Source organism: Pontibacter deserti (assembly GCF_023630255.1).
Classification (GTDB): Bacteria; Bacteroidota; Bacteroidia; order Cytophagales; family Hymenobacteraceae; genus Pontibacter; species Pontibacter deserti.
In genome coordinates, this window is sequence record NZ_JALPRS010000001.1 from 749,728 (window position 1) to 980,413 (window position 230,686).

207 protein-coding genes, 1 tRNA gene and 1 pseudogene (1 of these 209 cut by a window edge) are annotated in these 230,686 nt (G+C 43.7%); 88 read left to right on the forward strand and 121 right to left on the reverse strand.

The features are described from left to right. Positions 1-72: 72 nt before the first annotated feature. A complete protein-coding gene (locus MJ612_RS03160; protein ID WP_187029368.1) occupies positions 73-750 on the forward strand; it encodes a hypothetical protein in 678 nt (225 codons plus the stop codon). A 58-nt stretch (positions 751-808) separates the two neighbouring features. On the opposite strand, the gene MJ612_RS03165 is transcribed toward MJ612_RS03160, so the two are convergent. After that, complete coding sequence (locus MJ612_RS03165; protein ID WP_222619597.1) at positions 809-1,609, reverse strand: bestrophin-like domain; 801 nt, start codon at positions 1,607-1,609, stop codon at positions 809-811. Positions 1,610-1,781: 172 nt separating this feature from the next. Between MJ612_RS03165 and MJ612_RS03170 the strand changes: the two genes are divergently transcribed. Next, positions 1,782-2,255 carry a DinB family protein gene (locus tag MJ612_RS03170; protein ID WP_187029369.1) on the forward strand — a complete coding sequence of 158 codons (474 nt, stop codon included), beginning with the start codon at positions 1,782-1,784 and terminating at the stop codon, positions 2,253-2,255. Between the two features lie 186 nt (positions 2,256-2,441). Beyond that, a pseudogene (locus MJ612_RS03175) lies at positions 2,442-2,795 on the forward strand (endonuclease domain-containing protein). A 111-nt stretch (positions 2,796-2,906) separates the two neighbouring features. Here MJ612_RS03175 and MJ612_RS03180 read toward each other — a convergent pair. Beyond that, positions 2,907-3,977 carry a pentapeptide repeat-containing protein gene (locus MJ612_RS03180; RefSeq protein ID WP_250419148.1) on the reverse strand — a complete coding sequence of 357 codons (1,071 nt, stop codon included), beginning with the start codon at positions 3,975-3,977 and terminating at the stop codon, positions 2,907-2,909. Between the two features lie 181 nt (positions 3,978-4,158). Here MJ612_RS03180 and MJ612_RS03185 point away from each other — a divergent pair, with 181 nt between their 5' ends. Continuing rightward, a complete protein-coding gene (locus MJ612_RS03185; protein ID WP_187029371.1) occupies positions 4,159-4,788 on the forward strand; it encodes a DUF4403 family protein in 630 nt (209 codons plus the stop codon). 262 nt (positions 4,789-5,050) lie between these two features. Continuing rightward, positions 5,051-5,875: an MBL fold metallo-hydrolase gene (locus MJ612_RS03190; protein WP_187029372.1), complete on the forward strand. Its 825-nt coding sequence runs from the start codon at positions 5,051-5,053 to the stop codon at positions 5,873-5,875. Positions 5,876-6,091: 216 nt separating this feature from the next. On the opposite strand, the gene MJ612_RS03195 is transcribed toward MJ612_RS03190, so the two are convergent. From MJ612_RS03195 to MJ612_RS03210, 4 genes are all read right to left on the reverse strand, one after another. Continuing rightward, a complete protein-coding gene (locus tag MJ612_RS03195) occupies positions 6,092-6,484 on the reverse strand; it encodes an endonuclease domain-containing protein (protein WP_187029373.1) in 393 nt (130 codons plus the stop codon). 467 nt (positions 6,485-6,951) lie between these two features. After that, positions 6,952-8,085 (reverse strand): sensor histidine kinase, encoded by a 1,134-nt coding sequence (locus tag MJ612_RS03200; protein WP_187029374.1) that lies wholly within the window; start codon positions 8,083-8,085, stop codon positions 6,952-6,954. A 388-nt stretch (positions 8,086-8,473) separates the two neighbouring features. Beyond that, on the reverse strand, positions 8,474-8,881 hold the full coding sequence (locus tag MJ612_RS03205; RefSeq protein WP_187029375.1) for an endonuclease domain-containing protein: 408 nt from the start codon (positions 8,879-8,881) through the stop codon (positions 8,474-8,476). Positions 8,882-9,288: 407 nt separating this feature from the next. After that, positions 9,289-10,158, reverse strand: coding sequence for a DUF5694 domain-containing protein (locus MJ612_RS03210; protein WP_187029376.1), 870 nt, complete (start codon positions 10,156-10,158; stop codon positions 9,289-9,291). Between the two features lie 300 nt (positions 10,159-10,458). Here MJ612_RS03210 and MJ612_RS03215 point away from each other — a divergent pair, with 300 nt between their 5' ends. Then, on the forward strand, positions 10,459-13,179 hold the full coding sequence (locus tag MJ612_RS03215; protein ID WP_187029377.1) for a PAS domain-containing protein: 2,721 nt from the start codon (positions 10,459-10,461) through the stop codon (positions 13,177-13,179). A gap of 93 nt (positions 13,180-13,272) precedes the next feature. On the opposite strand, the gene MJ612_RS03220 is transcribed toward MJ612_RS03215, so the two are convergent. The 6 genes from MJ612_RS03220 to MJ612_RS03240 all read right to left on the reverse strand — a co-directional run bounded on the left by MJ612_RS03220 (position 13,273) and on the right by MJ612_RS03240 (position 15,840). Then, complete coding sequence (locus MJ612_RS03220; RefSeq protein ID WP_250419043.1) at positions 13,273-13,512, reverse strand: hypothetical protein; 240 nt, start codon at positions 13,510-13,512, stop codon at positions 13,273-13,275. Between the two features lie 42 nt (positions 13,513-13,554). Next, positions 13,555-13,668, reverse strand: coding sequence for a transposase (locus MJ612_RS03225; protein ID WP_250419044.1), 114 nt, complete (start codon positions 13,666-13,668; stop codon positions 13,555-13,557). 17 nt (positions 13,669-13,685) lie between these two features. Then, positions 13,686-13,811 (reverse strand): hypothetical protein, encoded by a 126-nt coding sequence (locus MJ612_RS18305; protein WP_255487935.1) that lies wholly within the window; start codon positions 13,809-13,811, stop codon positions 13,686-13,688. Positions 13,812-14,118: 307 nt separating this feature from the next. Further along, a complete protein-coding gene (locus MJ612_RS03230) occupies positions 14,119-14,406 on the reverse strand; it encodes an STAS-like domain-containing protein (RefSeq protein ID WP_187029378.1) in 288 nt (95 codons plus the stop codon). Then, positions 14,403-15,404: a HAMP domain-containing histidine kinase gene (locus tag MJ612_RS03235; protein ID WP_187029379.1), complete on the reverse strand. Its 1,002-nt coding sequence runs from the start codon at positions 15,402-15,404 to the stop codon at positions 14,403-14,405. The genes MJ612_RS03230 and MJ612_RS03235 overlap by 4 nt, the downstream gene beginning before the upstream one ends. Further along, entirely contained in the window at positions 15,376-15,840 is a 465-nt protein-coding gene (locus MJ612_RS03240) for a hypothetical protein (RefSeq protein ID WP_187029381.1), read from the reverse strand. The genes MJ612_RS03235 and MJ612_RS03240 overlap by 29 nt, the downstream gene beginning before the upstream one ends. Before the next feature lie 360 nt (positions 15,841-16,200). Here MJ612_RS03240 and hrpB point away from each other — a divergent pair, with 360 nt between their 5' ends. Next, a complete protein-coding gene (gene hrpB, locus MJ612_RS03245) occupies positions 16,201-18,648 on the forward strand; it encodes an ATP-dependent helicase HrpB (protein WP_187029383.1) in 2,448 nt (815 codons plus the stop codon). A gap of 257 nt (positions 18,649-18,905) precedes the next feature. Here the strand turns inward: hrpB and MJ612_RS03250 are convergent, their stop codons facing one another. From MJ612_RS03250 to MJ612_RS03270, 5 genes are all read right to left on the reverse strand, one after another. Next, positions 18,906-19,259 (reverse strand): endonuclease domain-containing protein, encoded by a 354-nt coding sequence (locus MJ612_RS03250; protein ID WP_187029386.1) that lies wholly within the window; start codon positions 19,257-19,259, stop codon positions 18,906-18,908. Positions 19,260-19,522: 263 nt separating this feature from the next. Beyond that, positions 19,523-20,494 carry an ABC transporter ATP-binding protein gene (locus tag MJ612_RS03255; protein ID WP_187029388.1) on the reverse strand — a complete coding sequence of 324 codons (972 nt, stop codon included), beginning with the start codon at positions 20,492-20,494 and terminating at the stop codon, positions 19,523-19,525. A 368-nt stretch (positions 20,495-20,862) separates the two neighbouring features. Continuing rightward, positions 20,863-21,321, reverse strand: coding sequence for a cold-shock protein (locus tag MJ612_RS03260; RefSeq protein WP_187029390.1), 459 nt, complete (start codon positions 21,319-21,321; stop codon positions 20,863-20,865). 59 nt (positions 21,322-21,380) lie between these two features. After that, positions 21,381-21,605, reverse strand: coding sequence for a hypothetical protein (locus tag MJ612_RS03265; RefSeq protein ID WP_187029392.1), 225 nt, complete (start codon positions 21,603-21,605; stop codon positions 21,381-21,383). A gap of 129 nt (positions 21,606-21,734) precedes the next feature. After that, positions 21,735-21,926, reverse strand: coding sequence for a cold-shock protein (locus MJ612_RS03270; protein ID WP_187029394.1), 192 nt, complete (start codon positions 21,924-21,926; stop codon positions 21,735-21,737). A 231-nt stretch (positions 21,927-22,157) separates the two neighbouring features. Between MJ612_RS03270 and MJ612_RS03275 the strand changes: the two genes are divergently transcribed. Beyond that, positions 22,158-22,835, forward strand: coding sequence for a YceI family protein (locus MJ612_RS03275; RefSeq protein WP_187029396.1), 678 nt, complete (start codon positions 22,158-22,160; stop codon positions 22,833-22,835). Between the two features lie 759 nt (positions 22,836-23,594). Here the strand turns inward: MJ612_RS03275 and MJ612_RS03280 are convergent. Beyond that, positions 23,595-24,878 (reverse strand): PQQ-dependent sugar dehydrogenase, encoded by a 1,284-nt coding sequence (locus tag MJ612_RS03280; RefSeq protein ID WP_187029398.1) that lies wholly within the window; start codon positions 24,876-24,878, stop codon positions 23,595-23,597. 280 nt (positions 24,879-25,158) lie between these two features. Between MJ612_RS03280 and MJ612_RS03285 the strand changes: the two genes are divergently transcribed. Then, entirely contained in the window at positions 25,159-25,578 is a 420-nt protein-coding gene (locus MJ612_RS03285; protein ID WP_187029400.1) for a hypothetical protein, read from the forward strand. Positions 25,579-25,662: 84 nt separating this feature from the next. Here MJ612_RS03285 and MJ612_RS03290 read toward each other — a convergent pair whose 3' ends face one another. The 4 genes from MJ612_RS03290 to MJ612_RS03305 all read right to left on the reverse strand — a co-directional run bounded on the left by MJ612_RS03290 (position 25,663) and on the right by MJ612_RS03305 (position 30,103). Then, the gene (locus MJ612_RS03290) at positions 25,663-26,226 is read right to left on the reverse strand and encodes a serine O-acetyltransferase (protein WP_187029402.1); all 564 of its coding nucleotides are present in this window, start codon (positions 26,224-26,226) and stop codon (positions 25,663-25,665) included. A gap of 196 nt (positions 26,227-26,422) precedes the next feature. After that, positions 26,423-28,660: a cation:proton antiporter gene (locus MJ612_RS03295; protein WP_187029404.1), complete on the reverse strand. Its 2,238-nt coding sequence runs from the start codon at positions 28,658-28,660 to the stop codon at positions 26,423-26,425. 172 nt (positions 28,661-28,832) lie between these two features. Beyond that, positions 28,833-29,234 (reverse strand): hypothetical protein, encoded by a 402-nt coding sequence (locus tag MJ612_RS03300; RefSeq protein WP_187029406.1) that lies wholly within the window; start codon positions 29,232-29,234, stop codon positions 28,833-28,835. Positions 29,235-29,446: 212 nt separating this feature from the next. Then, the gene (locus tag MJ612_RS03305) at positions 29,447-30,103 is read right to left on the reverse strand and encodes a DedA family protein (protein ID WP_187029408.1); all 657 of its coding nucleotides are present in this window, start codon (positions 30,101-30,103) and stop codon (positions 29,447-29,449) included. Positions 30,104-30,774: 671 nt separating this feature from the next. On the opposite strand from MJ612_RS03305, the gene MJ612_RS03310 reads away from it, so the two are divergent. Further along, on the forward strand, positions 30,775-31,638 hold the full coding sequence (locus MJ612_RS03310; protein WP_187029410.1) for a M28 family peptidase: 864 nt from the start codon (positions 30,775-30,777) through the stop codon (positions 31,636-31,638). A gap of 44 nt (positions 31,639-31,682) precedes the next feature. Here the strand turns inward: MJ612_RS03310 and MJ612_RS03315 are convergent, their stop codons facing one another. Continuing rightward, positions 31,683-32,384, reverse strand: coding sequence for an MgtC/SapB family protein (locus tag MJ612_RS03315; protein ID WP_187029412.1), 702 nt, complete (start codon positions 32,382-32,384; stop codon positions 31,683-31,685). 129 nt (positions 32,385-32,513) lie between these two features. Continuing rightward, positions 32,514-33,956 carry an RtcB family protein gene (locus MJ612_RS03320; RefSeq protein WP_187029414.1) on the reverse strand — a complete coding sequence of 481 codons (1,443 nt, stop codon included), beginning with the start codon at positions 33,954-33,956 and terminating at the stop codon, positions 32,514-32,516. A gap of 466 nt (positions 33,957-34,422) precedes the next feature. On the opposite strand from MJ612_RS03320, the gene MJ612_RS03325 reads away from it, so the two are divergent. Further along, positions 34,423-34,905 (forward strand): YqhA family protein, encoded by a 483-nt coding sequence (locus MJ612_RS03325; RefSeq protein ID WP_187029416.1) that lies wholly within the window; start codon positions 34,423-34,425, stop codon positions 34,903-34,905. A gap of 91 nt (positions 34,906-34,996) precedes the next feature. On the opposite strand, the gene MJ612_RS03330 is transcribed toward MJ612_RS03325, so the two are convergent. From MJ612_RS03330 to MJ612_RS03385, 12 genes are all read right to left on the reverse strand, one after another. Next, the gene (locus MJ612_RS03330; RefSeq protein ID WP_187029418.1) at positions 34,997-35,617 is read right to left on the reverse strand and encodes a TlpA family protein disulfide reductase; all 621 of its coding nucleotides are present in this window, start codon (positions 35,615-35,617) and stop codon (positions 34,997-34,999) included. Positions 35,618-35,839: 222 nt separating this feature from the next. After that, a complete protein-coding gene (locus tag MJ612_RS03335) occupies positions 35,840-37,105 on the reverse strand; it encodes an MFS transporter (RefSeq protein WP_187029419.1) in 1,266 nt (421 codons plus the stop codon). Positions 37,106-37,204: 99 nt separating this feature from the next. Further along, complete coding sequence (locus MJ612_RS03340; protein ID WP_187029421.1) at positions 37,205-37,618, reverse strand: YeeE/YedE family protein; 414 nt, start codon at positions 37,616-37,618, stop codon at positions 37,205-37,207. A 113-nt stretch (positions 37,619-37,731) separates the two neighbouring features. Next, on the reverse strand, positions 37,732-38,289 hold the full coding sequence (locus tag MJ612_RS03345) for a YeeE/YedE family protein (protein ID WP_187029423.1): 558 nt from the start codon (positions 38,287-38,289) through the stop codon (positions 37,732-37,734). An 89-nt stretch (positions 38,290-38,378) separates the two neighbouring features. Continuing rightward, positions 38,379-38,705 carry a rhodanese-like domain-containing protein gene (locus MJ612_RS03350; RefSeq protein ID WP_187029425.1) on the reverse strand — a complete coding sequence of 109 codons (327 nt, stop codon included), beginning with the start codon at positions 38,703-38,705 and terminating at the stop codon, positions 38,379-38,381. A gap of 88 nt (positions 38,706-38,793) precedes the next feature. After that, positions 38,794-39,657 carry a sulfite exporter TauE/SafE family protein gene (locus MJ612_RS03355; RefSeq protein WP_187029428.1) on the reverse strand — a complete coding sequence of 288 codons (864 nt, stop codon included), beginning with the start codon at positions 39,655-39,657 and terminating at the stop codon, positions 38,794-38,796. 244 nt (positions 39,658-39,901) lie between these two features. Continuing rightward, positions 39,902-40,549 (reverse strand): Crp/Fnr family transcriptional regulator, encoded by a 648-nt coding sequence (locus tag MJ612_RS03360; RefSeq protein ID WP_187029430.1) that lies wholly within the window; start codon positions 40,547-40,549, stop codon positions 39,902-39,904. 62 nt (positions 40,550-40,611) lie between these two features. Then, positions 40,612-41,067 carry a DUF2892 domain-containing protein gene (locus MJ612_RS03365; RefSeq protein ID WP_187029432.1) on the reverse strand — a complete coding sequence of 152 codons (456 nt, stop codon included), beginning with the start codon at positions 41,065-41,067 and terminating at the stop codon, positions 40,612-40,614. Between the two features lie 113 nt (positions 41,068-41,180). Further along, on the reverse strand, positions 41,181-42,530 hold the full coding sequence (locus MJ612_RS03370; RefSeq protein ID WP_187029434.1) for an MBL fold metallo-hydrolase: 1,350 nt from the start codon (positions 42,528-42,530) through the stop codon (positions 41,181-41,183). Between the two features lie 435 nt (positions 42,531-42,965). Then, positions 42,966-44,213, reverse strand: coding sequence for a glycosyltransferase family 61 protein (locus tag MJ612_RS03375; RefSeq protein ID WP_187029436.1), 1,248 nt, complete (start codon positions 44,211-44,213; stop codon positions 42,966-42,968). Positions 44,214-45,496: 1,283 nt separating this feature from the next. Continuing rightward, complete coding sequence (locus MJ612_RS03380; protein ID WP_187029438.1) at positions 45,497-46,147, reverse strand: CatA-like O-acetyltransferase; 651 nt, start codon at positions 46,145-46,147, stop codon at positions 45,497-45,499. A gap of 186 nt (positions 46,148-46,333) precedes the next feature. Then, positions 46,334-47,872 carry a hypothetical protein gene (locus MJ612_RS03385; protein WP_187029440.1) on the reverse strand — a complete coding sequence of 513 codons (1,539 nt, stop codon included), beginning with the start codon at positions 47,870-47,872 and terminating at the stop codon, positions 46,334-46,336. A gap of 245 nt (positions 47,873-48,117) precedes the next feature. Between MJ612_RS03385 and ggt the strand changes: the two genes are divergently transcribed. The 6 genes from ggt to MJ612_RS03415 all read left to right on the forward strand — a co-directional run bounded on the left by ggt (position 48,118) and on the right by MJ612_RS03415 (position 62,815). After that, entirely contained in the window at positions 48,118-49,848 is a 1,731-nt protein-coding gene (gene ggt / locus MJ612_RS03390; protein ID WP_187029442.1) for a gamma-glutamyltransferase, read from the forward strand. Positions 49,849-49,994: 146 nt separating this feature from the next. After that, the gene (locus tag MJ612_RS03395; RefSeq protein ID WP_187029444.1) at positions 49,995-52,205 is read left to right on the forward strand and encodes an acylase; all 2,211 of its coding nucleotides are present in this window, start codon (positions 49,995-49,997) and stop codon (positions 52,203-52,205) included. A gap of 621 nt (positions 52,206-52,826) precedes the next feature. Further along, positions 52,827-54,962: an elongation factor G gene (locus MJ612_RS03400; protein WP_187029446.1), complete on the forward strand. Its 2,136-nt coding sequence runs from the start codon at positions 52,827-52,829 to the stop codon at positions 54,960-54,962. Positions 54,963-55,293: 331 nt separating this feature from the next. Next, on the forward strand, positions 55,294-56,205 hold the full coding sequence (locus MJ612_RS03405) for a cyanophycinase (protein WP_187029448.1): 912 nt from the start codon (positions 55,294-55,296) through the stop codon (positions 56,203-56,205). Positions 56,206-56,483: 278 nt separating this feature from the next. Next, positions 56,484-56,831, forward strand: coding sequence for a hypothetical protein (locus MJ612_RS03410; protein WP_187029450.1), 348 nt, complete (start codon positions 56,484-56,486; stop codon positions 56,829-56,831). A 566-nt stretch (positions 56,832-57,397) separates the two neighbouring features. Then, positions 57,398-62,815, forward strand: coding sequence for a PAS domain-containing protein (locus MJ612_RS03415; RefSeq protein ID WP_187029452.1), 5,418 nt, complete (start codon positions 57,398-57,400; stop codon positions 62,813-62,815). A 603-nt stretch (positions 62,816-63,418) separates the two neighbouring features. Here MJ612_RS03415 and MJ612_RS03420 read toward each other — a convergent pair. After that, entirely contained in the window at positions 63,419-64,120 is a 702-nt protein-coding gene (locus MJ612_RS03420; protein WP_187029454.1) for an N-formylglutamate amidohydrolase, read from the reverse strand. 30 nt (positions 64,121-64,150) lie between these two features. Next, complete coding sequence (locus tag MJ612_RS03425; protein ID WP_187029456.1) at positions 64,151-65,056, reverse strand: S66 peptidase family protein; 906 nt, start codon at positions 65,054-65,056, stop codon at positions 64,151-64,153. 571 nt (positions 65,057-65,627) lie between these two features. Between MJ612_RS03425 and ypfJ the strand changes: the two genes are divergently transcribed. Next, entirely contained in the window at positions 65,628-66,530 is a 903-nt protein-coding gene (gene ypfJ / locus MJ612_RS03430) for a KPN_02809 family neutral zinc metallopeptidase (RefSeq protein ID WP_187029458.1), read from the forward strand. Positions 66,531-66,598: 68 nt separating this feature from the next. Here ypfJ and MJ612_RS03435 read toward each other — a convergent pair whose 3' ends face one another. Together MJ612_RS03435 and MJ612_RS03440 are read right to left on the reverse strand one after the other, a co-directional pair. Further along, on the reverse strand, positions 66,599-67,327 hold the full coding sequence (locus MJ612_RS03435; protein WP_187029460.1) for a LytR/AlgR family response regulator transcription factor: 729 nt from the start codon (positions 67,325-67,327) through the stop codon (positions 66,599-66,601). Then, positions 67,296-68,333, reverse strand: coding sequence for a sensor histidine kinase (locus MJ612_RS03440; RefSeq protein WP_187029462.1), 1,038 nt, complete (start codon positions 68,331-68,333; stop codon positions 67,296-67,298). Before MJ612_RS03440 ends, MJ612_RS03435 begins: the two co-directional genes overlap by 32 nt. A 256-nt stretch (positions 68,334-68,589) precedes the next feature. On the opposite strand from MJ612_RS03440, the gene MJ612_RS03445 reads away from it, so the two are divergent. The 7 genes from MJ612_RS03445 to MJ612_RS03475 all read left to right on the forward strand — a co-directional run bounded on the left by MJ612_RS03445 (position 68,590) and on the right by MJ612_RS03475 (position 79,065). Further along, positions 68,590-69,513 carry an ABC transporter ATP-binding protein gene (locus MJ612_RS03445; RefSeq protein WP_187029464.1) on the forward strand — a complete coding sequence of 308 codons (924 nt, stop codon included), beginning with the start codon at positions 68,590-68,592 and terminating at the stop codon, positions 69,511-69,513. Continuing rightward, positions 69,510-73,097, forward strand: coding sequence for an ABC transporter permease/M1 family aminopeptidase (locus MJ612_RS03450; protein WP_187029466.1), 3,588 nt, complete (start codon positions 69,510-69,512; stop codon positions 73,095-73,097). Before MJ612_RS03445 ends, MJ612_RS03450 begins: the two co-directional genes overlap by 4 nt. 337 nt (positions 73,098-73,434) lie before the next feature. Beyond that, entirely contained in the window at positions 73,435-73,596 is a 162-nt protein-coding gene (locus MJ612_RS03455; RefSeq protein ID WP_187029468.1) for a hypothetical protein, read from the forward strand. Positions 73,597-73,991: 395 nt separating this feature from the next. Continuing rightward, on the forward strand, positions 73,992-74,147 hold the full coding sequence (locus MJ612_RS03460) for a cupin domain-containing protein (RefSeq protein WP_187029470.1): 156 nt from the start codon (positions 73,992-73,994) through the stop codon (positions 74,145-74,147). A gap of 224 nt (positions 74,148-74,371) precedes the next feature. Further along, positions 74,372-75,466, forward strand: coding sequence for an NAD(P)-dependent alcohol dehydrogenase (locus MJ612_RS03465; protein ID WP_187029472.1), 1,095 nt, complete (start codon positions 74,372-74,374; stop codon positions 75,464-75,466). Positions 75,467-75,795: 329 nt separating this feature from the next. Further along, on the forward strand, positions 75,796-76,671 hold the full coding sequence (locus tag MJ612_RS03470; protein ID WP_187029473.1) for an ROK family protein: 876 nt from the start codon (positions 75,796-75,798) through the stop codon (positions 76,669-76,671). Between the two features lie 75 nt (positions 76,672-76,746). Continuing rightward, positions 76,747-79,065, forward strand: coding sequence for a GH92 family glycosyl hydrolase (locus MJ612_RS03475; RefSeq protein ID WP_187029475.1), 2,319 nt, complete (start codon positions 76,747-76,749; stop codon positions 79,063-79,065). Positions 79,066-79,141: 76 nt separating this feature from the next. Here MJ612_RS03475 and MJ612_RS03480 read toward each other — a convergent pair whose 3' ends face one another. The 4 genes from MJ612_RS03480 to MJ612_RS03495 all read right to left on the reverse strand — a co-directional run bounded on the left by MJ612_RS03480 (position 79,142) and on the right by MJ612_RS03495 (position 85,151). Next, positions 79,142-81,463: a GH92 family glycosyl hydrolase gene (locus MJ612_RS03480; RefSeq protein ID WP_187029477.1), complete on the reverse strand. Its 2,322-nt coding sequence runs from the start codon at positions 81,461-81,463 to the stop codon at positions 79,142-79,144. 260 nt (positions 81,464-81,723) lie between these two features. Further along, the gene (locus MJ612_RS03485) at positions 81,724-82,812 is read right to left on the reverse strand and encodes a PAS domain-containing sensor histidine kinase (RefSeq protein WP_187029479.1); all 1,089 of its coding nucleotides are present in this window, start codon (positions 82,810-82,812) and stop codon (positions 81,724-81,726) included. A gap of 523 nt (positions 82,813-83,335) precedes the next feature. Further along, a complete protein-coding gene (locus MJ612_RS03490) occupies positions 83,336-84,094 on the reverse strand; it encodes a LytR/AlgR family response regulator transcription factor (protein WP_187029481.1) in 759 nt (252 codons plus the stop codon). Position 84,095: 1 nt separating this feature from the next. Beyond that, a complete protein-coding gene (locus tag MJ612_RS03495; RefSeq protein ID WP_187029483.1) occupies positions 84,096-85,151 on the reverse strand; it encodes a sensor histidine kinase in 1,056 nt (351 codons plus the stop codon). Positions 85,152-85,426: 275 nt separating this feature from the next. On the opposite strand from MJ612_RS03495, the gene MJ612_RS03500 reads away from it, so the two are divergent. The 3 genes from MJ612_RS03500 (at position 85,427) to MJ612_RS03510 (ending at position 89,118) form a co-directional block, all read left to right on the forward strand. Then, the gene (locus MJ612_RS03500; protein ID WP_187029485.1) at positions 85,427-87,862 is read left to right on the forward strand and encodes an outer membrane beta-barrel protein; all 2,436 of its coding nucleotides are present in this window, start codon (positions 85,427-85,429) and stop codon (positions 87,860-87,862) included. A gap of 193 nt (positions 87,863-88,055) precedes the next feature. Next, positions 88,056-88,304, forward strand: coding sequence for a cyclomaltodextrinase C-terminal domain-containing protein (locus tag MJ612_RS03505; protein ID WP_187029487.1), 249 nt, complete (start codon positions 88,056-88,058; stop codon positions 88,302-88,304). 37 nt (positions 88,305-88,341) lie between these two features. Next, positions 88,342-89,118, forward strand: coding sequence for an acyltransferase family protein (locus MJ612_RS03510; RefSeq protein WP_187029489.1), 777 nt, complete (start codon positions 88,342-88,344; stop codon positions 89,116-89,118). 467 nt (positions 89,119-89,585) lie between these two features. Here the strand turns inward: MJ612_RS03510 and MJ612_RS03515 are convergent, their stop codons facing one another. Further along, positions 89,586-90,656 carry an acyloxyacyl hydrolase gene (locus tag MJ612_RS03515; protein ID WP_187029491.1) on the reverse strand — a complete coding sequence of 357 codons (1,071 nt, stop codon included), beginning with the start codon at positions 90,654-90,656 and terminating at the stop codon, positions 89,586-89,588. A 266-nt stretch (positions 90,657-90,922) separates the two neighbouring features. Here MJ612_RS03515 and MJ612_RS03520 point away from each other — a divergent pair, with 266 nt between their 5' ends. Continuing rightward, positions 90,923-91,294 carry a cupin domain-containing protein gene (locus MJ612_RS03520; RefSeq protein WP_187029493.1) on the forward strand — a complete coding sequence of 124 codons (372 nt, stop codon included), beginning with the start codon at positions 90,923-90,925 and terminating at the stop codon, positions 91,292-91,294. A 204-nt stretch (positions 91,295-91,498) separates the two neighbouring features. On the opposite strand, the gene MJ612_RS03525 is transcribed toward MJ612_RS03520, so the two are convergent. Continuing rightward, positions 91,499-92,449: an NmrA/HSCARG family protein gene (locus MJ612_RS03525; protein ID WP_187029494.1), complete on the reverse strand. Its 951-nt coding sequence runs from the start codon at positions 92,447-92,449 to the stop codon at positions 91,499-91,501. A 687-nt stretch (positions 92,450-93,136) separates the two neighbouring features. Here MJ612_RS03525 and MJ612_RS03530 point away from each other — a divergent pair. From MJ612_RS03530 to MJ612_RS03540, 3 genes are all read left to right on the forward strand, one after another. Next, on the forward strand, positions 93,137-94,573 hold the full coding sequence (locus MJ612_RS03530; RefSeq protein ID WP_187029496.1) for a glycoside hydrolase family 125 protein: 1,437 nt from the start codon (positions 93,137-93,139) through the stop codon (positions 94,571-94,573). Between the two features lie 61 nt (positions 94,574-94,634). Then, complete coding sequence (locus MJ612_RS03535) at positions 94,635-95,612, forward strand: isoaspartyl peptidase/L-asparaginase family protein (RefSeq protein WP_187029498.1); 978 nt, start codon at positions 94,635-94,637, stop codon at positions 95,610-95,612. Next, positions 95,593-96,357, forward strand: a complete 765-nt coding sequence (locus MJ612_RS03540) for a copper homeostasis protein CutC (RefSeq protein WP_187029500.1) — start codon at positions 95,593-95,595, stop codon at positions 96,355-96,357. The genes MJ612_RS03535 and MJ612_RS03540 overlap by 20 nt, the downstream gene beginning before the upstream one ends. 16 nt (positions 96,358-96,373) lie before the next feature. Here the strand turns inward: MJ612_RS03540 and MJ612_RS03545 are convergent, their stop codons facing one another. Beyond that, entirely contained in the window at positions 96,374-98,674 is a 2,301-nt protein-coding gene (locus MJ612_RS03545) for a GH92 family glycosyl hydrolase (RefSeq protein ID WP_187029502.1), read from the reverse strand. Positions 98,675-99,024: 350 nt separating this feature from the next. On the opposite strand from MJ612_RS03545, the gene MJ612_RS03550 reads away from it, so the two are divergent. From MJ612_RS03550 to MJ612_RS03610, 13 genes are all read left to right on the forward strand, one after another. Further along, a complete protein-coding gene (locus MJ612_RS03550; RefSeq protein WP_187029504.1) occupies positions 99,025-99,552 on the forward strand; it encodes a DUF2975 domain-containing protein in 528 nt (175 codons plus the stop codon). Between the two features lie 2 nt (positions 99,553-99,554). Beyond that, positions 99,555-99,758, forward strand: a complete 204-nt coding sequence (locus tag MJ612_RS03555; protein ID WP_187029506.1) for a helix-turn-helix domain-containing protein — start codon at positions 99,555-99,557, stop codon at positions 99,756-99,758. A gap of 151 nt (positions 99,759-99,909) precedes the next feature. Then, on the forward strand, positions 99,910-100,815 hold the full coding sequence (locus MJ612_RS03560; protein WP_317233028.1) for an ABC transporter ATP-binding protein: 906 nt from the start codon (positions 99,910-99,912) through the stop codon (positions 100,813-100,815). Beyond that, positions 100,809-104,357, forward strand: a complete 3,549-nt coding sequence (locus MJ612_RS03565) for a M1 family aminopeptidase (protein ID WP_187029508.1) — start codon at positions 100,809-100,811, stop codon at positions 104,355-104,357. Before MJ612_RS03560 ends, MJ612_RS03565 begins: the two co-directional genes overlap by 7 nt. Positions 104,358-104,402: 45 nt before the next feature. Then, complete coding sequence (locus MJ612_RS03570; protein ID WP_187029510.1) at positions 104,403-105,470, forward strand: WD40 repeat domain-containing protein; 1,068 nt, start codon at positions 104,403-104,405, stop codon at positions 105,468-105,470. A gap of 517 nt (positions 105,471-105,987) precedes the next feature. Continuing rightward, on the forward strand, positions 105,988-106,998 hold the full coding sequence (locus MJ612_RS03575; RefSeq protein WP_187029512.1) for an aldo/keto reductase: 1,011 nt from the start codon (positions 105,988-105,990) through the stop codon (positions 106,996-106,998). 490 nt (positions 106,999-107,488) lie between these two features. Continuing rightward, positions 107,489-108,676 carry a site-specific integrase gene (locus tag MJ612_RS03580; RefSeq protein WP_187029514.1) on the forward strand — a complete coding sequence of 396 codons (1,188 nt, stop codon included), beginning with the start codon at positions 107,489-107,491 and terminating at the stop codon, positions 108,674-108,676. A 627-nt stretch (positions 108,677-109,303) separates the two neighbouring features. Further along, on the forward strand, positions 109,304-109,555 hold the full coding sequence (locus tag MJ612_RS03585) for a helix-turn-helix domain-containing protein (protein ID WP_187029516.1): 252 nt from the start codon (positions 109,304-109,306) through the stop codon (positions 109,553-109,555). Positions 109,556-109,560: 5 nt separating this feature from the next. Further along, complete coding sequence (locus MJ612_RS03590; RefSeq protein WP_187029518.1) at positions 109,561-109,884, forward strand: hypothetical protein; 324 nt, start codon at positions 109,561-109,563, stop codon at positions 109,882-109,884. Next, entirely contained in the window at positions 109,881-110,228 is a 348-nt protein-coding gene (locus tag MJ612_RS03595) for a hypothetical protein (RefSeq protein ID WP_187029520.1), read from the forward strand. Before MJ612_RS03590 ends, MJ612_RS03595 begins: the two co-directional genes overlap by 4 nt. A gap of 12 nt (positions 110,229-110,240) precedes the next feature. Next, positions 110,241-111,392, forward strand: coding sequence for a P-loop NTPase family protein (locus MJ612_RS03600; protein ID WP_187029524.1), 1,152 nt, complete (start codon positions 110,241-110,243; stop codon positions 111,390-111,392). A 308-nt stretch (positions 111,393-111,700) separates the two neighbouring features. Next, complete coding sequence (locus MJ612_RS03605) at positions 111,701-112,051, forward strand: hypothetical protein (RefSeq protein ID WP_187029526.1); 351 nt, start codon at positions 111,701-111,703, stop codon at positions 112,049-112,051. A gap of 2 nt (positions 112,052-112,053) precedes the next feature. Then, positions 112,054-112,251 (forward strand): hypothetical protein, encoded by a 198-nt coding sequence (locus tag MJ612_RS03610; RefSeq protein WP_187029528.1) that lies wholly within the window; start codon positions 112,054-112,056, stop codon positions 112,249-112,251. Between the two features lie 67 nt (positions 112,252-112,318). On the opposite strand, the gene MJ612_RS03615 is transcribed toward MJ612_RS03610, so the two are convergent. Beyond that, positions 112,319-114,889: a KAP family P-loop NTPase fold protein gene (locus MJ612_RS03615; protein ID WP_187029530.1), complete on the reverse strand. Its 2,571-nt coding sequence runs from the start codon at positions 114,887-114,889 to the stop codon at positions 112,319-112,321. 570 nt (positions 114,890-115,459) lie between these two features. On the opposite strand from MJ612_RS03615, the gene MJ612_RS03620 reads away from it, so the two are divergent. The 4 genes from MJ612_RS03620 (at position 115,460) to MJ612_RS03635 (ending at position 119,765) form a co-directional block, all read left to right on the forward strand. Continuing rightward, the gene (locus tag MJ612_RS03620) at positions 115,460-117,184 is read left to right on the forward strand and encodes an SIR2 family protein (protein ID WP_187029532.1); all 1,725 of its coding nucleotides are present in this window, start codon (positions 115,460-115,462) and stop codon (positions 117,182-117,184) included. A 446-nt stretch (positions 117,185-117,630) separates the two neighbouring features. Further along, positions 117,631-118,197: a recombinase family protein gene (locus tag MJ612_RS03625; RefSeq protein WP_187029534.1), complete on the forward strand. Its 567-nt coding sequence runs from the start codon at positions 117,631-117,633 to the stop codon at positions 118,195-118,197. Positions 118,198-118,422: 225 nt separating this feature from the next. Continuing rightward, positions 118,423-119,421: a hypothetical protein gene (locus MJ612_RS03630; RefSeq protein ID WP_187029536.1), complete on the forward strand. Its 999-nt coding sequence runs from the start codon at positions 118,423-118,425 to the stop codon at positions 119,419-119,421. Positions 119,422-119,447: 26 nt separating this feature from the next. Further along, positions 119,448-119,765 (forward strand): hypothetical protein, encoded by a 318-nt coding sequence (locus MJ612_RS03635; RefSeq protein ID WP_187029538.1) that lies wholly within the window; start codon positions 119,448-119,450, stop codon positions 119,763-119,765. 219 nt (positions 119,766-119,984) lie between these two features. On the opposite strand, the gene MJ612_RS03640 is transcribed toward MJ612_RS03635, so the two are convergent. The 9 genes from MJ612_RS03640 to MJ612_RS03680 all read right to left on the reverse strand — a co-directional run bounded on the left by MJ612_RS03640 (position 119,985) and on the right by MJ612_RS03680 (position 128,213). Then, positions 119,985-120,560: an SUKH-4 family immunity protein gene (locus tag MJ612_RS03640; protein WP_187029540.1), complete on the reverse strand. Its 576-nt coding sequence runs from the start codon at positions 120,558-120,560 to the stop codon at positions 119,985-119,987. Between the two features lie 151 nt (positions 120,561-120,711). Continuing rightward, the gene (locus MJ612_RS03645) at positions 120,712-121,086 is read right to left on the reverse strand and encodes a mCpol domain-containing protein (RefSeq protein ID WP_187029542.1); all 375 of its coding nucleotides are present in this window, start codon (positions 121,084-121,086) and stop codon (positions 120,712-120,714) included. Then, complete coding sequence (locus MJ612_RS03650) at positions 121,083-121,700, reverse strand: Cap15 family cyclic dinucleotide receptor domain-containing protein (RefSeq protein ID WP_187029544.1); 618 nt, start codon at positions 121,698-121,700, stop codon at positions 121,083-121,085. The genes MJ612_RS03645 and MJ612_RS03650 overlap by 4 nt, the downstream gene beginning before the upstream one ends. A gap of 105 nt (positions 121,701-121,805) precedes the next feature. Continuing rightward, on the reverse strand, positions 121,806-122,426 hold the full coding sequence (locus tag MJ612_RS03655; RefSeq protein WP_187029546.1) for a hypothetical protein: 621 nt from the start codon (positions 122,424-122,426) through the stop codon (positions 121,806-121,808). Between the two features lie 132 nt (positions 122,427-122,558). Further along, positions 122,559-123,020 (reverse strand): hypothetical protein, encoded by a 462-nt coding sequence (locus MJ612_RS03660; protein WP_187029548.1) that lies wholly within the window; start codon positions 123,018-123,020, stop codon positions 122,559-122,561. A 443-nt stretch (positions 123,021-123,463) separates the two neighbouring features. Further along, a complete protein-coding gene (locus MJ612_RS03665) occupies positions 123,464-124,003 on the reverse strand; it encodes a hypothetical protein (protein WP_187029550.1) in 540 nt (179 codons plus the stop codon). A 95-nt stretch (positions 124,004-124,098) separates the two neighbouring features. Further along, complete coding sequence (locus MJ612_RS03670) at positions 124,099-124,473, reverse strand: hypothetical protein (protein ID WP_187029552.1); 375 nt, start codon at positions 124,471-124,473, stop codon at positions 124,099-124,101. A 1,098-nt stretch (positions 124,474-125,571) separates the two neighbouring features. Then, positions 125,572-125,643: transfer RNA gene (locus MJ612_RS03675), tRNA-Glu, on the reverse strand. Between the two features lie 164 nt (positions 125,644-125,807). Beyond that, positions 125,808-128,213: an ABC transporter permease gene (locus tag MJ612_RS03680; RefSeq protein WP_187029555.1), complete on the reverse strand. Its 2,406-nt coding sequence runs from the start codon at positions 128,211-128,213 to the stop codon at positions 125,808-125,810. A gap of 262 nt (positions 128,214-128,475) precedes the next feature. On the opposite strand from MJ612_RS03680, the gene MJ612_RS03685 reads away from it, so the two are divergent. The 8 genes from MJ612_RS03685 to MJ612_RS03720 all read left to right on the forward strand — a co-directional run bounded on the left by MJ612_RS03685 (position 128,476) and on the right by MJ612_RS03720 (position 135,016). Continuing rightward, positions 128,476-129,861 (forward strand): sigma-54-dependent transcriptional regulator, encoded by a 1,386-nt coding sequence (locus MJ612_RS03685; protein ID WP_187029557.1) that lies wholly within the window; start codon positions 128,476-128,478, stop codon positions 129,859-129,861. Then, positions 129,851-131,206: a sensor histidine kinase gene (locus MJ612_RS03690; RefSeq protein ID WP_187029559.1), complete on the forward strand. Its 1,356-nt coding sequence runs from the start codon at positions 129,851-129,853 to the stop codon at positions 131,204-131,206. The genes MJ612_RS03685 and MJ612_RS03690 overlap by 11 nt, the downstream gene beginning before the upstream one ends. 67 nt (positions 131,207-131,273) lie before the next feature. After that, the gene (locus tag MJ612_RS03695; protein WP_187029561.1) at positions 131,274-131,711 is read left to right on the forward strand and encodes an OsmC family protein; all 438 of its coding nucleotides are present in this window, start codon (positions 131,274-131,276) and stop codon (positions 131,709-131,711) included. A gap of 89 nt (positions 131,712-131,800) precedes the next feature. Then, positions 131,801-133,108: a type IX secretion system plug protein gene (locus MJ612_RS03700; RefSeq protein ID WP_187029563.1), complete on the forward strand. Its 1,308-nt coding sequence runs from the start codon at positions 131,801-131,803 to the stop codon at positions 133,106-133,108. A gap of 121 nt (positions 133,109-133,229) precedes the next feature. Then, positions 133,230-133,484 (forward strand): hypothetical protein, encoded by a 255-nt coding sequence (locus MJ612_RS03705; protein WP_187029565.1) that lies wholly within the window; start codon positions 133,230-133,232, stop codon positions 133,482-133,484. Between the two features lie 75 nt (positions 133,485-133,559). Beyond that, complete coding sequence (locus MJ612_RS03710; RefSeq protein ID WP_187029567.1) at positions 133,560-133,859, forward strand: DUF2695 domain-containing protein; 300 nt, start codon at positions 133,560-133,562, stop codon at positions 133,857-133,859. 162 nt (positions 133,860-134,021) lie between these two features. After that, entirely contained in the window at positions 134,022-134,360 is a 339-nt protein-coding gene (locus MJ612_RS03715) for a GNAT family N-acetyltransferase (protein WP_317233052.1), read from the forward strand. A 26-nt stretch (positions 134,361-134,386) separates the two neighbouring features. Next, positions 134,387-135,016, forward strand: a complete 630-nt coding sequence (locus tag MJ612_RS03720) for a class I SAM-dependent methyltransferase (protein WP_187029569.1) — start codon at positions 134,387-134,389, stop codon at positions 135,014-135,016. A gap of 51 nt (positions 135,017-135,067) precedes the next feature. Here the strand turns inward: MJ612_RS03720 and ychF are convergent, their stop codons facing one another. Then, a complete protein-coding gene (gene ychF, locus MJ612_RS03725) occupies positions 135,068-136,165 on the reverse strand; it encodes a redox-regulated ATPase YchF (RefSeq protein WP_187029571.1) in 1,098 nt (365 codons plus the stop codon). A gap of 719 nt (positions 136,166-136,884) precedes the next feature. After that, the gene (locus tag MJ612_RS03730; RefSeq protein WP_187029573.1) at positions 136,885-137,235 is read right to left on the reverse strand and encodes a DUF3276 family protein; all 351 of its coding nucleotides are present in this window, start codon (positions 137,233-137,235) and stop codon (positions 136,885-136,887) included. Between the two features lie 131 nt (positions 137,236-137,366). Here MJ612_RS03730 and MJ612_RS03735 point away from each other — a divergent pair, with 131 nt between their 5' ends. Both MJ612_RS03735 and MJ612_RS03740 read left to right on the forward strand, forming a co-directional pair. Further along, positions 137,367-137,780 carry a septal ring lytic transglycosylase RlpA family protein gene (locus tag MJ612_RS03735; RefSeq protein WP_187029575.1) on the forward strand — a complete coding sequence of 138 codons (414 nt, stop codon included), beginning with the start codon at positions 137,367-137,369 and terminating at the stop codon, positions 137,778-137,780. A 10-nt stretch (positions 137,781-137,790) separates the two neighbouring features. After that, complete coding sequence (locus MJ612_RS03740; RefSeq protein ID WP_187029577.1) at positions 137,791-138,702, forward strand: DUF58 domain-containing protein; 912 nt, start codon at positions 137,791-137,793, stop codon at positions 138,700-138,702. 1 nt (position 138,703) lies between these two features. Here MJ612_RS03740 and MJ612_RS03745 read toward each other — a convergent pair whose 3' ends face one another. The 5 genes from MJ612_RS03745 to MJ612_RS03765 form a co-directional block, all read right to left on the reverse strand. After that, positions 138,704-139,087 (reverse strand): nuclear transport factor 2 family protein, encoded by a 384-nt coding sequence (locus tag MJ612_RS03745; protein ID WP_187029579.1) that lies wholly within the window; start codon positions 139,085-139,087, stop codon positions 138,704-138,706. Positions 139,088-139,157: 70 nt separating this feature from the next. Continuing rightward, positions 139,158-139,694, reverse strand: a complete 537-nt coding sequence (locus MJ612_RS03750) for a hypothetical protein (protein ID WP_187029581.1) — start codon at positions 139,692-139,694, stop codon at positions 139,158-139,160. Between the two features lie 76 nt (positions 139,695-139,770). Then, entirely contained in the window at positions 139,771-140,457 is a 687-nt protein-coding gene (locus MJ612_RS03755; RefSeq protein ID WP_187029583.1) for a carboxypeptidase-like regulatory domain-containing protein, read from the reverse strand. A 54-nt stretch (positions 140,458-140,511) separates the two neighbouring features. Continuing rightward, positions 140,512-141,144: a DNA-3-methyladenine glycosylase family protein gene (locus tag MJ612_RS03760; protein WP_250419045.1), complete on the reverse strand. Its 633-nt coding sequence runs from the start codon at positions 141,142-141,144 to the stop codon at positions 140,512-140,514. Positions 141,145-141,379: 235 nt separating this feature from the next. Further along, complete coding sequence (locus tag MJ612_RS03765) at positions 141,380-142,399, reverse strand: threonine aldolase family protein (protein WP_187029585.1); 1,020 nt, start codon at positions 142,397-142,399, stop codon at positions 141,380-141,382. A gap of 6 nt (positions 142,400-142,405) precedes the next feature. Between MJ612_RS03765 and MJ612_RS03770 the strand changes: the two genes are divergently transcribed. Continuing rightward, complete coding sequence (locus tag MJ612_RS03770; RefSeq protein ID WP_317164518.1) at positions 142,406-142,660, forward strand: hypothetical protein; 255 nt, start codon at positions 142,406-142,408, stop codon at positions 142,658-142,660. Between the two features lie 108 nt (positions 142,661-142,768). Here the strand turns inward: MJ612_RS03770 and MJ612_RS03775 are convergent, their stop codons facing one another. Then, entirely contained in the window at positions 142,769-143,266 is a 498-nt protein-coding gene (locus tag MJ612_RS03775; protein WP_187029587.1) for a metallophosphoesterase family protein, read from the reverse strand. A gap of 788 nt (positions 143,267-144,054) precedes the next feature. Continuing rightward, complete coding sequence (gene pyrE / locus MJ612_RS03780) at positions 144,055-144,693, reverse strand: orotate phosphoribosyltransferase (protein ID WP_187029589.1); 639 nt, start codon at positions 144,691-144,693, stop codon at positions 144,055-144,057. Between the two features lie 107 nt (positions 144,694-144,800). Between pyrE and MJ612_RS03785 the strand changes: the two genes are divergently transcribed. Continuing rightward, positions 144,801-145,481: an NUDIX hydrolase gene (locus MJ612_RS03785; protein ID WP_187029591.1), complete on the forward strand. Its 681-nt coding sequence runs from the start codon at positions 144,801-144,803 to the stop codon at positions 145,479-145,481. On the opposite strand, the gene coaD is transcribed toward MJ612_RS03785, so the two are convergent. The 3 genes from coaD to MJ612_RS03800 all read right to left on the reverse strand — a co-directional run bounded on the left by coaD (position 145,435) and on the right by MJ612_RS03800 (position 147,466). Beyond that, positions 145,435-145,917 carry a pantetheine-phosphate adenylyltransferase gene (coaD, locus tag MJ612_RS03790; protein WP_187029593.1) on the reverse strand — a complete coding sequence of 161 codons (483 nt, stop codon included), beginning with the start codon at positions 145,915-145,917 and terminating at the stop codon, positions 145,435-145,437. The genes MJ612_RS03785 and coaD overlap by 47 nt on opposite strands. 110 nt (positions 145,918-146,027) lie before the next feature. Continuing rightward, a complete protein-coding gene (locus tag MJ612_RS03795) occupies positions 146,028-146,915 on the reverse strand; it encodes a DUF3822 family protein (RefSeq protein ID WP_187029595.1) in 888 nt (295 codons plus the stop codon). Between the two features lie 65 nt (positions 146,916-146,980). Continuing rightward, on the reverse strand, positions 146,981-147,466 hold the full coding sequence (locus tag MJ612_RS03800) for an NUDIX domain-containing protein (protein ID WP_187029597.1): 486 nt from the start codon (positions 147,464-147,466) through the stop codon (positions 146,981-146,983). Between the two features lie 39 nt (positions 147,467-147,505). Here MJ612_RS03800 and MJ612_RS03805 point away from each other — a divergent pair, with 39 nt between their 5' ends. From MJ612_RS03805 to MJ612_RS03815, 3 genes are all read left to right on the forward strand, one after another. Then, positions 147,506-147,970 carry a PaaI family thioesterase gene (locus MJ612_RS03805; RefSeq protein WP_187029599.1) on the forward strand — a complete coding sequence of 155 codons (465 nt, stop codon included), beginning with the start codon at positions 147,506-147,508 and terminating at the stop codon, positions 147,968-147,970. A gap of 206 nt (positions 147,971-148,176) precedes the next feature. Next, a complete protein-coding gene (locus tag MJ612_RS03810; RefSeq protein ID WP_187029601.1) occupies positions 148,177-149,583 on the forward strand; it encodes an ATP-dependent DNA helicase in 1,407 nt (468 codons plus the stop codon). An 80-nt stretch (positions 149,584-149,663) separates the two neighbouring features. After that, positions 149,664-150,107 carry a DUF1573 domain-containing protein gene (locus MJ612_RS03815; protein WP_187029603.1) on the forward strand — a complete coding sequence of 148 codons (444 nt, stop codon included), beginning with the start codon at positions 149,664-149,666 and terminating at the stop codon, positions 150,105-150,107. Positions 150,108-150,189: 82 nt separating this feature from the next. Here MJ612_RS03815 and MJ612_RS03820 read toward each other — a convergent pair whose 3' ends face one another. The 6 genes from MJ612_RS03820 to MJ612_RS03845 form a co-directional block, all read right to left on the reverse strand. Further along, positions 150,190-150,567 (reverse strand): DUF423 domain-containing protein, encoded by a 378-nt coding sequence (locus MJ612_RS03820; protein ID WP_187029605.1) that lies wholly within the window; start codon positions 150,565-150,567, stop codon positions 150,190-150,192. 21 nt (positions 150,568-150,588) lie between these two features. Next, a complete protein-coding gene (locus MJ612_RS03825; RefSeq protein ID WP_187029607.1) occupies positions 150,589-151,032 on the reverse strand; it encodes a DUF2750 domain-containing protein in 444 nt (147 codons plus the stop codon). 20 nt (positions 151,033-151,052) lie between these two features. Beyond that, a complete protein-coding gene (locus MJ612_RS03830; protein WP_187029609.1) occupies positions 151,053-151,739 on the reverse strand; it encodes a YggS family pyridoxal phosphate-dependent enzyme in 687 nt (228 codons plus the stop codon). A 172-nt stretch (positions 151,740-151,911) separates the two neighbouring features. Then, positions 151,912-152,964, reverse strand: coding sequence for a vWA domain-containing protein (locus MJ612_RS03835; RefSeq protein WP_187029611.1), 1,053 nt, complete (start codon positions 152,962-152,964; stop codon positions 151,912-151,914). Then, positions 152,906-153,859, reverse strand: a complete 954-nt coding sequence (locus MJ612_RS03840) for a hypothetical protein (RefSeq protein WP_187029613.1) — start codon at positions 153,857-153,859, stop codon at positions 152,906-152,908. Before MJ612_RS03840 ends, MJ612_RS03835 begins: the two co-directional genes overlap by 59 nt. Next, a complete protein-coding gene (locus tag MJ612_RS03845; protein ID WP_187029615.1) occupies positions 153,852-154,733 on the reverse strand; it encodes a DUF58 domain-containing protein in 882 nt (293 codons plus the stop codon). Before MJ612_RS03845 ends, MJ612_RS03840 begins: the two co-directional genes overlap by 8 nt. Positions 154,734-154,792: 59 nt before the next feature. Here MJ612_RS03845 and MJ612_RS03850 point away from each other — a divergent pair, with 59 nt between their 5' ends. Next, on the forward strand, positions 154,793-155,320 hold the full coding sequence (locus tag MJ612_RS03850) for a DUF4296 domain-containing protein (protein ID WP_250419046.1): 528 nt from the start codon (positions 154,793-154,795) through the stop codon (positions 155,318-155,320). 201 nt (positions 155,321-155,521) lie between these two features. Here the strand turns inward: MJ612_RS03850 and MJ612_RS03855 are convergent, their stop codons facing one another. The 3 genes from MJ612_RS03855 to MJ612_RS03865 form a co-directional block, all read right to left on the reverse strand. Then, positions 155,522-156,091, reverse strand: coding sequence for a DUF4256 domain-containing protein (locus MJ612_RS03855; RefSeq protein WP_187030739.1), 570 nt, complete (start codon positions 156,089-156,091; stop codon positions 155,522-155,524). A gap of 213 nt (positions 156,092-156,304) precedes the next feature. Next, positions 156,305-156,742 (reverse strand): hypothetical protein, encoded by a 438-nt coding sequence (locus MJ612_RS03860; protein WP_187029617.1) that lies wholly within the window; start codon positions 156,740-156,742, stop codon positions 156,305-156,307. A 169-nt stretch (positions 156,743-156,911) separates the two neighbouring features. Beyond that, positions 156,912-157,268 carry a tRNA-binding protein gene (locus tag MJ612_RS03865; RefSeq protein WP_187029619.1) on the reverse strand — a complete coding sequence of 119 codons (357 nt, stop codon included), beginning with the start codon at positions 157,266-157,268 and terminating at the stop codon, positions 156,912-156,914. Between the two features lie 230 nt (positions 157,269-157,498). Between MJ612_RS03865 and MJ612_RS03870 the strand changes: the two genes are divergently transcribed. Beyond that, positions 157,499-159,043 carry an FAD-dependent oxidoreductase gene (locus MJ612_RS03870; RefSeq protein ID WP_187029621.1) on the forward strand — a complete coding sequence of 515 codons (1,545 nt, stop codon included), beginning with the start codon at positions 157,499-157,501 and terminating at the stop codon, positions 159,041-159,043. Between the two features lie 132 nt (positions 159,044-159,175). Here MJ612_RS03870 and MJ612_RS03875 read toward each other — a convergent pair whose 3' ends face one another. From MJ612_RS03875 to egtB, 5 genes are all read right to left on the reverse strand, one after another. Next, on the reverse strand, positions 159,176-159,739 hold the full coding sequence (locus tag MJ612_RS03875; protein WP_187029623.1) for a DUF922 domain-containing protein: 564 nt from the start codon (positions 159,737-159,739) through the stop codon (positions 159,176-159,178). A 68-nt stretch (positions 159,740-159,807) separates the two neighbouring features. Beyond that, complete coding sequence (locus MJ612_RS03880; RefSeq protein ID WP_187029625.1) at positions 159,808-161,151, reverse strand: MATE family efflux transporter; 1,344 nt, start codon at positions 161,149-161,151, stop codon at positions 159,808-159,810. A 63-nt stretch (positions 161,152-161,214) separates the two neighbouring features. Continuing rightward, positions 161,215-162,333 carry an aminotransferase class I/II-fold pyridoxal phosphate-dependent enzyme gene (locus MJ612_RS03885; protein ID WP_187029627.1) on the reverse strand — a complete coding sequence of 373 codons (1,119 nt, stop codon included), beginning with the start codon at positions 162,331-162,333 and terminating at the stop codon, positions 161,215-161,217. Position 162,334: 1 nt separating this feature from the next. Continuing rightward, complete coding sequence (gene egtD, locus MJ612_RS03890; protein ID WP_187029629.1) at positions 162,335-163,345, reverse strand: L-histidine N(alpha)-methyltransferase; 1,011 nt, start codon at positions 163,343-163,345, stop codon at positions 162,335-162,337. A gap of 6 nt (positions 163,346-163,351) precedes the next feature. Then, a complete protein-coding gene (gene egtB, locus MJ612_RS03895) occupies positions 163,352-164,617 on the reverse strand; it encodes an ergothioneine biosynthesis protein EgtB (RefSeq protein ID WP_187029631.1) in 1,266 nt (421 codons plus the stop codon). A gap of 151 nt (positions 164,618-164,768) precedes the next feature. Here egtB and MJ612_RS03900 point away from each other — a divergent pair, with 151 nt between their 5' ends. After that, the gene (locus tag MJ612_RS03900) at positions 164,769-165,839 is read left to right on the forward strand and encodes an o-succinylbenzoate synthase (protein WP_187029633.1); all 1,071 of its coding nucleotides are present in this window, start codon (positions 164,769-164,771) and stop codon (positions 165,837-165,839) included. Here MJ612_RS03900 and MJ612_RS03905 read toward each other — a convergent pair whose 3' ends face one another. Continuing rightward, positions 165,840-166,535, reverse strand: coding sequence for an SIR2 family NAD-dependent protein deacylase (locus MJ612_RS03905; protein ID WP_187029635.1), 696 nt, complete (start codon positions 166,533-166,535; stop codon positions 165,840-165,842). It abuts the gene before it with no gap. Positions 166,536-166,920: 385 nt separating this feature from the next. Between MJ612_RS03905 and MJ612_RS03910 the strand changes: the two genes are divergently transcribed. Then, positions 166,921-167,166: a hypothetical protein gene (locus tag MJ612_RS03910; protein ID WP_187029637.1), complete on the forward strand. Its 246-nt coding sequence runs from the start codon at positions 166,921-166,923 to the stop codon at positions 167,164-167,166. A gap of 142 nt (positions 167,167-167,308) precedes the next feature. Here the strand turns inward: MJ612_RS03910 and MJ612_RS03915 are convergent, their stop codons facing one another. From MJ612_RS03915 to MJ612_RS03930, 4 genes are all read right to left on the reverse strand, one after another. After that, the gene (locus tag MJ612_RS03915) at positions 167,309-168,640 is read right to left on the reverse strand and encodes a 4Fe-4S binding protein (RefSeq protein WP_222619598.1); all 1,332 of its coding nucleotides are present in this window, start codon (positions 168,638-168,640) and stop codon (positions 167,309-167,311) included. A gap of 3 nt (positions 168,641-168,643) precedes the next feature. Next, positions 168,644-170,020, reverse strand: a complete 1,377-nt coding sequence (locus MJ612_RS03920) for an NAD(P)/FAD-dependent oxidoreductase (protein WP_187029639.1) — start codon at positions 170,018-170,020, stop codon at positions 168,644-168,646. A gap of 186 nt (positions 170,021-170,206) precedes the next feature. Then, the gene (locus MJ612_RS03925) at positions 170,207-170,443 is read right to left on the reverse strand and encodes a hypothetical protein (RefSeq protein ID WP_187029641.1); all 237 of its coding nucleotides are present in this window, start codon (positions 170,441-170,443) and stop codon (positions 170,207-170,209) included. Positions 170,444-170,481: 38 nt separating this feature from the next. Continuing rightward, positions 170,482-171,105, reverse strand: a complete 624-nt coding sequence (locus MJ612_RS03930) for a hypothetical protein (RefSeq protein WP_187029643.1) — start codon at positions 171,103-171,105, stop codon at positions 170,482-170,484. A gap of 143 nt (positions 171,106-171,248) precedes the next feature. Here MJ612_RS03930 and MJ612_RS03935 point away from each other — a divergent pair, with 143 nt between their 5' ends. The 3 genes from MJ612_RS03935 (at position 171,249) to MJ612_RS03945 (ending at position 173,338) form a co-directional block, all read left to right on the forward strand. After that, the gene (locus MJ612_RS03935; protein ID WP_187029645.1) at positions 171,249-171,959 is read left to right on the forward strand and encodes a hypothetical protein; all 711 of its coding nucleotides are present in this window, start codon (positions 171,249-171,251) and stop codon (positions 171,957-171,959) included. 74 nt (positions 171,960-172,033) lie between these two features. Further along, positions 172,034-172,591 (forward strand): hypothetical protein, encoded by a 558-nt coding sequence (locus tag MJ612_RS03940; protein WP_187029647.1) that lies wholly within the window; start codon positions 172,034-172,036, stop codon positions 172,589-172,591. 171 nt (positions 172,592-172,762) lie between these two features. After that, positions 172,763-173,338 (forward strand): SRPBCC family protein, encoded by a 576-nt coding sequence (locus MJ612_RS03945; protein ID WP_187029649.1) that lies wholly within the window; start codon positions 172,763-172,765, stop codon positions 173,336-173,338. 98 nt (positions 173,339-173,436) lie between these two features. On the opposite strand, the gene dapA is transcribed toward MJ612_RS03945, so the two are convergent. From dapA to MJ612_RS03985, 8 genes are all read right to left on the reverse strand, one after another. Further along, a complete protein-coding gene (dapA, locus tag MJ612_RS03950) occupies positions 173,437-174,306 on the reverse strand; it encodes a 4-hydroxy-tetrahydrodipicolinate synthase (RefSeq protein WP_187029651.1) in 870 nt (289 codons plus the stop codon). A gap of 368 nt (positions 174,307-174,674) precedes the next feature. Beyond that, the gene (locus MJ612_RS03955; protein WP_187029653.1) at positions 174,675-175,193 is read right to left on the reverse strand and encodes a hypothetical protein; all 519 of its coding nucleotides are present in this window, start codon (positions 175,191-175,193) and stop codon (positions 174,675-174,677) included. Position 175,194: 1 nt separating this feature from the next. After that, positions 175,195-175,689 (reverse strand): hypothetical protein, encoded by a 495-nt coding sequence (locus MJ612_RS03960; protein ID WP_187029655.1) that lies wholly within the window; start codon positions 175,687-175,689, stop codon positions 175,195-175,197. Between the two features lie 251 nt (positions 175,690-175,940). After that, a complete protein-coding gene (locus tag MJ612_RS03965; RefSeq protein WP_187029657.1) occupies positions 175,941-176,672 on the reverse strand; it encodes a LytR/AlgR family response regulator transcription factor in 732 nt (243 codons plus the stop codon). Continuing rightward, positions 176,669-177,730 carry a sensor histidine kinase gene (locus MJ612_RS03970; RefSeq protein WP_222619599.1) on the reverse strand — a complete coding sequence of 354 codons (1,062 nt, stop codon included), beginning with the start codon at positions 177,728-177,730 and terminating at the stop codon, positions 176,669-176,671. Before MJ612_RS03970 ends, MJ612_RS03965 begins: the two co-directional genes overlap by 4 nt. A gap of 442 nt (positions 177,731-178,172) precedes the next feature. Continuing rightward, complete coding sequence (ligA, locus tag MJ612_RS03975) at positions 178,173-180,182, reverse strand: NAD-dependent DNA ligase LigA (RefSeq protein WP_187029659.1); 2,010 nt, start codon at positions 180,180-180,182, stop codon at positions 178,173-178,175. A 207-nt stretch (positions 180,183-180,389) separates the two neighbouring features. After that, on the reverse strand, positions 180,390-180,887 hold the full coding sequence (locus MJ612_RS03980; RefSeq protein WP_187029661.1) for a DUF4920 domain-containing protein: 498 nt from the start codon (positions 180,885-180,887) through the stop codon (positions 180,390-180,392). Between the two features lie 94 nt (positions 180,888-180,981). Then, complete coding sequence (locus tag MJ612_RS03985; RefSeq protein ID WP_187029663.1) at positions 180,982-181,554, reverse strand: hypothetical protein; 573 nt, start codon at positions 181,552-181,554, stop codon at positions 180,982-180,984. 244 nt (positions 181,555-181,798) lie between these two features. On the opposite strand from MJ612_RS03985, the gene MJ612_RS03990 reads away from it, so the two are divergent. Beyond that, entirely contained in the window at positions 181,799-182,425 is a 627-nt protein-coding gene (locus tag MJ612_RS03990; RefSeq protein ID WP_250419047.1) for a cytochrome c oxidase subunit 3, read from the forward strand. 3 nt (positions 182,426-182,428) lie between these two features. On the opposite strand, the gene MJ612_RS03995 is transcribed toward MJ612_RS03990, so the two are convergent. Both MJ612_RS03995 and MJ612_RS04000 read right to left on the reverse strand, forming a co-directional pair. Continuing rightward, positions 182,429-184,636 (reverse strand): gliding motility-associated C-terminal domain-containing protein, encoded by a 2,208-nt coding sequence (locus tag MJ612_RS03995; protein ID WP_187029665.1) that lies wholly within the window; start codon positions 184,634-184,636, stop codon positions 182,429-182,431. Positions 184,637-184,762: 126 nt separating this feature from the next. Continuing rightward, a complete protein-coding gene (locus MJ612_RS04000) occupies positions 184,763-185,350 on the reverse strand; it encodes a hypothetical protein (protein WP_187029667.1) in 588 nt (195 codons plus the stop codon). A 176-nt stretch (positions 185,351-185,526) separates the two neighbouring features. Between MJ612_RS04000 and MJ612_RS04005 the strand changes: the two genes are divergently transcribed. After that, on the forward strand, positions 185,527-185,988 hold the full coding sequence (locus tag MJ612_RS04005; protein WP_187029669.1) for a hypothetical protein: 462 nt from the start codon (positions 185,527-185,529) through the stop codon (positions 185,986-185,988). Positions 185,989-186,092: 104 nt separating this feature from the next. On the opposite strand, the gene MJ612_RS04010 is transcribed toward MJ612_RS04005, so the two are convergent. From MJ612_RS04010 to MJ612_RS04020, 3 genes are all read right to left on the reverse strand, one after another. Then, positions 186,093-186,524: a DUF2147 domain-containing protein gene (locus tag MJ612_RS04010; protein ID WP_187029671.1), complete on the reverse strand. Its 432-nt coding sequence runs from the start codon at positions 186,522-186,524 to the stop codon at positions 186,093-186,095. A 678-nt stretch (positions 186,525-187,202) separates the two neighbouring features. Continuing rightward, positions 187,203-187,577 (reverse strand): hypothetical protein, encoded by a 375-nt coding sequence (locus tag MJ612_RS04015; protein ID WP_187029673.1) that lies wholly within the window; start codon positions 187,575-187,577, stop codon positions 187,203-187,205. Positions 187,578-187,652: 75 nt separating this feature from the next. Next, positions 187,653-188,252 (reverse strand): C40 family peptidase, encoded by a 600-nt coding sequence (locus tag MJ612_RS04020; protein ID WP_187029675.1) that lies wholly within the window; start codon positions 188,250-188,252, stop codon positions 187,653-187,655. A gap of 243 nt (positions 188,253-188,495) precedes the next feature. On the opposite strand from MJ612_RS04020, the gene MJ612_RS04025 reads away from it, so the two are divergent. From MJ612_RS04025 to MJ612_RS04035, 3 genes are all read left to right on the forward strand, one after another. Next, complete coding sequence (locus tag MJ612_RS04025) at positions 188,496-188,918, forward strand: hypothetical protein (RefSeq protein ID WP_187029677.1); 423 nt, start codon at positions 188,496-188,498, stop codon at positions 188,916-188,918. Positions 188,919-188,992: 74 nt separating this feature from the next. Beyond that, on the forward strand, positions 188,993-190,804 hold the full coding sequence (locus tag MJ612_RS04030) for a M61 family metallopeptidase (RefSeq protein WP_250419048.1): 1,812 nt from the start codon (positions 188,993-188,995) through the stop codon (positions 190,802-190,804). A gap of 378 nt (positions 190,805-191,182) precedes the next feature. Then, positions 191,183-191,635, forward strand: coding sequence for a hypothetical protein (locus MJ612_RS04035; protein ID WP_187029679.1), 453 nt, complete (start codon positions 191,183-191,185; stop codon positions 191,633-191,635). 17 nt (positions 191,636-191,652) lie between these two features. Here MJ612_RS04035 and MJ612_RS04040 read toward each other — a convergent pair whose 3' ends face one another. Further along, complete coding sequence (locus tag MJ612_RS04040) at positions 191,653-193,077, reverse strand: Glu/Leu/Phe/Val family dehydrogenase (protein ID WP_187029681.1); 1,425 nt, start codon at positions 193,075-193,077, stop codon at positions 191,653-191,655. Positions 193,078-193,366: 289 nt separating this feature from the next. On the opposite strand from MJ612_RS04040, the gene MJ612_RS04045 reads away from it, so the two are divergent. Further along, positions 193,367-193,855, forward strand: a complete 489-nt coding sequence (locus MJ612_RS04045; RefSeq protein WP_187029683.1) for a hypothetical protein — start codon at positions 193,367-193,369, stop codon at positions 193,853-193,855. A 73-nt stretch (positions 193,856-193,928) separates the two neighbouring features. Here MJ612_RS04045 and MJ612_RS04050 read toward each other — a convergent pair whose 3' ends face one another. The 4 genes from MJ612_RS04050 to MJ612_RS04065 all read right to left on the reverse strand — a co-directional run bounded on the left by MJ612_RS04050 (position 193,929) and on the right by MJ612_RS04065 (position 199,911). Beyond that, positions 193,929-194,528 carry an FKBP-type peptidyl-prolyl cis-trans isomerase gene (locus MJ612_RS04050; RefSeq protein ID WP_187029685.1) on the reverse strand — a complete coding sequence of 200 codons (600 nt, stop codon included), beginning with the start codon at positions 194,526-194,528 and terminating at the stop codon, positions 193,929-193,931. 431 nt (positions 194,529-194,959) lie between these two features. Beyond that, complete coding sequence (locus tag MJ612_RS04055; RefSeq protein WP_187029687.1) at positions 194,960-198,346, reverse strand: methylmalonyl-CoA mutase family protein; 3,387 nt, start codon at positions 198,344-198,346, stop codon at positions 194,960-194,962. Between the two features lie 212 nt (positions 198,347-198,558). Continuing rightward, complete coding sequence (locus MJ612_RS04060) at positions 198,559-199,269, reverse strand: LuxR C-terminal-related transcriptional regulator (protein ID WP_187029689.1); 711 nt, start codon at positions 199,267-199,269, stop codon at positions 198,559-198,561. A 72-nt stretch (positions 199,270-199,341) separates the two neighbouring features. Then, on the reverse strand, positions 199,342-199,911 hold the full coding sequence (locus tag MJ612_RS04065; protein ID WP_187029691.1) for a DUF1003 domain-containing protein: 570 nt from the start codon (positions 199,909-199,911) through the stop codon (positions 199,342-199,344). A 224-nt stretch (positions 199,912-200,135) separates the two neighbouring features. On the opposite strand from MJ612_RS04065, the gene lepA reads away from it, so the two are divergent. The 6 genes from lepA to MJ612_RS04095 all read left to right on the forward strand — a co-directional run bounded on the left by lepA (position 200,136) and on the right by MJ612_RS04095 (position 206,993). Then, entirely contained in the window at positions 200,136-201,920 is a 1,785-nt protein-coding gene (gene lepA / locus MJ612_RS04070) for a translation elongation factor 4 (RefSeq protein WP_187029693.1), read from the forward strand. A 145-nt stretch (positions 201,921-202,065) separates the two neighbouring features. Beyond that, on the forward strand, positions 202,066-202,581 hold the full coding sequence (locus tag MJ612_RS04075) for a class IV adenylate cyclase (protein ID WP_187029695.1): 516 nt from the start codon (positions 202,066-202,068) through the stop codon (positions 202,579-202,581). 14 nt (positions 202,582-202,595) lie between these two features. Then, positions 202,596-203,483 (forward strand): bifunctional 5,10-methylenetetrahydrofolate dehydrogenase/5,10-methenyltetrahydrofolate cyclohydrolase, encoded by an 888-nt coding sequence (locus MJ612_RS04080; RefSeq protein ID WP_187029697.1) that lies wholly within the window; start codon positions 202,596-202,598, stop codon positions 203,481-203,483. Between the two features lie 662 nt (positions 203,484-204,145). Then, positions 204,146-204,343 (forward strand): hypothetical protein, encoded by a 198-nt coding sequence (locus MJ612_RS04085; protein WP_187029699.1) that lies wholly within the window; start codon positions 204,146-204,148, stop codon positions 204,341-204,343. Between the two features lie 64 nt (positions 204,344-204,407). After that, on the forward strand, positions 204,408-205,061 hold the full coding sequence (locus MJ612_RS04090) for a 7-carboxy-7-deazaguanine synthase QueE (RefSeq protein ID WP_187029701.1): 654 nt from the start codon (positions 204,408-204,410) through the stop codon (positions 205,059-205,061). Positions 205,062-205,067: 6 nt separating this feature from the next. Continuing rightward, the gene (locus MJ612_RS04095) at positions 205,068-206,993 is read left to right on the forward strand and encodes an OmpA family protein (RefSeq protein ID WP_187029703.1); all 1,926 of its coding nucleotides are present in this window, start codon (positions 205,068-205,070) and stop codon (positions 206,991-206,993) included. Positions 206,994-207,739: 746 nt separating this feature from the next. Here the strand turns inward: MJ612_RS04095 and MJ612_RS04100 are convergent. From MJ612_RS04100 to MJ612_RS04110, 3 genes are all read right to left on the reverse strand, one after another. After that, positions 207,740-209,026, reverse strand: a complete 1,287-nt coding sequence (locus MJ612_RS04100; protein WP_187029705.1) for a citrate synthase — start codon at positions 209,024-209,026, stop codon at positions 207,740-207,742. A 607-nt stretch (positions 209,027-209,633) separates the two neighbouring features. Beyond that, positions 209,634-209,966 carry a hypothetical protein gene (locus MJ612_RS04105; RefSeq protein ID WP_187029707.1) on the reverse strand — a complete coding sequence of 111 codons (333 nt, stop codon included), beginning with the start codon at positions 209,964-209,966 and terminating at the stop codon, positions 209,634-209,636. Between the two features lie 89 nt (positions 209,967-210,055). Next, entirely contained in the window at positions 210,056-210,523 is a 468-nt protein-coding gene (locus MJ612_RS04110; protein ID WP_187029709.1) for a MaoC family dehydratase, read from the reverse strand. A gap of 690 nt (positions 210,524-211,213) precedes the next feature. Here MJ612_RS04110 and MJ612_RS04115 point away from each other — a divergent pair. Continuing rightward, positions 211,214-214,846, forward strand: coding sequence for a T9SS-dependent M36 family metallopeptidase (locus MJ612_RS04115; RefSeq protein ID WP_187029711.1), 3,633 nt, complete (start codon positions 211,214-211,216; stop codon positions 214,844-214,846). A gap of 206 nt (positions 214,847-215,052) precedes the next feature. Next, positions 215,053-215,496, forward strand: a complete 444-nt coding sequence (locus MJ612_RS04120; protein ID WP_187029713.1) for a DinB family protein — start codon at positions 215,053-215,055, stop codon at positions 215,494-215,496. Positions 215,497-215,502: 6 nt separating this feature from the next. On the opposite strand, the gene MJ612_RS04125 is transcribed toward MJ612_RS04120, so the two are convergent. From MJ612_RS04125 to MJ612_RS04135, 3 genes are all read right to left on the reverse strand, one after another. Continuing rightward, entirely contained in the window at positions 215,503-215,823 is a 321-nt protein-coding gene (locus tag MJ612_RS04125; protein ID WP_187029714.1) for a hypothetical protein, read from the reverse strand. A gap of 446 nt (positions 215,824-216,269) precedes the next feature. Further along, positions 216,270-216,824, reverse strand: coding sequence for a 3'-5' exonuclease (locus MJ612_RS04130; protein ID WP_187029716.1), 555 nt, complete (start codon positions 216,822-216,824; stop codon positions 216,270-216,272). A 52-nt stretch (positions 216,825-216,876) separates the two neighbouring features. After that, on the reverse strand, positions 216,877-218,004 hold the full coding sequence (locus tag MJ612_RS04135) for an MBL fold metallo-hydrolase (protein ID WP_187029718.1): 1,128 nt from the start codon (positions 218,002-218,004) through the stop codon (positions 216,877-216,879). Between the two features lie 311 nt (positions 218,005-218,315). Between MJ612_RS04135 and MJ612_RS04140 the strand changes: the two genes are divergently transcribed. Then, positions 218,316-219,755 (forward strand): FAD-binding oxidoreductase, encoded by a 1,440-nt coding sequence (locus MJ612_RS04140; RefSeq protein ID WP_222619600.1) that lies wholly within the window; start codon positions 218,316-218,318, stop codon positions 219,753-219,755. 60 nt (positions 219,756-219,815) lie between these two features. Next, a complete protein-coding gene (locus MJ612_RS04145; protein ID WP_187029721.1) occupies positions 219,816-220,025 on the forward strand; it encodes a hypothetical protein in 210 nt (69 codons plus the stop codon). 69 nt (positions 220,026-220,094) lie between these two features. Here MJ612_RS04145 and mnmE read toward each other — a convergent pair whose 3' ends face one another. From mnmE to MJ612_RS04190, 9 genes are all read right to left on the reverse strand, one after another. Further along, entirely contained in the window at positions 220,095-221,474 is a 1,380-nt protein-coding gene (gene mnmE, locus MJ612_RS04150) for a tRNA uridine-5-carboxymethylaminomethyl(34) synthesis GTPase MnmE (protein ID WP_187029722.1), read from the reverse strand. Between the two features lie 883 nt (positions 221,475-222,357). Further along, the gene (locus MJ612_RS04155) at positions 222,358-222,900 is read right to left on the reverse strand and encodes a thioredoxin family protein (RefSeq protein WP_187029724.1); all 543 of its coding nucleotides are present in this window, start codon (positions 222,898-222,900) and stop codon (positions 222,358-222,360) included. A 65-nt stretch (positions 222,901-222,965) separates the two neighbouring features. After that, positions 222,966-223,838, reverse strand: coding sequence for a metal ABC transporter permease (locus MJ612_RS04160; protein WP_187029726.1), 873 nt, complete (start codon positions 223,836-223,838; stop codon positions 222,966-222,968). 78 nt (positions 223,839-223,916) lie between these two features. Next, positions 223,917-225,200, reverse strand: coding sequence for a metal ABC transporter permease (locus MJ612_RS04165; RefSeq protein ID WP_187029728.1), 1,284 nt, complete (start codon positions 225,198-225,200; stop codon positions 223,917-223,919). Next, positions 225,197-226,000, reverse strand: a complete 804-nt coding sequence (locus tag MJ612_RS04170; RefSeq protein WP_187029730.1) for a metal ABC transporter ATP-binding protein — start codon at positions 225,998-226,000, stop codon at positions 225,197-225,199. The genes MJ612_RS04165 and MJ612_RS04170 overlap by 4 nt, the downstream gene beginning before the upstream one ends. 12 nt (positions 226,001-226,012) lie before the next feature. Beyond that, on the reverse strand, positions 226,013-226,942 hold the full coding sequence (locus MJ612_RS04175; protein ID WP_187029731.1) for a metal ABC transporter solute-binding protein, Zn/Mn family: 930 nt from the start codon (positions 226,940-226,942) through the stop codon (positions 226,013-226,015). 18 nt (positions 226,943-226,960) lie between these two features. Beyond that, on the reverse strand, positions 226,961-227,620 hold the full coding sequence (locus MJ612_RS04180; RefSeq protein WP_187029733.1) for a metal-dependent transcriptional regulator: 660 nt from the start codon (positions 227,618-227,620) through the stop codon (positions 226,961-226,963). Between the two features lie 105 nt (positions 227,621-227,725). After that, positions 227,726-228,724 (reverse strand): 3-oxoacyl-ACP synthase III family protein, encoded by a 999-nt coding sequence (locus MJ612_RS04185; RefSeq protein WP_187029735.1) that lies wholly within the window; start codon positions 228,722-228,724, stop codon positions 227,726-227,728. An 81-nt stretch (positions 228,725-228,805) separates the two neighbouring features. Further along, a complete protein-coding gene (locus MJ612_RS04190) occupies positions 228,806-229,942 on the reverse strand; it encodes a glycosyltransferase (RefSeq protein ID WP_187029737.1) in 1,137 nt (378 codons plus the stop codon). 49 nt (positions 229,943-229,991) lie between these two features. Here MJ612_RS04190 and MJ612_RS04195 point away from each other — a divergent pair, with 49 nt between their 5' ends. Further along, positions 229,992-230,686, forward strand: partial view of a 2,3,4,5-tetrahydropyridine-2,6-dicarboxylate N-succinyltransferase gene (locus MJ612_RS04195; RefSeq protein ID WP_187029739.1) — the 5' portion only. The gene runs 118 nt beyond the window's last position; the window shows 695 of its 813 coding nt (coding positions 1-695); it begins with the start codon at positions 229,992-229,994; its stop codon lies off the right edge, out of view.

Consider the following 230,686-nt stretch of genomic DNA (forward strand, 5'->3'; position numbering starts at 1 on the left):
CACATACTGCGTTGTTAAACCGTTGTGGCTGAAGGTCGTTTATATAGGGATGTAAATTAAACCTAAAAAGCTATGAACAGACAAGACAGAGATCGCTATGATTATGGCCGTTACGAAGGCTACAGCAACGACGAACAGTATCACAGTGCCCGAAACCTAACAAATGAATTCGAACAGCGATACCGTGGCGAAAGAGACCAGGATAGTTACCGCGACCGTCCGGTGCGCAGCTATCACGAAGGAAGCGACATAGAAGATGATTATAACAGACAAAGAAGAACCTCCAATAACTATAGAAACCGCTCGGAATTTAAGCGCCAAGACCGGGACGAAAAAGTAAATTACTTTGGGCACTATAACGATAACCAGGATAACTACCGCGGAGACGAAGATTTTTACAGAGAGGAACATGACAGTTACCAGGGGCATGGCGACAGAAGCATACGATCGGGTTTCCCTGGTGAATACGGTTCCTATAACCGCGGTAACTATTCCGGATCCCGCGGACAGCAGGATTATCGTTCGTGGAATGAATACGTTAGCTCTCACTCCAACCCTGACAGAGACCACAATTATGGCACCCGTGACGATTACAGAAGCTCCGGCTACAGCAGAGGCAGGGATTACAGCGACGGCTCCAGCTACTCAGGCCAGTATGGGGCGGATGAAGACTCAAATTATAACCGAGACCGTAACCAGATGAGACACAACCGCTGGTACGACTCAAACGAAAGAACCAGATATTACTAAAATGTATAGTTTCTGGATCAAAAATTAAAACAGCCGCTGACTATGGTCAGCGGCTGTTTTAATTTTTTTCGTAATCATCTCCCCGCAGGTGCAGCATACTATCCTGGTTTACTTTAATAATACCCCGTTTAGGCCTGTCCAAGTCAATTATTATAAAGACTACAAGGCAGATCAGGAAAGTCATCATAATAGAAGGGAGAGTCGTGCGCTTCTTTCCTAATCCGGCGGCATAACCCATCAGTGCCCCGGACATGATAAAAACAATAAACAGCAAAAACAGGATAACTTCAGGCACATGCAGTGCGAGTAGGGCATTACGCTTACCATAAGCATCTATCATGTCATTAAGCGCACTAATGAAATAACCTGTAGTTACAGATCTTGGGTCTATGCGGGCGGCTTTTACAGCATTCATCCAGATCTCTGTCTGCAAAACTTTAGTAGCTTTATTCAGGTTCTCCAGTTCAGTTACCATAGCGTACTTGGTGTTGCCAACCTGCAGCCGAAGCAAAATGTATTGCTGCAACTGGTCGTAGGTAAGCGAATCATAAGGCTCTGGAAGAAGGTTGGTGCGTAGCATGGCAGTGCCAATGGTGTTTGCCTCTATAACAACGGCCTCGCTGCGATTGTTAAAACGCTGCACAGCCATGTTAAATGTAAAACCAAGTATAAGTGCCAGTAAACCCAGTGTACCAGTTTGTATAGTATTGGTCTGCGTTTTTACGTCCGTATCGGTTCTGGACTGGTAGTAGTGGCCCAACCGATAGCCTACCTCACTAGCCAGCAGAATCAGAACAAACAAAACAGCAACTATCAGAATACTGTTCTGGTCATAAATGATTTCCTGTGAAAAGTCCATTTACACTTTGCTATAAACTATGTAACATGCTACTACCCACTGTTTAGATAATGCTGTATACGCAGGCGCGTTTTTATTTAAGTAACTATGGGGCAATTTGTTACCAGAAGCTATGTATTGTTTGTTAACTCTTGCCTTCTGTTTAAAGTATAAAAATAGATAAACCGAAGCTATGAATCAGGACAAACAACTGCGGGAACAACTGGTAAAAATGATGCGTGGAGGGCAGGCTTTCCGGACGCGGGAAGAACTGCTGGAAGGAATTACGCTACAGGATGCAGGCAGGAAAGTAGACGGTGTACCCTATACCATATGGCAGTTACTGGACCACCTGCTTTTTGCACAGCACGACATTCTTGACTTCTGCCGCAATTCTAACTACCATGAGCCTGCCTGGCCTGACGACTATTGGCCCAAAGAAACCGCACCAGAAGATGAAGCCCAGTTAGAGCAAACGCTTAAAGCCCTTGACGCTGACCTGGAAGAAATGATTGAGTTGGTGCAGGATCAAAAGAATGATCTTTTTAAACCTATACCACATGGTACCGGCCAAAACTTACTGCGCGAAGCCATGTTAGTTGCCGAGCACAACGCCTACCATCTCGGCCAGGTAGTGCTGCTCCGGAGATTAATAGGCGGACTATAGTTCTAGAGTTGAAAGTATAGGCTTACTGATTCCAGGAAGTCGTGTTTTATAGAAACTGTAGCCCAACCACCCCCGGCCCCTCCTTGTCTAAGGCGGGGAGCTTTTCTTTTTCTTACTTCTTGAACTTTCTGGTTTATAGTAGGCTTTCTTCATTGCGGATGTATAGATTAAAATACGGTTAACGTGATGTTGCACAACAGGAAGTACCTCAAAGAAAATAGAAAAATGCTGAGGAGTAATCTAACTCCTGCAGAAGCGGAATTGTGGAAGCACCTGAAATCTTCTCAACTATACGGTCGCAAATTCAGACGGCAACACAGCATCGGCAACTTTATACTAGATTTTTACTGCCCTTCTGAAAAACTTGCCATAGAGCTTGACGGGCAAATACATGTCCATTCCGCAGCATAACAAAGTGATATAGAACGTGATCAGGCTCTTAAAGAATTAGGCATCGAAGTACTCCATTTCGAAAATAAAGATGTATTTGATAACCTGGAGGCAGTACTACAAGAGATCAGCAACCACTTCAGTAAGTAAGAAAAGCTCCCCGCCTTAGACAAGGAGGGGCTGGGGGTGGTTGGACCATCGCAACTATAAAACAACTAAGTAAAAAAAGTAAACTACAAGCCCACAACAGCAACTATAATCTTACTTCAAAATGATGCCTGTTGTATCTGCGTCCTTAAAGCTGGAATCACTCAAGTAACGGACATTTCTAAGGTCAGCGCCCCGTAGCCTGGCTTTACTGAACCTTACACCTCTTAAGTTGGCGCCTCTCAGATCGGCACTATCTAAATTGGCTTCTTCTAAATAAGCTTCCATTAAAAAAGCGTTCTGTAAGTCTGCACCTTTCAGTATAGCTCTGGTAAGGTCTGCGCCTTCTAAAATGGCATGCGTTAATTTTGCACCCCTTAAGTCGGCATCGTATAGTTTAACACCGCGCATATCCGTCAGCGACAGATCGGCGCCTCTTAGCTTAGCCGCATTCATATCAGCGCTATCCAGCTTCGCGAATTGCAGGAAAGCAGCACTCAGGTCAGCTAACTGGAAATAAGCCTGGCTTAACCTGGCCTCACTCAGGTTAGCTTTAACAAGGCTGGCCCCCGTAAAAAATACACCTTTGGCATTTATAAATGATAGATCGGCGTTGTCGAGTTTAGCACCCTGCAGCCTGGCATGTCTTATAAACGAACCACTTAATTTGGCTCCACTCAGATTTGCACTATCTAAAACCGCATTGTTCAGCTCAGAGTTTAAAAGGTTGGTATTGCTCAGGTTTGCCTTCACCAGTTTAGCATTCGACAGATCGGCTCCGTACAGGTTAGCACCTTTCAGATCAATTCCTTCGAAAAAGCCATATTCCCCGTTCAATCCCCGAAGATCAACACCTTCCTGGTGCAGAAATTTAAGAGCCTCCATGCGTCCGCCCCCTTTTTCAAGCAGTATGGTCCAGTTCTCGCGTATAATAGCCCGCCTACGGCTTGGCGCCTCAGTAAACCAGATAATGATAGCGAGAAGTACGGCCAGTCTTCCGACATACTTCAGCATCACAAAAAAAGCGAGGTGGCTTATCCAGTAAGCGATCCATCCAAATGCCCACTCCAGCCATTGAATCGGAGCTACCCAAAAAGAACCGTTCCGGGGTTTAACAGGCTTTGTAACTTCTCTCTTACTCATTTCAGGATCAGGTGCTTGTACTTTAGCTATACTTGGTTGCATGGCCACAGTTGCATTCAGAATTTAAGAAAAACACCCGGTTTTGATTTGCCCTGCCACCCATCTCTGCTTACCTTTAGGCAACGTACAATGCTAATGCCAGAGACTTTTGGACTGGCAACAGCCTTGTTTTGAAACTAAAAAGGCTCCGGATGCGTGCTATCTTCCTTCTAAACACTACCCTATGGATAAACCTGTACAGTTAAATATTCCTATTACAGTTTCTTATTCTGCCCTGGAAAGTGTGCTGCAACAGCAGCTGGTGGGGATGTATATCCCCAGGCCTGAAGATGGCATAACAGAAAACCCATATGCGCAGGTACTGGAGGTAGGTATAACAGGAAGCAGGGCAGGGGCCTATAACGTGCAGCTACGGGTGCAGCTCAGAATTTTGCGTACCGTGCTGAAGCGCGATAAGGTCGATATTTATACTTCGGTGGCACTGGCCTATGATAATACCACACAGCAGGTATATGTGCAGCAGTTTTCGATGGAGTCTGCTACAACAAGTGGTTTTTACAACACAGCCCTTGAGGTGTTGGTAAATAAGGTAGCCTATAACCAGATCATTGAAAAGGCCCGGATTGACCTGAAATCCATTATTACACCGGAACTGGAAAAAGTGAACAACCAGCTAGCGGAGGGCCTGGAACTGAAAGGACTGAAACTGAAAGGTGCTGTTGAGGCGGTAACGGTGCAGGACATTGTTCCGAAGCCCGACGGGCTTTCTCTTCGGGTGCTGGCACAAGGTAACCTGGAGGTAGTGGTACAGGATCTTACCAGTTTCTTGCCACTGTTAGCAGGGAAAGTATAAAGCAACAGTAACGCATTTAATAGCGACGGCGGGAGAGGAAGGTAGGTGGTATTATAGTGGGGCCACAGTAGCTATAAAATTATAGTTAATTTTGCTCAGAAGCTGCCCCCATTAACCTTAAATACATCCGGAAAAACTACAGGCATACGTATATATTTCTGTAAGCTACTGTTTTACAAAAGACAGAGAAGCTGCTTAACTTTAGTTACCTGGGCTGCTATAGCACAGAGCCGATACCTGGATTCTATTCAAGATGAAACCTATGGATGTTTTTGTTCTGGTGATAAAATATAGCCACCAGGGGCAGGACGAGGTGCTGTACCCTGTTTTGCTCCGTAGCGACAGCGAGCTTGTGTTGGTCGACTGCGGCTATGCCGGTTCTTTGCCCTTGCTGCAGGAAGCCGCCAACAAATACGGACTCTCATCTGATAACCTTACAGGTATTATCATCACCCATCACGACATCGACCACATGGGCGGCCTGAAGGAGCTGAAAGCGGCATATCCTAAAGTAAAAGTATACGCATCCGAAACAGAAGCACCTTATATCAGTGGCAGAAAGAAATCGCTCCGGCTGCAGCAGGCAGAGGCGCTGTATAACACCTTGCCCGGGGAGCAGAAGGCGTGGGCCTGGCAATTTCAGGAGTCGCTCAAAGCGGTGCAGCCTGTTAACGTAGATGTGGTGCTGACGGAAAAGGAAGTGCCTGCTTCCTGGGGTAATATCCAAATTATACCTACGCCGGGCCATATGCCGGGGCACTTTTCCATATACATCCCGCAAAGTAAAACGCTTGTTGCTGCCGATGCCGTAGTGGCAGAACAAGACGAGCTGGAACTGGCAAATCCTACCTATACCCTGAACCTGGAACAGGCAGTAGCCTCTGTTAGAAAGCTACAGCAACTGGATGTGGATCGCATCATCTGTTACCATGGCGGAGTTGTAGAAAATGATATCGGGGAGAAGCTGCAAAAACTGGTGGCAAGGTATACACCGTCACAGCCAGCACCTTTTGTTGCGGAAGAACCACAGGAAGTTAGCAGCCCCGTCTGCTACGCGCACCTGAAAGAGTTTCGGGAAGGTTTCTGAGTAATAGGATGGATGTGGAGTAGGAAAGAAGTTAAGGTCGTAAATAGCTTATACTTGTAACACATCTCAGCTCCATAATTGATGTAGTCCAACTGCTTACCTTAAATATTCCTGTGATAGTAGTAAGAAAAAAGGGTCCCCTTCAGGGGGCCAATAGGGGTGTTACACTCGCGTTCCCGGTAATCTACCGTGGGTAGCTTCTCATACTTACTGAAGTTACTGCTGATCAGCTGTTACAATAGTTTTCAAGTTCAGTATAAAAGCCTGTAATGTTCGTAAAACATTTGGCATGTCCTTTTTCACTTCCAGGTCATCAAAGCGCAGGAACCTTATGCCATACTTCTCCAGCTCAGCTTGCCTTAGAGTGTCATAATCGTAGCTATAGTTGTGACTGTCCCCATCTATTTCAACGGCTAACTTCAGTTCGTGACAATAAAAGTCAACTATAAAATCGAGTAATGGCACCTGGCGGTGGAATTGGTAGTTCAGCAGCTTCCGCTCCTTTATTACCTGCCAGAGCAGGATTTCAGAAAGGGTGCTGTTTTTTCGTAGCTCTCTGGCTTTAGCTTTCAGGTCTTCTCTGTAGGGGATGATGTCGTTCTTACTCAAAGTGCAGTTGCTTTAGAGTTAAAGTCATTTGCGCTTCTCAACAAAAGTAACACCCCTATAGTCCCCTCAAGGGGACAGTTTTTTTCTTACTATTATCATAGAAATCTCTTGTAGCAACATCTACTAATTATTAGCTACGAAGTAACTCATTCCACTATGACCAAAAGCCGGACTGTCCCCTTGAGGGGACTAGAGGGGTGTTGAAGCGGCAACTATAGAACTATACTTCCAACTAAAGCAATAGCCGGATTGTCCCCTTGAGGACAAGTGAGAACGGGAGTTCGAAACTTGCGACCGCAGGTCATTGCGTATAATCGTGCACGAGAAAAAGCTCCCTTTCCTGTTTTAGGGTTAAATACCCACGATAAGAGGTAGAGGCAGGGAAGTTAAACCAGGCAACTATAGAACGGTAACCGGTAACGAAACGAAGGCTGAAGAACTCCTTGCCTTGCTGATAAAAAGAAACCTTATACTTCCGCCGGAAAGTATAGCCTGAACTCTGTACCTTTATCTTCTTCGCTTTCAACTTCTATTTTACCTCCGGCATTCTCCAGTATGCGTTTTACCATGTACAGCCCAATGCCAGTGCCTTCCGCGTGGTTATGAAATCGCTTGAACATGGTGTATAGCTCCTTTTGCTGGCGACCATTTATACCCATGCCGTTGTCTCTTATACTTAGCACCACATAAGGCTCCTCCAGGCGCGAGGATAAAGTAATAATACATTCTCGGTCCGGAGACTGAAATTTGATGGCATTGCTGAGCAGGTTATACAAAATACTGCGGAAGTTTTTGCGGGAGAATTTCAGTATGTTCACCTGGAAATCAGTGTGTATAAAGCAGTCTTTCAGGTTGGCAGGTTTGTGCAGGTCCGCCATAATCTCTTCGTACACTTCCTTGATCGTGATCACTTCATCCGAAACACTTTCGCTGAGGCCTTTATGCATGCTGTTGATCTCGGTCAGGTCTACTATGGTACGTTTAAAACGGTTCACAGAGTCCACCACCCGATGCAGGATCTCTTCCGTTGCACTGTTCAGGGCGTTAGCCGCTTCCAGTTCATTTTTCAGAATATGCATCAACCCTTCTATGTTCAGGATAGGGGAATGGAGGTCGTGGGAGGCTGTGTAAATAAATGTATCCAGGTCGAGGTTGATCCGTTCAAGTTCGGTGTTCTTGAGCTCGAGCACACTTTGTTGCCGCTCGGCCAGTTTATCCTGCAGCTCTTTCTGCTCGGTTATGTCGCCGGTTATTTTTGTAAAACCAATGTGCTTTTCATTTTCATAAATAGGGGTGAGCTTGATGGTGGCCCAGAACAGGGAGCCGTCCTTCCGCTTGCGCCAGTCTTTGGTTTCATAAAGGCCATCTTCTAAAGCAGATTTCAATTCTACTTTTGGCATATCTGCCTGCTGGTACTCGTCCGGGAAAAGCATCCCAAAGAACTTCCCTACAAATTCATTCTCCTTGTACCCTTTCAGCTGCTCTACTCCTTTGTTCCAGGTTGTAATAATACCCTCGGTATCCATCGCGAAAATGGCATAATCTTTTATCTGTTCAATAAAGTAAGAATTGATCTTATCTGGGTTATGCAGTGAGTCCATTTGTAACAGGTGTTGGTTATCTGTTTTACTCTGTAACCATAACACAGGTTATGGTACTATAATCTGAAGTTTGTACTGAGGAGAGGGCTCACCGGTTACGGCCCATCACAAGAGCGTTAGGGAGAGCTTGTAGCTTGCACTGCTACTCTTGCTGAAAGTATAGCTGCGCGGAATTGGGAAGGTATGAGCTAAAATCCCGCTGGAGCGGGGGAGAGTGTAGAAAAAATATACCGGTTACAAACTTGCAGCATGTGCGAGGGGAGGCAAGTCGCTTCGTAGCTACTGTAGTCCAACCACCCCCGGCCCCTCAGAGCTACGCTCGCTACCTTTGAATTCGCGTTCTCGGTAGTCTAAGGCGGGGAGCTTTTTACCTCACCCCGGCCCTCTCCTAAAAACAGGAGAGGGAGCTTTGATTTATTGTTATCGTAGCTTTGAAGTTCAGTATAAATTCCTGTAGTGTTCGTATTACATTCGGCATTTGCTTTTTCACTTCCAGATCATCAAAGCGCAGGATCCTTACGCCATACTTCTCCAGCTCAGCTTGTCTGTTGCAGTCGTAATCATAGCTATAGTTGTGACTATCTCCATCTATTTCAAATGCCAATTTCAGCTCATGACAATAAAAGTCAACTATAAAATCGAGTAATGGCACCTGGCGGTGGAATTGGTAGTTCAGCAGCTTCCGCTCCTTTATTACCTGCCAGAGCAGGATTTCAGAAAGGGTGCTGTTTTTTCGTAGCTCTCTGGCTTTAGCTTTCAGGTCTTCTCTGTAGGGGATAATGTGGTTCTTGCTCAAAGTATAGTTGCTTTAGAGTTGAAGTCATTTGCGCTTCTCAACAAAAGTAACACCCCTATGGTCCCCTCAAGGGGACAGTTTTTTTTTACTAATATGAAAGTAATTCCAAAGAATAACCAGCTACTATACCACTACTAGCCAAGAGTAGCAACAGCAGAAAGTGTCCCCTTGAGGGGACTATAGGGGTGTAATCGTGCACGAAAAAAGCTCCCCGCCTTAGACTACCGAGAACGCGAATTCAAAGGTAGCGAGCGTAGCTCTGAGGGGCTGGGGGTGGTTGGACCACAGCAGCTATAAAACTATACTTCCAACAATACCTATATCAGAAATTCCCCTCTTGAGAGGGGTAGGGGTGTGTGACTTGAGAGTAGGAGCCTTCAATAAAAGAGGGCTGGGGTGAGGTAAACCTACCGCAACACCTTATTAGCCGGCACCAACTCATGATAAGGCGAGCTCTCCACGGCTTGCTGCAACGGCCCTATGTGGGCGGCACCGTAGATTACCAAGATGCGGTCGTCGGGGCTTTCGGTGATGCGCTGAATGTTGCGGAAGATGCGCAGGTTGCGGTTAAACCAGGAGGCGCTGTACCAGTCCACGCCGGTATAATCGTAAGGCTGTGCCTCATACTGAAAAGCCTCCCGGAAATAGTTTTCGTGTCTTTTGCGGATGGCTTCCGGCTGGTTCATTTCCTTTATTTTCTGGTAGAGGGTTTGGGGGTGTTTGCCGGCCAGCTTTTGTTCGGCTTCGTGGCGGGTCTTTACGGTTGCCTGCATGTACTCCCAGAACTTCTCCATCTCAGCTGCTTTGTCTTCACGAACCTCAAACTCTTTGCTGCCGGGCTTTTGGTAGGCGTCCAGGTTGCCCCAGGTATCGATGGCGTACACGCGCAGGTGCCCCAGCTGTTTGGCTAGCCTGAAACCCAACTGGTACTCTTCGCCAACGCCCAGCTCGTAGCGGCCCTCCAGGTAGGCCTGGTACAGCGAGTCCAGGCGGGCCTGCTTCTCCGGCCTTACCTCTACGGCAATTTTGGTGGGTTTGAAGGTAGCCATCTGGCTGGTGATGCGCGCTATGTCGCGCTGGCTCTGGGGGGAGGTAACATCCAGTTGGTCGGCTTTGTCTGTGGTGATAATGTCGGCATTGGGATAGGCAAAATGGAAGGTACCCAGCAATAGGACCTGCGCCCGGCCCTCCCGGCCACCTAGCTTTTTAAACTGTGCCAGTGCAGGCATAAGGCAGCTGCTTGCCAGCAGCGCTACAGCGAGTAATAGCTTTTTCATAGTTTGGTAGGGGTTGTTTCTGCAATAGATGGAAGCGAGGGGAGCGAGGTTGCCTGGGAGGTAAGAATTTATGGAGGCTGGGTTATTACTCCTTGGGCTGGTGCGAGCTTGTAGCTCGTACTGTTACTTTAGCTGAAGGTATAGCTGCGTGGAAAAGAAAGGCACGAGCTGCAAGCTCACGCCAGCGGGGGGACGAACGTAGGGGTATAAAGTTTCGGACTATAAACCGACAATGTCGAGGGGCGGAATTAATCTTGCTGTGGAATTGTGTATCTTGGAACATTAATTATCATCTACAGCATGCAGCAAGCTAATTCTGTCGGGGGGCAAATCCCGGCATCGGACTTTCAGGTAGTATTTAACAATTTGTTAGGCAATTACTTGTTGCTGCAACCCAACCCGCCCCTGTTTACCATACTGGCCGTGAGTGACGAACAGCTGCGCATTACGGGCCATGAAAGGCACGAGGTAGTGGGCAAAAGTGTTTTTGAGGCATATCCTGTGAACCCGGAAACTGACTCACCATCGGATCCTTCCAGCCTACGGGTTTCTCTTGAGAACGCGTTAAGCGACAAAGTGACCGATCAGTTGCCGGTGTTTCGTTATGATCTGGTAAATGAAACCGGCGAATTCGAAAAACGGTATTGGAAGGCAAGCAACAAGCCTGTTCTGGACGCGGAGGGCAATGTGCTGTATATTTTACATTCTCCAACTGAGATCACGGAGCAAGTAGTGGCAGAAAGAAAGGCCACTGCCATGCGGGAGATTGAAAAAAAGTACAGTCTGTTTATGCAGGCTCCGGTGGCGGTTTGCATTGTAACCGGCCCTGAGCATATTGTAGAACTCGCAAATGAGGAAATACTCAGCATATTAGGCAGAACATCAGAGATCATCGGCAAACCTTTGTTTGAGTCCCTTCCTGAAACCGCATCGCAAGGCCTCCCGGAATTGATGGATCAGGTGCGTAACACAGGCCAGTCCTTTTATGCAACTGAGTATCCTGTTACACTCATAAAAGATGGGGAAGAAGTTCTTTGCTACTACAACTTGGTATTACAGCCTTATTATGCAAACGCAGGCGACACGGTAGCTGCCGGTGTGTTCAGCGTGACGCATGACGTAACGGAGCAGGTGCTGGCACGCCGAAAGGTTGAGGAAAGCGAGCAGCAGTTGCGGTCTTTTATAGAAAGCTCGCACCACCCCATTGGCGTATACTTTGGCAGCGAAATGCGGATACAGTTTGCCAACCAGGCGCTCAAAGATGGCCTGGGCAAAGGCAACGACATTGTGGGCAAGCTGTACAAAGACGTGCTGCCTGAGTTGGAGAACCAGCAGGTGTTCGAGCAGCTCGCAACAGTTTATAAAACAGGTGTACCTTTCCAGGCCAAAAATCATAAACTTGATTTGGTAGTCGGTGGAGAGCTGCGGGCACATTATTTCGATTTTAGCTTTACGCCCCTTTTTAATACAGCAGGAGAGGTGTACGGTGTCATTAACACAGGAGCCGATGTTACAGAGCTGAACCTGGCGCAAAAGCGCTTAGAGGAAAGTGAGGCGCACTTCCGGAACATGATAAAACAGGCACCTGTCGCGATAGCCTTTACGTGGGGCAGCGAGATGGTAGTTGAGAACGTGAATGCGCCCATGCTGCACATCATGGGCAGAGAATCCGCAGACGAAGTGAACGGCAAAAAGCTGGTAGATGCGTTGCCAGAGGTGAAAGACCAACCCGTGCTGGAGGTGGTACGCCAGGTGCTGCATACCGGAAAAGCGATCTCGGCAAACGAACAGCTGGTGCATCTGCTGAAAAACGGCAAAGTGGAACCGCATTATTTAAACCTGTCTTATACCCCGCTCATGGAGGAAGGTGAAGTAAGCGGTGTGATTCATGTGGCGCAGGATGTAACAGAGCAGGTGCAGGCTAGAAAGAAAATCGAACAGAGTGCCCGCGACCTGATGAACCTGGCCGACGCCATGCCACAGATTGTATGGATGGCCAAACCGGATGGAACTGTTACTTACTACAACAAACGTGTATCTGAGTTTTCGGGGGCCAGACAGCAGCCTGACGGCAGTTGGCATTGGGAAAGCATGTTAATTGAAGAAGACGAGCAACGGACAATAGACGCCTGGAATGAGGCGGTGCAGACGGTTACACCCTATGAAATTGAGCATAGGCTGCGGATGTCTGATGGCAGCTACCGCTGGCACCTGAGTCGTGCACTACCGCAGTTCGACAGCAACGGCTGGGTGACCGGCTGGTTCGGAACGGCTACCGATGTGCATGAACGGAAAGAGCAGCAGGAGGCATTGGAAGAGAAGAACAGGCACCTGGTGAGCATCAACAACGATCTGGACAATTTCATCTATACTGCCTCCCACGACCTGAAAGCGCCTATCCTCAACATTGAGGGCCTCCTGGCCTTCTTATTTGACGAACACACTGCTGTAGATCTCAGGAGCACTGAAACACAGGATATCCTGCAAAGGATGAAGAGCTCCGTAGAGCGCTTCAAGAAAACCATCGACAGTCTGACTGAAGTGGCCAAGCTGCAGCAGGAAAACGTGTTCAATGCCGAGCAGGTACATGTAGCGGAGGTAATCGAAGAGGTGATGCTGGACCTGGCGCACTTGTTAAAATCTTCTGAGGCTGTGGTGGACGTTCATGTGGCGCCTGAAACGGCTCTCCGCTTCTCGAGCAAGAATATGCGGAGTATAGTTTACAACCTGCTCTCTAACGCCATCAAATACCGCGCTTCCAACCGGACTCCGCACGTTCAGATCAGTTGCCAGCTGGTGGGTAAATACCATGTCCTGACCTTCGCCGATAACGGACTTGGCATGACACCAAGCCAGCGGGAAGGCCTTTTTACCATGTTTAAGCGTTTTCATGACCATGTGGAAGGCACTGGCATCGGGCTTTATATGGTGAAGAAGGTAGTGGAGAACGCAGACGGGAAGATAGAAGTGGAAAGTAAGGTAAATGTGGGCACGACCTTCCGGATTTACTTACCAGTATAGGCTGATGTGGTCCTGAACGGCATCGTTGCTTACTACCGCTATTTCGACGCCTTATCCCCGCTGGCGCGAGCTTGCAGCTCGTGCCTCCACTAGTCAGGCAATATCGATCTCCAGCAAACCCTTTCCGCCACTAAAATCTACCGCGCTGCTATACTTCCAATGCTCCGGCTCCGACACAAAGCCTGCTTCCACGGGGTTATTGTGGATGTATTCGATTTTCTGGTCTATCACAGCAGCGCTCCACAGCTCGATAGGTTTGTTGTGCTGCTGCCAGAACTGACGGTGTTTCACGTTGCTGTTTTTCAGGCCGGCCCGATCCATTAGCCAGAGCATCCATTCTTTCCGGCTTTCCTGGTTGTGCTCGGCAATGGCTTTTTATAGTTGTTTGGAAGTATACGTTTTCAGCTCCTTCAGCAGCATGCTGGGGTGGTTGTCTCGGAAGAAGAGATGCACGTGGCTGGGCATGATGCACCAGGCATAGATCTCCATACCTTTGTTTTTGCGGCTTAGTCCAGGCTTTCGGTAAGCAGGGCAAAGTACTCCTCCCGCGTAAACACGTCTATCCAGTACACCACCGCAAAGCTTACAAAGTATAGCCCCTCCTTGTGATGAAATTTATACTTCCGGCTCATGTTCCTGCTTATACTTATAACAGATACGTCCGGGTTATGGGTTAGGAAAGTATGACGCTAGTGAGAACTAATGCTAGTGCGAGCTTGTAGCTCGTACTGCTAATTGTGTTGAAGGTATAGCTTTGTGGAAAAGAAAAGGCACGAGCTGCAAGCTCGCGCCAGCGGGGGTATAGATAGCTTATTATCTATTCTTGTAGAAGATGTATCTGTGTGAAAATGAAAAGGCGCGAGAAACTATCTCGCGCCAATAATAATATGTATGCTTGGACTAAAATCTGCAATAAAAGCTATACTTAAAGTTTAAGGACTATGCTTCTTCTAGAGCATTTTGAATACCAATTTTTATAATAGTTTTAACATCATTAGTAGCATTTTTCAGCATAACTCTATGGAAAAAGTCGGATGATCCAAGATCAATATATAATTTACCAAATATCTGTTTTGCGCAGAATGTAGCCATTGATTTTATCCCATCTAAATCTACTGAAACTTCTTTGTTTTTAATAAGTTCATGTTTGATTATAGAGTAGATCTCATCCCCTGTCTCTCTATCACTTATAATAGGTCTGTACCTATCAAGTTTTACAGTTTTCATACCCAATTGATCTTTAAATTATAATTATCTTCCTTTGCTAAAATATCTGTAAGTCCAACAGGATTGTGAAGTGGCAAAGAAATATATACGATACTTCCTTGCCAATATCCGCATTTACCTGCATTAATTTTTCCTGCATCATTGAAATAATAACCCCCTTGCGAATAAATATGCATACGCCCACCACTTTCAGTAACTATTTGATCTAAAATCCATAGCCCAAATCCCATGTGATTTGTTCTTTTTTTAGATGTTACTCCTTTTTTAACAGCTTCTTTTAATATTGCCTCAGGTTTAGAAATGGTATCATTTAAGACTGTTTTTAATGTGTCAATTATCCCATTCCCAGAATCAGCACAAGCAATTTCTATATGTTGTTTATTACCATTTGCAACAATTATTGAATGGGAATCTTCAACAGCGTGTTCCCAAAAGTTCAAAAGTACTTCTGAAAATACTAATAGAACCATATCTATAATCTTTTCATCATACTCATAATACTTTTGTAACTCAGGTAGATACTCTTTATTTAATTTGTCTTTACTGTACTTATCATTCCTTAACAAGGCTTGCGGTGCAATAATAAAATTTTCACCAATGTATATTTTAAGTTTTTTGTATTCTTTTACCTTTTCACTTATTCCTTCTTCATTACTTTTTATCTCCTTTTCATCTTCATCTCTTCCTTTAATAAATGCTTTGATAAGATTAGCAAATCCAAACTTTTCAAATTCTTTATCCATAGTTTCATTTATGGAAATTCTTGGATTCATAAAGCAAGATGATTTAGAAGTATACTCTATGAATTTATAGATAATCAGTACTCCTAACATCGATGCAGACTTAATGTTAGCCAAATTAAGTCTAAACCCCTTAGCGTTTTTGCCTGAAAGTGTAAAAACTTTATCTATATCATCTATAAATGTTTTAACAGAACTTACAGTAAAATATTTTGGTGGTGTTATTTTTTTATTGAATGAATATGTGGATGTAGTCATCTAATAATTTAGCTTCCGTTTCATATTTTTTATTTTTAGGTGAAGATACAATTGATTTGTAGTAATCTAGAAGTTCATGTGTGATTCTTAATATTGGTTTTTCAATGAATATTTTATGAGATCTACTATAAGTGTCTACTTCTTGTATTTTTTCAAGTAAAAGGTCTTTATCATGGATATCTATAAGTGATAATCCATCTAAACTTTTAAATAAGGCCTCTTGAGTTTCAATTCGTCTAGAATTTATTGTGTTAACTTTATTTATTCTAATATCTTTTGTTTCTTTTAAGTCAGCTTTTAAATTTTCTAATTGCTTTTGATACTCATTTTTAACAGTTTCTATCTGGTTATCGAACCAAATTTTCAAAACTACTCCAAGTAAAGCTAAAGAACTTGTTATAGCTCCTGTCATAAGAGCAAAAAGGAATTTATCCATTATATTTTACGGTTTCAATTATAAGGGAACTAAATATTAAAACGAATATATGTAAATACTTAAAATAAATTGAAAAGTGTTTTGAACATAATGGCATTCTAATGAATGCTAGATAAAATATATGGCCTCTAATCTTAATTAAGTTATTACAACTCATACCAAAGACATTAATTTAAAAACCATTAAATACTCTAGATTAAATAATTAGTAACAACTCTATTTAGAGAAATACATTAATTTAAAATCTCCTAAATAAATAGTTGTAGAATTTATCATTAATTGGTTTTAGTTCTATTCCTATAGCTATAAGCAAGTACAGAAATATAACTTACTTGCATTGTTTTTTAAAGATAACTTCCCTTGCCCTTCAACCCATTTACCATAGACTTACCCGTTCGGGAAATTATACCTGCTGTTAGGGAGCACCTGGCGGCGCAGAACACGCTGATCGTAAACGCACCTCCCGGAGCCGGTAAAAGCACCTTGCTGCCGCTGGCTTTGCTGGACGAGGCCTGGCTTGAGGGCCGGAAGATCGTAATGCTGGAGCCCCGGCGCCTGGCGGCCAAAACCATTGCCGAGCGCCTGGCGCAGCTGCTGGGCGAGGAGGTAGGCCAGACCGTCGGTTACCGCATCCGTTTCGAGAACCGCACCTCAGCTGCTACCCGCATCGAGGTCGTAACCGAAGGCATCCTCACCCGCATGATCCACAGCGACCGCTCGCTGACGGGTATCGGCATCGTGATCTTCGATGAGTTTCATGAGCGCAGCATTCATGCCGATGTAGCCATGGCCCTGAGCCGGGAAGCGCAGCACACGCTTCGGCCGGACCTGCGCATCATGGTGATGTCGGCCACCCTGGACATGCCCCAGCTCACGAGCCTGCTCAAGGCCCCGGTGGCGCAAAGCATGGGGCGGCAATACCCCATCAACACCATTTATACCGGCGACGCCGACGACCGCATGCTGCCCGAAATGACGGCCAAAGTCGTGCAGCAGGCCGCTAAGGAGCAGGAAGGCGATATCCTTGTGTTCCTGCCCGGTGAAAACGACATCCGGAAAGTAGAGATTATACTTCGCAAACAGCTGCGCGATGTGCAGATACACCCGCTGTTTGGTATGCTGCCCTTCGGCAAGCAGTACGCCGCCATCATGCCCGACCGCCAGGGCAGGCGCAAAGTCGTGCTGGCCACCAGTATAGCCGAGACCAGCTTAACCATAGAAGGCATTTCGGTGGTGGTGGATACGGGCTTCGGCAAAACCTCCCGCTTCGATCCGAAGTCTGGTTTGTCGCGCCTCGAAACGGTTCGCATCTCCAAAGACGCCGCCGACCAGCGTGCCGGTCGCGCCGGTCGCCTGGGCCCCGGCACTGCCTACCGCATGTGGAGCAAAACCACGCAAGAGCGCATGGCCCCGCACCGCACCCCTGAGATCATGGAAGCCGACCTGTCGAACCTGGTGCTGGACATGGCGCAATGGGGCGTTACCGATATCCGGGGTCTTACCTGGCTGAACCCGCCGCCACGCGCTGCCCTGGCTTCGGCCACCGACATGCTGCACCAGCTGCAGGCGCTGGAGCATGGCCGCATTACCGAGCACGGCAAGCGCATGCACACGCTGCCCTGCCACCCGCGCATTGCGCACATGCTGCTCAAAGCCGAAGAAACAGACCAGGTACCGCTGGCCTCCGATATTGCCGCCGTACTGGAAGAGCGCGACCCGCTGGACCGCAACGCCGGCATCGACATTAATTTAAGAGTGGAAGCTCTTCGCAGGTATAGAAAAGAGCAGGGGCAAGGCAAGCGTTTTGGCAAGATCGAGAAGATAGCCCGCTCGTACCGCCAGCTGTTTGAGGTGGAGCCAGATAACGGCACCTTCGACGAGTACGAAACCGGTGTGCTACTGGCGCATTGCTACCCCGAGCGCATTGCCTACGCCCGCCCCGGCAACAACGCACAGTTCCAGCTGGCCAGTGGGCAGTATGCCTCTGCCGGTCACCGCGACGACCTGGCGCACGAGCCCTGGCTATCTGTAGCGCACATGCACGCCGGCACCGGCGACAACCCGGGCCGTATTTTCCTGGCATCGCCGCTTAACCCGAAAGATCTTGCTCCGCTCGTAAAGCAGCAGGAAGTATACCACTGGGACGTGAACGACGGCGAATTCACCGCTTCACTGGATACCCGCATTGGAAGTATAGTTCTGCAAAGCAAGCCGCTGCCACCTCCCGACGAGAAGCACCGTGTACCGGCTATGTTGGAGGCTATCAAAGCAGAAGGTGAGCACCTGCTGGACTTCAACCACGAACTCACCCAATGGCAAAACCGCGTGATGAGCCTCCGCAAATGGCGCCCCTCCGAGTTCTGGCCCGACGTGAGCACCAGCACCCTGCTCATGACCAACTGGGACTGGCTAAAGCCCTACCTCTACGACATTGAGCACCCCGACGAGCTGATGGAACTGGAGCTGTTGCCGATACTGGAGAAGTTTTTAGATGATGAACAGAGGGCAAGGCTGGACGTGCTGGCCCCACCAACTATAGCTTTGCCGGATGGCTCAACTATAGAACTGGAGTATAAACCGGATGGCGCACAGCCGAAGCTGGAGATCAGATTGGAGGACGTGCTGGGCTGGGAGGAGAGCCCGAAAGTAGACGAAGGCGAGATGACGGTAGAGCTGGCATTGCTGACACCTGATCTGAAAGCTATTACTACTGTTTCTGATCTGGGTAGTTTCTGGAAGGGGAATTATAGAGTAATCAAACGGCAGCTGGAGGTGGTATTTCCGGAGGTGAGGTGGGAGAGAGATTAGTTTAGGAGTTTGTGAGTTAGAGAGTTTAGGAAGTTATTTCAGACCCTTAATGTCTGGCTGATTGTTTTATAGTTGCTGTGGTCCAACCACCCCTGCCCCTCCTTATCCAAGGAGGGGAGCACTTTCCTTGCTAGTTCAAAAGTAGTGACAATGTAGCTGCTGTATTATTATTTATTTGTTACTACAGGCTTCTATTGTTGAAGGTATATTCTGCACAACCAGATTTATTTATTCAGCTTTGTAGCTTTGACATATACTTACCTGTTGAAGCAATTGCTTATTTCCCGAAGTATGGCGTTTAGGTTTTCGAATACTTCTTTGTTTTCGAAGCGTAGCACCCGGATATTAAGATTTCTCAGGTATTGGTCACGTTCTTGGTCGGCTTGTTCAGCTGCGGCATGGTTATGTACTTGTCCGTCAAGTTCGATAGCTAATTGCTCAGAAGGGCAGTAGAAGTCAAGTATATAGTTTCCAACACTGTGCTGACGCCTGAACTTTTTTTCCATGAGATTACCACCCTTCAAATGTTTCCACAATTCTGCTTCAGCAGGAGTTAAGCTGCCACGTAATGCTTGTTGGTTAGCTTTTAAGTATCTGCGGTTATGTAGCATTACATAATTACCTAGAATGGGTATAAGTGTAAAAAGTCTATTAAACGAGAGAAATTAAAGGAAGTAATGGCAGTAGCTCCCCTCCTTGGACTACCGAGAAGAGATTTCGAAGGTAGCGAGCGTAGCTCTGAGGGGCAGGGGTGGTTGGACCACAGTACCTATGAAATTATAGGCTAGTCAAAAGCTGGAGCTGTGCGGTCCGCGAAGTATATTTTTACACCTTCTAACTTTCTAACTTATACTTTTCTAACTTTCTAAACTGCCTACACCCACCAAATCCTCTCAGCATCAATCACCACACCCACTTCATCACCAACAACAGCATCACAAACCGCTGAGGTTACTTTTATACTTACCCCGCTAAGTTGTACTTCAATCTCATAATGGCTGCCGAAGTATTTTATACTTGTAATCTTGCCAACCACACCTCTGCCTGTAGTTAGTTTTATACTTTCCGGGCGGAGGAGCAGGTGACCTTTTGCCTTATTATATAAACCAAAAAGACTTTTGGCTATAGTTGCAGGTACAAGGTTATATTTGCCGAAAAGAGCGGCAGTGTATTCGTTTACAGGCTGGGTATAAATGTGCTGTGGCGTGCCTTGCTGTATTAGCTGGCCCTGTTGCATTACCAGTATTTCATCGGCCCAGGAGAGGGTGTCGTGCGGGTCGTGGGAGATGAGGATGAGGGAAATGCCCAGTTCTTCGCTGAGGTCGTGAATCACCGACTTCAGCACACTTTTATGGCCCATGTCCAGGTTCGAGAAAGGCTCGTCGAGGAGCAGAAGGCTGGGCCATGAGCTTAATAAGCGGGCAAGAGCAATACGCTGTCTTTCGCCACCCGAAAGCTGGTTGGTTTTCCGCTTCGTTAAGTGGCTTATCCGGCATACTTCGTATAGTGTTTGGGCTTCTTCTTCAGATAATGTGTTGCTATACTTCAGGACTTGTTCTACCCTTAAAAACTGCGGCAACTCAAACTGCTGCGACAGGTAAGCAATCTCCGGGTGGCCGGGTACCAGTTTATCATGTGGTCCTTCTACTTTTATGTTGTCGTACAATACTTCCCCGGTACTTGGCTGCACCAGGCCGGCTATAGTTTGCAGCAGCGTACTTTTACCGGAACCGGTTTCGCCGGCAATTACCAGTTTCTGTCCTTGCTGCTGGGTAAAGCTGATGTCGTATAAAATAGGTACTCCTTCTTCCGCTACGCTAATTCCGGATACAGTTAATAAAGTCATAAGAGGTGAGAAGGAGGGGTTAGAGAATGCTTGTAAATACTTTTAAAGTCTTGTGGCCTTACTCAGCCAGGAAGTATAAGCTACAAAAGTACTCTAAAATAGGAAGTATAGCTAGCAGTGTAAGTAGGTGCCAAACCAGTTGCTTGAAGTAGGGGGCATAATAAAAGCTGCCCTGTCAGGAGCAGCCACCCACTATAGTTATTCTATGCAGAGGAAGGAGAAAAATGCACCAGCCTAAATCAGAAGAAGCAGAATCAAGCATTAAAAAAAGGTATTGATAAACGAGTTGCCTGATCGTTTACCAGTACCTTTATTGGTCGTATTATTATACCTGCAAGGATTATTACCCTTATACCTGTAGTAACTACCTAGCTTGCCAGTTTTACCTTTACAGCAACAAGCCCCTTCTGACCTTTTTCTACTTCAAAAGTAACTTTATCGTTCTCTTTTATAGTGCTTGCAAGGCCGTTCTGGTGCACAAAAATGCTTTCCTGGGTAACGTGGTCTTTTATGAAACCATAGCCTTTAGACGTATTAAAGAAAGTAACAGTACCTTTCCTGATCAGATCTTCCGGATCAGCTTCTGCCTGGCGCGATACACCGATCTGGATATCTTCCTGCTTTATTACTTTCTTCTTTTTAGTAGGATCTGGTGGCGTATCGGTAATGTTGCCAAACTCATCTACATAAGCCATCATTTCGTCAATGCCTTTTCCTTTGCTGGAGTGGGCTTTACGATCTTCTTTTTTGGCTTCTTTGTCCTGCCTTTTTCTTAATTTCTTTTTTTCTTTTTCTTTTTTGCTGAAGGTTTCCTGTGATCTACCCATTGATGATTTTTATGTTGTTCTTTTGTTTTATGCTACGGTTCAGGCAGTGCGAAAGCGGTTTACTTTGCCAGGTAATTTGTACCATTGCGTATCCACTTCTCAAAGAAGTTATTGTCGCTGAATTCGCCCGTAAGTAGTTCAAATTCATCAACATTTTTGTTTGTACGGGAATCCATAAAACTTGGTAATGAATCCTGGTTATTAGGTATCCATTCCTGCCCTTTTTTAAGAGCTACACAGATGTATTCCCGGGTGGTGGTATCAACTAAATATTTTCTGTTCATGGTATTGTTTGTAATGCATGTATAACGTGAAAGTGCTCCAAGAGCCGTACGCGTATTGGTTTTAAAGGCAGAATAAATAAAAAAGCCTTACTGAACGTAAGGCTTTTTTAAATGAGCTATTAAGCCAGACTAAGCTAACTTTACATTGACTGCGTTCAGTCCTCTCTTACCTTCTTTAAGCTCAAAAGTAACTCTGTCGTTTTCTCTGATCTCGTTTACTAAACCAGTTACGTGTACAAAGTACTCCTGATTTGAATCATCTTCTTTGATAAAGCCAAAACCTTTAGTGTCATTGAAGAATTTTACTGTTCCGTTATTCATGTTGATTTGATTAATTATACACCTACTACACATTCGCAGGCATATACGTTCATTATTTCTTACAAAGTACGATAAAAAATTTACAATATCCTTCTCTTTTATCTAAAAAGGTGAAAATTCATACTAAAAATATGAATACTATATTTTGATACTGTTTATACTTTTGATTCTGCTGATATTTGAGTAAACTTATCTGCTCTAAACCAAAGTAAAACTATAAAGCTCCGCACCATGAAGAAGCCACTATTACTTTTAAGCGCATTTGCGTTCTCTACATTATTATCCATTGCAGCTACTGCCCCCGGGCATACGCCTGGTAACAGTACATCTGTTGCTGCAGTTGCTGCTACTACTTTGCAGGTTAATACTACCCAAAGCACCATGAAGTGGAACGCCAAAAAAGTAGGAGGTGAGCACTATGGTACTATAAAGCTGGCCGCAGGCTCGCTAGAGGTGAAAGGCAATAAACTAACAGGCGGTACATTTACCATTGATATGGCTACCATTGTTGTGGAAGACATTACCCGCCCGGAGTCAAACAAAAAGCTGACAGATCATCTTAAATCGGATGATTTCTTTTCAGTTGATAAACATCCGTCTTCAATATTTAAGATTACTAAAGCCACCCCAATTGCCAAAGCAAAACCAGGCGAAGCAAACTATACTATAACCGGTAACCTGACTATAAAAGGCATAACCAACGCCATTACTTTCCCGGCTACTGTTGCCATTTCGGGCAAAGAAGCGCAGGCAGAAGCAGTAATAGAAGTGGACCGCACCAAGTATGATATTAAGTACCGCTCAGGCCTGGTAGGTACTGCAGCCGACAAAATCATATATGATACCTTTACTATAAACCTGAAACTGGTAGCCGGAGCAGAAGGACAGGCTGTTGGAAGCACTAAATAGAATTATTTAAGTTCAGGGAAAGCCTCTCTTATAAAAGGGAGGCTTTTTTGTTTAAATGGGTTAGATTTCCAAGATAAGGGTGTTGCTATAGTTGTAAGTTATAGTTTTATAGTTGCTGTTGTCCAACCACCCCTTTTATCCCCCTCTCTCGAAACAAGTTCGGGATCTTCGACTTGTCTAAGGCGGGGAGTTTTAAGTCTTTGCTATAGTTAGAATTATAGCTTCATAGCTACTGTTTTAACACCCCTGTAGTCCCCTCAAGGGGACAGTTTTGCTATTGCTATAGTTAACATTACAATTCTATAGTTACAGAGAAGGATAGGTCTCGACCTGTCCCTACGGAAATACATTGCTGAAAAAGCCAAGAATCTACACTTCTCCATCCAACTATAAATTAACTATCGAAATGATCACAGTCTTTGGGTTGAGCGCCTTGTAAATATCTGGTGCCGTAAGGTATTGCGAGGTACGAGCAAAAGAGATTTGCACAGCGCGATACCCGAAGACGAAGCCTCGCGGCCGTGAGCGCACCAAAGCCAACTATAAAACTATAGGTTAGTAGAGTTCCCAGGAATGAAAGTAGATTGAAAGTATAGCTTGGTTCAGGTAAGTAAAGACTGCAACTCATAATCTGAAATAGATTTCTCGTTATACTCGAAATGACAAGTAGAAAGCAAAACTATACTAAGCAGTAAAAAACGAAAAGCAATCCATAGTTCGAAAACTATAGATTGCTTACTCATTTAAAACAATAATCCTTTACTGCTTTGGAGCTATTTTCCAGAGCTCACCGTTTTCCTGGTCTGTTACAATATAAAGAGCTCCGTCCGGTCCCTGACGTACATCACGTACGCGCTGGTCTTTGTCTTGCAGCAGATGTTCTTCGCCGGTAACTTTCCCATCTTCGATCTGCAGGCGCACCAGCACGTGGTCTTTCATGCCACCTACAAACAAGTTATTGCGCCACCCCGGAAAAGCATCACCGGTATAAAATTGTGCACCAGACGGGGCAATTACAGGGTCCCAGTAGTACACGGGGTCTTCAAATCCTTCTTTGGTTGTTACGGCATTTGGTACAGGGCTGCCGGAATACTCTTCGCCGAAGGTTACCAGTGGCCAGCCATAGTTCTTGCCTTTTTCTATCAGGTTAAGTTCATCGCCACCCTGCGGTCCCATCTCCACAATCCATAGTTTGCCATCTGCATCAAAAGCTGCAGACTGTACATTGCGGTGTCCAACCGTCCAGATTTCAGGTAAGGCGTTGTTCTGGCCGGTAAAAGGATTACCGGGTGCAGGTTTGCCATCTGGTGTAATGCGCAGTATTTTGCCCATGTGGCTATCCATGTGTTGTGCCTGCGGACGTATCTGTTTATCTGATCTTTCTCCCAGTGTTACATATAACATGCCATCCGGTCCGAAAGCCAGGCGCGAACCATAGTGCATAGTACCCTCAAACGGAGGCATTGCCTGAAAAATAACACGTACCTGTTCCAGTCTTTTCCGGTCGCTGGATAATTTTCCGCGGGCTACACTTGTTGCGTTGCCTTTCAGGCGTGGCTCTGAAAAGCTCCAGTAGATCGTGTTATCTGTTGCGAAATTTGGGCTCAATGCCACATCCAATAAACCTCCCTGGCCACGGGCATCCACTTTAGGTAAACCAGTAATTGGCTGGCCAACCTGGCCTGTAGCAGACACAATACGTAGTCGGCCTGGCTTTTCTGTTACCAGCAGATCACCATTGGGTAGCGGCTCAACGGCCCATGGTTTCTCCAGGTTCTTAGCCAATACCGTCACATCAAATGCAACATCAGAGGTAATAGCACACGCTCTTGTCTGTTCTTTAAAAGTTGGTTTCTGGTCTGGTGAATTTGCTTCCCTGGTTTCCAGTGGTGTGCATGCTGTTTGAGCTGGGGCTGTTTGTGCTGGTTGTTCCTGCCCCTGGTCCTGACCGCTTTCCTGCTGCGTAGTTGCCTGCTGATTACAGCCGGTAAGTATGGAGGCGGCAAGTATAGTTGTAAATAAAAGTAGTCGAGCTTTTTTCATAGGTCAATTTGTTGTGGAAGGTATTCTTTTTATCAATGCTTTAGTGAAGATATTTTTACTGCATTAAGCCAATAAAGTTGAAAAAATAGAATATATTATTCTGACTATCAGTGCTGTGTGCTAAGGAGGGGATGTAGGAATAGTCTTTTATGATTTAGCATAGAACTATATTTGCCACACTTCAGACCAAAGCTGAGAATGCGCTTACAAATAATAAATAGAGATTTAACTATAAAAGAAGTGTATCTTTAATCGTATTCTAAATCTTTGTAGTGGTTTTATGATCCTGTTCCAGAATAGCCTGTTTAAATTAGATTATAATCCTGCCACTGATATCGTAGAAATAGATTACCCTGACCTGCATACTTTTCTGCTGCCAGAGATCAAGCATACAATTGAACTTATAGTTGATGTTATCAAAAGTTATGACGTAAGAAAGCTTTTGCTGGACTCTTCTAAAACAGTTTTATCTGTTGAAGCGCATGCCAGCAGAGAAATATCTACTTACCTGGCATCTGGTATCACGAGCACGCGGGTACAGAAGGTAGCACGCCTGCAAGCAAACCTGCAAAGCGTTGAAAGTACCGCCCGAAATAATATCTCCCATATACAGGAATCGCAGAAGCTGCCTTTCGAACTACGGTCTTTTACAGATAAACAGGAGGCCATAAGCTGGTTAGAAGGTAAACCGGTTAAATAGCCGGAAAAACAAAAAGGAAAAGCAACCTCAGTTACTTTTCCTTTTATAAGATGCGTTTAAACCTGAAACTTACGCTGGTAATTACTAATTAAGTGCAACTGAGTTTACCAGATCGTTGCTTGGCAGTTCCTTCTCCATTGTTTGCTGCTCCGGATGGAAGGTTTTAATTACCTTAGCCGGGTTACCGACAGCTACTGAGTTATCAGGTATATCTTTCACAACAACAGAGCCGGCACCAATCTTTACATTATTCCCAATCTTAACAGGGCCAATAATACATACATTGCACCCAACTTCTACATTGTTTCCTAATACTGGCGAATCAGAATAAGAACCATCCGGGTAGCGTACGTTACCCAAGGTTGTGGAATGCCTTAAAAAACAATTCTCGCCGATAACAGAACAACCGTTTACCACCAGTGCGTGGCCGTGGCCCAGATAAAAGTTTTTGCCAACTTTGGTCCAGTGCGGGAGTTCTATGCCCATAAACCACTCTACCAGCAGCTTGTAAAAGATAAGGTAAGGGAGCCAGATTACTCGGAAAAGTTTGTTTTTGGAAGCAGGGTGAGCCAGGCGGAACAACACCATAACCAGTCTGCCTTTCAGGTTACCCTTATTAACAGCCCAGTCCTGAAATACATATGACATATCGGATTTAAGCTTAATATGTGTGGCAATACGAGATACAGGTAACCGCCGTTGCGCCAGTTCAGGTATAAATTGTTAACCTTTTTAAAAGTATGCCAGGCAGTAAAGTATAACCTCTGTTTACTGGTAACACAGGAAGTAAATTTCAGGTGTATACATGCTGCCTGTGAACCTGAAGCTGATGTACAGATTAGTGTTAAATCGGTTCATTTACGGCTTCAAGCTCCCTGATCCGCCACGGGCTGCCTACAATCCAGATGAGATCGTTTAGCTGGAACACGTAATTGGACTCTGGATTGAGAATGCGTTGCCCTTTGCTTTCGATACCAACTATAAGGCCTTTAGTGCGTTCCCTGATGCCGGATTCACGGATAGAAGTATGCAGCAACGGCGATGTTTCTGACACTACAAGCTGCTGTAGCTTTACATCTTCTGCCTTGTCCATATTCTTTTTGTTGTCTGATTCTGCCTGAATGAAATTCCTGAACTTTTCTATTTGCTCATCTGATCCGAAGACATAGACCTTATCTCTCGGGAAAACCATTTCCTGGTGGGTAGGAGCCATAATGGTACGGTTTCCTCGTTCAATAACTGCTATGTTCACGCCATACTTTTCACGTATCTGCAGGTCCATCAGGCTTTTGCCTACCACCGCCGATTCAGGAGAAATGTCAAAGCTGGTAAGGTGTACATCCCAGGGCGTAATAGAGTAGTGCATTTTGCTGGCTTCTCTTATTTCCCGCGCATTCAGGTTCGACATAAACCGATGCTCGATCCGGATGTAGAATTGCTGTATCTTTTTTGAGAATGCGATCAGAATAGCGATAATCACTAACCCAACCACCAAAGACACCTGTACCGGGAAGAACTGGTTTAACAGGAACCCAATAAAAAGCAAAGAGAACCCAATCCGGACAAAATCTATTACGATAAGCAGGCTGCGGTAATTCCGGTTGGCCCATAATCTGCCCAGTGCTTCTTTCTGCGGATGATATACAGCGAAAGCCCATAAGAAAGGCGCCATAAATAACAGGGTAATAGCAGTTGTAATAATATCTCCTACTGGGCCTTTTATTACATTTTCTGTAATAACCGGATTGAGGAAACGGGCAGACAGTAAAACAATAGCAATAATAATAACCGAATAAAGCAGCAAGTTAACTACATATGATCTTAGTACCAGTTTCCAATCGCTGGTAGTATGGATAACCTGCGCACCGGAGCTATACTTGTTCAGGGATTTTTTCCACCTTTCGGGAAGTACAGAATCCAAAAACCTATAGACCGGCGTGGACACCTTGATCATATACGGTGTGGTGAAGGTGGTAATGGCAGAAACCGCCACAGCAACCGGGTACAGAAAATCGCTGGTAACATTCAGGGTCAGGCCAAGTGTGGCAATGATAAACGAGAACTCGCCGATCTGCGAAACGCTCATACCAGACTGCACCGATGTTTTCAGGCCCTGACCAGCTATAAGTCCGCCCCCTGTTATACTTAAGGCTTTACCTACCAGCGTAACCACTGTAATAATGGCAATAGGCCCGGCATAGGTAAGTATAGTTTCAGGATTTATCAGGATGCCAACCGATACAAAAAATATAGCTCCGAAGAGGTCTTTAACAGAGGCAATAAGGTGTTCAATTTTTTCTGCTTTGGTAGTTTCGGCAAGTATAGAACCCATGATAAATGCACCCAGTGCCGGGGAGAAACCAACCTGTGCTGCCAGGATAACCATAAGCAGGCACAGTGCCAACGACACGATCAGCAATGTTTCATCATTCATCAGCTTACTTGCTTTCCGCAGGAAAGTAGGGATAAGGAAGATGCCTGCCAGAAACCACACTACCAGGAAAAAGCCTAGTTTTAGTACGGCAGCTATCATTTCTGAACCGGCAAACTGCTGACTGACAGCCAGGGTAGAGAGTAATACCAGCAACAAAATGGCTACCAAGTCTTCTACTATCAGTATGCCAAATACAAGGCCGGCAAAGCGCTTCGACTTAACTCCCAATTCATCAAACGCCCGGATAATGATTGTGGTGGAAGAAATTGAAAGTATACCACCCAGAAAGACACTGTCCATGGTGGACCAGCCAAGGAGTTTACCGGTAAGATAACCAAGCAGCAGCATTACCACTACCTCTACCAGCGCCATAATAGAAGAGGCACCGCCAACTTTTACCAGTTTCTTAAAACTGAATTCGAGGCCAAGGCTGAACAGCAGAAATATTACGCCTATCTCGGCCCAGATCTTTATGTTTTCAGTATCGATTATAGTTGGAAATATGGCGACATGCGGCCCGACCAACAAGCCGGCAATGATGTAGCCTAATACCAATGGCTGCTTTAATTTTTTAAAAAGAAGGGTGGTAATACCTGCAGCGCAAAGTATAAGCCCTAAGTCTGTTATTAGATGTGGAATGTGTGTCATAGTGTTGTTACAGCCCGATAGCTATAAATACTTTGGAATAAGTAAAAAAGATAAAATGCATGATGGAAATGTGCAGACACAGATCTATAGCTAAGTCAGCACAGATCTGAAGCAATAGCTAACAGGGGATGTTAACTACAGTTAAATGCTTTTAAAGTAATCCAATGTAAAGCTAAGGGGCATTAGGACATACAGCTACCAGTAACAGTTTCTGTACACAGGTATACCAGTAAGTATAACCGGAATAGGGGAGGTAGGCTATAGGTTGAGCTGAAAAAGAGGGCAGCTCTCTTGCTGCAAACGATAATGGCTGCGGGTGAAACTTTGCAGCATAGGATGCAGGTGCAGCATCCAGGAATACATGGCTTGTTTTACCCTGCTCCTCAGAACGGCTGATCTCTTCCCGCGCATGAGCCAGCGCTGCTGCGTGTTTACCTGTAACTACATTCAGCAGAAAATCATAAACAATCACCTCATGGCCCGGCAATGTAAGTGCCCATAGCAGCATTACCCACATCAGCGGGTATTTAAGGTAAATGCTTATACTTTTCTTATAACTTATCATCCTTGTCATTCCAAAAATAATAAGAATCAGGCGTTTTTGTTTTAGCTATTTTGAAAAACAAGCATGAAAGCAGCGGAAATTTTAACCGGAGAAGCTTATATGTACTGCGTGTGAGTTGTATAAAAATTAAAGACCACTACTTCACCTGCTGATTGAAATAGTGGTCTTGAATCAGAATTAAACCTGCTTAGTTCTTCATTACATTAGCAGGAAAAATACTTTTAAGCAGCTTTTTTTCTGTTGCCGATCCAGTTCTTTATAACTCCAATAATTGGCGGTGTAAGTGATAGTGCGATAATACCAAGTATAAGCAGCGTAAAGTTTCTTTTCACAGCTGGGATGTTGCCGAAAATATAGCCTACCACCATAAAGAACGAGATCCAGATGATGGCTCCAATTACGTTATAAGAAAGGAATTTGCGATAATTCATTTTACCTATACCTGCTACAAAAGGGGCAAAAGTTCTTACTATAGGCATAAAACGGGCATAAATAATGGTGCGGCCGCCATACTTCTCATAAAACTTATGTGTTTCGTCGATATGCTTTCTGCGCAGGAACCAGAAGTCGCGGAGGTAAACCCTATCACCAATTTTAGTACCGGTATAGTAGTTGAATGAGTCGCCAAGTATAGCTGCCACGCACAGCAGTACCATCAGCAAAGTAAAGTTTAACCCATACTCCGGTACAGCTGCCAAAGCACCTAAGGCAAACAGGAGAGAGTCGCCCGGCAGAAAAGGCGTAACTACTAACCCGGTCTCACAAAAGATGATCAGAAACAGAATTAGGTAGATCCAGTTTTTGTATTCTTTAACCAACTCAACAAGGTGTTGGTCTATATTTAATATAAAATCAATCAGGTAGTGAATAAACTCCATTCGGGATTGTAAGGGTTAACAGTAAGGTAATAAGTTTAAAGCAAGCGCATCATGTATGTCAGCCGGGCTAGACATGCCAATTTAGCGCAAGTTAAAGCATAAAACTTAAAAGCTTAAATTAAAGATGGAGTTTTGGAGTGGGTCAACTTAAGTAAAGCAGACTTAATTAAGGAAAATGGCCTTAAGGCAAATTTAAAAAGATAAAATTTATTTAAAGTTGAAATACCTGTCTTAATCCTGGTGTTGGAGTTTATACCCTGGGTTATGGTGCACCTGGTTCTACGTAATCTTGAGTAGCTATTTGATTCGGGTCTGTAGCATCATTATTTTCTTAAGTAGCATCAACCGCTACAAATGATACCAATACTACCAATAGTTTCCAGCTCTTCATTGCAATTGTTTTCATAGTTGTTTTAGGTTAGATCGCATTTACTGAATAATGAAAGTAAAGCACTGTAATTATAAGTTTCTGCCTTTTACTTTCTAATTCACTTCTTTAATTACGACGGCTTTACGTCAATATTGTCTTAGCCTCTATACGCCTGGTAATGTCAGAAGGTCAATATTAATGGTTAAATACGTATTTATCGCGGCATACTTCGGCAGTTAATACTATTAGACTTACTAACAACACTGTTATTTCGTAAGCGTGTAAAACCCATAACTAAAACATGAAAGCGAACACCAGACGATTATATGCAGATGTAGAATTCCTGACATCCCAGACACCACCAAGAAACTACCGCAACTTGGGTACATTAGAAGAGGCGGCGCGGTACATAGGGGAGGAGTTTAGTAAAGCAGGAGCTGCACCTGAGGTACAAAAATGGGTGGCAGATGGGAATGAGTATAAAAACATTATAGCTTCTTATAACCCTCAAAAAAACAGAAGGCTTATAGTTGGAGCCCATTATGATGTGTGCGGAGATCAACCCGGCGCAGATGATAATGCAAGCGCTGTAGCCGGCTTACTAGAACTGGCCAGACTTACCTTCGCACAGCAACCCGAACTGGACTATCGCATCGACTTTTTAGCGTATTGCCTGGAAGAACCACCATACTATGCAACAGGGTTAATGGGGAGCTACATCCATGCCAGGTCCTTGCACGACGATAAAGTAGATGTTATCGGGATGATTTGCCTGGAGATGATCGGGTATTTTTCTGATGAGCCCGAATCGCAACCCTTTCCTTCGCCGGAACTGGCAAAGCTTTACCCGCATGTGGCCAACTTTATTATAGTTGTAGGAATCGAAAAGTATGCTGCATTTAACAACAAAGTACATCAGCTGATGTCAGAAGATTCGGGTATAGATGTACAGGTAATTCATTTTCCTGTGGGCGAAGGTCTGGCAGGTATGTCTGATCAGCGCAACTACTGGAAGTTCGGGTATAAGGCGCTTATGATCAACGATTCATCTTTTATCAGGAATCCGAATTACCACATGCCTACAGACACGATAGAAACACTTGATTTTGCTAAAATGACGGAAGTGGTAAACAGCACCTACAAAGCAATTACCAATATACTTTAGAGCTTTAGGTATTTTATACTTTGCACAACCTGGTTAGCTACATCTTAAAAATCCTGGCCCAGCGATATCTGCCCTACATGTTTAAGCTCGTTCAGGTCTTTGTAAAACTGTTTTACGTGCAGGTTTTCCGGAACAAATACGTATAGTTTTATCGTAGAGTGCTGTTTGCCTTTTGCCTGAACAACATTAATATTCTTTGTAATGATATCATGCTTTTCCAGTACAGATAAGATCTTGCTGGTTTCAATTTTAGCAGATTGGAAGTTTACCTTCAGTGTTTTAAGAGAGCCTCCGTTAAAGAACTTCTTCCCGACTTTATCAAGTATAGCCAGCACAAAAAGCAGGAGCAATGTCACAACTATAGCGGCTTCGTACATACCCACGCCAACAGATAAGCCCACAGCTGCTACCGCCCAGATAGTGGCTGCCGTAGTTAAACCATGCGTACTTCCTCCTAGCCTGAAGATAGCGCCTGCACCCAGAAAACCTATACCTGATACCACCTGGGCAGCAATCCGGCCGGGATCAACATTGCGGTAATCTGTAAATGTTTGGGGGATATAAACAGAGATGAGCATCAACAGACAAGATCCGGCAGAAATGATCATATGCGTTCTTAAGCCGGCGTTCTGCCGCCTGCTTTCGCGTTCCCATCCTAATAAGCCACCAAGTAACGTGCTTAAAAGTAATCTAATAACTATAGTATAAGAGTTGATCTCTGTCGATTCTAGTAAGGCCCAATCCATATAAAGCTCCAGGTATAAATAGCTATATAGAGTTTACTGCAGACTTTACTGAAAGTTTTGCTTTTATGCTGTTAATTACCCGTAATGCTTCTTTTATCGATTATGATATTGAGTGCGAGTGAATTAGCATTAATCTACTTCTACATACTTTTTATCTTCGTTCATGCGCACAATTTTAGGCTGAAAGGTGCCAATTACTTCAACCAGATCCCGCTGGTAATCCATTACCTTATAAATATCTTTATAGGCCATTGGAGCTTCGTCCAAACCGGCACCGACCAGATCTACGCCGGCTTTCTGAAGGTGCTTTCGCATCTCCTGAGGGGAAAATGTTTTAATAGCCTGTGTTCTGGACATAACACGGCCAGCACCGTGTGAGGCAGAGTTGATAGCCGCAGTTTCGCCTTTACCACGCACAATAAACCCGGGTGTAGCCATAGTTCCCGGAATAATACCCAGCACATCTTTACCTGCCGGCGTAGCTCCCTTACGATGCACAATTACTTCCTTGCCGAACTCATTTTTCTCTTTCCATGCAAAATTATGATGATTCTCTATTCTGAGGATGGGTGCTTCTCCAAGCTGTGCCGCCAGGCGCTCATGTATCTGGTGATGGCAGGCCGATGCATAGTCACCAGCCAGGTTCATAGCAAGCCAGTATTCTTGTCCGGCTTCGGTATCAAGATCCAGCCACGCCAGGTGTTTAGCTTCCTGTGGAAGAGGGCAGGCATCCATGGCTACTTTCGTGTAGTAACCTGCAATGTTAGCTCCCAGTCTTCGGGAACCGGAGTGTGAAAGTATAGCCAGGTATTTGCCAGCAGGCAGCTCAAATTCGTTTGCACTGTCATGGATCTCTACGGTACCAAATTCCACAAAATGGTTTCCGCCACCAGATGTGCCCAGTTGCAGGTAAGCACGCTCTTTTAGTTCACGTACAACTGGTATCTCATTAAATTCAGGGCGACTCATTATTTCATGATCCATCGGTCTTTTAAAAGAAGTATTTCCAAAGCGGGTGCTGTCAGTAAGCATTTTAATGAGCTTTTCCCGGTTCTTATCTATAAACCCTGTGTGTATATCAAAAATACTCATGCTCATGCGGCAGCCAATGTCGACACCAACACCATAAGGTATAACTGCATTGTGCGTTGCCAGCACACCACCTACAGGTAAGCCATATCCCTGGTGTGCATCGGGCATCAAAGCACCCCCTTGTGTTACAGGCAGGCGCATGGCAATGTTCATCTGATCGAGAGCTCCCTGTTCTATACCTTCTGCCCCATATATGGCATACTTCTGCTTTTCTGTTTTAAGGGCAATAGGTTCTGACTCTTTGCGTGAAAGTATAGCCTGGGCAAGAGGAGCCAGCGTTGTATGCATCTGGTATTGCTCAGGGGCAGCCAATACATCCTGCAGCAATTCTATCTGGTGAAGTTTAGGTAACTCGGTAAAGTAGGTATGGATAATGTTTAACGCAGTGCCTGTTGGCTTGCCGGTTGGAAACCCCAGGGCCATTAAATCTTTAGATGCCAGTTTATCTGATTTCTGCTTGCTCTTCTTTGTCTTCTTCATAATTATCCTTTGACACGATAACTATGATGTACGAGTGGTTAATATAATGGATGACCACTTCCTTAACAGAAGGACCCCTTGGAGGTTTACTTTATATTGACATAAAATATAAAAGAAGGGGTGCTAAAACAGGAGAGCTGTGGGGTATATAGCTGGGGTGAAGCAAAAGGTTGTTTATGAAATTGCTGTAAATAAGAAAAGGCTCCCCGTCTGGGAGCCTTTTTTATATGATAAGTTTATAAAAACTTTTCAACTTTTAGCCATTCTCTTTTACGGGGCTGTTTTAGGTAAGGTTACAAAGAGTTAAAAAATATTTTAATTTTTTTTCCGACAGCCTAATAGACAAAGGCTTTAGGGTTATGATAGATCGTGCTGCCAATAATTTCGTAAAGTGTTGATAGATTGGTTCTTTTCAGGTATGTATACTTATCCCTTCCGAAATAGCTTCAACTCAAATAGTTCTGGAATGAAAAATTTACTCAAAATTCGTTACCTCTTTTTGATTGCGGTTATTTTCACGCTCCTGAATTCAACTTTCTTCCTTATTTCCGGCGTCATTGAATCCATTCATGGCTTTGAGATCTTCTTTAGGAAACTGGTATCCGGCGAAAAAATTCTCATCGGTATTTATTTCATGGAGGCGCTGGACAGGTTTCTGATTGCCTTTGTATTTATGATCTTCGGCTTAGGGATATGGAAACTCTTTTTTGTTAAAAATGTAGATGCTAAAAACCTGCCGGATTGGCTTCAGATAGAATCTTTTAAAGACCTGAAGGTGCTGCTTTGGGAAACCATTATGGTAACGTTGGTGGTATTTACAATTTCGCTAATAGTAAATACTACCGCAATGAAAGGCTCTGTAACAGATAGTTTAAACTGGAACGCATTAGTACTTCCGTGCGTCATCCTTATCTTATCAGTAAGTCTGTACTTTATGCGGAAGCATTGATGTTATCTGGTTTTCAGCTTTGGCAGAATTAAGTTAACATCTGGAATTAAACATAAGCTGGCTGACACAGTACGTCAGCCAGCTTATGTTTTTATTTATTCACTATACTTTGCAGGAAGTCCTGTACTTCCTTTGTGTCATAATCGGCCATACCTTCCTGTTTGGCTACGATCTTGCCTTCCGGTGAGATGATGAACGTAGTAGGAATGGAATTGGAGTAAAACTCCTTCGGAAACTGGCTGGCCGGCATGTATACCGGGAACGTATAGCCTTTCTTGTTAATAAACTTCTTCACTTTTTCCATGACAGCTTCATCTACCGAGAGCATCACGAAGGCAATTTTGTCTGATCCCACTTTTTCGTAGAGGCTCTGGATGTTCGGCATCTCGGCCACGCATGGAGGGCACCAGGTAGCCCAGATGTTCATAAACACTACTTTGCCTCTAAGGCTTTCGAAGCTAACGGTTTTGCCATCCAGACCCACCATCTGAAAACCGGCGCCAACCATTTCACCGGATGCCATATCTGAGGATTCATCAGGGGCAGTCAATTGCTCCGGAACATCGGCATTTTTAATACCGGCTGCCAGCAATAAACGCTGCACCTGCCCAATGCCTTCGGTGTGCAGACCAGTTAAGTATAAAACGCCAAAAACTGCCAGCATCACTACCCAGCCCGGTATATTTTTTATTGAAAATTTATCCTTGTTCATCTTTTATAAAATTAACACATTTCAAGCATTTATTCTGGAAGTGAAGCAGGGTAAAACGAGGTGTACTTTGTTATGAGGTCAGTCCCTTTGTGCACCAACAGCAAGTATAGTTTTAAGTTAAAACTGTCGGGGAGGAGTTTGCTCTTTTCCAATGTGGGGGAAGTATGTTGATTTATACCTGTAAGTATACTTGTATCCATAATTAGTTTTGAAAGTAGGCAATCAGGTAGCCTGAAGCAAACGAGTACTGCATTCCTTGCTGTGCCACAACAGCTTTTTGGTGCAACACATGCGCATTTCAGAGAGAACTCCAGCCCCAATCGTAAGTATAGCCGTTCCGATAATAACCGCTGGAAGCCCGAATAGGTCGCTGAACACGCCGGCAGCCACTGCTCCGGCCACATAGCCAAAGTCACGCCAGAATCTGAAAATGCCCAGGCTCTGCGGACGCTGCACCGGGTGCGTATTTTCGGCCACCACTGCCAGAAAGTTTGGGTAAACCATAGCGGTACCGGCCCCAAGTATAACCAGTGCTGCTACAAGTATAGGGTAATAATCTGCAAACAACAGCATACCAATGGCCAAGCCCTGTATCATCATGCCCAAGCTAAGCAGCTGCTTTTTACAAAGTATATCGCCCAGCCTGCCGGTTACCAGTTGCCCCAATCCCCATACAGCCGGGTAAATACCAGCCAGTAAGCCGGTTTCGGTTAATGTGTATCCTTTGGTTGTCAACAGTACTGGCAGCAGTCCCCAAAGTATACCGTCATTCATGTTGTTTACAAAACCATTAAGGGTAACAGAGCCCAGGTTGGGGTGGCGGAAGGTGGTGTCTTTCCAGATGTTTTTTAGCAGGGGAATAGAAGTTTGGGCAGCTTCTGTTTGCACGTGGGCATGGGTATCGCGGACAAAAAACAATGTTAGCAGCAAACCAACTATAGAGAAGCCAATGCCCGGAACAAATGCATATGTTACATTACCTGAAGTAGAAGCAATATACCCTGCTAGGAACGCAATCAGCCCAACCGCCAGGTAACCAGCGAACTCGTTAATGCCCATGGCCAGGCCGCGATTCTTTTCGCCTACCAGGTCAATTTTCATTACCACAGTAGCCGACCATGACAGCCCCTGGTTAATCCCCAGCAACAGGTTTGCAACTATTACCCACCACCAGTTAGCAGCATACAGCAAGAGCCATGGCACCGGCAGAGCAAACAGCCAACCGATCAGGAGCAACTGCTTGCGGGTAAACTGCAGCGTAAGCCGTCCCATCAGCATATTAGCCATTGACTTAGCGAGGCCAAAGGCAACTATAAACGAAAGAAGCGCCGTGTGCCCGTTTATGCCAAAAACTATTTCAGCAAACTCCGGAATTACAGAGCGCTCCAATCCTACCATAGCACCAACAAAACCGTTTACCAGCACAAGCAGCCAGAACTGGCCTGCGTTTTCTCTTAATCCGAGTCTGGTAGCTGCAGCGTTTTCCATAGTTTAGGTTGTCAGTTGATCGTTGTTGTGATATGCCTGAAAGCCACCGCCTGTAGCAAATGGCATTCAGACCATACTTCACTTTTGCCAACGTATAGTTTAGTGCGGTAGCTTGTCTTTGATAACACCGTAAGTATATGTACCAGCAATTGCACCACCTATAGCCAGTAAAATTGCCCAGTAACCATGGCCAATATTTACAAATAAGGGTCCGGGGCAGGCGCCTGTCAGTGCCCAGCCTAACCCGAAGATGATACCACCTATCAGGTAACGCGGAACAGATTTCTCTTTAGGAGTGAAAACAATCGGGTTTCCCTGGTAGTCGCGTAGTTTGTATCTCTTAATCAGGTACGTGATGATCACACCAAGTATAACTGCTGTACCAATAATGCCATACATATGAAACGACTGGAAGCGGAACATCTCCTGGATACGGAACCACGAAATAGCTTCCGATTTGCTCATCACGATGCCGAACAGAATGCCGGCAAGTATAAATTTTAATCCTTTCACGGGACAGATAATTAAGAATTAGGAATTAAGAATTATGAATGCAGTTGGCTGCTTTAGCTTATGCATTAGTAGTTCTAATTAACTGATAACTGTTTATGGTTAACTGCACCCTATTAAAAAATCAGCGGCAAAAAAAGCCAGGTAGTTATCAAACCACCGATAAAGAAACCGATCACGGCAATCAGGGAGGGTAGCTGCAGGTTTGATAAGCCGCTGATCGCGTGCCCTGAAGTACAGCCGCCAGCATAGCGGGACCCAAAACCTATAGCAAAACCACCCAGCAGTAATACTAGGAAACCCTTAACCGTCAACAGCGCCTCTAAGCTAAAAAGCTCTTCGGGTTGCATACCATTAGGTGCTGAAATACCTATTTGGCGCAGGTCCTGAATAGTTGCCTGTGAAATCTGAACTGCTTCTCCATTGGATAGGAACTGTGAAGAAATCACTCCACCAAGTATAGCCCCTACTAAGAATAACAAATTCCAGGTCTGCGAGCGCCAGTCAAAATCAAAGAACTTATGTTTTTTACCTGCACCGCAGGCAGCACAGATTACACGAAGATTGGACGAAAATCCAAATGATTTCCCGAAGAACAATAGCAGTAACATCACGAAGGCGATCACAGCTCCCGATGTGTACCATGGCCATGGTTGCCTTAATAGCTCTAACATATTTATAGTTTAAGTTAATAGTATAGTTTACAAAAGCAGGGAAGGAGCTCGTTCACAGACTCCTTCCTTTAGCTGCTTTAGAATTTACGTTAATGAGGCCAGGCACTTATCCCACCTGACAGGTTATAAGCTTTAAAGCCATGCGCTGTCATCAGGTCGCAGGCGGAGCCGCTTCGGTTACCGCTACGACAGAACACAAAATACTCTTTTCCTTTATCAAGTTGCTGCAGTGCCTGCTGAAATTGTGGTGAAGTTACATCCAGGTTACTTGCTCCCGGAATGGTGCCCGACGCAAATTCCCCGGCTGTACGCACATCCAGCAACTCAGCGTTTAATGCATTTTTATTCTTTGTTTTAAAGGTGCTTCCGTCCAGGTCTTCGTAGTTTTTTGGAGCGGATTTAAATATATTAAACATGCTGATTTAGTTTAAGTTTTAAAGTTGATTTCACTACAAATGTCGGAAGATGGGCAGCGTAGTTCAGTGACTTTGGTCACGTATGGGTTTAAGAGAAAAATACCTCCTTAGCAATGATGTACATACCCATCACGAGCACGAACCAGCCAAAAGAAGTTTTTAGTTTATCTGCATGTATCTTAGTAGAAAGGAATGAGCCGATAAAAATACCAGCAATAGAAATGGTAGAAAAAGTAGCCAAGAACACCCAGTTAATTTCGTAGTTGTAGATATCACCTATAAAGCCGAACAACGATTTAGCAGCAATAATAAGCAGCGAAGTACCCACGGCCATCTTCATATCTAATTTACTGAACAGCACAAGCGCCGGGATGATGAGAAAGCCGCCACCTGCACCTACCAAACCGGTAAGTGTACCTACCACCAAGCCTTCGGCCAGGATGCCTCCATAGTTGAACTTTGGCTTTGGGTGCGTTTCTGTTTTATCGGTATGCTCCACATCTAGTGCAGTATCAATGTTTTCGTCTACTGCATCAACAGGTTCTGCCGGCACTTCTTTTTTCTTTCTGATCATCGAGATAGAAGCAAATACCATCAGGGCCGCGAAGAGCAACATCAGCAATACGCCTTTGGTAACTATAAAATCCCCTACCGAAAAGATGTTTTCAGGGATGGCTGGTACAATGTAACGTCGAGTGGCATACACTGCAACTATAGAAGGCAGACCAAACACAAGCGCTGTTTTTAAACTCACCAGCCCTTTTTTGTAGAACTTATAAGAGCCAACCAGGCTGGTAAGTCCAACTATAAACAGCGAATAAGCGGTTGAGATAACAGGGTTAAGGCCGATTAAATAAACCAGTACCGGCACCGTAAGTATAGAACCGCCGCCACCTATCAGCCCAAGAGACAGACCAATAAGCATTGCTGCGATGTATCCAAGTATTTCCATTTTGTTCAGTTTGTAAGTTAACAGTGCAAAAGTACACTTAGCAGCAACTATGCGCAGTGACTCTTGTCACAGAGGGAGGCTTTTAGTTAAAGAGGGAAGAGTTAGAGAAGTATGAATTTTTGAGTGAAGCAGTAGATTAAAGTTTTCTTAATTACGCTTTCTCAAAAGTATAAATCCTAATAAAAAAGAGCTAGAAAATTGCTGCATCTCAACTCTCTAACTCTTCCTTCTCAAACTCTTACTTCTAAACTATGTCCAGGTCTTGTACTTCGATGTAGTTGCGGTGCAGTGTAATGGCACCTTTCTGTTCCAGCTTTTTAAGGAGGCGGGAAATCACTTCGCGGGAGCTGTTGAGTTCGTCGGCAATTTGCTGGTGTGATAGTTTTACTTGGTTGCCGCTTACTTTTATGTGGCGTTTCAGGTAAAAAATAAGGCGTTCGTCTAAACCTTTAAAAGCGATACTATCTAAGGTTTGCAACAGCTCTTCAAAGCGCTGGCGATAAGACGCGATCACAAAGTTGTGCCAGCTTTTATACTTGCCCAGCCACAGTTCTGATAGGTGTGACGGTACCAACAGTACTTCCGCGTCAGTTACTGCCTTCACCCTGATCTGGCTTTTCTCGGTACGGGCGGTACACATCATAGAGAGGGCGCAGGCATTGCCCGGCTCCAGGTAATACATCAGGAACTCATTGCCTTCAACGTCTTCGCGGTATACTTTTAAAAGACCACGGAGTAACAGCAGGGTAGAAGTAATGTATTGCCCGCTGCGCATCACTTCTTCACCTTCTTCCGCTTCTTTCAGAGTGCTTTGTGCCAGCAGTTCGTCCAGCAGTTGGTCTTCCAGTTCTGGGAATTTCTTTTGAATGAGTTCTTTGGGCAGTGTCTGCATGTGCAACACGTTATGTGGGGCAAATTTGATTTGTGAAGCTGTAAAAGTATAAAAGCTGCGGATCAGGACCTCACCACATTTAAAACGCCTTCTGCGGTAGTTGCCCCTAAAATTTTGTTGTAGTCGCCACGAAGAGCTTTCAGTGCCTGGCGTTCCTCGTCTATTTCTTTCCGCGTTCTGAAACCCAGCTTACGAAGTACAGGCAGTGGCGGACACCAGCCCTGCAAACCATGTTGCAGTAGAAATGAAGCAACTATACCTGGCAAAATAAACCAGCGTTTATTTTGGGTAGCTCCTAATACCAAACCTGTTAAGGCGAGGGTAGAGGCATTTACTTCCAGGGCGCGTTCCAGGTCCCATTCTTTGTTTAATTTCTTCAGGCGCTTTTCAATTTTTTTAGGAGAATCGTAGCCATAGCGGTTTATGTTGTCTAAGGTCTTTTCATCTATCTCCCGGTTGGCTGCATCTGTAGAGCTGCGTCTTACACGGTCTTCCTGATGCTTTCTGTTTGTTTCCATAGTTCTCGTTTTTTATTGCTATACGGTCAGCAACTTGCAGCAGGTTAAATGGCATGGAAACAAATAAATAGCCGGTGCATGAAAAGTATACACCGGCTATTTATTTAAAGCTATTATTTCGGACCGTCCTTAAACTGGTTTACAGCTTCGCTCAGGTCCAGCACGTTGGCTTGTGGTAAGGCTGCTTCTACGATGCTGCTACCGGCTGCCGAGCGGTAACCACCGGCACAATGCACCACCACTGGCTTATCTGCCGGTATTTCTTTAGCACGTTCGCGCAGCTCCGGTAACGGAATGTTAATGGCCTTCCCGAAGAGCTTGCCTGCTTTTACTTCCGAAGTGTTGCGGATGTCTACAATGGTATAATCGTCCTGGTGCTCGCGGAAAGCCGGTACATCCATTTCAGGAGTTTGAACTTCTTGAGCAGTATCCAGTACAAACGCACCTTTGATCAGCAGTTCATAGCCTATTTTGGCTGCTTTGGCTATCAACTCTTTTAATTGTGCTTCGCTCTCGGCTGCCAGGTAATACTGTTCTTCCGGCCCAACTATACTTCCCAGCCAGGTCTCGAACTTACCCCCGTTCTGGATGTTGATGGCACCTTTGTAATGTCCTTTCTTGAAAACCTTTTCGTTTCGGGCATCCACTATCAGAGAACCATCTTCCGGTTTATAGTTCTTCTCCAGCAGTTTCACGCCTTCTATACTTGGTTGATAGGCTGGTGCACCTTGCTTGTTCAGGCTCACGTCATAGCCAAAGTACTTGGGTATAAAAGGCTGGTCTTCGGGCAGGATCTTTACAAATTCATCCTCGCTCATTTGCTGCAGGGCATAATTGCCTGTTTTCTCGGCACCGATGGTGCTTGAGTTGGCATCGCTTAGGGCTTTGCCACAAAGTGAACCGGAACCGTGGGCAGGGTAAACCGTGACGCTGTCGTCTAGCTTCATTAGTTTTTCGCGGGTGCTGTGGTACATCTGGCGGGCCAGTTCTTCGCGTTTGGCTGTAATGTTACCGGCACTCTCCCGCAGGTCCGGGCGACCCACATCGCCTATAAACAGGGTGTCGCCGGTGAACACAGCTTTGTCTTTGCCTTCGTGCTCGAGCACAATACTGATGCTATCGGGCGAATGGCCTGGTGTGTGCAGCGACCGGAGTTTTATTTCTCCCAGTTGCAGCTCAGCGCCTTCATCAAAAGCGGTATGCTTATAATCGGCACCTACCAGGCTGTGGGTATAAATAGTGGCACCAGTTTTCTGGGAGATCTCCAGGTGCGAGCTTACAAAATCGGCGTGCGGGTGCGTCTCGATCACACCAACTATAGTAGCATTGTTTTCGGTGGCGTAATTATAGTAGGGCTGCGGATCGCGGGCCGGGTCAACAAGTACTACCTGGTTTGCCTCCTCGCTTAGAATGGCATATGCGTAATGCGCTAATCCTTTGTCTTCGAACTGTTTAATTTTCATTAGTTTTCAGTTGTTATAGTTTGTTAATGCCGGGAGTTTATACTTGCTCCCCATTATGTACTACAAAGGTAGAGGGTGTAATGCCGCAACACAGTGACGTTTGTCACACAGCACGGCCCGCTAATAGTTTATACTCATCAGCATTTGGTGCATCCGCTTATACTTATACTTTACAGGTCCTGTAAACCAGTGATTAACAGAATTGACTAGTACTTATCTATACTTGAACCCAGTTAGTGCAATACTGACTGAGTAAGAAATTGAAAGTCATCGTAGAACCTGATTATTTTTACAGGAGGTATTTTGAAATAGTTGAGTTTCGAAACCGAAAATGGATCCACGCTTGGTGTGCATCAGCATTCGGCAATAAAAAAACCGGACCTGTTTTATAGTTCAGGCCCGGTTCAGATCAGGTATCTAGCTTATATTATAAAATTATACCAGTGCTTGAGATAAGGTTTTCTCAGGTTCTACTATCTGTTCAAGCAACTGTTCAACTTTCTCAGTTTCAACTACAAGATGATCATGTTGGCCTTGCTTGGCGTTAGTGGCTTTACGCCCCTGTGATTTGCAGATGATATACTTGTAATCCAGTTCAAGTTTGGTCGCAATATCAAAGAAGGGTTCTATCACAAAGCCCTCGTTAAAAATCTCAACCAGCTTGGTGCCCGGCTGACAGAAGAGCATGCTGATAAGACCTGCGCCCGTAGGAGAAAGTATAACTTTCGCTTTCGAAAACAGCTTTATTTTATCTGTAATAGAGAGCTTACTAGAGAGAATGGTGTTAAATCCATAATGTCCCAGTACTTGCTGCAACTCATCTTCGTTTAAGATATTTCGCACACTGGAGTCGCGTCTGCTGATGAACAGGAAAGGACCCTCTGATTGAACAGGTTGCTGTTCTTCTGTCGGGACTGCCGGTAAGAACGCTTCGCGCATATAGGTTATCAACCACTTAGGAACCAAAGTATGGTTACCTCTAGGTGCAGTAGAAGCTATTATTTTATCAGCAACTATATGAGTATGGGTTTCACCTGATATTATTTTCTCCTTCGAGATACCTAAAAGTTCCAGAGTTTCCGTCTGATAGCTGTAACGTGTACTTGGCACCAGGAACCAATCTATTTGGTCGAACAAGCCGCTTTGCTGCAGCAGGTGCAGACGAGGAAGTACATCTAAAAACCAGTGGCCGATGTTATTGATACCTGCCCCACCTGAAAGCATAGTAAATACATTTCCCTGTAGTCTTACAGGTTCAGAGAACATCTGCTGGCTGAAAATATTATTGTTTTCCGGTTTTGTTACTTTGCCATCCTTTAAGCTTAGGGATACATTATCCACCAGTTTGTTATCTTTCGTAATGATGGCGATACTGCTTTCATTGTCAGTATGCAAACGTCCGTTTAAAACCTCCACAACTACATAATCTGTTATAACACTGCGTTGTGGCTTCCAGTATTCTGAGCAGGCCTGGTATAGGTCTTCTGTTATATCAAGGGTTGTTAGATGTTGCGGATAAATACTATGTACGACTATATTATTGTAAGATATCGGGGTAGATAGTTCAGAAAGTTCTATAGTCTGTACACTAACAGGCCTGTATCGTTTATTTTTAGGAATAACACGTTTTGCAATTTTTTTTAGTGCTTTGGTAGCTTTGGTGAGAAGTATTTCGAATTGCATATAGGTAGAGGGTTCAATTCATGATAATAGCATTTAAACTATGAACTTGAACGCTGTTTGCACTTAAAAGTTGATCCTTTTATATAGTAATTTTTTTATTGAGGCAGATATTTTTTACGTTGCTGATTCAGAGAGTCTTATACCTTTATAAAGTATAATTTCACATTATTTATGTATTGTTAATAGGAAGAGGTTTTGGTAGCTAAAATTGGATCGATTAAAGTTATTTTACTTGATACTTTTTGTGTTAAAATCGTAAAGTCGTTATAAGTCAGGAGATTAAGTCAGATAGCAGTTCTGGTAGCAACGGTACAATGCACTATTAAAAGGGCACACCAAGGGATTCTTAAGTTAAACTGAAGAGACAGCTTATTTTAGTATGTAAATCTAGGCATACCGCCTAATATTTAAAGGGTCGTTTCTATAGTATACTAGGAGCAGGTTTTGTGCACCTGTAGCTGACATTTATAGTCGTATACCCGATGTTTGTTTATACTAATTATACAAAGGCAACAAACATGCATAGAAAATCTGCTACTGGGACTACTAAGGATATATCTGGAAGTATAAATGACCAGACAAGGCTATACTTCCGGATGGCAAACCAAAGAAACTGTGCTCATATTAACGTTTAAGCTGTTTTTCTTTTACGCGTATAGTATTTGCTGAATTTCTTGGTATTCTTATGTTTATGATGCAGGCCATTGGCGCTATGTGGTATATGACATACAGGACACATGGTTATATCCATCTCATTTTGTAGTTCTGCTAACCCGTCTTCTAATTGTCTTAAGTATGCTATGATGGTAAGTGTTCCGAAAGCCCCTATTAATGCGAAAATGTATGTGATAACCATAGTACTCTAATATTAAATAAAAATTCATCCCTGCAACTTGCTCCGACAAGCTTAACTGTATGGTACAGTTATTTGATAAAACCTATATGTTGGTTTTATTATTGTCTTAAAGGAAACTTTTTTTACTTATAGTCGTAGGGGCGACGCAGAAGAGTAACTTTATTCAGAAAATCTTCAGTCAAATTAAATATTATTGTTTAAACATCAGTACTTCAGGTCTTTATTGCTGCTTTTTATAACGGTAATAAAGTCGGGGCTATAGGTATGGATAAGTGCCTACTACAGTGTTAAGGTACAAAGAGGCATATGATTAGCCAAGTTTATAGAAAATATAATATAATTATTCCTGCAAGCAGCCATTTTGGGGAAGGGCTGCTTTTATGTAGATAAAAGAATAATTAAAAAATAATGGTGGGGTGAAAAGGATTTAACCACTATACTTCTCGATTACTTTTTCCAGCTCCCTCAGAAACAAATGAATGTGATATCCATCAGCCAGCGCATGGTGTAACCCAATACTTATAGGTAAGATTATTTTACCAGAATGTTTTTCAAGCTTTCCAAAAGCAATTTTCGGCACGCCCGGGTCCTGAGGATTTACCGAAAAAGCATGCTCCATGCCTTTAAACTTAAACCAGGGTAGCGTGGTCATGTGCAGCAAATCTACTCCCTGATAACCATTAAACAAATTTCTGCTCTTCTTTACTTCAGCAATAATAGCCGCACCCTCCCGGCAAAAATCAACCAAGCTTTCATGAAAAGGGAAATGAGTGAAAGCGATGTTATGATCAACCTTTAAGACAGTACTCGATAGGTCTAGACCACTATATTTGTATACCTGCCCGTCTTCTATCCGAAAAAGGAAGTTATCTGTAGCCCGGGCAGCTTCCACTGTTGCATGCATGTAAGCCAGCGAAACCGGCAATTGCTGTGATTTGCAGTAAGCGTATAGCGGTGTTAAATCAACTTCAGTATGTACATTAAAGAAAGGTTGTGAAAAGGAGCTGAAAAAGCGATAGGTTTCTTCTCTTTCCCAACCTTCTACAGGTATAAGTTGTCTACTGTAACGGGTGTTCATAAATTAACTCGGGCTGCTATAGTTCCTCTTAAACCTGAAGAACCATATTGTGGGGCAAAAATAGCTGAGTTAATCTTAATTCAATAGCAGATCCGAAAATAGAAGCGCTGAGAGGGGTGTTACTGATAATGGTTAAGTATAAAATGGAATTCAGCTTTGGTTATGCTTCAGCCAGAACTTTTAAATTTACTTCTTAATCTCGATATCCCGTATTTCTGTTTTGCTGCTCCTTTTATTTGTTCCGGATACATTCTTTAAACTATCCTGACCATCGTCGCCTTCAAATGAAATCTTTATACCCTTAAGCACCTGCTCCTGTAAGTTGAATACATCGTTTCCTGCACGTCCTTTTAGACTTACTTCATCTGTAACAAAAGAATTAAAAATACGACGGTAGGTAACTTTACCGTCTGATCTTCTGCGTACGATAACTTTTATCTCTTTATTATTCAGGCGCTCAACTTCAAATATATCATCTTTATCAGTACCCCTGATGGTTACTTCTTCTGCCAAGGCTTCATAAAATTCTCTGGCTGCTTTATCAAGGGTGTTTCTTCTGCTCTTTAACATTTCAGCCAGTTCTTTGCCTTCTAACTGGTATACACTGGCAGGTAACTGATGTACAGCTTTTTCTATTACTTCGTCGGTAATTTCATGTTGTAATACTTTAGCCAGCGAGTCGTATTGCAGGGCGGTTACCTGGTTCAGAGCACGGGCATCAATGTAAGCTGACTTAATCATGAGTGCTTTTACATCCCGGAAGTCACCGTAGAAGGTAACGAACTTGCGCTGCGCCCATTTGCGGCTAAGGATCCAGGAAAACAGCCCGTCATCAAAACGGAAAAACGCATTATCTCTGTCTTTGGGGATAGGACGGTAAATGTAGTTCTGGTTTTCTTTATACACTGCCCATTCCCATTGTTCCTCATGCCTGTCCCGGTCTCCGATCAGCAGATCCAGGAGCCTTGCCTTAGCGAAAGCGACCTGATCAATAAGGTGTTTATCTGAGTCAGCACAGTTTTCCAGCATTCTCTTTGTACTGACAATGTTTTCTGCGCTTTTTAAACTGCCAACCAATGCACGCCTATCATTAAATTTTTCCTCCAGCATATAAAGGTTGTCGCTAAGCAAGGTTTTGTGCTCACCTAGGGCCTCTTCATTTGGCCTGACATAAACCAGTTGTGGGTTAGGATGGGGGATACCTGCAGCCTCAGAAAGCGGTGCTACCACCAAAGCCGCATAAGGGTTTAACGCCGAAGTCTGGTCCCGTACCAGGTCTGAAACAAATAAATTCTGAAACGGGAAAGGCATTTTTACCTCAGGCCGCTTATCAACAGAACGCAACGAGTAAGTTCTGCCATTGCCACCTACAAGCGATGCACTTATAGTTTGCATCCCGCCCCCAATCTTCTCTACTTTCAGTCCGCCTTTTTCTTTATTTACCTCAAGCACCTTTACTTCTACAGGTGCAGCCCAGATATCCCGGTATCGCTTTCCCCAAAGTGCATTGTAAATAAAACCCCGCTCATAATGTCTTCCCGCCTGCACGGTTACACTGTCTACTTTACCTGGAGATTGTTGTAGTAACTGGTATGTAGTTGAATCAACTACCGGAGTATCAGCATAAAAGTTTTTACGGGCACAACCATAAGAATGCAGCAGGATAAGGAGCAGCAACAGTTTCTGTGGAATGGAGATATTGAATATAGTAAAGCGGTTGTACATGATGCACATAAACGCTTTTCTTTTAAAATGTTTTCAATTCGCAGGTACAACTGTTTGTAAACGCAAAAGAATCATATCATTTAAAGTATAGAATGATAGAAATAACCTGTATGCAGGTATAGTTATGCTTGGTCTCAGAGAAGGCATTTCTTTAGAATTAAAGCACCCTTTACCTGTAATGCTGTTGTTTAGCTAAATGATTTTGCGTAACCTGTACCATTAATCCGGGATAAACCAGAAAGCCTATGCATCAAAATCTTACGAAAGCAGCTTTATGTAAACTATGGCTGCTGTTTACTATCTGTCTCTTCCTTTTTAGCAATTGTGCTACCCATTCAGTTACAGATACCACTGCTCATGCACGAGGTTATATTGCAGACAAAGCCATGGTGGTATCAGCTCATCCGGAGGCCTCCCGCATAGGTATGGAAGTTATGAAAAGAGGAGGCAATGCTTATGATGCCACCGTTGCGACTCAGTTTGCGCTGGCTGTTGCTTTTCCGGTAGCAGGCAACATAGGTGGCGGCGGATTTACGATTTACCGAAGTGCAACAGGTGAGACAGGGGCATTGGATTACCGCGAAACTGCACCGTTGGCAGCATCAGAAACCATGTACCAGGATAGTGCAGGCAATGTAGTAACAGGTTTGAGTACAGATGGACACCTGGCGGCTGGTGTACCCGGAACTGTAGACGGCATGGTGAAGCTGCATCAGAAGCTAGGCTCACTGCCTTGGAACGAGCTCGTTCAGCCAGCCATTGACCTGGCGCGTAACGGAGTGGTGTTAACACCAAAAGAGGCCGACGGATTAAACAGAACACAGGAAGCTATACTTAAAAATAACAGGCATAAACCTTACCTGGTACGGCCACAAGCATGGAAAGCCGGCGATACACTACGCCATGAGGACCTTGCCCGTACATTAGAGCGTATCCGTGATAAAGGCCGAGATGGATTTTATGCGGGCGAAACTGCAGCATTGCTGGTAAAGGAAATGAAACGTGGAGGGGGCATCATTTCAAAACAGGACCTGGAAAACTATACTTCGGTTTGGCGGGAAGCGGTAGAAGGAAACTATAAAGATTACAAAGTGATCTCTATGCCGCCCCCATCCAGCGGGGGTATAGCTTTGTTGCAATTACTGACCATGGGAGAGCCTTATGATCTGCGAAAGAGTGGGTGGCAAAGCGCTGAAGAAGTACAGGTGATAACAGAAGCAGAACGCCGTGTTTATGCAGACCGTGCCACATACCTGGGTGATCCTGATTTTGTAGCTGTTCCGAAGAGGGAGTTACTGGATAAGAGTTACCTGACGATGCGCATGAGTACCATGCAACTGGATAAAGCTACGCCTTCATCTGAAGTAAAAGCTGGCCAGTTACCTGTTTACGAGTCTGAGCAGACTACCCACTTTAGTATCGTAGATCCTGCAGGTAATGCCGTTTCTACTACCACCACGCTTAACGGGGCTTATGGCTCAAAAGTAGTTGTGGAGGGTGCAGGCTTTATATTAAATAATGAGATGGATGACTTTAGTGTGAAGCCGGGCGTACCGAATATGTTTGGATTAGTAGGAGGCAAAGCCAACGCCATTGCACCAACTAAACGCATGTTAAGCTCTATGACACCAACTATACTTGAGAAGGATGGTAAACTGTTTATGGTAGTGGGTACGCCGGGTGGCTCTACTATTATTACCTCTGTTTTTCAGGCTATAGTTAATGTGCTGGAACATAACATGACCATGCAGCAGGCTGTATCTGCGCCGCGATTCCATCACCAGTGGTTACCCGATGTGATACAACATGAACCTGACGCTATTTCTACTGAGGTACGGGCTATACTTACAAACAAAGGATACAAGCTTGAACAACGTAGTCCTTATGGCAGAGTGGATGCCATATTGGTGCTGCCTAACGGGAAACTGGAAGCAGGTGCAGATCCACGGGGAGACGATGCCGCTTCAGGATTCTAAGATAACTCAAAACATGTATTTTTAATCCTGCTTTTACTTGAAGCTAAGTACTAACACGGATTGCTTTAATCAGTAACTATGATTTATGCATATTTTGGTTATTCTAATTAAATTGGAAGTTCATTTAATTCTTCTTTAATCAACCTATGAAATATTTTATAAAGAGTACGTTACCGGTGCTCCTTTTTATCACCTTCCTGTTCTCCTGCTCGGTAAACGAACAAACTGTTTCGAACACCGAGGTAAAGAAATGGGAAGAGCAGGCGGCGCGTGTTACCATTATCCGCGATGATTTTGGCGTGCCGCACGTGTACGGAAAATCTGATGCCGACGCTGTTTTCGGATTATTGTACGCCCAGTGCGAAGATGATTTTAACCGCGTAGAGCGCAATTACCTGTGGGCAATTGGTCGGCTGGCAGAGGTAGAAGGGGAGGAAATGCTGTACAGCGACCTGCGTGCAAAACTGTACATGAGCAAAGAGGAAGCTATCCAGAACTATGAAAAGAGCCCGGAATGGTTGAAGAAACTTTGCCAGGCTTATGCCGATGGTATTAACTATTACCTGCACACGCACCCCGAAGTAAAACCGAAGCTGCTGACGCGCTTCGAGCCCTGGATGCCGATGTACTTTACCGAAGGCTCTATTGGTGGCGATATCGAAAGTATATCCACTGAGAGGATAAAAGCATTTTATGAAAGTCAGAAGTCATTAGGCTACAACAGCTACGGAACCGGCCTGGTGCACCCGGCTATACTTGACGAGCCAAAGGGCTCTAACGGATTCTCTATCTCCGGAAAACACACGGCTTCGGGCAATGCCATGCTGCTCATAAATCCCCATACTTCCTTTTTCTTCCGTGGAGAAGTACATGCAGTAAGCGAAGAAGGATTAAATGCTTATGGCGCCGTTACCTGGGGGCAGTTCTTCGTGTACCAGGGCTTTAACGAAAAGCTTGGCTGGATGCATACTTCCGCTTACTCTGATGTGATCGATGAGTTCGAAGAAACTATAGTGAAGAAAGATGGGAAGCTGTTTTACAAGTATGACGATGAGCTTCGCCCGGTTACCACTTCTGAAGTAACCCTTTCTTACAAGACCGGAAACGAAGTAAAGCAGAAAACTTTTACAACCTACCGCACGCATCACGGACCGATCACGCACCAGAACGGCAACAAATGGGTAGCCACTGCCCTGATGTGGAAGCCAGTAGAAGCCCTGACGCAGTCTTACATCCGCACCAAACAGACCAACCTGCAGGAGTTTAACGAGATGATGAAAATGCGCACCAACTCCTCTAACGCCACTGTTTACGCTGATGCTGATGGTAACATTGCCTACTACCACGGCAACTTCTTCCCGCGTCGCGACACTTCTTTTGACTACTCAAAACCCGTAGATGGCAGTAACCCTAAAACCGACTGGAACGGTCTGCATACGTTGGAAGAAACTATACGCGTGATCAACCCGCCAAACGGCTGGATACAAAACTGTAATTCCACTCCGTTTACCAGTGCCGGAGAGTATAGCCCTAAGAAAGAAGATTACCCGGTTTACATGGCGCCGGCACCAGAGAATTTCCGTGGTGTGCACGCTATTCGCCTGCTCAAAAAAGCAGACAACCTGACGCTAGACAAACTGATTGAACTGGCCTACGACCCATACCTGCCGGGCTTTGAAGTGCTGATACCGGGACTTGTGAAAGCGTATGATAAGCAGAAGCCAAACGACCCGAAGCTGAAGGAAGCAATTGAGGTAATGCGAAAGTGGGATTATGCAGTGTCAAAAGAATCGGTGGCGATGTCGCTGGCTCATTTTTATGCGACCAATTTAACCAAAAATGGCAGTGCGCCTAAAAACATGGGCCTGATGGAGCGTTTCGATTACTACACAAACAAAGCACCAGAGCAGGAAAGTCTGGAAATTTTCAGCCAAACGATAGCGCAACTGGAAAAGGACTTTGGCAAGTGGAACACACCGTGGGGCGAGATAAACCGTTACCAGCGCCTTAACGGTGACATCAAGCAGGTGTTTGATGATAGCAAGCCAAGCCTGCCGATAGGTATGGCATCCGGAAACTGGGGTGCGTTGGCCTCTTATGGTTCTAACTCTTACAACACCAAGCGCCTTTACGGTACATCGGGCAACAGCTTTGTGGCCGTTGTAGAATTCGGCGATAAAGTAAAGGCAAAAAGCATGCTGGCTGGCGGTCAGAGCGGCGACCCGAACTCACCGCACTTCGACGACCAGGCTCAACGTTATGCCGACGTGAAGTTTAAAGATGTGGCTTTTTACCGCGAAGATGTTGAAAAGCGTGCAAAAGCAACGTACCACCCAGGCGAGGAAGTGAAAAAGTAAAGCATAGCCTGCTCTAAAAACAAAAGCCGCTCTGATACCCCTCAGGGCGGCTTTTGTTTTTAGATAGATGAGAATGTTAACTGACTTTTACCAGATAACTGACTAACACACATATTTATACTTGGAATAACCTTAGATAATTAGCTGCCGTTGAAAATTAATACTTTAGATTCTTTTATTGCCCATCAAATAACCTGTTCCTAATATCATGAAAAAGCATGTTATACTTTTATGCTTGCTTTTTTTTCTGGTGCTTTTCAGAAGCACAGGAACTGAAAACTGAAAATGTTATTTTGATCACTTTTGAAGTATCAATCAGGAGATTGATAGCTATTGAAACCTTACAAGTATAAAACAGCTACAAACAGCTTTCCAGGTCAAAAATAACCTACTGATCATCTGCACTATTTACTCTGATCTTTAGGCATATAAAAAGAACCTTCTAGTAATAGACTGAGAGTTTTGATATGACATACTTTTACTAGGATTTTATATAGATAAAAATAAACTTTTCTTGTTTATTTACTTATAAGGAAGAAGTAATCAACTTGTTGATTTGCTGGGTTTTGCCCGTCTAATATTTCTGATTTGATAAAAAGGTAATCATTTAATTCTTCCTGCATGAAAACCTACGACGAAAAACACATCAAAAACGTGGTGCTGATTGGCTCTGCGAAAAGCGGCAAGACTACCCTTGCCGAAACAATGCTCTATGAGGCAGGCATCATCCATCGGCGTGGCGCAGTAGAGGAGAACAGCACCATATCAGATTACCATGAGGTAGAGCACGAGCGCGGAAGCTCCGTTTATGCCACCTCGTTGCACACTGAGTGGCGCGATTACAAAATCAATATTATAGACACCCCGGGTCTGGACGATTTTATAGGCGAAGTTATTACTTCTATCAGGGTTTGTGATACTGCTGTACTTCTGCTAAATGCACAACAAGGCGTGGAGGTGGGTACCGAACTTCTCTGGAATTATGTAGACAAGTATAACAAGCCAACTATACTTGCCATTAATCAACTTGACTCAGATAAAGCACACTTTAACCAGACACTGGAAGCAGCTAAATCGTTTTTCGGGCATGCTGTTACCGTTATGCAATATCCGTTGCGTACGGGTTCAGGCCTTGACAGTATCATTGACCTGCTTAAAATGGTAATGTATAAGTTTCCTGCGGATGGTGGCAAACCAGAGAAACTGCCTATACCCGACAGCGAGACAGAACGAGCCAATTTGCTGCACAACGAATTAGTTGAAAAAGCGGCAGAGAATGACGAAAACCTGATGGAGCAGTATTTTGAAAAAGGCACGCTGGATGAAGATGAGATGCGTCAGGGGCTGAAAATAGGCATGATGAAACATCAGGTGTTTCCGGTCTTCTGCTTATCAGCAAAAAAAGATATGGGCTCTGGTCGCCTGATGGGCTTTATAGATAATGTAGCGCCTTCAGCTATCGAAGCGCCTCCGGAAGTAACTGAGGACGGGCAGGAGGTGCCTTGCGATCCTGCGGCTCCTACACGGCTCTTCTTTTTTAAGACACTGGTAGAGCCACGGCTGGGACGGTTGTCATTCTTTAAAGTAATGGCTGGTGAAGTGGCAGTAGGCATGGAGTTATTCAATGAAAAAACGAATACTATGGAGCGGATAGGCCAGTTATTTATTGCCGACGGAAAGAACCGTAATCCTGTTGAAAAATTGAAGGCTGGGGATATAGGGTGTACCTTAAAACTTAAAAATACGCTCACCAACCATACATTAAACAGCAAGGGTGCTACGGGTAGTATCCGGCCTGTTGTGTTCCCTGAGCCTAAAATGCGGGTGGCTGTTGCTGTAACCAACAAGCAGGACGAGGAAAAGCTCGGCGAGATATTAAATGAGGTTCATGTAGAAGATCCTACTATAGAAGTTACTTATGACAAAGAACTAAGACAACTTATACTTGCTACACAAGGTGAACTGCATTTAGCTATTACCAGATGGCGGCTTGAGAACCTGTATAAAATGTCAGTCGAGTTCCAGAAAGTAAAAATACCATATCGCGAAACTATACAGCGGGCTGCCACTTCTACTTATCGTCATAAAAAGCAGTCCGGTGGAGCAGGTCAGTTCGGGGAGGTATCGATGAAGGTGGAAGCTTATTACGAAGGAATGCCGCCACTGAAAGAATACCCTGTACGAGAAACTGAAACTATTGAATTACCCTGGGGCGGTAAACTAGTATTCAATAACTGCATTGTAGGAGGGGTTATAGATGCCCGTTTTCTGCCGTCTATACTTAAAGGCGTGATGGAAAAGATGGAACAGGGCCCCCTGACCGGATCTTATGTGCGAGATGTGCGGGTTAGTGTGTATGATGGTAAAATGCATCCTGTGGACAGTAACGATATCTCTTTTAAAATTGCGGGAATGATGGCTTTCAGGGATGCATTTATGCATGCGGAGCCACAACTGCTGGAGCCGGTATTTGAAGTGGAGGTGCTGGTGCCTGCTATTCTGATGGGAGATGTGATGACTGAGTTACAGATCAAAAGAGGGATGATCTTAAATATGGAGACAGAAAACGATAATCAGGTGATAAAGGCGCGTGTGCCACAGGCTGAACTGGATAAACTACAGGCTTCGCTGCGTAACCTGAGCCAGGGCAGAGCCATTATACGCAGCCATTTTGCAGACTATGCTCCGGTTTCTTCTGATTTGCAGAAACGTGTTAGCGAAGAATACAGCAAATCAGAGTTAGCTGCGGTGCATTAGGTAAGGTGTGTTCTTATTAATCTATCCTGTAAGGGTAATTAAGTAAACAAAGCCTGCTGTAATAGCAGGCTTTGTTTTATGTTTCCAGTAATCAGAAGTATGGAGTTACAGAACTTTTAACAAGGAATTTAAAGTAATTCATTACCCAACCTGTAAAGTATAAAATTCAAATTCCCACATCGTTTAGGTTATCTGCCCACTAACAAAACCTGTTACAAATCGTGTGCAGCTGTCTATAATTACCAGGTGTTGCTACAACTCAAACCTCTGTAGCGACAGGTAGTATAAGGTATATTGCTGACAAGCAGCACCCTAAACCACAGCAGGAAGTATGGCAACACAACATAAATCTCCGAAAAAGAAGACAAATAGTCTGGGCTTACCCATACCCCAGGGCATATTGCTGGCTATAGGCGGAAAAGAAAGCAAGAGTGAAGAAAAGCGTCCTGAGTCACAGGAGGAAAACTCCAGCTTTATCAGCGAGCAGATACTAAAGCGCTTTGTAGAAGAACTCAAAGGAAGTAATCCGCTGGTGGTGGTGGTGCCGGCCGCCTCCAGCGATCCTGTACCGGCAGCACAGGACTATGTAAAGTTATTCCAAAGCCTGGGAGTCAGTAACGTGAAAGTAGTGGATATAGAAACCCGCCAGGATGCCAAAGACCCGGAGAACATAAAACTGGTCGATAAAGCTGCCGGCATTATGTTTACCGGCGGAGACCAGCTACGGCTTACTTCTATACTGGGCGGAAGCCCTTTCCTGGAGCGCATCAAACAACGCTACACCAAAGAACGGATAGTGGTAGCCGGTACCAGTGCGGGAGCTTCGGCCATGTCTACCAACATGATCTACAAAGGAGAAGCACAAGGAGGCATGTTGAAAGACGAGGTAAGCTCCACCGCCGGGCTGGAACTGCTCAAGAACGTAGCCATTGATACCCACTTCATCGACCGGGGCCGCATCATCCGTATGGCGCAGGTGGTGGCGCAGAACCCGGCCTGCATCGGCATTGGCCTGGAAGAAGACACGGCTATACTGGTAAAAAACGGAAGAGAAATAGAAGTGGTAGGCAGCGGACTGGTCACTATTCTCGATGGCATGGACATCAGCAAGACCGATATCTACGACATAAAACCAGGCGATCCGTTTTCCATTTTTGACCTGAAGATGCACCTGCTGGGCAATGGTAAAACTTACACTATTCCTGCCTTTAACGAGGATAAAAGCGACGGAAAAGACCTGTAATAATGTCGCAGATAATAGCATGTGGTAGCAGAAAAGCTCCAAAGTGTCTGATGCTTTTCTGCCTGCTGCTTATACTTTTAAGAGCAACCCTGTAGTTATTGCTGGCTTTAAGTATTTGTTGGTAAATAGCTGAATTTGTTACTAAAAATAGTGCTGCGTTGTCACAGATTGCACAGCATCAAAGTATAAAAGTTTGTACATACACCGGTTGTTAGCGGCAAGAACCTGGGTTTGGAGGTTCCGGTACTACAGTCTTATTACTATATCTACTACATAAATTGAATAACATTAATCTTAAAACTGGATACCTGGTAGCTGCTTTCCCAAATTTTGAGTCAGCGTATGCAGCAACGGGAAAGTATTCAGAGGATGGATACCGGATTGTGTATCTTAATGAAGTTGCCTGTATTCGAGATCGGGAAGTGGAGAGTTTTGTTTTAAAGCATCCTACACAGCAAGTATGCCTTTATCATAATTATCGTTTAGCGAAGCCCAGAAAACAAAAGCAAAGTGCTACAGAGAGTCTCCGATCTGCTTTAAAAGTTTTGGAGAAGAAAAATAAACAGCGGGCTAAATTTGTTATGATTGTTTCCCAAAAATCGACCACGGCAAAAGCAGCGCTGTAATCACTAAGTAATTCAGAATTACCCAAGACTGTAAAAAATGGTCTTTAATTTTAACTAAGTATGTTTTCTCTTAATGTGTACAAAGCTTCCTAATAGGAGGGGGCTGTTCCTGGCAGCTTTTTGTTTCTTATACTTCAAGAGTTAAAACTGCTTATACTTTGTTCAGCTGTCATCAGGATTTATCAGGTCACTATCTATTAATAGACTTTTACTGGTTGGTTAATAAACTGGATCACACAACTGCTAATGCATAAGTAATTGTAGGGAATAAAAGTATAACTGAAATTTAGCACTACCTCAAATAGGATACTTTTATACTTTGTTAGAGAAGTATGCAACTAACAAACTATACTACTTCGTAATGGCTTGCAGAAGAGCCAGTTTCTGCAGGTTCTGGTTTGATGCGTTAATCTTCTTTATAGCTTACCAGGGTATAGAACTATAAATCATAGTGCGCTCTTACAGCGTGCTTCAATAATAGTTTTGTATCGTAGATTTTATCACACAGCCTTTTGCGTCCTATTAATTATTAGCCCGCAATTGAGATAGTTGTCATAATTGTTAAAATGAATCATACTCCAGATATATTCCGCCTTGTAATTGAAAAGTCTCAGGACGCAATATCACAGTGGAATAGAGAGTTTAAGCTCATTTTCGCAAATCAATCCTTTACCGAAAGTATAGGGATCACGGAAGATTTGCTGTTAGGTAAAACAATACTGGAGCTCAGCCAGCCTGAAATACCCACCCCCTGTACGAAAAAGCTAAAAGCAGTTTTTGAAACGGCCCAACCCCTTACGTATGAATTCGACTTTGCTACAAAAGCAGGAGATCTTATTTTTCAGTCTCAGCTGCTTCCTGAGCTGGCCGCAGATGGTACAGTGCAAAGCGTTCTGGTAATTAACCGGGATATTACGCTCCAGAGAAAAAGTGAACAAGCTCTAAAAAAATGTGAGGAAAACAGTCAGAGGTTATCTGAACTGGTAGAAAACATTCCCGACCCTTATCTCATTCTATATCCTGATGATACTATCTGCCAGGTAAGTGATGCCTACCTACAAGCTACGCTTACAAAGCGAAAGAGCATTATTGGCAAGAACCTATTTGATGTATTTCCCGACAACCCCGCTGCACCTGGTGCCAATGCTGTTAGAAATCTTCGTGCTTCTTTAGACCGGGTAAGGCAGACTAATAAGCCCCACCGCATGGCTATTCAGCAATACGATGTACCCCAGTCTGCTGAACTGGGTGGTGGTTTTGTAGTAAAATACTGGCTGCCGCTGAACACGCCCGTGCTCGATGAACAGGGCCAGCTACAGTACATCATCCATAAGGTAGAAGATGTAACAGAAAAGATTTTAACAGAAAATAAACTGGCTCGGGAGTTTCGCCACCTGAAGGATGCACAGACAATGGGGCAAATAGGCAGCTTTGAGCATTTATTGACTGAAAATATCATTACCTGCTCTAAGGAATGGTATCGCATTCATGGTCTGGAGTCACAGTCTGAGGTTGTCACCCTGGACAGGATGTACTCTTTCTTCCATCCGGAGGACTGGCAGGAATCTCGGGAGGCCATACACCATACCCTTACCACAGGAGATCACCTGCACCTGATCCACCGGATTGTACGGGCAGATGGCACCGTGCGGTTCGTACAGCGAAAGGCAGAGATATTGAATAATGAGCAGGGAACGCCTTACAAGGTCTATGGCACCATACAGGATATTACAGAACATGTAGAGGCCCAGAAAAAGGTAGAAGAACGGGAAGCCCTGTTACGGGCAACCGAAGAGGTGGCACAACTGGGTAGCTACGAACTGAACGTCGCCACCATGTCCTTCCGTTTTTCCGATGGCATGTACCGGCTGTTTGGCGAAGAGCCGCACACCTTTGTGCCGACATTAGCATTTCTTGACGAGCATACCCACCCCGATGATGTGCTGTTGGTAAAAGCTATACTTGATAAGGCCATACAGGATAAATCCACATACTACTACAACCGCCGCATTTGCCGCGCAGATGGTGAATGGAGAACACTGGAAGCCCGGGGAAGAGTAGAGTGTAACAATGCTGGTGAGGCGATAAAACTGATCGGGCTGGTGCAGGATGTAACAGACCGTAATAAAGCAGAGCAGGAATTAAAGCAGAGCCGTAAGTTGCTGCAAACCACCATCGACAGCTCCCTCGACATGATCCAGGTGTTTGAAGCAGTTCGGAATGAGAATGGTGAGATCATCGACTTTAAATGGATCTTAAATAACCATACTTCCGAAAAGATCTATGGCGATGTGCTCGGAAAAAACCTGCTGGAGTATAACCCGGGCGTGGTGGAGACAGGCATATTTGATACTTTTAAACAGGTAGTGGAAACCGGCATCCCTGACCAGAGCGAGCGGCATTATGTGCACGAACAATTTGATGGCTGGTTCTTTCAGTCAACAGTAAAGATGTATGACGGTGTTGCCACAACCACAAGAGATATAACCGAGCACAAAAGAGCCGAGCAAGAGCTTGAGGAAAGTAGAGCATTGTTTCAGTCTGTACTGAACAATACAGCAAGCAGTATCATGCTCCTGAAACCGGTACGGAATTCAGAAAATGCCATAATAGATTTTCAATACACATACACAAACGAGCAAACCTTAAAATCTGTAAACCGCAGTTCACTTACCGGCAAATTTTTCACAGAGGAATTTCCTGAAGCGCAAAACTCTGACCTTTTTCAATACTATGCCCGGGTGATTGAAACTGGCGAAGAGTTCCATGATCAGGTAGATTTATCCTCCTTCGGCTTTCCGGTGTGGGCCCAGGTATTTGCTCAAAAACTGAACGATGTGTTGCTGGTGACTTATTTTGACATAACCGAACGCAAAAATGCAGAGCAGGAGCTTATTAGCACAAAAGAATTCCTGCAGGTTACCCTTGACACAACCTTGCAGGTGGTACAGGCATTTGAGGCGGTTAGGGACGAAGAAGGTAAGATCATTGACTTTGTCTGGATATATACTAATCAAAGGTGGAAGGAGCAGCATGGAGTCGAAATGGTTGGCAAGCGGATGTTGCAGGAGAACCCAGGTGTCATCGAAAGCGGCTTGTTCGAAAAGTTTATCCAGGTGACGGAAACAGGTGTGCCTTTGGACCATGAACAGCATTATGCTTTCGAACAATTCGACGGCTGGTTCTTTCAAACTCTTGCCAAACTGGGCGATGGCTTTGTAATGACTACAGTTGATATAACCGAGCGCAAAAGAACCGAGCAGGAAATTCTTTTCCTTAAAGACGAGATAGCACAAAGATTCACTGATAAGTACTACTCAATTTTCAATGCCATTGATGAAGGCTTTTGTATTTATGAACTGGTGTACGACGATAAGGGGGAGCCGGTAGACCTCCGCTGGGTGGAAGTAAACCCTGCCTACGAAAAGCAAACGGGATTAAAAGACGTAGTAGGCATGTTGCACAGTGAGCTTTCATTGGCCACAGAAAAATATTGGCTTGAAATCTACGACAAGGTAGCTAAAACAGGAGAATCTACATATTTTGAAAACTGGCACGAACCCACCCAACGTTGGTATTATGTTTTTGCTTCCCAGATTGGCGGAGAGGGTAGCCGGCAGGTAGCGGTTGTCTTCGAGGACATCACCGAACGCAAACAACGGGAGCAACAGCAGGAATATTTGTTCAGAATAAATGATACCCTTCGCTCCAGGGGCACCTCCATCGAAATAGAAGAAACCATTACCGCCTTGGCGATGGAGCACTTCGGTGTTGACCGGTGTTATTACTGCACCATTGAAGGCGACAGTTCCATCATTAGGCGCGATGCCCGCAGGGTAGGGCTGCAGTCCGCTGCCGGAAACTACCCTCTGAGCTCCTTTGCCCTGTTTAAAAAAGTGATTGACGGCGGTGCTCCTGTTATAGTGAACGACGCCCATTCCACCCATCTGCTCGACGAGTCCTTGCGCGACCTGTGCCTTCAGTTGCAGGTGGTCTCCTTTGTGGATGTGCCGGTGATCAAAAACGGGAAAGTGGCCGGTATCCTTTGTCTGGTGCAATCGACCCCACGGGTTTGGACAGAGGTGGACGTGCAATTGGCAGTGGAAACCGCCGAACGCACCTGGGCAGCGGTAGAAAGGGCAAGAACAGAAGAAGCTTTGCGTGAGAGCGAAGAAAAGTACCGCACTCTGTTCGACTCCATGGACGAAGGCTACTGCATCATTCAGATGTTGTATGATGAAGTCGGCAAAGCTATAGACTTCCGTTACTTGCAGGTAAATCAGGCCTTTGAACGCAACAACGGCTTACAGAATGCAGAAGGTAAAACCATCCGTGAACTGGCCCCAGACATAGAGCCGAAGTGGATAAACATTTACAACCAGGTTGCTCAATCAGGTATTCCACGCCGATTCGAGGAAGATTCTGAAGCTCTCCAACGTGTTTTCTCACTTTATGCTTTCCGTATCGGAGATCCTGCCGAACACAAAGTTGCTGTTATTTTCTCTGATATCACCGAGCACAAAAAAGGGCAACAAGCATTACGCCAGTCAGAAGAGCAATTCAGGTTATTTGTTACTGCAAGTTCCGATATCATCTATAAAATGAATGCGGACTTGAGCCGTATGCACGAACTGACTGATAAAAACTTTCTGCCTGATACCGAAGAATCCGGTGATTCCTGGGTTGATATGTACATCCCTTCAGAGGACAGGCCATTAGTTGCTGCAGCAATACAGGAAGCCATCCGGACAAAGAGCATCTTTGAACTGGAGCATAGAATAATCAAATCAGATGACACTATTGCCTGGATATCATCCCGCGCTATACCGGTCACAGATTGCCTAGGAAATATTATAGAGTGGTTCGGAACAGCTAGTGACATTTCCTTGCGCAAACAGGCCGAACAACAACTTCATAACCTGAATGTAACGTTGGAGCAACAGGTAACCGAGCGCACACATGAGCTTCATGAAAGCAAACAGCTGCTTCAAACTGTTTTTGATACAACGCTGATAGAAATGTCTATCCTGAAGGCAGTACGGGATGAACAGAGCAATATCCTTGACTTCAGGATTGAGCTGGTTAATAAAGAGCTTGAAAAGGAAACAGGACGTAAGGATCTGGTTGGTAAGCTTTACGCCGAAGAATACCCAAGTATAAAAACTACTGGCCTGTTTGATATAATGCTGCAGGTTATGGAGACAGGTCAACCAAAAGGAACGGAATATTATTTCCCCTATGATGGCTTTAACAAGTGGTTCTCCTGCATGTTTGTACGGTTAAAGGATGGGCTGATAGCAACCAACCTGGACATTACAGAGCGAAAAAATGCAGAACTAAAACACCTGAATTCAAAGTTACAGCAGCAAAAAGAGCTGCTTATAGCCATACTGGAAGCTCAGGAAGAAGAACGCAGTCGTATTTCAGAGTCTTTACATAATGGTGTCGCACAAATACTGTATGCTACAAAATTGCATGTAGAAGATTTGGTTAAGGAAGTGCCGGGAGAGTATGTGCAAAAACTGAATAAGCTGCTGCTAAATGCTATAAGTGAGATCAGGAGGGTTTCGCATGAATTGGTGCCTTTAATTCTGAAAGACTTTGGCCTGAAGAGAGCAATAATGGATATGTGTGGGAGCCTTAAAAACAAGAGCCTGCAATTAGAGTGTGAAATAGAAAACTTTGAAACAGCATTAGATACATATTATGAACTGGTGCTGTACCGCATTAGCCAGGAATTAATCAACAACATCCTGAAGCATTCTAAGGCTACTGAAGCTAAAATTCTGCTTTACCAGGAGGAAGATCTGGTTTATTTAAAAGTGAGGGATAACGGTATTGGTATGAAAGCAGCGGTAACAGAACATAAAGGAATAGGGCTGCGCAGCATTAGAGACAGGGTTAAATTGTTAAATGGTACCTTTGAAATTTCAGTACCTTCATCAGGTAAGGGTACACAGGTCATCATCTCTATACCTATATAAAGCAGGCACTACACAAATAAAAGGATCAGTTATACTTTATTATTTTTAAAGTATAACTGATCCTTTTAAACAATTCCAGGGTCTTAATAAAAAGGGACTTCTTTATACTTAAGCCATTAACTGCACCTCACAAGACGCGCTGACCTAAACGTGATGTAATAACCATGCGTTAAGAATACCTGCCTATACTTTACAAGATAACATCAGCCAGCGTTGCAGATATACGAAGCCAGTATACCGCATATAAATACTTTAAAGCCAAGTTGCCGCTAAGGCCTGACGACGATCAGGCGCCAGCTAATAATACCCTGACTTGTATGGCAATTGAGCTGAAATTGGAAAACTGCAGAACGCAAAACTAACTATAACCTATATTTCAGGATTAAGCTGGCTTTTACTTTTATTAAAAACTAAATTGATAAGTAAAGGCATACGGCCATTATTCTGAGGTTTACAAACTATGCACTTATTAACCAGCATGAAATGTATTAAACGCCCCTCTACCTATGCTTGTATTTTTAGAACTAGCCTGGTAAGTAACAAAAGAGCTTTAAAACTACTTCATGATCGGCAAGAGATTAAAAATTATATACTTTTATCAACTCAGTTGATTGCTTTTTTGAAAGCAGTGGAAACTACATTTTTTAGCTTTTCCCAAACCTCAGTATTACCACTTAGATAGAATCTTTGGTTGACTTCCAATTCGAAACCAGAATAAAATTCATCCGGAAATATTTTCCGGAGGTGGGCTGGCAAACCATCTGTCGTTCCTGGGTAAGGTGAATTGTATAAAACTTTCAGGTTATGGTTTTGATATAAAAGTTCTGTCTTCAGTTTTTTAGCAAGCTTCTTTTCAGTTGTACGTTCCGGATCAAATAAGATTCCAATATCGGCCTTGCGCACTTCTCCATCCATAGCAGGAGTAAAGGAATGGACAGCCACATGTACTACGCGGTTTCCAACAGCTATTTCCTTTCCAACTGCTTCCTCTATTTGCTGCCTGTGCGGAAAATAATAACTATCCAGTATATGTTTTTTCTCTTCTGATGGTAAGCTTTTGGTATACTTTGAAAATAGCTCTTCATTTTCCAGAGACCGGTTTGCCTCTACAAGGAGCCTGGTAGTGCTGGGGTAATATAAAGCAAGCTCCAATTCAGCTGCTAAATGTTCTGCTAATTGCAATGCTCCAAAGTCTATTGCTTTGTGAGTGTAAAGCACTTCTTCTTTACCTTTAAACAGGTGTTCATAGCTGCTAGGAACTTCGTTTCCTGCATGTTCACAGGAAAGTATAAAGGTTACAGGCATAGTATTCAGCCAATGTTTAAGGAATTATACTTAGATATCAAAACGAACAGTAGTACCCTTAGCAGTAACAGCCATATGTACAGGTGCCCCAAAAATCATGGCTTTGTTTACGCCACTGTGACCAGCCGGAAAACCAAAACAAACCGGAAAGTCATACTCTTTTACTGCATCCAGGATTATCTCTTCAGGTGTCTTTCCAAAAGGCGGATCATCTTCTTGTATATCAGTTAACTGACCTACCAGTAAACCCCTGACGTAATCAAACTTGCCGGCACTCTTTAGAGAGGTAAGATAGCTATCCAGTCTGTAGTATTTTTCGCCGACTTCCTCCATAAAAAGAATTTTGCCGTTTGTGTTAGCTTCAGATTTAGTCCCTTTGGCATTACATAAAATACTGATTGTTCCACCTACCAACATGGCATCACCTTTACCTTCCCGGTTGAGCGGGTGCGGCTTTACCTGGTAGCTAAGTGGCTCCCCGAATAATGCCTTTCGCAGAGACTCCCAAGAACCTGATTTATACCCGCCTTTGAGATCTACGGCCATGGTAGCGTGTATGGTGGCAGTGCTTAACATGCCTTGCACATGACAATGCAAAAAAGTTGTATCACTGTAACCAACGAGCCACTTTGGTTTAGATTTAAACTTGTTAAAATCAACCTGATCTATCACTCTGGCTATTCCATAGCCACCCATCGTTTCAAGTACAGCTTTGATTTCATCATCATCTAACATCTGCTGCAAATCGCTTGCACGAAGTTTGTCAGATCCTGCAAAGCTTCCTTTACGTGGGCCAATGGATTTGCCTAATACAGGTACCAGTTTCCACCCTTCCAGAATATTGACTAGCTGGTCTATATATTCTTTCTCTGTGAAATTACTGGTGCTGATTATTCCGACCTTATCTCCAGCTTTTAAGAATGGTGGTAAAATCATACAATTTTTTTTTACCCGTTACGGCTGGTATATGAAGTAGTTTATTTAGGGAATTAAATCAGGTAGTTTTTTCAGGGAAGTACGTATTAATACAGTAAGTAGTAGCTACTATCTTCACTTGTTATTTCAGTAAGAGTGTCAGTTAATTACTGGTAGCACTATTTAAAAGATGATCACATCTATACTGTCGTTTACCCTATAGCTTACAATAATAGATCAGTGGGCTTAGATTATACTTCTTAAGCAACTATGTCTCACTGGTTTGGTAAGGTTCTATATTTCTGATCAAAGAGGATAATTATCTAACTAAAGAAGCAGTGCTATTTAATGTAGAGTGGCTTCTATACTTTAGTAGAGCAAAGACTGGAATTATCAATCTATTTCATAAAGATTTGACTGCTCTATGGTTTTAAAGTAAGTAGATGAGTAGTACGAGCATCAATCTGATGAATTAAGAGCATCCAAGTAAAGCTTCCTGCCGTTATACTGTTCGGATATAGTTATAGACTTGCAGTGACAGGGTGGAACACAAGTAGATCTACCAGCATTCACTGCATTAAAAAAGATTATTATGAAATGGCAAGGCAGAAGAAAAAGCAGCAATATAGAAGACCGTAGAGGCCAATCAGCAGGTGGTTTCGGGGGAGGTGGCAGAGGCATCAGTCCTATGTTGCTTATACCTTTATTCCGGCTCCTCTTCTCGAAAGTGGGGTTGATTATTGTGGCGGTGCTGGTGCTGCTGATGTTTTTAACAGGAACAAACCCTATAGCACTTCTGCAGCAGTTTGTGGGTGGAGAACCACAGTATGCCCAGTCAACGACTTACCAGCCAAGCCCGGAAGAGCAGGCGCTGGCCGATCAGACAGCCGTTGTGCTGGCAGATACCGAAGATGTCTGGAACAAGCTATTACAAGGGTACAGAGAACCTACCCTGGTGCTGTTTTCAGAACAGGTAAACTCTGCCTGTGGGCTTGCTTCTTCAGCCACAGGACCATTTTACTGCCCCGGAGATGAAAAATTGTATATCGATCTTAGCTTTTTTGGAGAAATGGAAAGCAAGTTGGGTGCTGAAGGAGACTTTGCGCAAGCCTATGTGGTTGGTCACGAAGTAGGTCACCATATTCAGAATCTTACAGGTACAATGGAAAAGGTAAATGCCATGCGGGGCCAGCTATCAGAAGTTGAATTTAACAAACTTATGGTAAGAGTAGAACTACAGGCTGATTTCTATGCAGGTGTGTGGGCGCATCATACCCAACGTTCAACAGGATTCTTGGAGCCCGGCGACCTCGAAGAAGCGCTGAATGCAGCAAGTGCCATCGGCGATGACCGTCTACAAAAGCAAGCCACAGGAAGAGTGGTGCCAGATTCTTTCACTCACGGCACTTCGGCCCAACGGGTACGCTGGTTCAGAAAAGGCTTCGAGACAGGTGATGTGAATCAGGGAGATACCTTTAATGCCACGCAGCTATAGTTTAGCATCAGTAACGAGAAAATAAGTTTGGCTATTTAGGAGAAGAAAGGATATGAGTAGTTTGTTTATTATGTCAATCCTCTCAATTTCTTGTAAAAACTCTCACTGTAGCTGTCACTAATCGGTATAACTTGTTCTGCAATCCAGATCCTGTTCTTTTCAATGTGATCTATTTTATCAATTGCAACCATAAAAGACCTGTGCACGCGGGCAAAGTCCTGGGCAGGTAACAGTTCTTCCAATTTAGCAAAACTCAGCAGGGTCATGATCTTTTCTTTAGAAGTATGAATACGCAGGTAGTCTTTCATGCCCTCTACAAAAAGTATATCGCGCGTCGCAATTTTCTGGATACGATGGCCAACCTTCAGAAAGATATACTCCTGTTCATGCTTTGACTCTGCTTTTATTTCCTTCACCTCAGGTTGCTGTTTGAAGCTTGCTTCCTGATACAAGCGCAATACACCTTTATAGAAACGTTCGAACGAAAAAGGCTTTACCAAATAATCTTTCACTTCCAGCTCAAAAGCTTTCAGAGCATACTGATCATAAGCAGTCGTCAGGATGATCATGGGCTTAGGGTTCAGCATTGGGATGAAACTGAGTCCATCCAGGTCAGGCATGTTAATGTCCAGGAAAAGCAGGTCGGGCTTATCTTCGTCCAGTTGGGCAGCTGCTTCCAAGGGACTCATAAAGGTGCCTTTCAGCTCCAGGAATGGAACTTTCGCTATATACTCTTCCAGAATTTCCTGGGCCAGATGCTCGTCATCAATTATAAAGCAGGTGAGCTTCTCTTTCATGAACCTGTGAATGAAGACCGTGAATCTTTAAAGTAACTATAAACATTTCTCCCGAGTTACAGATCTCCAGGTTATGCTGACCCGGATATAACAAAGCCAGCCTTTTACGAACATTTGGCAGACCAATACCACCCGGTTCTTCCAAAGCGGTGCCCGCCTTGTTTCCGATTGGGTTCTGAATACGGAAGGTAAGGGTATTTTCCTTTATCTCTACACTCACTTTTATAGCACCTGGTTCCAGTCGTGCAGGGCTGTGTTTGTAGGCATTCTCCATGAGGTGTATGAACAGCAAAGGGGCAACGTGACAGGACTCTGTATCTCCTTCTATTTCCAAGCCTACCACCGGACTGTTTTTATAACGGAGCTGCTGCAAACTCACATAATCCTGTAGGTAGTTCATTTCCCTTGAGAGCGGAACCGTTAGAGAATTAGATTCATAGATCATGTAGCGCATTAACGAAGACAAACGAAGGACTGCTTCCGGAGCAGTAGCAGCTTGTTTGTAAACTAAAGTATGGATGTTATTGAGGGTATTGAATAAGAAGTGCGGATTGATCTGTGACTTTAAATAATATAGTTCAGCCTCTACAGCTTGTTTCTCCAGTTGTTCTTTCCTGATCGTATTGAGCACCAGATTCTCTGTGATTCTGGCCAGCCAGCTAAGAAAGATAAAGGGAACTACAATTGAGATCAGAGAAATAGGATAGTACTCCAATAAAAGGTCGAAAGTATCCAGCCTTCTGGGATGTAAAAGGATGTATAGAACAGGACCAGTCAGCATAATTCCTGCCAGCCTGAGGAAATAAGCACCCTTTTTTCTTTTGCCTAAATAGCGGGTCAGGAGAAAGAAATGGCTGTAAAAAACATACAAAGTTGTCAGGATAACTGCGAAAGTTAAGGTAAGCCAATAGGTAGTATCCTGACTTAGTTGTAAAGCTATCAGCAGGCTAAACAGGATCCAGAGACCAATGTGGATCAGCGTGAATACCTTTTTAATTCGATTCATAAGACAAATATATTTTTTCCTGCCACTCCATTACTACCTACTCGGCAGGAGCCTGATACCAATCTGCGAAATCGCCAATTGATTCTGCAAGCGTTTTGGCGGATGCAAAACAGCAATTAGTCGATTACTTTACAGCAGCAGCATATCGCTTTTTGTTTTCTGTTCTGGTACAGTTTCCTTTATTCTGAAAATGAGTTAGCAGGATCTGTAAAGATGCCCACTCTCTGCTGGAAAAAAGTATAAAATGATCAGAACTATGGAAAATCACCCAGTCAACCTGTCCATCTGCAATGTCTCTAAAACCTACGCGAATGGTGTGCAGGCGTTGAGCAATATTACCCTAGACATTCCGCAGGGCATGTTCGGCTTGCTGGGCCCTAACGGAGCCGGAAAGTCTACTCTCATGCGTACGCTGGCCACACTGCAGGAACCCGACGTAGGAAGTATAAGTCTTGGTACCTTAGATGTGTTAAACCAGAAAGAGCAGGTTCGCCAAACACTCGGTTACTTGCCCCAGGAGTTTGGTGTGTACCCTAAAGTGAGCGCGGAAGAAATGCTGGACTACTTTGCCGTGCTCAAAGGCATTACTAACCGAGTCTCCCGAAAGGAAGTGACGGAAGGATTGCTCAGACAAACCAACCTCTGGGATAAGCGCAAACAGAAGTTGGGAGGCTTTTCAGGCGGGATGAAGCAACGCTTTGGGGTAGCGGTGGCGCTGCTGGGCGACCCCAAGCTATTGATTGTGGACGAGCCAACGGCTGGCCTGGACCCAGCTGAGCGTGTACGTTTCCTGAACCTGTTGAGCGAAGTAGGCGAGAATAGCGTGGTGCTTCTGTCTACCCACATCGTGGAAGATGTATCAGAACTATGCACCAACATGGCCATCATCAACCAAGGTAAAATACTGTTACAGGCAAATACCCAACAAGCAGTAGCGTCTCTGAATGGCAGAATCTGGCGCAAACTAATGGATAAGAATGCCCTTCCTGAACTGGAGCAGGAACACCAGGTCATTTCTGCTAAACTCCTGAGCGGGCGTACCATGGTCCATATCTATAGTGAGGAAAATCCAGGTAATGGTTTTGAACTGACGGAACCGGACTTGGAGGATGTTTATTTCTCTACCATGACAGGCAATTATGGGCAACCCCAGCAAGTAAAAGAGGAGGTACAACTATGAAGTTCCGGAAAATTCTTCACCTGGAGTTCAACTACCAGTTACGCAACGTTACAACCTGGCTATACTTCCTGGTTCAGTTGGTCCTTGCTTTTCTATGGATGATAGGCAATTACATCCATGATGCGCGGGACGGTTATTTCCTGGTTAATGCGCCCATCGTGATTGGGGCGGTTACCGTGTTATGCACTGTTGCGTGGCTATTGATAGGCGCATCGGTAGCGGGGGATGCAGCGGCACGCGATGTGGAGACGCGCATGTTCTCTCTTACCTACACTGCACCCACCAGCAAAGCCGACTATCTGGGAGGTAGGTTCCTGTCGGCTTTAGGTCTCAATTTCATCATCCTGTTTGGCATTCCTTTGGGCATCCTGATTGCTCTGTATTGCACGGGTGTAGAACATGAGATTTTAGGTCCGTTTAGGTTATCAGCCTATCTGACTACCTTTTTGTTTATTATTCTACCCAACACGCTTATTGTTACAGCCATCCAGTTCTCGCTGGCGGCGCTCACCCGGCGGGCTATGGCCAGCTACTTGGGTGGGGCCATCCTTTTTGTGGCGGCGTTCATTTTAGGGCAAGTTCTGCAGGACAAGGGGGAATGGGGAAATTTAATAGATCCCGTCGGTTTCACCCCAATCCAAAGTCAGCTGTCTAATGAATGGAGTCCGCTGGAAAAGAATACGCGCCTGCTCGCGCTGGAGGGTACCCTGCTTCTAAACCGCCTCCTGTGGCTGGCTATAGCCGGCGGGATGCTGACACTTACCTATTCCCGTTTTCGGTTTAGTTTACCGGAAACTGGTCAAAGACGGAAGCCAGCCAACAAACCACAAATAACGGTGGCAGGTTTAAAGTGGGGAAACTATGGTTCAGGGAAAGCCTTGCCGCAGATCAGGGGAACTTTCGGCTTTGCCACGCAGCTGCGCCAATTACGTCTCATTACCTGGAAAGCCTTTCTGCCACTCGCCAGGAGTTTAGCGGGACTTCCTCTGTTGGCAACCCTGGCCCTGATGTCGGGCATAGCCTTGTACGGAAACCTGAAGGCCAAGGGTGTTCCCCTGCTGCCCAGAACCGACTATATTCTAAATCTCCTGACGGCGCCCCTGGCGGAACTGGATTTCTTATGGATCATCATCGCCCTGCTTACTATTTTCTATGCTGGGGAGCTGGTGTGGAGGGAACGGGAGACAGGCCTGAGCGAGATTGCCAACGCCACACCGGTGCCGGAATGGGTTCTTTTCCTGAGCAGGTTTCTGGCTCTTAGTCTTATACTTGTGGTATGGCTGGTATTTCTGTTCACGGCAGGTATACTATCACAAAAGAGCATGGGTGGTAGTGCAGAGATAGAACTTTACCTGCAAGGTATTTTTGGGCTACAGTTGGTGGATTGCCTAATTTTCGCCCTGCTGGCTCTTTTTGTGCACGTGTTGGTCAACCAAAAATTCGTGGCTCATTTGGTGGCACTCTTGGTTTACGGGTTTATACTCTTTGCCCCTAATCTGGGCGTTGAGCACAAGCTCCTTATTTATGGAGCCGGCCCAAAATGGTCATACACAGATATGGCGGGGTATGGCACTTCCCTGGCGCCGTGGCTGTGGTTCAAACTATATTGGGTGGCTTGGGCGTTACTGGTGGCTGTGGCAGCGAAGTTGCTCTGGGTGCGGGGTCGGGATGGAAGTTTAGCTCCCAGATTCCATCTTGCCCGTCATCGTTTTAGCCGTTCCACGGTGTTAGTTACCGTTGTCTCAGTGGGGCTTGTTCTCACGTTGGGCAGCTTCATTTTCTATAATACCAATGTACTCAACGACTATACTTCCGCATCTGATGCTATGAAGCAGCGGGCAGCCTATGAGCAACGGCACAACAAGTATAAATATCGGCCTCAGCCACGCTTAACAGGTACTAAGCTACACGTTGAGATTTATCCGGAGAGGCGGGAAGTAGAGATACGAGGCACCTATTTTCTGGTAAACAACACAAAATCCGCTATTGATTCCATCCATCTGGCCACTACTGCGGGAGTTCAAACCACCAAAGTTGCCTTTGACCGGGCAGCATCGCAGGTACTTACCGATAAAGGGCTGGGTCACCAGATTTATAAGCTTGCCGAATCGCTCCAGCCCGGTGACTCGCTGCGACTCAGTTTTGAGATATACTCTATGACTCGCGGCTTTGCGAACAACGGAGCAGACGCTTCTGTGATCGCCAATGGGACCAACTTCCGGAATTATGAATGGTTGCCTGCCATTGGGTATCAGTCATATCGGGAACTCGATGATGCAGGCGCCCGAAAAAAATATGGACTCGCTCACCGCCCCGTAACTCCCTCTCTGCATGATGAGGAAGCACGCAAAGACGCACCATTTAGCGAGCGGATCTCTGTTGAAGCGGTGGTGGGTACTAGTGGTGATCAGACTGTGGTAGCGCCGGGATCGTTGCGCCGGACCTGGACCAAAGGCGGCCGAAAGTATTTCCATTATGTAACTGATGCTCCCATCAAAAATGAATACAACTTCTTTTCTGCCAACTACGCGGTGCATGAAAGGCGGTGGAAGGATGTAGTCATACAGATTTACTATGACCCTGGCCAGACAGAGAACCTGGAGCGCATGATACAGAGCGTTCAGTCTTCATTAGAATATTATACGCAACAGTTTGGTAAGTACCCGCACCGGCAGATCAGGTTTGTGTCGTACCCAGGATATGATTTTGGAAACCACGCAGCTCCCATTAATATTACGGCTCAGGAGGGATTTTTCCTTTTGAACCCTAAAAAGGACGAACGAGGCTTTGATCTGGTAACAGCGGTGGTGGCTCATGAAGTAGCGCACCAGTGGTGGGGCAACCAGGTTGACCCGGCAAATGTAGAAGGGGCGGGGCTGCTTTCAGAAAGCCTTGCCTGGTATTCTGCCATGGGGGTTATGGAAGAGAAATATGAACCTGAGCATCTTCGGCGGCTACAAAGGTTCTTACAGGAGGAATATAAAACCCCACGTACTAAGGCGGCAGTACCGCTGCTTCGGGCCACCGACTGGTACCACAACTACCGTAAAGGCCCATTCGCGCTGTATGCACTGAGCAGGTATATCGGCAGGGAGAAAGTAAACCTTGCGCTGCACCGTTTGCTGGAGAAGCATAAATCAGGAACGCCACCGCTACCGACCTCTCTTGACCTATACCAAGAACTACGGGCAGTAACACCTGACTCGGCTCAGTCATTGTTGCACGATCTCTTTGAGAAGAATACTTTCTGGGAACTCAAGACAGAGCAGGCCACCGCGAAGCAGACTAAAACAGGTGCCTGGCAGGTAACATTCAATGTGCAGGCACGGAAGTTTATGGTAGACAGTATAGGAGTAGAAACTAAATTACCAATGAAAGATTGGATAGAAATTGGTGTCTTCGCCGCTGCAAAAGAGGGTGAAAAGCTGGGCAAGCCGCTATACTTGAAGAAGCATTATATAAATTCCACTAAAAAGACGATCACGGTAACGGTGCCACGCAAACCCGGCCGCGCCGGCATTGATCCAAACTACCTGCTTATCGATTGGGAGATGAAAGATAATATTGATAATGTGAAGATGTAGGGTATCATGTGCGCTGTCGTGATGGTTCGTCTATAATGGTTAAGCGGAATTGACAACGGCTACTTATAACTTTCTTTTATTCTGGAAACAGAACCCTTTAATTGATGAAGCAAGAGGCTTTTAGAGTGTCTTGATCTAGACTAAATGTGTGAAATATCGAACTTCCCAAGGCAAGATTGACATTTTATAGTTAGTTTTTGAAATTGGAGAATTAACCATTTTCTTCCCCATGCAGAAAATAATAATTTAATTTCATTTAAGCGTATAAGGAGGATTATGAAGGGAATTATGGCTTTACAAAGTCCCTAAATTAGTTGTAGCTAAATCAAATTAATCAATGAGTACCAGATCAAGAGACCAACAAAAGAAGCAGCGTCAAAAAGAATTCAAGGAAAGAAAAGAACATCAGGAGCTCCTTAAGGCTGAGGCAAAAAAAGCTAAACGCGGTTCAGCTAGAAATAATAACGCAATTGATGAAATACCCCAAAATGAAGACTAAAGTTTGTCTTTTTCTTCTTCAGAAGATTAAGTGATTCCTTGCTCTGTGCTCCTACTTGCATAGTGCGGATAAACGTGTATTTACTAGCACTTTATATAATGCTAAACATTAGAGGTCACTATCTTAAATGGTTAAATTTTAGCTTAACTGATATCTATACTCACTTGGTGTAACGCCCAGAAGTTGAGTTAGGCCCGGCAGAAAACTTCACAGGAAGAGCCTAATATTATGGTTTTGTTCCTGGGGGATTCTACTTATACACCACTGGCAGGCAATGTTCACCTTGAGCCAGGTGTCAGAATCAACTGGCATATCCATCCGGCGGGCCAAATTTTGATCATTACTGATAGTATAGGCTATTACCAAATAGAGGGCCAACGCCGGCAACTATTATAATGGGCGATGTAGTAAAATGCCCGCCGAATGTGAAGCATCGGCATGGGGCAAGCCCGGATACGGGATTACAAAAACTATACATTGTATCTAACACAGAAAAGGGAATTGTGAAATGGATGGAGCCCGTAACGGATAAAGTATACATTAACCAGTAAATGTCGTTTAAGAGGGATGACCAGAGCAGGATACGAGGCATTGAGTTTTTTCTCCTCTCCTAAATGTTCTGACAAGAATTAATTTATATAAACTGAATATTATTAAAGCTATCAGCTTAACTATCTAAAATTTCGGGCTGAATAATGATTAAAAAAGTAAAGTTCCTGGTGCAAAAAATATAGCAACTAACATCAGGTTAACTCAATACTTTAAACTAAGAACTATGGATACAATCAGAACAATGGCGGAAGGGGGCACTTCTGCAAGAACAAAAGAAGTAAGGGCATTCGGAACAGAAGCAGCAACGGCTCCTTTAGATCAGTTAAATATAAAGAGAAGAATACCGAAGCCACACGATGTAGAGATTGATATTCTGTATTGCGGGGTTTGCCACTCTGATCTGCACACGGCACGAAATGAATGGCACGGCACCATTTACCCTTGTGTACCCGGACATGAAATTGTTGGCAGAGTGGTAAGTGTTGGGGATCATGTTACCAAGTTTAAGGTCGGCGATCTTGCTGCCGTAGGGTGTATGGTAGATAGCTGCCGGGAGTGCGATTACTGTAATGAAGGATTAGAGCAGTATTGTGCAGAAGGCAACATCCAGACCTACAATTCGCCGGATAAATACTTGGGTACACAAACCTATGGCGGCTATTCCGAAAGTATTGTTGTTACCGAAAGCTTTGTGTTACGGGTACCTGAAAACCTTGACCTGGCAGCTGTCGCACCGTTGTTGTGCGCAGGTATCACAACATATTCACCGCTGAAGCATTGGCACGTTGGTCCTGGCCAGAAGGTAGGTGTGGTTGGTCTAGGTGGTTTGGGACACATGGCCGTTAAAATTGCGAAAGCCATGGGGGCAGATGTAATCGTATTTACCACCTCACCATCCAAAGTAGAAGATGCCAAGCGTTTGGGGGCCGATGAGGTAGTGCTATCCAGAGACGAAACACAAATGGCCAAGTATGCAGGCAAGCTCCATTTTGTGTTGGATGCTGTTTCAGCAGAGCACGACATCAACGCTTACCTGAACCTGTTGAGAGTAGATGGTTCTTTGGTACTGGTAGGAGCACCTGAGCTGCCTCTTCCGGTAGCTGCGTTCAGCCTGATACCTTCCCGCAGAAGCTTCTCCGGATCTATGATCGGTGGTATTGCGGAGACACAGGAAATGCTAGACTTCTGTGGCAAACATAATATCGTCTCAGACATAGAGCTGATCAACATCCAGCAGATCAATGAGGCGTATGAGCGCTTGCTCAAAGGAGATGTTAAATATCGATTTGTGATTGATATGGCTTCTTTGAAGAATTAAGTAACTGAGCTATAAGTATAGTTACTCAAAAGTGCAACAAGTTAAAAAGAAGCCGCTCCATTTAATGTGGGGCGGCTTTTCTGTATTTTCTATAGTAGTAGATCAAGTATAGAATTATCTACTATTATATACTGGATTTGACATCTGGTAAGGACTTATGATATCTAGTTAACTTTCCTTCAGTTCTGCATTAATATGATAGATAGTACTAACAACCAATTACTACTTAGCTTACAAAACCAACTATAACTTTAACCACAAATTTTTCTGTTTAATTAAATCGATGTATAACTTGAGAGTTATTCTTTTGATGATAAAATACATACTATATGAATAAATTTACGCTCGGAGTTGACATTGGAGGCACACACATCACAGCTGCGGTTGTTGACCTTTCAAATCGTTCAATAATTCAGGAAAGTATAACCCGTCAGGTTGTAGATGCAGGCGGAAGTATAGCAGATATAATTTCTGACTGGAGTAATGCCATGCGTGCTGCTATGGGAAAGTATAAAGCTGAAATAACCCAAGTTGGCATTGCTATGCCGGGCCCGTTTAACTATGAATGCGGTATTTCCCTGATGCAGAACCAGGACAAATATGATGCGCTTTATGGTATAAATGTAAAGGAACTGCTGGCGAAAGCTCTACACTTTGATATTCAAAATATAAGGTTTCAAAACGATGCCCCCTGCTTTTTACAAGGCGAGGCTTTTGCCGGCGCAGCACAAGGGTATGACAGGGCAATTGGCTTAACACTTGGTACCGGGCTGGGCTCAGCTGTTATTGTGGATGGCAAGGCGTGGGACGCAAACTTATGGGATACACCATTTAATAGCAGTATAGCAGAGGAGTATTTAAGCTCGCGCTGGTTTGTGAAGCGGTATTATGAACTGAGCGGGAAAAGGACAAATAATGTAAAAAGTATAGTGGAGGAGATGCCTGCCGAACCAAAAGTGCAGGTGCTGTTTTCTGAGTATGCCGATAATCTATCTACCTTTTTAAGAGACTTTGTGAAACAGGAGCAACCGGAGGTAATTGTACTTGGTGGTAACATTACAAAAGCTTTCGATTTATTCGGAGATAAACTGCGTGAAAAGTTAAAAGAACAGAACATCACTATACCTATTAAAACAGCACAGCTAGGAGAAGAGGCAGCTTTGCTAGGTGCTGCCAGTTTGTGGGAGGAGAGGGCCAAAGTATAAAATTATACTATACAGAAATAAGTCTTAATTTTAGATATCACTCTAAATTATTCCCCTGCCTTAACAGCTTAACAAATGAAAAAACTTGTACTCTCTGTTCTACTGTTTTCTCCGCTACTAACTTTTGCACAAGCCAAACAGACGACTAACCTGGTAAAGTATGTCAATCCCATGATCGGTACGGCAAAAATGGGCCATACATACCCAGGGGCTACCGTACCTTTCGGCATGGTGCAACTAAGCCCCGACACCGACACGATACCTTACGAAGTGAATGGCAAGTATAACAAGGACGTTTACAAGTACTGCGCCGGCTACCAGCACGACGATAAAACGATTGTAGGTTTCAGTCACACGCATTTCAGCGGCACCGGACACTCTGACCTAGGCGATTTTCTGATTGCCCCAACAACAGGCAAATTGCAGCTGAACCCTGGTACAGAAGATAACCCTAAAAGCGGCTACCGTTCTGCTTTCTCACACGCCAACGAAGTTGCAGAACCAGCCTACTATAAAGTAAAGCTCGACGACCACAACATCTTGGCAGAACTCACAGCTACCAACCGTGTGGGCATGCACCAGTATACTTTCCCGAAGTCTGATGAGGCGCATATTATACTTGACCTGATGTCAGGTATTTACAACTACGACGGCAAAACCACCTGGACTTTTGTACGCGTGGAGAACGATACACTGATCACAGGTTACCGACAGACCAACGGCTGGGCACGCACCCGTACGGTATATTTTGCCATGGCCTTCAGCAAGCCGTTCAAACAGTATGGTAATAAGGATTATTCGGAGGCACAGGCATACAAAGGCTTCTGGCGCAAGTTTGATCAGACCAAAAACTTCCCGGAGTTCGCCGGCAAAAAGCTGCGGGCATACTTTGATTTCAAGACAACTGAAGGGGAGAAGGTCAAGATCAAATTTGCGCTGTCGCCGGTGAGTACGGAAGGAGCTTTGGCAAACATGCGCGCCGAGATTCCGCACTGGGATTTCGACAGAGTAAAGCGCGAAGGACAAGCTGCCTGGAACAAGGAACTGAACAAAGTAGTGGTAGATGCCGGCAAGGATGACCTGGTGAATTTCTATACGGCCATGTACCATTCTTTCCTGGGCCCGACTACTTATATGGATGTGGATGGCAAGTATAAAGGCCTTGACATGAACGTGCACCAGGCCAAAGACTTTACAAACTATACCAGCTTCTCGCTCTGGGATACCTACCGCGCCCTGCACCCGCTATTTAACATACTGCAGCCTGCCCGCAACAACGACATGGTAAAATCTATGCTGGCGCACTACGACCAGAGCGTGCACAAAATGCTGCCGGTATGGTCGCACCACGCCAACGAGAACTGGTGTATGATCGGGTACCATTCGGTGCCTGTAATTGCTGATGCCGTGATGAAAGGCAATGCTAATTTTGATGCAAATCGTGCGCTGGATGCCTGCGTACAAACTGCCCGAACACGCTACTACGACGGCCTGGAATACTACATGCAGCTAGGTTATGTGCCGGAAGACAAAAACGGTTCATCAGTATCCAAAACACTTGAATATGCTTATGATGACTGGTGCATAGCGCAAATGGCCAAAAAACTGAACCGACGGGATATTTACGAAGAGTTCAGCAAGCGTGCGCTCAACTATAAGAATGTGTACGATGCGAAATCAGGTTATATGCGCCCTAAGTTGAGCGATGGTTCCTGGAAAAAAGAATTCGACCCGCTGGACACGCACGGGCAGGGCTTTATTGAAGGCAACTCCTGGAACTATAGTTTGTATGTACCACACGACCCGGCCCAGATGATCTCAATGATGGGAGGAAAGGCCCGCTTTGCGCAGCACCTGGATTCACTTTTCACAATGGAACTTCCTGATAAGTACTTTGAGAATACAGAAGATATCTCCCGCGATGGCATCATTGGCAACTATGTGCACGGCAACGAACCATCTCACCATGTTGCTTATTTGTACAACTGGACCGATCAGCCCTGGAAAACACAAGAGCGTACGCGTATGGTTTTGAAAGCTATGTATAGACCAACTGTAGACGGCCTTGGCGGTAATGACGATTTTGGGCAGATGAGTGCGTGGTACATTTTTTCAGCTTTAGGGTTCTACCCTGTGGCTCCTGGCTCAGACCAGTATGCCATTACCAGTCCGGCCGTGAAGTCAGCAAGTATAAACCTGGAGAACGGCAAGACTTTTACTATTGAAGCGAAAAACCAGAAAGATAAAAACGTTTATATTCAGAAAATGGAGCTGAACGGCAAACCTATTAACCGGACCTACCTGACACACGCTGAGATCATGAATGGTGGGAAGATCATCTTTTACATGGGTAATAAGGCTAATAAGAAGCTAATGGCTGTTGCTCCTCAATAAGCAATGTAATAATAAAACAAAAAGGCCTGCAGCAATGTAGGCCTTTTTGTTTTATACTTTACTTTATAGTTCTTTATTACTGGTTCTGAGGATGCTCATGCTTCGAGAAAGAGTAAGGTACTGCTGCATCCTGTGTTCCCCGGTTCTTGTTTGGTGTCTTGACCATTTTAATTTTCATCTTCCCACCTTTCACTAGATCTTCATGAGCTATCCAGTTCTTCTCAAACTTTTTACCGTTGAGCGTAGCTGACTGGATGTATCTGTTTTCTGAACTGTTATCCGGGGCTTCTATCACGAATTTTTTCCCGTTCTCTAAGTGTATAGTTGCTTTCTTAAACAATGGTGCACCCATTACATATTGGTTTACAGCAGGTGTAACCGGGTAAAAACCTAAGGCTGAGAAAATGTACCAGGCTGATGTCTGACCATTGTCTTCGTCGCCGCAATAACCGTCCGGTGTTGGCTGGTACATGCGATTCATGGTTTCGCGTGCCCAGTACTGCGCTTTCCAGGGCTCGCCGCCATAGTTATAGAGGTAGATCATGTGCTGGATAGGCTGGTTGCCATGTGCGTATTGCCCCATATTGGCGATCTGCATCTCGCGTATCTCGTGTATCACACCGCCATAGTAGCTTTCGTCGTAGATAGGAGGAAGTGAAAAAACAGAATCCAGTTTGGCTGTAAAGTTTTGCTTACCACCCATCAGATCCATCAAGCCCTGCACATCATGGAAGACGGACCAACTGTAATGCCAGCTGTTACCTTCGGTAAATGCATCGCCCCATTTAAAAGGGTTAAACGGCGACTGAAATGTGCCATCCTGGTTTTTACCGCGCATCAGGCCTGTGGCAGGATCAAACAAATTGCGGTAGTTCTGGCTGCGTTTCGCATAAAGGTCTATTTCTGCCTGTGGTCTATTTAAGGCTTTGGCTAACTGGTAAATCGCAAAATCGTCGTAAGCATACTCCAGGGTGCGGGCTGCGTTTTCGTTTATCTTTACATCATAAGGCACATAGCCCAGCTTGTTATAGTATGCTACACCTGCGCGGCCAATGGCAGTAATCGGGCCTTCGTTATTAGCGCCATGCAGCAACGCTTCATATAAGGTATTGATGTCGTATCCATTGAGTCCTTTAATATGTGCATCTGCCACCACAGAAGCAGAATTGTTCCCGATCATGATGTTGGCATAACCCGGACTAGACCACTCGGGCAACCAGCCACCTTCTTTGTAATCGTTTACCAGACCAGCCTGCATTTCTTTATTTATACTTGGGTAAGCCAGGTTCAGGAAAGGGTAGAGAGCCCGGAAGGTATCCCAGAAGCCAGTGCCGGCAAAACGATAGCCAGCATAAGTTTTGCCATCGTACGGGCTGTAATGTATAGGTTTGCCAGCTGCATCCAACTCATACATTTTGTGAGGGAAAAACAGCGTGCGGTACAGGCAACTATAAAATGTACGCCTCTGTTCATCGGTGCCTCCTTCTACGGTAATGCGGCTCATAGCCTTGTTCCATAAGGTTTTGGCTTTTTGTTTTGTAACTTCAAAATCGTCAGTGGCCAGTTCACGTTGCAGGTTAAGTTCAGCCTGCTCCATACTTATAAATGAAGAAGCTACACGCAGGTTTACCTTTTCGCCTTTCGCGGTCTTAAACCCAACTATAGCGCCGGCATGGTTGGCAGTCTGCTCCAGTTTGTTTTTTACCAGTGTGGTATCGTGCCAGGTATAAGCTACTGTAAAAGGCTTGTCAGTATAAATTACAAAGTAGTTCTTAAAGTCTTTCGGGTTGCTGCGGGCAGCGCGGGTCGTGTAGCCAATGATCTTGTTTTCAGATGGGATGACCTTGATGTAAGAACCTTTGTCCAGCGCATCGATAACGATAAACGAGCTGTCGGATTTAGGATAGGTGAACCGGAATTGTGCAGCGCGTTCTGTTGGGGTGAACTCGGTGGTAACGTCGTGGTCGGCCAGGTATACGCTGTAATAGTACGGTTTAGCAACCTCTGATTTATGAGAGAACCAACTGGCGCGGTCATCTTCACTGAACCTGAGTTTACCCGTAACTGGCATGATCACAAACTGACCATAGTCGTTCATCCAGGGCGAAGGCTGGTGTGTCTGCTTAAAGCCCCTGATCTTGTCATCATCGTAAGTATAAGCCCATCCATTTCCCATTTTGCCGGTTTGGGCTGTCCACAGGTTCATTCCCCAGGGCACAGCCACTGCAGGGTATGTATTGCCATTGGAGAGGCTGACTTTGGAGTCGGTGCCCATTAGTGGATTGGCCAGTTCTTCAGGCTCAAATATGTACTTTTTCTTTTGCGCCAGCAGAGGTGCTGGAGTAGTAAGTATGGTTGTCAGGACGATTAAAGAAAAGGAAAGTATTTGTTTCTTCATGAGGTGCTGTTTAAAAGTGTCAGTCCAAAAAGCGATCTAATATAGTGAAATCATAGATATATTCTCCTTACATAGTCTAGCTGGATTGTTGCTGCTTTACATGAGGAAAAAGACTTGTCCTGCACTTGTTATTGCTACTATACTTCTGTGTTGTGTATTCGGGTAGTAAGCGCTACCAACAGCTTGCAAAGGAGGATGACACTTAGATATTTTACTTAGGTAAAGAAATTAAATAGCATCTTTTGCACTAGCAAAAGATGCTATTCTTTTGGCAGTTCAATGAAAAAAGTGGTGCCAACATTTTCTTCACTTTCAAACCAGATTTTCCCGTTGTGCCATTCTATAATTGTTTTAATGATGGACATGCCAAGTCCTGTAGATGGCTCGCCCCGTAGCCCTTCGCGTCTGGCTTTGGTGAATTTTTCAAATAATTCATCATGGTATTTTAGGGGAATACCAATGCCATTGTCTTTTAGTGTAATGAATACGGTGTCCTGCTGGTCGCTTAAGTGAATGGAGATGTGTCCATCATCACGTGTAAACTTAATAGCATTTGAAATTAAGTTATTAATCACTTGCATAAATTTTGCATCATCAATGCAGGCGAAGAATTTATTATTGGTAGCAGTGAAGGTGAAGGTCTTGTTTATGTGTGCCTCACTTTCTTTGTATTGATCAATAACCTCTTTTATTTTACCACAGAGGTTTACTCTTCTCTTGACCATGCCAGCGTTGGCAGATTCTAAAAATTCCTGCTGTACCAAGTCTCTTATCAGGCATATGTTTCTCGCACTACTCTCCCGGATAAGATGAATAATATGAGTTGTTTCTGGGCTTACGTTATCTTTTGTTCCTTCTGCCAGCAGATCAGCCATGTTCTGAATATTGGCTAGGGGGCCTGCTAAGTCATGAGCAAGTATTTCCAAGACAGAGTTCTTTTTTGCTGCGAACCGCTCCAGCACGTTGTAATTATCCTTTTGCGTTGTAATGTCTTCTGCAATCCCTGCAATAAAGCGCCTGTTCTGGTTATCTATGACTAGTTGTGGGTTTACTAGCAGCCAACTCACCGACTTGTCTGGAAGTACAATACGAAACTCAACGGAGGGTTTCAGAATGCCTTCTAGCAAGTCACTATACGTTTTTTCTACATACTCTCTGTCATCGGGATGAACTGTATCCAACAGGATGGCTGGTTTTGCCAAGACACTTTCTCTTGTCCGACGCCAGATCTGACTGAAGGAATTATTCAGAAAGGTGATGGATGCAGATTCAACATCAAATGAAAACAGCACCTTGCTGCTTCGCCTGATCAGGTTTTTAAACACTTCAAAGTTGCTGCTTTCATCCATACATCATAGAGCTATCGTCATCTAAGTATCTACTCTGGATGCAGGTTTTAGTTAACTTTTTCTTTTCATCAATTGTTAAAGGTTGTTTAGAATTCTGTGCGGATAGCTACAGTTATAGCTTTATATTGTATGAATATACTGGCAGAATAAATCAGTCTTGTATGCTGAACATTATGATCCTGTCCCATGATTACAAAAAGTGTTGGTATTGTATTAGGAACTGTTTTGAAAACGAAGGGAAGATTGTTAAAGAAGTTAAAGTATGGCTCGTAAGAAAGTGCAATTAGCTTAAAGGCAGTTTATAGGGGATATAGGGGTGGCGCAACAAGCAAGAACTCATTTATGTTACTCTGAAAACAAGAACCCATTTATTTAATTAAATAGGTGGGTTTTTAATTTTATTGAATAGAACAACGGACTGAATTATCGAACAATACACATATTAACTTAGAAGTGTGTTTGCAAGAGAGCAGTTAAACATGATCCTGTTCCTTTAAAAATAATAAGGTTTTTGTCTGACTAATTACAAATCCAGCCAATCCTTAAAACCCGGAGCTTTGCTGCTGCTAATGATAACTTCTTTTTCAGTGGAAGGGTGTAACAACACGGAAAGCCTGCCTTTGAAGTAAGGGCGTACTTCCTGCACCGCATTAATGTGCACTATCAGCTGCCTGTTTGCCCGGAAAAAGATTGCACTATCGATTTGTTCTTCCAGCTGGTCCAGGGTATAGTTAACGATAAAGCGTTTATTTTGCTTTGTTACCAGAAACACTACTCCTTCTTCTGCCCAAAAGTACGACACTTCTTCCACTGGAATGGTTTTTATGGCCTGGCCCTGCTTTACCAGGAACGTGGATTTTACTTGTTGCTGTAGCTGTTGGGATTGCAGGAAATGTTGCAGGTGGCTCACGTCCGGAGGCAAGGGACGTTGCTGGTTTTCATACTTTTTCAGGGCAAGTGCTACATCTTCTGCCTTAATAGGTTTTAGTAAGTAATCGATACTATTTACCTTAAAAGCTTCTATAGCATATTGGTTATAGGCCGTCGTGAAGATGACCGGGCAGCTAATGGCTACCTGCCTGAAGATCTCAAAACTGTTGCCATCAGAGAGGTGTATGTCACAGAAGATCAGATCTGGTGCCTGGTGCAGGGTGAACCATTGCACAGCCTCTTCCACCGATCCGATCTTGGAGAGAACTTCTGTATGCGGCCGAAGCCTTTTCACGATAGCAGCCAAAGCATCGGCCGCCAATTGCTCATCCTCAACTATAACTACTTTCATATCAGGCTACATCAAGTAAAGGTAAAGCTACTATAAAAGACCGCTCATTTTGCGCCACTTCCACTTTCTCATCAGTAAAATATTTATACCTGCTGCTGATGTTCTGCAACCCTACTTTAGTGGAGACTACTTCATCAAGGCGGGGCTGGAGGTTGTTTTCAACTACCAGCTTAGCATCTTTTACAAATACAGAGATGTGCAGCGGTTTAGTTGGGGTAGAGCCATTGTGCTTTATGGCATTTTCAAGCAGCATCTGCAACGACGTAGGGGGCAGTTGCAAGTGCAGGCAGGAAGGTGGTACCTCTACCTTAAACTGCACGTTTTCGCCAAACCGGGTTTGCATGAGGTAGATGTAAGCATTGGCCAATTCCATTTCTGTTTCGAGCGGTACAAGTGGCTTGTCACCACTATCAAGCAGCGCCCGGTATACTTCTGCCAACTGGCTCGAAAAAGTTGCTGCTTTGTCCGGATCAACATAAATAAGCGAGTTGAGTACGTTTAAGCTGTTGAAAAGGAAGTGCGGATTTACCTGGTTCTTTAAGGCCTCCAACTGTGCCCGGAAGTTTTCTTTCTGCAACTGCTCAGCGCGTAAGTGCTCTTCCTGTAGTTGCTTCCTGTTGCGCTCGCGCTCTACAAAATAGTAGAAGAAAAGCGCCGCAACGCTACTAATGACATATGCCAGACGCACCCGCTCAGGCAGTAGTGTTATTTGTTCACCAGCCAGGTTATAAATGAGCTTGTAGGGTATATAGTAGAGCAGGAAGCAGAGGGTGACGCTGCTGGCTACAACCGTAATGCCTTCCAGAACTGGTTTCCAGCTGCCTGCAATACGGCTGAGTGGGCCTGAAGTATAGGCTTTGGAAATGAAACTGTTTGATAGGAAAATGGCCAGCAGAAAGAAAAAAGCAACTACCAGCTCTACCAGAATGCCTGTGTTAAAGAGCCAGATGGTACCTTGGTGTACAAACACTAACGCATAGTATAAAAGCACAGTCGTCAGGGCGGCGATGGCAACCTGGTTCAGGAAGAGTTTATACTTGACGCGCATCTTTCTCATTATAAAAGGTCACAATCTAGCTAGCGGGAGGGGTTAATTCTTCACATCGAAGTAAATCTATTTGCAGCTTAAAAACAAACAGGAGATCTAGTGTGATAGCTTACTATAGATCCTGCATTGGCTATTTCATTCAATAAGCTTTCCTCTTCAACTATCCATTATCTCACTTCATTAGGCTCATGTCCCGCTTCATCAGAAACAGGTTTCTATCCTTTATCTGATGTCACATCTTTGAATCAACTATTTGATTTCAGGACAAATAAAACTTAATGAAAATGAAAAGTTTACAACACATCATCATCCTGCTGCTGATAACTGTTTTGCCGCAGGCAGGTATTGCACAAACAAGTGGTTTTTTAACAGGTGCCGTAAAAGACGAGCAGGGGCAGCCGGTGGGTTTTGCCAATGTGGCGCTTTTAGAGGCTTCAAACGCTAAGGTCATTAACGGTACTACCGCAGATGCCGAAGGCAGATTCCAGATCAAGTCGCCGGGGAAAGGTACTTACTTCCTGCGGTTCAATTTTCTGGGTTATGTGCAGCTAAACTCTGAGCCTTTTGAAGTTACCGGCGACAGCTTTACAAAAGACTTTGGGAGTACGACTTTAAAAGAGAATGCCCAGGTATTGCAAGTGGTAGAGGTACAGGCCATGCGCCCAACTATAGTTGCCTATGCTGATAAAATGGTGGTAAACGTGGAGGGCACAGCCCTGGCTGGCGGAAGCTCTGCTTATGAAGTATTATCAAATTCACCGGGTGTGTGGATTGATCAGAATGGCGAACTGAAGCTGAATGGCAAAGCAGGCGTAAAAGTGATGATCAATAACAAACTTGTCCATATTACCGGGAAAGAGCTGCAAAACCTCCTTCAAAACATGTCCGGCGACAACATCAAAGAGCTGGAGATCATAACCAATCCATCTGCAAAGTATGATGCGGAAGGCGCGTCAGGCATCATTAACATTAGCCTGAAGCAGCATAAAGAAACTGGCCTGAATGGCAGCCTGCATGCCGGTTACCAATACAACGAGTTGAACGGTTATACAGCCGGTGCTGAAGTAAACTATAAAAAAGGCCCGTGGAATTCTTTCGCCGGTTTTGATTTTGCCGAGCGTGCTACCTTCCGGACAAACAACATGAAGCGTACCTTCCAGGGCCAACAGAACAGTGGCCTTAACCAGAACCTGAGAGAGGAGGGAACAAGCACAGTACCCACCTTTAGAATAGGTTCAGATTTTGATCTTAACCAGCAACACAGCATTGGTTTTCTGGCCGATGTATCCTTTTACAACACCAGAAACCAGATCAAAACATTGGCAAAACTAACAGATGGCAATCCGGAAAACGACCTGCTGATAGACGCGCTAAACAATGGAAGATCTGACAATCAGAACAGCGCTGTTAACCTGCACTACCTGGGCAAACTGGACACGTTGGGTACTACCTTCTCTGCAGACTTTGATTATGTGCGGCTCTACAGCCAGAGCGATGCCACTTTTGTGAATCGTTTAGACAGCCTGGGGGTACCTGCCGGTGTATCCATTAGCAGATTGATGTATGAAAACCCAAATAACTACGACATCTACGCAGCAAAAGCAGATTTTTCTAAAGCTATAGGCAAGGCAGGCAAACTGGAATTAGGTGCGAAAGCGAGTCACGTAATCTCTGACAATGAGCTGAAATTTTATGAAGAGACGGACGGTAAAATGCTACCGGATGTTAAGAGAAGCAACCACTTTATTTATAAAGAGAACATTTTAGCAGCCTACGCATCTTTCTCCACCGTAATTGGTAGTAAACTCAGCATGCAGGCAGGACTCCGTGCCGAGCAAACTTTTGCCGAAGGTAACTCCGTTACGATGGGGCAAAAAACAAACAGAGACTATCTCGATCTGTTCCCAACTTTATTTGTGCAGCATTCGGTAAATGATAACTACCAGGTAAGTTATTCCTACAACCGCCGCGTGAACAGGCCACAGTACAGTGACCTGAACCCTTTCATCTTTTACATTGACCCTTACTCCTGGGTAGTTGGCAATCCATACTTAAAGCCGCAGTACACCAACGCTTTTAGCGTAACACAAACTATAAGCCAGCGCTACAATGTAGTAGTAGGCTACGCGGTAACGAAAGACTTTATAACAGAAATACCACAGCAAAACGCAGCAGATAAAACCACTTACTTCCAGCAGCAGAACGTGGAAGATATGAAGAGCATTAACGCAACAGTAATAGTACCGGTGCAAGTTTTGCCAACATGGCAGATCAACAATACCGCTACGGGCCTATTTCATAAGTTCACAAAAGAACTGGATCATCAGATGCAGGCAAACGAGCAAGTCACTTTTATGCTGCAGTCAAACCACTCCATTCAGATGCCAAAGGATGTAAAGTTAGAGGTAAATGCTGGCTATCAGGGACCAATGGCATACGGTTTATACCACATCAATGCCAATTGGGGTGTAGATGCAGGCCTGAAGCGCTCTTTTATGGATGATAAACTGGATGTAAGCGTGGGTATTACGGATATCTTTAAAACTAAAAGAATGGCAGGAACTATTGATATTGACGGTAACAAAATCGAATCCGACCAATATAGAGGCACTCAAAGCTTTAAAATCAATCTTCGTTACCGCTTCAGCCAGGGCAGTGAGTTTAAGTCAGGCAAGATAAGTATGAACCTGGATGAGGTGAATAGAGCAGGTGGTAAGTAAGCCTAACAATAAAGCTACAGACTTATTTCTATGCCAGTGTGTTGGCACGCCATACCCAACGAGACACAGGATTTATGGAACCCGGCGATCTGAAAAGCCTTTACCGGCAAAGGGCTTACAAAGGATGAACGCGAAATTCAGAACCTAGTCAAAAAAGCTGGGCAATTTCAGGAAAAACTCATCGGCTATAAAGATGGGGAAGATGATGCATTATGTACCGGTTGACGGAGTATATGTATGCTTCCGCTATGACGATGATCAAAATATAATGTGCATGATGAACACGGATAGCAAAGCCCATGAACTGGATTTTAAAAAGTATACTGAAAGGACAAGTACCTTCTCGGAAGCAGTGAATATCATCAGCAACAATAAACTAAAAACCTCAGAGAAAGCTACCATCCCGGCGATGCAGATGTGGGTGTTAGAATTAAAGAAATGAGTACAAAAAATCAGCACTTTATACTTTATAACCCCGGATGGATCAGCAACAATACTATATCACATCATTAACTTCATTGCGTGGTATAGCTGCCTTGTGGGTCATGCTGATTCACCTGGATGTGATTTTCTTTTACAGGGATTTTGGCCCTTTAATTCCGCACGAGCTAACCGGCATTATAACAAAAGGATATTTATGGGTTGACTTTTTCTTTTTACTCAGCGTCTTTGTAATAAGCCATGTATACGGTGCAGCATTTGCAAGTTCTTCAGACAAAGTAAGTCTGATCAAATCTTTTTTATGGGCACGCTTTACCCGAATTTATCCGCTGCATCTTTTTATACTTGTGTTATTGATCCCACTTGCTGCCATTGTTCCGCTATTATTTCCTGCTGTGGTAGACGGCAGTTGGGAAACATTTATGGCTTGGCCTGCGCTTCTGGATAACCTGCTCCTGATCAATGCCATGAATCAACATGTGTTCCTTTCGTGGAATATTGTTTTCTGGTCTATTGGCGCAGAGTGGTGGGCTTATGTTTGTGCTTGTTTTATACTTCCGTTTGTATTCAAGAGTAACCTTACCTATAAAAGTATAGCCCTGGTTGTTGCAAGTGCAGTACTTATCGGCATTTCCTCGATCCGGGGTAACCTAGATATTACATTTGATTATGGTTGGGTTAGATGCTTGGCCGAATTTACACTAGTAACTATAGCTTACCAGGTCTTTGTGCATCGAGTTGGGGAAGTATGGCTGTCAAAAAGCGGCTGTTTTTTTAATGGCTGCGCTTATGATTGTGATAGCTTTTCATTTTAGTCTGAGTGATATACTCCTGATTCCGTTACTTATAGCATTGTTACTTTGTGCTGCTTATAATAATAGGTTGATTAAAAAGGTCCTGGAAAAGAAAACCTTACGCTATCTGGGAGATATATCTTACTCTATTTACATGATGCATGGATTCTGGTTCTTAGTGTTTTGGTTTTCCTTGACCTATCTTAAAAATGAATTAATGATCACCTCACTATCCGTTCCCCTAAAACTTGGTCTTGGGGTTTCTTTTGTAAGTTTAACGATTATTAGTGCTCATTATACTTACCATTATTTAGAGATCAGGGCGCGGCAATTTTTAAGAAGCAGTTTGTTTATAACCAGGGAGAAAGTCAAAGTATAGGCCATCTACTGGAGAGAGAAAAGAGCAGTTGATTTATCTATAAACTATAGTTTATAACTTTATAAAAGAAGGAATTACTTGTGTTAAAAGTAATTCAGCCTTTCTATTTTTAAGGGAATTTTATACCTGCCCGAACATCCAGGAAGTCTGCAACATGCCGGTGCGCTTTCAGGTTAATTCCCCAGAATACTTTTCTGGGAGTATGGTACTCCAGTCCGTAGCGTTGGTAGACAGGATCCCGGGCAGCGGCAGGTGCATACACGTAAATACCCAATTGCTGGCTAAACCTGAACCGGCCAATGTGCAGTTCATGTCCAGCTAACAAAGCTCCTCGCTGAAAGTCTTCTTTTTGTCCTTGGTCCTGCAGTTTTTCTTTTAAGGTGTAATCTAACACCCATTCTGCACCAGCTGTAAGTGCACTTAGCCTGCTAATTTTCTGGCTAACATAGAGGTTACCACCAAGTACAGGTAACTTATCTGATGGATTGTCATCCCTGTCTTTTAAGGTAAACAAGAATGCAAATAAATAGTGCCTGAATTTAACGAGAGAGTCATTTGTCACTAATTCACGAGGAGCAAAGTATGTGGGCCGTAATGCACAATCCAAACCAAGGGTAGCGGATGGGAAATTAATCCCTTTATTAGGCTGGCGTAGACCTCCATTGGAAATGTGGTTGTATGTGCCCCCAGCTCGCAGGTTGAGGTACTTAGTAAGTCTATAATTGGCCATTAAGTTGGCGACCAGAGGAAAGCTGATTTTTGTGCTGTAGAATAAATTATTAGGATTACTATCAGGATGGTACACGTTATCAAGGTAAGCTATGCCTGCACCTAAACGGAAAGAGATGCTAAATTTATGCTGCGCTGCCAGAAAAGGTTCCACAAATAAAATTAAGGAATACCCATTCCCTAAAACAGCTGGATTATTAAAATTATGATAAGTGAAAGAGGCACCCAATCTGGGGTAAGCCTGCAGGTACTGCCAGGATAAACTGTCGGAGAAGTGAAAGCTTAAATCAATTGATACCCCCCACGGATTAGAATTAGAAATTTGGCGGATGTCTTCTGAATGAGGGATGATAAACCCATAATGACTATAAACCCCCAGATTTATCGCGGGGCGTGAAGCAGTATCTGCACTTACCGTGGTGAAAGCGTAAAGGGGAGGAGCGTTAGCCATGACTTTTACCACTAGCAATACAAACAGTATATGTTTTATTCCTAAAAAAGCGTGCATAGAAACTCGGGCTATTAATTACCTTAACGAAAAATAGATGGTTTGAGCAGAAGCGTGATAAGACAATATAGTTATGAAGAATGTATTTAAACTATTTGTTTTCCTGTTGTTCTTTTGGGGTTAACCGCACAAAGTTTTGCGCAGGAACATACAAAAATGCAGGAGCAGAACCTTGCAGGCCATAAAATGTTAAATTTAGATAAACTGCAGTGTATGATGGACCAGCAGGCTTACCTGCAGGGGCAAAGCTAACAGTCCTCCCTAGAGATCCATTCAAAGAAGGGCCGTTTACCATCAGGTTAATATTCCCGGCAAACTATAAAATAAGCCCGCACTGGCACCCTACAGCCGAACATTTAACCGTAATAGAAGGTGCGTTTTATATGGGTACGGGCGAAAAGCCAGCTATGAATAGTACTACCAGCCTTCAGCCCGGAGGGTTTGCCTTGATGCCAGCTAAAAGTGTTCATAATGCTTTTACAAAAGAACAGGCTATTGTACATGTGCATGGAACAAGTCCTTATATGATTACCTATATTAATAAAGTTGATGACCCAAGAAACAAGGAGAAGATGCGTTAAAAAGTAAAGATTTAAAAGTTTTTGCAAGTTACGTTCTAAGGGCTCAACTAGAGTTGTTTAGGAAAATGTAGTAATGCTCTATCTAATTTAAAATTCAACTAGAGGATATAAAGTATAGAATTGAAAATCCGCACCTTTTTAGAAGGAGCGGATTTTTACTGTAATAGCCTAAACGATGCCTTGAGAATATTTTGCTACCTAAGTTTATTCCATAGGTATTTGCTTTGCTTTTTCTGCCAGCCACATTTCAAAGGATTTCAAGGCTGGATTCAACTCCTTTGAATAACTGACGTCTCTCACGCTGTTGCAGACCTCGTCAAAATCTCGGTAGAACTGGAACATATTGCCCAGGTCGTCTGCTCCGGGAAAACCGAAGCCACGGTAAGTTTCCGGGGATACACAATTATAGGTTACCTCTTGCCCTAATGCCTTGGTCATCGCTTCTGCCATCTCCTGCCCGGTTAGCTGATCGCCTGCCACACCCACCGTCTTACCGATCATTTCTTTGCCACGTTTAAAAATGCCATAGGCACATTTCCCAATGTCTTCTGCAGCTATACCTGCCATTTTCTTGTCACCCATGGGCAAGGTAAGGTAATATTTCCCATCGCTTACTTTTTTAGGTCCCATACCGAAGAATATGAAGTTATCCCAATAGAAAGAGGCTCTTAGGAAAGTGGTAGGCACACCCAAATCAGAAAAAAAATGATCTGCTTCGCCTTTTGCATCGAAGTGGGGCACCTTATACTTTTCCTGTAGGGTGGGCATCCGATCATCATCCAATGGAACCCATTTTCGGGTATCTTCCAGCGTAGACCAAATCACGTGCTTTAAATTTGCTTCTTTAGCAGCTTCGGCCATGCTTTTGGCTTCAGCATACTCTTTTTCAGGAGAAAAGTGCGCCCAGAAAAAGGTGACAAAGTAAGCCCCATAAGCACCATCCAGTGCCCGTTTCATGCTTTCTTTGTCGTCAATATCTGCAGTTACTATTTCAGCACCCATAGCCGCTAGTTCCCTTGCCTTGTCTGAACCAGGATTTCGGGTAACAGCACGAACCGAAAACTCACTGTTGCTATCTTGTAATATAGCCCGTGCAACTCCGCCTCCCTGAGCGCCTGTTGCACCAAACACTGTTATAATCTTTTTATCTGGCATAGTACTATTACCGTTACTTTATTACACTAAAGTTGTAGTATGTTATGCTTACGCAAGGGTTTGTGATGTGATTGCGAAAAAAGAAAAACTACGTAAAGAGCTATTGTACTGTACCAAACGAGCTTTATTGTATAGTAATGCGAGGTTGATTTCAAGAGATAAGAATACTTAGACCCGGCAAAATGAATGGCGTAAATGAATCGCTCTTTATACTTTGCACAAGATATTGAGGAAGATGAGCTTGGTTCTTTAGGATAAGTTACATTATGAAAATAGAGTAGATGTGTTTTTGAATGTGTGAGTAACTCTGTTTACTGAAATGTTCGATAAGCCCAACCACAGTGGAAATTTATCGATCCAAAAAAGCCGCTCCATTTGACATAGAGCGGTTTTTTTATGGTTGTAGAACAAAGGATAGAATTCTCGAACCAAGTTCGCAAGGGCTTAGCTATAATAAAAGGGATATTATCACCTTTATACAAGTATACCTGTCATCAATCTTTCATGAGCTCCTTTTACACCCATACTTAGAACAGAATCCTCTGTTTGTTTCTATTCAAAATTTCATATATATTCAAAATAATAAGTTGGCTATTTATGCTTCTGATTCAGTGGTAATACTTGACTTTGATCAAAAACAAAGGCCTTTATGAAGTAATGTCTGGCTTTCAAAACTAGAATATATATATGCCTACCAGAAGGGAATTTGTTAAGACAGGAAGTATAGCTACAGCAGGTCTTGCAGCCACCGGGTTTTCTTTTATGTCGTTTGCGCAGAAAGATACATTTACCAGCCAGCGCCCTGCCTTATCAGCACGGAACTTCACCAGCAAAGCTGTAGAAAATAAGATAAAGGAAGTAAAGAAAGCTATAGCCGATAAAGAACTGGCCTGGATCTTTGAAAACTGCCTGCCTAGTACCCTTGATACCACTGTAACTCACCGGGAGAAAAACGGAAGACCAGATACCTATGTCATAACCGGCGATATTGATGCGATGTGGCTGCGCGACAGTTCGGCACAAGTATGGCCTTACCTTGCGCTAATGGATAAAGATAAGCCGCTACAACGTTTAATAGCCGGTGTTATCAACCGTCAGACGAGTTACATTCTGAAGGACCCATACGCCAACGCTTTTTACAACGACCCAGCCAAAGAAGGAGAGTGGGCAAAAGACCTTACCAAGATGCAGCCGGGTGTGCACGAGCGCAAGTGGGAGATCGATTCGCTTTGCTACCCGATCAGGCTGGGTTACCATTACTGGAAGACTTCCGGCGATACCGATCCCTTTGATGCCAACTGGGAAAAGGCCATGAAACTGGTGGTAAAAACATTTAAGGAACAGCAGCGAAAGGCGGACAAGGGACCTTACAAGTTTCAGCGGGTAACAGGTTGGCAAACCGATACCGTGGCTGGTGCCGGTTACGGAAATCCGATAAAACCGGTGGGCCTGATTTGCTCCACTTTCCGCCCATCCGACGATGCCACGACCTACTTGTTCCTAATTCCTTCCAACTACTTTGCGGTTACATCGCTCCGCCAGTTAGCCGAGATGAGCCAGAAACTAAAACAGGATAAAGCCTTTGCAACCGAATGTACCGCGCTGGCTGACGAAGTAGAGAAAGCGCTTCAACAGTATGCTGTATTTGAACATCTTAAGTATGACAAAATCCATCCGTTTGAGGTGGATGGTTATGGCAATGAATTGTTTATGGATGATGCCAATATTCCGAGCCTGCTTTCTTTGCCATACTTAGGCAGTTGTGCTGCGGATGATCCAGTATACTTGAATACCCGCCGGTTTGTGCTAAGCGAGGATAACCCCTGGTTTTTTAAAGGCAAAGCTGGCGAGGGCATCGGTGGGCCGCATGTAGGCGCTGATATGATCTGGCCGATGAGCATCATTATGAGAGCCATGACGAGCCAGTCGGACGAAGAAATAAAGAACTGCCTGCATACTTTAAAAACGACGCATGCAGGTACAGGCTTTATGCACGAAACTTTTCACAAGGACAATCCTGAAAAGTTTACCAGAAAATGGTTTGCCTGGGTTAATACCCTTTTTGGTGAACTAATTCTGAAACTCCATGCTGAGCGTCCGCATTTGCTAAAAGCACAAGTATAAAATAATATTTTACTGAACTGAATCAGTTGTCATACAACTTGAACACCACCAACTATAGCCCATGAGCACCAGACGTAAATTCATAAAAATATCAGCTATAGGCGCTACTTTTTTGAGCGGCGGCTTTCAGTTTGCCAGCGCCTTTGCCGGTTCTGTTAAACAAGGAAAAGGCAGCAAACCCATAGTCATTTCTACCTGGGACCACGGCATACCCGCCAACGAGGCCGCCTGGAAGATTCTATCCAAAAACGGCAGTGCCTTGGATGCGGTAGAGGCAGGTGTACGTGTGCCTGAAGCAGACCCGAATGTGCGTACTGTTGGTTATGGCGGTTACCCGGACCGGGAAGGAAAAGTAACGCTGGATGCCTGCATTATGGATAAGGACAGCAACTGCGGATCTGTAGCCTTCCTGCAGAACATCAAGCACCCTATTTCGGTTGCCCGCAAGGTAATGGAAGATACACCGCATGTGATGTTAGTAGGTGAAGGTGCTTTGCAATTTGCTTTATCCAAAGGATTTAAAAAGGAGAACCTGCTGACTCCTGAGTCTGAAAAGGATTGGAAAAACTGGCTCAAAGAATCAAAGTATAAACCAGTCATTAACATCGAAAACCACGACACCATTGGCATGCTGGCTTTGGATGCTAATGGTGACCTGGCAGGAGCTTGTACCACCAGCGGTGCTTCTTTTAAAATGCACGGGCGCGTGGGGGATTCACCCATTATCGGAGCGGGCTTGTTCGTGGATAATGAAGTAGGAGCTGCCACGGCCACAGGCCTGGGCGAAGCGGTAATCCGGATGGTGGGCAGCCATTTGGTTGTTGAACTCATGCGACAGGGCAATTCCCCGGAAGATGCCTGCCGATTAGCCGTAGAACGTATCATTTCCAAGCAAAAAGATGTGAAAGACCTACAGGTTGGTTTTATTGCCCTGAATAAGAACGGGGAGTATGGCGGCTTCTGCATCCACAAGGGCTTTAACTATGCCTTACAGGATAAATCGGGAACTAAGCTACTGGATGGAAAGAGCAAGTTCTAACCTGGTTCCGGTACTGGAAATTTGTGTAGATTCTGTTGCCTCTGCACTGGCTGCCGAGCAAGGCGGGGCACAGCGCGTCGAGCTATGCGATTACCTGGCGGGAGGTGGTACAACACCCAGTACCGGTATGATCGAGGTGGTTCGGAAAAGTATAAATATAGGCCTGCACGTACTCATTCGTCCACGCCGGGGAGATTTTCTGTACTCTGAGGCGGAGTTTGAAGTGATGAAAAAGGATATTGCCCTGTGCCGTGAACTAGGAGCGGATGGTGTAGTGATCGGTGCGCTGACGAAGTATGGAAGTATAGATACTGCCGGAACAGCAGAATTAATGGCGCAGGCCGAACCGATGAGCATTACCTTCCACAGAGCCTTCGATCTTTGTGCTGATCCTATAAAAGCGTTGGATGATTTACTGGCTCTGGGTGTAGATCGCTTGCTCACATCCGGTCAGCAGGAAACAGCACTACAGGGAGCGGAACTGATCCGGGAACTTCATAAAAGAGCTGCGGGAAAAATGATCATTATGCCCGGTGGGGGAGTAACTCCTGCCAATGTACAGGAGTTACTAAGTATAACCGGTGTGCGAGAAGTACATGCCTCCTTTCGCAAATCCGTGGCAAGCGAAATGCAATTCCGCCAAGACTCTCCGCCCATGTTTAGCTTTAAGCAAATTTCAGAGTTCGAGCAGCTGGTAGCCGATGTGGAGCAGGTGAGAGCTATGCGTGCAACTTTTAAGGTATAAAAATATACTTCTGTTTTTACTCAACAATTGATTTCGACCTGTCCTCTTTGGCTGTTCCCCAGATTGAACTTGGAAGGTTTCCCATCTCAAAAACCAGCTTGCCACCCAGCATCAAATCCTTGTGTAGGATGTATGACTTTGTGTAGAGTTTTCCGTTGAGGGTTATACTTTGAATGTACTTATTCTCCGAGCTATTATTCAGGGCTTCTATCTCGAGTATTTTCCCGTTAGGCAATGTTAAAGTAGCCTGTTTTACTGCCGGACTTCCAAACACATAAGCTCCATTGGCAGGATTTACTGGGTAGAAGCCAAGTGACGAAAAAATATACCAGGCTGACATCTGCCCCACATCCTCATTGCCGATCAGGCCATCAGGTTTAGCAGTATACATGTTGTCAACTATAAACCGCACCTTCTCCGCTGTTTTCCAGGGCTGTCCGGCATAGGCGTACAGGTAAGTAATGTGGTGACTGGGCTCGTTGCCATGTGCGTATTGCCCAATCAAACCGGTTATGTCGTTAGACGCTTCTTCGCCCATGTCGCCTTCAGCGGTAAACAGCGAATCGAGTTTATGAGCAAAGGCTTCCTCGCCGCCCAATAAGTTCATCAGCCCTTCCACATCCTGTGGCACCAGCCAGGTATATTGCCATGAATTTCCTTCGGCATAATCATCTTTGCGGTGGGCCGACTTGAACGGATCGAATGGTGTGCGCCACTCGTTCTGCGAAACGCGGCCACGCATAAAACGGGTCTGTTTGTCGAAGTAGTTTTCGTAGTTTCTGCCGCGCTTGCTGAAGTATTCGTAGTCCGCCTGTTTGCCCATCTTCTTAGCAACCTGTGCAATGCTCCAGTCTGCAATAGCATATTCCAAGCCTTTGGCTACACTTTCTACCTCAGCGTCTGCAGGTATAAAACCCTTTTCCTTAACATGTGCCAGACCAAACTCATTACCCATTGCGGTGGCTTTCATTGCCTCGAAAGCTAGCTCATGATCAAAACCGTTGAAGCCCTTAAGTATGGCATCGGCCACGACCGGCACGCTGCTATAGCCCACCATGGTATTGGTCTCGTTGCCCATCAGGTGCCACACCGGTAACTTGCCCTGCTGTTGGTAAATTGCCAACATGGAATTGATCATGTCATTCACCCTGTTCGATTGAAGGATGGTAAATAGTGGGTGTGCTGCTCTGTAGGTATCCCAGAGGGAGAAAGTAGTTAAGTTTGTAAAGTTTGCCTTCGGGTATACTTTCTTATCGGTGCCACGGTAATCGCCGTTGTAGTCGTTGAAAACAGAGGGTGCGATCATGGTATGGTACAGCGCAGTGTAGAAAGTTATTAGCTGTGCCAGTGTATCAGTTTTTATGCGCACCTTTTGTAACTCACTATTCCAGGCAGCATCGGCTTCCGCTGCTACTCTGTTAAAATCCCAATGCGGGATTTCAGCTTTGATGTTGGCCAATGCATTCTCGGAACTTACAGGAGAGATACCTACTTTCAGTTTTATCTTTTCACCACTCTTTGTAGCAAAATTGGCGACCCCTTTAATTCTGTTCCCTTTAGAAGCAGCAACCATATTACCCAACGAATCACTTACCTGAAAGCTGGAAAAACCCTCGATAGGCTTGGAGAAAACGGCTGCGAAGAAAACGCGCTGGTCTGCGGCCCAGCCCTTAGAGTAGCGGTAGCCATAAAGTATGCTGTCGTTGATTTGGGTAATAAATGTTTCGGTTGGTTGGTCCCAGCCAATGCCTTCTTCCAGGTCAAAAATGATATGCCCCTGATCAGTCTCCGGAAAAGTATACTGATGGAAGCCCACCCGTTCCGTGGCCGTCAGCTCGGCCTGTATATCGTAGCGCTGTAGCTTTACGGCATAGTAACCTGGCTTGGCAGTTTCTTCCTGGTGCGAGTACAGCGACAAAAAGCCCTTCTCCGGATTTTTATGGGTTCCTTTAAGCAGCTTTAGTGTGCCTGTGGTTGGCATAACCGCTATATCACCCAAATCGCCTATACCTGTGCCGCTCAGGTGTGTGTGCGAAAAACCAACAATGGTAGAGTCGGAGTAATGATAACCAGAACACCAGTCCCAGCCTTCAGTCAGGTTATTCGGACCCAGTTGCACTGCTCCAAACGGCACATTGGCTCCCATAAAAACATGCCCGTGGTAGCCGGTACCAATATAGGGGTCTACATATTGGGTAAGGCTGGCATTATTCTCTGAAGTCGCAACTTTATTCGTGCTTTTACATGCTGCAATTGTACTTATAACAATGGCAAAAACAGCTGCAAATTTTATAAAGGGGATGTACTTACTTAGCATGAAGCATACATTTTACGATTGTAGAAGGTTAGGTATCTTTTACTAAAAGTGGCCTTTAATTTAGAATATAAAAACTGGTTTAGCTAATGGATATTCGAGGCAATAGAATATCTAATATTAAATAATTAGTTATGCCTTAGCATATAACTCATACCTAATAAGTGCCAGGTGCAAGCTATTAGTTGGTTATAGTAGCATTGTAAAGCTACTGCTATTTAATGAATAGTTTTAGGGAGATGCTCATGCAAATTTATTCACCTCAATTTTAAATTTATTACTAAAATAGATTAATAAATTATTGTAATTCGATAATTTATTGTTATTTTTGGTTATTGAAAATGCATAAGACTATGAAGAACGTAAGAATTATCGCCAGCATCCTTTTTTTAATCAGCAGAGCAGTAGCTGTGGTTTATTTTGTTACAGCACTTTATGCCACACTTGTACTGGCAGCAAACGAAGTTTTTTCCGGCATAAGCTGGGTCGAAACAACTGCGCAGGGGCGGTTTACTATTATGTATCCATTTACGAAGACGCCCTTCCTTCTTGGGGAATATACTTTTGAGTTTATACTGATGATGATGCTGGGCGTTGTTGGGTATGGCACGTTTGCCTGGCTGCTAAGTGAAGTGTTTAAAATATTTAAACAGGAAAAGCTCTTTACGCAGAATGGCGTGCAAACGCTTACCATTTTCTACATGGCCAATTTCATAGTACCAACAGTTGTGCTGCTTATTAGTCTTTTCTTCGAAGAATACATCCAGTACCTGATCGTCTTTACGCTGCTGCATGGTGTGATAGGCATTTTTGCTTATTTCATGGCCAGCATTTTTAATCAGGGGGTTTTACTACAAAACGACCAGGACCTTACAATTTAGCTATGCCCATTATTATAAACCTCGACGTGATGCTTGCAAAACGGAAAATGAAGTCGAATGAGCTGGCCGAGATTATTGGTCTGACTACTGCTAACTTATCTATACTTAAAACAGGAAAAGCCAAAGCAATTAAGCTTAATACACTGGAGAGTATCTGCCGGGCGTTGGATTGCCAGCCAGGAGATATTCTGGAATACCGCGAGTAATAAAAACAACAATACTATAATATACTTTTTTCAGCTTTAACAAAGGCTGAACAGACTCCACTTTGCCAGTATGTATCACTTTACACCTGCTTAAAAAAGCAGGACAGGCTGCCCTTTGCCTAAATATTTACGATAAAGCTTTTGAAATAAGATGATGAACACGCTAAGTATTAAGAATATCCGAAAAACATACGCTAACGGAGTCACAGCCCTTATCCAGGTATCGCTGGAAATAACCAACGGGATGTTTGGTTTGCTAGGGCCGAACGGGGCCGGTAAATCTACACTTATGCGTACCATTGCTGCCCTGCAGGAACCTGATACCGGAAGTATAACCTTTAACGGAGTTGATATACTTCAGGAACCTGACTACATGCGAAAGAGCTTAGGGTACCTTCCTCAGGAGTTTGGGGTTTATCCTAATGTATCAGCCTATCATTTACTTGATCACATTGCCGTTTTAAAAGGAATCCTGAACTATAGTGACCGAAGCAAGCAAATTAAAGAGCTGTTACACCAGACAAACCTGTGGCAGCACAAAGACAAAGCTGTAAGCTCTTTTTCTGGTGGAATGCGCCAACGCTTCGGTATTGCGCAGGCGCTGTTAGGAAATCCCAAAGTAATTATTGCGGATGAACCTACTGCCGGCCTAGATCCTGAGGAACGCAATCGCTTCCATAATCTACTGCTGGAAATTGGGGAGCAGGTAATAGTTATACTTTCAACCCATATTGTGGAAGACGTTCGGGATCTATGCCCGCAGATGGCGATTATCAGCGAGGGGAGCGTACTGGCGCAAGGCTCACCGGATATATTCATACAGGAGTTGCAGGGTAAAGTATGGGCTAAAACCTTAAACATAACTGAACTGGCAGAACAGGCCCATTTAAACATTATATCAAAGCGTTTTTATGCGGGCAAAACTAAAATACATGCACTGTCTGATGGAAAGCCTGGTGATGGTTTTGAACTGGTAACTCCGGATCTGGAAGATGTCTACTTCAGCACTTTATTTTCTGCATTTACTCCTAACCTTAAAACCGCGGAACTATGCTGATGTACTTAACCAGGTTTGAGCTACTGTACCAACTGCGCAAGCCCTTAACCTATGTGGCGTTGCTAAGCTTTTTGCTCTTCGGCTTTATGATGGGGAGTGTGCGCCATTTACCTTATCCGGATGTGTACCGCAATGCTCCATACAGCATTACCTACATGGTTGGCATTCTGACTTTAGGTATAATTTTCCCGGTAACAGTAACAGTAGCTCAGTCATTCCTGAAAGACAGGGAGTTTAAGTTTGAGGGAATCTTATATGCAACACCTATAGGCAAAAGCAGTTACCTGTCTAGTCAGTTTATAGCCTTATTTGGTACATCATTATTTATACTTTGTGTTGGCGCTTTGGGGATCCTGATTGGGGCTTACATGCCATGGTTGCCTGCCGCAGAGCGTGGGTCGTTTACAGCAATCCATTACGTATGGCCTGTACTTGTTCTTGCCATTCCGAACATCATTTTATGCATAGCTTTTACAGCCAGCATTGCATGGTTAAGCAAAAGTTCATTGGGTGTGTACACTGCTGGCTTATTGTTATACATCTTATACATTACAGGCTCCATTTTCTCTAACTCGCCCCTTATGGCTGGTGCTTCTCCTGCATCTCCTGAAGCAATGGCTCTGATGGCAAAATTAGATCCCTTCGGACTAGCCGCCTTTTTCGAACAAACCCGTTACTGGACAATAGAAAACCGCAATGCTAACCTTTTAAAGTTGAGTGGTAATTTCATGATCAATAGGATTCTATGGCTGGGAGTTTCTATAGTTATAGTTGCTTTATCTTATAGAATATTCTCCTTCAGAAGTATAAAAACTTCTGCGCCCAAGAAAGGAAGTAAACTAAAAGCTGTCGAAGAGTTGCCTGCTACCTATAAGCCTATCAATGTTGAGTTAAAATCATCAATTCATATCCTAAAAAGTAGCTGGAGCCTGACAAGAATTGATCTGAGCCAGGTGGTGAGGGGAATACCATTTGTACTAATTCTTCTGATGGTAACAGGGCTTTTGATAATTGAAACGGCTAACAAAATAGACGGTGGGACGCGCTTTGCTGCACACTTTGCACATTCCAGTTTAATGGCAACAGCCATTTTCGAAACGGTGCCTTTCATGGGTACTCTTATACTTCTGTTTTATAGCAGCGAATTGCTGTGGAAGAGCAAGAGCGTTAATTTTCTTGCTATAGTTAGTTCTACTCCGGTTTCCAATGTTGCCCTTTATCTTTCAAAACTGATAACTCTTGGTCTGATCGTTTTTGGGTTAGTGTTATGGAGTGTGGTGGTAGCAGTGGCGGTGCAGTTTTACTACCAGTATACGATTATAGAATGGCAGGTGTATACTTCGCTGTTATACTACATTGGGTTGCCCTTAGTGCTTTTAACCATCCTGTTGCTGTTTGTGCAGAACCTGTTTGCAAACAAGTACCTGGCATTGTTAGCCAGTGCTATAGTTGTTTTGCTTCTTAACAGTAAGTTAGGAGTGGCTCTAGGAATCAAACACCCGTTGCTCCGTTTTGCCAATACCCTGGAAGTACCCTTGTTTCAGATGAACGGCTTTGACAACTATGGTATGGCCTTCCGTTGGCAGATGTTTCATGAAATTTCGGTAGCTGTTATACTTCTGATTATTACCGTAATGCTATGGAACAGAAATCAGGTAGCAACTCTTATTCGCCGCACGCGTGGTGTAAGGTTTAATCCGGCTGCTACTGTATTAATTGGATTTGCTGCAGTACTGTTGCTTTCTAGTTCTGTTTTTATTTACCGGCAGGTAGCTGCCGATCCAGAAAGTATAAACCAAAAGGAAAAGTTTGACTGGCGGTACGCATATGAGCTGAAGTATAAAACGTATGAAAGCCTTCCGCAGCCATCCATCACCCATGTCACCACCACCATCGATTTATATCCGGGTGAGCATCGTTACGAAGTAAAAGGGAAGTATAAAGCAGTCAACAGGGAAGCAGTAAGTATAGATAGCCTGTTGATTTCTGTTGACCAAAATATTGAGCTTACTTCCCTGAAAATTGAAAATGCCAGCCTGGTTAGGGAAGACAAAGCGTTCGGACATAACATTTACTATTTGCGAAAACCACTGGTGCCGCAGGACAGCATCACGATAGCGTTTAGCTTTACAGCTGCCTGGTCACCTTTACAGCAGCACGTGCCTACCAATGCTATTCTATCTAATGGGTCATTTATGAGGATCAGCAGGTATTTCCCTGTTTTGGGCTATCAACCAGAAAATGAAATAGACAACGTGAAGGAAAGGCTGGAGCGGGGACTACCTGAACAGGAACCTTTAAGGCACGCACTTGCTGATGCGCTTGATGATTACCAGTTTATTATACTGGATGCTGTGGTATCGACAGACGAAGACCAAACTCCCTTAGGAGTCGGTGAACTAGTAGGAAGCTGGAAGAAGCAAGGTAGAAACTATGCACGTTTTAAAACTGATCGCCCGATACCTTTTCGTTTTGCAGTAGCCTCTGCCAAGTACAAAGTGAAAAAAGATAGCTTTCAGGACATTGCTATAGAAGTGTATTATGACGCCCGGCACTACCAGAATGTAGATAGGCTGATTGAAAATGCGAAAGCAACCTTAGCATACGGGCATAATAATTTCGGACCCTTTCCCCATAAAAGCATACGGTTTGCTGAAATTTCATCTTATGCTACAGGCTTTGCCGCTACAGCTTATCCTACCATTATTTTTTCCAAAGAAGACCAAGGCTTTCAGGCAGATTTGCGCAAAGGAGATGAACAGGATATAACCAACCAGTTGGCAGGCCATGAACTGGCGCATTTGTGGTGGGGGAGTGCACAAGTTAACCCCGACATTCGGGAAGGCCACAGCTTGATGACAGAGACGTTGGCACAGTACACAGAACTCATGCTCTACCGCAGAGCACACGGCTTTACAAAAAGTCTGGAGCTTTTAAAAGTGCACCTGGACTTATACTTAAGCAGTAGGGGCTACGACCCGGAGATGCCTCTTTACAAGGTTGATTTTGAGAGTCCGCATATAGTCTACAACAAAGGTATGGTAGTGATGCACCAACTGGAGCAGCTGATAGGCGAGACCAAGGTGAATGAGGCCTTGAAAGCCTTTTACTGCAAGTATAAATTTCCGAATCCGGCTCCAAGATCTACTGATCTGTTAAACTGTTTTTATGCTGTAGCTCCTGCTAGTGCACATGCCAAAATAGATGAACTGTTCAAGCAAATTATCACTTATGACGCCAAAGTTGAAGGTGTAAGTATCAGAAAGCAACCGGATGGCACTTATGAAACAATCTTTACGGCAAGCATTCAAAAGTATAGCACAACAGAGAAAGGGAAAAAGTATACGATAGCTCCTGATCCATTTCTGGAAGTTGGCGTGATGACCTCAAAAGGCAATCAGGTTGTAAAGCGGTTCCGGGTGCAAAACAGCAGGATTACAGGTACTTTTTTAACCTCTAAAAAGCCACAACTCCTGGTACTTGATCCACTACTGAAAAACATGGAAGTATTTCCAAAAGATAATGAAAAGGTAATTCCTTAACGCTTGTTCGTGTCATCACATTCATCAATTTTCTAATCAACTTTTATGAAAAAATCATCTTTTAAGGTATTTGTAAGCAGAAAGCATTTGCTTATACTTTTTGCGCTGCTTCTTGGCTCCAATATACTCTTCTCCTGTAATGCCCAATCCCCTGAAACTAAAGGAAAAATGGCTACGCTGTATCAGGCCTATCAGATGCATAAGGCAAGTATATGGGATGTAAAATTTAGTCCTGACAGTAAATACCTGGCCAGCGCAAGTATAGATAGCACAGCTAAGATTTTTCTGGTGGAGAATGGCCAGGTTGTGCAGAATTTAAAGCACCCTATAGGCGTTACATCCATTGCTTTTAGTCCCGATGGAGCCTATGTAGTGACCAGTTGCTACGACGCTATAATCAGGCTATGGCGGGTTGCAGACGGGGCGCTCGTCAGAACTTATTTAGGACACGAAAATACGGTTTGGGACGTAACTTTTAGCCCGGATGGAAGCATGTTAGCAAGTTGCGGAGAAGATAAAAAAATTAGGTTGTGGAATGTTGAAAGCGGTGCATTGATAAAGGCATTTGAAGGACATACCTTAAATATTTGGTCTGTGGCTTTTAGTCCGGATGGGCATACTTTGGCAAGCGGCAGCTTTGATGCAACTGTAAAGGTTTGGGATGTACAAACTGGTAAATCATTAACTACACTATCTGACCATAAACAAGCCATCATCTCAGTTGCTTTTAGTCCTGATGGTACAAAGCTGGCTAGTGGCAGCGATGATAAATCCGTGAAAATCTGGAGTACTTATGACTGGCGTTTACAACAGGGTTTAACAGGAGGAGCTGAGTGTGTCTATTCCGTCGCTTTTAGCCCCGACGGAAAATATTTACTGAGTGGCAGCCGGGACAAAGGACCTATTGGTGAGCTTATACAAAATGTCTTTGGCCATTCAGAAGTGAACAAGGAAACAACTGTCCGGCTCTGGGACATAGAAAATGGAAGGCTTTTAGATGCGTATTCTGAGAATGCAAACGAAGTGAATGCGGTTGCTTTTAGCAATGATGGAAAATGGATGGCAAGTGGAAGCCAAGACAAAAAAGTCGTGGTTTGGCGGTTTTTAAAGTAGCTGAATGGATTAAATTATTTTGACTGCAATATATATAGTCTCTTCTCCTTCTCACATTTAATGAATGAAGGGTCCTCTGACATAGATAAATTGGTTAAATAGGCAACTGTTCCTGATTGTTCACCATATATAGTCGGATAGTGTATAAAGGTAAGATATAAAAAGAGAGAGCAAATAGCAGCTATAATCCCCTTTGTTACTCTCGAAATAAAATACTGTTTACTTATTTAAGTAAGCGATATTTAAAGCTTTCGAAATAGGCCAAAGAATGGAATAATCATACCTTATGCTTGGGGACTTGGTGGGGTTGTATGAGAATTTGGGGATTAATGTTCCTCCTAACTATATCAGTAAAGCACCTCATTTAACAGTTTCCGCAAACTGGATGAGGAAGTTTCTATGACTCCTTGTGGTAGTAATACCTTGACAGATGAAAAACCATTGATGATGAAAAACTATTGATTAAATACTTTGTTAAGAGTCTGCTGAAAGCAATCATTAACTATAAATACTATTAATGGAACTAAGAAAATTAGGTAATTCAGATGTAAAGGTAACACCAATGGCTTTTGGTGCCTGGGCTATTGGTGGATGGATGTGGGGTGGAGCTGAGGAACAGGCTGCTATCCGTGCCATTAAAGCTGCTTTTGATGCAGGTATCACAACTATAGATACTGCTCCTGTGTATGGATTTGGCCGCAGTGAAGAGCTAGTAGGTAAGGCACTGGCAGGTATCCCCCGTGAGCAATATCAGATATTAACCAAGTTTGGCATGAACTGGCAAACCGAACAGGGAGAGTATTTCTTTGATTCTGTCGATAATGATGGAAGGCCGTTTAAAATGTATAAATGGGCATCAAAGGAAAAAGTGGTGCAGGAGTGTGAAGCTAGTCTGCGCCGCCTTAAAACAGATTATATCGATCTTTTCCAAATTCACTGGCCTGATGCTACTACCCCTATTAGCGAAACATTTGAAGCAGTGCAACGCCTGATAGAACAAGGCAAAGTAAGAGCTGCAGGCGTGTGCAATTATAATATAGCACAGGTCGTAGAAGCATTAGAGACCATTCAATTAGTATCAAACCAGGTACCGTATTCCATGATCAATCGTGGTATTGAAAAAGATGTTATGCCGCAGGCAATTGAGAAAGGGTTAGGTATTATTCCTTACAGCCCTTTACAAAGGGGGCTGCTGACGGGTAAGATAAGAACTGGGCATAAGTTTAATGAAGGTGATACCAGAGAGGGAAATATTTTTTATACAGATGAAAACATACGTCGAACGCAGGCACTTTTGGATGTGATAAGACCTATTGCTGAAAAGTATAATATAACTTTAGGGCAGTTGGTGATTAACTGGACGATACACCGGCCAGGAGTTGCCTGTGTATTGGTAGGAGCCCGAGACGAACAGCAGGTGGCTGACAATGCGAAAGCTTTGGAGTTCACCCTGACTTCTGAAGAATTAAATGCTATTACTGCCGCTGCTGATAAATTCAGTCTGGCACCGTTAACTCCGGAAGTATAAATGATTATAAAAGGCAGACTAGTTAATGGTCTGCCTTATTTAAAAATATGGTGTTGGTTTGGTTTCTTTCCTAGGCACAAGTTCTGCTCCAGAAGACTTGCTGAAAAATATTGCCTATGTACACTCCTCCGACCTCTTTCAACAATGCAGAAGAGCAAGGACCAACTTTCAAGTATACTTACACAGATGACCAGCCTTTTCAGCCAGATACAGCAGTTTTTGGAGCAAAAAGAAAAAGGGAAAAGCGATCTAAATAATCACTTTTCCCTTTCAGTAGTCCGTAGGGCAACATCATATGATAACATCTGATAAAAAGTGCAAGTATCTGCTAACAAAAGTGCTTATATTCAATTTAAACGCATATTTGTTATTACATCTTATCCGATGTTAGCAGGTGTTATAAAATGTTTTGTTACTTTTTTGTTACTCTTGTTGCTTTCTTGTAGGTTTGGATCAGCTTCAAAACAGCTGCTAAAAATCCAACTGCAACATGGCAAAAAAGACAACTGAATCCACTCCTGAAAAGACACCACAAACCCGTGTGGTAGTAAAAGGAAAGCTGGTAAAACTACGCGCTAGGAAAATGCCTAAGGGTGGTGAATCGCTTTACCTAGACTACAACGAAAATGGCAAGCGCAAGTACGACTTTTTAGGGCTCCACCTAACAGAGAACCCGAAGACCAGCAAAGAGCGCCAGCAGAACAAAGACAATCAACTATTAGCCGAGCGCATACGGTCCGAGCGCGAATTACAGCTTTCCAAGAACACGCTCATCGTCAAAGCATCCGTTCAGCGCAAGGCGGACTTTCTACTGTATTTGAAAGAATATACTGAAGCGTATCCAAAGAAAGATAAACGTGTGATCAAGGCCATGGCCAGCCAGTTCAAGAAGTTTGTAGGAGAGCCGCCTATCTTTCCTTTCTCTGAAATTACGGTGCGTTTGTGTTCCCGCTTCCGAATGCATTTAGAGCTAAACTGCAAAGGCTCTACCCCCTATAACTACTTCAAAAAGTTTCGTAAAGTAATCAAGCAGGCCGTGAAAGACGGGATTATCGGCTATAACCCGGCTGAAGATGTAGAGAACCGCTATACTGAAGGCATTGAAAAAGATGTGCTTACCACTGATGAAATACAGAAGATGGCCGATAAGGAGTGTTTCCTGCCGGAAGTAAAACGAGCCTTTCTGTTTAGCTGCGTGACGGGCCTTCGCTTTTGCGATGTAAAGGAACTGGAATGGAAGTCTATTGCTGATAACGTGATGCGTTTAAAGCAGCAGAAAACAAGCAAGGATGTAGTGATCAACTTAAATTCTTCAGCGCTAAAACTGCTGGGCAAAAGACCTAAGCCAAAAGTTAAAGCTACCGGAAAGAAAAAAGATAAGGTAGCAGCTGTCCCTGAAGTACAAGATGAACGCCAATTGGTTTTTACGCTTCCAACTAGTAACACCTGCAATAAACATTTGCAAAGCTGGGCAAAAAAAGCAGGTATAGAGAAGAAAGTGACCTGGCACTGTGCCCGCCACTCCTTTGGCACCAACCTGTTCATTACAGGAGCAGACATTCGTTCGGTGTCAGGCTTACTAGGGCACTCCAGCCTGGTAGAAACACAGAAGTATGTACGACTAGTAGAGTCCCTGAAAGAGAAGGCAGTTGATAACCTCCCTGAGATTACTTTTTAAGAAAGCATGCTATGTTATTTTTATATTGAAAAGAAGGTGAACCTAACCTTTTTTTTCTTCTGATGTATCAATAGGGAAGTTGAGAAAAATTATTTTAATTTTTTTTCAAAGCTTCTTTTTTTCCAATCAGACCATTTTTTGTCAGATGTTATATGTTTCTTAACAGATGTTAACAATGGCGTTGAAATATGAAAATATATTAACTTTAATATGTTAATAACCAGTTAGTTATATGTTTGCAGATTTTGAATTTGTCTATAACTTGCAGTGCCAAAATGATAGTATTATTTAATATTAAATTATTTTTCAATCCTTAAAATTCTATAGCCTATGGTATAAAAGAAGCAGTCACAAATATTTAGAAAGAAGAATTTATTAGCCTAGAAGTTCATTGGAGGAACCATTACATTGAAACAACGAAGCAATAATCAATTTTTTGAAGAGTAAATACCATACTGGGAAGATTGGCAAAGTAATACCCTAATCCTTTTCCAAATTCTTAAGTGGAGCAATGTCTAACTCTTCACAGTTAACCAATAATGCGTTCTATCGAGCAGCATTAGACTAATAAATTTTAAGATGAAATATAACAACGAACATAAAAGTAAACCTAATGTTAGGCCTACTATGGAAGAGCGCTTAAACTCTTCTCGGTCTAAGATTTTTAGAGTCCCTGAAGCTGCCGAATACCTCGGTGTTTCCAGATCACAGATCTATAAACTAACCCGCGAACGGCTCATCAACATATCAAAGCCAGGCGGAAAAATCATCTACATTTCCCAAGAAAGCCTGGATGCGTACGCTTTAAGCAATGGGTTGAAAACCGTTGAACAAATCGGCGCAGAAGCCTCTCACTATTTGTCTTCCCGTAAATCTTAACGAGTATGAGTACTTTCAATCATATTCTAAAGCAGCTCCAGGAGTTGCTAGGGAAAGTTATATCCTATTTTAAGCTTGGCATCGTGCATGATAATGAAGTGGCTAAACAGGAATGTGAATCTTGTGATAAATTGTTAAACTGGCGTGGCGCAGTCCAATTGGTCAGCTTTAGTGAAGATTATCGTAGGTCCCTAGTTTCTAATAGAAGAATTAAACATAGAAGATTAAAAGGAAGAATCTTCATTCAACGTTCAGAGCTCCTGCGATGGGATAAAAAGTGGAAAGATGATTTATCTGGTAAAGAACCTTTTAAGGAAAACCAGATATGAATGCATCACGAGTAGCCTTAGATGAGTTGAATCTTTTGGTGGAAGAAGCATCCCTATTAGCAGTTGTAAATAAGGAAAAGCTTCTTAGTTATCTGGCTGAAACCAGCGATAGCCCAGCCATTAGAGAAAGAAGAATTGCTCATGTCATGAAACTGGAGGAGCAGTACGAGGGACTAGTTGCTTTCAGGCAGCGCTTTCATCAGAGTATGTTGGAAGCGATTGCGGAAATCTATCATGTGCTTTCAAAGGATAAAATGCTGAAAGGCGCTAAACTCATTGTTGAGTATACAGATGATAAGTTCAGTCCTACATATCCTTTTCAAATCAATCTTTACTTCATTTAAAATTAATTTACAGTGATACATACTAATTCATCTGCTGCTGGCAAAGGGGCCAGCAGCACCCTAGAGCTTATCCGAAACTCCCGGGAACGTTTGCGTCAACGGATAGCGGATAAAATAAAGTTTGCCGACCCATATGTGCTCTTTCACGACAAGGGCCTTATTTATCCAAACACAATAAATCTAATCCAGGGAAAGACCGGCTCTCACAAGAGCCGCCTGGTGGAGTTAATCTGCGTCATATTGTTGGCCCGGAACCCGGAACTGGTAGAGCGCATTTCCTGGGTCAGGCGCGGAAGCAGCACTCAGAAATTCCGTGTGGTTTACATTGATACAGAGCGGAATGAAAGGGACCAGTTGCCTTACGCCTTGCAGCAAATTCAGCTAAAAGCAGGATACAAGAAAAATGAAAAGCCGGAGAACTTCGATTACTTTTCCTTTATTCAAGTACCCCGAATGGAAAGACACCAAGCTTTGGAAGACTATTTGCGCCTAGAGCTGAATGCCAAATCGGACGAAGCAGTGGTGGTGGTGTTAGATGTGATCACAGACTGCGTTTCCAATTTCAACGATTCGGCTGACAGCATGCAGTTACTGGATTTCTTGAACATGCAAATCTCGCAGCACAACATCACTTTTATCTGTGTGATACATGAGAATCCGACGGGTGGAGATAAGCCACGAGGACATGTGGGAACAGAACTACAGAATAAGTCTAGTTCCCAGCTGCAGATCGGCTACGAGCAGGATGCCGGAAAGCGCGATACGGAACTTATCCGGGTGTCCACACTCAAGAACAGGGTAAATGCCAAGCAACCACCTGTTTACCTGCGTTATGATGTGCATGAACGCGGATTGGTATTGGCTGAAGATGCATTGATTCAGCAGACGATAGACAGTAGGCGGACAAAGGTACCTGCTGCGGACTTGCTTGATTTCCTGAAGGAAAACCTGCGCGAGCCCATGAGTAGTGCGGATTTGATCGTAATGATCAAAAAGCACTTCGGCTGCAGTCGCGGAACGGCCTTTGACCGCATTAAAGAATTGCTTCTAGACGGAAACCGGCAACTGATTGCGGCCAATGTGACCGGACCGCGTTTGGAGAAAATTCCGCACGGAAAAAAGGAGCTTTACCACCTTGTTTTTCCGGGTGTTTTTGAAGAATAATTGATGAGTCCAAGTCCAACGCCTATATATGGTCTTTGGACTTGGACTTCTTTATTTCCGCACTTTTTGGAGGCTTTTTCATAAGTACATTTTTAGTTTTTCACTACCATGATATTTCATATTACTATACATGTAATGCGCTTTCATTTACATGGTATGTATTCTTATGTATATGTATGTGTTTTTGAATTGTAAGTATTTAATACACTGTAAATTAAGTTAAAAAAAGTTTCAGGACACCTGACTTTGATGTTGTATATAGGTATATTTGTATATAATTAATTTATACACTCTAAACCCTTATTATCATGGAAACAAGACTTGATCTTCTCACAGGAGAGGAGTTCACCCCGGGTCGCCGGAACCAGCGCTTTGCCAGTCGCGAAAACCAGGTGCGCTACAACAACCTGCTGGCCCAGCAGAAACGTGATGCCAAGCGCCCGCTGGACCGTGCCCTGGACACGAACCGCACCATCTTAAAGCGCCTGCTCGGAGAAGCCAAGAGCGTAACCTTTAGCCGGGAGTATCTTATGGGAGCGGGCTATGACTTTACGGCTTACACCCAGATCGCGCAAAATGAAAAAGCTTCTTACTGGTGCGTGTACGAGTTCGCCTTAACACCTCAACAAGACAGTAAACTTAAGATCAGCAGGAGGTAGGTATGGAACGACATTTTGAAGTAGGACAGCTCTCTGAACTTGCCGCTTACTGTATCGGCATGGCCTATGTAGTTAATACCAACAGTACCAACCGCTGGAACATGATCTTTTTCTTAATAATTGCTGCGGTGCTTACATGGATTATCTACAAATCTATAAATAAGAATCATAAAAAATCATTCAAAAAACATGTAATTTAATGTTAGGTTTACTATACACTTTATAGTTTAGGGTGTATAGTAAACCTACTTATTTCAATGAAGTAATTTAATAGCTGAGGTCTATTGGTATCACATCGAATTTATATTCAATAGGGGTCTCAATACCATTTACTGATAATAAGTTGTAGAAGTCTATAAACTCTTTGATATAAAGTGGGTTAACATCTTTATTAGCCTCAAGTATATCTAAAAACTCATCCCAATTTTTCCAAAAAGTTAAGACATAATTGGTTAGTGAAAATCTGGCTGAATTATTTCTATCTGGAACTATTAAGCTTTTAAGAAAACCTTCTAAATCTTTGGTGAGAATAAACTTCTTGAAAATGTGTCTCGCTTTATCTGGTATTATTTCCTTTTTTGTGCCGTCTTCTGCTTGAATAGTTATGTGTGTATATTGAAAAAAGCGCCAGAATTCATCATCTATCTGATTATTCCTATTTGCATATTCTTCAAAGTATGATACTGCACAATCCACTAAGTCGTCTTTAGTTACAGGTAAATTCCAATTAGAATTTTTAAGCCATCTACCTATTAGCCTACTCTCAAAGGTAAATGGATATGTTGCTTCTTTAAACAGGCTTAAAAAGAACAATAAATATTCTTCAGGGGAAGGGTAAAATTTAGTACTAGCACTTGAATCATACATTGAAAGTTTATTGATTAAATCTTCATCGTTATAACCAACAATAGAAAAGTAGCGGTCATTATCAGTTGGCTTTAAATTAGCTAAGTAGAATATACCCCTGATTATTTTTTCAAAATCTTCTCTACTTTCATATTCTCTTATATCTTCAAATCTTGTCTTTAATTCTCTGTCTAATCCTTCTGATACTCGAGCAAGAATAAACTTATTGAACTCAGTTTGTGATTTTAATCTAGCATTTGTAAATGCTACCTCTGATAAGTTATTATTTGTTAGGTTGTAAGTAAAATACTTTCTAAAATGAATAGGGTATACTACAGATAAGAAATCCTGATGGTGTTGATAGTCATAAGCGTGCTTATTAAATGTTAGCTCAAGCAGTTCTATTATGTTCTTTACAGAACCTTCATCAATAGAATAACGGTCAAGATTTAGTATCAAGTGCTTTTCAATCTCTGTAGAACAAGAAGAAGTTTTTAACTGGTCTGCACGAGCAGTATTTATGTTAACTATGTTGTCTTTATTAGGAGTTAAGATGTATTTATGTTTAATAGATGATTGTTGCTGAGTTGTAAAGTACTTAAAATAATTTACCGAGATGTGTTCATATACTGCAGGGAATTTTAGGCGCAAAAGTTGTAAGTATATAAAGTCTTTTATATAAACTTCTCCCTGTAGGCCTTCCATTGTAACCGATATAGAATTTGTAAGCCGAGTAACATCTCTCAAACTTGTTAACCAAGAAGTAAAATTTAACTCCTTTTCAAAATATTGCCTAAAGAGAGCTGTTGTGATTGATTGATGCAAATTTTTAGGGAAAATAGCTTTCAAGTTTTTCAATAAATTATCTTTAAAAATACTTGTATCAATAGCAGGAAGATTTATTTCTAGCTGAAAGATTTTTTCAAGGTATGATTGGTAATTATGAGAGTTGTAGTCTTGTACCGCTTTAAGTACATAATCACGGTCATACGCTACAATAAAGATTGTATTATAGAAATTTGCTGTATTACGAATAAGACGCATAACTTCTAATATCTCATACTTATCTAATCGATCTAAATCATCTACAAATATGATAAGCTTTTTACCAATCTTCCTTAGTTTATGATCAATAGCTTCATGTAAGTTTGAGATAGAAGAATCACCAGTTAATAAAACGGTAGATGCTCTGAAAGACTGGGTAAATGTGTTGTCATTAAGAGAACTGAGTTTATTCGCATACTTTATAAGTTGTTGAGCTAAAGATGAATAATATGGTCGAAGTTCATCTTGTAGAGTATCAAAGAAATCCTGAATAATAGCCGTGGAGCTACTACTGTTCCAGGAGTTAAAATCAACAAGTATATGATTATCAGAAGTTAGGTTGGCTTTAATTAAGTTGAAGAAAGATGTTTTCCCCATTCCCCATTTTCCATTAACACCAATAGCAAAAGAGTTTTCAAAATTGGAGGACTCAATCTTTCCGGCTACAGTTTTTGCATACTCATTATACCCAAGTTCATCAGGTTTATTTTCATCTATAGGTTCATCATTGAAGAATGAAATAGATTGTTTTTCTCCTTTTTGTTCTCTTTTTGGCTGTACTACTTTTAATGCTTTTATAACCAAAGGCAGAGCAGTAGCAAGTAATACAATATCAAAATATTTGACACCTTCAAGCTTATAAAATGGAGTAAAAGACCAAGTTGCATCAGTTATTCTATAAAATAGATATATAGTGCTCACAATCAATAAAATAATTAATGTGTTGTTAGCAATGATTGCTTTTCGATGTATATAACTGTATATAATTAGGCCAATTGATAATAAAATAAAAATGAAGTTGTTTAACGGTGATTTCTCACAATAAGCAAGTACATACTTGACTAATGTTGTATTAATTAAATTTTCAACTGGAACATGAAAGACTATTAATAAACAGAGGATTATGAACAGCGTTATAGTTGTTGGTTTAAGTATCTTGTTTTGCAATTTTTAGGAATTTAGAGTTAAATAAATTAGGTCCCTATTTAAACTGATGCCATAAAGAAGCTAGGGAGTTCTCTACCTGACTAGTACTTAATCACTCAAAGTGGGAATAAATCACTTCAAAGACTGCTCGTTTTCTGTTTGACGCAGCAAGCCCAATCCATGAAGTGTTTATAGCAGATTGTCGATCTACTGGAGGCGCTGTTGTTGCTGTGCTCTTGCTACGGGCTTGAACTGTTGTAGCAGGCTTCAAAGATTGCCGAGTGCGTTCAGAAGCATCGTAAGCTTTCCAGCGGCTAATGATAGAGGTGTGCGGCATGCTGAAAGTGTTGTCTGTTTTCGTATTTGAGGTCTATAACTTTTTGTTACAAGGCCTAATGTTATATTTGCTTTATACTATATAAAGTTAAAGTATTTCTCTGTTCAGATAAAACTTTAGGGTATTTTTATGATATGTTGCTAACCTACAATAATGTCTCCTCTTGCTGTGTATGTGGCAACTTTCGTTTTAAGTCTCCGATTGGTTAGATAGTAATACATTTTTTATATTGATTTTAACATAATATTGTCAAAATGAACAATCAAATCACCTCGGTTTCTTACACTGTGTCCAGCAATAAAGGAGCTTTTGCGCTTTTAGTAGGTTCTGGAGTTTCGAGAGGTGCCGGTATTCCTACAGGTTGGGAAGTGGTAATTGACCTGATTCGCAAAATTGCTGCTATGACGAATGAAAGCTGTGAACCAAACCCTGAGAAATGGTTTATTGAAAAGTTCAGAAAGGATCCTGATTACTCTGACTTGTTAGAAAGCCTTACCAACACCCAAGCAGAACGATTGAACCTACTACGTCCATATTTTGAACCTACTGAAGATGAATTGGAAGAAGGATTAAAAAAGCCCACGATCGCTCATCGTATGATGGCTCAGTTGATTGCTAAGAGCTACATAAGAGTAGTTGTAACAACTAACTTTGATAGGCTTTTAGAAAATGCATTAAAAGACATCGGTATAGAGCCTTCCGTGATAAGCAACCCTGGACACATTGAAAATACAATGCCACTTATCCATTCCCCTATAACAATAATTAAGATAAACGGTGATTACCTTGACACAAGCTTCCTAAATATAAAAAGTGAGCTTGATCAGTACGATGGACGGCTTATGGACCTATTGGGCTATGTGTTTGAGAACTTCGGGTTGATTACTTGTGGATGGTCAGCTGCCTGGGACATTGCATTAGTACAGTCCTTGAAAACCGCTAACAAATTCAGATTCTCCAACTACTTTACTTATGTTGGTAAATCAGGAGAACATTTAGATGCTCTTGCATCCATCAGAAAAGGCCATACTATACCTATTGTTAATGCTGATACTTTTTTTACAGAGCTACATGAGAATATCGAGGCACTCGAGAACAACAATTCATCCCATCCATTAACACCCCAGATCGCTTTAGCCAGGTTAAAAAAGTATGTTGTACGCGATGAACACATTATATCTCTTCACGACTTAATCAAAGGTGAGGTAGATAGGGTTTTCGAGAACTTTGATGCCTTACCAGTTACCGTTGCGTCAAGCAAAGAAGAAATCAAAGTAAGAATAGAATATTACTTGCTGCATTGCCATACACTGTGTAGCCTGTTTGTGAACGGGATTTATTGGGGAAAAGAGCAACACCATTCAATTTGGCTTAACAGTTTGGCCCGGTTTTCATCAAGTAAGGAGCGAAGCGGAAATACAATTTGGCTAAGCCTCGAAACTCTCCCTGGACTTATTTTCTTATATAGTATAGGTCTAGCTAGCATTCTGAGTAAGGATTACAAGCTCCTGTCTAAGTTATTCTCTATGTCTGTTTATAAAAGCTATGGAGAAATAAATATTCTTGATGGCATTAGTGCTCACAATACAATTGATCCTGACACCCTTAAAAAAGCTTTAGATAACCAAAATCTGGTACCTATGTCTGAACTGTTGTTCTCTTACTTGAAACCATTCTTTAGCAGCTATATCTCACATATTCGTGATTATGAAAGCCTTTTTGATAGGTTTGAATACATGCAGGCTTTAGCGTATACTAAGAAAATGGGTAAAGGCTGGAGTCCTATTGGTCGCTTTGGCTACCGGATAATTAGAGGTGGGAAGGAGCATCCATTTGGAAAGATCCTTCATGAGGTTGAGACTAATAATGATGGAGCGAGTTTATTTTCCCCTACTTTATTTACAGATTTAGCTGATCTTAAGCAAGTAGAAGAGAGTTTTAAAGAGTACTTCAGCAAAGTGCAATATAACTTTTTCTGATTTTCCCTTGTAGTCGCGAAATCAGGTTGGATGTAAAGTTTAAGCTACCTAAGTTATTAATAGTTCTAATCAACTTTAGTGATATTTTTCAAAATAATAAGGATGCTCAAGGCAACTAGATAGATCACTTTAGCTGAATATTTCCTGCATTTAAATAGATCCAAGCTGGAATGCATTTTATGGTGCTGAGCTAATATCATGTTCCTTATGATAAATATTTGGAATTAGAAGCACCATAACAAATGACGGCAGCACAGCTTTTGAAACATTCACTATAAGTTATTTTATGTCTAGCTATAAATTTACTATCTCAAAATACCTCCGTTTTATGAGATAAAGTGATTAGATCAGAAACTACTCCTTATACTTTTTGATTCTTTCTCAAATTGCCATCTCACAAATCAAAAGCATTTTGCTATATTTGAGACGAGTTACTGAGATAAAAAATGAAGATAGGCTACGCCCGGGTATCCACCCAGGATCAAAAATTAGAATTGCAGCTTGATGCCCTTGCCCAGTACGGATGCAACCAGGTCTATAAAGAAAAAAAGTCCGGCAAAAGCAAAGAACGCCCCGAGCTCGAGAAGATGATTGCGCAGCTTCGTGCTGGCGATACGGTAGTAGTCTGGAAGCTCGACCGGCTGGGCCGCTCGCTTCGGGATTTGATTGACTTAGTAGCGGAGTTTAAGCAAAAGGGAGTAGACTTTGTTAGCCTGCAGGATGGCATCAACACAGCCACTGCTACCGGTCGCTTTACCTTTAACATCTTTGCTTCGCTAGCAGAGTTTGAGCGCGAGATCATTCGTGAGCGTACCAAAGCCGGGCTTGATGCAGCTAAAGCCAGGGGCCGGAAAGGGGGGAGGCCTCAGGGACTTTCTAAGGCTGCAGTAGAAAAAGCAAAATCAGCGCGCATCCTGTTTGACTCTGGTACCAAATCTGTAGAAGAAATAGCCAAAATTCTGCATATATCCAGAGCTACTTGCTACCGCTACCTTAAGTATTTAGGGACATAACTAACTAAAATCTGAGATAAAAATACTTCTTCTTTAACATATGAAGCTTCAATTATTGCCTACATATATAAAGCTTATATAAATTATCTATATAACTAACTTCTTTCTAACTTGATATAATGTATAAATAACTTTATAAGATTATATCCGTATCGTTCATAATTGCATTCAATATAGTTAATATTTTAATTATATAATTAACTCAAACATATAAAGAAGTTTTTTATGAAGGTGAAAGAAAAATACTCGTTTGTATGTATACTTATTTGTTTTAGCCTTCTCTTTCTAACAAACTGTTCTGAAGAAAAAGATGAATCAGCATTTAACGACATCCAACTAAAAGAAACAGAAGTTATATCTTTTAACAAAGAAGCAAATGCGCGACTAGTGCATAGTTATGGAGATATAAAATTGATTTATCAATCCTCAATTAATGCAGGCAAGGTTACTTCAAATTTAGATGTATTTGATAACGCTAAAGATAAACTTCTAGTCACTAATACAGTCACCGTAAATAAGGTAATTCCTAATTACAAATTAGGAGTTCATTATGATATTGAAAAAACAGCGAGGAAATTAAAAGATAAACTATCACAAGAACAGTGGCAAGAGGTTTTACTTGCACATGAAAGTTTTATAAAGACTATTATTAATAAAATAGATCCGGATAAATATAGATCTGATCTCATTCAATCTCTGTATTTTCATTTAGCAGTATTAAACACGATTGATAGAAGCTTTAAAGAAAATGTAGACTGTGAATGTACCCCACATCCTGGTTATTTTATTGATAAAACTACATTTTGGTGTCAGGAAGATTACTTTTTAAATGTTAATCTGTTAAATAAACACTTAAGAGAAAATAAGGACTTTGTTGTTAATCTTGGAGGCAACGATCTTATAAATTATATTCAATCTCTAAAGGACAAAAGAGAGGTAGTTTCTTTTAAGGAGATTTACTTTTTGAATAGATCTGAAGCAGAATTTAAAACCCTGATAGCCAAAAAGTATAAGTCTGACATAGTATCTTCAGAAAAGGTTAAAATGGGGGATGCGCTAGTCTTAGAATCAGATTGTTTAATGGGAAAAGGAACTGATTTAGGATGTTGTGGTAATTATTCAGGATGTTGTTGGCTAGCAACTTATGAGTGTTGGTTACATGACGTTGAATGTTGGAATTGCGATAAGTGGCATTGTGGACCAGCCTGTAAATCAGGTGTCTAATATCTATTATAATTTAGGTAAAAATTATGAAAGACAAATTGAAAATTGGCTTAGGTATAGCTTTATCACTATTCCCACTTTACAGTTTTATAACCTGGCTATATATTTATAGTACTCATAAGTATTTAGATCATAGTAATAGAGTCATAAAGTATTTAGAGTTATTTCCTGATTTCCTTCATAATGCGCAAATTATAGGAGTTATTTCTATTTCATTAGCTTTAATATCTTTAATACTTATTGGAAATAGCAATCACTTAAAGACGTTAGGATCAGTAGCTAAAATTACTTATATGGCATTCTTAGCGCTTATTTTAATCTTCAATGTGTGGAGCTTATTATAAATTATAAATTACAGTATTATCTATATTAATAGACTATTAAAGTCTTAAAGAGATAAACTAACAATTAAGTATATCCAAGTAAAGCTATTTATGGGATGTAGTATCACAAAACCCTCGTTTTCTTGAGAAATATGACTTATTAAACGCCAATGATAAGTATAGGCGTTGAACGAGGCAAAGCCGAGTATAGAGCCTGTGCCTTGTTAGCACCTATAATTCTTATTTTTGACTCTGGTAGTATTCTCTATTCCCTAATAATTGAGCAAGCTCCTGCGCCCAAAAGGTATTAGTTCTAAGCGCTTTATTGTCTACTTCTTCCATAGCCTTCTTTAATTCTTCGTACTGGCTATCCGTGAAGTCTGCGTCAAGAAAAGCGTCTTCGCCATTTACTCTAATGATTTTTTCGACAAATTTTTTGTATAGAGTTAGAAACTGAAATAATTCATTAACTGAAGAGTTCATAAATGTTGGTTCAAAGTCTTCTTCATGGTTCAAAATAATGACATGGCATTCATTTCTAAGGTCTATGCAAACAGGGTCACCTGCACCGTCAGAACCTATACTTAAAAAGTATTTATGCCTATCTTCTCCCGTCTCAAATGTGTCGAAGATGCTACTTAATACCTTTTCTGAGTCACCAGCAAAAGATAAGAATGGTGCAGCTGATGTCGGTAGTCCGACAATTGACATGAAAGCTATTGTTTCTTCATTTAACCCCTTATCAGAGAGGTCATGCATATCAAATCTGAATAGCTTTTCAGACTCCCAATCTTTTATCAGCTCTTTATAAACCATCACTTATATGTGCTAACGTTTAGTGTTTATGAAGTTGTGGCAATAGGAAAACATTGGTTTTAACTAACCACAAAAGCAAAATAGAGGTTTATGGTTGAAAGCTTAACGTCTAGCTACATTTTCATAAACACACTGTTAGGCACAGTTCTTCTTACTTTATCACTTTAAAGCTCCTCCCATCGCTATAATCGATTGCAATATTCTTTCCAACTGATTTGGCATATCTTAATGCTATATAGCAATCTCTCAAACTGTTACCAACACCTATAGAAAAAGTAAAATCAGAGTCAATCGCTCTTATGCTCTCAAGTAATTTTTTTATATCTAACAGGTTTCCTTTTGAAATAACACCATCAGCGCCTGCAAAAAGTAATACTTGCCCTGACGTCTTTAAATTCGAGGAAATTTGTTCAATAGCTTTTATTACAGATAAATTTATGACGGAAAGTTCGTCTTCATTATTATTTAAAAAACTTTGTTCAATTTTTAATCCTATGTTATCTCCGTCTATGTATATGTATGTCATTTTACAAATTTCTTTGCTTCTAAAAAGGATTTAGCATGCTTCGATTTTACTTTTTTTAGATTTAGGTTTCCTTTCGAATTATGGTTAGTCCAAAAATCGCCAAAAAACTCCTTTTCATCAACATTAAAATGTAACATCAATTCTGATGTCCCTTTTCTTATTTTATCATCTGTTGGATTGAACTCACTTTGAGAATATAAGTAAATCAACTGATTGGAGTCACTCTTGGAGTCGTGTGTAAAAGCTTCTCCGAATGAATAATTTATGTAGTTTTCAGTCAACGATGTCACATCAATTCTTAAAAAGGATTGACGAATAACAATTGCAATTTCCCCCTCGTAAATTTTATTTGTTGTAAAGTCTGTAGATGCATACTGTCCGAACCAAGTACCATTAATGTTTTCTTGATAAACTATGTATTTCACTAACGGCAATTTCCACCCAAAGCTGATATATAAAACCCAAAACAAAACCACTCCGCTTATTAAACTTGGAATTTTTACCAATCCTTCTTTACTAAATATGTTAATACCTAAGAGCTGGAAAATCAATATCCCTAGCACTGTCAGTGCAACTGTTACCTGCAAAATTCTTTCAAGAGTGCTTTTTTTCACTTATTATTAATGATTAGTTGTGGTTTGTTATAATTGTGCCTAACGTCTAGTGCAGCCGATGTGCGAGGCATAGCCAAGTATAAAAGCTTCACCTTGTTACCTGCTTTAGTTTTTTATATACTCCTCTGTTAGCCGTTCAATAAGCTCGTCAGTAGGTATAGCTTTTTTATCAAATAATGTCAGTGGCTCCCTTACTTTGGGATATTCATCCACAAATTCGATGTTTTCTATCTCTCTCAAGTTGAAGTCATTCATAATTTTCCTGAAAGACTCTTCATCTACTCCCCAAAACTTGACATACTTGGATTCAGGTATAAAAATCTCTATTAGTTTGTCTTCATCACTGTAGATTAGCCCTATATCAATGAAGGTATCCTGAACTATCTCTTTTTTAAACTCTACTAAGTCAATAAGCAATTCAATTTTGTCAAAATAGTCTCCATACCACGGTTCTTCACCTTCATATCCGAAAATTAGTGACGCTACATCTGGCAATTCTTCAGACAAACTGATTATAAGCTCCCACAATTTTGAATTATCGATATTGACTTCTGCATAGAAGTTGAAAGGCAATTGTTGCTGCTCTTCACTTTCATTGTTTTGAAGTAACTTATACCCTTGAACGATATTAGCTCTCTCTCTTTGCTTAAGAAGTTCAAGAGCGGGTGAGTTCTTTGGAACTTCATCAATTCTAGGTGCTCTTAATGTTGGAGGTAATTCTATCATTTCTATTGCAGGTAACGGTTAGGCTAAAAATCGTTGCGATCCCAAAGGGTGGCAATGATTTTTAGCCATTGTTATCGGTTATATTATTTCAAATTGACTGGAAGAGGATTTCTGTCATTTGTTCGCCTTCTATTATTTGAAAAAATTTTCAGGCCAAAGAAATTCTGGTAAATGGCGTCTAACTAAATCTGCTTGTTGTTTATAGCCTCTTTTGTCAAGCTCTCTTAAAAATACTGGCCATGGAGGAATGTTGCTTCTATAAACATTACTGGAGGAGGTAGACATTCCTCCGCCAATAGCAGATGATAAACCACCGTAGAGTGCAGTAGAAAGACCTCCATACAATGCGGTCGATAAGCCTCCATATAACGCGGTGGATAGCCCTCCATACAGTGCAGTGGATAAACCGCCATACAATGCTGTCGACATTCCGCCATATAATGCTGTTGACATTCCACCATATAGTGCCGTTGACATTCCTCCGTTAAGGGCTGTGGACATTCCTCCGTTAAGGGCGGTTGATAATCCGCCGCCTAAGGCTGTGCTTAAATTCCTTGGCCATGTCCTCATTTGAGGTATTTCTGGTTTGCTCATTTTTTGAGTTTTTAAATTTATATTACCGATAACGGCCGCGTACATAAAGCGAGCACGGCGTAGCCGCAGCTTGGCTTATGTGCAGGGTTAGGTAATGTTTCTCTTTAATTTTTTATTTTCAAAAACTAGGTTTGCAAGATACTGAGTTAGTATTAACAGAGGTATAAAGAAAGCCATTGTTACTGTTAAAATTAAGCCTTCAATTGGCATTAGACCGAAAAAAATAAGTAGCGTTGGTAATGCAAGAACTAGAATAATAGAAAGTGGATATGCAAAATAACTACTCAATCTTGCTCTACTTATAATCAGTGAAACAAGAAAAGGTACTGTGAAAAAGAGAATTGGTAAATAAAGGAACATCATACTTTTTTCACTTTATGATTGAAATATTACCTAACGGCTAGTATAATAAGTGTGCGAGGCCATCGGCCGAAGGACATTGATTATACCTTGTTAGGTGATTTAATTTTTTTTCCCTTCAAGTTGTCTTTCCAGAGTAATCTAATTGCATTGAAATAGTCAGTTTCAAAAGTTATCGTTCTGATTTCTGCTATTTCGAATTCATAATCGTAATCTTCAACTATCTTCCCATCAGCACCTATAAAATCAATAAATAAATACCTGTCTTCTAAAATCTGCTTTACTTTCCCCATCATAACAGTACCTTCTTCCGAGTCTTGAAATTCAAATAATCCAAATGTTTTTTCAATCCAATTCAGAAGTTCAAGGGTTGTACCAAAGTAAAACCCTTCTGGTAAGGTTGAAGTAGTTTTCCTTAATTTGATTACTCTTTCTACTTTTTCCTCGCTTGCTGTTCTTTCTATTTTATCAATGAATGATTTCCTTAAAATCTTGTATCCATCAATTACATAATCTACAGGAATATATTGGACTAGAATCCAGCTTTCGTTTTCAGAGATTGCTCTGCCCATTATCGGGTCTTTCCAATCTTTTAAGTAATACTTATATACCTGTCCTATCATTCTCTTTTATTTCACCTAACGGCTTGTATAAAAGGCTAACGAGGCGTAGCCGAAGTATGACTTATATACCTTGTTAGCGGCTGTAGTATTTAACTTTAATAGCTACCCCTATCTCTTCTTACAGTATCTGCAAGTATTATTTCTGTAAGTCTGTATCCTGCTTCAACATACTCTTTACTAGATGAAAAAGTGGAATCATTTTCAAACTTACCTGTTAGGTAGTATGTGTTTTCACCTGCATTTCTAAATATCAATTTCACGCTTTCTTGCTCTGCTAAATCATTCAGTTCAATACTTCCTTTTTCATGGTGCAGTATCAAAGTCTTAATTTTATTCCCTGATTTATTGATTGCAGTTACACTTACATAACCTTTTGGAATTGTTTCTAAAAGATAGTTAGCAGTAATCAAATAACCAGCAGCAAGTCCAATCAGCAAGCCTACTAATACCCATGTTACAATTCTTATCATTTTAATGATTAGTGCTTGGTTTTAACTTAATATGAACGCTAACTACCGGATAAACGACAACATACGCTTATCTGCACTATGTACGTAACTCTTACAGGCTGCTTTAGGGCTTGTAATAGGGCTGTAGTTGCGATAAGTGACTGATAAATGCATGAATGTATATGTTTAAGCTAATGTAACATTTTACCTAAGATTATCCAACTGGCTGCTGACCTTATCCTGCTTAGGATCAAATGGGTATTGATTGCGCTACTTTTACTGCTACAATGGCCTATTCATGCATGGATTTAGCTTAGCTACCCCCAAATAAATAAGCCCTGTTCAGTTGCTTTGAGATAACAGGACGTATTTACGTCCAATACTGCCATACCCTAATCAGTAAGTCCCCAACAGATTTGTAAAGCGTCAAAAGTAGCTCAATGACATAAGTTATTGCAGATGTGTATGTTACTGTTTACAATTACACAGCCTTTGATATGAGTAGCCGCGTTTATACGCGCGTAAAAACGGGTATAAGCGGATATACACAGGTAGGATATGATTCAGGCCGGGACATGCAGTCAATGCAGTGGCGTTCTTGTAGGAAGAAGTGACAAACGTTACTGTTCCGATCTTTGCCGTCACCAGGCGAACAATTCACTGAAGCAGCAGAACCAGGGCGAACGCAGGATTCTTCAGGTCAATGCAGCCCTACGGAAGAATCGCAGCATTCTCCGTCACTTAAGTCCGAAGGGCAAAACAACCGTCCCAAGACAGTACCTGGAACTGGCTGGTTTTGATTTCCATTACCTGACACAGCTATACCGAACCAAGAAAGGAAACACTTACTATTTCTGTTATGACTACGGGTATTTATTGCTTGAAGAAGAGAAGGTATTGATTGTTAGCTGGCAGCCTGATATGGAGCGGGCATAGGCTATATAACAACAGTCGGGGAGAAGCGAAATACTAAAGAAAATGCTAATTAGTAAGAGCCTGAAATAGGAGCAGAAAAGGGGAGTAACAGCAGTAAAAGTCTTTTTTGTTACTTTTCTGTTACTCTGGAAACAAAAAACCCGCTCATTTGATGAAATAAGCGGGTTTTGATGGGTTGTCGTGTAGTCCGTAGGGGAATCGAACCCCTGTTGCCAGAATGAAAATCTGAAGTCCTAACCCCTAGACGAACGGACCGTGCAATTGCTGTATTGCGGTGCAAATATAGTAGGTGGATTTTTAATAGCAAATACCTCCAATATAAAATTTTAGGATATAAGTATAAGCTGCTGCTTTTCAGTAATAAAAAATTTAGCCGCCTGGGTACGGGCGGCTAAATCTGTGATCTGTATTGACAATTTCTATTCGCTTTTTAATGAAATCACAGGGTTTGCCATAGCTGCTTTTATAGCTTGTGTACTCATAGTGAGTAATGCTATAACCAAGGTGGCGAATCCGGCTAGCAAGAAAGGAGTATGGTTAAGGGTTATGCGGTAAGTGAAGTCCTGCAGCCACGAGTTCATCAAATAGTAAGCTATCGGAACAGCAATCACAAAGGCAACCAGTACCAGCTTTATAAACTCTTTTGAGAAAAGCAGTGTGATACTAAAGATAGAAGCACCCATTACTTTCCGTATTCCTACTTCTTTGGTTCGTTGGGCAGCCATGAAAGCTACAAGACCATATAAGCCTAAACAACCTATCAGTATAGCTATACCTGCGAAAACTTTGAAAAGCGTGTTCTGCCGAATTTCGGCACTATAGAAGCGGGCAAAGGTCTCATCTAAAAATTCATAGTTAAATACATCATCCGGGTATGCTTTATACCAGGTTTTTTCGAGATGTTTTATAGCAGCTTCTGTATTGTTTAGGTCTACTTTAGCAGCCAAATGGAAGTACCCGTTGCTCAACGTCGTCATGATAGATGGGGCAATTGGCTGGTGCAGGGAGCTCTGATGAAAATCTTCTACTACACCAACTATAGGCAACTGCGGATTTGAACCTAATCCTATCTTCATACCAATAGCATCCTGTGCCGATTTAATACCCAATTTGCGGCGCATGGTTTCATTGATAACATATTCCTGAATGCTGTCACTTTTGGTATAAGAACGACCAGCTACAAACTTGATGTCGAACAGGTCGAAGTAATGCTCATCTGTATACTTTGTATTGGATTGAAAAGGCATATTCTCACTGCCGTTGTTGAAGCGGAAACTTGTTTGGGAGGTAAAGGTGGATGACGGCGAGGACAGAGCAAAACTCACATTTTGAATGGCTGGATTACTTAGCAGCTCCTGGCGATACACCATCAGTTTTTCAGCCTGGAATACCGGTAGCCTCAGCAGAATTATACCTTCTTTATCGAAACCAAGTGGCTTGTTCCTGAAATATTCCATCTGGTTACTTACTATGATGGTACAAATAATAAGTACCTGGCAAATTGTAAACTGTACCACTACCAGCGCCTGGCGTAAAGATAAGCCAGCCACTTTCTGGGTAGAGATTCGGCTGCGGAAGGCGGTGATTGGCTGGAAACGGGCAAGTATAAAGGCAGGGTATAGACCTGCAAACAAGGTAACAACTATAATCTCAAGCACCAGGAACAGCAGCAATACCGGATCATTTATTAAACTGAAAGGTATTTCCAGCTCCAGTACTTTGTTCAGGTATGGCAGGGCAAGCTCGGTAAGTATAACAGATAGTAAAGTAGCAGTCAGCGTAATGATAAAGGTTTCTCCAAGGAACTGCAGGATAATCTGCCAATAACCACTGCCCAGCACCTTGCGCATGCCTACTTCTTTGGCACGTTTTACTGCCTGGGCTGTTGCCAGGTTTATAAAGTTAATACATGCTGTAATGATCAGGAAAATACCGATAATGGCCATACCCCAGATTACCTCTTTGGATACGGTGCGCATGGCATAGTTATCCAGCCCATTCCCAAAATGTACCTCCGAAAGTGGCTGCAGGTAAAAGCTGTCGTAATCGGTCTGGTCTTCCGGAATATGCGGTTTTATTGAACGGTTAATCTTTTCACTGAATTCATTCTTCTCTGCACCATCTGGCAGCATAACAAACAGGTTTTGGTTACTTACCGTCGTATTCCAGTTATCAATATCGTAGGGCGAGAATTCCTTAACAGTTGGGTAGGAGATAAAAAGCACAAAAGGGAAATCTGTAGTAACGGGCAGGTCAGGAATAACGCCTGCTACATGCAACGTAAGTTTGTTGTTAAACTTTACGATCTGGCCCACAGCATCACCCTCCGGGAAGTATTTATCAGCCAGTGTTTTGGTAAGTATAATATTGTTTGGTTCGCTCAGAGGTTTTGTAAAATCAGCATTGCCCGTATCAAAGCTAAACATTTCGAAAAAGCCTGGCTCTACAAAAGCAATTGGTGCAGTTTCGCGAAAATGTTTGGGCGGGTTTCCATTGCGGGCCGGTACGGTTATTTGTCCTTCAATGTCGCCATATACTTGCGTAACCAGTTCTACACCCGGATTATTTTCTCGTAGTACCTTTGTTACTGGTACAGGTATAGAAGCCTGTGGCTGTATCTCTCCTTCGGCTTTAAAGTTCATGATAACGCGGTAAATGCGGTCGCCTTTGGTATGGAAGGTATCGTAGCTCAACTCATACTTAATAACCAGGAATAGCAGGATGCTGCAGGTAATACCCAGTGCCAGACCAGCGATATTAAGTATAGTATAGCTCTTGTTGCGAAGCAGCGAACGAATGGCAGTCAGGAAATAGATCTTTAACATAGTTTTAGTAATGTCAGGGTTGAAGTATAGGTAGTTTTGGTTTTTATCTGATTAGTGTAAGCCAAGCGCTGTGCCAAAACCATGAAACCTGATTTCTGCTGAATTCTTCCATTTCAAGCACTCATATACTGTCCATGTATGGACACTTTTTGTCCGGCAGTGGACAACAGCTACTACCTTTTCTGGTTAATTTCTTATAAATTACATAAGTATAAGTATGGCACAATATTTTACTGTGTAACACAAACTATAACCTACCACTATGGAAAATAACCTGGGTCGTATTCTGGTGATCGATGATAACGAGGACATACTTTTCTCGGCTAAAATGTTGCTGCGGAGGTATGCCAAAGAGGTTGTGATGGAAAAGAACCCGAAGAAAATCCCGTTTCTGCTGTCGAATGAAGAATTTGACATCATCCTGCTGGATATGAATTTCAGTGAAGACATTACCAGTGGGCAGGAAGGCTTTTATTGGCTGCAGGAGATCCTGAAGTATGACCCATCGGCGGTGGTGATAATGATAACAGCTTTTGGAGATGTGGAGATGGCGGTGCGGGCTGTAAAAGAAGGGGCCACCGATTTTGTGCTGAAACCCTGGCAAAACGAAAAGCTGATCGCCACACTTTCGGCGGCAAGTAAACTGCGCAACTCCTACAAAGAAGTAAACCAGCTAAAGGAAGTGAACCGCACGCTTTCGGCCGAACTTAATCCGTCTCCGGATATAATAATGGGCAAAAGCCCGGCCATGCAACAGTTGTTTTCTATAATAGATAAAGTAGCAAAAACGGATGCAGACGTACTGTTGCTGGGAGAGAACGGGACAGGTAAGGAAGTAATAGCCCGTACCATACATCAACGCTCTTCGCGGGCCGATAAGGTATTTGTAACAGTAGATATGGGTGCTGTTACAGAATCGTTATTCGAAAGTGAATTGTTTGGCCATAAGAAAGGTGCGTTTACAGATGCCAAAGAAGACAGAGTTGGCAGGATAGAAGCTGCCAATGGTGGTACGTTATTTCTAGATGAAATAGGGAATCTGTCGCTGGCAATGCAGGCTAAACTTTTAACGGTGCTGCAGCGACGCGAAGTAATAAGGGTAGGCACCAACAAACCTATACCTGTAAATGTGCGTCTGATCTGTGCTACAAACATGCCATTGAAAGAGATGGTACAGCGTAACGAGTTCCGCCAGGATCTGCTGTACCGGATCAATACGGTAGAGCTAAACCTGCCGCCACTGCGTAACCGACTGGATGATATCCCGCTTTTTGCAGAACATTTCCTGGGTGTGTATGCCCGCAAATATAAGCAGCCCCTTAAGCGATTGTCAGAATCCGGCTTGGTAAAACTGCAACGTTATAGTTGGCCAGGTAACGTGCGCGAATTGCAGCATGTGCTGGAGCGTGCCTCCATAATGAGCGATAACCGGGAACTACAGGCCGAAGACTTCTTCTTCTTAGCTGAAGCTGAAACTTCGGTAGCAGATAACATTTCTGTAAACGACTCCAGGAGCCTGGATGAACTGGAACGTGATGCATTAAAACGAGCGCTACATAAATACGACGGAAATATATCGAAAGCCGCTAAAGAACTGGGTTTGTCGCGCGGGGCGCTGTACCGAAGACTGGAGAAGTATGAGCTTTAGGAACTACAGGCTGCAGGTACTGCTGCGTGTCCTGTTGCTGGCAGCCTCTATTTATGCCTTGGCTATAGTTGGTCCGTCTGCAGAATACCGGGGTACTTTTATAGGGTTGTTGATCTTTATCCTGCTGCAGGTTATACTTCTGATGCATTACCACGAGCGTACCAACCGACAGTTTTTACGTTTCCTGAACTCCATTAAATATGACGACTTTACAGAGCAGTTTAACGTGACCGGCGAAGGCAAAACACAGCACGAACTGGCTGGAAGGTTAAACGAAGTGATGGAGAAGTTCAGGGAAGTCAGAGCTGAAAAAGAAGCGCACCTGCATTATTTCGAAGTGATCGTTCAGCACATCGGCATCGGCATAATTACCTATAAACCAAACGGGGAGATACTGATGCTGAACAATGCTGCTAAAAAACTAGTGCACCTGGCGCAGGCAAACCACACCAGCGAATTGGAAAAAGTTAGTCCGGAACTGGTACTGGGGCTGCAGCAACTGGAGCACGGAGACAAAGTGCTGGTGCCGGTAAGGCAAGGTGGTGAACAAGCTAACCTGACAGTGCACGTAATAGAGCTGGCATTGCTCGGCGACCGTATCCGTCTGGCTTCTATTCAGAACATTCAGCGGGAACTGGAAGAGAAAGAGATGGAAGCATGGCACAACCTGATAAAGGTACTCACACATGAGATCATGAATTCTGTAACGCCAATTGCTTCGCTCTCGGCAAGTGCTTCTGAAGAGATCAGCAGCTATACCGATACCCAGGCTGAGGAGGTAACTATACTTCGGGAAGAACTGGATGACGTGGGCCGCTGCCTGCAAACTATAAGCCGCCGCTCCGACAGCCTGATTCGGTTCGTGAACGACTTTCGTAACCTGACTACTATCTCTGTACCGCAAAAAAATGTGTTTAAAGTAGGGGAGCTGCTGCGTGAGATTAAGATACTGATGCGCGAACAGTTATCATCTCAGCATGTGCAGCTTAAAGTAGAAATACCATCCGAAGATATTCTTTTATCGGCAGACCGTGGCATGATAGAGCAGGTGCTGATAAATTTAGTTAAAAATGCTATTGAGGCGGTGCATGAAAAAGAGAATGCTTGTATAAAACTGCAGGCGTACTTAGATGACCGCAGCCGTGCCCGCATTATAGTTGCTGATAATGGCCAAGGGCTGACGGAAGAAGCGATGCAGAAGATCTTTATCCCGTTTTATACTACAAAAAAAACAGGCTCTGGCATAGGGTTAAGTTTATCGCGGCAGCTCATGCGTTTGCACCAGGGCAATATTTCGGTTAACTCTAAGCTTGGCGAAGGCACTGCTTTTACCCTTAGTTTTTAAGTATAAACTATAGATTAGCTATAGTTATAGGTTGCTGCGTATAGGGTCTGTAACCAACAGCACCACTATGAGCAGCAGAACCGTTATTGTTAGCGCCGAAGAACCCAATGGCTATGTGGCTAACATCCAAATGGGTAATCAGGAATTTGTGATCGATGAAAGTGGCATAGAACAAGGTATAGATACTGGCCCTACGCCATACGACTACATTATGAGCGCATTGGGTGCCTGCACGGTAATTACATTGCACATGTATGCAAAACGTAAACAGTGGCCGCTTCAACGCGCCGAAGTAACCTTGGTACATGAGCGTGTGTATGCTGCCGACTGCGAACACTGCGACGACAAGGCTGCAAAGATCTCCCAAATCACTAAAAAGCTGCGGTTGATTGGTAACCTGACACAGGAACAACGACTGCGGCTGGAGATTATCTCTTCTAAATGCCCGGTTCAGAAATCGCTGCACACAGGTATCATTGTGCAGACGGAGCTTGTGCACGAGTAAGCTGTTTTGCATCTCCTCCTGATTTCGGTATATTCGTAAAGTATAACCAGCGCGGCTGCTTAGTAAAGTATAGCTGCTCCCTCTATTCTATGTTCAGACGATCTATCTCAGCTTGTATACTTGCTTTTACGCTGCTTACCGGCTGCGTACCCATAGAAGAGCAATCCCAAAGCAGCAGTAACACCCAGCAAACCCAGCTCCGCTACGAAGACTATATTTACCACGAAGGTATAAGATCGGTGCAGTGTTATGCCGCTACCGGCGTACCCGAAGAAGTATTGGAGCCTGCGGTAACATCGCTGCAACAAAGCAGGCCAATTATACTGGAGTTCGACAGGCTGAATGTTGGTCAGCAACGGTTGGTAGCCAAACTCATCCATTGCAACTATAACTGGACACCCTCAACACTGGCAGAAACGCAGTACCTCAACGATTTTAACGAATTTTTTATAACTGATGTACAGAACTCGGTGAACACGCGTGTGCCGTATGTGCATTACCGCTTCCGGGTGCCGCGCGTAAAAATGAGTGGTAATTATCTGTTGGAAGTGCGCGAGGAAGGAGGCAATTTACTGCTCACGCGCCGCATAATGGTGTATCAGAACCTGACCGCAGTTACAGCTAAACTTGGATTACCGGCTGGTCCATCGGGGAGGCAAACTCGTCAGCCTGTAGAGTTTAATGTGTTTTACAAAGACTATGAACTCGTAAACCCGGCTATGGAAGTAAAGGCTGTGCTGCGCCAGAACCACCGCTGGGACAATGCCAAGTTTATACCTGCCCCAACCTTTGTGCGCGACCACCTGAAACGCCTGGAATATGTATTTTTTGAGCCGAAAGATAATTTCCTGGGACTGGCTGAGTACCGCCCGTTTGATACCCGAAGCGTGCGCTACAATGGCATTGGCGTAAGCGATGTAAATGTTGAAGCCAACCCTGTTGAAGTGTTTTTGCAGATTGATAAGAACCGATCTACGGAAGTATACAGCCAGGAGCCGGATATAAATGGCAAAATGATTTTTAACAGCCGCGAGTATGGCAACGGCGATGTAAACGCAGACTATACCTGGGTTGATTTTGAACTGAAATCTACCGAAGAAACTACCGGGCAGGTATACATTTTAGGTGCCCTAACAGACTGGAAAATCACCCCTGATGCACGTATGAAGTATGATCCTGAACGACAGGCTTATAACGGACGGCTGCTGTTAAAACAAGGTTACTATAATTACCAGTATGTGCTGCAGCAGAACCAATCTACAGATCACAGTTACTACGAAGGCAGCCACTTCGAAACTGAAAACAGTTACGACATCCTGATCTATTACCGCCCACCCGGCTCCCGTGCCGACCTGCTAATTGGCTACGAAGAGATCTTGTTTAACAGGAGGAGGTAGGGAAACCTATACTTTTAATATAGAGCAGATAACCGTATGTTTACTGTTATACTATAGTTGTGGTGCATTAATAATTTAGAATTTCCGCTCAAAGTAAGAAAGGGAATGGAATAAAGAATTTATGGTTGACAAAACAAATCTAAAATTAGCTTTAGAAACTGCTAGAGAATTCATAGCTGGAAAAATTGACTTTAAACAGCTTAATGATAATTTTCCGGATGACACTGATGATAAAGATATTAATGAGTTATTCGATTTAATTGAGCATCAACCAAAACTGGGCGGTTTTTTTGGAGTAAGTCAGGAAACTTATGACCAGTATAACCAAAGTATTGATAGGGTTTTGGAAAGGTTAGAAGGTAGAATAAAAGAATAACGAAACCACAACAAAACCTAAAGCACATTAAAACGTGCCCTAGCCCAGACCGTTAGCGGTAAGAATAAATTATAAATGAAAACAAACGAAGAAAAAGACAGGCAAAAACAGTTACGGGCAGAATTGAAAATAAAGGAGAAGGAAAATTTCTTAAACAGCCTACCTATACCCGCTGACCAGTTTAAAGAACTCTTTGATTTCCTTGACGAAAAGCTTGAACAAGACGGCTGTGACGATACGCTATCCCTAACAAAATCATACTTAGACAAACAAGGTATTGAGAATGAAAAGGTAGTGTCGTGGCTGGAAGAAAATGGAGGGTATTGCGATTGCGAAGTGCTTGCCAACGTTGAAGAAAAATTTGAAAACTTGTAAGAACTCCTTCCGCTAACAAAGCATATGAGCAAAGCTGCGGCTGCTCCTAGATCACTTTATGTACAAACCGTTACTCTTGCTAAACATACAACGATCAACTGCATAAATAGCTTTCTGTAATGAATAGTATACAACCCGCGTTAGTTTCTGAAGGAAGAAGATATACAGTCTTTTAAATCACTTATCTTAAATGAATACCTGCATGCTGTAACCCTGTTCTGTATCAGGGATGAACAAAATAAGATAGCCGGTTTTTCGGGTACAGCTGAAGGCAAAGTGGAGATGCTTTTTATCGATCCAATCTATAGGGGAAAGGGAGTTGGGAAAGCGCTGCTGCAACATGCCATTGAAGTATTAGGTTGCACAAAAGTAGATGTGAACGAACAGAATGAACAGGCTGTTGGCTTCTATAAGCATGCAGGTTTTAAAGTGGTTAGCAGATCAGAAACAGATAGTATGGGAAAACCTTTCCCGATTCTGAGTATGGAGCTGGGTAGTTAATTTTCTCTTTCATAACAGTACAAACCATGAGCAGCATACAAAAAGCCTACAACAGCTGGGCCTCACAATACGACACCAACCATAACCGCACCCGCGACTTAGAAGGAGAGGCGCTGCGAACTATACTTTCAACTATAAACTTTGAGCGGGTACTGGAAATTGGCTGCGGCACCGGAAAGAATACCTTTTGGCTACAAGAAAAAGCTGCCCACGTTACAGCTGTAGATTTTTCGGAAGAGATGCTGGCAAAAGCGAAGCAGAAAGTAACTTCTGCTAAAGTACAGTTCACTCAGGCTGATATTACTAAAGACTGGTCGTTTTGCGAAGGTAAGTATAACTTGATTACTTTTAGCCTGGTGCTGGAACACATCGAAAACCTGGGCCACATCTTTAAGCAAGTTGCTGAAGCGTTGGTTGCAGGTGGATATGTGTACATTGGGGAACTGCATCCATTCAAACAATACACTGGTTCCAAAGCTCGATTTGATACTGATGAAGGCCGCGAGATTCTAGAATGCTATACTCATAACATCTCAGATTTCACCCAAACAGCCAAACAACAGGGTTTTATAGTTGCCGACATCAACGAATACTTCGACAACAATGATCGCACACAAATACCAAGGATCCTAACTATTCTACTGCTGAAAGTATAAACAAAAAGGGCAGCCGTAAAGCTGCCCTTTTCAATATCTGTAAAGTATAAACTACACGTTGAAACGGAAGTGCATAATGTCGCCGTCCTGCACCACATAGTCTTTACCTTCCACGGCCATTTTACCGGCTTCTTTAATTTTAGCTTCAGTTTTATATTCTTGGTAATCTTTCAGTTTAATTACCTCAGCACGGATAAAGCCTTTCTCAAAGTCAGTGTGGATTACACCGGCAGCAGCAGGAGCTTTCCAGCCTTTACCGATTGTCCAGGCACGAACTTCTTTAACACCGGCCGTAAAGTAAGTAATAAGGTTAAGCAGGCTATATGATGCTTTGATCAGTTTGCTCAGACCAGACTCCTTCAGGTTATATTCCGCCAGGAACATTTCCTTCTCTTCTTCATCTGTCAGCTCAGCAATCTGTGCTTCAATAGAAGCAGAGATCAGAACAACCTGCGCATTTTCAGCTTTTACGTGTTCTTCTAATGCTTTCGAAAATTTATTGCCTGTGTTTACAGATTCTTCATCAACGTTAGCAGCGTATACTACCGGTTTCGCAGTCAGCAGGTTTAAGTCGCTTACTGTTTCTTTATCTTCGTCGGTTGCATCTAAACTACGAGCGTTAAAGCCCTTCTCCAGATGTGCTTTATATTTCTCAAGCGTTGCCAGTTCTTTCTTCGCCTTCGCATCGCCGGCTTTAGCAGAGCGCTGCACTTTCAGCATCATTTTCTCGATAGACTCAAGATCCTTAAGCTGTAGCTCAGTATCAATTATTTCCTTATCAGAGATAGGGTCTACTTTACCGGCCACGTGCACAATGTTCGGATCTTCGAAGCAACGCACCACGTGTATAATGGCATCTACCTCGCGGATGTTCGCCAGGAACTTGTTACCCAGACCTTCGCCTTTACTGGCGCCTTTCACCAGGCCGGCAATGTCTACAAACTCGATTACGGTTGGCAGCACACGCTCCGGGTGTACCAGCTCTTCCAGTATCTGCAGGCGCTCATCGGGTACGGTAATTACACCCACGTTTGGCTCAATGGTACAGAAAGGGTAGTTGGCAGATTCTGCCTTGGCGTTAGAAATAGCGTTAAATAAAGTTGACTTACCTACGTTTGGCAAGCCCACGATGCCGCATCTTAATCCCATGTATCTTTAATAGTTAATTTCAGGGTGCAAAGATAAGGTTTTTTGTTGATTGGTTTATAGTTGGTTTTTTATCTGTTAAACCGAGCGAAGCCGAGGAATCTTAATCGTCTTGTAGTTGCAGTCTATACTTTCTTGAAACAAGCTATACTTTTATAGTTACTTGTAATCCTGGGAGCTTTACTAATTTACCGTTTCATTTTATACATCGGTGCCCTCATGGCCGGGAGGCCCCGTCTTCGGGCATCGCGCTGCTGCTTTCTTGCTACCCTCGTTACCTCGGGTTGCTGCGCCACCGCAACAAATCAAAGGCGCTCCTCCCAAAGACTGCGATCAGTTCGATAGTAGAAGCTATAGTTAATGGATAGGCTTAAGTTGTATCGCTTTATCGTGGTCAAAGATCCATAGGGACAGGTCGCGACCTGTCCTATCTTGGTCTGTAACTATAAAACTATAAATCAACCTATAGCAAAGGCAAAACTGTCCCCTTGAAGGGACTATAGGGGTGTTAAAACTAAGACTATAAAACTTATACTTTCAATTAGAGCAGGAACAGAAAGCTCCCCGCCTTAGACAAGGAGGGGATGGGGGTGGTTGGACCCACAGCAACTATAAAAAAAAACAATTCAAACTAAGCCAAAAGCAGAAATGTCTTAAAAACAAAAAGCCTGTAGATGATACCACAGGCTTTTTATTTTTAATGTATAAAGTAAGGAGGGAGATTATTCCCACTTCAGTTCTTCATCAAAAGTTGCGTCGGCGGTAAGTTCGGCAGTTGGTTCTGCGTTTTCGGCAGCTTCCAGTGCAGCAAGAGCTTCTTCAGTTAGCAGCTCAGACTTAACATGATCAATTGTTCCCTGTAGGGCTTCCATAAATTTCACGAAATCTTCTTTGTATAAAAAGATCTTGTGTTTCTCGTAAGAGAAGGTCTCGTCTTTAAACTTTCTCTTGCTCTCCGTGATGGTCACATAGAAGTCATTTGAGCGAGTTGATTTCACATCAAAGAAATACGTTCTTTTCCCGGCTCTTACTCTTTGGGAATAAATTTCTGCTTTTTCGTTGTTCTCTTCCACCGTTTTTAGACGTTAAATTCAACTTTATGAACCTAAAAGTAACATATAGAAATGATATATAAAAATTTTTGAATTTAAAATTGAAGTTAAATTTTTCTGTTATATTTGGCACCGGACCAAACTAGTAAATCATGAATTTATGTTCAATTTTACTACTATTCCTTCTCTCATTTTCAACGGGTAACAACCTGTACACGGCCAATGGTAAGGCTTCTTACTACTCTGATCGTATGCAAGGCCAACGCACCTCAAGCGGCGAGCGCTACGATAAAGCCAAGCTTACTGCTGCCCATTCTTCGCTACCATTTAATACCTTAGTGGAAGTTACCAACAAAGCGAACGGTAAATCGGTCATCGTTAAAATCAACGACCGTATGCCCAAAAGCCGCCACTCTATTATTGATCTATCGCGTGCAGCTGCTAAAGAAATAGACCTGATACGAGCCGGAGTTGCAAGCGTAACTATAAAGGAAGTAAAACCCGAAGAAAAGCAACAAGACGTGCCATTTGCCGTTTCAGAAGCAAAGCCTGATAAAACCAAATAGCATGTAGCCCATGAAGCAGCCCATCACCCTTGCCGATGTTCAGAAGTTTGAGAACATGGAGTTTTTGGCAAAGCAGTTGGTGGAAGGCTTTATTACTGGTCTGCATCAGTCCCCTTACCACGGTTTCTCGGTTGAGTTTTCGGAGCACCGCCTGTACAACAGCGGCGAAAGCACCCGCCACATAGACTGGAAAGTTTTTGCCCGCACCGACAAGCTTTTTGTAAAGCGCTACGAAGAGGAAACTAACCTGCGCTGCCACCTTTTGCTGGATGTATCGCCGTCTATGTATTACCCTACAGATACACATGGCAAGATAAAATTCAGTATACTTTGTGCGGCGGCTATTGCCACACTTTTGCGCAAACAACGAGATGCCGTAGGGCTCGTTACTTTTTCCGATACCATTCAACTTCAAACGCCGGTTCGTTCTACGGCATCACACCTGCACACGCTTTTACTGCTCCTGCAACAACAATTAGATGCAAAGCCTGCACGCTCGGGTACCGAAGTTCCGGGTGTTATTCACCAGATCGCGCAACAGATACCTAAACGCTCTCTTGTTATTATTTTCAGTGATATGCTTGGCCGCAACGAGGATATGGATACTACTTTTTCGGCGCTGCAGCACCTGAAGCACCAGAAACACGAAGTGCTGATCTTCCATGTGATGGACCGCAAAACCGAAGAAGAGTTTGAGTTTGCCGAGCGGCCCTACATTTTCGTGGATGTGGAGACAGGGCAGGAGCTAAAGTTACAGCCCTCTCAGGTACGTGAGAACTATAAAGCTGCCGTAGAGAACTATAAACGTGAACTTGCGCTAAAGTGCGGCCAGTATAAAATTGATTTTGTGCCTGTCGATATCAGCGAGCCTTTCGATAAGATGCTTTATAGTTACCTGGTAAAACGTGCGAAGGTGCGGTAACCTAACTATAATCCTGCAGCCTGATTATCTTACCATCCTTAAAAGTAAACACAGAACGTCCTTTCAGTTCCAGTTTATCCCCTGCCTTTAATCCGTTAGGCAGATCTATGGCAAGTATAGCTGTATAGTCTATCTGGGTTTCTGCAGTATGATCAGTTATAGTTAGCTGGGTTATTTTCTGGTCGCGTTGGGTAAAGTATTTTGTAGCTTCTTCGGCTTGTGCTTTAAAAGCATCAATGCCTTTTATACTTAGTGTTACTTGTCCGTTTACAATGTTTTCAAATTCTACTTCCAGGTGTATTTGTGCCAGCATGCCTTCTACATTAAAGTTATTGTAGGCATTTATGTAGTTTTCTATAGTTTGTTGGATGGTGGAGTTTGGCATGTGATTTTTATTTCTAACGTCTGGGCTATGGTGCGTTTATGCACTATAGTTTTTGTTGGTGGAAGTGGTTCTATTTTTCAGTCGCAAATTCACTTTCAATGTTAAGGCTTCCTTGATTATTGGAAATTTTTGGAGGAACATCAAAAGTGACCAATTGCTTTTCACTCAGTAAGTTTGTCCCTTTCTGAAAATTATTGTCAGTTATAATAACCGGTCCTTCGTACCAGCAATCAAAAAAATTAACAAAATCCTGAAATTCGCTGTTCTTAATAATTACAGAGCTTCCTGATTGATTATGCCCACCAGCTTGGAAGTCAAGGTAATTTTCAAAAGTGCAGTTTTCAATAATTAAACCACCCAAAAAATAAGTAAAAACAAACTGACAGTTTCTGAATCGGGAGTTTAGAATTTTGACGGGCTTTTTAAACTGAGTTACACTTCCAGAAAAGCTATCAAATATGCAGTTCTCAATCACTACATCCTTATCCCAAACGTCACTTGTCTCTATCTTAAGTTCACCTTCTACATATAAGTCAGATAATGGCTTTCCTTCATTGAGTAAGTCCATTGCCCTTTCAGATAAAATATTGTGGGAAGGTTCTTTCATAATTTTCTATTACCACCAACTATTGGCTAAACGAAAACATACGCTTATCTGCATTATATCTGTAAGTATAACTACCCTAATAGTTAATCTCAAAGTTAACTGTGGCGTGCTCTTTCAGATCTATAGTTTCACTGAAGGTTTCGGTTTTGCCATCAACACCTGTAGTAATTATTTCCCAGTCCAGGTTTATTTTAGAGGTTTGTTTAAAGTAATAGCCGCGGGTTATAGTGCTATCGGAGGCCAGTGTATTTATTGTGATTAAATCCCTGTTTGATGGGACACCAAAGATAGGTGATGCATCGCTGCTGGAAGTGTAACTTAATGAAAGTTTAAGTGTTTTTTCTTTGTCTGAAGGAGTTTTGCTGATGTTTAAGCTTAAATAGGAACCCTGAGCCACATATATATCCTGCTGGTTTCTTTCTCCGGATTTTAATACTGCACCTACGTTATTTGGTTCTCTGGCATCTACATAGTTTGCTTTTTCAGGAATCACCAGGTATACTTTTTGGTCTTTATTTTCAGGAATTATGAACGTATAGTTACCAGCAGCGCCGGAGGTAGTAGTATGTTTAACAGGATTTGAAAAGCCTCCTCCTAAGGCAAAGCCTTCGCCAACTGTAAGATTGAGTTTAGCATCTACAACAGGTGCATTTGTTTCAATGTCAATCACTTTTCCGCTTATCTCTGTAGCAGTGTCGTCAGGTTCGCAGGCAGTTAGCAGCGTGGAAAATGCTAGTAGGTAAAGTTTGTTTAGCTTGAGCATAGTGTCAGTAGTAAAGATCAAGTATAAATATAGTAATTATACTATAAATTTATGCTACTTCGGCATATTATCCAGCGACTGCCACAAGTATTTGCTAGCAATGGTGCGGTAAGGTCGCCAGTTCTCAGCAATCTGCTGCATACGCAGGCGTAAGAGTTTGCCTGTTTCTTCCAAATTATAGTGTCGTTTCATGGCATTCTGTATGCCCAAATCATCCACCGGAAAAACATCAGGCCGCTCCAGCGCAAACATCAGCAGCATTTCTACAGTCCAGCGGCCAACACCTTTTATTTGTGTCAGGTGAAGTATAAGCGCTTCGTCTTCCAGGGCATCTATAGTTGCATGCTTAAGATTACCTTCCGCAGCAAAGGCTGCTACATTGCGCACATAGCCAATCTTCTGGAACGATAAGCCTGCGCTACGCAGCATCTCGTCGGTAGTGGCCAATACCAGTTCAGGGTGAGGGTAAGTTTCCGGGTATAGCTCCGTAAAGCGCTTAAATATAGTTGCTGCTGCTTTAGTAGAGAGTTGCTGCGACACTATTGCGCTCAGCAGCATAAAGTATAGATCTTCTGATCTGGATGAAGCCAGTGGCCGGCCCCGCTGGATTATAGTTGCCATAACCGGATCGTTACCAAGTATAGCCATTACTTCAGGGGCAGGATGAGCAGGAGAGGAGTTGTTCATAGTTTTATAGTTTGATTATCCAACCACCCCCGGCCCCTCCTTGTCTAAGGCGGGGAGCTTTTTACTTACTGCTCAATCTGCATAGTTTATAGTTTGTGCTTTTAATAAATAACTCAAACTATAGAATTTATACTTTGAAAAAGTAATAGCAGACTCCTCTCCTTAGACTACCGAGAAGAGATTTCGAAGGTAGCGAGTGTAGCTCTGAGGGGCCAGGGGTGGTTGGATTTTATAGTTACAGCGACTTCAGTACTTTAAGGGTATGCTCCTGCATCTCATCAGTTACATCCAGGTGCGTTACAAACCGGATCAACTGCGGGCCGAAACCGGATGCACGGATGTTGTGTTTTGCCAGCGTTTCCAGGAATCCATCATCCGTATACTTGCCGTTAAGTTTAAAGATAACGATGTTGGTCTCAACAGGCAGTACGCTCTCTACATAATCTGTTTGCAGCAGCACTTCTTCCATTTGCTTGGCTTTACGCTGGTCTTCTTTAAGGCGGTCAATGTGACTATCTAACGCATAGATACAGGCTGCTGCCAGGTAGCCTGCCTGTCGCATACCGCCACCAAATACTTTACGAATGCGTCGGCAATGTTTGATAAATGCTTTGCTACCCAGCAAAACAGAGCCAACCGGTGCTCCCAAGCCCTTGCTCAGGCAGACCGAGATGCTGTCGAAGTATAAGCCATAGTGTTTGGCATTGTCGCCGCTGGCTACCAAAGCGTTGAACACACGGGCGCCGTCGAGGTGCAGGGCCAGGTTGTTGCGCTTGCAAACCTCTGAGATAGCCGCAATCTCTTTTATAGTATAATATGCGCCGCCGCCTTTGTTACAGGTGTTTTCGAGCGCTACCAGCTTCGTGATAGGGTGGTGCAGGTTATCCGGACGTATGTTGCCTTCTACCTGTTCCGGCGTCATTTTGCCGCGCTCGCCGTTTACCAAAGCCACCGATGCACCCGAATTAGCAGCGATACCACCACCTTCGTACTGATAAATGTGTGCCGTAACATCACATATCACTTCTGTAAGCGGGCCCGTATGGGCCTTTATAGCGATCTGGTTGGTCATGGTACCCGATGGGCAGAACAAGCCGGCTTCCATGCCGAACATGGCGGCTGCTTTGGCTTCCAGGGCATTTATAGTTGGGTCTTCTTCGTACACGTCGTCGCCAACCTGGGCTGCAAACATGGCTTGCAGCATTTCGGGAGTGGGCTTTGTAACGGTATCGGAACGTAGGTCTGTTATAATCATATCAATTTGATTCTAGAAATACTTTACTTTTCAAAAATAATATTTTACTTTTGCCCTTCAAATTTAATAATTGCAACGATGGGAGTTACTAGACTTAAAAGAAAAGACCGTAAAAATAAGGCAAGAGCAAACAACAAGGTTGCTAGAATTAAGCAGCTATTGCTAACACCAGTTATCAAAAATGTAGATATGGACGAGCTACGTGCTCAGTTCGGTGAGGCTCCAAAAAACAAGCCAGCAGAAGAGACTTCAGCTGAGTAGTTTTATACGGCAAAGTAAAACCATCTGCCTGCCAACGCTGTGAAAGCTTCGGTTGGCGGGTTTACTAAAAGATTTCAGAGTGTGTTTGCAACCGCAAGCACACTTTTTTTATGCCCGCTTGCCAAGCTCTATTACCTGCAGATTCTCCACTTTGCCGTTGTTAATGTCAAAACGCATCATGGTTCGCATGGTATGGAAACCATGTTTACCTGCTGCCCCCGGGTTTAAATGCAATAAATTTTTCAGACTATTATCAGTCATTACCTTTAGTATGTGCGAGTGGCCGGTAATGTATAGTTGCGGTGGGTTTGCTTTGATCTCGTTTCTCACATCAGGGTGGTACTTGCCAGGGTAACCTCCAATATGTGTCATCATCACATCCAATCCTTCTACTATAAAACGGTTCACCTTCGGGTGCACTAATCTTATAGTTGCATCATCAATGTTACCATAAACGCCGCGTAAAGGTGCAATCTGGTTCAGCCTGTCCGACACTTCTATACTTCCAAAGTCACCCGCATGCCATATTTCATCACAGCCCGTTAAAAGCCGGATGATCTGGTCGTCGATGTAGGAGTGTGTATCGGAAAGCAGGCCTATTTTCATTGTAAGTGTTTTTGTGAAGTTATGGTTTACGTTGGATTTCAAGAAAATGTAGATGCGTATTTATTTTCTACACTTGTCATTTCGAGCGCAGTCGATGAATCTTGTATGTCCTGTAGTTAGTGAAGCCCTAGCAGCGTGCGCAGCTCCTGCTAGTGTCTGGGCCATAGTTAAAGACTGTTGTAACTTGAACCAAGCTATACTTTCAAATTGCCTGTTTTCCAGGGAGCTCTATTCACCTACAGTTTTATAGTCTTCTGCTTTGGTGCCCTCACGGCCGGGAGGCCCCGCCTTTTGGCATGGCGCGGTGTACATTTCTTTTGCTCGCATACTCGCAATGCCTAACGGCACCAGGAATCTACAAGGCGCTCCACCCAAAGACTGATATCTTTCTCATTGCTACAGGTTTTCTATACTTTGAAACGTTATGCTTCGATATTTATCGTGGTAGTAGTTCCGTAGGGACAGGTCAAGACCTGTCCGCTCAATATCTAAACTATAAAACTATAGCTCTAACTAAAGCTGAAGAAGAAAGTCCCCCTTTGAAGGGGGTAGGGGGATGACCAACAGCAACTATAAAACGATAACCTGAACTATATCAGCAGAAAAACTCCCCCCTTAGACAAGGAGGGGTTAGGAGTGGTTGGAGCACAATAACTACGAAGATATTAGCTCAACTAAGCCTTATCCTGCCAATCCATTATAGCCCCATTAATCTGTGGTTCAGACAATAAAGGAGACAAAGCCGAAACCTCATCTCCTTCATTCTTAATTCCTAATTCTTAATTAAATCAAGCTCCCCACGTCTCCGGCGATTTACGCCATTCGGCTAAGGCAGCCATCGCTGATTCCTGAATATATCTGTTGGCTACGGCGGCTTCGGTTAGGGCGCTATAGTTGCTCAGGCAGTGCAGGGCGATGCCGGCATTTCGGAAGTTCTCATCGGCCTGGGCAAAACCATAGGTGAAGATAGCTACCATACCAACCACTTCGCCACCTGCTGCACGCACGGCTTCAGCAGATTTTAAAGAGCTGCCTCCTGTAGAAATCAGGTCTTCTACCAGCACTACTTTCTGGCCCGGTAAGAGCTTGCCTTCTATCTGGTTACCCATGCCATGTTTCTTAGGCTCAGGGCGTACGTACAGGAAAGGCATCTCCAGCAGGTCGGCTACCAGGGCGCCCTGGGCTATACCTGCAGTGGCTACGCCGGCAATAGCTTCAGCCTGTGAGAAATGTTTTTTGATCTGTTCCGCTAGCTGTTGTTTAATAAAGCTGCGTATATGCGGAAAAGAAAGGGTAACACGGTTGTCGCAGTAAATGGGCGAGTTCCAGCCAGAGCTCCATTTAAAGGGCTGCTCTGGGCTTAACTTAACGGCTTCTGTTTCCAGCAGGAAAGAAGCTACCTGGTGTGCTGTCGTCGTAGTATCCATGAGCCGAAATTACAGAAATATTTGCCTTTTTGTGGCCCTGTAGTTTCTTTAAATTGATTTATTTATTCATTTGTGTAAATTCAACACGAAATAAGAGCACCTACTGCATGAACGTTTTCATTAACGATATTCCGCTTATCCTTAAAAGGTCGAACGAAAAAGTATACAGGCACCACTATGACCTGGTACTGGATGCTGATGACCACTTTACATCAAAAGACCTGGTAGGTGACGTGCTCATTAAGGATGCGGACATGATGCTGATAGATAGGTTGGTACGCCTGATGGAAGTGAAAAAGCTAAAAAAGCTGAACTCGCTTACGCTGGTGACCAATAAAAAGAAACGCCTGATCGAGCACCTGAAAGATCAGTTTAAGATTGTAAAAGCTGGTGGCGGACTGGTAGTTAAGGATGGAAAGATTCTGATGATCTACCGCCTTGGTGTGTGGGATCTGCCTAAAGGTAAGCTCAATAAAAAAGAAGGAGCGAAAGAAGGTGCCCTGCGTGAGGTAGAGGAGGAGTGCAATATTTCGGTAGAGCTGGTAGAAAAGCTTCCTAAAACCTGGCACTCGTATGCCTATAAAGGCAAAAAGATACTGAAGAAGACATCCTGGTACGTAATGAACTGCACCGATGATAGCCTGATGAAACCGCAGGCCGAGGAATTTATTGAAGAAGTCCGCTGGATGGCCCCGGAAGAAGCCATTGAAGTTCTACCAAAGGCTTATACTTCCATCGCTTTTATTGTGCGCCATTACCTGCAATCGCTGAAGTCGGGAAAGGTATAAAGTCGGCTACATCGCCCCCAAACCGGTGAATTTCGCGGATAATGGAGGAGCTGATCGCAGCCAGTGGCGGCGACGTGATCAGGAAAACTGTCTCCAGGTCGGTGTTTACGTGGCGGTTTGCCTGCGCTATAGTGTTTTCGTACTCAAAGTCGGTGGTGTTGCGCAAACCGCGCAATAAAAATTTAGCACCCACTTCACGCGCATATTCAGCCGTTAAACCTTTATAAGAGGTAGCTGATACATTCGGTACATCCTTAAAAATTCCAGAAATAATCTCAATCATACGCTCAACCGGAATATAGCGCTGTTTGCTGCTATTGTTTCCTATAGCAATGATGATTTCATCAAAAAGGCGGGTACCACGCATCACCACATCCAGGTGTCCGTTTGTAAAGGGATCAAAAGAGCCGGGAAAGAGAGCGATGCGCTTGGTCATTTAATTATGAATTTTGATTGAGTGAACTTACTCTTGTTAGATATTATAGTTTATAAACTATAGTTGATTCAGATTTCTCCTTACGTCGAAATAACATTAAGTGAAGCAACTTACTCGCAAAGATGCAGGCTGTATAGCTCAAAGTAGCGGTGCTCGAACAGGTCGTCGAACTTATAGGAGTAGCCGATGTCCTGTGGTTTTTTGCCGAATTTTACCTGACGGATGTATTTCTGCAGGATGGTGAACAGCGAAGCATCGTGCGTAATATCGCCCCAAACGGTGATAGTTTCCTGCTCCGGGTTCATTTTCTGCTCCTGCATCACGAATATGATGTAATAAATAAAGTCTTCGGGGCTGTGGTACTGAAAAATGTTGCAAAACTGCAGGCCATGCTCATCGGCCACCAGTATAGTTACCAGGCCGCGCTCTACAAACACATACATGCTGCGTGGTATACTGCGACCGGCCATGTGCAGTATACTTTTAATAAGTGAGCTGGTTTGGTGCACAAACTGAACAGGACGCTCCGGAAACAGAGATTCTATAGTTTCACGCAACACACGCTCTATGGCAAATATATTTACTGCTTCCAGGCTGCTGTGGCGGTACGACAGTACATCGTCCAGTTGCGGGTTCAGGTTGCTGTGCAGGCGCAGGTAGTCTTGCTGGTGGGCCGGGTCGTACAGCGTTTCGGGTACCAGCGTAAAATGTTGGTTGCTTACAGCCACGCGTATGGTTTTCCAGCTTTGTTCCTGTAACAGCGGGTTTTCTCGGGCAATAAGTTGCAGTTGTTCGGCTGCCTGGGTTGGCGTAAAAACGGTTATCAGTTCATAATCTTCCAGAACCACAAACTTGTTACGCTCCACATCTACCACGGCCATCCGTATACTTTTCTGCGACAGCGATAAGTATAAGTTACATTTGCTGGCTGAAGAAATTGTAAAGCCTTCGTCCTGTATTTTGTGCGAAAGCCTGAAGTTAGTGCTGGTCGTGTTCAATTGTAAAAGTGCTGAATAGATGGCCGTTTAATGTGCTGTGCAAGTATACTAAAAAGATGGCATTTCTACTTCAGGAAATGATGTGGCATGCTCATCAGGTCGTTGAAGGAGTAAAGATGATGCAGAATACTGTGCTTGTCCGGTAATGGAATCTCCCTTACTTCATGCTTCGTTTTCCAGGCTACTTCTTCAATCAGCTGCATTTCCGGAGTTGCTTCAGGGTCAGTGCCTTTGGTTATACTTCCGTTTACAGGTTTTACTTCAAAAAACAACTCTACTGCCTGTAGTGGCGGCTCCAGAAACTCATTCACAAACAGAAAACGGACTACTTCCACTTCAAGACCAGTCTCTTCCAGCACTTCACGTTTCAGGCAATCGGCTATACTTTCGCCAACCTGCAAGCCACCACCCGGAGGTGCCCAGAAAGCCTGATTTTTTATAGTTGACTGATGGCGAACCAGCAGCATTTTATCATCCTGTATGCAGATACCGCATACCCGAACCCGGACTTTATCGGCGTAGGCTGCAGCATTTGGGTTTAAAACTGACATAGTTTGGTTACGCGTGGTATTGGTGGTATTTTTGTAAATATGATTCAAACATTTAACCCCGATTTCGAAGCTGACATCCGCGAAAAGCTGGAACGCCAGGAGTTCATGAAACTGATGGGCTTCGAAGTTACGAAAATAGAAGCAGGAAGAATAGAAGGAGAGCTAAAACTGGAACAGCGCCACAAACAACACAAAGGTTTTACGCACGGTGGCGTTATTGCTACGCTTGCCGATATCGTTGCCGGTTTTGCTGCTGTCAGCCTGGTGCCCAAAGATCATCATGTAGTAACTGCCGAGATAAAAGTATCTTACTTTCACCCGGGTGTAGGTGATAAATTATTGGCAAAAGGCTATGTAATAAAACAGGGCCGCAAGCTGAACTTCTGTGAAGCGGAAGTGTATGTGGTGAAAGATGAAGCCGAACCGTTATTGATCGCAAAAGCGACTACAAGTATGGCTACTATAACTCCGGAAGACCTTAAAGCCAGAGTGGTAAAAAGTTAGAAACTTTGGAAGTTAAAAGGTTAAAAATTTAAACTATAGCTATACTTATAGTTGTTGTAAAATGGCTGCAAACTATAAAATTTCTTGTCGAACTATAGTTCTGCATCTTGCCCTGTTGAATTAACCTACCCCTGACCCCTCCAAGGAGGGGAATTGATTAGTTGGGTAATTCATAATTCTTAATTCGTAATTCATAATTATAAAAAATGCGTCCGGTAGAAGTACTGCGTCAGAATTTTCCGTTTGAGCCCACTGAGGACCAAGCGAAGCTGTTTGCCAAGCTGGATGAGTTTATACTTTCCAGGAAGGAAGACCGTGAGGTTTTTATGCTGAAAGGGTATGCCGGTACGGGTAAAACAACAGTAGTTACTTCTCTGGTTAAGATCCTGAACAAGTTTGGCTATAAGTATGTGTTGCTGGCCCCAACCGGTAGAGCTGCTAAGGTAATGAGCACTTACAGTGGCAAACAAGCTTTTACTATTCATAAAAAGATCTACCGCCAGACGGCCAACCCATACTCGGAAGGGCTTGCCTTTACGCGCATGCCGAACAAGCTGGAGAACACCTTTTTTATAGTTGATGAGGCTTCCATGATCTCGGATGAAAGCGGCTTTGGCGAGAACGGCCTGCTGATGGACCTGATGAATTATGTGTTCGAGAAGAAGAATAACAAGCTGTTGCTGATCGGCGATACGGCCCAGTTGCCACCGGTGGGGCAGGCGCTTAGTCCATCGCTGGATGCTGGTTACCTGAAGCATAACTTCCGTTGCCAGGTGCAGGAAATAGAGCTGAAGCAGGTAATGCGACAGGCTGAAGCATCGGGGATACTGATGAATGCCACCAACCTGCGTTCGCAGCTGGGGCAGGAGCAACCGGATATAAAGCTGTTTACCAAAGGCTGGCGCGACATCTATAAAATGACCGGCGAGAAACTGGAAGACGGCCTGCGCTACGCTTATGATAAGTTCGGGATTGAGAATGCTATAGTTATATGCCGCTCCAACAAAGTTGCAAACATGTATAACCAGCACATCAGGCGCAGTATTTTCTTTTCAGAAGACGAGATAGGCGTTGGTGATTACCTGATGATCGTGCGGAACAACTACTTCTGGTTACCAAAAGATTCTGAGATCGGGTTTATGGCGAACGGCGACTTTGTGGAGATCACCAAGATCATAAAGCTGGAAGAAATGTATGGTTTCCGGTTTGCTGATGTGCGGGTGCGTTTTGTGGATTACCCGGATGCCGAAGAACTGGAAACCAAAATAATGCTGGACACGCTGCACAGCGATGCCCCGGCACTGTCTGCTGACCTGAACAAGAAACTATACGACGAAGTGCTGCAGGATTACATGGATATACCTAATAAGCGTGAACGTGCCAAGGAGCTGAAAAAGAACCCATATCTGAACGCGTTGCAGGTAAAGTTTGCGTATGCGTTAACCTGCCACAAAGCGCAGGGTGGCCAATGGCAGGCTGTTTTTGTGGAGCAGGGCTACCTGAAAGATGATATGGTGAATGCAGAATTTGCGCGCTGGCTCTATACGGCGCTAACCCGTTCATCCGAAGAACTATACCTGCTCAACTTTAACGCACAATTATTAGCAACCTAACGAACTAAAAAGCTATATTGCTTCGTTGTAAAAACAAAATCTGAACGTACCCCGTACGAATTCAAATAATCCTTTATATCATGAAAAAAATTCTCCTATCGTTCGCAATTGCAGCTATAACTGCAGGTGGCGCTGTGGCACAACAGCAGCCTAAAAAACAAGTTACTGCACCGCAGGCACAAGCTAAAGCGGGCCCTGTTATCACGTTCGAAGAAGCCGAGTATAACTTCGGCGACATTACACAGGGAGATGTGGTAGAGCATACTTTTAAATTCAAGAACACAGGTACACAGCCGCTTGTAATTGAGCGTGTGGATGTAACCTGCGGTTGCACCACCCCAGCCTGGACGAAAGAGCCAATCATGCCTGGTAAAACTGGTACGGTAACAGCTAAATTCAACAGTGCCGGCAAACTTGGTCAGCAGAAAAAACCAATTACTGTACACTCTAATGCCGCTGAGCCTACAAGCGTGTACATCGTAACAAACATCAAAGAGAAGCAGACTAGCAGCGCTAAAAACTAAGTCACCTTCTTTCTCTAATGCAAAAGCCATCCGGATAGGATGGCTTTTGTTGTTTTATAGTTTTTATACGTTCTGTTTATATCTATAAAGATTTAAATATAGCGTAAAACAAAGCGCCCCAACCAACTATAAGTGCTGTGCCACCAATAGGCGTAATAGCCCCAAGCCAGGTTATACCTGTTAAACATAAAGTATAAAGCGAGCCGGAAAAGATTAGTATGCCTATAAAGAAGCACCAGGCTGCCAGTTGTAGAGCGGGATTTTCAACCCGGAATAACAACAGACCAACAGCCAGCAACGCCAGCGTATGGTACATCTGGTATTTAACGGCAGTCTCGAACGTATCTGTGCGATTAGTAGCCTGTAACATAGGGCCTAAGGCGTGGGCCCCAAAAGCGCCGATCATTACGGTTAATGCACCAAAAGCACTGGCTATAAGAAGTATGGTTTTTTGAGTCATATTTATAGTTGAAGTCTATAGTTAATCTTCTTCGCCTTCCAAGGCGTCGATGATCTGTTCTTCCAATTCGCTCAGGCTGTCGTATTGCTCCAGGTTAATTGTTTTTTCCCGGTGTTTCAGTTCCTGTACTACATCCAGGGCAACAACCAATGGGTCTACTTCTTTGCCGTGTAATTCAGTGGTCCAGTCGGTGCCAACCAGCAGGCCGTCGTCGTACATGCCCACACACCAGTTCTCCAGGAACTCGGCAACAGGTAATGACTCCGGCTGGTAGCCTGCCCACTCATCCGAAGCACAGGCCTTGGCACCTTCGGCATCCGACCAGAAAAGTATAACTTCGGTGTCTTCAAACTCATTGGAGCTGGATGTAGCCCAGATATCACCCTGTGACAATCCCCATACTTTCTCAGTATCAGCTACCTGCTGTATAAACTTGCGGTAATTGGCTTCGTTGTGCTCTTGCATGTTGTTATGTGTTTTGTTTGCTATTTGTTATAGTTGCGCGACCCGAAAATGCCGCTGCCTACGCGTATCATGGTGCTGCCTTCTTCCAAGGCCAGTTGCCAGTCAGAGGTCATACCCATCGATATCTCTTTAAAGTCCGGGTTAGCGAAGAAGAATGTTTCCTTTAGCTGCTCAAAATAGGAGCGAAGCTGCCTGAATTCCTGTCTAAGCTTGTTCTGGTCGTCGGTGTTGGTAGCAATGCCCATTACTCCCGTGATACGGATATAGTGCATGTTCCGGTATTCGTCAGACTGCAGCAGGCCTACTGCTTCGTCGTAAGTCATGCCATACTTGGTTTCTTCGTCGGCAATAGATAGCTGCAGCATGCAGTTGATCGGGAAAGTACGGTTGCGCTGCTCGGCGCGCTTGTTTATCTCTATTAGTAGCTTCAGGCTATCTACAGACTGGATGGTGCCGATAAAATCAGAAATATACTTTACCTTATTTGTTTGCAGATGACCGATCAAATGCCATTCAATGTCGTGGGGGAGCAGGGCGTATTTATCTACCAGTTCCTGTACTTTGTTCTCACCAAAAAGGCGGTGCCCTGCATCATAAGCTTCTTTTATAACTTCAACAGGGTGTGTTTTTGTTACAGCCACCAGGCGAGCCGGTGTGTTGCTCAGCTGTTCGTCAAAATAGCGTATGTTATCTGCAATTTGGCTCATAGTTTTATGTATAGTTGTGAATGAGTGGTTGAGTGAATGAGTGAATTTCAAAAAATCAACCAAGTATAATTTTATAGTTCAAGTATAATCTCCCTTCAAACAAGATCCTTATAGGATGACAATACAGAATCACTTCCTAACTTTCTGACTTTCAAACTTTATAACTTCAAACTCAATCTTCCAGCACGTTGGTTACAAAGGTATTCTTCAGCAGCATCCAGGAGAGGAGCACAAGCAACGCCCACTTTAAATACACCTGGTAATAGTCGCGGGTATCGCGGAAGCGTTTCTCACTCACTTCGGTCTTCTCCAGTTTATTTATACTTCTGAACACTTCCTGCAGCGCATCTTTGCTATCCGCCCTGAAAAACTGACCACTGCTGATATCTGCTACATCGCGCAGGCTGCTCTCGTCAAGCTTGGTTTCTACAAAAAGCGTTTTTCCCTGGTCGTCTACGGCATAAGGCACTTCTCCGTCTTTACCTATACCTATGCTGTAAAGTTTTATGTTGTAGCGATTAGCCAGTTGTGCGGCCATGGCCGGGTCTAAACTGCCGGCTGTATTCTCGCCATCGCTGATAAGTATAACTACCTTACTCTTGGTCTTGGAATCACGCATGCGGTTGGTGGCTACAGCCAGGGCACTGCCTATAGCGGTTCCATCGTTCTCGATCATCTTAAACCCAATGGAATTTATACTTTCACGCAGCATCTGGTAATCGGTAGTGAGCGGAGCAAGCGAGTAGGCATCGCCGGCGAAAACTACCAACCCAATTCTATCCTGCACACGGCCATTAATAAAATCCAAGGCTACTTCTTTGGCGGCATCCAGGCGATTTGGTTTAATGTCCTGCAGTTCCATTGAGCCCGATACATCCAGGGCAAGTATGATATCAATGCCTTCGGCGGTTTGCTCTACCTGTTCGTTTATGCGTTGCGGCCGCGCCAAGGCCACCAGCACCAGCATAATAAAGAATATAAAAAGGATGTCCGGGATAAAGCGGAGCAGGCTTGTCCATTGCCATTGCAACTTGCCATCGAACATAGCCACGTTCAGCTTGTTGCGGGAATTCAGCGTGAACAGCCACTTTAGCAAAAATAACAGCGGCACTACCGGCAGTGCATACAGCACCAGCGGAAATACCCAGTCAAAAGAGCGGAGCGTGTTAAGACTGAACCATTCCAGGCTCAGCCAATCCAGCATGTCGTCTGTTATTCTTAGCATTTTTGGTTATCTCTCGTCGGGCTTTGTAACGGCTCTTGGCAAAGCGGCGCAGCAAAAGCAGGGCTTCTTTCGTGTCAGCATCAGCTTCTGTTAACATGTTACCATATATAGCTTTGTCACAAAGGCGCAGGGCGGTATTTACTTCTTCGTTGTTTTCGTAGAACTCTACAATCTCTTTGGTAGTGAAGGAGTTAATGGCACTACGCTCCAGCTTGGTCAGGTAGTTTTTCCAGAGCGATACGGCCTTCTCCATACTTTGCGAAACCCCTGTTTTTACAAAGCGGTCTACGTGTGCATTGTAGCGCGATGTAAAGTATAGATGGTCTTTGCGCAAGCGGTAAAGTTTATACTTGGTTTTAATGGTCTGGCCAAATATAAGCCATATCAGGCTCAGGAACAGTGTGCCAACTACTACCCAAAGCAGCAGCACAGGCCAGTTAAAGCGTTCTTCTACAGGCACAAGCGTTGTCTCAGATTTAAACTGCAATGGCTCATTTACTTTAGTTACCAGTTGCTGCAGTATAACCCGGCTGCTATCTCCGTTCACCCGAATGGTATCTGTGCCCTGCAGCACAAAAACTGGCAATGCCAATGCTTGCACTGCCCTGGTATCGAAGGTTCTCAACGTATAAACGGCGCTGTCAACGCTGATTCCGTTTCTGGTATAGGTAGGGTAGTAGTCTTTCCGGACCAGTTCGAAAGGGGAGAAGTTATAGTTGCTGCCGGGAAGTATAACTTCAAGTTTTTCGGGGTGCCGGTGAACCAGAGAGAAAGTAACAGGAGCCCCTATCCGGATGGTATCGTTACTGAAAGTACCCACAGGACGCAGCACCTGCTGCCCGATTGCAAGCATTGGCAGTACAACTATACTTATAAATAACAGAAACCTACGCACTTCTTTTTGTAGTTTTATTGCGGAGCCTGAACAGGTTCACCAGCTGTGGCACGTAATCTTCGTTGGCTTGTATGGCCAGGTAATTTGCCTGGTATTTCTGGCAGATGCGCATCACCTTATCCTGGTTCTCTTTATACTGCGCAAAATATTTTTTCTGGAATTCTTCCCCAGATGTATTTAGCCAGACAGTTTTACCCGACTCTTTATCCAGCACGGGCACTATACCCATACCCGGCATTTTCCGTTCGCGCACATCCACTAAATGAATCACGATCAGGTCGTGGCGACGGGCCAGCATCTGGAGCTCTTTCTCATAATTTACGTCTATAAAATCTGAGATAAGAAGAATGATACTGCGCCGCTTGATAATGTCCAATGTCAGTTTTATACCTGCCGCCAGGTTTGTTTTGGTAGATTTTGGTTGCAGCTCGTGCAGCGATTTAATGATAGTATAAGCCTGTTCGATGCCCTTGGCAGGTTTGATATACTTCTCTTTCTGGTCTGAGATGCAGATGATACCGATCTGGCTTTGTTGTTGCGCTGCTGAAATTGCTAGTACTCCGCAAATTTCCTTACCTACATCTAACTTATGTTGCTTACCGGTGCCAATAGTTTGCGAAGCGCTTACATCAAGCATCAGAAATACCGATTGCTCTTTTTCTTCGCGGTATGTTTTTACAAATGTACCATGCCCTTTAGCACTCACGTTCCAGTCTATAGAGCGTACGTCGTCACCGTATTGGTAGGCACGAACGTCGTCAAATTCCAGCCCTGTGCCTTTAAACACAGAGTGGAAATCGCCTTGCATCTGGGAGGTAATTGCCTTTCTAATCCGGATCTCGTACTTTCGTAGCTTTTGAACAAGCTCTTTCATACCCTTGTTGTCCTGGTGTGTGATTTTAAAATTAGGACATATTCCCGTAATTTACATCCGTGAAACGACTTTTCTCTATACTTTTTTGCCTTGCACTGCTGGGTTGCCAGAAGCAGGATGAAGCCGCCAAGCCTGCAGACATGATTCCGCAAGGAAAAATGGTGCAGATACTGGCTGATGTACATACCATGGAATCGCTTATCGAGTCTAATATCCCCTATCCTGACACGGCTGTGATGGTGTATAACAAACAGCAAAAACTGATACTGCAGAAGTATGGCGTTACGAAAGAGCGGTTTCACAGAACATACGAATACTACGGCAAGAACCTGGCAGAAATGGACAGGTTGTATGAGATCATCCTGGATACTTTAACAGCCCGTGAGGCAAAGCTCTCTGCTAAAAAAGAAGAGATATTAAAAGATGACGACGCAGCACAAATAGTAGATACGCTGGATGGTGATGTGATTTCTGAGCGAATTAAGGCAGATACTATAGTTGAGGAAGGGCAGGATCCGTTACGCAGGTTAAAACGCGGCCCTAACAGATTGAGACGTTTACCAGTTCCTGCAAAGGATTTGCAATAGTTGGTTTAAGTATAGCATAGTTTTATACTTGAATTCACTCAAAGTATAGTTCGAAAGTATAGTCTAACCCCAGTCTTAAGTATAGATACCGGCTAACGATCGTCTATACTTTGCCTGGCGCCAAACTGCTGATAGCAATTAAGTATTTAACGTTTATTTAGCAGTCTTTACAAAGATTATAGTTAGCTGTCTGTGCATTAATCAGACTCTTAGTGAGCCCCGGAACGCGCGGGCAGCATAGTAGGATTGCGCCCCGTTGTGGTACACAAATACATGGCCATAGCGAAAATCAGCAAATAGGGCACCGCCAAGTCCTCGGATATCAGCCGGTGTTAGTATCCAGCTCGAGGTTTTCATATCAAAGATTCCGAGTTTCTGCAGGTCCCGGTATTGTTCTTCAGTTAAGAGCTCAATGCCCATGGCTGCAGCCATATCCATCGCGTTATTTTCAGGTTTATGTTCTTTTCTCGATTCCTGCGCTTCACGGTCGTAACAAACACTTCTGCGGCCTTTCGGGCTTTCCCTTGAACAATCACAAAAGATGTAGTCGCCTGCCTTTTCATCATACCCGACAACATCCGGTTCGCCGTCAGTTCTTTCCATCTCATAAAGCGACCACAGCTTTTCAGGATGAGTTTCCAGCTTTGCCTGTACTTTAGACCAATCAAGACCTTTATGTCGGTTCATGTTTTTCTCAAAACGGATCTTTAAATAGCTGAGAAGTTCTTCCTGTTGTTCCGGTGTCAGATTCTTGTTTACCACTGTCTTGATTTGTTTACAATAGCTGTAAGTGCAATACTGATATAGATGATTATTTAGGTTTAACGGGTAGGCTATATATTTACGCTAACGTTTCGGGGCTTTGCGATGGTGGGACAATCGAAGCTCAAATCTTCAATTTTGCACAAAAGTTAAATCGAAGCACTACCGTTGAACTTTGCAGTGTCGCCCCACTATTGCAAAACCCTTGTTAGCGGTAGTTTCTTATTCAGTGAATTCTTTTAATATTTGTTTCGTTAATTTTTCACTTGTTATCAATGTCATTATTCCGCTATCTGAATAAATTAAAAATTTACCAAAAGAGGTACCTAAAAATTTTATGAAATCTATTAGTATTTCGTAATTGCTCCCTCGTCCAATTTTAAACATAAATACTTGCGTTTCTTCAGTTGTGTCGTTGTCAAAAATTAGAGAAAACAATACATCTTTATTAGAATTTGCAACTTCAACTTCATTCCCATTTCGTGTTGGTATTAGTCCAAACTTTTTAATGTTTTCGTCAATTTGTAAGAATGTCGGAATTTTTGATGCGCACCGTTTATCTAAATCTATTCCAGTTCCTGACAGAAATTCTTTAGTAGCATCTCTATCTTGCTCTTGAAAAAATTTTACTTCAGATATTATGTAGTCGTGATTACCCATTTTTACGTTTTAGAATATTCAATACTGTCTGTTTTTATGTAAATCAGTGTCAGCTTTATATGTTTATAATTAAGTGGTTGTTGATTTCACGGGTTATGTAAAATTACCGCTAACTACTGGATAAACGAAAACATACGCTTATCTGCATTATGTGTGTAATAGGTTTTATTTATATAAGTTTGCTGCCGTTAGGTACTTTAGAGGCAGGTTGCGCCAGCACTATATCTCTGTTTTCATCCTCAAAGCCTGTTACCAACACTTCTGATATATACTTTCCAATCTGTTTCTTATCAAGGTTCACAACGCAAAGCACCTGTTGCCCAACCAGTTCTTCAGGAGTATAGTGTTTTGTTATTTGAGCACTTGATCTTTTAATACCTAAAGGGCCAAGGTCAACCGTCAGCTTATAAGCTGGCTTGCGTGCTTCCGGAAAAGCATTCACTTCCACGATCGTTCCTACCCGAATATCGGTTTGCTCAAATTGCTGCCACGTTATAGTTTCTTTTGCTTCTTCGGGTGCGTACATGTTCAGGTAAGTATAGATTAGTTAGTGGTTTGCTTTACTCAAATATAGCATTTTCTTTAAACTGGAAGTATCGTAAGGCAGAGTAATACTTGTAAGTAAGCTGCAAGAGTATCCCAACAGCCGCTAAAGCAACATAAGCCCTTGTGCTTCGTAATCCTATGCAACCTTACTAATGTAAGTAACCAGGTGGTTTCGGCTACCGATCGATCACGCGCTCACAATATAAAACTATGAAAAAAGAATCCGGAGCAAGCAAATCTGTTTGGATTGATGGCATTTCTATGCCTGCCACTCATCCGCTGCAAGAAAACACTACCTGCGATGTTTGTATAGTTGGTGCCGGTATTGCCGGTTTAACTACAGCCTACCTTCTGGCAAAAGAAGGCCGCAAAGTAGTATTGCTCGAAGCAAAAGATACTATTTGTGGCGGCGAAACCAGCCGTACCACCGCACACCTTGCCAGTGCCTTGGATGATGGCTTTCCGGAACTGATCCGTTTGTTTGGGGTAGATGGTACCCGGATTGCGGTGCAAAGCCATATGGCCGCCATCGACAAGATAGAAGCCATTATTAAAGACGAAAAAATAGACTGCGACTTTAAAAGGTTGGATGGCTATATGTTTGCCAACGACCAGAAAGAAGAAGAGCAGCTGACAAAAGAACTGGAAGCCGTGCATCAGATAGGGTGGCGCGATGTAGTACTGCGTAAATCCTGCCCACTGGATACACTTACGAACCTGCCTTGCCTGCACTTCCCGAACCAGGGGCGTTTCCATGTGCTGAAGTATCTGTCGAGCCTGGCGAGTGTGCTGTTAGATAAAGATGTACGGATTTATACTTCCAGTAAAGCAGTAGAGTTCAGAACCGGGGCTTTAACCACTGTAGTTACCCAGGACGGTCACGCTGTATCAGCAAACTACCTGGTAGTGACCAGCAATACGCCTGTTAACGATATGGTAACCATGCACACCAAACAGGCACCTTACCGTACGTATGTGGTGGGTGCTAGAGTGCCGAAAGGTTCTGTGCCTGATGCGCTGTACTGGGACATGCAGGACCCTTACCATTACATAAGAATACAGGAAGCCGAGAAAGATGCCGGAGAAGGCGCAGATGATCTGCTTATAGTTGGTGGCGAAGACCACAAAACAGGCCAGGAAGAACACCCGGGATTGCGTTTTCAGAACCTGGAACATTGGATGCGTATGAAGTTTCCGATGGCAGGGGAGGTTGTTTACCGTTGGTCGGGGCAGGTATACGAGCCTGTAGATTGCCTTGCTTTTATTGGTAAAAATCCGGGAGATGCTGATAACGTGTACATAGCCACCGGCGACTCCGGGCATGGTATGACCCATGGAACTATAGCCGGCATCCTGATCACGGACCTGATCATGGGGCGAAAGAATGAATGGGCTACAATTTACGATCCGGCACGCGTTAGCCTTAAAACTACCGGAGAGTTTTTAAAAGAGAACTTGAATGTAGCGGCTCAGTACAAAGAATACCTGACTGGTGGAGAAGTTGATGATCCGTTGCAGGTAATGCCGGGCACAGGTAAAATCATACGTAACGGTACTACTAAAACTGCTGTTTACTGCGATCAGGATGGGGTGCGCCACGAATGTTCTGCTATTTGCCCGCACATGGGCTGTGTGGTTAGCTGGAACAACGTAGAAAGCTCCTGGGATTGTCCTTGCCACGGTTCTCGCTTCGACCCATTTGGGAAAGTAATTAACGGCCCAGCCACGCAGGATCTGGCACCTCCGAAGCATTAGTAGTTAAAGAGTTAAGGAGTTAGAGAGTTTGGGTATTAGTGAGATCTCCTTAGCTTAACTATAAACTGAAAGGAGCAACTATAGATATAAGGTCTATAGTTGCTCCTTTCAGTTCTTAAACTCCCAGACTCTCTAACTCCTATACTTTTCAAGTTGCTTTAAGCGCTGATCTATACTTCTCTCCCAGGTGGCAGAGGCTTTGGCATCCAAGCCATGGCGTGAGGCTTCATCAAATTTATCCTGCTCGGCCTTCCAGTTGGCAAAGGCTTTATTTACGGTGTCGGTAAGTTTCGCATTTGCTTCAGGGCACGAACTACCCAGCGTTAACAGCTTTTTACGTAACATTCGGGCATGTACTTCGGTCAGGTCGAAATGCAGTTGCTCGTGCTGTAACAGCTTCTCTGATTGCTTATTTTTTGACCATGATTCAGTTGCCAGAAAAACGCACTTTACAGTATAACTGAATTTATTGGAAGCGCATTTTGCATCAACGGCCAGGTTGGCGGCGGTAACTGCATGGTGTGGGTTCAGCGTATCCGGAGCAGCCTTAAAATCATTCCAGGACAAGCGCCTGTCGGCAGACCATGTGATCTGCTCTGCAACTGTATTTTTGTCTGCTGATGCAGGCACAGCTGCAGCAGGGGCTGGCGCAAAGTAGCTGGTTGCCAGCGACAGGAGTAGGGTGAAAAAAAGCATCTTGGCTAAAAGATTTATATTTTCCGCTTAACAGCAGCACTTGCTTAATAGTGCCCCGTTATTGCACTTTATACTGTAACTAACTGGGTGCTAAGTTTTTTGAATCGTAAAAATAGCAATAAAGCAGCAACAGACAAACCAACTAATAAACCTGTCCAGACTCCGTTAACTCCAAACCCAAGCTTAAACCCAAGTACATAGCCTACCGGTAAGCCAATTATCCAGTAAGCAATAAGCGAGATAACCCCCGGAATACGAACATCTTCCAGGCCACGTAATGCACCAAGACCTACTACCTGAACACCATCCGAAATCTGGAACAATGCTGCAATTATTAACAGTGTAGATGCAATCTGTATTACTTCCGGGTCATCGATGTAAAGCATAGGTATCAACTCATTCCCTGCTATCATGAGTAGTCCGCTGGTTAGCATAAATAAGGCACCCATGGCAAAGCTGCTGTTACCAGCCATGCGCATACCGCTATAGTTGCCCAGGCCTTTCTGGTTGCCCACCCGTATAGTTGCAGCCGCTGCAATGCCACTGGCCATCATATAGGTAACCGAAGCCACGTTTATAGCAATCTGGTGTGCTGCCAGCTGCTTTGTACCCAGCCAGCCGATCATGATCGCTGAAAAACTGAATGCACCCATTTCAAAGATCATTTGCCCGGAAATTGGTAGGCCCAGCTTGAAAATACGGTACATGTGGATGAAAGACAGGTGGCGCAGTTTTACGAAATGGCGGAACAATTCGAAGCGTCTGGCATACATTACCCACCCGGCCATCATAAAAGCCATCACCACACGGGAGATAAAAGTTGCCCAGGCTGCACCTATCATACCCATTTCCGGGAAGCCCAGCTTGCCCCAGATCAGGAGGTAGTTAAGTATAATATTGAGCAGGTTAGCAACTATTGTGATGTACATTGATTGCTTAGTGAAAGACAACCCTTCGGCAAACTGCTTAAAAGCCTGGAAAAGCATCAGCGGTATCATCGAAAAGAAAAGTACATTAACGTAAGGGATAGCCAGTTTTACTACTTCGAGCGGTTGATTCAGATAAGTGATGTATGGCGAAGCAAAATATCCAGCCAGAAATAGCAAAATACCCAGTATGAAATTAGATATCAGGCCATTAAGTAAAAGCAAGGAGATACGGGTGTAGTTTTTACGACCTTCGGCGGCGGCTATAAGCGGTGTAATGCTGAACGATACGCCCAAGCCAAACACCATCGTGATCATAAAGATACTGTTGCCCAGTGAAGCAGCTGCCAGAGGTACTGTTCCTATCTGGCCTACCATTAAACTATCGAACACGCTCACCAGAATATGGCCTAACTGGCTTAGTACCACAGGGTAAGCGAGCGAAAAGTTCTTGGAAAAATGTTCTTTGTAGGTATTCGTATTCATAGCTGCTCCGTAAAGGCCTGCAAAATTAGCGCTTTTTACGGTAAGCTATACCTGAATCCGGATTTATACTTTTTGAGTGAATGTTACCTGTAGCAATGCTTCTTTTAAACGAACCATCGCAAGCTCTAAAATATGCCTTTCCACAGCAAACGACATCCGTACATGTCCAATACCACCAAACTTATCGCCATTCACAACTATAAGATTATGTTTGTGTTGCAGGTAATCACATAAATCTTCAGTTGAATTTATAGATGTGCCATCCGGTGATGTACTTCCAATATAATACCTCAGGTCCGGGAAGAAATAATAGGCGCCATCGGGTATATAGAACGATACGTGCGGTATAGCTTCAAGCCCTTTCTGCATGATTTTGCGGTGTTCTTTCAGCACTTCCAGCATAGGTGCAAGTGCCTCATTGCTGTGTTGTATAGTTGCCAGAGCTGCTTCCTGTATAAACATACTTACCCCGGAAAAGGTACTAGACTGGAAATCTATACTTTGTCTGATGACATCAGCAGGGGCTACCATATACCCAATGCGCCACCCGGACATGGCAAAGTTCTTGGAAAAGCCATTAACAACAATTACTCTTTCCTGCGGGCCCGCGCAGGAAAGGGCAGAAGTAAAAGGCTTGCTGTAAGTATCAAGGTCATAAATCTCATCACTGATCAGGTATAGGTTTGGATAGTCGTGCAGCAACGCAAGTATAGCTTCAAGTTCCTGTTTACTGTAGATACGGCCGGTAGGGTTAGCTGGGTTAGTGAGCAGGAGCAAGCGGCTTTTATCTGTTAGTACCTGGCGCAGGGCATCCACATCCAAGTTATAGTTGGTTTCAGGTGTTGTCTGTATCGTTACCAGTTTGCCTTTGCTATATTTCAGTAGTTCGTTAAACCCAAACCAGGCAGGTACAGGTATCACCACTTCATCCTCGTCGTGCAGCAGCACTGAACATAAATTGAAAAGGGCCTGCTTTGTGCCAGGAGTAACGAGAATCTGTTCAGGGCTTACGTTTATGCCATCCTGAGTGTAGCGTTTGGCAATGGCCTCGCGTAATTCGGGTGATCCTTCGGCAGGACCATAATAAGTTTGCCCGGATTTTATTGCGGCAGTGGCAGCAGTAATGGCAGCATCAGGGCTTCTGAAATAGCTTGCCCCGGATGCCAGGTTCAGTTCAGTCATGTTAAGTTACAACGTATAAAACATCAGCAAAATAGTGGTTTTTGTCCTGAAATATATGCTGCAACTCAAAACCAAGTTCCTGTCCCATTGTTTCGGCTTGTTTTAAAGTAAATTTGTAGGAGCTTTCAGTATGGATAGCCTCCCAGGCATGGAAATAAAAGCTTTGTCCGGTCGCTTTTATACTTACTTCCTGATCCTGCTGGCTGATGAGAAAGCTTTTCATGACGCCCTCCTGTGGATCGTAGAGCGCAAAATGTTTGAACTGACCCACATCAAAGTTGCCCCCCAGTTCGCGGTTAATGCGGTGTAGCAGGTTCAGGTTAAAATCGGCAGTTACGCCTGCTGCATCATCGTAAGCCCGAAGAATAGTTTCAGGTTCTTTACACAGGTCCATACCTATCAGTAACATATCTCCGGGTTGCATATGTGAGCGCACCTTCTTCAGGAATGCCATTCGCTCATCGGGATTGAAGTTGCCGATATTAGACCCAAGGAACAACAGCACTTTACGGCTCGGTTTGTTTGCATCCAGCCAATCCAGGGCATCAAAATAATCACCCACCACAGCATGTGTCTGCAATTCAGGTAGTTCGTCGTGTAAGTTTTCACAAAGCTCCACCATGGCATCACCGGATATATCAACCGGCACATAATCGAAATCAGACTGCTGCAGGAGCAGTTGACGAAGTATGATTTTAGTTTTAGTGGCATCACCGGCACCAAGGTCTATCAAATGGAAATTACCCTTTGCTGCTAATTGTGAGGATATAGTCTGCTGGTGTGTAGTAAATACATTGTGCTCGCTGCGAGTAAGGTAATACTCCGGCAAATGCATTATTTTCTGAAACAGGCGGCTGCCTTCTCCATCGTAGAAGTACCTGGACGATAATTGTTTCTGCTGTTGGCTTAGTCCTTCTTTTACATCCTGTGCAAACCTGGCGGTAGCGCTTTTACCCGTTTCTGATTTGCTCAGGTCGGTTATCTGTGTGGTGGTGCTGTAGTAAGTTGTCATGTGGTTTTATTTGTTAGCCAGCCTGATGCCAGTGAATTGCCAGCGCTTATCCGGATGAAAAAAGTTGCGATAGGTGGTTCGGATGTGGTCTGAAGGTGTAGCGCAGGAGCCGCCGCGTAATACCATCTGGTTGATCATAAACTTGCCATTATACTCGCCCAGTGCTCCCGGGGCAGTAGAAAAACCGGGATAGGGATGATACGCGCTATAGGTCCATTCCCATGCATCACCGTATAGTTGCTGCATTCCGTTTTGGTTAGGACTGGCAGCAGTTGGCTCCAGTAAACCGTTATCTGAAAAATTGCCCTGATGCGGTGGGTAAGCCTGTGTTGCAGCTTCCCATTCATACTCGGTTAACAAGCGCTTACCGGCCCAGTTGGCATAAGCATTGGCTTCATAAAAACTGATATGACTAACCGGTGCGTTCAGGTCAAGTTCCTGTAAACCATGTAAGGAGTAACGGAGCCATCTGCCGTTTTTGTTTACCCAGTAAAGCGGTGATTCCCAGTTTGATGTTTTAGATAAGCTAAAGCCTTCATCTAACCAAAACCTGAAATCAACATAACCGCCATCTTCCATAAAGTTCAGGTACTCACCATTCGTAACCAGCCGGTTCATTACCTGAAAATCCTGTATCAAAACTTCATGCACCCCCAGTTCATTATCAAAACAGAAGTCATTTCCCTGGTAACCAATTCTGTAAATTCCGCCAGGCACATCCAGGTAAGTAGCAGGTACATATTCAGCCTTTTCAAGTTCATGTGCGGAAGTATAAGCAGGTAATAATGGATTGGTACTGAGAATATATTTAATGTCGGTGAGCAGCAGTTCCTGGTGTTGTTGTTCGTGCTGCAGGCCAAGTTCCAGCACAGGCAGCATCTCTTTCAGGGTGCGCTCATCAGGATTCTCCAGAAGCTTTGTCAGGTGCTCGTTTACATGACTGCGGTACTGATAAATGTCGCGGAGTGGCGGGCGGGTTAATGTGCTGCGTTCGGCGCGTTGTACCCGGTTGCCCACGCTGTTATAGTATGAGTTAAAGAGGTAGCTATAGTTTGAATGGAATACTTTATACTTCGGTAAATAAGGTTTTAACACAAACTCTTCGAAGAACCACGTAGTATGTGCCATATGCCATTTGGGTGGACTCACGTCCACCATTGGCTGCACCACTGTATCTTCAGGTTCCAGGGGTTTACAGATATTCTCTGTCTGATTCCTGATTCTTTGAAACCGGGTTAACAGATCTGTTAAGCTCGTGCTGATAGCTTTCATAGTGCTGGGATTGAAGAGTACGTGTTAGTTGATACGTAGGTACAACAGAAGAAAAACCGGTAGCAGTGCTCTAATGTTTAATCTTATGCCGCTACATACGGTGATTCAGTCAGGTTTGATTTAATTTGCAGTTACACTCACTACTACACAAATGGCTCTACAGTGCTCCTTTATACCGTATACGCTTCATTTTAAATTTGATGCCCGTACCTCCAGGGGCGCGATCTCTCAGCATCAGGTCTATTTTATCAAACTCCTTAACACAGCTGAACAAAGTATAGTTGGGGTAGGCGAGTGTGCACCGCTGGCAGGCCTAAGTATAGATTACAGGCCGGATTTAGTTCAGAAACTGGAAGAAGTATGCCAACTCATAAATGGTTTAAAAACTGAATCAATTACACTTACCGAGGTATCAGAACAACCGGATTTGCAGGAGTGGCCTGCAGTTCGCTTTGCACTGGAAACTGCCTTGCTGGACCTTAAAAATGGTGGAAAGCGGGTACTGTATAATAACATGTTTAGTAGCGGTGAAGCCGGTATACCCATTAACGGGTTGGTGTGGATGGGTGATAAAGACTTTATGCAGCAGCAGATAGCTCAAAAATTAGCCCAGGGCTATACTTGCTTAAAGCTTAAAATAGGCGGGCTTGATTTTACAACTGAACTGGAGATACTGCAACATATACGCGAAGCGGCACCGGAGAACGAACTGACCATACGCGTTGATGCCAATGGTGCTTTTTCTCCTGAAGATGCCTTTAAAAAACTGGACAGACTAGCGAGGTATAATGTCCATAGTATAGAGCAACCTATAAAGCAGGGGCAATGGAAGGCAATGGCTGAATTATGTGCTTATACTCCAGTTCCAATAGCCCTTGATGAGGAACTGATCGGGGTACAGACGCCGGATAAACAGGAAGAGCTACTTGATGCTATAAAACCACAGTACATTATACTTAAGCCAACTTTGGTAGGTGGCTTACAAGCAAGCTCAGACTGGATAGATCTGGCAGAAAAGCGAAGTATAGGCTGGTGGATGACCTCTGCCTTGGAATCAAATATAGGGTTAAATGCCATCAGCCAGTTGACTGCGAATTATGCTATCACTATGCCGCAGGGGCTTGGTACTGGGCAACTATACCATAACAATATTGCTTCGCCGCTGCAAATAGAACAAGGTGAGCTTTGGTACCGGCAGCAGCAGGAGTGGGGGCACGTATAATTACAGGTATTTCTCTAACAGTAACTCTCTTACTTTAACCATCCCGGTACTTGCTTTGTCTTCTATCAGGTGCAGGTTGGGGCGTTTGCGCACGGCAGGTAATTTAGGGTCTACAACTATAACCGGTACATCCTCCGGAACCAGATCTACTAATCCGGCTGCCGGGTATACAACCAGCGAAGTACCTACCACTAAAAATATATCGGCCTGTAGCGTTTCTTCTATCGCATTTTCCATCATCGGTACAGGCTCTCCGAACCATACTATATTCGGACGCAGTTGCGAACCGCGCTCGCATTTATCACCTTTGTTCAGTTGCCAGCCTTTAATGGGGTATATTAACTTTTCGTCTAGTGTACTTCTGCTCTCGAACAGTTTTCCGTGCAGGTGCAGCACATTGGTAGAGCCGGCTCGTTCGTGCAGGTCGTCTACATTTTGTGTAATGATGTGTACATCAAAGTACTTTTCGAGTTCTGCCAGTATGGTATGGCCGGGATTAGGTTTTACAGCATGCGCATTTTTACGCCGCTGGTTATAAAACTCCAGTACCAGTTCCGGATTTTTACGCCAGCCTTGCGGAGAAGCCACTTCCATCACATCGTACCCCTCCCAGAGCCCGTCAGCATCCCGGAATGTAGCAATTCCGCTTTCTGCACTTACACCTGCTCCGGTTAATACAACCAGTTTCTTTTTCATAGATCTGCCCCTTTAATCTAATTTACCTGAACCTTTAAAAATTTTTACTATCTAAAACTATACGTTGTATTTATGTTAGCTGGCGATAAGTATAACTTTATCGTGTATTGGTATACTTTAACTATTTAATCTGCAATGTAAGTACTTAAGTATAATGTATTTCAAATATAGGTTGTTTTGAATGTTTGTAATTATTTTAATGTTAATATTTGCGTTTTTGATATCCGGTATTTAATTTGCAGTAGATCATCCGAATAATCTTTAATTATTTCTGGTGGGAATGCTGTTTAAACGAAGTTTGCTTAACTATAAATTATAATCACGATAGATGGAATTATACTGGCATACTTCTTGGTTAATCCACTGTAAACTAAACTTTTAGCCAATGTTAGATCTTCTAAATTTCGTAGCGCTCTCAGGTGTTTTCAACGTTTTGTTTTTCTGGTATGCCTCTACTAAAATGAAATCAAAGGCTGATCCGATAAAAACGCTTGTTGTATCTTTCGTATTTTCTATACCTCTGAGTTTCCTGTTGATAGGCGTTTATACAACTATGCTTATTTACGCTGCAAAGACGGGTGCTAACGAAGATGCCATGTGGGAATACATGGAACAGGAAGAACTACAGTAACAGCATCTTATTTTATAAATACAAAGCAACTATACCGACCTAGGTCAGTTTAAAAGATATTATAAACGACAGCCCATAAAGCTGTCGTTTTTTATTTGTATACCGAGTATAGAACCTCTAAAAGCCAAAAATTTAACAGGCGTCAGGAAAGTATAGTTACAGCCTCCCGCTCTATTAAGGTTGTACCGTGGTATCTGCCTTCCCTTGGTCCGTTTTCTAGCTTTAAAACTCCTCTTGGGCAAACATGAGCGCAAATGCCACAGCCCACACACGAAGACCGGATAATTGGTTCGCCTTGCTGCGCATACCAGCGCACATCAATACCCATTTCGCAGTAAGTAGAGCAATTGCCGCACGAAATACATTGCCCGCCGTTGGTCGTAATACGGAAGCGGGAGAAGTGCTTTTGCAGTATACCTAAATAGGCAGCCATGGGGCAACCAAAGCGGCACCACACCCTGTTCCCCATAATCGGATAAAAGCCAACACCTACCACCCCTGAAAAAATGGAGCCTATAAAGAAACCGTAGCTCCTGGAAAAACCTCCGGACAAATCGCCAAACAAACTCCCTCCAGACCATGAATTGATCCAGAGCAGGAGGGTTGTGATAATTACAAAGCCAAGAATAGGGTAGATGATGGCTACTTCCCATTGCCAGGCTTTTTTACTTTTATCAGATAAGTGTCGATAAGGGTCTCCGGCTGTTTCGGCGAGGCCACCGCAGCCGCATACCCAGGAGCAGTACCATCGTTTGCCGTAAAAGTAGGTAAGTACCGGTGTTGCCAGAAAAGAAAGTACAGCTCCCCAGAAAACCATGAATACACCCAGCGCCTGACCATTATCTATCAGGTAACCAACCGTACTCGGGAATAAATAATCATACTTTAATGGCCAGAAATAGCTGAAATAAAATTCTGGTTGATTAAAAGCTAGCAGTAACCCGGGCAATATAAATGCAAACCCCAATTGAAAGAAAATAACAGAGCAGGTGCGGATAAGATGGTAACGGTTATTCCGATATTTAAGCAGTGCATAGACACCCATCAGCATCACAGCCAATGTGTAGAACGTACCATACAGAAACCACTGATCAGAAGGCTTATTTCGCAGCCATTGACTGAAAGGTTCTAGAGCAACTATAAGGCCTTGTAAAGTCTCGGGGAACCAGTAAAGCAGGATGTAAAAGCCCGTTAAAAGTATACCTAATGCCCATGCCGAAATGCCTCGTGAAGTTAAGTCCTTCTGCCAAAGGCCATTGTTCTGATGAGCTACATGTTTAGGTAACCGTGAGCAAACTATGGCAATCAATCCTCCTAAAATTAACAGCCCGATTCCGCTCATTCCCCATACAACAGGATTGATAGTGTTGCCGCCAGTTATAGTTGTTAAAAAACATAGTGCGCTGATGGCCAGCAAGGTATAACCTAAGTATTTAAAGTACAAGTATAGCTTGTTTGTAGCTGTTGTCACCATACGTTAGTTGTTGTCGGACTTCTCAGAAAATAAAGATAAACGGTGGCGCAGTTTCCACCAGGTATGCTGCCTGGCAGGTTCTTGTCTGTCGGGGTACTGCTGGTAATACTGCTTCAGTAGCTCAGGCTCGTATCGCTGGAAAAATTCTGTATCAAAATTTACTGCCGGCAACTGTTCCATTACCTGGTGTATGGTATACTTCTCTTGCAGCCAATGGTGGCAAAGATCATGTCTGAAGCGGATACCTAACAGATTTATACCTTTCAGTATGCCACTTTCCCGCTCATAAAATAAGCGAATGGCTTTGGTCTTAACAGGATGTTCCCAGTAAAGTGAACTATAGATCAGATCATCCCAATGGCGGGGCACAAAACCATAGGTCTGGTACTCGATATTCAGGAATTTAGCGGAATTAAACCAGGGGCCACGGTGGTAAGCATTCCGGGTGCCGGTAAGTATAGCCGAAAGCGCTTCGCCATGCTGCCGGCCGGTATACCAGAGTTGCTCCAATGCCGGCTCTCCTGGCGCCGGATCTTTAAACTGGGCGCAATCGCCAATGGCAAATACATCAGGTATACTTGTTTCGAAAAAGTGATTAACCATAATGCCTTTATCTATCTCCAATGCTGTGTTCTTCAGAAAAGCAATGTTTGGTTTTACGCCAGTGGCTATACCTGTAAACTGGCAAGGCAGCTCTACTCCGCTCTTTGTTTTTACAGCGCGAACATTACCTTTTTCATCACCTACTATCTCTGTTACTTCATCCTGCAAGCATAAATCAATGCCACAATTCAGAATATGCTGTGTTACAAGTTTAGCTTCCTGTTCGGGCAGGTTGGTGCTCCAGTATAGTTTTTCGCGCACAAGCATCGTTACCTCAACGCCTTTACTCTGCAGCATTTCAGCCATTTCTATACCTATAAGTCCGCCACCAACTATAACAGCTTGTTTAATACCTATGGTTTGCTGCTGCATCAGTTCCAGGTCTTGCAGACTGATAAGTGCCTGCACGCCTTTCAGGTGCTGGCCAGGCCAGTTGTAATATACCGCTGACGAGCCTGTCGCCAATACAAGCTGGTCATAGGCCAGGAAAGCCCCATTCTGAAGTTTCAGAGCCTTTTGGTCAAAATCTATACTAAGTACCAGGTCGTGCACAAGTTCAATCTTTTTCTCTTTCCAGTACCAGTCGGGGTATGGGGTGATGTCCTGCTGCCGCATATGGCCCATGTATACATACATCAGGGCAGGACGTGAGATATGAAGAGCAGATTCAGAGGACACAATGGTGATGCGGCAATCACTACGGGCACGAAGCCGTTGTGCCAGTGTTATACCTGCAATTCCGTTTCCAATAACCACGACATGCTGATCTGGCTGCATCCGGCGTTTGTAAAGATTTATACTACTGATTATTCTTGTCTGAAATGTATGATCAAATATACCTGAAAACAGCCAGTATAACGAAGTGTTTTAATTTACTTATGCAGTGGAGCTCATAAGGTGCTGCCATCAGGAATATTGCATAAAAAAGGCCGGGCAATTACCCGGCCTTTTCTTAAGTTATACTTAGTGGCTTCCGGCGCTGCTGCCAATATCGGTACCGCCGTCCTGTACGTCGGCGCTGCCGCGGCTACCGCTTTTCTGCGATGGTGCCCCGCCTGCTCTGCCTTTCATTAACTGGTCGTTGTTTACGTCCTGCTGCTGACCTGTCGGATGTATATTAGGTACTTTGTTCCCTTTATTAACCGTTTTGTTCAGGTCTTCGTTTTTCAGTTTATCGTTATTTCTATCGTTCTTATTCATCTTTCTAAAATTTAAGTTAGGGCAAAATTGCCTTTTAGTTAATAGCGCTCATAGTCATTTGGGCTGTTCCTGTCGAAGCTTCGGCCCAGGTTCGGGTTATTTGACTCCGGGTGACGGCTGGTATAGTTGCCGTGATAACTTCTTCGGTGGCCTGTTAGCGGGTTATAATGTCTGTGTTCTTCCCAGTCTGCATTACGGTCACCGTCATACCCCACACTTAGCGAGCCAGCCATATTTCCATAGTTTTCGCCACGGTTAGCATAGTATGGGTCGCTATAATAATTGTCTTCAAAGTTGCCGCTTATATGAGTGGAGCGGTACATGCTTTCTGGCTGATGTGTTTCTTCATCCTGCCAGTAGCCCCGGCTATAGTTTCTCTGGTTGCGGTCAGTAGCGCGGTGCTGTTGCTCTCTGCCCTGATTTCTGCTTTCGTTGTAGTAGCTTCCACGGTCCGAACTATAGTATCCTGCGTTACGGTCATAGTTGCGCGGCTCATCACGTCGCTCATATCTGTTGTATGTTGTTTCGTTATGATGAGGACTATCATTATCGAATCGATAAGATCCTCTGAACACACTCTGGTCTATCGGGCGGTCGTCGCCGCGAAAGTGGTTTCTGTAATCTGTGTATCCTGTTCTGTTATACCAATCGTTTCCTTCCATAGCATTATAAATCGTTAGTGATATCATTTATAACGCGGGAAAACGCCTATGGTTAAGGTATTTATATAACTGTTGTTGTGTGGGCTGCTAATCTAAACGTGCTTACCTGTCGTAAAACTTAGCGAACAATTAAACCAATAGCTATGAGAAACAGACGAGAAAACGACCAGCGAGATACCGGAAGAGATGTAGAACCACGCTGGCTGCATGGCCACCATAGTGGCGAAAACTCTGACCGGGGAAACTATACAGTTGATTCACATTTTAATGTAGGCAGAGGCGAGTATGATCAGGACTTTATGGACAAGACCTCCTTTAATACCAACTCTGACCAACGCTATACTTACCCTGAAGGCCGCTACCAGGTAGGCGGAGCACAATACATGGGCGAAGATTTTACCAGCCAACGCCGCCGCAGGCAGGATAACATGTACGGCATGACCTATGTACCTGACGATGACCATAATTCGCAGCGCCACTACGACTCTCGTGCCAAGTATAGAAATACAGATTACAGCGACCTGCGCCGACAGAATGAGCCAAGAACAAGATATGGTATGCCGGATGAACGCTTTGGACATGATGTGAGCCGCAGCCGTGGTTCAAGAGATGAATATTTAGGCCACGCTTCTATGGGAGATTATGAATCCTACAGAAGATATGAGCAATTCGACCCACGCTACGATAACGACTATAGTGGCGGCTTTGCCGGACGTAATTATACTGAAGGCGCCACCCACTACGGCGAAGGCAGTTACTACAGCAACCTCGACCGCTGGAGAAGTGAAAGCCAGAACCAAAGCCAGAATCAAAACCGGGGCAGAGGAAGCAACAGGGGTAGAAGTAACCGATAAACGGAGTTTTTAAACTATAAACTGCGGCACAAATGCACTATTGAATTTGTGCCGCCTTACTTAACTATAAAGCTATGAGACAAGACAGCGATATGCATTACGGCAATTATGAGCGCCGTTATAACAGAGAGCACAACAGCGACCAATACGGACATGGCTATAGCCACCAGAACAGGCAGCAAAGAAGAACGCATGAGCCGGGCGAGCAATACAGAATGCAACAAAGCCAGGAGTATGGCAGAAGAGGAGGCGAGCAGGGCATGAGCGAAGATCATTATAACGAGATGTATGACATTGCTAATTACTCGGGAATGCCTCGGGGCGAAGATTATGGTTTACCATATGGTACCGAAAACGACCTGATGAACATGCGCCCGATGCCACTGGAAGAAGGGCCATACTTTCAGCGTCGTCGTTACAACTACTCATTAGGCTATAACCCTAACTTTGATAACCCGGAAGAAGGGGATATGTACCGCAATTTTGATAGCCGCGGCAACTACGGCTACCGGCACGATGCTTCTTATGGAAATGCAGATGAATTCAGGGATTTCGGAAACGACCATTATGGCAGCTATGACCGCACAAACAGAGCGTCTGATGACACTTACACTGATTATAATAGGTATTAACCACCAAAAATGTAACATTAACGTACAGATGCCTGTACATTAGTATTAAATTTCCATCTGAGAAAAGGCCGTAGCATTTGCTGCGGCTTTTTTATTTCCATGTTTTAACATGAATTGCGCGGCTAAGTAAGTATAAGTATATTTGGATATACACCTTAACACCTTATACTTATGAAATTGTTAAAAAGACTTGGCTTAGGTATTCTGGCCTTGCTGTTATTGCTTGCAATATTTTCCCTGTTTATTTCATCAAGGCTTCGGGTAGAGCGATCTATTGAAGTTGCTGCCCCCGCTGATGCTGCTTTTGAGCAGGTAAATACCTTACGAAACTGGGAGCGTTGGTCACCTTGGCATGGAATAGACCCGCACATGCTACTTACTTACAGTGGCCCTGATGGTGGCGCAGGAGCTAGTTACAACTGGTTCAGCAAACACCCGGATGTAGGCGACGGTCAATTCAAAATCACTAAAACAGAGCCGTATAAGTTTATAGTTGCTGAAATGAATTTCGGACCGAATGGTACTGCCAACACCACCTATTCGTTCGATAAAACAGCAAAAGGTACCCGCATTACCTGGGCAATGGAATCAGAACTAGGAATGAACCCAGTCTCAAAATATATGGGCATATTTTTAATTGATGATGTGGTAGGCGCTGATTTTGAACGTGGCCTGAACAACATCAAGCAAATTGTAGAATCACAGCCGGCAGGACAGCAAGATGCGCATGCGGGCCATGGGCATTAATTTAGCAGCTTGACCTTATTAACAAGAGAAACTCCAACTATAAAACAAAAAAGCCAGGTTCATCGCCTGGCTTTTTTGTTTTATAGTTGGGTTATTATTTAGATCAGTTTATACAGCCTGTCGCGGAGGCCGGCTGATGCCTCTACCAGTGGCATACGTACGGCAGCTTCGCAAACTCCGAAACGCTCTAACAAGGCTTTAACACCAACCGGGTTACCTTCTTCGTACATCAACGGGTTAATATCCACAAAGTCATAAAGCAGCTTAGAGGCCTGAGCAAAATCGTAGTTCAAGCCAAGTCGGATCATGTTACTGAATTTCTCAGGGAAAGCATTTGCCAGCACTGAAATTACCCCAACTGCACCGATCGAGATCATAGGCAAGGTCAGCACGTCGTCGCCGGAGATCAGCATGAAGTCAGCAGGTTTGTGTTTGGCAATGGCCATGCACTGCTCCAGGTTACCGGATGCTTCTTTAATACCGATAATGTTCGGGTGTGCAGCCAGTTTTATAGTTGTTTCGGCGGTTATATTGCTGCCTGTGCGGCCCGGCACGTTGTACAGTATAACCGGCACCGGCGACGCATCGGCCACAGCCACATAATGCTGGTAAATGCCCTGTTGTGACGGCTTGTTATAGTAAGGGCTCACCGAAAGTATAGCATCAATGCCATTAAGGTCGGTAGTTGCAAAGCTGTTCAGTAATTCCTGTGTATTGTTGCCACCTAAACCATAAACCAACGGCACACGGCCGTTTACATGTTGTTTTATAGTTTGCAGCAGCTGCTTTTTCTCCTCTGCGGTAGTAGTAACCGACTCGGCAGTTGTACCATTAATTACAATATAATCTACGCCGCCATCCAGCACAAAGTCCAGCAGCTTCGCAAGGCCGTTATAGTCAACAGCCAGGTCTTTTGTAAAAGGCGTTACCAACGCTACGCCCGTTCCTTTTAATCTTTCCTGAATCATTAATTTAAAATAAGAACTACGAAGTTCTGATTATGTATTGGTTTGTGCAAGTTTTTTGGTTTGTAACGTCTTGTACATAAAGTGAGCAAGGCGTAGCCAGAGCTTGGCTTAGGTGCATTGTTGGGCAAAGGGATTTATACTTCAACCCATTAAAACTAATCGGTAACCTCATTCTTTTTGCTACTGGCTTTCCATCTTCTTCAGCTAGTATCCATTTAGGCATGTTTTCTACTAATCTTATAGCTCCTTTATCACAGGAAGAGCAAAGACTTTTAAGAAACTGTTTTGAAACCTATTTAAGCGGAAAAAGCAATTTTATAAAATTGGTTGAATGCTCTGAATATGGCCTTGTTACATTTCAAAACCTTTTAATTGAATTGTTTCTTTATTTTCTTGTTCAGGGTATTCATTATTTTTTCAAAACTGTATACGCCTGCCTGCGCTAACATCATCAATTCGTAGCGTTCTCCTGTTTCAATATTCAGGATGTATAGTGGGGAGTAAAATTTTGTATTAGGAGCATAAACGATTTCACCATTGTTTTGGGCATCCATTAAATCGCAGTTCATCACATACTTATACCCTTTAGGATAGGTTTTTTCTATCAGTTCGGCACGGGTAATAATAATGTGCTCATAGGGGTACTCACTTGCAGCAGCCTTTAATTTTTCATTTGCTTTAACAGCTTGTTCGTTGCACTTCTCATAATATCTCATGAGCGGTTTTCTGAGCTGTGCCCTTGCCGGATCAAGCATCTCATAAGCCAGAAACATGATTTTTGACTGGGGCAGATCTTCAGGCAAACCTTCCTCCATTTTCTGCGCAAAGGATAGCTGGCTTAGGAAAAGGCCCATAAGTAGCAGCGAAATTTTAACTATGTTTTTCATCTTATTTCTCAAGCTTACTTAATTCTTTCCCTAATTTTTCCATCCCCTGTGCATAGGTTTTAGCATCCAGCCGGTAGTAAGAACCAGCAGGCTTTAAATCTGCTGTTACTGGAACTACCATTATTAGTACACTCTCATCTTTTTTGTAAGGATTTAAAGCAGCAGCCTCCATATCATATTCAAAAAAGGTAATGCTTAGCTGGTACTTGACATTCTTCCCTTCCAGCTCCTTTGCTTTCACTTCGTCATTCTTTTTTTGGATGGTTGGATTTTTACTGACGTTGTAATGATCAATGATTTGCAACCCATGTTTATTTAGATCATTCTTTATCTGCTGCACATGATCGGAAAAAACAGCATCAGGGAGCTGAAGCACCAGAACGCTGGCTGAGCTTAAGATATCTGGCGGTATGGTCTTCATTGATTTTATTCCCTGGGCTCTTGCATTGATCGTAATTGCAAGGCCAAACATAAGTAGAAGTAGTACTTTTTTCATTTCTGTTTTGGTTAGTCGTTAGAAGCTATTTTAAAAGGTATAGGATGGAATAAAAAAGTGCCCACTTCGGTTAAGAAAGTTATTTAACCAACTAATCAAGACCTAGGTAGGCACCACTTAAAAGAAGCAAAAAAAGAAGCCTTATCCAAGTAACGTTTACTGCCGTTGTTGGTGTTTTCACCAACAACTTATACATCAGTCAGATTTCTTGCTGGCGAAAACACATAGCAAGGGCAATTACTCAAAGCTGCCTACATAATATTATTTTCTTCCACCCACTTCAGGAACTGGTCTTTGTATACTTCGCCAATTGGAATCTCTTTCTGGCCGATGCGGATGCGGCTTTTCTCGATGCTGTCGATCTTTTGCAGGGCAACTATAAACGAACGGTGCACGCGCAGGAACTTAGAGTCCGGCAGTTTCTCCATCATCTTGTTCATCGATAGCAGCGTGATGATCTTCTGATCTTTCGTCTGGATAATTACATAATCCTTCAGGCCTTCAATCCAGAGTATATCCTTAAAGTCAACGCGTATAGTTTTATAGTCGGCCTTCACAAACATAAACTCCTGCTCGGGTGTAGCGGCCTGCGTAACTATAGTTTGCTCACCTTGTTTCGGGTGGCGCTGCAAACGCTCCTGTGCTTTGGTTACGGCCTTCAGGAAACGGTCGTAGGGGATAGGTTTGAGCAGGTAATCTACGGCATCGTGGTTAAAACCTTCCATGGCATACTCTGGGTAAGCAGTGGTAAAGATTACCAGTGGCTGGTGCTTTAGTATGTTCAGAAACTGGATACCTGTTAGCTCAGGCATTTCAATGTCCAGGAACATCAGGTCTATCTGTTCGTCCTGTAGCACCTGCATAGCTTCGGTAGCGCTGGAGCATGTTTTTACCAGTTGCAGGTTGGGCAGCTTACTTATGTAGCTTTCAAGAATGTCTAAGGCAAGGGGTTCGTCGTCTACGGCGATGCAACGGATGATCATAGTTTAGGTGTGTTATCGTGGAAATATAGTTTCAAGGTGGCGTAAAATACGCCGTCCTTTTCTTCGAAAGTAAGGGTATGCCGGTTTGGGTATAGCAGCTTCAGGCGCTGGCGCAGGTTCTGTAGGCCAATGCCTCCAAACTCACGTTTTTTATGGGTGCTTATGTTATTAACCGTACTAAACAACAGGTAATTTTCGCCTACCTTAAGGTTTATCAGAATTCCAATCTCGTTTTTGCTGACAAGGCCATGCTTAAAGGCATTTTCAACCAAGGTCATCATCAGCATCGGGGCGATCTGCTTGCCTTCTATATTACCTTCAATATTAAACTTTATACTTGTCTGTTCGCGCAGGCGCAGTTTCTGCAGGTCAATAAAGTTGTTGATGTGTTCTACTTCCTTTTGCAGGCTTACCAGCGTATCGTTGCTTTCATACAGCATGTAGCGCATCAGCAGCGAGAGCTTCATAATAGCATCCGGCGTTTCCGGCGACTGCTTGTAAGCAAGCGAGTAAATGTTGTTGAGCGTATTGAACAGGAAATGCGGGTTAACCTGCGATTTAAGGTAAGCGAGTTCTGCTACCAGTTTCTGGTTCTCCAGCTCCTTATTGCGCCTTTCGTTCCGGATATAATTACCCGTAACTTTTAGGGCTGAGCTTATGAATACCAGCATTAAACCACCCAAACCATACTGCAGCAACCGTTCCGAAGTATAAACTGCTTTCATGTTCGGGTTAAACTCCCGGAACACATAGTAATCCATCGGGGATTTTGCCAGACCATAAAGCATCAGCAAAGCCAGTACAGCCACAATGTAGAGCATCAGCCTGTTTTTTGCCAGGTACTTCGGGATCAGGAACGACCAGTTTACATAAAAGATCACTAACCAGAACCCAAAACCTACCAATACATCCATTACCCTATGAGAGGTAAGGGTGCGGTTTCCGTTAATATAATAAAGCACCCATGCCCCAAAAGCCAACCATGCAAGCACATGCAGGGCAATCTGGTATCGCTTCTTTATGTTCACGGCCGGAAATGCAAAGGTTATAGAACTCAATTTATACTTGGATTAGCTTGATTACAGGTAAATAAGTGTTTGTGTTAAATTAACCTGACTCTACTTGATAAAGATAATTAAAAATAAAACAGGTATAACTATACCATCCGTGTCACTCTACCAATTTAGCCTTATTGCCTACTAACTTCATCTTTTACAGGATTAAATAATTCAGAACCGACTTTACCAGTTGACTGAGCAACTTAGCTTGCGAAAGCTTTCAGGAGATTAAAAAGTTAGTTAGTCTATACTTTCCGGCGGTTGGTATAATGTATTTTGATAAGAGATTTAAGTTGCCTTATTTGTTATAAGAACGATGTGGTAATAGTATGCTGCAGTACTACTACAAAGAGCATCGGCATGCATAAATTTTGTTTGTTGTTTGTTTTATGCAAAAAGCGCCACCTGACGTACAAGTGGCGCTTTTATTATTTAAAGATAATTACTGGATCATCCCCAGGAACTGGTCTTCAGTAAGTATCGTAATTCCTAATTTAGTAGCTTTCTCGAGTTTGGCAGGGCCCATTTTATCGCCGGCTACCAAATAAGAAAGTTTCGCTGAAATAGAGCTAACTACTTTACCGCCATGACTAATAATAAGTTGTTGCAGTTCATCACGGCTTATAGTTTCAAAAACACCAGAGATCACAAATGTTTTGCCCTCCAGCTTGTCACTCTGCATTTCGGGCTGTACTTTCTCCGACTTAAATTGCAGGCCTGCAGCCTGTAAGCGCTCTATTAACACAATGTGCTCAGGGTCAGTAAAGTATTCTTTAATAGAATTGGCAATACGTTCTCCTATCTCATTAACGGCAATAAGCTCCTCAAATGTAGCTCCTCTTAAAGCTGCTATATCCGGAAAATGATCTGCGAGTTTTTTAGCTACCGTACTACCCACAAAGCGGATACCTAAGGCAAACAATACACGCTCAAAAGGTGTGTCTTTAGATTTTGCTAAACTGTTCAGAATGTTATTCGCTGATTTTTCGCCCATACGCTCTAAGCCGGCCAGTTGCTCCAGGGTAAGGTCATATAAGTCGGCTACATTGCGTACATACCCCGCCCGGTATAGTTGTTCCAGCGTCTTTGGGCCCAGTTCATCTACGTTCATGGCTTTACGCGTGATAAAGTGTTCCAGCTTGGCCAGTATTTGCGGCTCGCAGCCTTTCTCGTTCGGGCAGTAAAACTGGGCTTCGCCTTCCACACGTATCAGTGGGGTATGGCAGGCCGGGCATACAGTAGGGTAAATGATCGGCTGGCTGTCAGCAGGTCTCTTTGTTAAATCTACTCCGGTTATTTTGGGAATAATCTCACCGCCTTTTTCAACGAATACAATGTCTCCGAGGCGGAGGTCGAGGCGCTGAATTTCGTTGGCATTATGTACAGAAGCTCGTTTAACCACAGTGCCTGCCAGTAAAACAGGATGTAACAGAGCTACCGGCGTAACGGCACCTGTACGACCCACCTGGTATTGTATACCTAACAGCTGAGTAGCAGCGCTCATGGCAGGGTATTTATAGGCAATTGCCCATCTCGGACTTTTTGCCGTAAATCCCAGTTCCTCCTGTAACGCGTAGCTGTTTACTTTTACCACCACACCATCGGTAGCAATGGGTAGCTCATGGCGCTTTGTTTCCCATTCCGTTATGTACTCCAGTACTTTGTCTATAGAGCTGCACTTGCGCCACGTATCAGATACTTTAAACCCCCATTTCTGAATTGCTTCCAGGCTTTCGGAGTGTGTATCGAACGGCATAGGAGAACTCTGGAAACTATAAGAAAAGCAACCTAGCTTACGGCCTGCCACAATACTGGAATCCTGTTGTTTTAATGTACCGGATGCGGCGTTTCTTGGGTTAGCTAATAGTTGCTCACCTGTTTCTTCACGATCCTGGTTAAGTTGCTCGAATACCTGCAGAGGCATAAACACTTCACCACGTACTTCAAACAATTGGGGGTATCCTTCGCCATGCGACTGTAACGGAATGTCGCGTATGGTGCGCACATTGCTGGTAATGTCGTCGCCCCGGGTTCCATCGCCGCGGGTTGCTCCTTGTACCAGTATACCATTCTCGTAGGTTAAACTGATGGCAACGCCATCAAACTTCTGCTCACACACATATTCCACATTATCACCAATTGCTTTGCGTACGCGGTTATCAAATTCCCGAAGGTCGGCTTCTGAATAAGTGTTGCTCAGCGAGAGCATCGGGTAACGGTGGTATACAGTTTTAAAACTTTTGGTAATGGTACCACCTACACGTTGCGTAGGGGAGTTGGGCAGACGTAGATCAGGGTGTTGTTCTTCCAGTTCCTGCAGGCGCTTCAGCATCATGTCAAACTCAAAGTCAGGTACTTCTGAGATGCTATTCTGGTAATACTGGTAATTCAGGTAATTTAAGCGTTCAGTCAGTTGCTTTACTTCTGCAGCTACGTCTTGTGGTGTTGTCATAGTTCAGGGTTATACTTCACGTAAAAATATCTAAAAGCTAAGAAGGGAACAACGAGAAACTGGTTTGTTATGGGGGATACTTTATAGTTATTCTTGCGATACCTTCTGAATAAAGCCGGGAATATATCAGCTAATGAGGGCAGTTGACCAATTATTATTAAAGTTAAAAGCCACCCGGAGGTGGCTCATAAAGTATAGGTTAAGACTTTACTTGATCTTTACGCCGTCAGCTACAAAACGGAGTTCTTCTCTGGGAGAGTTTATGGCTGCAATTTCATTGGCTGGTTTACCTGCATCTTCAGCATAGTGCCGCTGATCTTCGACAGATATTACTTCGCGTTTAGCTGTACCGGTAAATACCACTGATTTGCCTTTCAAGTCTTCTACCGGTAAAAAGAAACCATAATTCCGGAAAGTGACTTTCATAGTGCTGTTATCTGCCATTTTTACATCCATCCAGCAGCCTTTCGACTGGCAGCTCTCCACTATCTCGCCTGAAACAGTGGCCTGTACTGAATCCACGTCTGCAGCAAGGGCGTCCTGTAACTGAGTTACCGAAAGTATATTATCTTCTGAAAAGTCAGAACCATAGACCGGTGCCTGGGTAGTAACTGATTCCTGTGTTTCGGTTGTGCTTTCTTGCTGCTGATTACAGCTGCTAAGCGCAAGACCTATCAGTAGGGCAAATATGCACTTGTTTTTCATGTGTTGGTTGTTGTTGAGTTAAGTAAATATACTAAGATCAGCCCCAAATCCTACACTGCACCAGGAAAGCACATTGTGCCGAACTACATTTTTATCAGCGCTGATCTACCCAGCGGGCATTACTGATATTGATGAGAAGCCGCCCTGTAAGAACGGGAAGGTACCTGATGGGAATACTTGCCTGGAAACTATCCAGCATCAGTTCGAAGTTGGTGCCAAAACTGATGGTGTTTCTGTCCGGGGCTAAAATTACCGGAACACGTTGTTGATTGGTTGTACCCTGCAGCGTGATGTAAGTGCGCTGGTTAAGCGGTTCTGTATATGGATTACCACTGTTTATAATTTCTTCAGGTACATCAATCATAAAAATCAGCTCCGGAAATTTAGCACCATATAATACTTCGTAGGCCATGCCAGGAGGAATGGTATCGCTGGTAGGGAGAAGGGAATTTATTTGTACACGGCACTCCAGTTGTTCAGTAGAGTTGTTGTAACGTACTAAAAGACTGGGAGACTGAAATTCGTAGCGGCCTGAAGAACCTTCCAGTACTACTGTTATAAAATTCTTGCCTGTAAACGGAGTTCTAAGCTGTGCTTTTGCATTTGAACTGATCAGGCTTAACAACATTAACCAGATAATTGAAAAGAAGTATAAATTTTTTTGCATACTAATCAGATACTAACTACATACTATATCTAACGACATCAGTCACAGTATGATAATTAACCGGAAGTATAATTTTCAGATAAAAAGGAAAATTTAAGGCAGAGCAGGTGCAGTGAAAGGCATGTACTAAAAAGTATATTTATCTGTTCATATGCAAAACAAACCATAATCCGTATAGGTATATAAATGTGTAGTATTGGCTATAGTATTTACCTGCGTAAAACCTTTGTTTAGGTTATATCTAATGGATTCAGATAAGAAAAATAAGGTTGGCTCTAAACAGCTCTCAGCTTTTAAAAAGATGGAGCGTATGCATCCTATACGGATGCTGCTATACCTGAGTATGGTGGGTATCGGAGTGCTTTTCCTGATCCTGCTGATTGCCTTTATGCGTACAGGTGGTTTCGATTCTGAAAACGTTAGCCTTCCGAAGTTCTTTAGTGTGAGTACGGTGCTGTTGTTATTCAGTAGTTATACAATGGGCAGGGTGCCGCAGATTTACAAGAAAGACAAATTGCATAAAATGACGCGTTACCTGGGTGCTACACTGGCTCTGGGCTTACTCTTTATAGGAGCACAAATTTTAGGGTGGCGCGAAATGACAGCTGCCGGGGTAAATTTTAGTGGTAAAGCTTCAGGAACTTATTTATACCTGATATCGGCATTACATATCCTGCACCTGGTGGGAGGTATTATCTTTCTTTTCTTCATTTTTTTTAAAACAGCCCATGTTGCAGCCGATAGTGTCAGGAGCCTGATATTTATCCGGGATCCATACCGCCATCTGCAATTATCAATGCTCAGAAGTTACTGGAATTTTCTGGACTTTATGTGGGTAGGTTTATACCTGGTTTTCCTGTTTATCTTTTAAGCCTTAGCGCACTATTGTAACACTGCCCTTGTATTGCGTACTTCCGAAGTCTATCAGGTAGAAGTATACGCCGTCGTTAACCCCTTTTCCATCCCATTTAAAGTTGTTCTGAGCACTAAAATATACCTCTTTACCCCACCTGTTAAATACTTTTATACTTGCAAACTGTGCTGTACAGAAATCCGAAGGCAGGTTCGGTATTTCAAAAAAGTCGTTCAGGCCATCGCCGTTCGGTGTAAAAATATTGGCAGGTATAAAATCACGGAGCAGCGGCACCTTCACTTTAAACTCCATAGATAATACTGGCTCCGGTGCCGGATTACAGGTTTGCTCGTCAAGTATAAAATTTACCCGCACAACATCCCGCTCGGCCATCTGGCAATTAGCTATTAAATTAAAAACACCCCGTGCCTGACCGTTACCAGGAGTTGCAGTAAATGTCATGCCTAAATCAGCCAGGTTAAAACCATCGCCAACCGCAGTTAATTGTAGTGGGTCCAGGTCTATGTCATCTCCAAACAAATTGGCTTCAAAAGGCTCGTTCAGGTTAAGTTCATAGAGTATAGGCGCTTTATCTGAAGTAAGTGTAGGTGCATTGTTAGGTGCTGTTATCCTAAACTCTATCGTTTTGGTCTGGTCTGGAGAAGGAAAGCAGTCATCTTCTTTTAATCTGAATGTTACCCGCCGCACAGCCTCTTCTTCTGAGTTACACACGGCTGTCCATTTTAAATTACCGTTTGCTGCACCTTTGCCGCCCGTGCTTGTAAAAACCATGCCTACAGCAGTCATATCGAATCCCTCACCGGCAGCGCTTAACGATAAACTATCCAGGTCTATATCCCGACCGAATACATCCATCTCAAAGTCCTGCCCTCTGTCCAGGTTAATAACTTGGTCAACAGGGTTTGTTGTTAGGGTAGGTATATTATTGATGTCCTCCATCTTATAACTCACCCGCAAGGTATCCTGACGGGGAAGGCTGCATCCATCATCCTGCACAATCAGGTCAAGCATGTATACTTTGTTTTTCGTATCAAAGCAATCATCAAAACAGAGAGTAGCCTTAAGGGTTTCCTGAGCGCCACCTCCTTGGTTTATAACGCCTTGTAATGCCCCGGATAAAGTAAAATTAGTTGCAGAGAAATTAACAGGTATAGCTTTTAAAACCACAAACTCAGACAGGTCAGGGTCTGTAAAGAATACGTCTATGCAACGGTTGCCGGTAGGTGTAAGCTTCAGTACTTCCCCCTCATTATAAAATGTATTTTTACCTTGTTCCCTGGCAGTTACTTTAGGCGTCTGGTTTGTTGGGCAGTTAAGTACCAGTACCTGAAAGTCGCGTCGCACTTCGCCTATCTTTTTCTTGTTTCTGAACTCCTGCACACGAATACCAAACACATAAAGGCCCGTTTTAGTAGGGCGCATAGTCAGGCGACCGGTTCGGTTATCTATATTTATAGGTGGATTTCCCTGTACCTGTATCCCGGTGCTATACCCGGGCAGCCATTCAATCTGGGGGTAAGGCGCTGGCTTAGGTGCTATGTTCTCAAAACCCGGAATGCCATAATAGGGCATAGCAGCATTTGTAAAACCATTAAGTGGTGTAATCATGTCGTAAGCCAGTGAGTCTCCGTCGGCATCTGATCCACTGAAATCAAAATAAAACAGCTCGTTTACACAGGCATAGTCGCTGAGGGGAGGAAAAAGTTTAGGAGAAGAATTTCTGAAAGCCTGGCCACTTTTAGTTACTGCCGGAAACTCCATATAAAAGGTTTGAGCAGCGTCTTCGGGTGCAACTATATTATTTATAGTTTCATTACGGCAGCAGCGCTCCCAGGTAACATAATAACCATCTGGGTGATTAAATACCTGTGGGTTCAGTACAATGGTTTCATAATAAACGATTTTCCGGGTTTGCAGCTCACCTATAGCACATTCAATGTTAGTATAAGGCACATTAGATTGGGCCTTAATGCTCATCGTAACCTGGCCCAGCCAGCGGTTTCCTGCTTTCTCGAATACATTGACAGTAATGGTTGGGTCCAAAGCCCCCGGGTCGCCATGAACCTGATCAAAGTATAGGTTAAGGGTTAGCCTATAGTTGTCTCCGCTTAAGTACTCCAACTCAAATTCGCCGCCTACAATATGCGTTGCATTAGCAGAGAAAGTACAAAGCACTATAACCAACATTAAGAGTAAACGTTGCCTCATGCAGTAAAACTTAAGGTGAAAACGGGAGTTGAAGTATTTTAAATATACTTATAAGTTTTGATACGTATACTATACCATATCAAGATTTTATAGAAGTATCGTAAGTTGTCACTTTTTGCTGCTTTACTATACTTCAGTTGGTTCAAATATGTTTTTAAGCAATTCGGAAAAGGGCAGAGGCGCGCTGAAGTGTACATCTGAATAGCTATCAGCAATAATTCTTATATAGCCCGGATGACGGTTGACACGTGTGTAATCTATCCGGATGTTACCGTACAACTGGTTGCAGATTTTGCTGCCCGGTACATCTGAAGGGAAGGGGGTAAGGTAATAGGTTTCGGTATGTTGGGTATACCTTTCATGATTTACTTTAAGTAAATCGGCAGAGCGAAGTTGGTAACCAAGTAAGAGTACCTGGTCTTTTGTGTAATCGAAAAAGAAGGAGAAGTCAGCAGGAGCAGTACCAGGCGTAAAAAAGAAGATTATTCCCTCTCGGTTTTGTTCCTGAATAAGTTGTACCCGGTAGCTGCATTGGATGCCCGCTCTTTTATAATGATATGCTTTATAAAATGAACCGGTTAAATCAAGGTAAGATCCGGTTTTTACCCACTTGTTATAGTTAGCCCGATAACCCTCTGATCGTACTAATTCACGACAAGATGGTTTACTGCTAAACAACCCTAACAATCGTTTGAAAAATCCGTTTAACGACATTTAGTAATTTAAAACAAAAACATCCGTTACCCTGAATAGTTTATTATCTTACACACTTCAGGTTTTGTTTGCAATTAATTATATCTCTCAATTTTGATATTTCAACTGCTATTTACGCTGGCTTTGGTACATAACCGCAGATATGGTAGATGGTTTAAACTTATACTTATAAGAAGATGGTTGCACAAGAATTAGAACTTAAGAAAAGGCTGCTGCAGGAATGCACAAAATTGCTTAATACGCAGATAAAGGCAGCTAAAGATGCCATGGATGACGCTCAGGAAAGCGCAAATGAGCACCAGGGGGCAATAGAAGATAAATTTGAATCGTTTAGAGAGGCCTGCCAGATACAACGGGATATGTATGCCCGCCAGCTCGACGAATTGATTACTACCATGAGTGTTTTAAAACGCATAAATGCTACCAAAGAAAGTAAGGAAGTAGCTTTTGGTGCGGTAGTACATACTAACCTGCAGAATTATTTTATTGGAGTAAGCCTGGGGCAGTTAGAAGTAGATGGTGAAACATACTATGCTATTTCAGGGATGTCGCCGGTATTTAAGGCAATGGCTGGTAAAATTGCCGGTGATACATTCGAGTTCCGGGATCAGAAGTATAAAATAGAGCAGGTTTTTTAACCGAACCTAAACCTTTTAACCGTAAAGCGAGTAATAATAATGGTAAAGGGTTAAAAAAAGAAAGGCTGGCAATGCGCCAGCCTTTCTTTGTATATATGCTTAGGTTATTTAACTCTTGTCCAGTTCTGCGTTCTGCCAATCAGCGAAATACCTATATATCCTTTCACTTCCATCTTGTCCTTACCTGTCATTTTCATGTAGCAAGAGTAGGTCTTACCACTTTCCGGGTCATAGATCGTACCGTCATCCCATTTGTTGTCGCCGTCATACTCAAAACCTTTCATGAACTCCAGGCCAAGCAACGGGCGGTTACGAAGCTTCTTCTCAGGATTATTCTCATCAACTTTAGGTTTACCATTACGAAGAGGCTCTTTTAAAGTAACAAGTTTACCGCACAGCTTATCGCCACATTTATAAATTTCAAAACGTGCTTTTCCTTCTTCGTTTGTCCAGATGCCAAGCGGAGATAATTTCTGGGCCCATGCACAGGTGCTGAACAGCATGAGTACCACTAAAGTTAATAGATGCTTTTTCATGATAGGTTTGTTGTTTGGTTTTTAGCAATTAAATATAAGAAAAATAATTCATTTAAGGTAGTGCTACGTTCTGCCTGCTTACATTTTATAGAGGTACCTTTTTGTTTTTGAGACACAGCACAAAAAGAAAAACACAAAATACGTACCCCGTTTTTCAGGGCTATACTTATACCAGTTACTGAAGGTGAAATGTATAATTTTGGTAGTCAGCAGTTTATCTGTTGTTTTGGCTGTGGTTGCGTTTAATGCAGGTTTTGTAAGTATAAATACGGTGTGGTTATCTAAATAAATTTAAAAAAATAAGCATAACCCTTGTGAACTTAATGGCGTTAATTTACCTTTAGATAATAAGTTATGTAGCGAGTGCTACGGCTCTGGTCTAACAACCTTATCATATTTGGTCGGAGGTTCAGGGTTTATGTTGGACTATAGAGAAAGGAGGTACAAATGTCTAATCCCAAACAAGTTTTAACGAGCCTAAGTAATTGTATTCACGTAATCTGTGAGTCGGCTTCGTAAACGGGATTTTTGCTGTTTGCACAGCTTAATATTACTGAAGGTCTTCGGATGGTAACCTGAACAACAGGAAGCCGCTTGTTAAGACTTTTTAGGATTCTGAAACACCTGGTGTAACTTGACGGGCTACACCAGGTGTTTTGCTTTTATAGCGAACTGACTTTATAAGTCATCTTTGTAAATTGTATTGTTCCGAAGCCTGCGCTCCCGAATAAAAGTACCTATAAACACACCCACAGCCACCAGGCAACTGATCGCCATTGCAAATAGTAGCACATGCACCATATCAAGGGTTTCATCAGCAGCATTTAAGCGCATGATCACTACTATAGCTGCCAGCAAGGTTAAGGCTGTAACTGTATGTGTTACAAACCGGTTGTGCTTGCGCAGGTGATAGGTGCAGGCCATTAGCATAAGCCCCAGCCCCGGAGCTACTAATGCAACCTGAGGCCGGTCGGGATGTATGAAGTAAACTATAAAACCTGCAACTATAAGTATAGCTGCATTTATAGAATTGATGATATATGGGTGTAGCATAAAAAAGGGTTCTTCCGGTACAGTGATTTGTACGAGAAAAACCCTTTAAGTTGCAATATTAACTTCTAACTATTCTTAAAGCACTCTTCTTACTTCCAGAAAACGGACATCGTAGCGGGTACCTTGTACCTTACTTATTTTAACACCTCCGTTAGATGATGAATGAACAAACGAGATTGTATCGCCGGGTTCTGAAATTACAATGCCCACATGTCCTGGCTCCCGTACCTTTTCATTTGTTCCGGTAAATATCACCAGATCTCCGGGAGCGGCTTCAGCTTTGGTTACCGGTATGCCTTCGCTAGCCTGCAAGGCAGATGAGTGTGGTATAGCAATATTATGGGTATCAAAAACATGCGTTATAAAACCCGAACAATCAAAACCTGCCGGGGTAATGCCTGCATATTGGTACGGAGAGCCAAGCAAACTTAAAGCATAGTCTATAATAGGCTGTGGTGCTGCATTAGAATAGTCTCCAGCCGATCTGGTTGTTCTTTCTACTCTTATCCAATTGCCTTCAGTAGTTGGTTTAACAGCCGTTTTATGATTTACATGAAGAACTTTAGCATCTTCTACACTGGAGGTTGGCGCTGTAGGGGCAAGCCTGTAACCAAAAGCTATTAGAACAAGCAACAAAACAACAGGAGCTATCAGAAGTAAGATGTTCTTTTTCATAGTCATTGTGTTAGTTCAGGTATAACTTCCCAATACCATGCCAAACAGGCTTGTATTTACTTAAGCCATCTCTGCCCGAGGTAGAGTTATAGCTACATTTACTCTATAAAATGCTGCTTTAACCTTAAAAAGTTCACTCTTTACCAGCTTTTGAGATTTATACCTTACAATCAGGGGCATGTTTAGAGCAAATTCGTTTATATTATTATACTTTTGTAATAATAAATTTAACTCTTTGTTGCAATGATACTCTATAATTCAGAGGCTTTGTCGATCAGTTTGCCAGTTGGTAATGAATGGGTGTGCGTGGAGTGTACAAAGCAGCCGGGGTATCTTAATTTTAAAGCAGGATTGATGAAAGCTCTGGAGTATATCAGGACAAATCATATTAATTCGTGGTTGTTTGACTTCAGAGAGATAGGAGAGTTAGGAGAGAAAGAAGAAACATGGTTACAGGTTCAGTTTTTTCCACAACTTATGATGCTGGGCCAGGAAAACTATTTTGCTATACTTGTTTCGGAATCATGCTATAACCGCATGCTACAGGAAGCTGGCGCATATGGACTTAAAAGTTATAACTCCTTTATTATCATCGATACTTTCTATCAGAAAAAAGATGCTGAAGACTGGCTGCGCAGCCATACCGTAAGCCCACAGAATAGCTGACATGCAAGAGAGCAGATTTTGAAAACAAGCATAATTGTTGTAACATGCTTGTTAAACAAAATCTACCTTAAAACATGTTTCACAAAATAAACCAACCTAAATTTTATCTGCTTATATTTCTATTATCGCTGGTAAGTATAGTCTCGCCGGCATTTGCTGCAGAACTACGCTATACCCTTGAAATGCCTGAGCCGCACACGCATTATTTTAAGGTTACGGCTGAACTGGAAGGGGCGAAGAAAAAATACATCGACTTTACAATGCCTGTCTGGGCTCCGGGTTCATATCTGATCCGGGAATTCGCTAAAAACGTTGACAGCTTTGTGGCTACAGATGGTTCCGGCAAAACTCTGCGATCTGAGAAGATCGACAAAAACACCTGGCGTGTATATAGTAACAGAGCATCTAAGGTACAAGCCAAGTATAATGTTTATGCTTTTGAGCTATCCGTTCGTACCAGCTTTTTAGATGCAGCTCATGGTTATGTAAATGGTACCAGTATGTTTATGTACCCTGAAGGGTATGAAAAGCAAGCGGGTACGCTTATCGTAAAGCCTCACAAGAGCTTCAGCAAAGTTTCTACTGGTCTTAAATCTACAGGTAAGTTTACTTATACTTTCCCTAACTATGATATACTTGGAGACTCACCACTGGAGATTGGTAATCACGAAATTTATACTTTTGAAGCTGCAGGCGTACCGCATGAAGTAGCTATGTTTGGTGAGGGGAATTATAACCCTGAGCGTTTAATAGCCGACATGAAGCGTGTAACTGAAGAGGCCATCGCGATAATGGGGGAGCTACCTGTAGATCGTTATGTATTTATAGTTCATAACCTGCAGCGTGGCGGTGGCGGACTGGAACACCTGAACTCTACTACTCTACAGACCAGCCGTTTTAACTATGGCACCGAAAGTGGCTATACAGGTTTCCTAAGCCTGGTTGCCCATGAGTATTTCCACCTTTGGAATGTAAAGCGTCTGCGTCCTGCACCACTAGGTCCGTTTAACTATAACGAAGAGAATTATACCAAGCTGCTTTGGGTATCAGAAGGTATTACGAGTTACTATGACGACCTGATCGTTCGTCGTGCTGGCTTAACTCCTGAACAACGTTACCTGGATGTAGTAGCCGGAAGTATAAACTCAGTTGAGAACACACCTGGTAATGCTGTACAACCAGTGAGTGAATCCAGTTTTGATGCCTGGATAAAGTATTACCGTCAGAATGAAAACTCCAGCAATGCTGAAGTATCTTATTACACGAAAGGTGGTGTGCTGGGGCATTTGCTTAACATGGAGATAATGAAGAGTTCTAATGGCAGCAAAAGTCTGGATGATGTAATGCGCAATCTTTACAAGCGCTATTACAAGCAATTAAATCGTGGCTTTACGGAAGAAGAGTTTCAGGAAGCAGTGGAACAGGTAGCAGGACATAAGATGGATGCTTTCTTCAGGGATTATGTGAACGGTACTAAATCTCCGGACTACAACGCATATTTTAATGCAGCCGGGCTTCGCCTCGTAAATCTTAATGAAGGTGCAGAAATGGGTAGTTGGGGTGCAACTACCTCTTTCAGTGATGGCAGAGTTATGGTAAGTGCTGTATCTAAGGGAAGCAGTGCTTATGAAGCTGGCCTTAATGTAAAAGATGAAATAGTGGCTGTAAACGGCTACCGTGTAGCAAATGATCTGGACCGTTATGTGAACGGACTGCAGCCGGGAGAGGAGCTGGATGTACTTATCGCACGAGATGGTATTTTACAGAACCTATCGGTGAAGATTCTAAAGGATACGCGTACACGCTACAAGTTCGAGAAATTGCCTAACCCGACAGCCGAGCAGGTAAAAATCTATAATACTTGGCTAAAGGCAACTAATTCTTAAACATCTTATTGTTCTAAAATTATATTAAAGGGAAGTACAGCTTACAAAAGCTATACTTCCCTTTTCTTTTTAAAATCAGTACAAATTTCCGAACACAAATTTTTATGGTCAATTCTTCATTATTCTAAAGCACTAACTATAAAAAGTTCTTCTATTTTTCAGAGTGCTATTATGTTATCGTTAATATGCATCATAATATAGAATAACCTTAAATGGGTTCTGCTAAGGCACTTTTTGTTATAGTTATAATAGAATTAGCAAGATGTTTTCTTTATATATTGTTTATAATATTCTTTAACTAATACAATTTAAGATTTTGATTTGAGCTTTTTATTAGATAAATTTCGTGCAAATTGGTAAATAAATAGTTGTGATGGCATGGTAGTTTATTCTACATCATTTTCTGACATCATCTTTGATAGTGAATTGGAAATTTTACAGGTAATCTGGAAAGCGAAGCCAACCGACAGCGCTTTTATAGAAACTTACCTGCAGGGGCTTACTTTTGTACAGGAGGTAAGACCAGTTAAACTATACTGTACCGACCTTACTGCTATCGGCCCGTTGGAGCGTGAACAGGAGGGCTGGTTAAACAACGTTTATTATGAGAAGTTGCACGAAACTATCAACTCTGATATTTGTGTGGCTGTCGTTTTTTCTGAAGAACATTTCAAAGCAATTATCACAAACTACGCTGCTACAGGAACATCTTCGTCACACAATTTTATACTTTTCAATTATTTTACTGATCGCAAAGAAGCTACTTACTGGCTTGAGAGCGTAAAAAAAGGCCAGGATACTATTGTATTCCCAACCTTTGCCTGTAAATAATAAGTAACTTCCTTAGCTTACGGAAATATTCCTAACGCTTCGTAGCTTACCCCGATTTTCTCAATTGCAGTTAAAAATGCTGCTGTTCTCATATCAGGAATATTTTTCTGACGCATGGTTTCTCTTATTTCGTGGTAGGCATTTATCATTGTATCCTCCAGACCTGAGCGTACCAGATTCACTTCGTCGGAACCTCTGGTTAATATTGCTTTTTCCTGGGTAGTCATGCTCTTACCTGATGTAGATTCTATAGCATTTACTAATCGCTTGTAGCTGGCTTCTTCTGCGCGTTTACCCATTCGACCAAAACGTACATTTGACAGGTTTTTAAGCCATTCAAAATAAGAAACAGTTACACCGCCAGCATTCAGATAAAGGTCAGGAAGTATAATAATCCCGTTCTTAATCAGTATTTCTTCAGCCTCCTGCGTTACAGGGCCATTGGCCCCTTCTGCCACAATTTTAGCTTTTATTTTAGGCGCATTAGCCAGGTGGATCTGGTTTTCCAAGGCCGCAGGAATTAAAATATCACATTCCATCTCCAGCAGGTCCAGCGTATTTTCTATGTTTTTACAATTCTTGAAGTTAAGTATAGAGCCTGTTTCATTGCGGTGTTTAAAGACTTCTTCTACATCTATTCCATCAGGGTTAAAAATACCGCCTTCGCGCTCAGCTATACCTGTAATGATCGCGCCATCCTGCTGACAGAACAATGCTGCATGATAGCCCACATTACCTAAGCCCTGAACTATAACACGCTTACCTTGCATAGTGCCGCCATCCAGGCTTTTGCCTTTAAGCAGTTCCGTATCAGCAAGCGCTTCACGTATGCCAAAGTATACCCCTAAACCAGTTGCTTCGGCCCGTCCTCTAATTCCGCCTTGCCCAACAGGCTTCCCTGTTACACAACCCAGCGCATTAGTCTCACCGTACTTCAGGGCCTGGTAAGTATCAGCTATCCAGGCCATTTCGCGGCTACCTGTACCATAATCCGGGGCTGGTACATCCATTCCGGGTCCTATCAGGTTTTTCTTGATAAGCTCAGCGGCATACCTGCGGGTTACTTTTTCAAGTGTCTTAACAGAGCTGGTTCTGGGGTTTATCTTTACACCACCTTTAGCGCCTCCAAAAGGTACATCCACCACAGCGCATTTAAAAGTCATCAGGGTAGCCAGTGCTTTTACTTCATCTTCATCTACCTGCATGCTAAAACGAATACCACCTTTTGACGGGAGCTTATGATGGCTGTGCTGCACACGGATGCCTTCTATCACTTCTATTTTTCCATCTATCTCTACCGGGAAGGAAACCTTATATACACTGTTGCAAACCTTGATTTGCGAAAGTATACCAGAAGATAATCTGGAGTACTGAGCGGCATTGTCAAAATATTTGTGTACACTGTTCAGGAACTTGGCCCCTTCGTTCTGGTTATCTGCCATGGTGTTCTATGGTTAAGGTGATAATAATTAGATGATTTTAGAACGGCAGATGAAATGTTTTGTTCTGATTTGTAATGGCTCACAGGGCTATACCTGATTTTCAGATAATAAAAAGGTTATGCCTCCGTTAACTAAATATTACTTAATAAAGTACAAACTTTATATTTTATATAGATAAGGTAATATTATCTTGTTTAGTAACTATAAAGTATTCATATTTGTAGACATTGCTTGGTTACCGCCGCCCATTAAATTACCTATACAGTCAGTTAAACACCTTAGCCAAAGTATGCAAGATAACACTGTGCTTCAGGCACTAGATCATTCTAAAATTGCGGGTGCTGTTTTCCCGGGAGAAGAACATGTAACGGAGAACCTTTATGTGGCTTTTGATGATGCTACTGAGATACTACATGTGAAGTGGCAAGGAGAAGTAGATACTAAAGATTTTCGTGATGGGTACATGCATATACTTAGAATGGTGCGATTCTTCAAACCATCCAGGTGGATACTTGACCTGCAAAGCAGAGACAGTATAAAAAAGGAAGATCAGCAATGGGTGATAAAAAACGTTTTCCCGCAGATACTCCGGATGCTTAACCAGGATGTTTTTATTGCTGTGATACTGCCGGTTTCGCTATATGAAAGCCTGATGCATGGTCTTAGCGGGGATGAGTTTATAGACAAAGAAAACCTGTTGATCATGAACCACTTCTTATACTATGAGGAATGTGTCAGGTGGTTACAGGAAGTAAATGTTGCCAGTGAACGCGCATAATTGATACTACCTATAAAACAAAAGGCCTGGCTATACATTAGCCAGGCCTTTTGTTTTATTAAATACAACTCGCTTAGTGAACTGAGATCAGTTCTACATCAAAAATGAGCGTAGCATTTGGTCCAATTACATCACCAGCCCCTTGAGAGCCATACGCCAGGTTAGAAGGGATGTAAAGTCTCCATTTTGCACCTTCTTTCATTAACTGCAACGCTTCTGTCCAGCCGGCAATTACGCCATTTACAGGGAAAGTAGCTGGCTGACCACGCTCGTAAGATGAGTCAAAAGTAGTACCGTCTATAAGTGTACCATGATAATGTGTTGTTACTTTATCAGACGCTGAAGGTGATTTGCCTGAACCTTCATTTAACACCTCGTATTGCAAACCGCTTGGTAAAGTCTTTACACCGGCTTTATTTTTATTTTCAGCTAAAAAAGCCTCGCCTGCTTTTTGATTCTCAGCAGCAGCAGCGCCTTGTTTCTGGCCCATTTCCTGCTGTAGTTGCATCATAGCTTCCTGCACTTCAGCCTGCGACAATGTAGATGGTTTTCCTTCAATAGCTTCTTTCATGCCTTTGATGAAAGCATCTGGATTTACATCTATTCCCTGTTTTTTAAGGTTGCCTGCCATGTCGCGGCCAATAATGTAGCTGATCTTTTCTTGTAATGTCATGTATGTATTGATATGTGAAAGAAAGTATAAAAGTATAAGATAAGAAGGTTTTAACCTAATGCCTCTATAAACGGCAAAAGCGAACTATAGGTCCGCTTTCACTTTTTAAAACGTAATCAAATTATAGATACATGTGAACTTCTTCTTCAGAAAGATCAATATGTATATCGTGGGAGGTTAGCCAGCCTTTCATAAAAAAGCCAAATGTTGTGCCTAGTAGCAGCAACGAAGATATAGTTGAAAGTCGCTTCATGATGCTTTTGTAAAGGGTTATTTTATACCTACTAACGTGTAGTGTTATTGAAGGTTACTTCTGTATATTATTATATTTTAAACTTATTATTAAGAGAATGTTATGTTGCATGTATAACAAAAAAGGAGCCAGTTTTAACCGGCTCCTTTTTATTTAACTTATACTTCAGAAGTATAACTTACATGTTTCTGCGGTACTGTCCGCCTACTTCAAATAATGCGTTGGTAATCTGGCCAAGCGAGCAGTATTTCACCGTCTCCATCATCTCCTCGAAGATGTTACCGTTGTTGATCGCCACCTGCTGGATACGCTTCAACATTTCAGCTGATTTATCTGCGTTACGCTGGTGCAGCGACTGCAGCATCGAGATCTGGTACTGTTTCTCTTCTTCGGTAGCACGGATAACTTCCTGCGGAATAACCGTAGGAGAGCCCTGAGAAGAAAGGAATGTATTCACACCGATGATCGGGTACTCGCCGGTATGCTTCAGGGTCTCATAGTATAAACTTTCCTCCTGGATCTTACCGCGCTGGTACATGGTCTCCATTGCACCCAATACGCCGCCACGCTCTGTTATGCGGTCAAACTCTAACAATACTGCTTCTTCAACAAGGTCTGTTAGCTCTTCTATGATGAACGAGCCTTGCAGCGGGTTCTCGTTTTTGGCAAGCCCTAACTCACGGTTGATGATCAGCTGAATCGCCATTGCACGACGTACAGAAGCCTCTGTAGGTGTTGTGATTGCCTCGTCGTAAGCGTTCGTGTGCAGCGAGTTACAGTTATCGTAAATAGCGTAAAGCGCCTGAAGCGTAGTGCGGATATCGTTAAAGTCGATCTCCTGTGCGTGCAGCGAACGGCCTGATGTCTGGATGTGGTACTTCAACATCTGCGAACGGGCATCGGCGTTATACTTGTGCTTCATCGCCTTCGCCCAGATTCTTCTGGCTACACGGCCAATTACCGCGTACTCCGGATCGATACCGTTAGAGAAGAAGAAGCTCAGGTTTGGCGCAAACTTGTTGATGTCCATGCCGCGGCTCACGTAATACTCTACAAAGGTAAAGCCGTTGGCAAGCGTAAAGGCCAGCTGCGAAATCGGGTTAGCACCGGCTTCTGCAATGTGGTAACCTGAGATGGACACCGAGTAGAAGTTGCGCACGTTCCTGTTGATGAAGTACTGCTGTACGTCACCCATCAAACGAAGCGAGAACTCTGTAGAGAAGATACAGGTGTTTTGAGCCTGGTCTTCTTTCAGGATATCGGCTTGCACGGTACCGCGCACAGCTGCCAGTGTACGGGTTTTGATGGGCTCGTATACTTCAGCAGGTAATACCTGGTCGCCGGTTACACCCAGCAACATCAAGCCTAAGCCATCATTTCCTTTTGGCAACTCGCCCTGGTATCTTGGACGCTCAACACCTTTCTCTTTATAGATAGCGTCGATCTTCTGGTTTATTTCTTCTTCCAGGCCATGCTCTTTAATGTATAGCTCACATTGCTGGTCGATGGCGGCGTTCATGAAGAAGCCGGTAAGTATAGCTGCCGGACCGTTGATGGTCATCGAAACCGACGTCATTGGGTCTGCCAGGTTGAAGCCGGAGTATAGTTTCTTGGCATCATCGAGGCAGCAAATGCTTACGCCTGAGTTACCAATTTTACCATAGATGTCTGGTCTGAAATCCGGGTCTTCGCCGTACAGCGTTACCGAGTCAAACGCTGTAGACAGACGCTTGGCTGGCATGCCTAAACTTACGTAGTGGAAGCGGCGGTTCGTGCGCTCTGGTCCACCTTCGCCGGCAAACATACGGGTAGGGTCTTCGCCTTCGCGCTTGAACGGGAATACACCGGCAGTGTAAGGGAACTCACCCGGCACGTTTTCCTGCAGGTTCCACTTCAATAGATCGCCCCATGCTTCGTAGCGTGGCGTAGCAACTTTAGGAATCTGTAAGTGAGAAAGCGACTCTGTATGTGTCTTTATCTTCAGTTCTTTGTCGCGTACCTTAAACACGTAGAATTCATTCTTGTAGGCCTGTACTTTCTCTTTCCAATTCTCGAGTATCTTCTTGTTCTGGCCATCTAAGCTTAAAGCGACTTCAGCGTAAGCTTCTTCCAACTGCTTCACCAGTCTATCTTTATCGGCAATTTCTATACTTTGAACAGCTTCGATAGACTTTTTGATACCGTATAGTTTCTGAGCAACTTCTGCCTGGTCCTTGCTCCACTTGTCGTAGTTGCGGATAGTTTCAGAAATCTCAGACAGATAACGGGTACGGGCAGGAGGAATGATGTATACTTTCTCCGACATCTCCTGCGAGGTGTGCAGGTTAGAGTTAAATTCTACACCAGTTTTCCCCTGGATCTTGGCCATTACCGCACGGTACAGGCGGTTCATACCCGGGTCGTTGAACTGGGAGGCGATGGTGCCGAAAACCGGAATATCGTCATCATTTACATCCCATAGTTGATGGTTGCGCTTGTACTGCTTCTTTACATCGCGGATGGCATCCAATGCACCCCGCTTATCAAATTTGTTCAGGGCGATCACATCGGCAAAGTCCAGCATGTCGATCTTCTCGAGCTGCGTGGCGGCACCGTATTCCGGCGTCATCACGTACAGGCTCATGTCCGAGTGCTCGATGATCTCCGTGTCAGACTGACCAATACCGGAAGTTTCCAGAATGATCAGATCAAAATCAGCAGCCTTTACAATGTCCACAGCGTCCTGTACATACTTGCTCAGGGCCAGGTTGCTCTGGCGGGTTGCCAGCGAGCGCATGTACACTCTTTCGTTCGAGATCGAGTTCATGCGGATACGGTCACCTAATAAAGCACCACCAGTCTTACGCTTTGATGGGTCTACAGAAATAATTGCAATCTTCTTGTCAGGGAAGTCCAGCAGGAAACGGCGCACCAATTCATCCACCAAGGATGATTTACCGGCACCACCAGTACCTGTTATACCCAACACCGGCGTTTTTACTTCTTTCGCCTGCTCTTTAACAGAGTCAAGTATAGTTCTGGCTTCTTCCGGGAAGTTCTCGGCAGCTGAGATAAGTCTTGCAATGGCTTTCGGGTCTTTATCGCGCAGGTGCTTGGCTTCGCCATTCAGGTTCTGGCCTGTCGGGAAGTCGCATTTCTGCAGCATGTCGTTGATCATGCCCTGTAGTCCCATGGCACGTCCATCATCCGGAGAATAAATTCTGGCTATACCGTAACCGTGCAGTTCTTCGATTTCGGTTGGAAGTATAACTCCGCCACCGCCACCGAAAATACGGATATGGCCGCAGCCGCGCTCGTTCAACAGGTCATACATGTACTTGAAGTACTCGATGTGTCCCCCTTGGTAAGACGTAATCGCAATTGCCTGCGCATCTTCCTGTATGGCACAATCCACGATCTCCTGTACCGAACGGTTATGGCCTAAGTGTATCACCTCTGCGCCCGAGGCCTGAATGATACGACGCATGATGTTAATGGCAGCATCGTGGCCGTCGAACAAGGAAGCAGCCGTCACGATACGGATGTGGTTGACAGGCTTATATGGTTCTACTGTAGTAATTGACATACTTTAGTAACAAGATTTTTCGAAATATGATGCGAAGATAGGACTAAGATTTATAAGATTAAAGGATGCGCATATTTTGAATGAGTTTCGGAGCTTGACCTCAAAGTATACGTTTATCAACCTTTAGCAGTAAGGACCTGTAGCCAGCCCTAAATCTTGCAGATTATTTACTCTTGTAACTGATTTCAACGACTATAAGTTTTACCTTATACTTAGCCCAAACCAGCTTCTTTACCCAACGATACAAGGTCGGCAACATTGGCGGTACCTAATTTTTGCTGGATGTTTTTACGGTGTGTGCTTACGGTATTCAGGCTAATGAAAAGCTTATCGGCAATAGCTTTTGAGCTGAGGCCTTTGCATACCAGGTCCAGTACTTCCAGCTCGCGTTTACGGAGGCAGTTTACCAGCAATTTGTTCTTTTGTTTCAGGTTCTCCCGCAGGGCCTGCACTAATTGTTCATCTGTATTCATGCGCGGGCTCATATCCACATCCACGCAGAGCAGTTCCTGCACCTGGTTCGCCGCATCTTTCTGAAAGGCTTTAGCCCAACCTATAAACCATTTATAGGCTGTTTCTTTTTTATGTTTCGCCCTGAAAACGCCTCCAAATTCAGCTCCATCAAAATGCTGGTAGTGGGTAATGCTGTCGTCAGGTACGGTATGGTCGTCGGGGTGCACAATGTTATACATATATTCCATTCCACCCATCTCCCGAATCTCAGCTAAAGTATAGCCTAATGTTTCTTCGTTGGTTTTATTACACCATATTACACCTTTCTTAAGATCGGAGATGTAAATATTAGCGGGAACCTCGTGAACAACTTTTTCCAGAAAATCACATTTTGTCTGTAGTTCCTGCAGTTGCTTTTCCAGTTCAGCAATTTTATCTAAAGTTACGTTAGCAGTTTGTTTATCAGGCATGAGCGCAAAGCTTAGTATACTTAAAGATATAAATATAAGTATAAAGCTTCAGGAATTTATGATAACTGCCTGCTAAAGAATTTCGTTCTTTTTGGTTTGGTTTATCTGCTCCTGGTGTTTTTCCATTGTATCCATTACTTTCTCCGGAGCAACATTCTTTTCAAGTTCTTCAATCTCAGGGTCTTCTGATTCCTGAATATCCATTTTCTGAGCTATAGCTCTTACCATTTTGATCAGGTGGGTAACTTCATGTTCAGCCAGCAGGCTAACCTGCAAATCAAGTTCTGCACGCTTATCGGCTTGAGCCGACATGCGGTTCTGACTGATGAGCACAAACGTGGAAAGGAAAATGGCTTCTACCGATGCGATCATGGCCAATACTACAAACGATTCATCAAATGGCTTAAGCCCAAACCAACCTAGGTTCCAGATCACCCAGATACCATAAATTGCCAGGTGAATGTATACATAAGCCATACTTCCGGCAAAGCGGGTGATAGCATCAGCTACCTTGTCCTGAACCGATCTTTCCCGGTCTTCCTGCTGTTTTCGTTCTAGTAATGCTTTTATATTCCGCTCCACCACCTGCGTCATTCTTCCTCTTTTATCGGGAGCGGTGTTTTTATCTTCGTTTAGATTCATATAGTATTTCAAGTAAATGTTTTTGTATACGGAAGAAGAAGTAATTCGAACCAGCAGCCTAGCTAATGATTGTTTGCCTGAAAAGGTGGCGTCAGCGGTAGTGTTAACCTAATGCAGATAACTTCAGGGGTAAGTATAATTTATACCTGTAAACTATAAATCTTGCCTGCAGAAGCAGCAACAAAGCCACTTTCTTCTTAACTTTGTTCTTCGTATAGATATTTATGAAGAACATCCGCAATTTCTGTATCATCGCCCACATCGACCACGGTAAGAGTACTCTGGCCGACCGCCTATTGGAATTTACCCAAACGGTAGCGGAGCGCGAGATGCAAAACCAGCTGCTAGATAACATGGATCTGGAGCGAGAGCGAGGCATTACAATTAAAAGCCACGCCATCCAGATGAACTATAACTATAAAGGTGAGGACTATGTACTTAACCTTATAGATACACCAGGCCACGTTGACTTTTCGTATGAGGTTTCACGTTCTATTGCTGCCTGCGAGGGCGCGCTTTTGATTGTAGATTCATCACAAGGTATAGAGGCACAGACCATCTCTAACTTATACTTAGCTATTGGTAACGATCTTGAGATTATACCTGTACTGAACAAGATTGACCTGCCGCATGCCATGCCGGAAGAAGTTTCGGACCAGATCATTGACCTGATCGGCTGCGACAGAGAAGATATTATCCATGCTTCTGGTAAAGCCGGTATTGGTATAGAAGATATCTTGAATGCTATCTGCGAGCGTATTCCAGCTCCGAAAGGCGACCCGGCTGCACCGCTTCAGGCACTTATCTTCGACTCCGTTTTCAACTCATATAGAGGTATAGAAGTATACTTCCGGATTTTTAACGGTACGCTTAAAAAAGGAGAGAAGGTAAAGTTCATAAACACGGGCAAAACCTACGAAGCCGATGAAATTGGTGTACTGAAACTAAACCAGGAAGCGCGCCAGGAAATGGGGGCCGGTAACGTGGGCTACCTTATATCTGGTATAAAAAATGCGAAGGAAGTAAAAGTTGGTGATACGATAACACACGTTGACAAACCTGGTGAAAGTATACAGGGTTTTGAGGACGTGAAGCCAATGGTATTTGCCGGTATTTACCCGGTTGAGACTAGCGAATATGAAGAGTTACGCGCTTCAATGGAGAAGCTGCAGCTAAACGATGCTTCGCTTGTTTGGGAGCCTGAAACATCTGCAGCACTTGGTTTTGGTTTCCGTTGCGGTTTCTTAGGAATGCTGCACATGGAGATCGTGCAGGAACGCCTGGAGCGCGAATTTGATATGACCGTTATCACGACGGTTCCATCAGTGCAGTTCCATGTTCATACTACTAAAGGTGCATTGCTAAAAGTAAGTGCGCCCTCCGAAATGCCGGAGCCAAACTATATCGACCACGTAGAAGAGCCGTTCATTAAAGCCCAGATCATTTCTAAGTCTGAGTTTGTGGGGCCAATCATTACGCTTTGTATGGATAAGCGTGGCATCCTTAAAAACCAGACTTACCTGACCAGCGACCGTGTTGAGCTGACCTTTGAAATGCCTCTTGCTGAGATCGTATTCGATTTCTTTGATAAACTGAAAACCATTTCTCGTGGGTATGCTTCCCTGGACTATGAGCTGATTGGTTTCCGTCAGTCGAACATGGTGAAGCTGGATGTAATGCTGAACGGAGAACCTGTGGATGCTTTATCTGCCATCGTGCACCGCGACAAGGCTTACGATTGGGGCAAGCGTCTGTGCGAAAAGCTGCGTGAACTGTTGCCGCGCCAGATGTTCGAGATCGCCATTCAGGCTGCTATCGGCCAGAAGATCATTGCTAGAGAGACTGTAAAAGCTTTGCGCAAAAACGTTTTGGCCAAGTGTTATGGGGGTGATATTTCGCGTAAACGTAAACTTCTGGAGAAACAGAAAAAAGGAAAGAAACGCATGCGCCAGGTAGGTAACGTGGAAATTCCGCAAGAAGCCTTCTTAGCCGTGCTTAAACTCGACTAACATAGAACAAGCCCCGACGTGCTGCCTGCGCGCCGGGGCTTGTGGCTTATATACAATTAAGAAAGAGAGCTTTTAACAAAGGATAAAAGACCTGTAGTATAAACAGTCCTTTGTCAGGAAGTCTGGATATAAACTTACTAAAGCATTGTACGCCGATATAACTATAAAAGCCCGCTGCTACGACCCAGCCAAGGTTGAGAGTATACTTCTGGAACACGAGGCCGAGTATGTGGGGTTAGATGTGCAAACGGATACCTACTATGAAACAGATTATGGTAAGCTAAAGCACCGGCAAGGAACTATAGAAAACGTGCTGATACACTATAACCGGAAAATCAACGGGGAGGCAACGCAAACCGAAGTGATGCTATATCTGAAGAATCCCGGAGTTGAAACTATAGACCAGATTTGTGGAAACCAGAGACTGCTGGCGCAGGTAAAGAAACTCCGGAAAATATATTTCATTGAAAATGTGAAGTTCCACATCGATTACTTGGAGGAACTTGGGCATTTTGTTGAAATAGAAGCCATTGATCTGGATGGATCTTTAGGCATAGACTTGCTGAATCAGCAATGCCGTTATTACAAAGAACTGCTCCAGATTGAAGAAGACGATTTAATTACAAGTGCCTATACTGATTTAATACATCATAATTCCTAATAATAAATCAAACTATGATCCTGCTTGACGGTAAAAAAACATCCGAAGTTATACAACAAGAGATTGCTGCTGAAGTGGCTGATATCAGAGCCAATGGCGGAAAAGTGCCTCACCTGGCGGCTGTACTTGTAGGCAATGATGGTGGTTCAGTTACCTATGTTACAAATAAAGTACTGGCCTGTGAACGTGTTGGTTTTGGTTCATCCCTTATCCGTTATGAAGACACTGTAAGTGAAGAGGAGTTGCTTTATAAAATAAAGGAGTTAAATAATGATGATGAGATCGATGGGTTTATAGTTCAGTTGCCGTTGCCGCGCCATATAAACACACAGAAAGTTCTTGAATCAATTGATCCCAGAAAAGATGTAGATGGCTTTCATCCGATAAATGTAGGGCGTATGGTAGTGAATCTGCCTGCTTATTTGCCTGCCACACCATATGGTATACTGCAACTCCTGGACCGTTACCAGATTGAAACAGACGGTAAACATTGTGTGGTGATCGGTCGCAGCAACATAGTAGGTTCTCCGATAAGCATCATGATGGCCAAGGCTGCCTATCCTGGAAATGCCACTGTTACACTTTGCCACCGCAATACTGTCGATCTGGCCTACCATACCCGTCAGGCAGACATCATTATTGCAGCAGTAGGCAAACCAGGTCTTATTACGGCAGATATGGTGAAAGAAGGCGCTGTTGTGATAGATGTAGGAACTACGCGCGTGCCAGATGCTACACGCAAAGCAGGGTACAGGCTGCGCGGTGACGTAGACTTTGATAACGTGGCACCAAAGTGCAGTTATATTACGCCAGTTCCGGGTGGTGTAGGTCCGTTAACCATAGCTATGCTTTTAAAGAACACACTCCGCGCTGCCAAAAGAGAAGTTTACGCTGCTGTGTAAGTATAAAATTAGGTATTAAGTTTAGCCGTATATCGTGACAGGTGTGCGGCTATTTTTTTACCTCTGTACAGAATAATCGTCTAAAAAGGGAAAGCCGTTCTTTGAATGAGTATTTTCGGGGTTAGACAGCGAAGCGTGCGCAGCTCCTGCGAGTGTCTTGCTTACAGTTTAATAGTTGCCGTTGGTCCAACCACCCCCAACCCCTCCTTGTCTAAGGCGGGGAGCTTTTCTTACTTTGCTATTTCTTCAGCTATAGTTTCATAGTTGCAGTCTTAACACCCTTATGAGGTTTGCTCGCAAGTTTCGAACTCCCGTTCTCACTTATCCTCAAGGGGCAGTTCTGCTATTACTATAGCTAAGTTAATAGTTCCATAGTTATAGACCAAGAGCGGACAGGTCGCGACCTGTCCCTACGGAACTACATTGCAGGAAAAGCTAAGAGCCATAACACTTCAACCCAACAATAGCTATTGCTATCTAACTGATCACAGTCTTTGGGTTGAGCGCCTTGTAAATATCTGGTGCCGGTCAGGCATTGCGACGAAGGAGCAAAAGAGATTTGCACCGCGCGATGCCCAAAGACGAGGCCTCGCGGCCGTGAGCGCACCAAAGGAAACTATGGCAACTGTAGGCAGGTAGAGCTCCCAGAATTGGAGGTAGCTATGAAAGAAAAAGCTTGGTTCAAGATGGAGGAACCTTCAACTATAAGACAAATAAGATTTCTCGACTTCGCTCGAAATGACAAAGAAGAAAGAAAAAGCTTTACTTCTCAAAATCTCTTAAACCCCAGCGGAACACAACATACTATAAACCTTGTTGCATTTTTAGCTACCTTTGCAAGTTCTGCAGAGTTAATTTAAGCTCCTTCAGAATTGAAGAAAGCAAGTATAAGCACCGGTAAAGGTGCACAAGGTTAGAAGTAAATTGGAATCAACTAAAATTTTAAAAACAGCATCCATCCACCAGGTACCAAAAGACGGTAGTCGTTTACCCCTGATGGAAGCTTTTTATACCATACAAGGCGAAGGTGGTAACACTGGCACCGCTGCGTACTTTATCCGATTAGGCGGCTGCGATGTAGGTTGCCATTGGTGCGATGTAAAAGAGAGTTGGGATGCGGAATTGCACCCGCTTACACCTATTGAAGAAATCGTAACTACAGCTGAAACTTTCCCGGGGAAAACCGTGGTAGTAACAGGTGGCGAACCGCTTCTTTACAACCTGAACCCGTTAACCGCACAACTCCTGGAAAAAGGCATCCGGACCATGATCGAAACATCGGGTGCGTACCCGCTTAGTGGCTATTGGGATTGGGTATGCCTTTCTCCTAAAAAGTTTAAAGCCCCTGATGCATCGGTATATCCTTTTGCAGATGAGCTGAAAGTGATTATCTTTAATAAGAGTGACTTTAAATGGGCAGAAGAGCATGCAGCCAGAGTAGGTGAGAAAACAAAACTTTATTTGCAGCCGGAGTGGAGTAAAGCCAACCAATTAATGCCTCTTATAGTAGAATACGTGAAATCAAATCCACAGTGGCGTGTGTCGTTACAGACGCACAAGTATATGGACATTCCTTAGCAATTTATGCCAAAGCAACTGCTTGTTTTTCTTCTGTGTTTTTTTCTGGCAATAGGGGTTTATGCTCAGAAGCAACCCTTAAGCACAACTTCTAAAAAAGCTGAAAGTTTATACCTGAAAGCTGATGATTATGCCCGTTCCCGCGATTTTACCCGGGCACTGGAGCTATTAGCTGAAGCAGTAGAAAAGGACCCTAATTTTGCTGAAGCTTATCTGAAGGCATCGAACCTGAACAAGATGATGGGGAATAAGGCGCAGTCTTTTGAGCAGTTAGACAAAGGACTAAAACTGATGCCCTATAATCCGGCCTTTGCCAATTATTACTTCGATCTGGCAGAACTCAATTTTGATAAAGGAGATTACAAGGCAGCAAAAAGTAATTATGAAAATTACTTAAAAGCGAATACAAAAAACAGTCGCTTTATTACTTATGCTAAAAGCCAGATAGAGACTGCAGATTATGCTTTGCAGGCAATGAAAGAGCCTGTTCAGTTTAAGTCGGTGCAGCTACCGGCCAACATCAATAAATATCCCCTTCAATATTTCCCATCCACTACTGCAGATCAACGCTACCTGATTTTTACAGCTCGTAACGGGCTACGACCAGACCAGGATGAGAACATATTTATCAGCGAAAAGAAAGAAGGAGAGTGGCAAGCACCGGTTTCAATCTCTGAAATCATAAATACAACAGCCAACGAAGGTGCTGCTACTATTTCCGGCGACGGTAAAACATTGGTATTTACAGCCTGTAGCCTACCTGACAGCTTTGGCGATTGTGACCTTTATATTTCTTTCAGAACAGGAAATGAGTGGAGTAAGCCTAAGAACATGGGCAGTACTGTTAACTCAAAGAACTGGGACTCGCAACCAAGCCTTTCTGCAGACGGTCGTACCCTATACTTCAGCTCGATGCGCGGAGGTGGTATTGGGAAAGAAGATATCTGGACTACTACTTTAAGTGATGATGGTTCGTGGGGTAAACCGCGAAACATGGGTGAACCTGTAAACTCAAAAGGCCGTGACCTGGCTCCATTTATACATGTAAGTGGTTCTACTTTATACTTTGTAAGCGATGGGCATAAAGGTTTAGGCGGACTGGATGTTTTCATGACAGACTTAGCTTCGAGGCAGCAGTGGCAGACTCCTAAAAACCTTGGTTACCCTTTAAATACGCACGCGGACGAAAGTTCTTTATACATTACCCCTGATAATAAACTTGGTTTTTACGCGCGCAGTATGAGTACAGATGACGGAACTACTACTGTACAGTTATATTCCTTAGATGTTCCCGCTGTCTGGCAGACCAAAGCAAAGAGTACTTACGCGCAGGGTCGGGTTTATCATGCTGATACAAAAAAGCCATTGGCAGCAACCGTTCAGCTATATGATATAGAGGCCGATTCGCTGGTACAGCAGGTACGTTCAGATAAAGTTAGCGGAGAATATACTGTAGTGCTTACCGAAGGCAAGCAGTATGCTTTGTATGTAAGTGCGTCGCAGTTTATGATGAACAGCCTGAACTTTGATTATACTTCCCGTAAGAACCTGACACCCGTAGCGCTGGATGTATACTTAAAGCCCATTAAAACCGGCTCTGCAGTCGTACTGAATAACCTGTTCTTTCCATCAGCAAAGTATAACTTGGAGAAGAAGTCTCAGACTGAGCTGAACAAACTCATCAACTTCATGCGCCAGAACCAGAACCTCAAAATTGAAATTACCGGCCACACCGATGATGTTGGTTCTGACGCAGCAAATCAACTGTTATCAGAAAAGCGGGCGAAAGCTGTGGTAGATTACCTGGTAGCTAAAGGTGTTTCCGGGAATCGTATCAGGTATAAAGGCTTAGGGGAAAGTAAGCCTGTGAAAGCTAATACCTCTGAAGAAAACCGCCAATTGAATCGCCGCATAGAGATGCAGGTTCTATAAACTATAAATCAGTGTTTACAGAATTATAAATTAGGCAGTATGACCAAGATCTCGTAGTGTGCGCAGCTACTACAAGTTCTGGTGACATTTCTTTTCGTTGTCATCCCGAGCGTCAGCCGAGGGATCTTATATGTCCTATAGTTGCTGTTTATGCTTTCTCAAACCAAGCTATACTATCATAGCTGCCTCTAATCCTGGGAGCTTCACTTACCTACAGTTGTCATAGTTAGCTTTGGTGCCCTCACGGCCGCGGGGCCTCGTCCCCGAAATTCTTCGGGATCTGGGACTTCGGGTATCGCGCAGTTTACATTTTCTTTGCTCCTTCGGTCGCAATGCCTTATGGCACCGGAAATCTACAAGGCGCTCCACCCAAAGACAGTGATCGTTAGAGCTATAGGTAATTGAAGATACTATAGTTGTATAGCTTTTCTCGTGGTTGTAGCTTCGTAGAGACAGATCGCGATCTGTCCTGTTCATGGTAGGTAACTATAAAACTATAGCTAGTGAAATGGCAAAACAGAAGTGTCCCCTTGAGGGGACTACAGGGGTGTTAAAGCAGCAACAATAGATCTACAGTTTTTTTTATAAGACCTTCGAGTATATACCAAACCTCGCAGCGTCTCATGCATCAGTCCTTGCTTCGTAGCCAGATTCTCGCAGGAGCTGCGCACGTTGCGAGATCAGAAAAGGATATAAACAAAAAGGCTGGTTTAAGAACCAGCCTTTTTTGTTATTAGTGAAATAGATTATCTCTCGTTCATCGGTACATAATTGCGTTCAGTGTCGCCGGTATACACCTGACGCGGACGACCTATTGGCTCTTTCTGCTCACGCATTTCTTTCCACTGAGCAATCCAACCTGGCAGACGACCAAGAGCAAACATTACTGTGAACATATCAGTAGGGATGCCTAGCGCTCTGTAAATGATACCTGAGTAGAAGTCTACGTTAGGGTATAACTTACGATCTACAAAGTACTGATCAGTAAGCGCTGCTTCTTCCAGTTCTTTCGCAATATCCAGGATAGGGTCGTTTACGCCAAGAGCAGTTAATACTTCGTCAGCAGCTTTCTTAATGATGGTAGCACGAGGGTCGAAGTTCTTGTAAACTCTGTGACCAAAGCCCATCAGTCTGAAAGGATCATCCTTATCTTTTGCTTTTGCAATGAATTTTTTAGAGTCACCACCATCCGCTTTAATTGCTTCCAGCATCTCGATCACAGCTTGGTTAGCACCACCGTGCAGCGGGCCCCATAGCGCTGAAATACCAGCAGACACAGAAGAGTATAAGCTAGCGTTTGCAGAACCTACCAGACGCACAGTAGAAGTAGAGCAGTTCTGCTCGTGGTCAGCGTGCAGGATAAGCAGTTTGTTTAATGCGCTTACTACTACAGGGTTAAGTTCATATTCTTCAGTTGGATACGCGAACATCATGTGCAGGAAGTTCGAGCAATAGTCCAGCTTGTTTTTAGGATAGTTTACCGGATGGCCGATTGAATTCTTATAAGACCACGCTGCTATAGTTGGCAACTTAGCCATCAGGCGGATGATCGTCAGGTTAACTTCATCTTTAGACTGATTCGGGTTAAGCGACTCAGGATAGAAAGCAGTTAATGAACTGATCAAAGCTGAAAGTATACCCATTGGATGCGCCGTAGATGGGAAACCATCTAAAATTTTGCGCATATCCTCATTCACCAGTGTGTGTATCTTGATCTCGTTTGTGAAAACATCAAGTTCCTGCTGAGTAGGCAGTGCACCGTAAATCAGAAGGTAAGCAACTTCAATAAAGCTTGACTTCTCAGCCAGCTGCTCGATAGGATACCCTCTGTAACGCAGAATACCTTCTTCTCCATCCAGAAAAGTGATCGCGCTCTCGGTAGCACCGGTATTTTTATAACCTGAGTCGAGCGTAATATAGCCGCTCTCAGCACGCAGGTTGTTTATATCAATTGCTTTTTCATTTTCGGTACCTACTACGATGGGCATTTTGTAGGATTTACCCTCTAAAATAATTTCAGCGAAATCTGACATTGTTTCGATTTGTTTATGTCCGTTGTTGTGTCTCTTTTGGTAAAGGCGAAATTATGCAAAAATGTAATAAAATGAAATCTGGCTAACTTTAATATCTGAAATTTACAATGTAATTTAAGATAGCGGGTTATGCTTCACCTATAAACGGCTGTGCAAGAAAAAGTTTACATAGCTTATAGTTTATCTATTTACTTGTTTGCAATTGTAATCAGGTTTATAAGTATAAGCAGTAGAAGAGAGAGGTTTTTACCTGCTTGACCTTAGACATTTACCCAATTTACTGCCATAAATTGAACAGCAAGCTTAAGGTTATGTTTATACTTCAAGGTTATACTTTTGTAAAAAGAAAAAGCCACCTGAAACAGTGGCTTTATATATAACAGCAAGTATAGCAGGTTAAATAGAAGAGTTGCTCTTCTTCTTTTCCTGTTTTGCTGCTTTCTTCTCTTTAGTGGTTTTTGCAGGTTTCTTTTTTGCCTCTTTTTTTGCGTCTTGTGACTTTGCCATGATTTCTAGGTTTAGGATTTCTCTAAAGCTACTTAAATTCCATCATAATACGTAAAAGAGTTTAGAATGGCTGTCCGGTGATAACGCTCAATTTACTTAGCTACCAGGTTGGTGGCATATCTTCATCATCGTCATCAGAGACCGATCCGGAAAAGCCATCCCTTGGATTATAAGGTGTTCCTTTACCTTCCAGGTGGTTTTTCATGTCGCGGTGCAGTTTGATACTATCAAGCCGAAGGAACTCATGCCATAGTTGCTGGTCCTCATCTGATAACCGGTCTATAAGATCTTTGAGCTGCATGCTCTTTTCCTGCTCCATCATTTCCCGTATATAAGGATCTGAATCTACGAGCACCTGTATCCGCACCCTGAAATAAGCATTCAGTTCCAGGTAACGCGCCTCATCCCAATCGTTCAGGTTAATGTTCTCCATAGTCCGTATACTTCCCCTGCCTGTTCCTGTTACGGTTTGCTCCAGGTATGCAGCCTTGTTAGTTTTACCTGAAGCTGCACAAAAGTTTTTTACGAATTAAAGTGATACAGGAACGTAATAATACCTGTAAAAGCAGGTTTTTTGCTGTCCTTTATATCAAGTGTTACTTCCAGGCGTGCTTTGGCAATGCCACGCAGATCTTTAACAGATAGTAGTTTTGCTCGAAGGCGCACCTCGCTGTTAACCGTTACTGCCTGGTTAAAGCGCAAACTTTCTATTTCATAGTTAACCTGCATTTTCAGGTTTTCGATAGATGTTATCTGAGACCATAAGTAAGGAAGCAGCGACACGGTCAGGTAGCCATGTGCAATGGTTGTACCAAAAGGAGATTCAGTTTTAGCGCGTTCCTGGTCTAAGTGTATCCATTGGTGGTCCAGGGTGGCATCGGCAAATTTATTTATCTGCTCCTGTGTAATTGTATGATACTCGGATACTCCCATTTCAGAGCCTTCGTACTGGACAAGCTCCCCGAGGCTGCTGATAGTTAATTTGCTCATGTATAGTGTTGTGTTTGGTTGTTGTTTGCTATAGCTGCCACAAAAGAAGTAGCAGCTTCAAATATACACCGATATACGGAAAACAACATATACAGCTGTTTCTTAACTTCTCTTGGATCCTTAAGTGCATCAAGGCTTAACTTAGAGGGGATTTTTGAAATTTTTATGCTTGGAAAAGTATAAAATATCATAAAGTGTGTTTATTGGTATAGTTAAATTTTGTATGAATAGGTGTATATTATGCATCTTTAAGTCGAGTATAACTTCTGCAAGTCTCCGTAATTTTAAGTGCTATAATCCACAATCAGAAAAGTGAAAAATGCGCTACACAGCAACAATAATACAATAAGCGTTTAGCCTAGTTAAATTTAATGTTGTAACAACTATAAATTTATAGTATAAACAGTTATTATTCATGCATATTAAACTTCTGCCTTACCAGAATACAATATAGGTGTAGTGTAGTCTAACAACAGGTAAATCCATTGTTTTCACATCTTCGTAATTGATTCATTATCACTAGTAAAGTACAGATAGTGCAACATTTACAAGGGATATCAATAGTTCTTATTTATCAGTAACTCAAAAGTTTATAGTTTGATTTGCTGTTTAATATACAATTGATAGCTCGAGTAGAAAAATAGCTTACCTTATTATAATACCATATGTAACACCTTTAACTAAACTAAAATGAAACTACGGATTACGAAGCAGTTGCTGTACCTGTGGGGGATTTGCCTCTTTCTGGTGCCGCTTACTGCAAATTCCCAATCAGCGCTGGACAAGGCCATGCAGCACATCCAGCAAACCAAAGCAGAACACAAACTTACCTCCGCCGACCTGGCCGATTATGTTATAACCGACCAGTATACCAGCAAGAACAACGGTGTAACACACATCTACCTGCGCCAGCGTTTCCAGGGCATCGAAGTGGTTGGCGCCAATATCAACATCAACATTTCAAAAGAAGGACAGGTCATCAACATGGGGAACAGGTTTATCCCTAACCTCAGGGCTGCAATCCGTAATAATACCGCTGCCATATCGGCACCGCAGGCTGCCAGCGCCGCTGCGCAACACCTGAAACTGAACGTGAGAAAGCCACTTGAAATAAAGGAAAGAAAGAGACCCACCGATAAAGTAACCGCAGCCGCAAAAGCTGTAGTACTGACTGATGGCGGCGTATCGCTGAACCCGATCCCGGCTAAGCTGGTGTACCAGCCCATGGAAGATGGTACCGTAAGGCTGGCCTGGGAAGTAGAGATCTATAACCTGGATGCACAGCACTACTGGAGCATGAAAGTTGATGCCGCTACCGGACAGGTACTGAAGAAAGAAGACCTGGTGATACAGGATAACTGGGGACCTGCCGTTGTAACCGATGCACCGGAGAGTGCTTCTGCCACTACAACCAGCACCATTAAAGCACAGGCTGCTAAAAGAAGGTTGCAGCAGAAAGTTAACCAGCTGCTTTACACGCAAATGGTGGCACCGAAAGCAGCAACTATAAGCAGCGCCGCGGCGGTAGCTACAAGTGGGACCTACCGTATTTACGATGTGCCATTCGAAACTCCAAATCATGGCGACAGGACCTTAGTTACCGGCAAAGAGAATGCGGCTGCCTCGCCACTGGGCTGGCACAACGACGGTACCGTGAGCTATACGATAACCAAAGGTAACAATGTGCACGCCTACGAGGACAGGGCAGGAGCCAACGCCGGTTTAAGCCCGGATGGTGGTCTTAACCTGGTGTTCGATTTCCCGCTGGACCTTACCAAAGAGCCCGATACTTATGTGCAGGCAGCCACTACCAATCTGTTTTACTGGAACAACCTAATGCACGATGTCTTTTACCAGTTCGGTTTTGATGAGGTGAGCGGTAACTTTCAGCAGACAAACTTTACTGGCCAGGGAGCCGGACTGGACGGTGTGATGGCTGAAGCACAGGATGGCGGTGGTACCAACAATGCCAACTTCCTGACCTTGCAGGATGGCGTACCGGGCCGTATGCAGATGTATCTTTGGACATCTTCATTGCCTGCTAAATTGCTCCACATCACAACTCCATCATCTGTAGCGGGTTCTTATACAGGTGTGCAGGCTGCTTTTGGGCCGGAAATAAACGAGACGGGCGTGTCAGGCAAGATTGTGTTGGCTGACCCGGCTAACGGTTGTAATGCTGCCCCTGAGTTGCCAGCTGGTTCTGTGCCGCTGCCTTTTAATAACCAGACAGCTATTACCGGCAACATTGCGCTGGTTTACCGCGGTGATTGTTCGTTTATATCGAAAGCGTTGAACGCACAGGCCTCCGGGGCAACTGCAGTTATTGTCATCAATAACGTAGATGGTGAACCGATGTCAATGGGTGGCGATGAGACCGGTGCTACCGTACTTATACCTGCTATCATGATCACGAAGGCGGATGGCGACAAACTTGTTGCTGCTATTGCCGGTGGACTTTCAGGAGCCTTACGACGTGATGGCGGCGTTCCTCCGCTGAAAGACGGTGACCTGGATAACGGTATCATTGCTCACGAATATGGCCATGGTATCTCTACTCGCTTAACCGGTGGCCCAAGTACCCAGTGTTTAACAGGAGCAGAGCAAGGTGGCGAAGGCTGGAGCGATTTCTTTGGGTTATACATGACGATGAAAGTCGGCGATACCGGCCCGCAGCGCAGAGGTATTGGTACGTATGTGCAGTCGCAGCCAACAGATGGGGGTGGTATCAGACCTGCACCTTACAGCACCGACATGAGCATCAACCCTTATACCTATGGCGACATCTCGAACCCGGAAATATCTGTACCGCATGGCGTAGGCTTTATCTGGGCAACCATGCTCTGGGACCTGACCTGGAACCTGATAAATGAGTATGGCTACGACCCGAATATCTACAGTGGCAAAGGCGGTAACAACATAGCGCTGCAGCTGATAATGGATGGCCTGAAACTACAGCCGTGCAGCCCTGGCTTTATTGATGCCCGCAATGCTATACTTGCAGCCGATCAGATTAACAACGGCGGGGCCAACCAGTGCTACATCTGGGCCGCATTTGCCAAGCGTGGTTTAGGTTACAGCGCGCAACAAGGCAGCAATAACGACCTGACAGATGGAGTAGAGGCTTTCGATATGCCACCATCATGCGCGCCACAGTTCGCTATTAACATGAATGCCAACCCAAGCCCAGTAACAGACGGGCAGGAGCTGACCTACAACATTACCGTTACCAACAACACAGCCAGCTCGGTAAGTGGTGTAACCGTAACCAGTGCTGTGCCAGCCAATACCTCTTTTGTAGCAGATGGCAATAAGGACATTAAAGTAACCGGCAACACGGTAAGCTTTAGAGCAGTGCGCATGGCACAGGGCGAAACTATAAACCGCAGCTTTAAAGTGAAGGTGAATAAAGGTGACGGTACTACGGTATACTTTAACGATGATATGGAGAACGGAGGCACCAAGTGGAAGACAAGCAGTACGCTGTTACTCAATAACTGGATGCTAAGCTCTAAAAACCCTTACAGCGGCAGAAACTCCTGGTTTGCAGCAGATCCGGATAACCTCAGTGACCAGTACCTGACACTTGCAACGCCTGTAACTATAGGTGAGAACGCGCTGCTGCGTTTCTGGCACAACTATGCAACCGAAGAAGGCTTTGATGGTGGTATTGTAGAAATAAGCACCAACAACGGCCTTATCTGGACCAACCTGGGCAGCAAAATGATACAGAACGGCTATAACAGCTCGATTCCGCTGGAAAATGCTGCTACCATAAGTGGCCCGGCCTTTACAGGTAACAGCAACGGATATATACAGACCATTGTTGATCTGGCTTCCTACAAAGGACAGAAGGCACTGATTCGATTCAAGATGGCATCTGATGTGCTGACCGCTGCTACCGGCTGGTATGTAGACAACGTGGATATTGTATCGAACCCGGTAACTATTCTCAACTCGGCTACAGTAACTTCGCGCTTCGGAGGCGATGCCACAGCCAACGTGGAGACACTGGTACTGAAAGCCGGCACGCTTAGCCAGACATTGGTATCTAACGCTGCCGCTAAGCCAACCAAAACCATTATGTACCCGAACCCTACACAGGGCAAACTGAACCTGCAACTGGCCGAAAACCTGACAGGGGAGCTAGTGATACAGGTGGTAGATAGTTATGGCAAGCAGGTGATGGCTACGCAAGTACAGGCCGATGAAGCCAGGAAAGGAGCTATACTTGATGTGCAGCAGCTGACACCAGGCATCTACCTGTTTAAGGTTACAGCCGGATCACATTCTGAAACGCACCGCATCATGATCAATAAGTAGAACAGTATTATACAAAGCCAAAGAAAAGCCGCTCCTGTTTTCAGGAGCGGCTTTTTGGTTTTATGTGGGAATTATAGATGAGTAAGTGTTTGAAGCAATTTTATAGTTTCTTATACTTGTCTAAAGCAGCCTGTGAATGTTGAATAACCGAATACGTATTAAACAGAATTAGCAAACTTTTTAACTTTCTAACTCCAAACCTCCAAATGTTGCTGCAAGACCTGATTACCATACTTAACCGTGACCTGGAAAAGCTTTACAGCGAAATAGATGGCTTTACAGAGGAGGCTAATCTTTGGAAAACAACAGGGAATATCACCAACCCGGCAGGGAACCTGTGCCTGCACCTGTGCGGAAACTTGAATAGGTATATTGGCGCTAAACTCGGCAACAGCGGATATGTACGCGACAGACCGGCAGAGTTCAGCAGGAAGGATGTACCCAAAACGGAACTCTTGAAGCAGGTAGAACAGACCCGGGAAATGGTAGCTAATACCCTGCAGCAGCTTCAGCCAACTAGCCTTGAGCAGGAATACCCGGAACAGGTGTTGGGCAAGCCCATGACAACTGGTTTCTTCCTGATACACCTCACAGCACATTTGTCTTACCACCTGGGGCAGATCAATTACCTGCGGCGGGTGCTGGAGTAAGGCATGCTAATCATAATGAACTTCCAGTTCATCATCAGCCAGACCTATAGCTATGCCGTGCCGCAGTATTTTATAGTTTGGATGCTCTTGATTACTCAGGTCATTTTCGATCTCCTGGATAGTTAGCCCTTCTGTATCACCTTCAAAAAAACGGATCCAAAGTCCTTTGGTAGCTTCGGTTTCTTCATCTTCTGAGTCTTGATCAGACATAAGTTGCATTTCAATTTCCCGGAGCTTTTGTATCAGTTCTTCATTGTCAATTATGCCGTCTATGTAAGCACTGAAAATCTGCTTTACGGTTGCTGTATAGCGAGCTTGTTTTGTCATGGGTGGTAGTAAACAGTTATAGTCTGCAAGGTAACCAGTAAAGTTTATAGTTTATGTAACTCCCCCTTGAGAGGATGCACCTAATTGTTAGTATCAACTTAACAGCCTGTCTGACTCAATTTTTAGTATAATACACCTGTATCAGCTTTACTATGCCTTTTCTGGTGAGTTTTGTTGCTAAACATTTTGCTGCTCAGGTAGTTACTTAAAGTATAAGCTGCTGATTATTGTTAGTTAATAAGATTTATTTGCCTATGACACCTAATACTGCACTTGCTTTGCTTCTGGTTGGTTCTTTAGCTTATTTCGTAATAGAGCTGGTTATAGATTAGCTATAAAGATTACAGTTAGTATATGTTACCTTTCGTAGTATAGGAGCTTCCGCATCCGGAATTTCTGAGGTGGGGTAACAGCTAGGTAGTAAAGCTAATTTATCAAGTATAAACTCAGACGCGGCTGATCTTGCTTCCCATTTTCGCAAGAAACTCTTCTTCCGAAGCAGTACCAGTCTGTTCAATAGCTTTCAGAGAAAGTGCGGCACAGGCATGTGCATCTGACGCAGCCCTGTGGTGCTGGAAGTCGATCCGGTGTATGTTGCAGAGCGTTTTCAAATCATACTTAGTCATACCTTTCCAGATGTTCTTAGAGAATTTCAGGCTGCATGAATAGCGCGCCTCCGGTAGCGGTAGGTTATAGGTAGCCAGTGTTTTGCGCAGTACGCTCATATCAAAACTGGCATTGTGCGCGATCAGGAACTGTCCCTCCAGGTAAGGCTGCAGTACCGGCCACAGCTCCCTGAAATCAGGCTGGTCTTTTACATCGGTCGGTTTTATGCCATGCACCGCCACATTAAAATGGTTAAAGTGCGGATAGTATAAAGGCTTGATCAGCCAGGAGCGGGTTTCTACAATCTGCCTGTCCTTTACCACTGTTATACCTATCTCACAAGGGCTGTCTCTTTGCGGCGTAGCTGTCTCGAAGTCTAATGCTATAAAATCCATGTCGCAATTTAGGGATTTATACAGGCAGCTTCATCAATTTCTGTTATTCCTTCTACCTCCTCCACCAAACCTTCCCCGGCGCTTTCTTTCCTAAAACTATAGATTCCCCGATTAGCGGAGTAGTCATGGGTACTTTCAAACGCGCAGCTTCTTTAGTTACTCGTTCTATAGGGTCGGTCCAGGTGTGCATGGCCAGGGCGAAGGCACCCCAGTGGATGGGCATGAGCAGTTTGCCTTTCAGGTCGAGGTGGGCCTGCACGGTTTGCTCGGGCATCATGTGTATGTTGGGCCATAGCTCGTTGTACTGGCCGCACTCCATCAGGGTAATATCGAAGGGACCATACTTGCTGCCGATTTTGGCAAAACCAGGAAAGTAGCCGGAGTCGCCGCTGAAGAAAATCCTGTCTTCCTTACCAATGATCACCCACGACATCCAGAGCGTTTTCATTCTGTCGTCGAAGCCGCGGCCTGAGAAATGCCGCGATGGGGTCGCAGCAAAGGTCAGCCCTTCAAAGGTTGTTTCCTGCCACCAGTCCATTTCGGTTATCTTTTCGGCTGGCACACCCCAGCGTTCCAGGTGGGCACCTACACCAAGTGCTACATAAAAATGGCCTGTCTTTTTGTTCAGCTCTTTAATAGAGCCATAGTCCAGGTGGTCGTAGTGGTCATGCGATATCAGCACAGCATCAATCTGGGGCAGCTCTTCCACGGTAATGGGCAGCGCAGAGAAACGTTTCGGACCAATAAAGCTGATAGGAGAGGCAATGTCTCCGAGCATAGGGTCCAGGAGCAGGCGCTTACCATCTATTTCTACCATAAAAGCTGAATGCCCGAGCCAGGTAACTATAGTGGCGGTGTCCTGTACGGTGCTGGTAAACTGCCGTGCATTCAGTTTCTTAACCGGTACTTCCCAGTCAGGCACCTGGTTATCATTATTCCCGAATATCCTGGCCGAAAAGATCTTTACAAACCCCTTAAAGCCGATGTCCATGTTCGTTTCAACAGGGTTTCGGAACTGCCCGTCTTTATAGTTTGGCGATTGCTGCATGGTCTTCAGGCGCGCACCCTTGGCCTCGGCACCAAACTGCGGCGATAACTTCAGGAAAGCGCAGCCAGAGGCCAGGGCCGCAACTATAAGCAGGCCAAGTGCAAAGAGGGTAATTCTGATCTTTTTCTTCATCAGGTATAGTCAAAATAAAGGTAGCATGTACAGCAGGTATCTGCGCACGTTCGACGAACTATCAATCTCCGGATTTACAAATTATAACCTCCTGCAAAGGTAGATGTTAAAAGTTTACAGTTGTTCACCAGCGGGTATATCAGGTTTAAGTGTAAAATCAAGTCGTTTACTGGTAACTATAGTTTGTAAGAGCTTTATAGTAAATTGATTAAGTGCATAAGTAAATGTGATACGTACAATAAAAAGGAGCGCCGGTGTGTGGTTAACAAGTCAGAAACATCAGGTTTATACTTTAAAACAAGGAGGTACCAATGAGCAACATGTTTACAGTGGGTACGCTCGAAGGGGCAACCACACAACTCTCAGCCGAGGAGATCAATGCACTTGCAGCCAGTTTACGAGGCCAGCTCCTGACACCGGAGGCAGCAGGGTATGATGCGGCCAGGGTTATCTGGAACAGTATGATAGACCGGCACCCGGGCCTGATCGTGCGCTGCGCCGGCGTAGCCGATGTGATACAAGCTGTAAATTTTGCGCGAACACATGAGCTGCTGCTGGCAGTGCGGGGCGGAGGCCATAACATTGCCGGTAATGCTGTATGTGACAAAGGCCTGCTGATCGACCTTTCGCAGATGCGCTCTGTACGGATAGACCCGGAAAATCATACAGCGCGTGTAGAGCCCGGCTGCACCCTGGCCGACTTCGACCACGAAGCGCAGGCTTTCGGGCTGGCAACCCCGCTTGGCATTAACTCAACTACCGGTGTGGCAGGTCTTACACTGGGCGGCGGCTTTGGCTGGCTTAGCCGCAAGTATGGCATGACCGTAGATAACCTGCTTTCTGCCGACGTAGTGACTGCCGATGGTAAGCTGGTGCACGCCAGTAAAAAGCAGCACCCGGACCTGTTCTGGGCCATACGTGGCGGAGGCGGTAACTTTGGGGTAGTTACATCTTTTGAGTTTCAGCTGCACCCGGTGGGGCCGGAGGTATTGTCTGGTTTAATTGTACACCCTTTTGAGGATGCAAAAGAAGTACTGCAGTTCTACCGCCATTATGCCCATACGTTGCCCGATGATACCGCTGTGTGGGTGGTACTACGTAAAGCACCGCCGTTGCCTTTTCTGCCGGAAGAATGGCATGGCCGGGAGGTAGTGGTATTAGCAGCCTGCCACATAGGCGACATGGCAAAAGGAGAAAAGATACTGGAGCCACTGCGCAGATGGGGTAAACCGATAGCCGATGTCATTGGTCCGCATCCTTTTGTAGGCTGGCAGAAAGCTTTTGATCCGCTGCTTACTCCGGGAGCCCGCAATTACTGGAAATCACACAACTTTACTGAGCTGAATGACGGAGCCATTGATTTGATGATCGACTATGTGCACCGCCTGCCATCGCCGCACACCGAGATTTTCCTGGGTCAGGTAGGTGGCCAGATGGAACGTGTGGGTGAGACTGAAACAGCTTATCCGCACCGCGATGCCAGCTTTATCATGAACGTGCACGCCCGCTGGGAAACCGCTGCTGAAGATAACGACAGCATTCGCTGGGCACGAGCCTTCTTCAAGGATTCGGCAGCCTATGCCACAGGTGGGGTGTATGTCAACTTCCTGACCCAGGATGAAACAGAGCGCATTCAGGCAGCTTATGGCCCTAATTACGACCGCCTGGTGGAAGTGAAGACCAAGTACGACCCGGACAATCTCTTCCGCTTTAACCAGAACATCAAACCCAGCACAGTGGCGCTGCATTAATGTCGGTATTGCTTGGTTGAGTATAGTATGTGGTTGGATAACGCCAATTAGTTATAACCTATGGAGAAGAAGAAATACCTGTGCAGGTGGGGCGACTGGGACGACCGCGCCATCAACACCTATGATACCAGGGAAAAAGAAGTAACCGAAGACTACTTTACAAGCGCCAACGGCTACGATCCGGAAGATATTGATGCTGTTGCGACTTTGGAAGTAGGGGAAGAGTGTGACATTTCAACGGGTAACCAGATCGTTACCAGGATCAGCTGAGGTGGGCTGTAAACTATAAAGCCCTCTTGTTGTGGCAGGAGGGCTTTATTGTTTTTGAGAATTTGTAGGTTACTTGCCGATGCAGAACTTAGTAAAAATGTTGTCCAGTAAATCGTCTGTTGTGATCTCGCCGGTGATCTCACCTAAACTATAAAGTGCTCGGCGAATATCGGCTGCTACCAGATCGCCGCTCATACCTAGGGCCAGCCCGTGCAGCACATCATCCAGGGCAGCGTAGGTTTTGTTCAGGCTGTCTACGTGGCGGAGGTTGGTAACTATAGTTTGCTGCTGTGTGTTTAGCTTGCCGATGTTTACTTTTTCTATTAGTGTATCTTTAAGTGCATCCATGTTTGCTCCTTCTGCCGCCGATATCTTCACTAGGTCTTCTATGTTGTCGAAAGCTGCAAGTTTAGTAGGGGAGGCTTCATCTATTTTATTCGCCACAGCAAGCACCGGAAGCTTTTTAGGGTTTAGCTGCTCCAGTTCGGCCTGTACTTCTTCTGGTGTAGTGGTGGTAATATCAAACAGGTAAATGATCAGCGACGACTGGCTCAGCTTCTGCAGGGTGCGCTCCACACCTATAGCTTCTACCTTATCTGTCGTTTCGCGGAGGCCGGCGGTATCTATAAACCGGAAGGTAATACCGCCCAGGCTAATCTCATCTTCAATAAAATCGCGGGTTGTACCAGGTACATCTGATACAATGGCTTTTTCCTCGTTCAGCAGCTGGTTCAGGAGGGTAGACTTACCGGCATTGGGTTTACCAACTATAACCGTAGGCACACCATTCTTGATCACGTTGCCTACTTCAAACGACTTCAGTAGTTCCCTGATAATGCGCTGTATGTTGAGGATGAGGCTACGTAGCTGGTCGCGGTCAGCAAACTCAACATCTTCCTCGCCAAAGTCCAGTTCCAGCTCAATCATAGAGGCAAAGTGTACGAGTTCAGCACGCAGTCTTTTAATTTCCTGCGAAAATCCACCCCGCATCTGTTTCATAGCCACTTCATGTGACAGGGCAGAATCAGATGCGATCAAGTCGGCTACAGCTTCGGCCTGCGCCAGGTCAAACTGCCCGTTCAGGAAAGCACGTTTTGTAAATTCACCGGCATTGGCCAGGCGGGCACCATGTTTCAGAAATAGCTTCACGATCTGCTGCACAATGTAGTCTGAGCCATGACAGGAGATCTCCACCACGTTCTCTTTGGTATAGGAGTGGGGCGCTTTAAACAGCGACACCAGCACTTCATCCACAATCTTACCTTCATCGCGGATGGTACCGAAATGAATGGTATGTGATGGTTGCTGCTCCAGGTTTTTGCCTTTAAATACACGCTGGGTTATAGTTATGGCCTCCGGACCAGAAAGACGGATAACGGCAATAGCGCCAGCACCGGGTGCTGGCGCTACGGCTACTATCGTATCGTTAGAAAGTATATTCGTATTCAAGTTGTTGCTGTTAATCAGAATACAAATTTACGAAGTTATCTGATGTTGTCGGTTGTATTGTTTTAGTTAAAGTCATTTAGAGCCATAGCTAGAAATCTATTTCAGCTTATAGTTGTAGTTCCTACTTTGTCATTTTGAGCCTCAGTGAGAAATTTTTATGTCCTATAGTTGGCTATAGTTGAAACCTGATCCAAGCTATACTTCCATAGTTACCTCCAATCCTGAGAGCTCTACTTGCCTATAGTTATCATGGTTAGCTTTGGTGCCCTCAAGGCCGGGAGGCCCCGTCTTCGGGCATCGCGCGGTGTACATTTCCTTTGCTCGTACCTCGCAATGCTTTCAGCACCGGAAATCTACAAGGCGCTCAACCCAAAGACTGAGATCATTTCGATAGAAGCTGCTATAGTTTGAAGAGATGCTATAGTTGTATAGCTTTATCGTGGTTGTAGTTCCGTAGGGACAGGTCGAGACCTGTCCGCTCATGGAGCTGTATCTATTGAACTATAACTGATGAATAGGCAGCGGCAGAAAGTCCCCCTTTGAAGGGGGCAGGGGATGTCCAACAGCAATTATAGAACTATAAATTAAGCTATAGCAGCACAGAAAGTGTCCCCTAGAGGGGACTATAGGGGTGTTAAAGCAGCAACTATAGAACTATAAAACTAACTATAGCAATAACAGAAAAACTCTCCGCCTTAGACAAGGAGGGGAAGGGGTGGTTGGACCGCTATAGAAGTATAGCCAGTGCCTTTACTATACCTATCCCTGCCGGGCCAGTTGCATCAGGAGATGCAATACTATTCTAAGTCACGAGTCTGGAGACTCGCGCCAGCCGTAATATAAATCCTGAAAATTCTGACTCAGACAGATTAAAATTCAGCACTTACTTCCGTTTCTCGTACTCCTGCCACGTCATGGTTTTGTGGAAGTTCTCGCCGAAGTAGCGGATGATCTTGGTAAAGGCTGCTTTGTCGAGGTAACCGGGAACAGGGGAGAGCATGTTCATCTTCTCATCCAGATAGACAGTAGTAGGATAGCTCATCTGGCCATTTAATAAAGCCAGTGCCAGCTCATGGGATTTATACTCTGGTTTGTAAGTATAGGTATGGCCTTTTACTGTTATAGGTTCTTTTCCTTCGGCATCCAGTTTTACGGCATAATAATTCTTATTGATGTATGCCACTACTTCCGGATCGGAGAAAGTTGATTTGTCCATCTTTTTGCACCAGCCGCACCAGTCGGTATACACATCGATGAAGATCTTGCGGGGCTGTTTCTTCATCTTTGCTTCGGCCTCTTCCATAGTAAGCCATTTTATAGTTTCAGCTTTGCTTTTCTTTCCATTATCAGGTGAGGGCGCAAATGTAAAAGCTGAGATTCCGGAGAGCAGAACCAACAGCGTTAGAAAAGTATAAACTGGTTTCATAGCAGGATGATTTTTAAGCGTAACACAAAGAATAACCGAAAACAGTTTCTTAACGATGAAGCTTTTTAAACTGGTATGGCTTTTCTGTTTTTAAATAGCAAACCATGCGTAGGCGAGAACAGGAAAGCCAAACCAAATTCGATACCTGTAATAGTAGCAATGGCTCCGGCAATAGAACCATCGAGCCAGTACGCCAGGTAATATCCTGCTACAGACGCTACTATACCACAGATTACAGCTAATACCAACATCTGCTTAAAGTTATCGGTAAGCAGGTAAGCTGTAGCCGGCGGACCAACCAGAAAGGCAACTACAAGTATAGCACCCACCGACTCAAAAGAGGCCACTGTGGTTAGCGATACTGCGGTCATGAGCAGGTAATACCAAAGCGTGGTTGAGATTCCGATAGCAGCTGCATAGCCCGGGTCAAAAGCTGTAAGGAACAACTCTTTATAGCCCAACACTATAAAGGTAATGATAAGTATAGTTACAAAGCTTAGGGTCCAGATGGTGCTGGGGCCAAAGCTGAGGCCGTTTTCAGTAAGCCACAGATCTAAAGGCACATATGCAATCTCACCGTAAAGTACACAGTCTTGATCTAGGTCTACCTGGCCAGCAAAAACAGAGATAAGTATAATGCCTATCGCAAACAGCCAGGTAAAGGTGATACCTATGGATGCATCGGCTTGTACACGGGCATAACGGTGAAAGAACTCGATCAGGAAGGTAGTGATCACGCCCAGTAAACCAGCCCCGATGATCATCGGTATAGAATCGCGGGAGCCGGTGAACAGGAAAGCAATTACGATACCCGGAAGCACAGCATGCGAGATAGCATCGCCTACCATGGCCATCCGGCGAAGTATAAGGTAACAGCCCAGCAAACTACAGCAGGTTGCTACCAAAGATCCGGTCAATATTATCCAGAATGCATTCACGGTTTCAGTTATCAGTTAGCAATTATCAGTAAACAGTTATTACACAACCCATTCATAATTCGTAATTCATAATTATAACTATGGGATTTTGGTGTGGTGCGGGTCCAGGGCAGGGTAGTTCAGTTCTTCCATCAGTTTCTGCTCCAGTTCCGGGGTAATAATGTGTTCTATCGTTTCTGCGTCTTCGTGCACGTGGTCTGATGCCAGTTGCAGATACTGCGTTAAGTATAACTCCCACAAGCGGTGCAAACGCACCACACGTTTACCTCTTATCTCACCTTCTCTGGTTAATGCCCAACCGTCAGGGTGCTTTTCTATGTAGCCCTGTCGTTTTAATTTATGTAATCCGGTTAAGGCCTGTTTCTTCGGGATGTTCCGGCGGGTAAGTATAGCATCCAGAGTTCTGTTACTGAAGTAGTCTTCGTGCTGTTCGCCCAACTGGTAAAATAACTTCAGCAGGTTTTCTTCCAGTATCTGTACTTTGTTGTGTCGGCGGCGCATCATCCTGGCAATCCAGCCGCGTTTGGGCGCAAATGCAAACGAAAGTATAGCGATCATGGAAACGATAAGTACAATCCAGGGGCCGGTAGGCATGGCCGGGGCAGTATACGAAACAAAAGCACCGGTTATCCCTGAGAAAGCTCCTATCAGCGCAGCAAGTATAAGCATGATGCCAAGCCTTTCGGTCCAGAAGCGGGCAGCAGCAGCAGGCGTGATCAACATGGCAGCCATCAGTACAACCCCCACAGCCTGTATACCCACTACTACCGCAAATACAGTAAGGGTAGTAAGCAGCAACTCCAGCGACCGCACCGGGAATCCTATACTTTTAGCATATATTTCGTCGAAGCACAGCAGCTTCAGTTCTTTATAAAAGAAGATAGTGGTAACAAGTAAAAGTATAGCCACTGCACTGAATACTACCAGGTCTTCGCCAACAAGCGATGCCGCTTTTCCGAACAGGAATTTGTCGAGGCCACTTTGTGCAGCGTTGCCGGAATGTTGTATGGCAGTGAGCAGTAGTATCCCAATCCCGAAGAAAACCGATAATACCAAGCCTATAGCTGTATCTTCTTTAATGCGGGAGCGGGATGTAATGTAATCAATAAGTATAAGTGAGAGCCAGCCGGTTACAAAAGCGCCCAGCAAAAGTATAAATGGGTTTTTAGTGCCGGAAAGTATAAAGGCAAGACAAACACCTGGTAAAACGGCGTGCGCCACCGCATCGCCAACCAATGCTCTTTTGCGCAGCAGCGTAAAACAACCAACCACTGCGGAACTACTGGCCAGCAGCACAGAGCCCAACGTTACATACCGGATATTGGCATCAGCAAACGAAAAGAACTCAAAGAACTCTTTCATACTTTCTTCGCTTTAGTCTCGCGGGTCGGGAATTCCTGTTTGCGCAGTAAGTCGCCTACTTTGCTTAACACCGTTAGTTTACCGCCATAGGTTTGCTCCAGCATTTCCTGGGTCAGTACCTGTTCTGTCGGGCCGGAAGCCACTAAGCGCATGTTCAGTAAAACTACCCAATCAAAATATTCGCTTGCTGATTGCAGGTCGTGATGCACTACTATAACTGTTTTGCCTTGTGCCCGCATAGTACGCAATAGTTCTATAATAGCTGTTTCAGTAGCGATGTCTACACCGGCAAAGGGTTCATCCATAAAGTAGATGTCTGCGTTCTGGGCCAATGCTCTTGCCAGGAAAACGCGTTGTTGCTGCCCCCCGGAGAGTTGTGATATTTGCCGGTCGGCGAAAGCCTGCATGCCTACTTTCTCAAGTGCCTGCATCGCAGCATCTTTATCCGCTTTGCGAGGCCGATTAAACAAGCCCAGGTTCCCGTAACGTCCCATCAGTACCACATCAAACACCGAAGCCGGAAAATCCCAGTCTACGGATTCGCGCTGCGGCACATAGGAGATACGTTTGCGTACTTGTTTTATCGGATCCCCGAAGATGCGAACATAACCGCTGCTGACTGGCAGCAAGTCCATGATAGCTTTTATAAGCGTAGATTTACCGGCACCGTTTGGCCCGATAACGCCTACCAGCGACCCGGCAGGCAAAGTAAGGTCTACGCCCCACAGTACAGGCTTCCGATCATAACTCACTGTAAGATCGTGTACTTCTACTACCGGATTTTCTACATGAAGTATCATGGTGTAACTATTTTATTTTAAAGCGGATACGATGTTGTTTACATTATGCCTGACCATGCCGGTATAAGTACCTGCCGGTGTTCCTGCTTCGCCAAGTGCATCAGAGTATAGGGTGCCGCCAATGTGTATATTATGTCCTTTTTTCCGGCTCCCGATTACAACTGCTTCGATGGCCTTTGGTGATACTGATGACTCTACAAACACAGCCTTTATCTTATGTTGTACTATAAAGTTTACAAGCGACGATACATCCTGCAGTCCAAATTCTGAAACTGTGGAGATTCCCTGTAAACCGCGTACTTCTATACTATAAGCTTTGCCGAAGTACCCGAAGGCATCGTGCGCCGTTATCAGGATGCGCTGCTGCTCAGGTATGGAGCCAATGGCTTGTTTGGTATACCTGTGCAGTTGCTCCAGTTGTTGCAGGTAATTCCGGGCGTTGGCAGCATACACTTCAGCATTCTTCGGGTCCTTGCGCTGCAATTCGCTTACCAGGTGCTGCACCACCCGCTGCCACAACGATACATCAAACCATACGTGCGGGTCATGACTATCGGCATAATCCTGGGACTGTAGCAGGTACTGTTCTGGTATTCCTTCGGCAGCAGCAACCACAGACTTAAAGCGGTTAAGCTTAGACAGTACTTCGCCCATTTTGCCTTCCAGGTGCAGCCCGTTGTAAACTATAAGGTCGGCATCTGTCAGTTTCTGTAGGTCGCCTTGCGTGGCTTTGTAGAGGTGCGGGTCCACGCCGCTGCCCATAATGGCTTCTACGGTAGCGGCATCCCCAACTATGTGCTTCACTGCATCAGCCAGAATACCTGTAGTGGTAACCACGTACATTTTCTTATCATCGGGTACCGGACCTTTGGTTATAGTTTGCTTACAGCCCCAGCAGAGCAGGCAAACTATGAGTGTTAGCAGGAGAGAGGCGCGATACATATGTACAGATTTAATTACCTAAGCAGACAGGAAAATATTACGAGCTACTTCGCTGGAAACAACCAGGTTTTTTTTATTTTCTATATTGATTTCTAGGGAACTATCGTAGGGGATCTTGTCCAGTACTTTAACTTTGGCTCCCAGAAAAATTCCCATCTTGTCGAGGTATTGCAGGAACAGCGGCTGCGAATCATTTACACCTACTACTATGCCGGCATCATACACTTCCATCTCAGCCAATAGCTTTTGTGGCTTCAGTTTCAGTTTACCGTCTTCAGAAGGTATAGGGTCTCCGTGCGGGTCAAATTGGGGATAACCCAGAAATTCATCCAGGCGCTTTGTGAGCAGGTCCGAGCTGATGTGTTCCAGTTCTTCGGCTACTTCGTGTACTTCGTCCCAGTTAAACTTGAGCTTCTCAACCAGGAACACTTCCCACAACCTGTGTTTGCGAATTACCTGCAGTGCCACCCGTTCGCCGGCTTCCGTCAGCGATACCCCTTTATACTTCACATAATCTACCATGCCTTTAGCGCTAAGCTTACGCAGCATATCAGTTACCGAAGCAGCCTTGGTATCTAAAGCATCCGCAATAGCATTGGTATTTACGGCATCTACGCCACCACCCGATAGCTTATAAATTGCCTTTATGTAATTCTCTTCTGTAAAGCTGTGGCTCATTCTGTTTAATTATGAATTATGAATTAGAAATTATGAATGAGAGGCCATAAGCTTTCTGTATCCATAATTCATAATTCATAATTCGTTATTCATAATTCTAAAAACTTACCAACGAACTAAGGCTGATGCCCAGGTAAAGCCGCTACCGAATGCTGCCATACATACCAGGTCACCTTCTTTTATGCGTCCTTCCTGCACGGCTTCGCTTAATGCAATAGGAACTGAGGCTGCTGTAGTGTTGCCATACTTATGAATGTTGCTCATTACTTTGTCGGCAGGCAAGCCCATTTTCTGCTGTATATATGAGGTGATTCGCAGGTTGGCCTGGTGCGGTATAAGCATGTCTATATCAGAAGCTTTATAGCCGTTTTTGTTAAGTGCTTCTTCAATTGCTTCCGGGAAACGTGTTACAGCATGCTTGAACACCATGTTACCGTTCATGTAAGGGAAAATCGTACCTTCATCAATCATCTGGTGCGTCAGGCGGTCTTTTTTGTTGCTGCCCGGATCAATGGTTGCCAGCTCCTCGGCAAATTCGCCATCGGCATGCAGGTGTGTAGAAAGTATACCTTTGTCGGTGCTCTCAGAAGGAGTAAGCACTACGGCGCCGGCACCATCCCCGAAAATAACCGACACATTACGTCCGCGTGTAGAGAAATCTAAGCCGCTTGAGTGAATTTCGGAACCTACCACCAATACATTGTTATACATTCCGGTCTTGATAAACTGATCTGCAACCGAAAGCGCATAGATGAAGCCTGAGCACTGGTTACGTACATCCAACGCAGGAATTTCTTTCAGGCCAAGTTCACGCTGCAATAATACGCCAGAGCCAGGGAAAACATAATCAGGGCTAAGGGTAGCAAATACAATCATGTCGAGATTAGTAGCTTCAAGCCCGGCATTTTTAAGAGCCATACGGGCTGCATTGGCACCCATGTTGGCAGTTGTGTCTGTTCCTTCAGTAAAGTAGCGGCGCTCCACTATACCTGTACGCTCTCGGATCCACTCATCAGAAGTGTCCATGATCTTCTCCAGGTCTTTGTTGGTTACTACTCTTTCAGGTACATAATGGCCAACGCCAGCTATTTTTGAATTACGCATAGTTATAGTTGTTTTCGTTTCAAATATACTGTTATATTCTAGATTTAGATTCGTCTAAAAATAAATTTATTTTATTATGCTTTATAAAGTCTGCTGTAAAAGCCTCTGAACTATCGTTACTAATTTGCCTTCTTCCTGCTCCCAGAAGATATCTGCTGGTATTCCTGATGTATAAAATTTATTTTCATAAAGTGCTAATAATAAGCTTGAAATGCTGTGGTGATTAAAGTTTATGCTTAAGCCTGCCTTTGCTTCTGATAACAAATTATCCCACAATGGGTTTTGCTTCATAAGTATGGGTAGGCCATAAGCCATATACTCGTAAAGTTTGGTAGGGATACACCTGAACGTGCTGGGGTTAGGCTGATATGGTAACAAACCTATATCATGCGTAGCGATAGCCTGAAGTATAGCCTGGTGTGGTACGAGCTTATCACCTCCTATTAAAGTAATATAAGGTTTACCAAGTATAGCCTGCTGTAGTTTTTGTAAAGTTTGAGTATGTGCGCAGTAGCCAATTATAGTTAATGTTACATCAGCATTTGTCTTATGCAGTTCCTCAGCCAGCCGCACTGCTTCAAAAATCCCATAGAGGCTGGAGATGGTACCTGAATAAAGTAACTTTAATTTATCTCTGTTTACTTGAACTGGTGTAGCAGGCTTGATGTAGTTTGTACCTGGTTTATACTTGTTCTCCAGAATTGTAAAACGGTCCTCTATAAAAGGCAGCTCCTGTGCATAGCTTTGTTCTGCCAGCAGGAAATGGTCTATTCTGGAGGCAGTCAGTTGTTCTATACTTCTTACTCCTGTTGCCAATACTCTTTTAAGTATAGGGTGGTAAGTGTCCTGCGCCGTAAGGTTCAGGCTATAGTTTTCCTGCACATCATAGATCAGTTTGCATTTATACTTGCGGGAGTAGTACCAGGCAGCCAAAAGCAGTTCGTGGGTACAAACTATAATAAGGTCAGGTTTTATACTTTGCAGCAGCTTCAGGAATTTACGTTGGGCTGTAAACCGGCTTATACTTAATCTGCGGAATGAAAAGACAGGATGCAGCTGCACATTAGAAGGTATACCGGCAGGAGCAGGAGCTTCGAAGCCGGCAATATGAACCTGTGTATATGGCAGCTTGCTCAGCGAAAGCCCCAGCTTCTCATACATACGGGTATCGTTAATGGGTTTTAGTAACGAAGCAAGCAGAATTCTCTTTTCAGACATCGGTTAAATTTAATACTTTTACGCATTATTCAACATCAACAATAAATAGATGGCGCTTCAGACTATAATAGAACAAGCCTGGGAAAACAGAGCTTTGTTGCAGGAGCAGGCTACTGTAGATGCAGTACGTGCGGTAATAGAAGAATTAGATAAAGGAAGAATCCGGGTGGCGGAGCCGGTTGGCGACGAATGGAAGGTAAATGAGTGGGTAAAGAAAGCCGTACTTATGTACTTCCCGATTCAGGCCATGAAAACCATAGAAGTAGGGCCTTTCGAGTTTCATGATAAGATTGCCCTTAAAACAAACTATGCAGCGCAGGGTGTCCGTGTAGTGCCTCACGCCATAGCACGTTATGGCTCGTTCCTGGAGAAAGGTGTGATCATGATGCCATCTTATGTAAACATTGGTGCTTATGTAGGTGAAGGTACTATGGTTGATACCTGGGCAACAGTAGGTAGCTGTTCACAGGTTGGTAAAAACGTACACCTGAGCGGTGGTGTTGGTCTGGGTGGCGTATTGGAGCCTGTTCAGGCTGCTCCGGTTATCATTGAAGATGGTGCCTTTATCGGATCGAGAAGTATATTGGTGGAAGGTTGCCGTATTGGTAAAGAAGCCGTTATCGGTGCCGGTGTAACTATAACCGGTAGCTCAAAAATTATCGACGTGACAGGCAGCGAGCCTAAAGAGTATAAAGGTTATGTACCGCCGCGTGCTGTGGTTATACCTGGTTCTTACACCAAGAA

What these genes read in the sequence shown, in the direction of transcription:
- MJ612_RS03160 (WP_187029368.1), top strand. Translation starts at nt 73, where the DNA reads ATGAACAGACAAGACAGAGATCGCTATGATTATGGCCGTTACGAAGGC.
- MJ612_RS03165 (WP_222619597.1), bottom strand. Translation starts at nt 1,609, where the DNA reads ATGGACTTTTCACAGGAAATCATTTATGACCAGAACAGTATTCTGATA.
- MJ612_RS03170 (WP_187029369.1), top strand. Translation starts at nt 1,782, where the DNA reads ATGAATCAGGACAAACAACTGCGGGAACAACTGGTAAAAATGATGCGT.
- MJ612_RS03180 (WP_250419148.1), bottom strand. Translation starts at nt 3,977, where the DNA reads ATGCAACCAAGTATAGCTAAAGTACAAGCACCTGATCCTGAAATGAGT.
- MJ612_RS03185 (WP_187029371.1), top strand. Translation starts at nt 4,159, where the DNA reads ATGGATAAACCTGTACAGTTAAATATTCCTATTACAGTTTCTTATTCT.
- MJ612_RS03190 (WP_187029372.1), top strand. Translation starts at nt 5,051, where the DNA reads ATGGATGTTTTTGTTCTGGTGATAAAATATAGCCACCAGGGGCAGGAC.
- MJ612_RS03200 (WP_187029374.1), bottom strand. Translation starts at nt 8,085, where the DNA reads ATGGACTCACTGCATAACCCAGATAAGATCAATTCTTACTTTATTGAA.
- MJ612_RS03210 (WP_187029376.1), bottom strand. Translation starts at nt 10,158, where the DNA reads ATGAAAAAGCTATTACTCGCTGTAGCGCTGCTGGCAAGCAGCTGCCTT.
- MJ612_RS03215 (WP_187029377.1), top strand. Translation starts at nt 10,459, where the DNA reads ATGCAGCAAGCTAATTCTGTCGGGGGGCAAATCCCGGCATCGGACTTT.
- MJ612_RS03220 (WP_250419043.1), bottom strand. Translation starts at nt 13,512, where the DNA reads ATGCTCTGGCTAATGGATCGGGCCGGCCTGAAAAACAGCAACGTGAAA.
- MJ612_RS03225 (WP_250419044.1), bottom strand. Translation starts at nt 13,668, where the DNA reads ATGGAGATCTATGCCTGGTGCATCATGCCCAGCCACGTGCATCTCTTC.
- MJ612_RS18305 (WP_255487935.1), bottom strand. Translation starts at nt 13,811, where the DNA reads ATGAGCCGGAAGTATAAATTTCATCACAAGGAGGGGCTATACTTTGTA.
- MJ612_RS03230 (WP_187029378.1), bottom strand. Translation starts at nt 14,406, where the DNA reads ATGAAAACTGTAAAACTTGATAGGTACAGACCTATTATAAGTGATAGA.
- MJ612_RS03235 (WP_187029379.1), bottom strand. Translation starts at nt 15,404, where the DNA reads ATGACTACATCCACATATTCATTCAATAAAAAAATAACACCACCAAAA.
- MJ612_RS03240 (WP_187029381.1), bottom strand. Translation starts at nt 15,840, where the DNA reads ATGGATAAATTCCTTTTTGCTCTTATGACAGGAGCTATAACAAGTTCT.
- MJ612_RS03250 (WP_187029386.1), bottom strand. Translation starts at nt 19,259, where the DNA reads ATGCTACATAACCGCAGATACTTAAAAGCTAACCAACAAGCATTACGT.
- MJ612_RS03255 (WP_187029388.1), bottom strand. Translation starts at nt 20,494, where the DNA reads ATGACTTTATTAACTGTATCCGGAATTAGCGTAGCGGAAGAAGGAGTA.
- MJ612_RS03260 (WP_187029390.1), bottom strand. Translation starts at nt 21,321, where the DNA reads ATGGGTAGATCACAGGAAACCTTCAGCAAAAAAGAAAAAGAAAAAAAG.
- MJ612_RS03265 (WP_187029392.1), bottom strand. Translation starts at nt 21,605, where the DNA reads ATGAACAGAAAATATTTAGTTGATACCACCACCCGGGAATACATCTGT.
- MJ612_RS03270 (WP_187029394.1), bottom strand. Translation starts at nt 21,926, where the DNA reads ATGAATAACGGAACAGTAAAATTCTTCAATGACACTAAAGGTTTTGGC.
- MJ612_RS03275 (WP_187029396.1), top strand. Translation starts at nt 22,158, where the DNA reads ATGAAGAAGCCACTATTACTTTTAAGCGCATTTGCGTTCTCTACATTA.
- MJ612_RS03280 (WP_187029398.1), bottom strand. Translation starts at nt 24,878, where the DNA reads ATGAAAAAAGCTCGACTACTTTTATTTACAACTATACTTGCCGCCTCC.
- MJ612_RS03285 (WP_187029400.1), top strand. Translation starts at nt 25,159, where the DNA reads ATGATCCTGTTCCAGAATAGCCTGTTTAAATTAGATTATAATCCTGCC.
- MJ612_RS03290 (WP_187029402.1), bottom strand. Translation starts at nt 26,226, where the DNA reads ATGTCATATGTATTTCAGGACTGGGCTGTTAATAAGGGTAACCTGAAA.
- MJ612_RS03295 (WP_187029404.1), bottom strand. Translation starts at nt 28,660, where the DNA reads ATGACACACATTCCACATCTAATAACAGACTTAGGGCTTATACTTTGC.
- MJ612_RS03300 (WP_187029406.1), bottom strand. Translation starts at nt 29,234, where the DNA reads ATGACAAGGATGATAAGTTATAAGAAAAGTATAAGCATTTACCTTAAA.
- MJ612_RS03305 (WP_187029408.1), bottom strand. Translation starts at nt 30,103, where the DNA reads ATGGAGTTTATTCACTACCTGATTGATTTTATATTAAATATAGACCAA.
- MJ612_RS03310 (WP_187029410.1), top strand. Translation starts at nt 30,775, where the DNA reads ATGAAAGCGAACACCAGACGATTATATGCAGATGTAGAATTCCTGACA.
- MJ612_RS03315 (WP_187029412.1), bottom strand. Translation starts at nt 32,384, where the DNA reads ATGGATTGGGCCTTACTAGAATCGACAGAGATCAACTCTTATACTATA.
- MJ612_RS03320 (WP_187029414.1), bottom strand. Translation starts at nt 33,956, where the DNA reads ATGAAGAAGACAAAGAAGAGCAAGCAGAAATCAGATAAACTGGCATCT.
- MJ612_RS03325 (WP_187029416.1), top strand. Translation starts at nt 34,423, where the DNA reads ATGAAAAATTTACTCAAAATTCGTTACCTCTTTTTGATTGCGGTTATT.
- MJ612_RS03330 (WP_187029418.1), bottom strand. Translation starts at nt 35,617, where the DNA reads ATGAACAAGGATAAATTTTCAATAAAAAATATACCGGGCTGGGTAGTG.
- MJ612_RS03335 (WP_187029419.1), bottom strand. Translation starts at nt 37,105, where the DNA reads ATGGAAAACGCTGCAGCTACCAGACTCGGATTAAGAGAAAACGCAGGC.
- MJ612_RS03345 (WP_187029423.1), bottom strand. Translation starts at nt 38,289, where the DNA reads ATGTTAGAGCTATTAAGGCAACCATGGCCATGGTACACATCGGGAGCT.
- MJ612_RS03350 (WP_187029425.1), bottom strand. Translation starts at nt 38,705, where the DNA reads ATGTTTAATATATTTAAATCCGCTCCAAAAAACTACGAAGACCTGGAC.
- MJ612_RS03355 (WP_187029428.1), bottom strand. Translation starts at nt 39,657, where the DNA reads ATGGAAATACTTGGATACATCGCAGCAATGCTTATTGGTCTGTCTCTT.
- MJ612_RS03360 (WP_187029430.1), bottom strand. Translation starts at nt 40,549, where the DNA reads ATGCAGACACTGCCCAAAGAACTCATTCAAAAGAAATTCCCAGAACTG.
- MJ612_RS03365 (WP_187029432.1), bottom strand. Translation starts at nt 41,067, where the DNA reads ATGGAAACAAACAGAAAGCATCAGGAAGACCGTGTAAGACGCAGCTCT.
- MJ612_RS03370 (WP_187029434.1), bottom strand. Translation starts at nt 42,530, where the DNA reads ATGAAAATTAAACAGTTCGAAGACAAAGGATTAGCGCATTACGCATAT.
- MJ612_RS03375 (WP_187029436.1), bottom strand. Translation starts at nt 44,213, where the DNA reads ATGCAATTCGAAATACTTCTCACCAAAGCTACCAAAGCACTAAAAAAA.
- MJ612_RS03380 (WP_187029438.1), bottom strand. Translation starts at nt 46,147, where the DNA reads ATGAACACCCGTTACAGTAGACAACTTATACCTGTAGAAGGTTGGGAA.
- MJ612_RS03385 (WP_187029440.1), bottom strand. Translation starts at nt 47,872, where the DNA reads ATGTACAACCGCTTTACTATATTCAATATCTCCATTCCACAGAAACTG.
- ggt (WP_187029442.1), top strand. Translation starts at nt 48,118, where the DNA reads ATGCATCAAAATCTTACGAAAGCAGCTTTATGTAAACTATGGCTGCTG.
- MJ612_RS03395 (WP_187029444.1), top strand. Translation starts at nt 49,995, where the DNA reads ATGAAATATTTTATAAAGAGTACGTTACCGGTGCTCCTTTTTATCACC.
- MJ612_RS03400 (WP_187029446.1), top strand. Translation starts at nt 52,827, where the DNA reads ATGAAAACCTACGACGAAAAACACATCAAAAACGTGGTGCTGATTGGC.
- MJ612_RS03405 (WP_187029448.1), top strand. Translation starts at nt 55,294, where the DNA reads ATGGCAACACAACATAAATCTCCGAAAAAGAAGACAAATAGTCTGGGC.
- MJ612_RS03415 (WP_187029452.1), top strand. Translation starts at nt 57,398, where the DNA reads ATGAATCATACTCCAGATATATTCCGCCTTGTAATTGAAAAGTCTCAG.
- MJ612_RS03420 (WP_187029454.1), bottom strand. Translation starts at nt 64,120, where the DNA reads ATGCCTGTAACCTTTATACTTTCCTGTGAACATGCAGGAAACGAAGTT.
- MJ612_RS03425 (WP_187029456.1), bottom strand. Translation starts at nt 65,056, where the DNA reads ATGATTTTACCACCATTCTTAAAAGCTGGAGATAAGGTCGGAATAATC.
- ypfJ (WP_187029458.1), top strand. Translation starts at nt 65,628, where the DNA reads ATGAAATGGCAAGGCAGAAGAAAAAGCAGCAATATAGAAGACCGTAGA.
- MJ612_RS03435 (WP_187029460.1), bottom strand. Translation starts at nt 67,327, where the DNA reads ATGAAAGAGAAGCTCACCTGCTTTATAATTGATGACGAGCATCTGGCC.
- MJ612_RS03440 (WP_187029462.1), bottom strand. Translation starts at nt 68,333, where the DNA reads ATGAATCGAATTAAAAAGGTATTCACGCTGATCCACATTGGTCTCTGG.
- MJ612_RS03445 (WP_187029464.1), top strand. Translation starts at nt 68,590, where the DNA reads ATGGAAAATCACCCAGTCAACCTGTCCATCTGCAATGTCTCTAAAACC.
- MJ612_RS03450 (WP_187029466.1), top strand. Translation starts at nt 69,510, where the DNA reads ATGAAGTTCCGGAAAATTCTTCACCTGGAGTTCAACTACCAGTTACGC.
- MJ612_RS03455 (WP_187029468.1), top strand. Translation starts at nt 73,435, where the DNA reads ATGAGTACCAGATCAAGAGACCAACAAAAGAAGCAGCGTCAAAAAGAA.
- MJ612_RS03460 (WP_187029470.1), top strand. Translation starts at nt 73,992, where the DNA reads ATGGGCGATGTAGTAAAATGCCCGCCGAATGTGAAGCATCGGCATGGG.
- MJ612_RS03465 (WP_187029472.1), top strand. Translation starts at nt 74,372, where the DNA reads ATGGATACAATCAGAACAATGGCGGAAGGGGGCACTTCTGCAAGAACA.
- MJ612_RS03470 (WP_187029473.1), top strand. Translation starts at nt 75,796, where the DNA reads ATGAATAAATTTACGCTCGGAGTTGACATTGGAGGCACACACATCACA.
- MJ612_RS03475 (WP_187029475.1), top strand. Translation starts at nt 76,747, where the DNA reads ATGAAAAAACTTGTACTCTCTGTTCTACTGTTTTCTCCGCTACTAACT.
- MJ612_RS03480 (WP_187029477.1), bottom strand. Translation starts at nt 81,463, where the DNA reads ATGAAGAAACAAATACTTTCCTTTTCTTTAATCGTCCTGACAACCATA.
- MJ612_RS03485 (WP_187029479.1), bottom strand. Translation starts at nt 82,812, where the DNA reads ATGGATGAAAGCAGCAACTTTGAAGTGTTTAAAAACCTGATCAGGCGA.
- MJ612_RS03490 (WP_187029481.1), bottom strand. Translation starts at nt 84,094, where the DNA reads ATGAAAGTAGTTATAGTTGAGGATGAGCAATTGGCGGCCGATGCTTTG.
- MJ612_RS03495 (WP_187029483.1), bottom strand. Translation starts at nt 85,151, where the DNA reads ATGAGAAAGATGCGCGTCAAGTATAAACTCTTCCTGAACCAGGTTGCC.
- MJ612_RS03500 (WP_187029485.1), top strand. Translation starts at nt 85,427, where the DNA reads ATGAAAAGTTTACAACACATCATCATCCTGCTGCTGATAACTGTTTTG.
- MJ612_RS03505 (WP_187029487.1), top strand. Translation starts at nt 88,056, where the DNA reads ATGGGGAAGATGATGCATTATGTACCGGTTGACGGAGTATATGTATGC.
- MJ612_RS03510 (WP_187029489.1), top strand. Translation starts at nt 88,342, where the DNA reads ATGGATCAGCAACAATACTATATCACATCATTAACTTCATTGCGTGGT.
- MJ612_RS03515 (WP_187029491.1), bottom strand. Translation starts at nt 90,656, where the DNA reads ATGGCTAACGCTCCTCCCCTTTACGCTTTCACCACGGTAAGTGCAGAT.
- MJ612_RS03525 (WP_187029494.1), bottom strand. Translation starts at nt 92,449, where the DNA reads ATGCCAGATAAAAAGATTATAACAGTGTTTGGTGCAACAGGCGCTCAG.
- MJ612_RS03530 (WP_187029496.1), top strand. Translation starts at nt 93,137, where the DNA reads ATGCCTACCAGAAGGGAATTTGTTAAGACAGGAAGTATAGCTACAGCA.
- MJ612_RS03535 (WP_187029498.1), top strand. Translation starts at nt 94,635, where the DNA reads ATGAGCACCAGACGTAAATTCATAAAAATATCAGCTATAGGCGCTACT.
- MJ612_RS03540 (WP_187029500.1), top strand. Translation starts at nt 95,593, where the DNA reads ATGGAAAGAGCAAGTTCTAACCTGGTTCCGGTACTGGAAATTTGTGTA.
- MJ612_RS03545 (WP_187029502.1), bottom strand. Translation starts at nt 98,674, where the DNA reads ATGCTAAGTAAGTACATCCCCTTTATAAAATTTGCAGCTGTTTTTGCC.
- MJ612_RS03550 (WP_187029504.1), top strand. Translation starts at nt 99,025, where the DNA reads ATGAAGAACGTAAGAATTATCGCCAGCATCCTTTTTTTAATCAGCAGA.
- MJ612_RS03555 (WP_187029506.1), top strand. Translation starts at nt 99,555, where the DNA reads ATGCCCATTATTATAAACCTCGACGTGATGCTTGCAAAACGGAAAATG.
- MJ612_RS03560 (WP_317233028.1), top strand. Translation starts at nt 99,910, where the DNA reads ATGATGAACACGCTAAGTATTAAGAATATCCGAAAAACATACGCTAAC.
- MJ612_RS03565 (WP_187029508.1), top strand. Translation starts at nt 100,809, where the DNA reads ATGCTGATGTACTTAACCAGGTTTGAGCTACTGTACCAACTGCGCAAG.
- MJ612_RS03570 (WP_187029510.1), top strand. Translation starts at nt 104,403, where the DNA reads ATGAAAAAATCATCTTTTAAGGTATTTGTAAGCAGAAAGCATTTGCTT.
- MJ612_RS03575 (WP_187029512.1), top strand. Translation starts at nt 105,988, where the DNA reads ATGGAACTAAGAAAATTAGGTAATTCAGATGTAAAGGTAACACCAATG.
- MJ612_RS03580 (WP_187029514.1), top strand. Translation starts at nt 107,489, where the DNA reads ATGGCAAAAAAGACAACTGAATCCACTCCTGAAAAGACACCACAAACC.
- MJ612_RS03585 (WP_187029516.1), top strand. Translation starts at nt 109,304, where the DNA reads ATGGAAGAGCGCTTAAACTCTTCTCGGTCTAAGATTTTTAGAGTCCCT.
- MJ612_RS03590 (WP_187029518.1), top strand. Translation starts at nt 109,561, where the DNA reads ATGAGTACTTTCAATCATATTCTAAAGCAGCTCCAGGAGTTGCTAGGG.
- MJ612_RS03595 (WP_187029520.1), top strand. Translation starts at nt 109,881, where the DNA reads ATGAATGCATCACGAGTAGCCTTAGATGAGTTGAATCTTTTGGTGGAA.
- MJ612_RS03605 (WP_187029526.1), top strand. Translation starts at nt 111,701, where the DNA reads ATGGAAACAAGACTTGATCTTCTCACAGGAGAGGAGTTCACCCCGGGT.
- MJ612_RS03610 (WP_187029528.1), top strand. Translation starts at nt 112,054, where the DNA reads ATGGAACGACATTTTGAAGTAGGACAGCTCTCTGAACTTGCCGCTTAC.
- MJ612_RS03620 (WP_187029532.1), top strand. Translation starts at nt 115,460, where the DNA reads ATGAACAATCAAATCACCTCGGTTTCTTACACTGTGTCCAGCAATAAA.
- MJ612_RS03625 (WP_187029534.1), top strand. Translation starts at nt 117,631, where the DNA reads ATGAAGATAGGCTACGCCCGGGTATCCACCCAGGATCAAAAATTAGAA.
- MJ612_RS03630 (WP_187029536.1), top strand. Translation starts at nt 118,423, where the DNA reads ATGAAGGTGAAAGAAAAATACTCGTTTGTATGTATACTTATTTGTTTT.
- MJ612_RS03635 (WP_187029538.1), top strand. Translation starts at nt 119,448, where the DNA reads ATGAAAGACAAATTGAAAATTGGCTTAGGTATAGCTTTATCACTATTC.
- MJ612_RS03640 (WP_187029540.1), bottom strand. Translation starts at nt 120,560, where the DNA reads ATGGTTTATAAAGAGCTGATAAAAGATTGGGAGTCTGAAAAGCTATTC.
- MJ612_RS03645 (WP_187029542.1), bottom strand. Translation starts at nt 121,086, where the DNA reads ATGACATACATATACATAGACGGAGATAACATAGGATTAAAAATTGAA.
- MJ612_RS03655 (WP_187029546.1), bottom strand. Translation starts at nt 122,426, where the DNA reads ATGATAGAATTACCTCCAACATTAAGAGCACCTAGAATTGATGAAGTT.
- MJ612_RS03660 (WP_187029548.1), bottom strand. Translation starts at nt 123,020, where the DNA reads ATGAGCAAACCAGAAATACCTCAAATGAGGACATGGCCAAGGAATTTA.
- MJ612_RS03665 (WP_187029550.1), bottom strand. Translation starts at nt 124,003, where the DNA reads ATGATAGGACAGGTATATAAGTATTACTTAAAAGATTGGAAAGACCCG.
- MJ612_RS03670 (WP_187029552.1), bottom strand. Translation starts at nt 124,473, where the DNA reads ATGATAAGAATTGTAACATGGGTATTAGTAGGCTTGCTGATTGGACTT.
- MJ612_RS03680 (WP_187029555.1), bottom strand. Translation starts at nt 128,213, where the DNA reads ATGTTAAAGATCTATTTCCTGACTGCCATTCGTTCGCTGCTTCGCAAC.
- MJ612_RS03685 (WP_187029557.1), top strand. Translation starts at nt 128,476, where the DNA reads ATGGAAAATAACCTGGGTCGTATTCTGGTGATCGATGATAACGAGGAC.
- MJ612_RS03690 (WP_187029559.1), top strand. Translation starts at nt 129,851, where the DNA reads ATGAGCTTTAGGAACTACAGGCTGCAGGTACTGCTGCGTGTCCTGTTG.
- MJ612_RS03695 (WP_187029561.1), top strand. Translation starts at nt 131,274, where the DNA reads ATGAGCAGCAGAACCGTTATTGTTAGCGCCGAAGAACCCAATGGCTAT.
- MJ612_RS03700 (WP_187029563.1), top strand. Translation starts at nt 131,801, where the DNA reads ATGTTCAGACGATCTATCTCAGCTTGTATACTTGCTTTTACGCTGCTT.
- MJ612_RS03705 (WP_187029565.1), top strand. Translation starts at nt 133,230, where the DNA reads ATGGTTGACAAAACAAATCTAAAATTAGCTTTAGAAACTGCTAGAGAA.
- MJ612_RS03710 (WP_187029567.1), top strand. Translation starts at nt 133,560, where the DNA reads ATGAAAACAAACGAAGAAAAAGACAGGCAAAAACAGTTACGGGCAGAA.
- MJ612_RS03720 (WP_187029569.1), top strand. Translation starts at nt 134,387, where the DNA reads ATGAGCAGCATACAAAAAGCCTACAACAGCTGGGCCTCACAATACGAC.
- ychF (WP_187029571.1), bottom strand. Translation starts at nt 136,165, where the DNA reads ATGGGATTAAGATGCGGCATCGTGGGCTTGCCAAACGTAGGTAAGTCA.
- MJ612_RS03735 (WP_187029575.1), top strand. Translation starts at nt 137,367, where the DNA reads ATGAATTTATGTTCAATTTTACTACTATTCCTTCTCTCATTTTCAACG.
- MJ612_RS03740 (WP_187029577.1), top strand. Translation starts at nt 137,791, where the DNA reads ATGAAGCAGCCCATCACCCTTGCCGATGTTCAGAAGTTTGAGAACATG.
- MJ612_RS03745 (WP_187029579.1), bottom strand. Translation starts at nt 139,087, where the DNA reads ATGCCAAACTCCACCATCCAACAAACTATAGAAAACTACATAAATGCC.
- MJ612_RS03750 (WP_187029581.1), bottom strand. Translation starts at nt 139,694, where the DNA reads ATGAAAGAACCTTCCCACAATATTTTATCTGAAAGGGCAATGGACTTA.
- MJ612_RS03755 (WP_187029583.1), bottom strand. Translation starts at nt 140,457, where the DNA reads ATGCTCAAGCTAAACAAACTTTACCTACTAGCATTTTCCACGCTGCTA.
- MJ612_RS03760 (WP_250419045.1), bottom strand. Translation starts at nt 141,144, where the DNA reads ATGAACAACTCCTCTCCTGCTCATCCTGCCCCTGAAGTAATGGCTATA.
- MJ612_RS03765 (WP_187029585.1), bottom strand. Translation starts at nt 142,399, where the DNA reads ATGATTATAACAGACCTACGTTCCGATACCGTTACAAAGCCCACTCCC.
- MJ612_RS03775 (WP_187029587.1), bottom strand. Translation starts at nt 143,266, where the DNA reads ATGAAAATAGGCCTGCTTTCCGATACACACTCCTACATCGACGACCAG.
- pyrE (WP_187029589.1), bottom strand. Translation starts at nt 144,693, where the DNA reads ATGGATACTACGACGACAGCACACCAGGTAGCTTCTTTCCTGCTGGAA.
- MJ612_RS03785 (WP_187029591.1), top strand. Translation starts at nt 144,801, where the DNA reads ATGAACGTTTTCATTAACGATATTCCGCTTATCCTTAAAAGGTCGAAC.
- coaD (WP_187029593.1), bottom strand. Translation starts at nt 145,917, where the DNA reads ATGACCAAGCGCATCGCTCTCTTTCCCGGCTCTTTTGATCCCTTTACA.
- MJ612_RS03800 (WP_187029597.1), bottom strand. Translation starts at nt 147,466, where the DNA reads ATGTCAGTTTTAAACCCAAATGCTGCAGCCTACGCCGATAAAGTCCGG.
- MJ612_RS03805 (WP_187029599.1), top strand. Translation starts at nt 147,506, where the DNA reads ATGATTCAAACATTTAACCCCGATTTCGAAGCTGACATCCGCGAAAAG.
- MJ612_RS03810 (WP_187029601.1), top strand. Translation starts at nt 148,177, where the DNA reads ATGCGTCCGGTAGAAGTACTGCGTCAGAATTTTCCGTTTGAGCCCACT.
- MJ612_RS03815 (WP_187029603.1), top strand. Translation starts at nt 149,664, where the DNA reads ATGAAAAAAATTCTCCTATCGTTCGCAATTGCAGCTATAACTGCAGGT.
- MJ612_RS03820 (WP_187029605.1), bottom strand. Translation starts at nt 150,567, where the DNA reads ATGACTCAAAAAACCATACTTCTTATAGCCAGTGCTTTTGGTGCATTA.
- MJ612_RS03825 (WP_187029607.1), bottom strand. Translation starts at nt 151,032, where the DNA reads ATGCAAGAGCACAACGAAGCCAATTACCGCAAGTTTATACAGCAGGTA.
- MJ612_RS03830 (WP_187029609.1), bottom strand. Translation starts at nt 151,739, where the DNA reads ATGAGCCAAATTGCAGATAACATACGCTATTTTGACGAACAGCTGAGC.
- MJ612_RS03835 (WP_187029611.1), bottom strand. Translation starts at nt 152,964, where the DNA reads ATGCTAAGAATAACAGACGACATGCTGGATTGGCTGAGCCTGGAATGG.
- MJ612_RS03845 (WP_187029615.1), bottom strand. Translation starts at nt 154,733, where the DNA reads ATGAAAGAGCTTGTTCAAAAGCTACGAAAGTACGAGATCCGGATTAGA.
- MJ612_RS03860 (WP_187029617.1), bottom strand. Translation starts at nt 156,742, where the DNA reads ATGGGTAATCACGACTACATAATATCTGAAGTAAAATTTTTTCAAGAG.
- MJ612_RS03865 (WP_187029619.1), bottom strand. Translation starts at nt 157,268, where the DNA reads ATGTACGCACCCGAAGAAGCAAAAGAAACTATAACGTGGCAGCAATTT.
- MJ612_RS03870 (WP_187029621.1), top strand. Translation starts at nt 157,499, where the DNA reads ATGAAAAAAGAATCCGGAGCAAGCAAATCTGTTTGGATTGATGGCATT.
- MJ612_RS03875 (WP_187029623.1), bottom strand. Translation starts at nt 159,739, where the DNA reads ATGCTTTTTTTCACCCTACTCCTGTCGCTGGCAACCAGCTACTTTGCG.
- MJ612_RS03880 (WP_187029625.1), bottom strand. Translation starts at nt 161,151, where the DNA reads ATGAATACGAATACCTACAAAGAACATTTTTCCAAGAACTTTTCGCTC.
- MJ612_RS03885 (WP_187029627.1), bottom strand. Translation starts at nt 162,333, where the DNA reads ATGACTGAACTGAACCTGGCATCCGGGGCAAGCTATTTCAGAAGCCCT.
- egtD (WP_187029629.1), bottom strand. Translation starts at nt 163,345, where the DNA reads ATGACAACTTACTACAGCACCACCACACAGATAACCGACCTGAGCAAA.
- egtB (WP_187029631.1), bottom strand. Translation starts at nt 164,617, where the DNA reads ATGAAAGCTATCAGCACGAGCTTAACAGATCTGTTAACCCGGTTTCAA.
- MJ612_RS03900 (WP_187029633.1), top strand. Translation starts at nt 164,769, where the DNA reads ATGGCTCTACAGTGCTCCTTTATACCGTATACGCTTCATTTTAAATTT.
- MJ612_RS03905 (WP_187029635.1), bottom strand. Translation starts at nt 166,535, where the DNA reads ATGAAAAAGAAACTGGTTGTATTAACCGGAGCAGGTGTAAGTGCAGAA.
- MJ612_RS03910 (WP_187029637.1), top strand. Translation starts at nt 166,921, where the DNA reads ATGTTAGATCTTCTAAATTTCGTAGCGCTCTCAGGTGTTTTCAACGTT.
- MJ612_RS03915 (WP_222619598.1), bottom strand. Translation starts at nt 168,640, where the DNA reads ATGGTGACAACAGCTACAAACAAGCTATACTTGTACTTTAAATACTTA.
- MJ612_RS03920 (WP_187029639.1), bottom strand. Translation starts at nt 170,020, where the DNA reads ATGCAGCCAGATCAGCATGTCGTGGTTATTGGAAACGGAATTGCAGGT.
- MJ612_RS03925 (WP_187029641.1), bottom strand. Translation starts at nt 170,443, where the DNA reads ATGAATAAGAACGATAGAAATAACGATAAACTGAAAAACGAAGACCTG.
- MJ612_RS03930 (WP_187029643.1), bottom strand. Translation starts at nt 171,105, where the DNA reads ATGGAAGGAAACGATTGGTATAACAGAACAGGATACACAGATTACAGA.
- MJ612_RS03935 (WP_187029645.1), top strand. Translation starts at nt 171,249, where the DNA reads ATGAGAAACAGACGAGAAAACGACCAGCGAGATACCGGAAGAGATGTA.
- MJ612_RS03940 (WP_187029647.1), top strand. Translation starts at nt 172,034, where the DNA reads ATGAGACAAGACAGCGATATGCATTACGGCAATTATGAGCGCCGTTAT.
- MJ612_RS03945 (WP_187029649.1), top strand. Translation starts at nt 172,763, where the DNA reads ATGAAATTGTTAAAAAGACTTGGCTTAGGTATTCTGGCCTTGCTGTTA.
- dapA (WP_187029651.1), bottom strand. Translation starts at nt 174,306, where the DNA reads ATGATTCAGGAAAGATTAAAAGGAACGGGCGTAGCGTTGGTAACGCCT.
- MJ612_RS03955 (WP_187029653.1), bottom strand. Translation starts at nt 175,193, where the DNA reads ATGAAAAACATAGTTAAAATTTCGCTGCTACTTATGGGCCTTTTCCTA.
- MJ612_RS03960 (WP_187029655.1), bottom strand. Translation starts at nt 175,689, where the DNA reads ATGAAAAAAGTACTACTTCTACTTATGTTTGGCCTTGCAATTACGATC.
- MJ612_RS03965 (WP_187029657.1), bottom strand. Translation starts at nt 176,672, where the DNA reads ATGATCATCCGTTGCATCGCCGTAGACGACGAACCCCTTGCCTTAGAC.
- ligA (WP_187029659.1), bottom strand. Translation starts at nt 180,182, where the DNA reads ATGACAACACCACAAGACGTAGCTGCAGAAGTAAAGCAACTGACTGAA.
- MJ612_RS03980 (WP_187029661.1), bottom strand. Translation starts at nt 180,887, where the DNA reads ATGAAAAACAAGTGCATATTTGCCCTACTGATAGGTCTTGCGCTTAGC.
- MJ612_RS03985 (WP_187029663.1), bottom strand. Translation starts at nt 181,554, where the DNA reads ATGCAAAAAAATTTATACTTCTTTTCAATTATCTGGTTAATGTTGTTA.
- MJ612_RS03990 (WP_250419047.1), top strand. Translation starts at nt 181,799, where the DNA reads ATGGATTCAGATAAGAAAAATAAGGTTGGCTCTAAACAGCTCTCAGCT.
- MJ612_RS03995 (WP_187029665.1), bottom strand. Translation starts at nt 184,636, where the DNA reads ATGAGGCAACGTTTACTCTTAATGTTGGTTATAGTGCTTTGTACTTTC.
- MJ612_RS04000 (WP_187029667.1), bottom strand. Translation starts at nt 185,350, where the DNA reads ATGTCGTTAAACGGATTTTTCAAACGATTGTTAGGGTTGTTTAGCAGT.
- MJ612_RS04005 (WP_187029669.1), top strand. Translation starts at nt 185,527, where the DNA reads ATGGTTGCACAAGAATTAGAACTTAAGAAAAGGCTGCTGCAGGAATGC.
- MJ612_RS04010 (WP_187029671.1), bottom strand. Translation starts at nt 186,524, where the DNA reads ATGAAAAAGCATCTATTAACTTTAGTGGTACTCATGCTGTTCAGCACC.
- MJ612_RS04015 (WP_187029673.1), bottom strand. Translation starts at nt 187,577, where the DNA reads ATGCTACACCCATATATCATCAATTCTATAAATGCAGCTATACTTATA.
- MJ612_RS04020 (WP_187029675.1), bottom strand. Translation starts at nt 188,252, where the DNA reads ATGAAAAAGAACATCTTACTTCTGATAGCTCCTGTTGTTTTGTTGCTT.
- MJ612_RS04025 (WP_187029677.1), top strand. Translation starts at nt 188,496, where the DNA reads ATGATACTCTATAATTCAGAGGCTTTGTCGATCAGTTTGCCAGTTGGT.
- MJ612_RS04030 (WP_250419048.1), top strand. Translation starts at nt 188,993, where the DNA reads ATGTTTCACAAAATAAACCAACCTAAATTTTATCTGCTTATATTTCTA.
- MJ612_RS04035 (WP_187029679.1), top strand. Translation starts at nt 191,183, where the DNA reads ATGGTAGTTTATTCTACATCATTTTCTGACATCATCTTTGATAGTGAA.
- MJ612_RS04040 (WP_187029681.1), bottom strand. Translation starts at nt 193,077, where the DNA reads ATGGCAGATAACCAGAACGAAGGGGCCAAGTTCCTGAACAGTGTACAC.
- MJ612_RS04045 (WP_187029683.1), top strand. Translation starts at nt 193,367, where the DNA reads ATGCAAGATAACACTGTGCTTCAGGCACTAGATCATTCTAAAATTGCG.
- MJ612_RS04050 (WP_187029685.1), bottom strand. Translation starts at nt 194,528, where the DNA reads ATGACATTACAAGAAAAGATCAGCTACATTATTGGCCGCGACATGGCA.
- MJ612_RS04055 (WP_187029687.1), bottom strand. Translation starts at nt 198,346, where the DNA reads ATGTCAATTACTACAGTAGAACCATATAAGCCTGTCAACCACATCCGT.
- MJ612_RS04060 (WP_187029689.1), bottom strand. Translation starts at nt 199,269, where the DNA reads ATGCCTGATAAACAAACTGCTAACGTAACTTTAGATAAAATTGCTGAA.
- MJ612_RS04065 (WP_187029691.1), bottom strand. Translation starts at nt 199,911, where the DNA reads ATGAATCTAAACGAAGATAAAAACACCGCTCCCGATAAAAGAGGAAGA.
- lepA (WP_187029693.1), top strand. Translation starts at nt 200,136, where the DNA reads ATGAAGAACATCCGCAATTTCTGTATCATCGCCCACATCGACCACGGT.
- MJ612_RS04080 (WP_187029697.1), top strand. Translation starts at nt 202,596, where the DNA reads ATGATCCTGCTTGACGGTAAAAAAACATCCGAAGTTATACAACAAGAG.
- MJ612_RS04085 (WP_187029699.1), top strand. Translation starts at nt 204,146, where the DNA reads ATGAAAGAAAAAGCTTGGTTCAAGATGGAGGAACCTTCAACTATAAGA.
- MJ612_RS04095 (WP_187029703.1), top strand. Translation starts at nt 205,068, where the DNA reads ATGCCAAAGCAACTGCTTGTTTTTCTTCTGTGTTTTTTTCTGGCAATA.
- MJ612_RS04100 (WP_187029705.1), bottom strand. Translation starts at nt 209,026, where the DNA reads ATGTCAGATTTCGCTGAAATTATTTTAGAGGGTAAATCCTACAAAATG.
- MJ612_RS04105 (WP_187029707.1), bottom strand. Translation starts at nt 209,966, where the DNA reads ATGGAGAACATTAACCTGAACGATTGGGATGAGGCGCGTTACCTGGAA.
- MJ612_RS04110 (WP_187029709.1), bottom strand. Translation starts at nt 210,523, where the DNA reads ATGAGCAAATTAACTATCAGCAGCCTCGGGGAGCTTGTCCAGTACGAA.
- MJ612_RS04115 (WP_187029711.1), top strand. Translation starts at nt 211,214, where the DNA reads ATGAAACTACGGATTACGAAGCAGTTGCTGTACCTGTGGGGGATTTGC.
- MJ612_RS04120 (WP_187029713.1), top strand. Translation starts at nt 215,053, where the DNA reads ATGTTGCTGCAAGACCTGATTACCATACTTAACCGTGACCTGGAAAAG.
- MJ612_RS04125 (WP_187029714.1), bottom strand. Translation starts at nt 215,823, where the DNA reads ATGACAAAACAAGCTCGCTATACAGCAACCGTAAAGCAGATTTTCAGT.
- MJ612_RS04130 (WP_187029716.1), bottom strand. Translation starts at nt 216,824, where the DNA reads ATGGATTTTATAGCATTAGACTTCGAGACAGCTACGCCGCAAAGAGAC.
- MJ612_RS04135 (WP_187029718.1), bottom strand. Translation starts at nt 218,004, where the DNA reads ATGAAGAAAAAGATCAGAATTACCCTCTTTGCACTTGGCCTGCTTATA.
- MJ612_RS04140 (WP_222619600.1), top strand. Translation starts at nt 218,316, where the DNA reads ATGAGCAACATGTTTACAGTGGGTACGCTCGAAGGGGCAACCACACAA.
- MJ612_RS04145 (WP_187029721.1), top strand. Translation starts at nt 219,816, where the DNA reads ATGGAGAAGAAGAAATACCTGTGCAGGTGGGGCGACTGGGACGACCGC.
- MJ612_RS04155 (WP_187029724.1), bottom strand. Translation starts at nt 222,900, where the DNA reads ATGAAACCAGTTTATACTTTTCTAACGCTGTTGGTTCTGCTCTCCGGA.
- MJ612_RS04165 (WP_187029728.1), bottom strand. Translation starts at nt 225,200, where the DNA reads ATGAAAGAGTTCTTTGAGTTCTTTTCGTTTGCTGATGCCAATATCCGG.
- MJ612_RS04170 (WP_187029730.1), bottom strand. Translation starts at nt 226,000, where the DNA reads ATGATACTTCATGTAGAAAATCCGGTAGTAGAAGTACACGATCTTACA.
- MJ612_RS04175 (WP_187029731.1), bottom strand. Translation starts at nt 226,942, where the DNA reads ATGTATCGCGCCTCTCTCCTGCTAACACTCATAGTTTGCCTGCTCTGC.
- MJ612_RS04180 (WP_187029733.1), bottom strand. Translation starts at nt 227,620, where the DNA reads ATGAGCCACAGCTTTACAGAAGAGAATTACATAAAGGCAATTTATAAG.
- MJ612_RS04185 (WP_187029735.1), bottom strand. Translation starts at nt 228,724, where the DNA reads ATGCGTAATTCAAAAATAGCTGGCGTTGGCCATTATGTACCTGAAAGA.
- MJ612_RS04190 (WP_187029737.1), bottom strand. Translation starts at nt 229,942, where the DNA reads ATGTCTGAAAAGAGAATTCTGCTTGCTTCGTTACTAAAACCCATTAAC.